187 protein-coding genes and 2 tRNA genes (1 of these 189 cut by a window edge) are annotated in these 195,768 nt (G+C 40.8%); 108 read left to right on the forward strand and 81 right to left on the reverse strand.

The features are described 5' to 3' along the window. Positions 1 to 387, reverse strand: partial view of a S9 family peptidase gene (locus DUT71_RS10630; RefSeq protein ID WP_113662519.1) — the beginning only. 2,118 nt of this gene lie to the left of the window's left edge; 387 of the gene's 2,505 nt are visible here — the first part of the coding sequence; the start codon lies at positions 385 to 387; its stop codon lies off the left edge, out of view. A gap of 197 nt (positions 388 to 584) precedes the next feature. Here DUT71_RS10630 and DUT71_RS10635 point away from each other — a divergent pair, with 197 nt between their 5' ends. From DUT71_RS10635 to DUT71_RS10645, 3 genes are read left to right on the forward strand one after another with little or no spacing between them, the layout of a single operon-like run. Beyond that, complete coding sequence (locus tag DUT71_RS10635; protein WP_113662520.1) at positions 585 to 1,472, forward strand: polysaccharide deacetylase family protein; 888 nt, start codon at positions 585 to 587, stop codon at positions 1,470 to 1,472. Between the two features lie 12 nt (positions 1,473 to 1,484). After that, positions 1,485 to 2,348, forward strand: a complete 864-nt coding sequence (locus DUT71_RS10640) for a polysaccharide deacetylase family protein (RefSeq protein WP_113662521.1) — start codon at positions 1,485 to 1,487, stop codon at positions 2,346 to 2,348. Between the two features lie 10 nt (positions 2,349 to 2,358). After that, the gene (locus DUT71_RS10645) at positions 2,359 to 2,568 is read left to right on the forward strand and encodes a winged helix-turn-helix transcriptional regulator (RefSeq protein ID WP_205313913.1); all 210 of its coding nucleotides are present in this window, start codon (positions 2,359 to 2,361) and stop codon (positions 2,566 to 2,568) included. Positions 2,569 to 2,784: 216 nt separating this feature from the next. On the opposite strand, the gene DUT71_RS10650 is transcribed toward DUT71_RS10645, so the two are convergent. Beyond that, positions 2,785 to 3,234: a 3-oxoacyl-ACP synthase gene (locus tag DUT71_RS10650; protein ID WP_113662523.1), complete on the reverse strand. Its 450-nt coding sequence runs from the start codon at positions 3,232 to 3,234 to the stop codon at positions 2,785 to 2,787. Positions 3,235 to 3,332: 98 nt separating this feature from the next. Further along, the gene (locus DUT71_RS10655) at positions 3,333 to 3,911 is read right to left on the reverse strand and encodes a nitroreductase family protein (protein WP_113662702.1); all 579 of its coding nucleotides are present in this window, start codon (positions 3,909 to 3,911) and stop codon (positions 3,333 to 3,335) included. Between the two features lie 137 nt (positions 3,912 to 4,048). On the opposite strand from DUT71_RS10655, the gene DUT71_RS10660 reads away from it, so the two are divergent. Together DUT71_RS10660 and DUT71_RS10665 are read left to right on the forward strand one after the other, a co-directional pair. Then, complete coding sequence (locus DUT71_RS10660) at positions 4,049 to 4,585, forward strand: DUF2975 domain-containing protein (RefSeq protein ID WP_113662524.1); 537 nt, start codon at positions 4,049 to 4,051, stop codon at positions 4,583 to 4,585. 3 nt (positions 4,586 to 4,588) lie between these two features. Then, positions 4,589 to 4,795 carry a helix-turn-helix domain-containing protein gene (locus tag DUT71_RS10665; protein WP_113662525.1) on the forward strand — a complete coding sequence of 69 codons (207 nt, stop codon included), beginning with the start codon at positions 4,589 to 4,591 and terminating at the stop codon, positions 4,793 to 4,795. On the opposite strand, the gene DUT71_RS10670 is transcribed toward DUT71_RS10665, so the two are convergent. Beyond that, positions 4,796 to 5,350, reverse strand: a complete 555-nt coding sequence (locus tag DUT71_RS10670; protein WP_113662526.1) for a hypothetical protein — start codon at positions 5,348 to 5,350, stop codon at positions 4,796 to 4,798. Positions 5,351 to 5,464: 114 nt separating this feature from the next. Here DUT71_RS10670 and DUT71_RS10675 point away from each other — a divergent pair, with 114 nt between their 5' ends. Beyond that, a complete protein-coding gene (locus tag DUT71_RS10675; protein WP_113662527.1) occupies positions 5,465 to 6,307 on the forward strand; it encodes a methylated-DNA--[protein]-cysteine S-methyltransferase in 843 nt (280 codons plus the stop codon). 10 nt (positions 6,308 to 6,317) lie between these two features. Here the strand turns inward: DUT71_RS10675 and DUT71_RS10680 are convergent, their stop codons facing one another. Next, entirely contained in the window at positions 6,318 to 6,674 is a 357-nt protein-coding gene (locus tag DUT71_RS10680; RefSeq protein WP_113662528.1) for a four helix bundle protein, read from the reverse strand. Positions 6,675 to 6,808: 134 nt separating this feature from the next. On the opposite strand from DUT71_RS10680, the gene DUT71_RS10685 reads away from it, so the two are divergent. Further along, entirely contained in the window at positions 6,809 to 7,423 is a 615-nt protein-coding gene (locus tag DUT71_RS10685) for an alpha-ketoglutarate-dependent dioxygenase AlkB family protein (RefSeq protein WP_113662529.1), read from the forward strand. Here DUT71_RS10685 and DUT71_RS10690 read toward each other — a convergent pair. Continuing rightward, positions 7,420 to 8,727 carry a DEAD/DEAH box helicase gene (locus DUT71_RS10690; protein ID WP_113662530.1) on the reverse strand — a complete coding sequence of 436 codons (1,308 nt, stop codon included), beginning with the start codon at positions 8,725 to 8,727 and terminating at the stop codon, positions 7,420 to 7,422. The two genes, DUT71_RS10685 and DUT71_RS10690, sit on opposite strands and share 4 nt — an antisense overlap. A gap of 243 nt (positions 8,728 to 8,970) precedes the next feature. On the opposite strand from DUT71_RS10690, the gene DUT71_RS10695 reads away from it, so the two are divergent. The 7 genes from DUT71_RS10695 (at position 8,971) to DUT71_RS10725 (ending at position 17,237) form a co-directional block, all read left to right on the forward strand. Further along, a complete protein-coding gene (locus DUT71_RS10695; protein ID WP_113662531.1) occupies positions 8,971 to 9,519 on the forward strand; it encodes an RNA polymerase sigma factor in 549 nt (182 codons plus the stop codon). Between the two features lie 5 nt (positions 9,520 to 9,524). Beyond that, positions 9,525 to 10,877, forward strand: a complete 1,353-nt coding sequence (locus DUT71_RS10700; RefSeq protein WP_113662532.1) for a hypothetical protein — start codon at positions 9,525 to 9,527, stop codon at positions 10,875 to 10,877. A 374-nt stretch (positions 10,878 to 11,251) separates the two neighbouring features. Further along, positions 11,252 to 13,675, forward strand: a complete 2,424-nt coding sequence (locus tag DUT71_RS10705) for an alpha/beta hydrolase family protein (protein ID WP_113662533.1) — start codon at positions 11,252 to 11,254, stop codon at positions 13,673 to 13,675. A gap of 61 nt (positions 13,676 to 13,736) precedes the next feature. Further along, the gene (locus tag DUT71_RS10710) at positions 13,737 to 14,591 is read left to right on the forward strand and encodes a ThuA domain-containing protein (RefSeq protein WP_113662534.1); all 855 of its coding nucleotides are present in this window, start codon (positions 13,737 to 13,739) and stop codon (positions 14,589 to 14,591) included. 44 nt (positions 14,592 to 14,635) lie between these two features. Next, positions 14,636 to 15,097: a DinB family protein gene (locus DUT71_RS10715; protein ID WP_113662535.1), complete on the forward strand. Its 462-nt coding sequence runs from the start codon at positions 14,636 to 14,638 to the stop codon at positions 15,095 to 15,097. Positions 15,098 to 15,186: 89 nt separating this feature from the next. Continuing rightward, positions 15,187 to 15,381 carry a hypothetical protein gene (locus tag DUT71_RS10720; protein WP_113662536.1) on the forward strand — a complete coding sequence of 65 codons (195 nt, stop codon included), beginning with the start codon at positions 15,187 to 15,189 and terminating at the stop codon, positions 15,379 to 15,381. A 53-nt stretch (positions 15,382 to 15,434) separates the two neighbouring features. After that, positions 15,435 to 17,237, forward strand: a complete 1,803-nt coding sequence (locus DUT71_RS10725) for a mechanosensitive ion channel family protein (protein WP_113662537.1) — start codon at positions 15,435 to 15,437, stop codon at positions 17,235 to 17,237. A 28-nt stretch (positions 17,238 to 17,265) separates the two neighbouring features. Here the strand turns inward: DUT71_RS10725 and DUT71_RS10730 are convergent. After that, positions 17,266 to 17,337: transfer RNA gene (locus tag DUT71_RS10730), tRNA-Arg, on the reverse strand. Between the two features lie 141 nt (positions 17,338 to 17,478). Here DUT71_RS10730 and DUT71_RS10735 point away from each other — a divergent pair. Continuing rightward, positions 17,479 to 20,991 carry a gliding motility-associated C-terminal domain-containing protein gene (locus DUT71_RS10735; RefSeq protein ID WP_113662538.1) on the forward strand — a complete coding sequence of 1,171 codons (3,513 nt, stop codon included), beginning with the start codon at positions 17,479 to 17,481 and terminating at the stop codon, positions 20,989 to 20,991. Here the strand turns inward: DUT71_RS10735 and DUT71_RS10740 are convergent. Next, positions 20,988 to 21,998 carry a PorP/SprF family type IX secretion system membrane protein gene (locus DUT71_RS10740; protein ID WP_113662539.1) on the reverse strand — a complete coding sequence of 337 codons (1,011 nt, stop codon included), beginning with the start codon at positions 21,996 to 21,998 and terminating at the stop codon, positions 20,988 to 20,990. The two genes, DUT71_RS10735 and DUT71_RS10740, sit on opposite strands and share 4 nt — an antisense overlap. Positions 21,999 to 22,237: 239 nt before the next feature. On the opposite strand from DUT71_RS10740, the gene mgtE reads away from it, so the two are divergent. From mgtE to DUT71_RS10765, 5 genes are all read left to right on the forward strand, one after another. Beyond that, complete coding sequence (gene mgtE / locus DUT71_RS10745; RefSeq protein ID WP_113662540.1) at positions 22,238 to 23,608, forward strand: magnesium transporter; 1,371 nt, start codon at positions 22,238 to 22,240, stop codon at positions 23,606 to 23,608. A gap of 363 nt (positions 23,609 to 23,971) precedes the next feature. After that, positions 23,972 to 24,295 (forward strand): ArsR/SmtB family transcription factor, encoded by a 324-nt coding sequence (locus tag DUT71_RS10750; RefSeq protein ID WP_113662541.1) that lies wholly within the window; start codon positions 23,972 to 23,974, stop codon positions 24,293 to 24,295. Between the two features lie 3 nt (positions 24,296 to 24,298). Next, on the forward strand, positions 24,299 to 24,766 hold the full coding sequence (locus DUT71_RS10755) for an SRPBCC family protein (protein ID WP_113662542.1): 468 nt from the start codon (positions 24,299 to 24,301) through the stop codon (positions 24,764 to 24,766). A gap of 7 nt (positions 24,767 to 24,773) precedes the next feature. After that, positions 24,774 to 25,169, forward strand: a complete 396-nt coding sequence (locus tag DUT71_RS10760; RefSeq protein WP_113662543.1) for a DoxX family protein — start codon at positions 24,774 to 24,776, stop codon at positions 25,167 to 25,169. 11 nt (positions 25,170 to 25,180) lie between these two features. Beyond that, positions 25,181 to 25,744 carry a DUF4256 domain-containing protein gene (locus DUT71_RS10765; RefSeq protein WP_113662544.1) on the forward strand — a complete coding sequence of 188 codons (564 nt, stop codon included), beginning with the start codon at positions 25,181 to 25,183 and terminating at the stop codon, positions 25,742 to 25,744. Positions 25,745 to 25,846: 102 nt separating this feature from the next. On the opposite strand, the gene ychF is transcribed toward DUT71_RS10765, so the two are convergent. Next, the gene (gene ychF / locus DUT71_RS10770; protein ID WP_113662545.1) at positions 25,847 to 26,941 is read right to left on the reverse strand and encodes a redox-regulated ATPase YchF; all 1,095 of its coding nucleotides are present in this window, start codon (positions 26,939 to 26,941) and stop codon (positions 25,847 to 25,849) included. 228 nt (positions 26,942 to 27,169) lie between these two features. Here ychF and DUT71_RS10775 point away from each other — a divergent pair, with 228 nt between their 5' ends. Beyond that, positions 27,170 to 27,646 (forward strand): DUF5362 family protein, encoded by a 477-nt coding sequence (locus DUT71_RS10775; RefSeq protein ID WP_113662546.1) that lies wholly within the window; start codon positions 27,170 to 27,172, stop codon positions 27,644 to 27,646. Here the strand turns inward: DUT71_RS10775 and DUT71_RS10780 are convergent. The 3 genes from DUT71_RS10780 to DUT71_RS10790 all read right to left on the reverse strand — a co-directional run bounded on the left by DUT71_RS10780 (position 27,643) and on the right by DUT71_RS10790 (position 30,841). Beyond that, positions 27,643 to 28,563 carry a serine hydrolase gene (locus DUT71_RS10780; RefSeq protein ID WP_113662703.1) on the reverse strand — a complete coding sequence of 307 codons (921 nt, stop codon included), beginning with the start codon at positions 28,561 to 28,563 and terminating at the stop codon, positions 27,643 to 27,645. The two genes, DUT71_RS10775 and DUT71_RS10780, sit on opposite strands and share 4 nt — an antisense overlap. A gap of 71 nt (positions 28,564 to 28,634) precedes the next feature. Next, on the reverse strand, positions 28,635 to 28,958 hold the full coding sequence (locus DUT71_RS10785; RefSeq protein WP_113662547.1) for a DUF3276 family protein: 324 nt from the start codon (positions 28,956 to 28,958) through the stop codon (positions 28,635 to 28,637). Between the two features lie 101 nt (positions 28,959 to 29,059). After that, on the reverse strand, positions 29,060 to 30,841 hold the full coding sequence (locus tag DUT71_RS10790) for an ABC transporter ATP-binding protein (RefSeq protein ID WP_113662548.1): 1,782 nt from the start codon (positions 30,839 to 30,841) through the stop codon (positions 29,060 to 29,062). A 193-nt stretch (positions 30,842 to 31,034) separates the two neighbouring features. Here DUT71_RS10790 and DUT71_RS10795 point away from each other — a divergent pair, with 193 nt between their 5' ends. From DUT71_RS10795 to DUT71_RS10840, 11 genes are all read left to right on the forward strand, one after another. Continuing rightward, entirely contained in the window at positions 31,035 to 32,123 is a 1,089-nt protein-coding gene (locus tag DUT71_RS10795) for a Glu/Leu/Phe/Val family dehydrogenase (RefSeq protein WP_113662549.1), read from the forward strand. 51 nt (positions 32,124 to 32,174) lie between these two features. Further along, positions 32,175 to 33,128: a transcription antitermination factor NusB gene (nusB, locus tag DUT71_RS10800; RefSeq protein WP_113662550.1), complete on the forward strand. Its 954-nt coding sequence runs from the start codon at positions 32,175 to 32,177 to the stop codon at positions 33,126 to 33,128. Between the two features lie 164 nt (positions 33,129 to 33,292). Further along, complete coding sequence (locus tag DUT71_RS10805; RefSeq protein WP_113662551.1) at positions 33,293 to 33,739, forward strand: DUF1573 domain-containing protein; 447 nt, start codon at positions 33,293 to 33,295, stop codon at positions 33,737 to 33,739. A 111-nt stretch (positions 33,740 to 33,850) separates the two neighbouring features. After that, positions 33,851 to 34,165, forward strand: a complete 315-nt coding sequence (yajC, locus tag DUT71_RS10810; RefSeq protein ID WP_113662552.1) for a preprotein translocase subunit YajC — start codon at positions 33,851 to 33,853, stop codon at positions 34,163 to 34,165. Between the two features lie 126 nt (positions 34,166 to 34,291). Continuing rightward, a complete protein-coding gene (locus tag DUT71_RS10815) occupies positions 34,292 to 35,239 on the forward strand; it encodes a YbbR-like domain-containing protein (protein ID WP_113662553.1) in 948 nt (315 codons plus the stop codon). After that, a complete protein-coding gene (coaE, locus tag DUT71_RS10820; RefSeq protein WP_113662554.1) occupies positions 35,239 to 35,835 on the forward strand; it encodes a dephospho-CoA kinase in 597 nt (198 codons plus the stop codon). The genes DUT71_RS10815 and coaE overlap by 1 nt, the downstream gene beginning before the upstream one ends. A 191-nt stretch (positions 35,836 to 36,026) precedes the next feature. Continuing rightward, positions 36,027 to 36,977 (forward strand): MBL fold metallo-hydrolase, encoded by a 951-nt coding sequence (locus DUT71_RS10825; protein WP_113662555.1) that lies wholly within the window; start codon positions 36,027 to 36,029, stop codon positions 36,975 to 36,977. Beyond that, positions 36,978 to 37,124, forward strand: coding sequence for a DUF5522 domain-containing protein (locus DUT71_RS20205; RefSeq protein ID WP_162796027.1), 147 nt, complete (start codon positions 36,978 to 36,980; stop codon positions 37,122 to 37,124). A gap of 50 nt (positions 37,125 to 37,174) precedes the next feature. Then, positions 37,175 to 37,663: a TspO/MBR family protein gene (locus tag DUT71_RS10830; protein WP_113662556.1), complete on the forward strand. Its 489-nt coding sequence runs from the start codon at positions 37,175 to 37,177 to the stop codon at positions 37,661 to 37,663. Between the two features lie 59 nt (positions 37,664 to 37,722). Further along, complete coding sequence (locus DUT71_RS10835) at positions 37,723 to 40,011, forward strand: patatin-like phospholipase family protein (RefSeq protein WP_240186903.1); 2,289 nt, start codon at positions 37,723 to 37,725, stop codon at positions 40,009 to 40,011. Positions 40,012 to 40,014: 3 nt separating this feature from the next. Further along, positions 40,015 to 40,542: a hypothetical protein gene (locus DUT71_RS10840; RefSeq protein ID WP_113662558.1), complete on the forward strand. Its 528-nt coding sequence runs from the start codon at positions 40,015 to 40,017 to the stop codon at positions 40,540 to 40,542. A 182-nt stretch (positions 40,543 to 40,724) separates the two neighbouring features. Here DUT71_RS10840 and tamL read toward each other — a convergent pair whose 3' ends face one another. Beyond that, positions 40,725 to 43,112, reverse strand: coding sequence for a translocation and assembly module lipoprotein TamL (gene tamL, locus DUT71_RS10845; RefSeq protein WP_113662559.1), 2,388 nt, complete (start codon positions 43,110 to 43,112; stop codon positions 40,725 to 40,727). Between tamL and DUT71_RS10850 the strand changes: the two genes are divergently transcribed. The 3 genes from DUT71_RS10850 to DUT71_RS10860 all read left to right on the forward strand — a co-directional run bounded on the left by DUT71_RS10850 (position 43,103) and on the right by DUT71_RS10860 (position 44,208). Next, positions 43,103 to 43,843, forward strand: a complete 741-nt coding sequence (locus DUT71_RS10850; RefSeq protein ID WP_113662560.1) for a TrmH family RNA methyltransferase — start codon at positions 43,103 to 43,105, stop codon at positions 43,841 to 43,843. The two genes, tamL and DUT71_RS10850, sit on opposite strands and share 10 nt — an antisense overlap. A gap of 85 nt (positions 43,844 to 43,928) precedes the next feature. Then, positions 43,929 to 44,002, forward strand: a tRNA-Cys gene (locus DUT71_RS10855). Positions 44,003 to 44,037: 35 nt separating this feature from the next. Further along, complete coding sequence (locus DUT71_RS10860; protein WP_113639047.1) at positions 44,038 to 44,208, forward strand: spore protein; 171 nt, start codon at positions 44,038 to 44,040, stop codon at positions 44,206 to 44,208. Between the two features lie 64 nt (positions 44,209 to 44,272). Here DUT71_RS10860 and DUT71_RS10865 read toward each other — a convergent pair whose 3' ends face one another. Next, positions 44,273 to 44,614, reverse strand: a complete 342-nt coding sequence (locus tag DUT71_RS10865; protein ID WP_113662561.1) for a hypothetical protein — start codon at positions 44,612 to 44,614, stop codon at positions 44,273 to 44,275. Positions 44,615 to 44,762: 148 nt separating this feature from the next. On the opposite strand from DUT71_RS10865, the gene DUT71_RS10870 reads away from it, so the two are divergent. Next, positions 44,763 to 45,197 (forward strand): SRPBCC family protein, encoded by a 435-nt coding sequence (locus DUT71_RS10870; RefSeq protein ID WP_113662562.1) that lies wholly within the window; start codon positions 44,763 to 44,765, stop codon positions 45,195 to 45,197. Here the strand turns inward: DUT71_RS10870 and DUT71_RS10875 are convergent. The 3 genes from DUT71_RS10875 to DUT71_RS10885 all read right to left on the reverse strand — a co-directional run bounded on the left by DUT71_RS10875 (position 45,194) and on the right by DUT71_RS10885 (position 47,668). After that, the gene (locus DUT71_RS10875; protein WP_113662563.1) at positions 45,194 to 46,222 is read right to left on the reverse strand and encodes a quinone-dependent dihydroorotate dehydrogenase; all 1,029 of its coding nucleotides are present in this window, start codon (positions 46,220 to 46,222) and stop codon (positions 45,194 to 45,196) included. The genes DUT71_RS10870 and DUT71_RS10875 overlap by 4 nt on opposite strands. A gap of 317 nt (positions 46,223 to 46,539) precedes the next feature. Beyond that, on the reverse strand, positions 46,540 to 47,187 hold the full coding sequence (locus DUT71_RS10880; protein ID WP_113662564.1) for an NAD(P)-dependent oxidoreductase: 648 nt from the start codon (positions 47,185 to 47,187) through the stop codon (positions 46,540 to 46,542). A gap of 70 nt (positions 47,188 to 47,257) precedes the next feature. Next, on the reverse strand, positions 47,258 to 47,668 hold the full coding sequence (locus tag DUT71_RS10885; RefSeq protein WP_113662565.1) for an Rrf2 family transcriptional regulator: 411 nt from the start codon (positions 47,666 to 47,668) through the stop codon (positions 47,258 to 47,260). Between the two features lie 153 nt (positions 47,669 to 47,821). Between DUT71_RS10885 and DUT71_RS10890 the strand changes: the two genes are divergently transcribed. Beyond that, entirely contained in the window at positions 47,822 to 50,911 is a 3,090-nt protein-coding gene (locus DUT71_RS10890) for an AsmA family protein (protein ID WP_113662566.1), read from the forward strand. A 68-nt stretch (positions 50,912 to 50,979) separates the two neighbouring features. On the opposite strand, the gene DUT71_RS10895 is transcribed toward DUT71_RS10890, so the two are convergent. Continuing rightward, on the reverse strand, positions 50,980 to 53,337 hold the full coding sequence (locus DUT71_RS10895; protein WP_113662567.1) for an outer membrane beta-barrel family protein: 2,358 nt from the start codon (positions 53,335 to 53,337) through the stop codon (positions 50,980 to 50,982). A 213-nt stretch (positions 53,338 to 53,550) separates the two neighbouring features. Here DUT71_RS10895 and DUT71_RS10900 point away from each other — a divergent pair, with 213 nt between their 5' ends. From DUT71_RS10900 to DUT71_RS10925, 6 genes are all read left to right on the forward strand, one after another. Then, positions 53,551 to 54,882, forward strand: coding sequence for a sensor histidine kinase (locus tag DUT71_RS10900; RefSeq protein WP_113662568.1), 1,332 nt, complete (start codon positions 53,551 to 53,553; stop codon positions 54,880 to 54,882). Further along, positions 54,872 to 55,552 carry a response regulator transcription factor gene (locus DUT71_RS10905; RefSeq protein ID WP_113662569.1) on the forward strand — a complete coding sequence of 227 codons (681 nt, stop codon included), beginning with the start codon at positions 54,872 to 54,874 and terminating at the stop codon, positions 55,550 to 55,552. Before DUT71_RS10900 ends, DUT71_RS10905 begins: the two co-directional genes overlap by 11 nt. 152 nt (positions 55,553 to 55,704) lie before the next feature. After that, positions 55,705 to 57,612, forward strand: coding sequence for an ABC-F family ATP-binding cassette domain-containing protein (locus tag DUT71_RS10910; RefSeq protein WP_113662570.1), 1,908 nt, complete (start codon positions 55,705 to 55,707; stop codon positions 57,610 to 57,612). A 110-nt stretch (positions 57,613 to 57,722) separates the two neighbouring features. Then, complete coding sequence (locus tag DUT71_RS10915) at positions 57,723 to 58,703, forward strand: Gfo/Idh/MocA family protein (protein ID WP_113662571.1); 981 nt, start codon at positions 57,723 to 57,725, stop codon at positions 58,701 to 58,703. A gap of 53 nt (positions 58,704 to 58,756) precedes the next feature. Further along, positions 58,757 to 60,013, forward strand: coding sequence for a type IX secretion system plug protein (locus DUT71_RS10920; RefSeq protein ID WP_113662572.1), 1,257 nt, complete (start codon positions 58,757 to 58,759; stop codon positions 60,011 to 60,013). 5 nt (positions 60,014 to 60,018) lie between these two features. Further along, the gene (locus DUT71_RS10925; protein ID WP_113662573.1) at positions 60,019 to 60,549 is read left to right on the forward strand and encodes a YfiT family bacillithiol transferase; all 531 of its coding nucleotides are present in this window, start codon (positions 60,019 to 60,021) and stop codon (positions 60,547 to 60,549) included. Here the strand turns inward: DUT71_RS10925 and DUT71_RS10930 are convergent, their stop codons facing one another. From DUT71_RS10930 to DUT71_RS10940, 3 genes are read right to left on the reverse strand one after another with little or no spacing between them, the layout of a single operon-like run. Further along, the gene (locus DUT71_RS10930; protein WP_113662574.1) at positions 60,550 to 61,428 is read right to left on the reverse strand and encodes a hypothetical protein; all 879 of its coding nucleotides are present in this window, start codon (positions 61,426 to 61,428) and stop codon (positions 60,550 to 60,552) included. Positions 61,429 to 61,448: 20 nt separating this feature from the next. Continuing rightward, a complete protein-coding gene (locus tag DUT71_RS10935) occupies positions 61,449 to 62,228 on the reverse strand; it encodes a hypothetical protein (protein ID WP_113662575.1) in 780 nt (259 codons plus the stop codon). A 6-nt stretch (positions 62,229 to 62,234) separates the two neighbouring features. Continuing rightward, positions 62,235 to 63,770, reverse strand: a complete 1,536-nt coding sequence (locus DUT71_RS10940; RefSeq protein ID WP_113662576.1) for a phosphodiester glycosidase family protein — start codon at positions 63,768 to 63,770, stop codon at positions 62,235 to 62,237. Between the two features lie 210 nt (positions 63,771 to 63,980). On the opposite strand from DUT71_RS10940, the gene DUT71_RS10945 reads away from it, so the two are divergent. From DUT71_RS10945 to DUT71_RS10955, 3 genes are all read left to right on the forward strand, one after another. Further along, positions 63,981 to 64,502, forward strand: a complete 522-nt coding sequence (locus tag DUT71_RS10945; RefSeq protein WP_113662577.1) for an acyl-CoA thioesterase — start codon at positions 63,981 to 63,983, stop codon at positions 64,500 to 64,502. A 34-nt stretch (positions 64,503 to 64,536) separates the two neighbouring features. Beyond that, positions 64,537 to 65,736, forward strand: a complete 1,200-nt coding sequence (locus tag DUT71_RS10950) for a cation:proton antiporter (protein ID WP_113662578.1) — start codon at positions 64,537 to 64,539, stop codon at positions 65,734 to 65,736. Between the two features lie 112 nt (positions 65,737 to 65,848). Further along, positions 65,849 to 69,274 (forward strand): gliding motility-associated C-terminal domain-containing protein, encoded by a 3,426-nt coding sequence (locus tag DUT71_RS10955; RefSeq protein ID WP_113662579.1) that lies wholly within the window; start codon positions 65,849 to 65,851, stop codon positions 69,272 to 69,274. Positions 69,275 to 69,522: 248 nt separating this feature from the next. Here DUT71_RS10955 and DUT71_RS10960 read toward each other — a convergent pair whose 3' ends face one another. Continuing rightward, positions 69,523 to 69,936 (reverse strand): EVE domain-containing protein, encoded by a 414-nt coding sequence (locus DUT71_RS10960; protein WP_113662580.1) that lies wholly within the window; start codon positions 69,934 to 69,936, stop codon positions 69,523 to 69,525. 227 nt (positions 69,937 to 70,163) lie between these two features. Here DUT71_RS10960 and DUT71_RS10965 point away from each other — a divergent pair, with 227 nt between their 5' ends. Then, positions 70,164 to 71,027 carry an EamA family transporter gene (locus DUT71_RS10965; RefSeq protein ID WP_205313914.1) on the forward strand — a complete coding sequence of 288 codons (864 nt, stop codon included), beginning with the start codon at positions 70,164 to 70,166 and terminating at the stop codon, positions 71,025 to 71,027. Positions 71,028 to 71,150: 123 nt separating this feature from the next. Next, positions 71,151 to 71,672 (forward strand): hypothetical protein, encoded by a 522-nt coding sequence (locus DUT71_RS10970; RefSeq protein WP_113662581.1) that lies wholly within the window; start codon positions 71,151 to 71,153, stop codon positions 71,670 to 71,672. 148 nt (positions 71,673 to 71,820) lie between these two features. Here DUT71_RS10970 and DUT71_RS10975 read toward each other — a convergent pair whose 3' ends face one another. Next, positions 71,821 to 72,171 carry a 4Fe-4S dicluster domain-containing protein gene (locus tag DUT71_RS10975; RefSeq protein WP_113662582.1) on the reverse strand — a complete coding sequence of 117 codons (351 nt, stop codon included), beginning with the start codon at positions 72,169 to 72,171 and terminating at the stop codon, positions 71,821 to 71,823. Between the two features lie 79 nt (positions 72,172 to 72,250). Here DUT71_RS10975 and DUT71_RS10980 point away from each other — a divergent pair, with 79 nt between their 5' ends. The 8 genes from DUT71_RS10980 (at position 72,251) to DUT71_RS11015 (ending at position 82,661) form a co-directional block, all read left to right on the forward strand. Then, complete coding sequence (locus DUT71_RS10980) at positions 72,251 to 73,273, forward strand: acyl-CoA reductase (protein WP_113662583.1); 1,023 nt, start codon at positions 72,251 to 72,253, stop codon at positions 73,271 to 73,273. Positions 73,274 to 73,373: 100 nt separating this feature from the next. Beyond that, positions 73,374 to 73,577 carry a fructose-6-phosphate aldolase gene (locus DUT71_RS10985; protein ID WP_113662584.1) on the forward strand — a complete coding sequence of 68 codons (204 nt, stop codon included), beginning with the start codon at positions 73,374 to 73,376 and terminating at the stop codon, positions 73,575 to 73,577. Position 73,578: 1 nt separating this feature from the next. Continuing rightward, on the forward strand, positions 73,579 to 74,259 hold the full coding sequence (locus tag DUT71_RS10990; RefSeq protein ID WP_113662585.1) for a cell division ATP-binding protein FtsE: 681 nt from the start codon (positions 73,579 to 73,581) through the stop codon (positions 74,257 to 74,259). A 126-nt stretch (positions 74,260 to 74,385) separates the two neighbouring features. Continuing rightward, positions 74,386 to 74,964, forward strand: a complete 579-nt coding sequence (locus DUT71_RS10995) for a nucleotide exchange factor GrpE (RefSeq protein WP_113662586.1) — start codon at positions 74,386 to 74,388, stop codon at positions 74,962 to 74,964. 59 nt (positions 74,965 to 75,023) lie between these two features. Further along, entirely contained in the window at positions 75,024 to 76,187 is a 1,164-nt protein-coding gene (gene dnaJ, locus DUT71_RS11000) for a molecular chaperone DnaJ (RefSeq protein ID WP_113662587.1), read from the forward strand. A gap of 775 nt (positions 76,188 to 76,962) precedes the next feature. After that, complete coding sequence (locus tag DUT71_RS11005) at positions 76,963 to 78,042, forward strand: efflux RND transporter periplasmic adaptor subunit (RefSeq protein WP_113662588.1); 1,080 nt, start codon at positions 76,963 to 76,965, stop codon at positions 78,040 to 78,042. A 19-nt stretch (positions 78,043 to 78,061) separates the two neighbouring features. After that, positions 78,062 to 81,235, forward strand: a complete 3,174-nt coding sequence (locus DUT71_RS11010) for an efflux RND transporter permease subunit (protein WP_113662589.1) — start codon at positions 78,062 to 78,064, stop codon at positions 81,233 to 81,235. Beyond that, positions 81,228 to 82,661 (forward strand): TolC family protein, encoded by a 1,434-nt coding sequence (locus DUT71_RS11015; RefSeq protein WP_113662590.1) that lies wholly within the window; start codon positions 81,228 to 81,230, stop codon positions 82,659 to 82,661. The genes DUT71_RS11010 and DUT71_RS11015 overlap by 8 nt, the downstream gene beginning before the upstream one ends. 267 nt (positions 82,662 to 82,928) lie before the next feature. Here DUT71_RS11015 and DUT71_RS11020 read toward each other — a convergent pair whose 3' ends face one another. After that, positions 82,929 to 83,441 carry a hypothetical protein gene (locus DUT71_RS11020; protein ID WP_113662591.1) on the reverse strand — a complete coding sequence of 171 codons (513 nt, stop codon included), beginning with the start codon at positions 83,439 to 83,441 and terminating at the stop codon, positions 82,929 to 82,931. Between the two features lie 114 nt (positions 83,442 to 83,555). On the opposite strand from DUT71_RS11020, the gene DUT71_RS11025 reads away from it, so the two are divergent. From DUT71_RS11025 to DUT71_RS11050, 6 genes are all read left to right on the forward strand, one after another. Next, positions 83,556 to 84,278 carry a DUF72 domain-containing protein gene (locus DUT71_RS11025; protein WP_113662592.1) on the forward strand — a complete coding sequence of 241 codons (723 nt, stop codon included), beginning with the start codon at positions 83,556 to 83,558 and terminating at the stop codon, positions 84,276 to 84,278. Positions 84,279 to 84,290: 12 nt separating this feature from the next. Then, positions 84,291 to 85,472 carry an AI-2E family transporter gene (locus DUT71_RS11030; protein ID WP_240186904.1) on the forward strand — a complete coding sequence of 394 codons (1,182 nt, stop codon included), beginning with the start codon at positions 84,291 to 84,293 and terminating at the stop codon, positions 85,470 to 85,472. A 381-nt stretch (positions 85,473 to 85,853) separates the two neighbouring features. Next, positions 85,854 to 86,762: an ABC transporter ATP-binding protein gene (locus DUT71_RS11035; protein WP_113662594.1), complete on the forward strand. Its 909-nt coding sequence runs from the start codon at positions 85,854 to 85,856 to the stop codon at positions 86,760 to 86,762. Beyond that, positions 86,755 to 88,089: an ABC transporter permease gene (locus DUT71_RS11040; protein WP_113662595.1), complete on the forward strand. Its 1,335-nt coding sequence runs from the start codon at positions 86,755 to 86,757 to the stop codon at positions 88,087 to 88,089. The genes DUT71_RS11035 and DUT71_RS11040 overlap by 8 nt, the downstream gene beginning before the upstream one ends. 382 nt (positions 88,090 to 88,471) lie before the next feature. Next, a complete protein-coding gene (locus DUT71_RS11045; RefSeq protein WP_113662596.1) occupies positions 88,472 to 89,224 on the forward strand; it encodes a hypothetical protein in 753 nt (250 codons plus the stop codon). Positions 89,225 to 89,251: 27 nt separating this feature from the next. Next, complete coding sequence (locus tag DUT71_RS11050; RefSeq protein WP_113662597.1) at positions 89,252 to 90,154, forward strand: Ppx/GppA phosphatase family protein; 903 nt, start codon at positions 89,252 to 89,254, stop codon at positions 90,152 to 90,154. A 215-nt stretch (positions 90,155 to 90,369) separates the two neighbouring features. Here DUT71_RS11050 and DUT71_RS11055 read toward each other — a convergent pair whose 3' ends face one another. Further along, entirely contained in the window at positions 90,370 to 91,590 is a 1,221-nt protein-coding gene (locus tag DUT71_RS11055; protein WP_113662598.1) for an ABC transporter permease, read from the reverse strand. Positions 91,591 to 91,667: 77 nt separating this feature from the next. On the opposite strand from DUT71_RS11055, the gene DUT71_RS11060 reads away from it, so the two are divergent. Continuing rightward, complete coding sequence (locus DUT71_RS11060; RefSeq protein ID WP_113662599.1) at positions 91,668 to 92,918, forward strand: exo-beta-N-acetylmuramidase NamZ family protein; 1,251 nt, start codon at positions 91,668 to 91,670, stop codon at positions 92,916 to 92,918. Between the two features lie 98 nt (positions 92,919 to 93,016). Here the strand turns inward: DUT71_RS11060 and DUT71_RS11065 are convergent, their stop codons facing one another. After that, positions 93,017 to 93,673, reverse strand: coding sequence for a protein-L-isoaspartate(D-aspartate) O-methyltransferase (locus DUT71_RS11065; protein ID WP_113662600.1), 657 nt, complete (start codon positions 93,671 to 93,673; stop codon positions 93,017 to 93,019). Between the two features lie 178 nt (positions 93,674 to 93,851). Here DUT71_RS11065 and DUT71_RS11070 point away from each other — a divergent pair, with 178 nt between their 5' ends. Continuing rightward, positions 93,852 to 94,535 (forward strand): hypothetical protein, encoded by a 684-nt coding sequence (locus DUT71_RS11070; RefSeq protein WP_113662601.1) that lies wholly within the window; start codon positions 93,852 to 93,854, stop codon positions 94,533 to 94,535. On the opposite strand, the gene priA is transcribed toward DUT71_RS11070, so the two are convergent. Continuing rightward, positions 94,532 to 97,006, reverse strand: a complete 2,475-nt coding sequence (gene priA / locus DUT71_RS11075) for a replication restart helicase PriA (protein WP_113662602.1) — start codon at positions 97,004 to 97,006, stop codon at positions 94,532 to 94,534. The genes DUT71_RS11070 and priA overlap by 4 nt on opposite strands. Next, entirely contained in the window at positions 97,006 to 97,392 is a 387-nt protein-coding gene (locus DUT71_RS11080; protein ID WP_113662603.1) for a DUF423 domain-containing protein, read from the reverse strand. Before DUT71_RS11080 ends, priA begins: the two co-directional genes overlap by 1 nt. An 88-nt stretch (positions 97,393 to 97,480) precedes the next feature. On the opposite strand from DUT71_RS11080, the gene DUT71_RS11085 reads away from it, so the two are divergent. Beyond that, on the forward strand, positions 97,481 to 99,043 hold the full coding sequence (locus DUT71_RS11085; RefSeq protein WP_162796028.1) for a hypothetical protein: 1,563 nt from the start codon (positions 97,481 to 97,483) through the stop codon (positions 99,041 to 99,043). A gap of 172 nt (positions 99,044 to 99,215) precedes the next feature. Continuing rightward, positions 99,216 to 100,634, forward strand: a complete 1,419-nt coding sequence (locus tag DUT71_RS11090) for a DUF5723 family protein (protein ID WP_113662605.1) — start codon at positions 99,216 to 99,218, stop codon at positions 100,632 to 100,634. Here the strand turns inward: DUT71_RS11090 and tsaB are convergent. The 8 genes from tsaB to DUT71_RS11130 form a co-directional block, all read right to left on the reverse strand. Then, a complete protein-coding gene (gene tsaB / locus DUT71_RS11095; RefSeq protein WP_113662606.1) occupies positions 100,631 to 101,317 on the reverse strand; it encodes a tRNA (adenosine(37)-N6)-threonylcarbamoyltransferase complex dimerization subunit type 1 TsaB in 687 nt (228 codons plus the stop codon). The genes DUT71_RS11090 and tsaB overlap by 4 nt on opposite strands. 69 nt (positions 101,318 to 101,386) lie before the next feature. Further along, the gene (gene yidD / locus DUT71_RS11100; protein WP_113662607.1) at positions 101,387 to 101,617 is read right to left on the reverse strand and encodes a membrane protein insertion efficiency factor YidD; all 231 of its coding nucleotides are present in this window, start codon (positions 101,615 to 101,617) and stop codon (positions 101,387 to 101,389) included. Continuing rightward, the gene (locus DUT71_RS11105; RefSeq protein ID WP_113662608.1) at positions 101,604 to 101,996 is read right to left on the reverse strand and encodes a ribonuclease P protein component; all 393 of its coding nucleotides are present in this window, start codon (positions 101,994 to 101,996) and stop codon (positions 101,604 to 101,606) included. The genes yidD and DUT71_RS11105 overlap by 14 nt, the downstream gene beginning before the upstream one ends. 65 nt (positions 101,997 to 102,061) lie before the next feature. Then, positions 102,062 to 102,220: a 50S ribosomal protein L34 gene (rpmH, locus tag DUT71_RS11110; RefSeq protein ID WP_013632808.1), complete on the reverse strand. Its 159-nt coding sequence runs from the start codon at positions 102,218 to 102,220 to the stop codon at positions 102,062 to 102,064. A gap of 222 nt (positions 102,221 to 102,442) precedes the next feature. Next, a complete protein-coding gene (locus tag DUT71_RS11115) occupies positions 102,443 to 102,595 on the reverse strand; it encodes a lmo0937 family membrane protein (RefSeq protein ID WP_113635858.1) in 153 nt (50 codons plus the stop codon). Positions 102,596 to 103,017: 422 nt separating this feature from the next. Continuing rightward, a complete protein-coding gene (locus DUT71_RS11120; protein WP_113662609.1) occupies positions 103,018 to 103,752 on the reverse strand; it encodes a LytR/AlgR family response regulator transcription factor in 735 nt (244 codons plus the stop codon). Continuing rightward, positions 103,730 to 104,791: a sensor histidine kinase gene (locus DUT71_RS11125; RefSeq protein ID WP_240186905.1), complete on the reverse strand. Its 1,062-nt coding sequence runs from the start codon at positions 104,789 to 104,791 to the stop codon at positions 103,730 to 103,732. The genes DUT71_RS11120 and DUT71_RS11125 overlap by 23 nt, the downstream gene beginning before the upstream one ends. 29 nt (positions 104,792 to 104,820) lie before the next feature. Then, positions 104,821 to 105,612 (reverse strand): LiaF transmembrane domain-containing protein, encoded by a 792-nt coding sequence (locus DUT71_RS11130; RefSeq protein ID WP_113662610.1) that lies wholly within the window; start codon positions 105,610 to 105,612, stop codon positions 104,821 to 104,823. A 155-nt stretch (positions 105,613 to 105,767) separates the two neighbouring features. Between DUT71_RS11130 and DUT71_RS11135 the strand changes: the two genes are divergently transcribed. Continuing rightward, positions 105,768 to 106,640 carry a ChaN family lipoprotein gene (locus DUT71_RS11135; RefSeq protein ID WP_113662611.1) on the forward strand — a complete coding sequence of 291 codons (873 nt, stop codon included), beginning with the start codon at positions 105,768 to 105,770 and terminating at the stop codon, positions 106,638 to 106,640. A gap of 8 nt (positions 106,641 to 106,648) precedes the next feature. On the opposite strand, the gene DUT71_RS11140 is transcribed toward DUT71_RS11135, so the two are convergent. Continuing rightward, the gene (locus DUT71_RS11140; protein WP_113662612.1) at positions 106,649 to 108,691 is read right to left on the reverse strand and encodes a TonB-dependent receptor; all 2,043 of its coding nucleotides are present in this window, start codon (positions 108,689 to 108,691) and stop codon (positions 106,649 to 106,651) included. Positions 108,692 to 108,732: 41 nt separating this feature from the next. Then, on the reverse strand, positions 108,733 to 109,113 hold the full coding sequence (locus DUT71_RS11145; protein ID WP_205313915.1) for a YchJ family protein: 381 nt from the start codon (positions 109,111 to 109,113) through the stop codon (positions 108,733 to 108,735). A 238-nt stretch (positions 109,114 to 109,351) separates the two neighbouring features. On the opposite strand from DUT71_RS11145, the gene DUT71_RS11150 reads away from it, so the two are divergent. After that, the gene (locus DUT71_RS11150; protein WP_240186906.1) at positions 109,352 to 110,422 is read left to right on the forward strand and encodes a sensor histidine kinase; all 1,071 of its coding nucleotides are present in this window, start codon (positions 109,352 to 109,354) and stop codon (positions 110,420 to 110,422) included. 204 nt (positions 110,423 to 110,626) lie between these two features. Beyond that, positions 110,627 to 111,379, forward strand: coding sequence for an SDR family NAD(P)-dependent oxidoreductase (locus DUT71_RS11155; protein ID WP_113662614.1), 753 nt, complete (start codon positions 110,627 to 110,629; stop codon positions 111,377 to 111,379). Positions 111,380 to 111,444: 65 nt separating this feature from the next. Here DUT71_RS11155 and DUT71_RS20535 read toward each other — a convergent pair whose 3' ends face one another. After that, positions 111,445 to 111,570 (reverse strand): hypothetical protein, encoded by a 126-nt coding sequence (locus DUT71_RS20535; protein WP_262510635.1) that lies wholly within the window; start codon positions 111,568 to 111,570, stop codon positions 111,445 to 111,447. Between the two features lie 291 nt (positions 111,571 to 111,861). Between DUT71_RS20535 and DUT71_RS11160 the strand changes: the two genes are divergently transcribed. After that, positions 111,862 to 112,236 (forward strand): hypothetical protein, encoded by a 375-nt coding sequence (locus tag DUT71_RS11160; protein WP_113662615.1) that lies wholly within the window; start codon positions 111,862 to 111,864, stop codon positions 112,234 to 112,236. 49 nt (positions 112,237 to 112,285) lie between these two features. On the opposite strand, the gene DUT71_RS11165 is transcribed toward DUT71_RS11160, so the two are convergent. From DUT71_RS11165 to DUT71_RS11180, 4 genes are all read right to left on the reverse strand, one after another. Then, the gene (locus tag DUT71_RS11165) at positions 112,286 to 112,636 is read right to left on the reverse strand and encodes a hypothetical protein (RefSeq protein ID WP_113662616.1); all 351 of its coding nucleotides are present in this window, start codon (positions 112,634 to 112,636) and stop codon (positions 112,286 to 112,288) included. 108 nt (positions 112,637 to 112,744) lie between these two features. Beyond that, on the reverse strand, positions 112,745 to 113,428 hold the full coding sequence (locus DUT71_RS11170) for a DUF4377 domain-containing protein (protein WP_240186907.1): 684 nt from the start codon (positions 113,426 to 113,428) through the stop codon (positions 112,745 to 112,747). A gap of 167 nt (positions 113,429 to 113,595) precedes the next feature. Beyond that, positions 113,596 to 114,039 (reverse strand): DUF1801 domain-containing protein, encoded by a 444-nt coding sequence (locus tag DUT71_RS11175; protein WP_113662618.1) that lies wholly within the window; start codon positions 114,037 to 114,039, stop codon positions 113,596 to 113,598. Between the two features lie 5 nt (positions 114,040 to 114,044). Next, entirely contained in the window at positions 114,045 to 114,503 is a 459-nt protein-coding gene (locus tag DUT71_RS11180; RefSeq protein WP_205313916.1) for a hypothetical protein, read from the reverse strand. A gap of 271 nt (positions 114,504 to 114,774) precedes the next feature. Between DUT71_RS11180 and DUT71_RS11185 the strand changes: the two genes are divergently transcribed. The 6 genes from DUT71_RS11185 to DUT71_RS11210 all read left to right on the forward strand — a co-directional run bounded on the left by DUT71_RS11185 (position 114,775) and on the right by DUT71_RS11210 (position 118,890). Beyond that, positions 114,775 to 115,599 carry a LytTR family DNA-binding domain-containing protein gene (locus DUT71_RS11185; protein ID WP_113662619.1) on the forward strand — a complete coding sequence of 275 codons (825 nt, stop codon included), beginning with the start codon at positions 114,775 to 114,777 and terminating at the stop codon, positions 115,597 to 115,599. An 82-nt stretch (positions 115,600 to 115,681) separates the two neighbouring features. Then, on the forward strand, positions 115,682 to 116,302 hold the full coding sequence (locus tag DUT71_RS11190; protein ID WP_113662620.1) for a dioxygenase family protein: 621 nt from the start codon (positions 115,682 to 115,684) through the stop codon (positions 116,300 to 116,302). Further along, positions 116,295 to 116,936 (forward strand): YceI family protein, encoded by a 642-nt coding sequence (locus DUT71_RS11195; protein ID WP_113662621.1) that lies wholly within the window; start codon positions 116,295 to 116,297, stop codon positions 116,934 to 116,936. The genes DUT71_RS11190 and DUT71_RS11195 overlap by 8 nt, the downstream gene beginning before the upstream one ends. 73 nt (positions 116,937 to 117,009) lie before the next feature. After that, positions 117,010 to 117,867 carry a helix-turn-helix domain-containing protein gene (locus DUT71_RS11200; protein ID WP_113662622.1) on the forward strand — a complete coding sequence of 286 codons (858 nt, stop codon included), beginning with the start codon at positions 117,010 to 117,012 and terminating at the stop codon, positions 117,865 to 117,867. 73 nt (positions 117,868 to 117,940) lie between these two features. Continuing rightward, on the forward strand, positions 117,941 to 118,657 hold the full coding sequence (locus DUT71_RS11205; protein ID WP_113662623.1) for an FAD-binding oxidoreductase: 717 nt from the start codon (positions 117,941 to 117,943) through the stop codon (positions 118,655 to 118,657). Between the two features lie 17 nt (positions 118,658 to 118,674). Next, positions 118,675 to 118,890, forward strand: coding sequence for a hypothetical protein (locus DUT71_RS11210; protein ID WP_113662624.1), 216 nt, complete (start codon positions 118,675 to 118,677; stop codon positions 118,888 to 118,890). Here the strand turns inward: DUT71_RS11210 and DUT71_RS11215 are convergent. Continuing rightward, positions 118,887 to 119,582 carry an NUDIX hydrolase gene (locus DUT71_RS11215; protein ID WP_113662625.1) on the reverse strand — a complete coding sequence of 232 codons (696 nt, stop codon included), beginning with the start codon at positions 119,580 to 119,582 and terminating at the stop codon, positions 118,887 to 118,889. The two genes, DUT71_RS11210 and DUT71_RS11215, sit on opposite strands and share 4 nt — an antisense overlap. Positions 119,583 to 119,722: 140 nt before the next feature. Between DUT71_RS11215 and DUT71_RS11220 the strand changes: the two genes are divergently transcribed. Both DUT71_RS11220 and DUT71_RS11225 read left to right on the forward strand, forming a co-directional pair. After that, positions 119,723 to 120,799, forward strand: a complete 1,077-nt coding sequence (locus DUT71_RS11220) for a UDP-glucose--hexose-1-phosphate uridylyltransferase (RefSeq protein WP_113662626.1) — start codon at positions 119,723 to 119,725, stop codon at positions 120,797 to 120,799. Then, positions 120,780 to 121,931 (forward strand): galactokinase, encoded by a 1,152-nt coding sequence (locus DUT71_RS11225; RefSeq protein ID WP_113662627.1) that lies wholly within the window; start codon positions 120,780 to 120,782, stop codon positions 121,929 to 121,931. Before DUT71_RS11220 ends, DUT71_RS11225 begins: the two co-directional genes overlap by 20 nt. Before the next feature lie 332 nt (positions 121,932 to 122,263). On the opposite strand, the gene arr is transcribed toward DUT71_RS11225, so the two are convergent. The 11 genes from arr to DUT71_RS11285 all read right to left on the reverse strand — a co-directional run bounded on the left by arr (position 122,264) and on the right by DUT71_RS11285 (position 136,024). After that, positions 122,264 to 122,701, reverse strand: coding sequence for an NAD(+)--rifampin ADP-ribosyltransferase (arr, locus tag DUT71_RS11235; RefSeq protein WP_113662629.1), 438 nt, complete (start codon positions 122,699 to 122,701; stop codon positions 122,264 to 122,266). Between the two features lie 112 nt (positions 122,702 to 122,813). Then, positions 122,814 to 123,317, reverse strand: coding sequence for an endonuclease V (locus tag DUT71_RS11240; RefSeq protein ID WP_113662630.1), 504 nt, complete (start codon positions 123,315 to 123,317; stop codon positions 122,814 to 122,816). 21 nt (positions 123,318 to 123,338) lie between these two features. Continuing rightward, the gene (locus tag DUT71_RS11245; protein ID WP_113662631.1) at positions 123,339 to 124,358 is read right to left on the reverse strand and encodes a hypothetical protein; all 1,020 of its coding nucleotides are present in this window, start codon (positions 124,356 to 124,358) and stop codon (positions 123,339 to 123,341) included. A gap of 101 nt (positions 124,359 to 124,459) precedes the next feature. Beyond that, positions 124,460 to 125,938 carry a RagB/SusD family nutrient uptake outer membrane protein gene (locus DUT71_RS11250; protein WP_113662632.1) on the reverse strand — a complete coding sequence of 493 codons (1,479 nt, stop codon included), beginning with the start codon at positions 125,936 to 125,938 and terminating at the stop codon, positions 124,460 to 124,462. A gap of 18 nt (positions 125,939 to 125,956) precedes the next feature. After that, a complete protein-coding gene (locus DUT71_RS11255; protein WP_113662633.1) occupies positions 125,957 to 129,118 on the reverse strand; it encodes a SusC/RagA family TonB-linked outer membrane protein in 3,162 nt (1,053 codons plus the stop codon). 48 nt (positions 129,119 to 129,166) lie between these two features. Continuing rightward, positions 129,167 to 130,063, reverse strand: coding sequence for a helix-turn-helix transcriptional regulator (locus DUT71_RS11260; RefSeq protein WP_113662634.1), 897 nt, complete (start codon positions 130,061 to 130,063; stop codon positions 129,167 to 129,169). 17 nt (positions 130,064 to 130,080) lie between these two features. After that, complete coding sequence (locus tag DUT71_RS11265; RefSeq protein WP_113662635.1) at positions 130,081 to 130,593, reverse strand: hypothetical protein; 513 nt, start codon at positions 130,591 to 130,593, stop codon at positions 130,081 to 130,083. 109 nt (positions 130,594 to 130,702) lie between these two features. After that, on the reverse strand, positions 130,703 to 131,761 hold the full coding sequence (locus tag DUT71_RS11270; RefSeq protein ID WP_113662636.1) for a T9SS type A sorting domain-containing protein: 1,059 nt from the start codon (positions 131,759 to 131,761) through the stop codon (positions 130,703 to 130,705). 4 nt (positions 131,762 to 131,765) lie between these two features. Beyond that, positions 131,766 to 132,728: a hypothetical protein gene (locus DUT71_RS11275; RefSeq protein ID WP_113662637.1), complete on the reverse strand. Its 963-nt coding sequence runs from the start codon at positions 132,726 to 132,728 to the stop codon at positions 131,766 to 131,768. 66 nt (positions 132,729 to 132,794) lie between these two features. Next, positions 132,795 to 133,586: a hypothetical protein gene (locus tag DUT71_RS11280; protein ID WP_113662638.1), complete on the reverse strand. Its 792-nt coding sequence runs from the start codon at positions 133,584 to 133,586 to the stop codon at positions 132,795 to 132,797. A gap of 1,397 nt (positions 133,587 to 134,983) precedes the next feature. Further along, complete coding sequence (locus DUT71_RS11285) at positions 134,984 to 136,024, reverse strand: sensor histidine kinase (RefSeq protein ID WP_113662639.1); 1,041 nt, start codon at positions 136,022 to 136,024, stop codon at positions 134,984 to 134,986. Between the two features lie 320 nt (positions 136,025 to 136,344). On the opposite strand from DUT71_RS11285, the gene DUT71_RS11290 reads away from it, so the two are divergent. Then, entirely contained in the window at positions 136,345 to 137,073 is a 729-nt protein-coding gene (locus DUT71_RS11290; RefSeq protein WP_113662640.1) for a LytR/AlgR family response regulator transcription factor, read from the forward strand. On the opposite strand, the gene DUT71_RS11295 is transcribed toward DUT71_RS11290, so the two are convergent. The 6 genes from DUT71_RS11295 to ligD form a co-directional block, all read right to left on the reverse strand. Beyond that, entirely contained in the window at positions 137,070 to 137,558 is a 489-nt protein-coding gene (locus DUT71_RS11295) for a hypothetical protein (RefSeq protein ID WP_162796029.1), read from the reverse strand. The genes DUT71_RS11290 and DUT71_RS11295 overlap by 4 nt on opposite strands. A 143-nt stretch (positions 137,559 to 137,701) precedes the next feature. Then, positions 137,702 to 138,088, reverse strand: coding sequence for a hypothetical protein (locus tag DUT71_RS11300; protein ID WP_113662642.1), 387 nt, complete (start codon positions 138,086 to 138,088; stop codon positions 137,702 to 137,704). A 538-nt stretch (positions 138,089 to 138,626) separates the two neighbouring features. After that, on the reverse strand, positions 138,627 to 139,418 hold the full coding sequence (locus tag DUT71_RS11305) for a hypothetical protein (protein WP_113662643.1): 792 nt from the start codon (positions 139,416 to 139,418) through the stop codon (positions 138,627 to 138,629). 306 nt (positions 139,419 to 139,724) lie between these two features. Further along, positions 139,725 to 140,183: a response regulator gene (locus DUT71_RS11310; protein WP_113662644.1), complete on the reverse strand. Its 459-nt coding sequence runs from the start codon at positions 140,181 to 140,183 to the stop codon at positions 139,725 to 139,727. Positions 140,184 to 140,557: 374 nt separating this feature from the next. After that, complete coding sequence (locus DUT71_RS11320; RefSeq protein WP_113662646.1) at positions 140,558 to 140,827, reverse strand: DUF3606 domain-containing protein; 270 nt, start codon at positions 140,825 to 140,827, stop codon at positions 140,558 to 140,560. A gap of 2 nt (positions 140,828 to 140,829) precedes the next feature. Continuing rightward, on the reverse strand, positions 140,830 to 143,583 hold the full coding sequence (ligD, locus tag DUT71_RS11325) for a DNA ligase D (RefSeq protein WP_113662647.1): 2,754 nt from the start codon (positions 143,581 to 143,583) through the stop codon (positions 140,830 to 140,832). A 270-nt stretch (positions 143,584 to 143,853) separates the two neighbouring features. Here ligD and DUT71_RS11330 point away from each other — a divergent pair, with 270 nt between their 5' ends. Beyond that, positions 143,854 to 144,321: an ankyrin repeat domain-containing protein gene (locus DUT71_RS11330; protein ID WP_113662648.1), complete on the forward strand. Its 468-nt coding sequence runs from the start codon at positions 143,854 to 143,856 to the stop codon at positions 144,319 to 144,321. Between the two features lie 171 nt (positions 144,322 to 144,492). On the opposite strand, the gene mnmE is transcribed toward DUT71_RS11330, so the two are convergent. After that, positions 144,493 to 145,851 (reverse strand): tRNA uridine-5-carboxymethylaminomethyl(34) synthesis GTPase MnmE, encoded by a 1,359-nt coding sequence (mnmE, locus tag DUT71_RS11335; RefSeq protein WP_113662708.1) that lies wholly within the window; start codon positions 145,849 to 145,851, stop codon positions 144,493 to 144,495. Positions 145,852 to 146,024: 173 nt separating this feature from the next. Between mnmE and DUT71_RS11340 the strand changes: the two genes are divergently transcribed. After that, positions 146,025 to 147,149 carry an AI-2E family transporter gene (locus DUT71_RS11340; protein ID WP_113662649.1) on the forward strand — a complete coding sequence of 375 codons (1,125 nt, stop codon included), beginning with the start codon at positions 146,025 to 146,027 and terminating at the stop codon, positions 147,147 to 147,149. A 31-nt stretch (positions 147,150 to 147,180) separates the two neighbouring features. Here DUT71_RS11340 and DUT71_RS11345 read toward each other — a convergent pair whose 3' ends face one another. Together DUT71_RS11345 and argS are read right to left on the reverse strand one after the other, a co-directional pair. After that, positions 147,181 to 147,984 (reverse strand): sulfite exporter TauE/SafE family protein, encoded by an 804-nt coding sequence (locus DUT71_RS11345; protein ID WP_240186908.1) that lies wholly within the window; start codon positions 147,982 to 147,984, stop codon positions 147,181 to 147,183. A gap of 92 nt (positions 147,985 to 148,076) precedes the next feature. Further along, entirely contained in the window at positions 148,077 to 149,849 is a 1,773-nt protein-coding gene (gene argS / locus DUT71_RS11350) for an arginine--tRNA ligase (protein ID WP_113662650.1), read from the reverse strand. A gap of 519 nt (positions 149,850 to 150,368) precedes the next feature. Here argS and DUT71_RS11355 point away from each other — a divergent pair. The 5 genes from DUT71_RS11355 to DUT71_RS11380 all read left to right on the forward strand — a co-directional run bounded on the left by DUT71_RS11355 (position 150,369) and on the right by DUT71_RS11380 (position 155,543). Continuing rightward, positions 150,369 to 151,811 (forward strand): arginine deiminase family protein, encoded by a 1,443-nt coding sequence (locus tag DUT71_RS11355; RefSeq protein WP_240186909.1) that lies wholly within the window; start codon positions 150,369 to 150,371, stop codon positions 151,809 to 151,811. Between the two features lie 213 nt (positions 151,812 to 152,024). After that, complete coding sequence (gene ctlX / locus DUT71_RS11365) at positions 152,025 to 152,939, forward strand: citrulline utilization hydrolase CtlX (RefSeq protein WP_113662653.1); 915 nt, start codon at positions 152,025 to 152,027, stop codon at positions 152,937 to 152,939. Between the two features lie 141 nt (positions 152,940 to 153,080). Continuing rightward, positions 153,081 to 154,790: a lysine--tRNA ligase gene (gene lysS / locus DUT71_RS11370; protein WP_113662654.1), complete on the forward strand. Its 1,710-nt coding sequence runs from the start codon at positions 153,081 to 153,083 to the stop codon at positions 154,788 to 154,790. A gap of 139 nt (positions 154,791 to 154,929) precedes the next feature. Beyond that, complete coding sequence (locus DUT71_RS11375) at positions 154,930 to 155,118, forward strand: RNA-binding protein (protein WP_113662655.1); 189 nt, start codon at positions 154,930 to 154,932, stop codon at positions 155,116 to 155,118. A gap of 212 nt (positions 155,119 to 155,330) precedes the next feature. Further along, on the forward strand, positions 155,331 to 155,543 hold the full coding sequence (locus tag DUT71_RS11380) for a hypothetical protein (protein ID WP_113662656.1): 213 nt from the start codon (positions 155,331 to 155,333) through the stop codon (positions 155,541 to 155,543). Positions 155,544 to 155,596: 53 nt separating this feature from the next. Here the strand turns inward: DUT71_RS11380 and DUT71_RS11385 are convergent, their stop codons facing one another. Then, entirely contained in the window at positions 155,597 to 156,142 is a 546-nt protein-coding gene (locus tag DUT71_RS11385) for a DUF2892 domain-containing protein (protein WP_113662657.1), read from the reverse strand. 84 nt (positions 156,143 to 156,226) lie between these two features. On the opposite strand from DUT71_RS11385, the gene DUT71_RS11390 reads away from it, so the two are divergent. From DUT71_RS11390 to DUT71_RS11400, 3 genes are all read left to right on the forward strand, one after another. Then, positions 156,227 to 156,745 carry a thioredoxin family protein gene (locus DUT71_RS11390; RefSeq protein WP_113662658.1) on the forward strand — a complete coding sequence of 173 codons (519 nt, stop codon included), beginning with the start codon at positions 156,227 to 156,229 and terminating at the stop codon, positions 156,743 to 156,745. 2 nt (positions 156,746 to 156,747) lie between these two features. Beyond that, positions 156,748 to 157,425: a uracil-DNA glycosylase gene (gene ung / locus DUT71_RS11395; protein ID WP_113662659.1), complete on the forward strand. Its 678-nt coding sequence runs from the start codon at positions 156,748 to 156,750 to the stop codon at positions 157,423 to 157,425. A gap of 183 nt (positions 157,426 to 157,608) precedes the next feature. Next, positions 157,609 to 157,692, forward strand: a complete 84-nt coding sequence (locus DUT71_RS11400) for a GxxExxY protein (RefSeq protein ID WP_240186913.1) — start codon at positions 157,609 to 157,611, stop codon at positions 157,690 to 157,692. A gap of 113 nt (positions 157,693 to 157,805) precedes the next feature. Here DUT71_RS11400 and DUT71_RS11405 read toward each other — a convergent pair whose 3' ends face one another. Beyond that, positions 157,806 to 158,276, reverse strand: coding sequence for an Lrp/AsnC family transcriptional regulator (locus DUT71_RS11405; protein ID WP_097127375.1), 471 nt, complete (start codon positions 158,274 to 158,276; stop codon positions 157,806 to 157,808). Between the two features lie 137 nt (positions 158,277 to 158,413). On the opposite strand from DUT71_RS11405, the gene DUT71_RS11410 reads away from it, so the two are divergent. Continuing rightward, positions 158,414 to 159,067, forward strand: a complete 654-nt coding sequence (locus tag DUT71_RS11410) for a metal-dependent transcriptional regulator (RefSeq protein ID WP_113662661.1) — start codon at positions 158,414 to 158,416, stop codon at positions 159,065 to 159,067. After that, positions 159,067 to 160,929, forward strand: a complete 1,863-nt coding sequence (locus tag DUT71_RS11415) for an Nramp family divalent metal transporter (protein WP_113662662.1) — start codon at positions 159,067 to 159,069, stop codon at positions 160,927 to 160,929. Before DUT71_RS11410 ends, DUT71_RS11415 begins: the two co-directional genes overlap by 1 nt. Before the next feature lie 429 nt (positions 160,930 to 161,358). Here DUT71_RS11415 and DUT71_RS11420 read toward each other — a convergent pair whose 3' ends face one another. Then, positions 161,359 to 163,629 carry a TonB-dependent receptor gene (locus DUT71_RS11420; protein ID WP_113662663.1) on the reverse strand — a complete coding sequence of 757 codons (2,271 nt, stop codon included), beginning with the start codon at positions 163,627 to 163,629 and terminating at the stop codon, positions 161,359 to 161,361. 218 nt (positions 163,630 to 163,847) lie between these two features. Between DUT71_RS11420 and smpB the strand changes: the two genes are divergently transcribed. Further along, the gene (smpB, locus tag DUT71_RS11425) at positions 163,848 to 164,297 is read left to right on the forward strand and encodes an SsrA-binding protein SmpB (RefSeq protein ID WP_113662664.1); all 450 of its coding nucleotides are present in this window, start codon (positions 163,848 to 163,850) and stop codon (positions 164,295 to 164,297) included. A gap of 91 nt (positions 164,298 to 164,388) precedes the next feature. After that, positions 164,389 to 165,297 carry a methionyl-tRNA formyltransferase gene (gene fmt, locus DUT71_RS11430; protein ID WP_113662665.1) on the forward strand — a complete coding sequence of 303 codons (909 nt, stop codon included), beginning with the start codon at positions 164,389 to 164,391 and terminating at the stop codon, positions 165,295 to 165,297. Between the two features lie 53 nt (positions 165,298 to 165,350). Here the strand turns inward: fmt and DUT71_RS11435 are convergent, their stop codons facing one another. The 3 genes from DUT71_RS11435 to DUT71_RS11445 form a co-directional block, all read right to left on the reverse strand. After that, entirely contained in the window at positions 165,351 to 166,103 is a 753-nt protein-coding gene (locus DUT71_RS11435) for a hypothetical protein (RefSeq protein ID WP_113662666.1), read from the reverse strand. 141 nt (positions 166,104 to 166,244) lie between these two features. Continuing rightward, entirely contained in the window at positions 166,245 to 167,081 is an 837-nt protein-coding gene (locus DUT71_RS11440; RefSeq protein WP_113662667.1) for an aminotransferase class IV, read from the reverse strand. Then, entirely contained in the window at positions 167,082 to 168,116 is a 1,035-nt protein-coding gene (locus DUT71_RS11445) for an RluA family pseudouridine synthase (protein WP_113662668.1), read from the reverse strand. A gap of 186 nt (positions 168,117 to 168,302) precedes the next feature. Here DUT71_RS11445 and DUT71_RS11450 point away from each other — a divergent pair, with 186 nt between their 5' ends. The 4 genes from DUT71_RS11450 to DUT71_RS11465 all read left to right on the forward strand — a co-directional run bounded on the left by DUT71_RS11450 (position 168,303) and on the right by DUT71_RS11465 (position 172,235). Next, entirely contained in the window at positions 168,303 to 169,316 is a 1,014-nt protein-coding gene (locus DUT71_RS11450; protein WP_113662669.1) for a DUF6588 family protein, read from the forward strand. 51 nt (positions 169,317 to 169,367) lie between these two features. Next, positions 169,368 to 170,231 carry a 1-aminocyclopropane-1-carboxylate deaminase/D-cysteine desulfhydrase gene (locus DUT71_RS11455; RefSeq protein WP_113662670.1) on the forward strand — a complete coding sequence of 288 codons (864 nt, stop codon included), beginning with the start codon at positions 169,368 to 169,370 and terminating at the stop codon, positions 170,229 to 170,231. Between the two features lie 168 nt (positions 170,232 to 170,399). Next, entirely contained in the window at positions 170,400 to 171,731 is a 1,332-nt protein-coding gene (gene lat, locus DUT71_RS11460) for an L-lysine 6-transaminase (protein ID WP_113662671.1), read from the forward strand. A 99-nt stretch (positions 171,732 to 171,830) separates the two neighbouring features. Beyond that, a complete protein-coding gene (locus DUT71_RS11465; RefSeq protein ID WP_113662672.1) occupies positions 171,831 to 172,235 on the forward strand; it encodes a hypothetical protein in 405 nt (134 codons plus the stop codon). Between the two features lie 296 nt (positions 172,236 to 172,531). Here DUT71_RS11465 and DUT71_RS11475 read toward each other — a convergent pair whose 3' ends face one another. From DUT71_RS11475 to DUT71_RS11490, 4 genes are all read right to left on the reverse strand, one after another. Continuing rightward, entirely contained in the window at positions 172,532 to 173,893 is a 1,362-nt protein-coding gene (locus DUT71_RS11475; protein ID WP_113662674.1) for an acyl-CoA dehydrogenase family protein, read from the reverse strand. 104 nt (positions 173,894 to 173,997) lie between these two features. Then, positions 173,998 to 174,714 carry a bacillithiol biosynthesis deacetylase BshB1 gene (gene bshB1, locus DUT71_RS11480; protein ID WP_113662675.1) on the reverse strand — a complete coding sequence of 239 codons (717 nt, stop codon included), beginning with the start codon at positions 174,712 to 174,714 and terminating at the stop codon, positions 173,998 to 174,000. 79 nt (positions 174,715 to 174,793) lie between these two features. Further along, the gene (locus DUT71_RS11485; protein WP_113662676.1) at positions 174,794 to 175,297 is read right to left on the reverse strand and encodes a glutathione peroxidase; all 504 of its coding nucleotides are present in this window, start codon (positions 175,295 to 175,297) and stop codon (positions 174,794 to 174,796) included. Between the two features lie 10 nt (positions 175,298 to 175,307). After that, a complete protein-coding gene (locus DUT71_RS11490; RefSeq protein ID WP_113662677.1) occupies positions 175,308 to 175,925 on the reverse strand; it encodes a DUF4294 domain-containing protein in 618 nt (205 codons plus the stop codon). Between the two features lie 110 nt (positions 175,926 to 176,035). On the opposite strand from DUT71_RS11490, the gene DUT71_RS11495 reads away from it, so the two are divergent. The 3 genes from DUT71_RS11495 to DUT71_RS11505 all read left to right on the forward strand — a co-directional run bounded on the left by DUT71_RS11495 (position 176,036) and on the right by DUT71_RS11505 (position 180,247). Then, complete coding sequence (locus DUT71_RS11495; RefSeq protein ID WP_113662678.1) at positions 176,036 to 178,246, forward strand: RelA/SpoT family protein; 2,211 nt, start codon at positions 176,036 to 176,038, stop codon at positions 178,244 to 178,246. 206 nt (positions 178,247 to 178,452) lie between these two features. Further along, positions 178,453 to 178,932 (forward strand): Fur family transcriptional regulator, encoded by a 480-nt coding sequence (locus DUT71_RS11500; RefSeq protein WP_113662679.1) that lies wholly within the window; start codon positions 178,453 to 178,455, stop codon positions 178,930 to 178,932. Between the two features lie 37 nt (positions 178,933 to 178,969). Then, a complete protein-coding gene (locus DUT71_RS11505; RefSeq protein WP_113662680.1) occupies positions 178,970 to 180,247 on the forward strand; it encodes an adenylosuccinate synthase in 1,278 nt (425 codons plus the stop codon). 51 nt (positions 180,248 to 180,298) lie between these two features. On the opposite strand, the gene DUT71_RS11510 is transcribed toward DUT71_RS11505, so the two are convergent. Beyond that, the gene (locus DUT71_RS11510) at positions 180,299 to 180,892 is read right to left on the reverse strand and encodes a tetratricopeptide repeat protein (protein ID WP_162796031.1); all 594 of its coding nucleotides are present in this window, start codon (positions 180,890 to 180,892) and stop codon (positions 180,299 to 180,301) included. Positions 180,893 to 180,982: 90 nt separating this feature from the next. Here DUT71_RS11510 and DUT71_RS11515 point away from each other — a divergent pair, with 90 nt between their 5' ends. Beyond that, positions 180,983 to 182,239 (forward strand): anthranilate synthase component I family protein, encoded by a 1,257-nt coding sequence (locus tag DUT71_RS11515; protein ID WP_113662682.1) that lies wholly within the window; start codon positions 180,983 to 180,985, stop codon positions 182,237 to 182,239. A 91-nt stretch (positions 182,240 to 182,330) separates the two neighbouring features. Here the strand turns inward: DUT71_RS11515 and DUT71_RS11520 are convergent, their stop codons facing one another. The 4 genes from DUT71_RS11520 to DUT71_RS11535 all read right to left on the reverse strand — a co-directional run bounded on the left by DUT71_RS11520 (position 182,331) and on the right by DUT71_RS11535 (position 185,216). Further along, positions 182,331 to 183,137: a M48 family metallopeptidase gene (locus tag DUT71_RS11520; RefSeq protein ID WP_113662683.1), complete on the reverse strand. Its 807-nt coding sequence runs from the start codon at positions 183,135 to 183,137 to the stop codon at positions 182,331 to 182,333. A gap of 110 nt (positions 183,138 to 183,247) precedes the next feature. Beyond that, positions 183,248 to 183,895 carry a glycerol-3-phosphate 1-O-acyltransferase PlsY gene (plsY, locus tag DUT71_RS11525; RefSeq protein WP_113662684.1) on the reverse strand — a complete coding sequence of 216 codons (648 nt, stop codon included), beginning with the start codon at positions 183,893 to 183,895 and terminating at the stop codon, positions 183,248 to 183,250. Between the two features lie 57 nt (positions 183,896 to 183,952). Beyond that, entirely contained in the window at positions 183,953 to 184,795 is an 843-nt protein-coding gene (gene nadC, locus DUT71_RS11530; protein WP_113662685.1) for a carboxylating nicotinate-nucleotide diphosphorylase, read from the reverse strand. A 49-nt stretch (positions 184,796 to 184,844) separates the two neighbouring features. After that, a complete protein-coding gene (locus DUT71_RS11535; RefSeq protein ID WP_240186911.1) occupies positions 184,845 to 185,216 on the reverse strand; it encodes a DUF4783 domain-containing protein in 372 nt (123 codons plus the stop codon). A gap of 165 nt (positions 185,217 to 185,381) precedes the next feature. Between DUT71_RS11535 and gpmI the strand changes: the two genes are divergently transcribed. Continuing rightward, positions 185,382 to 186,902 carry a 2,3-bisphosphoglycerate-independent phosphoglycerate mutase gene (gpmI, locus tag DUT71_RS11540; protein ID WP_113662686.1) on the forward strand — a complete coding sequence of 507 codons (1,521 nt, stop codon included), beginning with the start codon at positions 185,382 to 185,384 and terminating at the stop codon, positions 186,900 to 186,902. A 34-nt stretch (positions 186,903 to 186,936) separates the two neighbouring features. Then, complete coding sequence (locus DUT71_RS11545; RefSeq protein ID WP_113662687.1) at positions 186,937 to 187,464, forward strand: hypothetical protein; 528 nt, start codon at positions 186,937 to 186,939, stop codon at positions 187,462 to 187,464. A gap of 4 nt (positions 187,465 to 187,468) precedes the next feature. Here DUT71_RS11545 and DUT71_RS11550 read toward each other — a convergent pair whose 3' ends face one another. Further along, entirely contained in the window at positions 187,469 to 188,095 is a 627-nt protein-coding gene (locus DUT71_RS11550; RefSeq protein WP_113662711.1) for a tetratricopeptide repeat protein, read from the reverse strand. Between the two features lie 290 nt (positions 188,096 to 188,385). Between DUT71_RS11550 and lon the strand changes: the two genes are divergently transcribed. Beyond that, a complete protein-coding gene (gene lon / locus DUT71_RS11555; protein WP_113662688.1) occupies positions 188,386 to 190,851 on the forward strand; it encodes an endopeptidase La in 2,466 nt (821 codons plus the stop codon). 3 nt (positions 190,852 to 190,854) lie between these two features. After that, the gene (locus DUT71_RS11560; RefSeq protein WP_113662689.1) at positions 190,855 to 191,808 is read left to right on the forward strand and encodes a lipid A deacylase LpxR family protein; all 954 of its coding nucleotides are present in this window, start codon (positions 190,855 to 190,857) and stop codon (positions 191,806 to 191,808) included. A gap of 185 nt (positions 191,809 to 191,993) precedes the next feature. Here DUT71_RS11560 and arfB read toward each other — a convergent pair whose 3' ends face one another. Further along, a complete protein-coding gene (gene arfB / locus DUT71_RS11565; RefSeq protein ID WP_240186912.1) occupies positions 191,994 to 192,461 on the reverse strand; it encodes an alternative ribosome rescue aminoacyl-tRNA hydrolase ArfB in 468 nt (155 codons plus the stop codon). Between the two features lie 2 nt (positions 192,462 to 192,463). Here arfB and cmk point away from each other — a divergent pair, with 2 nt between their 5' ends. From cmk to DUT71_RS11580, 3 genes are all read left to right on the forward strand, one after another. Beyond that, entirely contained in the window at positions 192,464 to 193,144 is a 681-nt protein-coding gene (gene cmk / locus DUT71_RS11570) for a (d)CMP kinase (protein ID WP_113662691.1), read from the forward strand. 12 nt (positions 193,145 to 193,156) lie between these two features. Further along, entirely contained in the window at positions 193,157 to 194,650 is a 1,494-nt protein-coding gene (locus DUT71_RS11575) for a TPM domain-containing protein (RefSeq protein WP_113662692.1), read from the forward strand. Positions 194,651 to 194,722: 72 nt separating this feature from the next. Then, on the forward strand, positions 194,723 to 195,553 hold the full coding sequence (locus DUT71_RS11580; protein WP_113662693.1) for a 3-keto-disaccharide hydrolase: 831 nt from the start codon (positions 194,723 to 194,725) through the stop codon (positions 195,551 to 195,553). Positions 195,554 to 195,768: the final 215 nt, after the last annotated feature.

Raw genomic sequence — 195,768 nt, forward strand, 5'->3', positions numbered from 1 at the left:
CTCATCATTGCTGAACTTCAGGTTCTCTATTGGCAAGTGTTGGGCATCAAATGGGTCACGGGTAATTAAGGTAATTTCCGCTGCCAGCTTAGCTGGATCAAAAAGTTGTCTTTTATTTCTCGAAGCAGGCTCAACAATGTACCAGTTTTTCCCGTTAGGTGTTTCATATTCGTACCAAAAACGGTTGCTTTGTTTTAACCAATGCGGATCAACACTGGTAGAATAAATCATTTTCCGCAATTTACTGGGCGAAAAACGGGCCGCCATTTGGTAATTGGCTTTTTGTGGTACCTGAAGCGTTTCTGTAGTGGTAATTGTTTTGGTTTGTGCATGAACTGCCACCCCTGAAAACAAACCTAACAGTGAGAACAAGTAGAGTTTTTTCATGTATTTAGTTAGTTAAGTAATGGAGATTTGAATGAGCTAATTTAAATCAAAAAGATGTGAGCGTAACAGTTTTTATGTAATAATTGAGTGAGTTTCCACCTTTACTTTCATTCATATTTGGAATGAGGCAAATATTTATCAACACCGCTACCTATTTTGATGTTATTGCTTAGTTTTGTTCGTATTTATAGCACTTTATGAAAAGATTTTTCTTGCCTCTTATGGCATTGGCATTGATTTACGGAGCTGGATGCCAATCGAAATCACAAACGGCTCAAACCAGCGAAACAAAGGACAGCGTAGCTAACGTGGCCGGCACCGAACCCTCTGAAAATCAAAGTGCCCCTATTGATACTAAAAATATTAAGGTTGCAGATGCCAAAACGATTTTGGATAGGCCACAAGTACCTATCCTTTGTTACCACCAAGTGCGTAACTGGAGAGCTACAGACGGCGCTATGGGCAAAGATTATACCGTAGAGATACAAAACTTTAAAGACCAGATGAAAATGTTGTCGGACAGTGGTTATCATACCATTTTGCCTGATCAGCTTTATGCTTATTTAAACGAGGGCAAGGCGCTTCCAAAGAAACCTATTATGCTTACTTTTGATGATACGGTTTTAGATCAATATACGGTGGTTAACCCAACCCTAAAGAAATATGGGTACAAAGCTGCTTATTTCATCATGACGGTTTCTATTGGCAAAAAAGGCAAGTTTGTAAATTACATGAGCGCAGAGCAGATTAAAGAACTTGCTGACGAAGGCAATACCATTGGTAGCCATACGTACGACCATAAAAACTTTAAAAAATACGCCGGTAAAGATTGGGAAGAACAATTAGATAAACCAACCAAAAAACTGGAAGAAATTACTGGAAAAAAAATCGAGTACTTCGCTTATCCATTTGGTTTATGGAACAAAGAAGGCTTTCCAGAGTTAAAGAAAAGAGGCTTTAAAATGGCTTTCGCCCTGGCTGACAAACGTGATGAGAATGATCCTTTGATGTGCGTTAGAAGAATTATTGCCAGCGGCCATTGGAGTCCTAAAACTTTGCACAATAATATTGTAAAAAGTTTTTAAGCATTACCTTACATGAAAAAATTGATAATTGGGGCATTCATTTGCCCCATTCTTTTTACCGCCTGTCAATCTTCATCAGGCGAAACCAGTTTAAGTGCCGCTACCAAAACTACCAGCAGCTTGTCTGTTGCCACAGCGCCCGAAACCGACACGTTAAAACCTGCTGATGCTGCAACTATTTTAGCCAAAAAAGAAGTTCCTGTGTTGTGTTACCACCAAATAAGGGAATGGTTACCAAGCGATGGCAAACGAGCGAAAGATGACATCATCTCTCCTGCTAAATTTAAAGAGCACGTTAAAATGTTGGCCGATAGCGGGTACCAATCCATACTTCCCGACCAACTTTACGACTATTTGCTTTACGGCAAAGCACTCCCGGAAAAGCCAATAATGTTCACTTTTGATGATACTGATTTGGATCAATTTACCGTGGCCTATCCTACCTTAAAGCAATACGGTTTTAAAGGTGTTTATTTCATCATGACGGTCTCCATTGGCAAAAAAGGAAGAATTGCCTACATGAACGCAGCGCAAATTAAGGAACTTTCTGACCAGGGCAATGTAATTGCCAGTCATACCTACGACCATAAGAACTTTGCCAAGTTTAACGACGAGGATTGGAAAACACAGATTGACGAACCTACCCAAAAACTGGAAAAAATCACGGGTAAAAAGGTGGAGTATTTCGCTTACCCTTACGGAGTTTATAAAAGTAGCTTGTTGCCAAAATTAAAGGAACATGGTTTTAAAGCAGCTTTCATCCTATCGACCAAAAGAGATGAAAATTATCCTTTGTACACCATTAGGAGAATTATAGATCCGGGGAATTACACGGCCCGAAACCTATTGCACAGTATTAAAAAGAGCTTTAAGTAAGGGCTGTTATTTGAAGCAATTAGAGCAAGACCAGCTCATTATTAGAAATGCAAGACCTGAAGTGCCCCCTTATGTAACTTACCATTTAAGTAACGCTGGAAATGGCTTGGTACCTATTATTACTTCCATGGCCAAGTGGGCTTTTAGGGATATCAATGGAGCGTTTAAACAGGGAGAGTTGAGATATGCATTTGTAATTTCTTGTTATCTAAAATCTTAGCTCCCATCTTCGTTATATTACGCTGAATTCAATTAATATTTCACTGAATATCAATTCTGAACAAATACCCCCAAATATTTCGCTTTAAGATTGCTTCATTCTTCGCAATGACGCTCTCTTTTTCGTCTTTGCGAGGAGGAACGACGAAGCAATCTCATTCTACACAATATAAAGGCAGTTTAATTGATAAAACTCAGGGTAATAAAAGTTTATCTGCTAAGCGATTTCCTGAATAAGATACGTTTTTCCGTTAAAGAGTACTTGCTCTCCCACGGGTTTTCCAATAAACAATTTGCCAATAGGCGATGCAGCCGAAATAGCAAAATAAGTTTTACCTTCCAGCTGTAATTGGCCTGCACTGATACTGATGTAAAAATTCCCCTGGTTGGTAATCAACAAACTACCATTTCGAGCAGTGTTTGCACCACCTATGTCTTTCAACGATTGCAAGATAGCTTTTTGCTGTTGCGCATCAGCCAATAACTGTTTGTTGCGGTTAATGTCCTGTTGAGCCATCTCACGACCTGTTTCAAATTTATCTCCTGCACTACTTTTGGTATCGTCCTGGCTAGCTTCTTGGGCCTGCAACAAAGCTTCGTTAGCGGTAGCAATACGCTGTTCTATAAAATTTAAGCAGAGCTGATAAAGTTCGTTTTTTAATTGCATCAATTGGATGGTTGGTTTTTTGGTTGGTTAGTTGTTTAGGAGCTACAGCAAGGGAGAATATCGAATATTCTCCCCAACTGAATGTTACAAAAAGATTGTTATGCTTCTATCCATTTCACCTTATCGGCCATTGGTGTACGGTTGGCTTCACGTGCTTCGGCATTATGGTAGCCCATATAAAACAAACCATAGCATTTTTCATTTTCCGCCAAACCTAAAAAATCTCCTAAGTGGTCAATCAATGGAGGCGAACTCCAGTAGCCCCCCACATTTAAAGCTTCCGCAGTTAGGGCCATATTTTGTACCGCACAAGCTACGGCCGCAATTTCTTCCCAATTTGGCAGTTTGTCTTCATGAAATTGGATATTGATGGCAACAATCACTTCCGCTTGCGATGTTTTTTGTCCAAAACTGTCGTATTTTTTCTGAAGGAACTTTTCGGCGGGAACGGTCTCTTTATAAATCCTACCCAACTCAGCCCCCAATTTTGCTTTACCTTCTTTTCTGATGACGGTGAAGCGCCAAGGTTGCGTTAATTTATGGGTTGGGGCATAATTGGCACTCTCTAAAATCTCCTCAATTATGGATTTAGGAATTTCTTGTTGTATGTAGCTTTCAGGAAAAATACTTCTCCTGTTCTTTATAATTGTCGATAAAATTTCTGCTTTTGAACTCATTTTCAAAAATAACATTTTACGTATAGCATTAATGTTTAGCATTTGTAAAATTGAAAAATCTTATTATTTGAATAATATTTATTGAAAAACAATAAATATTTATTTATATTTGAAATAATCATTTTAAACTCATAACCATGTCGAAAACAAATAACTTGGTATTTTGGGGCTTATACATTGTTGCTTGGCTCATTTTTGTTGGCTTGGCCATTGAAGCGGGAGGTTTAGTCGTAAATTTCCTTTTTAGCCTGTATAAACCTGAATTTGTCCAAAACCTTTATCAGAAGTTGGACTTGTCTGAAATATATAATGACAGTAAATTAGTCTTTTTTAATATTTATAGCTTCATTCTGATCATTTCAATCCTAAAAGCTTATCTATTTTACGTAGTTATCAGGCTAATGCATAAAATGGATTTATCAAAGCCGTTTAACACTTTTGTTGCGAAACAAATTTCACAAATCAGTTACTTTACCATTTCAATTGGACTATTAAGCTATATTGCCAGACATTTAGTTAAAAATTTAATGCACCACGGTTTTATCGTCGACAACTTAAACCAATTTTGGACGGACAGTCAAGCCTTTATTTTAATGGGAGCTGTAATTTATATTATTGCTACCATTTTCAAAAAAGGAGTAGAAATCCAAAATGAAAATGATTTAACGGTATAAAGTATGGCAATCATTGTAAATTTAGATGTAATGATGGCAAAGCGAAAAATGTCGCTTAATGAACTGTCAGAAAAAGTTGAACTAACACTTTCCAATCTTTCTATTTTAAAAACAGGAAAAGCAAAAGCAATACGTTTCAGTACCTTAGAAGCCATTTGCAAAGCCCTAAATTGCCAGCCAGGAGATATTTTAGAATATGTAGAAGAATAGCTAATTTAATTTGAGCTGTTTTCTGATCTGCTTCACCTTGGCAAAAAAGGCAATACTCTCTCTATCTACCAGATAAGCCATTGTTTGTGAAAGTTCGTCCTTGATCCATGGGTGGGCCGTATTGAAATTGGCCAGAATATTTAAGCAGTGCGACTTGATTGCTACGGGCACCTCCTCGTCAATTAGCCAACTAAAAGTGGTTTCTACCAGTTTTTCGGTATCATAGCTTTCTAAAATTTGCTTTATTTCTGGCAATGCATTTTTTTTAGTTATCAGCGCCAATATTTTGGAAAAGTGACGTCGTGCCGATAGGTTATTTTGCTTTGGAAAAACACTGAAGAAATAGGCAATAAACGGCACAAAATTTCTTGGGCTGTTTTCATAGATGTTCTCTAAAATCCAGGCTGCCCTGAAAGCAATTTTCTCCTCTGGATGAAAAGTGAGATCAATAATATCCTTTATTGCGATTCCATTTTGTATAGAAATTGCAGCCAATTTGTTTACCTTGCTTTTTTGAAGCGTGGTTTTAATTTCATTGATCAATTGCTCCTTCATCGCAGTAACGAAATTAACAATTGTAAGCTTGCCACAAAAAAAGACTTGCAAAAAAGCAAGTTTCGGATTTTATCAACACGTTACCGTTGGGATATTTGTATAATTTTAAAGCACATGAAAACGCAACAACAACTTAACTACGAAAGAATAGCGAGAGCCATTGATTATATCAGTACCCACTTCAAAAACCAGCCTGATTTAGAGGAAGTGGCAGAAAATGTTAATCTAAGCCCCTTTCATTTCCAACGTTTGTTTACAGAATGGGCCGGCACCAGTCCGAAAAAATTTTTGCAATATGTAAGTGTGGGCTACGCCAAACGGTTATTGCAAGCAGAGCAGGCCAATTTGTTTGATGTGGCTTTTGAAACGGGGCTTTCGGGAACCAGTAGACTACACGATTTATTTGTTAACATAGAAGGCATGACGCCAGCCGAATATAAAAACGGTGGTGCCGATCTGGTTATCAATTACAGTTTCGCCAGTACTCATTTTGGTGATCTGTTGGTGGCTTCAACCATCAAGGGGGTTTGCTATATGGCTTTTTATGAAGATGAAAATCAGGCACTGGAGTTATTGAAAACTAAATTCCCTCATGCCAATTACAAGCAGCACTTAGATACGTTACAACAAAACGCCCTATTCATTTTCCAAAATGACTGGTCGAAGCTGCAAGATATTAAACTACATTTAAAAGGCACCGATTTCCAGTTAAAGGTTTGGGAAGCACTGCTCAAAATCCCCATGGGAAAACTTTCTACCTACGGTAAAATTGCCCATCAACTCGGAAATCCAAATGCCTCCAGAGCAGTGGGAACGGCCATTGGAAGTAATCCCATTGCCTTTCTCATTCCATGCCATCGCGTAATCCAAAGTAATGGCTCATTTAGTGGCTATATGTGGGGCACAACCCGTAAAACGGCCATTATTGGTTGGGAGCAAGCTTTTGTTAGTGGTTAGTGGTTAGGAGCTAGGAACTAGGGGTTAGGGAATTGATGAGTCCGTTAAGTATTTTTGCGATTTTTTCCGATTTTAAAAGAAGTGCTTTAAATCTGATTTCGTCTATATAGTTTAACCTTAAGGCGAGATAAAGCATTGATTTCACTTCACTATTGGATGCTAAAGCGATGTAGGAGAACCTTCTAAATTCTGGGTTTGTTCCCCTATCAAATCCTTCAGCAAGATTATTTGAAATTGAAATACAAGCTCTACAAATTTGATTTTTGAAATCCCAATCGTTATTATTTTTAAAATCTTTGTAAATAACCACAGCAAAATCTTGCGCTTTTTGCCAAGCTATCATATCTTCAAAACATTTAATAGCCATAGGTAGTAGTTTATCATAAGTAAAATTAAAAATAACAAATTATGATGTATTTCCCTAATCCCTAGAAATCAATACCTAACTACTAATTCCTAACTCCTAGCTCCTATTCACTAACCACTAGCCACTAACCACTAATGACAGACCTATTCAATAACGAACGTAACGCAATAACCAATCTTCTTCCAAAAGAGGGAACAGTGAACTACTACGGCAAGGTTTTTAGCAAAGCAGAAGCTGATTTTTATTATCATCACCTGATGGACCATATTGCTTGGGAAAACGATCAAGCAGTAATTTTTGGAAAATTGATCGTTACCAAACGTAAGGTGGCTTGGTATGGGGCAAAACCTTTTGAATACACTTATTCCAAGGTAACCAAAACGGCTCTTCCCTGGACACCTGAACTTCTTAAACTGAAACAGCAGATTGAAATTGTTTCTGGCGAAACTTTTAATTCCTGTTTGTTAAACCTGTATCATGATGGCAATGAAGGCATGGCTTGGCACAGTGATGGGGAGAAAGACCTGAAGAAACATGGAGCCATTGCTTCGGTGAGTTTTGGTGCCCAAAGAAAGTTTTCCTTTAAGCACAAAGTTGACAAGAACAATATCTCCCTAAGTTTAGCTCACGGCAGCTTATTGATCATGAAAGGCACTACTCAAATACATTGGCTGCACCGCCTACCTCCTACTAAAAAAGTGGTGGGTCCAAGAATAAACCTAACCTTTAGAACCATTGTAGAAGCTTAGTGGTTGCGCAATTTATTCATCCTTGCTTTCTCACCACTGCTGTAATTGGTTGTTTTAGCATTGCTTTCCTTCTTTTTCTGAAACGCAGCCTCCCTAAAAGCTTCTTCCTCCGCCTGCTGGCGTTCTAGCTCTTTTGCTCGCTTGGTTTTCTGCTTAGTAGCCTTACCCATGTCCTCAATTTTGAGGTCTTCAGGTAATTCCGCTTCGTCTAATTTATGGCCAAGCGCTTGTTCAATTTTACGAAGTTGAGGCAACTCCAAGTCGGTAATAAAGTTCAAGGCTACCAAATCCACCTCATCCTTTTTAATCACCCTGTTGATATAAAGCATTTTGTCTTCTGGTAACTCAAAATGAATGATAAAAGGAATGTTGGTCAAACTTGTTTCTTCATAGTTTTCATTAGCCACAATGAGCACACGAGCCTTTTCATTTACTTTAAAAGCTTCCAAACTTTCAAACCCCGCTTCGTCAAAAAACAGCGGTTTGTAAACGAAAATGTCATTTGCCTTGCCATCAAATAAATCTTTTGACAGGGTTTGGGCTGTTAACCGGGTATTTACAAAAACCACTACTTTATCAAACACCTCAGTATCTTTCAGTAATAGATTTAGCAAATTGAGCTTAGTACGGAAATTAGGTACCTGATATACCAATTGAGAGTAGGTTTCTACCGCTGTTTCCGCAAGTTCCTCCACTTCAACTACTGCTGGCATAAACATAAAATCAACGATCATTTTATCCAACCTGTCGTGCATCACTTCGGTAAACACCAAGTGTTGGCATTTCTGAATGCTGTTGGCCAGCTCATTGATCGGCAGTTGCAAGCCTTGTTTCACCATATCTGCCGCATCATCAACCACCATCATCTGGATTTTATTGGTATTTAAGCCCAACTTCAGATAAATAGCCCTGGCTCTGGAAGGGATGGCCACAACAATATCTACGCCATCGGTCAGCTCCTCTACCTGCTCATCAATAGGCGTATCCGCATGAATGCCCACTATCCTGAAAGTGCTATTTCGGTTCAATTGGTTAAAAGCTTCTATTACTTCCAACACCTTTTCTTTGGTAGGCACCAAAATAAGTGCCCTGGGAGCATCTCCTCCGCCCGTTTTTAAGCGCATTAAAGTTGCCAGTACATAAGTGGTTGTTTTACCGCTGCCCTCTGGGCCAATGGCTATAAGGTCCTGTCCGCCCAAAATACGGGACATGGTTTTTAATTGCATTTCCTTTGCCGACAAATGCCCCTGGGCACTCATGGCCGAAACCAATGGCTTACTTAACTTTAACTGCTCTAACGACACGCTTAAAAATTTAATTGAAGGGCAAATTTAAGGATATTAATTGTTTAACAGCAAATAAGCATTTAATGAACTTTTATTTCCAAAGCTGTAGCGTTTTTAAAAATGGCTACGTATAGGCAGATGATTAACTGATTTATGGATGTTGTTAAAATGGTATTTAAATCATTTTACACAAGAAAGAGGTATATAGCTTATTTTTATAGCCCTTGGAAGAATTATTTAGCCCAAACAACAGATTAGTGCATGCGTGAAAAGCAAGGCCTTAATGAGCTGATATCTTACTGCAAACAGGGAAACCTGCGTTATCAGGAATTACTGTACAAACAGTTCTATGGCTATGCTTTGGGTATTTGCATCCGTTACTTGAATAACCGGGATGATGCCTTAGAAGCTGCAAATGACAGTTTTATCAAAGTGTTCAAATCCATTGGAAGTTTTAATGAGGAGCATGATTTCAAACCTTGGTTCAGAAAAATTTTGATCAATACTTCGCTGGATCATAAAAGAAGATCGATGCGTTTTAGCGAGGCATTGGAACTTACGGACACTATTCCGCAAAGCATTCATACTTCGGTGATCGACAAACTTAGCGCTCAGGATATTTTAGGCCTCATGAAACATTTGAACGAATTACAGCGAACAGTTTTTAACCTTTATGAAATTGACGGCTATTCGCACAAGGAAATAAGCGGCATGCTCAACATCCCCGAAAGCTCTTCGAGAACTTATTTGACCAGGGCGAAGCAGGCTTTACAACAATTATTAGCAAACCACTCCATTTACACAAGATAAAAGCGATGAAAGCGAGTGACGAAGAACTGATAGCACAAATAAAAGTCGTTTTTAACGATTACGACGATGGCCTTAGCGAACAGGGCTGGGCCAATCTGCGCAAAAAATTTCCTGAAAAGGAAAACAAAAAGCTACCTATTTGGTGGCTAAGTGGTATTGCTGCAAGTTTACTTTTGGTAGCAGGATTATACTTTGGAGAGGTATTCAATACCCAAAAAACAGTTTTACAGCTGAGCAAGCATAAAAAGCACGAGCCTGTTGGCAAACCCTCTACTGACCATATTAAACCACAAAATGACTCGGTTTTTGAAAACAATACGATAGCTGTTGAAAATACTCCTATTACGCCTAAAGTTCGTCAACAAGCTAGCCCAGCTATTGAACCAATAACCATCCATACAGAAGCGCCCCTTATGGCAAGCAATGCTCCCGTTACTGTTAAACAGCCAGACAAGAACATGGATACAGCTCCTATTGGGGAAACCACCGCCCCTCCTGTAGTGGTTGATCATGGCAATATGACAGCAACCGCCAAAGTTGAAAACAAGCAAGCTACCGGGGCTACCTTAATAGAAACGCCTAAAAATACAGCGGAAAAAGAAAACCCCGCCACCAAGTTATCTACACAAGAGTTTTTAAATAAGGAAAGCGAAAGGTTAGCTAAACAGCAAAACAAAAACGGAGAAAAAAACAATACTGCAAATACAACCATTGACGTATTTACGGGGACTTTTTTCAACTATCACGATAATAATGACGCCAAGCTTAGCGCTGGAGTGGGTTTAAATGCCAATGTAAAAGTAACGAAAAACCTCGTTTTTAGTTTTGGTGCCGGTATTAGCCAAAACAAAGTAAGTTATGAAAACAAAGTTCCAACGGAGGTTTCTAGTTCAATGTTTTCGGCTAAGAATAGTGGCTTGAGTTTAGCACCTTCTTCAACGGTGTATTCGGCAACGGCCACCAATGATGTTAGCTTTAACGGACAGTTATTAACCATTGATTTGCCTATGGCGGTGAAATTTTACCCAACCAAAAAACAAGATTTCTATATTTCAACGGGAATAAACTCTACCTCATACCTCTCTCAAAAATATACCTACAACTATAATTGGAGCAATTTCATGGTTAAAAATGGAGAAGTTCAATCGCGGCAAGAAACCGAAAAACGTGCTTTCAGCGGCTTTGATTTTGCCAACAGCGCTATTATTGCCATCGGGATTAACCAAAACATAGGCAAAAACACCCTCATTTTTGAGCCTTATTATAAACCGGCACTGGGTACCATGGGCGATAAAAATTTAAGGATTAGCTCGGCCGGAATTAACCTTAAATTTAATTTTAACGGGGCAAAAAAATAAAAACAGTTGTTATCAAATACAACTACTTATTTTTGGTTGGCTTGATATTATCATTTATCGTGTGTAAAAAGGAAAATCGTTATACGGGTGCAACCATTGAAGCAACTGCGGAGGTTTATTTGTTAAAATTGAAGAAAAGCTGTTGAATTTCGAGTCTGGCCAAAAAACAAGAATAGCTTTTAAAATGTCCAGCAATGCCACTCCCAAGGAATTACCTGTGCACTATCTTCTTATGAGCAGGCTATCGAAATGACTGATGTAAAAAAGCATGAACATTTTTTGAGGAAATGGGTATCCAAAATTTTTGATACAAAAAGCTAAAATCATTTAAACTCTGTAAGTTTATCTTATCAATTAAACTTACATATTGTAAAATGAAAAAAATCATACTTAACCTATTCCTTTTAGGTTTTGGAGGAACAGTTTTAGCGCAAGATGCTATTACCTACCAAACACCATCAAAAGTGATGGCAGATTTGCTGCTAGCCAAGCCAACTCCAGGCGTTAGTATTGATAGCAAAGCAGAATGGATTTTGTTTAGCGAGCGTAATCCTTATCCTTCTATAGAAGAACTGGCAATGCCCGAGTATAAAATAGCCGGTATGCGTATTAATCCAAACAATTATTCGCCCAGCCGTCAAACTTTTGTAAATAGTTTTAGCTTAAAAAACATTAAAACAGGAAAAACAAGTGCCATCACCGGCCTTCCTGCAACCTTGTATGCTGGCAATGTGCGTTGGAACCCAAGTCAAACAAAAATTGCTTTCACACAAACGGCACCAGACAGAATTGATCTTTATGTGATTGATGTTGCCACTGCAAAAGCTACAAAAATAAACAAACAGGCTTTAAATGCTATTTTGGGAGCTGGCGTGGTATGGGTAGATGACCATACGCTGATTTACCAAACCGCTACCAAACCTGCAAGCGCTGCACCTAAACGTCCGTTGGCGCCGAAAGGTCCAACCGTGCAAGAGAACCTGGGTAAGGTAGCACCAAGTGCAACCATTCAAGATTTAATCAAATCACCTTATGACGAGCAATTGTTTGAGTTTTTTGCCACTTCTCAATTGGTACAAAACAAAGCCGGTGTAGAAACGCCAATAGGTGCACCTGCAATTTATAGTTCAGTGAGCTTATCGCCCGATAAAAACTACCTGATGGTACGTACCATTAAAAAACCGTTCTCATATTTGGTAGCTGCTTATGGCTTCCCATCAACCGTTAAGATTATTGACCGGGCGGGGAAAACGGTTAAGCTATTGGCCGAATTGCCTTCTAGCGAAGTTCGCCCCTCAGGCTACGATAACGTTCAAAATGTACCTCGTGGATTTGATTGGAGAGATGATGAAGCTGCTTCTGTTGTTTGGGCCCAACCTTTAGACAGTGGCTTAATCAAGAAAAACGTTGAGTACCACGATGCGGTTTATGAATTAAAAGCACCTTTTACAGGAGCAAGCAAAGAACTTTTCAAAACCAAAACACGCTTTGCGGGGGTAAGCTGGGGGAATGCCAACTTAGCCCTGGTTAGAGAAATTTCGAGAATTAAACAAAGCAGCAAAGTAAGTCGCTACAATCCTACTACCGGTACTTTAGAAACACTTTACGAACTAAACACTACCGATGCTTACAATAACCCCGGCACACCGGTAACTGAGAAAAACAAATTTGGCCGTCAGGTAATTTTAACTACCGACAATGGCACCAAGCTTTTATTAAACAACCCAACGGGGGCTTCTCCAAAAGGCGATTTGCCTTTCTTGGCAAAATTTGACCTGAGCACTAAGAAATCAGAAATATTGTGGCGTTGCCAAGAAGGTACTTTTGAAGTAGTTACCGATGTATTGGACCCACAAAAACTGGTGCTGTTAACACGCAGGGAAAGTAAAACTGAAGTGCCCAACTATTTCGTTAAAAACCTGGTGCTTCGTGTGGCAGATAGGCAAATCACCAATTTTACCAATCCATATGCGGCATTAGATGGCGTTAGTAAACAAAAAATCTCCTACAAACGCGCTGATGGTATAGATTTAACCGGTGATTTGTATTTGCCAAAAGGTTATAACAAAGAGAAAGACGGACCACTTCCTGTATTGATATGGGCCTATCCGCGTGAATTTAACTCGGCAAGTGATGCCGCTCAAATTAGGGGCTCTGAAAATAAATTCATCACCATTAGCTCAGGCGGCCCCATTTTTTATGTAACCCAAGGTTATGCCGTATTGGACAATGCCGAGATGCCCATTGTGGCCAAGGAAGGCAAAAAGCCTAATGATTCCTTTGTAGAACAGCTTAAACTGAATGCCGAAGCAGCCATTAACAAACTAAGTGAAATGGGTGTTGGCGATAGAAACCGGATGGCCGTGGGCGGTCATAGCTACGGTGCTTTCATGACCGCAAACTTATTGGCGCACACCAATTTGTTTAAAGCAGGTATTGCCCGCAGTGGAGCTTACAACAGAACCTTAACACCTTTCGGTTTCCAAAATGAAGATCGTACCTATTGGCAGGCGCCACAATTGTACTACGAGATGAGTCCATTCAGTTATGCAGATAAGATCAAAACTCCTATCCTATTGATCCACGGTGAAATGGACGACAACCAAGGTACCTTCCCCATTAATAGCGAGCGTTTGTTCAACGCAATTAAAGGCCATGGCGGAACTACTCGTTTTGTTTACCTGCCATACGAAGCACACGGCTACAGAGCCAAGGAAAATATTCTTCACATGATTTGGGAAACCAACAAATGGTTGGATACTTATGTGAAAAATGCTAAACCAACAACAGCAAAGTAATTAATCATTTGTATATTTAAAGGGCGGTGGAAACACTGCCTTTTTTTATCCTTTAATATTTATGCGCCATTCTCACTTTCCAAAACTTCTACTTTTCATTACCCTTTCCTGCATAGCATTTACCACCAATGCCCAAAAACGAAGCAAATTCAAAGTCATCGCATTTTTTACCGGAAAAAACGATATGGCGCATGTAAGTTTTGTAAAAGAAGCCCATCAATGGTTTCCAGAAATGGCAAAAAAATATCACTTTGAGTATGATACTACCAGCAACTGGAGCAATATGAACGCCAGTTTTTTGGCCAAATACCAAGTTGTGCTTTTTTTGGATACCAGGCCCGAAGATATTGCCCAACGCAAAGCCTTTGAATATTACATGAAAAATGGCGGTGCTTGGATGGGATTTCACTTCACCGCTTTTGCTCTGCATCAGTCGGCCTTTCCGCAAAATTGGGATTGGTATCATCTGGATTTTCTAGGCTCTGGGCAATACAGTGGTAATACTTGGCGGCCCACTGCTGCCAACCTACGTGTTGATCGTAAAAACGAGGCCACCAAAAACCTGCCCAAAATCTTTAAATCGCAACCAAACGAATGGTACAAATGGGAAAAGAACCTGCGTACCAATCCAAATATCACCGTGCTTTTGAGCATTGATACCAGCAGTTTTCCGCTTGGCACCGGGCCAAAACCACACGAAATATGGCACCAAGGGGATTATCCGGTAGCCTGGACCAATAAGAACTACAAAATGATTTATGTAAACATGGGACATAACGACATGGATTACGAGCACAAACATGGCAAAGATGTAAAAACCTTATCCAATACTTTCGACAATGAATATCAAAACAAATTCATTATAGATGGATTGCTGTGGCTTGGAACCCAAAAGAGCGCTAAACAAAAAAAGTAATTTACCCACATTATTTAACGATAGTCGTTTATATTTGCCATGCTATGGACAAAATATTAGAAATTATCAGAGCTAGCCGCAAAGCCCTGCTTGCTTTAGTTGAAGATTTGACCACCGAACAACTAAACAAAATTCCTGATGGCTTTAACAACAACCTTGCCTGGCAAATGGGCCACTTAATTGTAAGCCAACAACTGCTGTGCTACAAATTAAGCAACATCCCCTTAACCATAGATCCCAATCTAGTAGATAAATACAGGAACGGTTCCAAGCCAGAGCATTTTATTTCTGCCGATGAAATAGAGCAGCTCAAACATGATCTACTAGGTGTTGTAGATCAATTGGAAACTGATTTGGCTACCAATAAGTTTAAAGAATACTTTCCTTACACCATCAGTACTTACAGAGGTTTAAAACTCGAAAGCATTGAGGATGCAGTAAAGTTTATCGCTTCTCACGACGGCCTGCATTATGGCTGTAGCTTAATGATGAAAAAATTGGTGTAGCTAACCATTGAGCCTGCTATTGCCTGGCCTTCAACAGAACATTCTATCCTTTTCATTTGTTAAATAAGCAAATCAAAACCTAAGAACAGATGAATATTACAGGAAATACAAAGGGCGGCAATACAGATCCGGAAAAAACAGATAAAAATATCAAGCCGCTTAAAAGCATCAAAAACGAAATTTACGAGGTGAAAACCAAACAGGTAAAAACCAAAAACCCTGCCAAGCAACGGGAGCAGAGCGAACAACCTGTACATTCCATCAAAAAAGCGCCAAAGGAATAGGATTTATTACGGCACAAATCGTTATATTGGGCTTAACCACAAACCCCTCATCAATGATTGCCAGAAAGTCTCATCCTACTCTTATCCTGCTTTTTTTATTCTTTTTTGGATTAATCGGTTCTACTCATGTAGCTCGTAGCCAAAAACCTAGCGACACATCCAATAGCAATTCAGACCTTGATGTGGCTGTGTTGATCCGAGACCAACAGCAAGCAAATGTTGACTCGCTGGTTAAAGAACGTTTAGAAAGAGAGCTTAAGGCCGCTAGCGGAAATGCCCAAAAAACCTTAGAGCTAGAAAAAAAATTAAGGGAAATAGAAAGAACCGACTCGTTACGCAAAGTATCACAATTACAGGAAATTGCTACGCTGAAAAAAACCACTAAGGGCTATCCCGTAGTCTTAAACCTTGATACGCTCTTTTACATCTATACCCGCACTGGCTCCTTTGACGCTAAGGAAAGAGCGCAAGCCATTTCAGAAAAAATAAGTAAAATATATGAAGATGCATTTTACAATCCCGATTCCTTGCGGATCAACTCGCTAAACGACAGCCATGATATCATTTACAAAAAAAAGCTGATCATTTTAACCATTGGGAACCTAGATGGATTATGGTTGGGAAAAAGCAATGCTGAACTGGCCAAAGAGTATCTAAACATCATCAAGAACAGTGTAGAAAGCGAGAAAAAATCACATAGCTTAATCAATTGGGCTAAACGTATCGGCCTATCGCTATTGGTAATTTTAATGCTTATTGCCATCATCAAAATTACCAACTATTTCTTCCAAAAAACCGCTAACTACCTTGTCAATCAGAAAATTCTATTGGGAAACGGGCTTGTGATTAAAAAAACACGAATCCTATCGCCCAAATATCTTGAAGGAATTCTGCTGAAAATCAATAGCGTCGCAAAAATCATCGTCATCCTTTTGATCATTTACCTTTCCTTACCGCTTCTTTTTAGCATCTTCCCTGAAACAGAAAGTTTAACCAACACCCTGCTTAAATGGATATTAAGCCCACTTAGAGCTGCTGGCAAGGCAATTATCGATTATCTGCCAAATCTGTTCACCATCATTGTGGTCTACTTCATTTTCAGATACATTTTAAAAGCCATCAAATTTTTCTTTCGCGAAATTAGGGTGGGCAATGTCAAAATAAGGGGCTTTCATCAGGATTGGGCAATGCCCACTTTCAATATCCTAAAGGTTATTTTATATGCTTTCATGTTGGTGGTTATTTTTCCGTATTTGCCTGGCTCAAGCTCACCTGCATTTCAAGGAGTATCGGTTTTCTTGGGGATACTGCTTTCCTTGGGTTCTTCAAGTGCCACCAGCAATTTAGTGGCAGGCTTAGTCATAACCTACATGAGGCCCTTTAAGGTTGGCGACAGGGTTAAAATTGGCGAGGTTACCGGCGATGTTGTTGAAAAGACCATGCTGGTTACCCGTATCAGAACCATCAAAAACGAAGACGTTACCGTACCTAATTCCATGGTATTGTCGTCAAGCACGGTAAATTATTCTGCCAGGACAAAAAATAACGAACCCGGTTTAATTCTTCACTATACGGTAACCATAGGTTATGATGTTCCTTGGAAAAAAGTATATACACTATTGAGCAATGCTGCCTTAGCTACCATACACATCGAAAAGGAGCCCGCACCTTTTGTTTTACAAACCAACCTTGATGATTTTAGTATCTGTTATCAGATTAACGCCTATACATTGCAAGCAAATTTACAAGCTGGCATTTATAGTAATTTACTAGAGAACATTCAGGATGAATTTAATAAAGCCGGTATCGAAATCCTATCTCCGCATTACAATGTGATCCGCAAAGAAGAAAAATAAAAAAGGTTGGTTTAAAACCAACCTTTTGTGTTCCCGGCGGGAGTCGAACCCACATCATCAGAACCGGAATCTGACATTCTATCCATTGAACTACGGAAACAAGGTTGCAAATATAATTATAAGCGTCATGAATAGAAATTTTATTTGTTCAACTTTAATGATTTGTTTCCTGCTAATTAATAGGAGATATGTAGACATTTAGCAAATATTTGGATATCTTAGCCGAAATACTTACGCCATCATGCGCCTCCTTTATTCGTTAATATTCATCTTACTTGCCATTAATGGCGTATCCTTTGCCCAAACCTATACCGTAACCAGTAATGCAGATAGCGGGCCAGGAACACTGAGAGATGCCCTCATAGAAGCCAACAAGCCCAACAGGACTAGCACATTTATCATCAATTTCCAGATGCCTGGCAACGGTAATGACTACTCCAACCGTACCATTAGGTTAAGAACTGTTCTTCCTTATGTACCTTCAAATACAATTATCGACGGCAGTTCCAGTTCCTGGTCGCCTCTTGGCGTTTCAGGAGCTAAAATCATTTTGGAACCCGAATATACCACAACCAGATTTAGCGCACTATTAATTGGACAAACTTTGGCCAATAATACCCAAACCACCGGCGTAGAAATTTACGGATTGTGCATCAGGAATTTCGCTTCCATTACCAATCTACAAAACGTTGAAATGGCGCAAGGTTCGGGGATTGTAATTGATTACCGAGCCAACAACATCAAAATTGGTGCTCCAAACAAAGGCAATGTAATTATTGGCAATATCAATGGCATATCCATACAAAACGCCTACAATTTTACAGTAGTGCCACTTTCCAATATCAGGATACAATCAAACCTCATTGGGGTTTTATACGACGGAATTACCCCCCAAACCAATGTAATTGGCATTAGTGCCAGCCTTTACGATTGTTCCTTAGAGGTAGGTGGCGACAACGCCGGAGAAGGCAATGTAATTGCTGCCAACAGAATTAACCTAGACATTAAACGCTACAATTCATCGGTAAGCAGGTTCGACATCAACATCATTAACAATAAAATAGGAGTTGATTATACAGGGGCAAAAGATTTCCATGACCTGCCACTTTTTCTTTCGTCTTCCTCACTAGAGCTATCGGGCTTAAAGATAGATGCGGTCAACAGCGCTGTTTATGTCAGAAACAACATTATTGGAGGTAACCGAACGGTAGGCGTATCTATTGCCAACGCTGATTTTATCCTTACCGGCAACCATATTGGCACCAATACCGCCGGCACAATAAACCTAGGGAACGGCATGGGGGTAAAAATAGAAGCTGGCGCCTCTGGAACGATTGGCGGGGCTACCAATTCAGAAAAAAATCAAATCGCCTATAACAATTTCGGCGTAGAAACGGTTTCTGGAAAACCCGTTAAGGTAACCAGAAATAGCATGTTCTGTAATAAAAACTTTGGCATAGGCAAAACCATCAGTATTACACAGCCTTTTGTGCAAGTGCTAAAATACAACGCCAACCATGTATCCGGAAAAGCTACCCCAAACTCCGAGGTAGAACTTTTCTACACCCAAAACTGTAATGACCTTTGCGAGGGAAAAACCTATTTTGCAACAGTACAGGCCGGCACCGACGGCAGGTGGGAATACAATGGTCCCCTATCACAGCGGGTAACTGCTACGGCAAGTTTACTCAATGCCGCAACTTCCCCGTTTTCCAATGCACAATTACTACAAAATGAAGCAACGGTGTTACCCGTTACCTGTAATGCCAATGGTTCAATTATCATTCCCGAAGTAAGGGAAGGGTTTACTTTTAGTTGGGTTAAAATTGAAAGCGATGGTACGAAAGTGCCCCTGGGCAATACGCAAAGCATAAGTAACCTCGAAGCCGGCACTTACGAAGTAACTATTGATGATGGCTGTAAAGCTTTCACAAATGCTTTTTTAATACGAGACCAAAAGCTTACCAAGCCTACCATTACCGTACCAGCCCCATCCTGCGGACAAACCGTATTCTCATTCACGGCCGAGGTATTAAGGGGAAATGGAACAATCTTATATGAATGGCGCAATGCTGCCGGCAATTTAGTCAGTATCTCTAATCCGGCTGTGCTCCCAGAGGGTACCTATACCGTTACGGCCAGCGATGCCTCAGGCTGCTCCATTACATCCGATCCAATAACCATAAATAGGCGACCAGCACCCATCATTAACACTTCAAGCTTGATCATCACCCCCGCATCATGTGGTATTCCCAATGGCGCCATTAGAAATATCACGATTGGCGATGCAACAGGAACCGTTACCTACAGCTGGTACAAACATGATCCGGCTACGGGCATCCTAATCAATACCATTATTGCCAGCACAGCCGATCTTATTGATGTAGAAGGCGGAACCTATACTTTACGCATTACCGACCAAGGCACCTGTTCGCCCGTAACCCAAAAGTTCACTATTGGAGTTAATAATATCATTGTAATCAGCGCTGGTACGATTACACCTGGTCGTTGCGGGCTAAACAACGGAGCGATAGATAATGTAACAATTACCAATGCCGACCAGTACACCTGGATCAAGGTATCCAACAACGACATCCTGATGTCTGGCGCCTATGCTCCCGGCATTTCTATTAAAATTACAGATCTCGAGCCCGGTTCTTATATGCTAAAGGCCAGCAACAGCACTTCTGTTTGTACCTATACCAGAACCTTTGTGGTATCGCGAGAAGCCCCAGCCACCTATACTTTTACACCAACCGTAGTAAATACCACTTGTGAGCTAGATAACGGCAATATTTCTTTAAACTTCACTTCTAGCCTTATCCCCGTTAGATTTCAATGGAAAGATGAGTTAAACAATAATTATGCTGGTACGTTAAGAGAACTCAAAAACCTCCCTGTTGGAGTGTATAGGCTATATGCTTATGATATCAATAACTGTGAAACTATTATTGGCCCTTTTACCATTAATGCCACACCTAAATTAGTAATTGAGCCTGGTAGCGGCACCGCCACTACCGATGCCTGCGGTTTAAAACGCGGATCAATTACCGGAATTAACATTACCGGGGGCTTGGGCGCTTACACCTATAAATGGATGAACGAGCTTGGAGAAGTAGTGCAAACGACCAAAGACCTCACCAACGTTGGCAGTGGTACCTACTATTTGGAAGTAAAAGATATGTCTGCATGTGGGCTTGCCATTAGCCAAAACTACACCATTGGCGATATCTATTTTACGCCCGAAACTCCCATAGTAAAAGATATTAGAGTATGCTATGTTTCTGATATTACCATCCCCATTATTGGTGCACAAGAGGGCACTTATCAGCTTTTTGCCAATATAGAGGATGAATTCCCTTTATATGAGTCAAATAAAGGCATCTTCAATTTCAAGGTAGGCAAAACAGCCATTTACTACATAAGGCGCAAGTTGGGAGTATGTATGAGTGACTTTGCCGCAGTTAAAGTTGAAGTAACCCATGACAACCTGGAAATTGGAAACGTAATGACACCTAACGGCGATGGCCGTAACGATACCTGGATGCTAAAAGGCCTTCCAGATTACAAAGGGAACAATATCAAAATCTACTCCAAAAGCGGCCAGCTGGTTTTCGAAGCCATAGGCGACTACGCCAAACCATTTGATGGAACTTTCAGAGGCAAAGAGCTGCCGGCAGGGGTTTATTATTATGTGATAGATTTAAGGGCAGAGTGCAAGCCCATTGGGGGAAGCATTACTTTAATTCGCTAAAATTGCCGTGTAGAGCATTTTACCTCATAGGTATTGTTCAGTAAAAAACCTATCCCTAGCTCATGCGTACCATTATTTACCCGACGAATAGCCGTGGTACTCATATCATACGAGTAGGTAACATTTACCAGTGAGCTAAGGTTAAAACCTGCTAAAAAAGAAAACGCATCATTGTACCTCAAGCTCCCCGCTATCCATAACTTATCCTGATAGGCCAACTTCATATTCAGGTCTATGGCCATAGGTGCATTTTTCCAATAGCTCACCAACAGGGAAGGAATCATGGCTATTTCCTCATCCAAAAACATTTTAACGCCAGCAGTGCCGTACATAGATGGGGATTGATAAGCCAAGGTCGAAAAACCTTGATCTTTAAAAACAGATCTTTTGCCAAGCACCTGTTTAGCCGAGGCGCCAAAATAGAACCTTGGTCCGTACAGCCAAATGCCAAAGCCCAAATCAGGCCTCAATAAGTTATTATAGTCGGCATTAAACAAGGGATCATCACCATGCTCAGCCTTAATATCTTCTACCTTTACCGTTAACGAGTGAAACCCAGCCGATACTCCCACCGACAAATTCATTTCCGTGGTTAAACCCAAATGGTAAGCATAGGTAGCATTCACATTATTTTGCCTGGCCAGGCCAGCTCTATCAGTAACGGCAATCAGCCCAAAACCATGATGTGGCTCCGCTGCCGTATAAGAATTCACATAACTTCTGCTCAATGGATTATAGCCTCTACCCGGAAAAGAGTTGATAGAACTACGAATGTAATCATCCCCTATGGCCGTATTCACAGAAATATATTGCGTACTTGGTGCCCCCTCCAAACCCGACCACTGTTTGCGATAACCGATCTTTAAATCTATATAGCTATCTATACCCGACAAAGCCGGATTTAAAAGATAATTGTTAAAGATATATTGAGAACTTCGGGGATATTCCTGCCCATACGAAACCAGGGAAGCCATTAGTAACCATACAAAAAAAAGCGTCAATCTCATAGAATAGAGCCAGTTGAAAAACTGAATTTAAATTCGTTAAAAATAAGTAATTACTGCAATAAATTAAAACTATAATAACATCCCGCAAACAAAATCCCCGAAAATACCATTTAACTAACAGTCGCCTCACAAAAAACATCACAAAATGGCATAAAAAGTTGTACGTGCTAACCCAATTTTCCAAATAAAAAACGCACCTTTACACGCCCATAAAGTACAAGCCACAAAATCCAACGCTTATGGAAGAACTGCAAGTAGAAGAAGTATTAAATTTGTTGGAAAACGAGAACGATAGGCAACTAAAAGCCTACCTCAATGAGCTCAACATCTCTGATGTAGAAGAACTCATTGATGAACTTCCTCAGCACGCAGTTAAATTTATCGAGACCCTTTCCATTAAACGTGCGGTAAATGTTTTCCGTATTCTCGATTTCCCCACCCAAGAGCGTATCATCAAAAAACTACAGGCCAACAAGCTTACCGAAATCATTAGGCAATTGCCTCCCGATGACAGAACGGCCCTTTTTGGAGAATTGCAGGGCGAAGCCGTAAAAAAACTTTTGGTACTTTTGCCCGATAACGACCGCAAAGAAGCACTCAACCTTTTAGGCTACCAGGAAGACAGTGTGGGCCGCTTGATGACACCTGACTTTATTGCCGTAAAAACCGACTGGACCGTAGGCCGGGTGTTATCACATATCCGCCGTTATGGCAAAAACTCCGAAACCATCGATGTGGTGTACGTTATCGACAAAGACGGCGTGCTTTTGGACGATATCCGTATCCGCGAGATACTCCTCTCCGACCCTGAAGCAAAAATTGGCGAACTAACAGACAACCGCCTCATTTCCTTAAACGTAAACGATCCTCAAGAAGAAGCGATCAATGTGTTTAAAATGAACAACAGGGTAGCTTTGCCCGTTGTAGACGACCAAAATATCCTTTTAGGAATAGTAACCGTGGATGATATTTTGTGGATTGCACACGAAGAATACACCGAAGACATGCACAAAATGGGCGGTACGCAAGCACTTGACGAGCCCTACCTTGACGTATCGGTTTTTGAACTCTACAAAAAACGCGTAGTATGGCTAATTGTCTTGTTTTTTGGCGAACTACTCACCATAACGGCCATGTCCAACTTCGAAAGCCAAATTGCCAAAGTAGTTATTCTGGCCACTTTCATCCCCTTAATTATTTCAAGTGGTGGCAACAGCGGCTCACAGGCCGCAACCCTCATTATACAGGCCATGGCCCTGGGCGAAGTCACCATTAAAGACTGGTGGAACGTCATGCGCCGCGAAATCATTTCAGGCATTTTTTTGGGCACAACCCTCTGCTTGTTAAGCTTCTGCGTTATCGGCGCCTGGCATATTATCATGCCATTTAGCGAGCATTATATCCGCATTGGCCTGGTGGTAGGCTGCTCCCTTGTTGGCGTAGTATTGTGGGGCACCCTCATGGGTTCCATGTTGCCACTGCTGCTCAAACGCCTCGGCGCCGACCCTGCCGCATCCTCTACCCCATTTGTAGCCACACTGGTCGACGTAACAGGCCTCATCATTTATTTCTCTTTCGCGTTATTGTTCCTAAGCGGCGTGCTGCTTTAATTTTTTCGAAAAGCAATTCCAGTAATACTATTTACCAGTAGCCCTGCTTTGCGCTGCAATCTTTTTGCGAACGTCATCCCCTAAACCTTATAGGTTTAACAAGCAAGTGCAACAAAAAGTATTTCCGCTACAATCAGGTTTAACTGGCAACTGCCGTACTCATTTCTATAGCACCAACCCAGCTAAATCAAACCTCGCAGGTTTTGAAAACCTACGAGGTTTCCTATTCATTTACAGACTTACGAAGTTTTATAAACTTCGTAAGTCTCCCCAGTAACGAACCAATCATCCAACCAAGCAAAAAACAAAAATATTTGCGTAGTTAAATAACTACATATATATTTGTAGCCAAATGACTTCATAATGAATTTACGTAGAGATGTATTCCAGGCCATTGCCGATCCCACCAGACGGGCAATCCTTATTTTGGTAGCCTCCCAATCCATGACCGCGGGAACCATTGCCGCAAACTTTGGTACCGCCAGGCCAACCGTATCCAAGCACCTACAAATCCTCACCGAATGCGAACTGCTCAGCAAAGCGCAAAACGGCAGGGAAATCTACTACCAGCTAAATCCACAAAAAATGAAAGAAATAGCTGATTTCATCGAACCATTTAGGCAAATGTGGGACGACAGGTTTAATAAACTTGAAGCAATCATGAAAGCATATCAATCAGAATCATAAACCATGGAACTAAAAACCAAAATACATGCCCAAGATGGCAAACAGGAAATTACCATTACCCGCGAGTTTGACCTTCCCCTAGCCTTACTTTTTAAAGCCTATATTGAACCTAAATTAGTAGAGCAATGGATGGGAAACACGGTCATCAAATTAGAAAATAAGCCACATGGAAGCTACCAGTTCGAAAAAAGGGACCCACAGGGCAACCTGCTGTTTAGTGCCAATGGTACAATTCATGAATTTATCCCCAACCAGCAAATTACCAGAACATTTGAAATGGAAAACACCCCATTTCCCGTACAACTGGAATTTTTAAGTTTCGAAGCCCTGGGCGAAAACACCAGTAAACTAACCATGCATGTTATTTACAAATCAGTTGCCTATCGTGACCAAATGCTACAGTTGCCGTTTGCCCAGGGCATTAACATGGCACATAACCTCCTCCAAAAAGTACTTAACCAATTTAAATAATACTTTTATGTTAAAGCGCAACAAAATTATCTATTGGACCGCAACCCTTTGGCTATCTTTAGGCATGCTATCTACCGGCATTGTACAAATTTTAAAAAGAAACGAAGAAATCACCATGATGAAGCATTTGGGTTATCCCGAATATCTCCTGATAATATTGGGAATATGGAAAATTCTAGGTGTCATTGCAGTGCTTTCGCCAAAACTTCCTCTGTTGAAAGAATGGGCTTATGCAGGTTTCTTTTTCGCGATGTCCGGAGCAATCGTTTCCCACATCATCTTAAAAGATTCCTTTGCCGACATCGCACCTTCGTTACTACTGTTAACTTTAACCGTTATATCTTGGTGCTTTAGGCCAGCTAGCCGAAAATTCACTCATCCAACCACACCAATCACCACTTAAAAACCTGAGTTATGAGCAATAGATTCAAATTACCTCAAGAACGAGCCGAAGAGCTACTTGGCATTTTAAAAAATCGCTTTGCGAAAAACATGGACCGCCACAAAAACCTATCATGGGACATGATACAACAGAAATTGGAAGCCCAACCTGAAAAACTATGGACTTTAGACGAAATGGAGGTTACCGGCGGCGAGCCCGATGTAGTGGGATACAACCAAACCAAAGACGAATACACTTTCTTCGATTGCTCGGCAGAAACGCCAAAAGGACGCCGCAGCATTTGCTATGATCCAGAAGCGCTGGAATCAAGAAAGGAGCACAAACCTAAACATAGCGCCATTGGCATGGCAGCCGAAATGGGCATCGAAATACTCACCGAAGAGGAGTACCAACAATTGCAAAAATTAGGGAATTTCGATGTCAAAACTTCCAGCTGGCTGGCTACCCCTCCGGAAGTAAGGAAACTAGGAGGTTCAATTTTTGGCGATTGGCGCTTTGGACGGGTATTCATTTACCACAATGGTGCCGAGTCCTATTACGCCGCCCGCGGGTTTAGAGGCTCTTTGAAAGTTTAAGCAAAATCACCATTCATAAAAAAATCCCGCAAATACGGGATTCGATACAAGCCTTATAGGTTTTAAAAACCTATAAGGTTTAATGTGATATTTTCGTTTTTTTTAAACGTTAAATCTAAAGTGCATAATATCGCCATCTTCAACAACATACGCTTTACCCTCTACCCCTAGCTTACCGGCTTCTTTACAGGCATTTTCAGATCCCAGGGTCACAAAATCATTGTATTTAATTACTTCTGCACGGATAAAACCTTTTTCAAAGTCTGTATGGATTACTCCTGCAGCTTGTGGAGCGGTAAAACCTTTGGTAATGGTCCAAGCCCTAACTTCCTGCACCCCAGCGGTAAAGTAAGTATATAAATCCAGCAGGCTATATGCAGCTCTAATCAATTTATGTACACCAGATTCATTTAAACCTAAATCCTGCAAAAACATTTGGCGTTCTTCGTAGCTTTCTAATTCAGCAATCTCCGATTCGATTTTGGCCGAAATGACCAGCACTTCCGCATTTTCCTCTGCCACCGCCTGTTTCACTAAATCTACATATTTATTGCCGCTCACTACCGAAGCTTCATCCACGTTGCACACATACATTACCGGCTTTTGTGTTAATAGGCCCAAACCTGCAATCTCTTCAAAATCCTCAGTGCTTAAGGGAGCCGTACGTGCAGATTTACCAGTTTCTAAATGGTTTTTCACCACCGATAACAAGTCAAATTCCTTTTTAGCGTCTTTATCGTTCTTCGCCTGTTTCTCTATCTTTTGGATACGTTTGGTAACGGTGTCCAAATCCTTCAACTGTAGTTCGGTATCGATAATTTCCTTATCACGGATAGGATCCACGGAACCATCAACGTGAATGATGTTACCATCGTCAAAGCAACGCAATACGTGAATAATGGCATTGGTTGCTCTAATATTCCCTAAAAATTGGTTACCTAAGCCCTCTCCTTTTGAAGCACCCTTCACCAAACCAGCAATGTCCACAATCTCGATGGTGTTGGGAACTACGCGTTGTGGCTTTACCAATTCCGTTAATTTATTTAAACGCTCATCAGGCACTGTAATTACGCCAACATTTGGCTCTATAGTACAGAAAGGAAAGTTAGCAGATTGCGCCTTAGCGTTAGATAAACAGTTAAATAAAGTAGATTTTCCAACATTAGGCAAACCTACTATACCACATTGTAATGCCATTTTATATTTAAGATTTTTAAATTTTACGATTTCAGTAGACAGACAAAACGCTTATCTATCAAAGTTTTTAAAGGCGCAAAGATAGTAAATAGATTGACGATTTTAGAGCCAACACCTCGGTACCTGCTAATTTTAGCCTGATTTCTTTCACCACAATTATTAAATACAGGTTTAAAACCTTGGCAACTCTAGTAATTATTTATTAGCTTAGAGCAATCAAACAAAATTATGGAAAATAACTTCGAACAAACCGCAGCACAAGAACAGCCAAATCTACCTCAATTAATAGTAACCGAAAATATGCGCAGCTATTTATACGACATGGCTGGTTGGACCAAATTTTTAGGTATTGTAGGCTTTATTTTCTCTGGGTTAATGATTTTAGTGGCATTTTCAATGGGGGCTATATTTAGCACCATTTCACAAATGCCGGGCATGGACATGTACAGCAGCTTAGGGAGTGGCGTACTCACTTTTATCATGTTGTTTTATGCCCTACTGTTTTTGTACCCTAGCTTAATGCTTTTTAGCTATGCTGTAAAAGCCAAACAGGGCGTTTTATATGCTGATCAACTTAGTCTAGAAACGAGTATTGGCAAGCTGAAATCATTTTTCAAATTTTATGGGATCATGATGATCATCGCCATTGCTTTTTACGTGCTTATATTCTTTCTTGCTCTAGTAGGTGGCATGGCAGCTGCTTAATGGTATTTATCCATCCCATTAGCGGGCTCCCATTTACTTTTGGGCTCAAAATAATTCCATAGCATTTTACTTGTTTTCCGTATCAGCACCTCGGCCTCGTTATCGTACTTCCAAGAAGTATCTTGTTGGTTTTTGGTGATGATACAGAAAACGTAATCGCCATGCGGTGCATTTACCAAAACTACTTCTGAACGTGAAGCATTAACGGCCCCCGATTTAGAAGCTACCTGCACATAGGGCGGAATTTGGGACAGGGCCACGTTGTCAAAGTAAATTCGAATGAGATTTCTGTATATCCGTTCGGATGCGGCCTTACTAATCATCTTCCCTTCCCTAATTAAGCTTAGCAAACTGGCCATTTCCCGAGGGGTGGTTTGTCCCCAGCCATACTTCCTTTGGTTGGCCTGCCTGTCAGGTGTTCGGGAATTTACGCGAGTGTGTTCCAACCCATATTTTCCCATAAGCTCATTAATAGCTAAACCTGTGCCTGCCAAGCTCTGGCACCATAAGCTCGCGGTATTATCGCTGGTGGTAATCATCAGCATCAAAACCTTGGCCAACCATATCTTCTCTCCATTTTTAAACGAACCCAAAATATCTTCTCCGGCATACAAGAGGCTATCCTTGTAGGTTAACTGAGTATTGTAGTTCAGTTCCCCTTTTTCAATTTTATCAAAAATACCGCAGGTAATGGGCACCTTGATCATACTTGCCGTAGGAAAAATAGTATCGGCATTATAAGCCGCTATTTTACCCGTTTTTAATGATTTTACATAGATACCAACCTGGCCGTTAAAGTCTTTCATTAATGCGCTAACCATTTTGTTCAGCTTAACATCAACTTTTTCGGGCTTTTGGGCAAATGATTTAAATGCCAACAATAGTATTAGCATTAAAAGTAACGGGGCTTTGTTCATTTCAAAATATCTGGAAACAAAAAATCCCTCCCAATTTTCGGGAAGGATCATATTTCTTTTTTACTGAGTTCCTAGAAAGTGAAGTCATCGTCTGATTTCGCCGCATATTCCTGGTTATCAGAATACTCATAGCGTTTTTCTACCACTTCTTGGCGAGATTTAATATAGTCAACTGTTTCGGTCAAACCTTCAGTGAACTTTTCGAAATCTTCTTTGTATAAGAAAATTTTATGTTTTACGAAAACACCGTCTTCTAATCTTTTCTTACTCTCAGTTAAGGTTAAATAGTAATCACCTGAACGAGTTGCTTTTACATCAAAAAAATAAGTGCGTTTACCTGCTCTCACTTTCTTCGAAAAAACCTCTTCTCTCTCTTTGTTGTCGAAATCTCCCATTTTTTTATTGTGTGTAGTGTGGTTTTGGTTGGGGTAAATATAATGTAATAATTATCAACTTTCAAAATAGAAATCGTAGTATTTAACGTTTTTTTAATATTTTATACATTTTCTTCTTCCAAAAGTTGGTTCTGGTACATTTCGGCATAGGCTTTACCCTTGCTTAAGAGCTGTTCGTGAGTACCTTCCTCAATAATTTCTCCATTATCCAACACTAAAATCTTATCGGCATTTTTAATGGTCGAAATACGATGGGCAATGAGTATGCTTGTCCGGTTTTTCATCAGTTTGCCCAAATTACTCAGAATTTCCTCTTCCGTTTTAGTGTCTACCGCCGAAAGGCAATCATCAAAAATTAGCATTTGAGGCGCCTTAATTAAGGCCCTAGCAATAGAAACTCGTTGTTTCTGGCCTCCAGACAATGTAATTCCTCGTTCACCAAGCATGGTTTCAAATTGCCGCTCAAAACCTATGATGTTTTGGTAAACTGCCGCATCCTTCGCTGCCTGAGCAACCTGCTCGTCGTTAACCGCATCCAGTCCAAAAGCAATGTTGTTTTTAATGGAATCCGAAAACAGGAACACCTCTTGGGGCACGAAACCAATTTGAGAACGGTAAGTGTGAAGATTGATGGCATTTAACTGCTGCCCTTCTATTAAAATTTCGCCCGATGTTGGGTCGTACATCCTCATGAGTAAGTTGGCCAAGGTAGATTTGCCCGAACCAGTTTTACCAATGATGGCTACAAACTGCCCCTTTTTGATTTCAAAACTCACATTTTTGATGGCTTCGATCCCTGTGTCTGCATAAGTAAAGCTTACATTCTCAAACCTGACATTACCTTTTAGGTCAATTTCCTGATTTGCGCTTTTGATATCAGGCTGCAGTTGCAAAAATTCGTTAATGCGCTTTTGGGACGCTGCTGCACGTTGGATAAGCGTAGTTACCCAGCCCAACATGGTTACAGGAAAGGTAAGCTGGTTCACATAAACAATAAACTCTGCAATATTACCTGGCGTAATGGCACCATCAATAACCTGCTCGCCACCAATATAGATGGTTAAAATGGTGCTGATACCCACCAAAAGCAGCATTGTTGGGTAAAAAAACGCCTGCACTTTTACCAGGTCCATCGAATTATTTTTATAAGCGTTGCTCTCTTCGGCAAAGATCTGCTGCGCATGAGCTTCCCTTACGTACGATTTCATTACTCGGATACCCGAAAAACGCTCCTGCACAAAGCTCGACAAACGTGATAGCTGCGCTTGTATTTTTTCACTTTTTTGGTTGATGATGGTATTCACGTAATAAATGGCAAGTACCAAGATGGGCAAAGGCAATAGCGCATAAATAGCCAAAGTAGCATTTACCGAAAACATGAAATAGATTACCAAAAGAAAAAGTACGGTGGTATTAAAGGCGTACATAATGGCCGGCCCTACGTACATACGAACCCTGTTCACATCCTCAGTTGCCCTATTCATCAAATCGCCAGTGTTATTTCGCCTGTAAAAACCCAAGCTCAATTTCTGGTAGTGCGCATAAATTTCATTCTTCATGTCAAACTCAATATGCCTCGACATCAGGATAATGGTTTGCCGCATGAAGAACAGGAACAAGCCACGCAACAAATAAAGAAACAAGATGATTACACCAAAAAAGAACAAGCTATAACTAAAAATCTCGTAAACAATGGCCTGCCGATCAAAACCTTCGTACAACCTATAAATAGCCGCATTTTCTACAATAAGATCATAAGCGTTTCTGATGACCTGTGCAGGCACTACGCCAAAGATATTGGAGATGATTACAAATAAAATACCCGGTAAAATCCTCCATTTGTATTTTAAAAAGTACTTATTGAGATATCTTAAATGTTTCATTGCACCACAAAGTTAATAGAAATTACTTGAGTTGGTGTTTCACGTCTCCTTCATTCTTCTCTGAAGTGGTATCTTTCCCAACCATGGTCCAACCAACATTGATCTATGGCAGAATTCCATTTATTTAAAATACGCTTAGATTTAATGGTTTTTTTGTCTTAGTTTTGCAGGGTACGTTTCAACATTGTTTTGTATGCCAGAAATAAGTTCTTACAACCATTCTATTTTAGAGCAATTAAGCCAATCTGGCCACAAAAAAGTAGTATTCTGCAATGATCCGTCTACTGGGTTAAAAGCCATTATAGCCATTCACGATACCACACTTGGCCCTGCTTTAGGCGGCGTAAGAATGTGGAATTACAGTTCTGAAGCCGAAGCTCTGGAAGATGTACTGCGCCTATCCAAAGGGATGACCTATAAAGCGGCCGTTGCCGGGCTAAATGTTGGGGGTGGTACGGCAGTCATCATCGGCGATTCCAGACGCCAAAAATCTGAAGCTTTAATGCGCAGCTTTGGGCGTTTTGTAAAAAACCTTAACGGCGAGTTTATTGCCGGTGAAGATGTAGGTACTACCGTACGTGATATGGAGTATATCCGCATGGAAACGCAACACGTTACCGGGGTTCCAGAATCATTGGGAGGTGCAGGCAATCCGGCCCCGTTTACGGCAAAGGGCGTTTATTTGGGAATCAAAGCCTGTGTTAAGGAAGTTTTTGGCACCGATGAACTGGCCGGCCGATCTGTAGTAGTACAAGGCACGGGCAATGTTGGCGAGCATTTGGTAGAATTGCTAAGAAACGACAATGTGGAGGTTTACGTAACCGACATTAACGAAGACCGCATGCGCGTAATTGCACGCAAATACAAAGCAAAAGCCATTGAGGCTGATAAAATTTTTACTACCGGGGCCGACATTTACGCTCCTTGTGCATTAGGCGCAACGGTAAACGATAGGACAATCAAAACCATGAAATTTGCCATTATTGCCGGTTCAGCCAATAACCAACTGGCCGATGAGCAAGCCCATGGAAAACTATTGCAGGAAAAGGGCATTTTATATGCCCCCGACTACCTGATCAATGCTGGGGGTATCATCAGCTGCTACTCGGAACTTACCGGTTTTGGCCGAAAACGAACCATACAGCTTACCGAAAACATCTACGAAGCCACCAAGGAGGTGATCAAACTGTCCAAATCAGAAAATATCCCTACCAACTTGGCCGCCGCACGCCTGGCCGAAAAACGCATCGAAGACATTAAAAAAATCAAATCATCATATTAATTAAATAAATAACACACAACAGGTAATTTTACCGCAATCGTTCTTACATTCATGTTAAACAGAAGGCACTTAAGAATTAAAGCCCTGCAAAATATCTTCGCTTGGCAAAACACCGAAAAGAAAGATACAGCAAGTAGTCAAAAACTATTGATGAAAAGTATCGACGAAGTATATCAGATGTACGTATCTATGCTCGCACTTATCGTAGACGTTACTGAATACACCGCCAATGATGCTCAGGAGAGAGCAAATAAGCATTTGCCAACCGCAGAAGATCTAAACCCAAATCAGAAGTTATTACACAACAAATTCGTTAATGTACTTAAGCATAATCCGGAGTACGTAGCGGCCGTAAACAAATATCAGATCAACTGGTTTTCTGATCCGGAAATGGTGAAATCCATTTTCAATAAACTAAAGGAAACCAAGGAATATGAAGCGTATCTGGCCGAAGATTTTGAGGAAACCCTGGAGAGTTCAAAAGAGATTATCAAGTTCATTTTCCGCAAGATGTTGTTGAAAAACGTAAACGTGGTACAAGCTTTTGAGGACAAATTCATTAACTGGCCAGTAGATCGCGAAGTAATGCAAGGCATGATTGCCAAAACCATTAAAAACTTCGAGTCTGAAAACCCATTGGACAACAAGCTTACACCAATAAGCGCAGACTGGGCGGAGGATAGCACCTTTGTAAAAGATCTTTTTGCCTACACACTTAAAAATGACGAAAAGTACCAGGAGCTGATTGCCGAAAGAACCAAAAACTGGGAATCGGAACGTATTGCGCTAATGGACACCATTTTAATGAAAATGGCCATCTGCGAATTAATGAACTTTCCATCTATCCCTGTTAAGGTAACCATTAACGAATATCTAGAGTTATCAAAAGATTACAGTACTCCGAAAAGTAATACTTTTATAAATGGTATCTTAGACAAAATTTTAAACGATTTAAAGAGAAATAACAGCATTAAAAAAGTAGGTAGAGGTTTGATTGAAGAATAACCGAAGCAGAAAACGCTTGAGTAAGGAAGTAACAATAATCCAAGCCTCAACTTTCTAATTTTTTGAACGAAAACCACAACAGTACACATGGAACTGTCTATATTTTAAACCACGCAGTGGGAAAATAGCGTAGTTTCATCAACAAAGGAAATAGAATTAAACTGATGAAAAAACTTTTCTTGATTGCACTATGTACGGCTGCTTTTAGTGCCTGTCAAAACAAAAGCGTAGAGAGCAGCGCAACCACTACTGATAGCACTTCGGCCGAAACTCCTCTGATTGCTGAAGCTGATGCACCGAAAATAAAGGTAGAACAAGCGGTTTATGAATTTGGGGAAATTACCCAGGGCGAAAAAGTAAGCTATACATTTAAATTTAAAAATGTAGGAAAAACTCCTCTGATTATCACCAATGCCTCTGCAACCTGTGGTTGTACAGTGCCTGAATATCCAAAGGAACCAGTTAAACCCGGTGACAGTGGAGAAATTAAAGTAACCTTTGATAGCACCGGTAAATTAGGTTTGCAGGATAAGATAGTAACCGTAATCTCAAATGCCAACCCCAAGTTTGAAGAACTTCATTTGGTAGGTAACGTAAAAGAGAGAAAGTAGCCTGGAGCCAGGAGTTAGAGACCAGGTAAAAGTTAAACAAACCTCTCTAATTCCAACTTAGTCTACTCAATACAATTAATTTAATTTTAAAAATCAACAATAAAAAGTATAATGATATCAACAGTAATTTTACAGGCCGCTGGAGGCAACAACCTAATGGGAACCGTGATTCCTATGGTTTTAATCATGGTAGTGTTTTATTTCTTCATGATCAGACCACAAGTGAAAAAAGCTAAAGAGCACAAAAAATTAGTTGGAGAACTAGGCATTGGTGATAAAATCGTAACCACTGCTGGTATTCACGGCAAAATTGTAGGATCTAATGAAACTACTTTTCTGATTGAAGTAGAAGGTGGCACTAAAATCCGCTTCGACAAATCTGCCATTTCTTTAGAGGCAACCAAAGCTGCTGCTCCTAAGGCATAAGCTCCAGGCCACAAATACGCAGATTTGATCTTTTTCAATCATCATGAAGCTGTGCCATTTGTGATTGCTATAAATTAGAGCCATTTCGTTTTATTCGGAGTGGCTTTTTTATTGTAATTTTACCACATGCCTTTTATTAAACTTACCCGAATTGAACAAAAACGCTTTGGAGCAATTTTAATCTGCGCCGTTTGCGCAATTGGGGCATGGCTATTCCTGGCGTTAAATAAAAAATACCCTTATACCGTACAAACGGAACTGCTGTACAAAGATGAACCTCAGGGAAAGGCTTTCAAAGCGCTTCAGCCTGATACGGTAGACCTAAAAGTGGAAGGTACGGGCTGGCAATTGCTTTTTGCACGGCTAAGGATAAAGCCTCCTTCAATTACCGTAAGCCTACAAAAGCTCAACTCCCGAAGCTACGTGGTTTTTTCGGAGCAGCTGGAACAAGTTAACAGGCAACTGGAAACTTCACAAAAAGTAATTTCTGTTAAACCTGATACGCTTTTCTTTGATTTCTCCAGACGTACCAATAAAAGGGTGCCGCTGAAATTAATTTCGAAGCTTACCTTTGCGCCCCAATATGGAATTGCCAAAGCAGTGAAGCTCAGCCCATCGTATGTAAATATTTCAGGGCCACACGAGGAATTGGAAAAGATACATGTTTGGCATACAGATAGCTTAAAGCTCAACGAAATTAAAAGCAGTGTAGATACCAGGGTTAATGTACTAAAAAATGCGATTAGTAATATTAGTATCTACCCCAATAATGTTGGCGTTAAAATTCCCGTAGACGAGTTTACAGAAAAAATCATAGAAGTTCCGTTAAGTATCCTCAACAACAAGGAATACTACGACGTGAAGCTTTATCCTAAAAAGGTGAAAATCACCTTGCTGGTAGCCTTGTCAAATTACAACAAAGCAGATGAAGACTTGCTGAAAGCTGCCGTTGATTTAAATGAATGGAAAGTACGCGGTCACCACAAACTTTCGGTAACCACCACCAAGCTACCCGAATTTTCAAAACTAGTGAGCATTGTACCCAGCAATGTTGACTTCATCATCGAAAAATAATGTTAAAGATTGGAATAACCGGCGGAATTGGCAGCGGCAAAACCACGGTGTGCAAGGTATTTGAAACTTTGGGGATCCCTGTTTTTTATGCAGATACGGTTGCCAAGCAAATCATGACCACCGACCCCATCCTAATTCAAGGCATTAGGGAAACATTTGGAAGCCAAAGCTATTTCCAAGATGGCAGCCTCAACAATAAACATATCGCCAACATTGTTTTTGCAAACGAACATGAACTGGCCAAATTAAATGCCCTGGTGCATCCTGCAGTATTTAGGGCTTTTGACCAATGGGATGCAGCACTCCCGAAAAACACTCCTTATTCGATTAAGGAGGCCGCTCTTTTATTTGAAAGCGGATCCTACAAAATGTGCGACAAGAACATTCTGGTAACTGCTCCACACCAGCTTAAAATTACATGGGTTACCCGCAGGGACGGTGTTAACGAAGCGCAGGTGTTGGCAAGGATGGATAAGCAGTTTAGTGATGAACAGAAATTGCAAATGGCCGATTATGTGATCAGTAACGCCCCAAACAGTTCTATAATTTTACAAGTTTTAAACTTACATCAACAGTTTTTGGAACTGGCCAAATGATTAATAAAACCCTAATAAATTTATTAAAAGCTCAGATTTGTAAAATAACAATGATGTATATACCTGCCGTGGAATAAATTCAGGGCAGCGCTAAAACGATGGTTCGCCATGCTGACCGCGAAGTAGCTGCGAAGCAAATTTATTCCAGCATCAGCTGTACCACATTAGCACCTAGTTTCAACAAAACAATAATGACCAACCCCATACTTCCAGATTTTATTACACTCACCAAAACAGGTTTATATTGCGCTTATGGCAATTTTTATTTAGACCCTCAAGAAGCCGTAGCACATGCCGTAATTTCTCATGCACATGGTGATCATGCCGTAAGTGGCAACCACTACGTATATTGTACCAAAGCAACCCAACTTTTTATGCAGCACAGGTATAAGAAGTTTGCAGCTGCTCAATTTGAAACCAAGTTATACCAGCAACAATTTGAACTAAATGGCGTAAAAATAAGCTTTTACCCAGCGGGGCATATCTTAGGATCAGCCATGGTGCTTATGGAATATAAAGGTATCAGATACCTCTATACTGGCGATTACAAATTGGAAAGGGACACCACTTGTGAGCCCATCGAATTTGTACAAGCTGATGTACTGATTACCGAAACTACTTTTGCAGATCCCTCGGTTTCCCATCCACCGGCAGAAGAGGAGATTAAAAAACTCAATCAAATACACAACAATATCATGCTGGGTGCCTATGCCTTGGGGAAAAGCCAAAGATTAATTTCTTTAATGAGCGAACATTGCCCATCCAAGAAAATCTTGGTACACCACAGCATTATGCCCTTCGTTCATCTTTACGAAAATTCAGGCGTTTCATTGGGCAAATACCAGCCCTACGATAGAAAAATCATGAAACAGGAGCTGCAGGGCAACGTTTATTTGGTGCCTCCTATGGTGTTCAACAGCTATATTAGGGCAATTAATGTGGTACGGGTTTTTGCCACGGGATGGAAGCACCTACAGCAGGGAAATGGCCATTCGTTATACATTTCCGATCATGTAGATTGGAACGGCATCATCCAAACCATTGAGCAGGTTAAACCCCAGGAAGTATGGACCTTACACGGCGAGGGCAAATACCTTAAAGCACACTTTTCAAATCAATTGGAAGTTAAAATCCTAAATTAGATGAAAGCGGGAGAAGACTTTTATTTCAACGAAGATGGCCTGATGGTTTTTACCAGGGCCTACCACCTGAAACGCGGTTATTGCTGTAAAAACAAATGCAAACACTGCCCCTGGAATTTCGGCAAAAAGAAAACAAAAAAAGGATAACTTCTAAACACTTTATCAAAATTGTTGTTAAACCATTGTAATCGTTAAGCATGACAAAGCAAAGCCCATTGGCCAATATCATCACGTTTTTAATCTGCCTTGCAATACCGCTCTTAATAGGCTTTATTGGCAGTCAATTCACCATGGAATCGGTAAAAACATGGTACACAACCATCAACAAACCATCGTTTAATCCGCCAAACTGGGTATTTGCGCCCGTATGGACTACCCTATATATTTTAATGGGCGTTGCTTCCTTTAGGGTATGGCAAAAACGTAAAAGTGCCGAGTGGTTTCACTGGGCAGTGATCATCTACTTGGTACAGCTTGCGTTTAACCTCATGTGGTCATTCATCTTTTTTGAACTGCACCAAATTGGATTTGCCCTAATCGAAATTATCCTTTTATTGATGCTCATCGTGATCAACGCCTTTATCTTCTACCGTTTCGATAGGTTGGCCGCCTGGTTGTTCCTACCCTACTTTGTATGGGTAAGTTTTGCTACCTATTTAACATATTCCATCTTTACCCTTAACTAAAAAACCAAAAGAAATAGGTACTTTTATGAGCCATGCTTCGTAAAAGTATATTTTTCATATTGCTAACAACCATTTGTTTTCAACTTAGTGCGCAAAAAGTTGGACTGGTATTTAGTGGTGGCGGTGCAAAGGGCTTGGCCCATATCGGTACCTTAAAAGCCTTGGAAGAAAACAATATCCCTATCGATTACATCACCGGAACTTCCATGGGAGCAATTGTAGGTGCGATGTATGCTGCTGGATACTCACCCGTCCAGATGGAGAAAATTGCAACCAGCAAAGATTTTCAGGACTGGGTAAATGGACGATACCAGAGCGATTATAATTTCTATTTCCAGAAATCAACGCCAAATCCATCAGTTTTGACTGCTAAAATGGCCATAGACACCAGTTTAAGACTTAGTTTCAGGCCAAATTTGGTAAACGATATTCCATTGAATTTTGCGCTGCTGGAATTTTTCTCGCAGGCATCGGCTATTGCAAAAGATAATTTCGACAATTTATTGGTACCCTTTCGCTGCATGGTATCCGATGTGCTATCGCAAAAAAGTATTACGGTAAGCAAAGGAAGTTTGGCAGAAGCAGTTAGGGCCAGCATGACTGTTCCTTTGATCTATAGGCCCATCAAACTGGAAGATAAGTTTGTATTTGATGGCGGAATTTACAACAATTTCCCCGCTGATGTAATGCAAAAAGAGTTCAAACCCGATTTTATTATCGGAGCCAATGTATCTTCCAAAACCTTTAATGAATACCCAAAAGATGATGACCGGCTGATGAACAGGCTTTTGGTATATATGTTCCTCTCCAAATCCGACTCTACACTGGTGGGCAAAAACGGCATCTACATCGAGCCTGATCTAGCGGATTACAGTTCAACAAATTTCTTTGCCGTAGATGAGCTGATCAAAAAAGGCTATGAAGCTACCATGGCCGAAATGGACAAGATTAAGGAAGCCATAAGCCGAAGGGTATCGCCACAAGAGCTGTTGAAAAAACGGACTGATTTTAACAGCCAAAAATCAGAGCTGATTTTTAGTAACATCATTGTAAAAGGCGTTAATTCACAACAGAAAAAATATGTAGAGCGGCTTTTTAAAAGCGACCAAAAAACCTTCAATTTAAGCGATATTAAGCGAGGTTACTATAAACTGGTGGCCGATGAGGTTTTCGAAACTGTTTACCCTAAAATCAGTTACGATGCGGGCTCTGACAGTTACGATTTTGAAATCCTTGCACAGCAGCGCAAAAGCCTGAAAATAGATTTTGGGGGCAACATTTCAACCCGTCCTATCAGCAATGTATTTTTGGGTGTCCAGTTTAATTATCTCAACAGAAAAGCATACACTTTCGCATCAAATTTCTATTCGGGCCGGTTTTACGAGTCGGCGCAATTGAGTGGACGTATCGATTATCCCACAAAACTACCTTTGTTTTTAGCTGCCGAGCTTACTTATAATCATTGGAACTTTTACAACACCAGTAAGATTTTTGTAGAAAATCCCTCGCCTACCTACATTGACCAATCAGACCGGAAGATAGACCTTAAGCTGGGCATGCCGCTCAACAGAAATGCAAGAATCATCCTCAATGCCGCATTCATCAATAACAGTGATAACTACAGCCCAACCAACGCTTTTGTAGTTGGCGATTTACTGGACAGAACAGTTTTCAATGGCTTTAGAGCAGCACTTACTCTGGAAAAAAACTCGCTTAACCGAAAGCAATACCCAACGGCTGGTCAAAACATTCTGTTAAGTCTAAATTATACCACAGGAAAAGAAAATTATCGTCCGGGAAACATCTTGGCTAATTCTTTGGGTGCCAGTGCAACTCCCGAGCTTTCCAGAAATTTTAGATCGTGGGTGCACGCAAAATTTACCTACGAGTTCTATTTCCTACATACCGCTAAATACAGCCTGGGTTATTTGGTTGAGGGAGTAGTGTCCAACCAGCCCCTGTTCACCAATTTTTACAGTACTTTATTGGCCTCGCCAGCATTTTATCCACTACAAGATAGCAGATCTATTTTTCTGGAAAATTTTAGGGCCTTTAACTACGCCGCTGGTGGTATCAAAAACATCATTAACCTGAAAAGAAAATTTGACTTGCGTATAGAAGGTTATGTATTTTTACCTTATCAGGAATTTAAAAAAATTGGCTTGCAGCAGGTAGGATTTGAAGAAACTTTGGGAAAATGGCGCTATGCAGGTACTGCCGGATTGGTATATCAATCGCCGCTAGGACCTATTAGCTTAAGTTACAACTTATACGACCAGAGCAAGCGAAGGCATGGCGTGCTTTTACATATTGGATATTTAATTTACAACAAACGCTCATTAGAATAACAGATGAAACCATTTGTATTTTTTTATTTATTGCTTATTTCAAGTACCTGCTTTGCGCAACATGCAAGCATTGATCATTTTATGGTAAAAGAAAGTTTATTGAAAAACAATAAGATTGCCATAATCGCTACAGACAGCCTAGAAAACCCGATAGAAAGCATTAACGGCACCTATACTTTTAGCGTAAGTGGCTTTACCCAACAGCTCAACTTTCACGATGGTGTTTCCATTTTACCGCTTCCGATAGACAAATCAACCTTTGTTTACATTAAGCACGAAAATGATGGCGGAACGCATAGCAAATTGCTTTATATTTATAAAAAGGCCAATGACCTTAGCCCAATCACCATCAGCCGTGCGTTCTTCATTGTTATTCCATTAGTCATTATCATTTTGGCCTTTGCCTTCAAAAAGTTTATTTATCTGGGAATTATCCTGTTTCTGGTGTTCTTTTTCTTTAGCTACAGTAAAGGATTAAATATTTCCACCTACTTTGAGACGATATTTGACTACCTGAAAAACCTCGTTTAATTTGCCGAATTTAGCTTAACGCCATATACAACAGCTAGGACCCTTTGCCGTAAACTTAAAATTAAAGGTTGATATTTACCTGAAAACCGGATGTGGATTGACAATAACACTCATGCCGCAAAAGATCAGGGCTTTGATCTTTAAGTATTGGAGAAATACAAACCGAAACCCTGAAATTGAGACTAAAAAGGCATCCCGATACCGAAATTATATTGCACAAAACGATATCTATCAGGATTGTGGGTGGCTAAATAATTAGCTTTAAAAGTTTTTCCACCGCTAAAGAATTTACTGATTACCCATTGTTCGTCACCCACAAACTGTGGATCTTTTAATTTCAAACCAACATCAAACCTGAATACGAAAAACTGCACATCATACCTAAAACCAAAACCCGTGCCCAGCGCAATTTGATTACCCAGCTGATCAAATTTAAAATAGGTTTGTGGTTGAGGATTGCCCGGTGCAATGTTCCAAATATTACCCGCATCTAAAAAAGTTGCACCGTTTAGTTTACCGCCAAAGAACTTGCGTACCAAGGGAAAGCGATGCTCGAGATTTGCTTCGATCCGCATTTGTCCCAACTGGTCGAAACCGAAGGCCGCAGCCCTTGCTTCAGGGGTAAGAATTACTTCCCGGTTGTAATTGCCCGGGCCTAAGGTTCGGGCTTGCCATGCCCTTACCCCGCTTGATCCGCCTGCATAAAATAACTTTTCATAAGGTATAGCGGTGGAGTTACCATAGGCATATCCAACACCTATGTTAACTCGAGTTACCAGTTGCGATTCAGCCCCCAGGCTCTTATACCATCTAAGATCTATTTCTGGCCTTACATATTGGGTAAATGGCAGGCCCAGGACACGTCCGCTCTCCGGGCCTCCCTTTTTGCCCATTAGCCTAGATATGCCCTGCAATAAATTTCCGGCAATATCAATATTCCCCCTGAAATAGATGAAACTTCTATTTTGTAGCAATTTATCGGCATTTAAGGAATAGGCATATTTCATCCCAAGTGTAAAATTCTTTCTGTCAAGCAATAGCAGATTATAGAAGTTATTTACAACCGTTTCTACATTTTGCTCAGTAAGGGTATCTATCAACACACTACCGAAACGATACTCGAAGTTAAGTGGGGTAAACGAATGGATTTTCGACTTGGTCTCTACCCAATCATAGGTAATGGAGTTAATAAAAACCCTACGAACGGTGATATCTTTTTGCAAGGCGTACAGGTAGCTGCTCGAAAACGTAGTGTACGGAATACCATTTTTGCCCATTATCGGGATCCTAAAGGGAACAATTAGGCGGGGCACCGTTAAACTAGCGCTAACCGAAAAGTCTCGCTGGTAGATATCCGAAAAGATATTGCCTACCCCATTGTACCTTGACTGTAGACCACCTTTAACCTGAAACTGGAATTTTTCTCCACCTTTTAAAAAATTATTATTGGTGTAGGTATTGCTTAAGGTAAAACCAACAGTGGCGTTATTGAATGGTATTTCTCCCTCTATACGGTTGCTCATCCTTTTTTGAGGGATAAGCATGATCACTGGATCTATAACGTCTGCGGTATCTTTATTTTTCAAATAGTCTATCTTCACATTTTTGAAGATATTTAGTTCATAAAGCCTATCGTAGGTTAACGTTTCGTTATCAATATTATAAGTAGTTCCAGGCTTGATAAAATCATAACGGGTAATGGGATTTCTTCTAAATTTTCCTGAAAGATCTGTAAAACGGATCCCGTTGAGGGTACGCCTATTGAAGGTGATGGAGTCGGTAAATCCTTCTGTATTTGGAGCTATCAGGATATCGGTTCTCCCGATGCGGTATTTGGTATGCCTTTTAGTGCTGTCAATAGGGTTTTCAACAACCAGCTTCACACTTACCTTGTTGTTGTTTTTGTTCGAATCAGGCCAAAATCTTACGTAGGGCCTTACAAAATCGTAATAACCATTACGTCTCATCAAGGTATAAATTTCCTCCCTTTCATAAGCAAGCGAATCCTCATCGTACTGCATCCCTTCACTAAGCCTTGAGAATTTTGGTTTAGCCCCCAGGTATAACGATCTTAGCGCTTCGTCCGGAATTTCTATCGTAACCTTATCTACCATGAAAGGTTTGCCCGTATTGGCAGTAAACTTAAGCTTTGCTTTCTTGTTCTTTACAGCAATTTCGGAAGTTACCTTGGCATTAAAGAACCCCTTGCTTTTCAGAAATTTTTCAATTTGACTCCTCGAAATCTCTACCAGGGTGCTGTCTAAAATGGGAGGAGGAGAACCTAAAGGTTTAATGTTATTTTTTTTGTACTTGCCATTTTTGGTATTGAAAATATTGTAAATACCAACGTTGATCCCCAAACCTTCAATTGGTTTGATATCCTTTTGTACGTAAGCATAGGCCGCTTCCTCGTAAGCCTTGTCTATACTATCTATTTCTACCTTTTTAACAATGGCCTGATAGTCTTCTATATATTTTGTTGAAGCGCATCCTGCTATAAAAACAAGAATAAATAGTAATATTGCAAGAAGTTGAATGTCCTGTTTATTGTTGTTAGTATATGCTTTCAAAATCCCAAATCAGTTTTATTAAATCACTTCATCAAAAAAAGTACCGTAAAGAAAACGGAATTTTCATTATCGAAGGTATAAAATCTATCATTGAATTTTTGAATTCTGATTATCAGACACATAGCATTTACTATACCTCGAAAATAGCCACCGCTTTACCTAAAGTTAATGCAAATATAAATTTATTTGAAGTAACGGAGGCTGAGCTGCAAAAGATTAGCACCCTGCAAACTCCCCAACATATACTGGCATTGGTACACATACCGTCCAAAAAAGAAGTAAACTCAAACACTTTGCGGAATACCTTTTCGCTGGTACTGGCTGATGTGCAAGATCCTGGAAATTTTGGCACCATCATCAGAACTGCCGATTGGTTTGGGATTAAAACCATCATTTGTTCAGAAAACACGGTGGAAGCCTACAATCCTAAAACGGTACAATCAACCATGGGTTCTTTGTGCAGGGTAAACATCATCTACACGCCACTGCTTCCTTTTTTAAAAAATATCAAGTTGCCAATTTATGGCGCCTTACTCAATGGCCAAAACATTTATAAAACCAACTGGGGTAAAGAAGGCTTGATTTTGTTGGGCAATGAAGGGCATGGCATTGGTAAAGAGCTCATTGGGCAAATTAGCGTTCCGGTAACCATTCCCCGTTTTGGGCAGGCCGAGTCTTTAAATGTAGCTGTATCAGCGGCAATCTTCTGTAGTGAAATCAGCAGAAAATAATTTTTTATTAAAATAATTGAACAATTTGGGCCATATAGTTTGCAAGCTTACTTTTAATTGTTATTTTTGCAACCTTGAAAATAAGGGTCGAGTGGCCGAGTGGCTAGGCAGAGGTCTGCAAAACCTTGTACAGCGGTTCGAATCCGCTCTCGACCTCCAGTTTAAAATATTAAAAAGAAATAAAGCTCATTATCATGGCAGTTACCAGATTAAAAAGAAAAGACAGATACAACAAAACTGTTTCTCGTTTAGAAGTAAAAAACTTGAAATTGGCAACTAACCTAGAACTAGGTAGCCGCTCTAAACAATCTACAAAAGATCAATTAGCAAAAAACAATGCTGTATTAGCCTCTTTAGCTAAGTAATTTTTTAGATTAAAAGCACAAGAAAAGTCCCGCCATGGCGGGACTTTTGCTTTACAACCAATTTTTAACTATGCACCAGTTCGTAAACTTTGTGCATGTACATCGCCTCATCAATAGCATGTACAAAATCATTCAGCTCAGCCCTGGTAAACTTTAAGCAGATATCCGGAAAAGGCGTAGACAGTATCACAATCCTATTCCCATCAGGGCCATACTCAAAGTATTTATCGAAGTTGAGCTTTTTGGCCACTTTCGTAAACTCATAGAACTGATTAAAAGAAAAACTGAGCAAAAGCCCCGGTTTCCAAACGTTAATCATCTTACAGTTACTACATTGGGTTATCTGTATCTCTCCTGAGTTGGCGATCATGGTTTTCTTGCACATATCTTTTTTAAAGCTGATCATACAAATATCAAATTATTTAGAATAATTCCAAATAAGAAAACGACATTTTTTATTCACTGTTGATTATCAGCGATTTAAAAATAATACAATCAAAAAGCAATGGTTTTTGTTAATCTTGAAACCAACATCAGTAACTAAACCATACGCAATGAAAAAGGACCATATTTTAGTTGAACGTACTTTCAAAGCCCCAATTAACCAAGTATGGACTGCCCTAACAGACCCCAAGGAAATGAAAAAATGGTATTTCAATATCGACTCCTTTGAACCTAAAGTGGGTTTCAGATTTGATTTTATGGGCGGACCCGACGATGGCCCACAATACCTGCACCTTTGTGAAATTACCGCGGTGCAAGAAAACGAAAAATTGGCGCACACTTGGCGTTACGACAATTATCCGGGCAACTCCGAAGTAACATGGCAACTGATGGACAAAGGTGAGCAAACCCTTGTTAGGCTTACGCACGCCAACGTACACACTTTAGAGGAAGGTGGCCCTGATTTTGCAAAAGAGAATTTTGTGGAGGGCTGGAATTATATTTTACACACCAGCTTAAAAAAATATCTGGAAGGAAACGATTAGGCCAAAGATTTGCAGATTTCTTTAATCAATCCTGGTCCTTCATAGATAAAGCCGGTATATAATTGTACCAAACATGCGCCAGCATCCAATTTTTCTCTGGCATCCTCGGCAGAATGGATCCCTCCCACCCCGATAATTGGAAATGCCTGATTTGATTTTTCCGAAAGGTAGCGGATCACTTCCGTTGATCGCTTGGTTAGCGGCTTTCCGCTCAAGCCACCCATTTCGCCCTTAAGCTTTTCTGGCGAGTACAGGCCATCACGGCCTATAGTGGTATTGGTAGCAATTACGCCTGCAATGCCCGTTTGCTTTACAATTTCGATGATATCATCCAACTGCTCGTGGGTTAAATCAGGTGCTATTTTTAAGAGGATTGGCCTAGAAATATTGTTTTTACAGTTGCGTTTCTGCAAGGTATTTAAAAGTTCCATCAAAGGTTCTTTTTCCTGCAATGCCCTTAAACCAGGGGTATTGGGCGAGCTCACGTTCACCACAAAATAGTCAACTACATCAAACAAACGATCAAAACATTTGATATAGTCGTAAACAGCATCTTCGTTTGGTGTATTTTTGTTTTTCCCGATATTGCCACCCACAATAATATCCGGATGGCGGTCTTTCAATAGCCGCAAACGCTCGGCCATGGTATCAACACCTTTATTGTTAAAGCCCATTCGGTTAATCAAAGCGGCATCTTCAGGCAAGCGAAACATCCTTGGCTTATCGTTCCCGGGTTGCGGCAGCGGCGTAACCGTGCCTACCTCAACAAAGCCGAAGCCCAAATTGCTCAAGGCTTCTACATATTCGCCGTTTTTATCAAAACCTGCAGCCAAACCCACCGGGTTTTTGAATTTCAATCCAAAAACCTCTCGCTCTAAACCTTTAAAGCTAACGTCATAGCTGCCCCTTAATACAGATTTACCAAACGGGAAGAAATCATTGAACCACTTTAAGCGTTTTACCACAAAATGGTGTACATTTTCCGGATCAAATTTGAAGAATATAGGCTTTACCAAACGATACATGATGCGAAGATAACAAAAAAGCAAATCTTAACATTTTCTTAATTTAATTTTAGGAAAGCACCCTCGGCGAATATGGCAAAACCAGTCCTTTGCTTTGCTCAAATGGCTGCGTTACACTTGCCATAACCGCTTCGCCAAGGTTTATAACACCAAGTTCACTTCCTTTTCATCTCATTTTGCTATTCTGAGTGCAGCGAAAAATCTCCAACAAACATCATCAAATCTCACTCCCATTAATCATATCAGCAACAAAACAGATGAAAAAAAGGCCATGTTGATCCCAACACAGCCTCTTTCCCCTCAAATCATAAAACCAATTAATACGCAGCGGTAAAACGCTGGCGTGGGTGCTTATTGCTTTCCACTTCATCGGCTATTACAATAGCCAAATCTTCTACAGAAAGTACACATTTGCCCGCATCATCAAAAACCGGATTTTCCAAACCTAAACGATACTTTCCCGTACGACCAATGGTAACACCTGCGTGCATTTCGATTGCCGGGCTGAAAAATGTCCAGTTCAACTCCTTTTCTTCTTTAAGAGTATTCAAATAATCTCTTGCCGCCGTTGCCCCTGGCTTAATTTCCGCTGGAAAATTTTCTCCATCCACCAATTGCTTGCCGTCAATAAACAAACTACCGGCACCGCCAATCACAATCAAACGGTTTACATTTGAAGCCTTCACTCCCGCCTGAATGGCTTCAGCTCCCTTAATAAAATCGTGATAGATATTTGGGTTAGTCCAGCCGGCATTAAAGGCGCTTACTACCACGTCGTAACCATTTATGGCTGCTGCCAAAGCTTGTGGGTTAGTCGCATCTACATTCTTTGCTACCACATTTTCTTTTTGAACAACTTTTTCAGTGTTTCTTGCTATTGCCAACACTTCGTGGCCCCTATCGGCCAACTCTTTTACCAGGTTTTGCCCCACAAAACCTGTTGCTCCAATTACTGCTACTTTCATATTTTAATTTAAAATGTTAATGTCAATCTTAATTGTAACTAAATTTATTACAGTTTTAACAAAAAAAATATCAGCCAAACTTCCCACTAAAATCAGCCAGGGTTTGCCGATTAAGTTGTTCAATTAAACGCAGCTCTGTTTCGTTATACAGATCAATCAAGTGCTTATTGATGTCTTTTCCCACTGCGCAAAGCGGATTTGGGTCATTCTTATGGCTTCCCAATAAATAGCTCCCTTTTACACTTTGATATAAAGCGCCCAACGTAATTTCGCTTGCTGGTATGGCCAAAGCACTGCCTCCATTTTTTCCTTCTTTGCTTACTATAAAGCCATGTTCACGTAGGTTAACCAATTCTTTTCTTACCAAAACTGGATTGATATTGATGCTCCCCGCCATATAGTCAGATGATAGCAACTCCCCTTTTGCCTGATCAAGCAAAACCAAAATATGTAGGGAAATTGCAAACCTGCCGTTGTTCATTCTGTAATTTTATTTATTACAGTACAAAATAAAGCAATAGTTTTAACAGGTACAAATAAATTTGGTTATTTTTTTGTTAAAATATGTTACAATGGGTTCAGCAATGGTGCCAGACCTTATCTTTGCAGGAAAACGCCATAACAAATTACCATCTTGAAAAAATTTTTTAAAATATTAGGCATCAGCATTGCTTCAATAATAGCGCTATTATTCATTGTTCCTTTCCTGATCCCTAAAACCATTAATCAGCAGATTACCAAAGCGATTAATCAAAACATCAAGGGCCAAGTTAGCTTCAAAGGAACCGGATTGTCTTTCTTTACACATTTTCCTTCGTTAACCTTAAATTTGGATGATTTCTTACTGAAAGGCTCGGAACCGTTTAAAAATGACACCTTGATTTATGCCAAACAAATGGCATTGGGTATTAATTTGTTTTCGCTATTTGGTGAACAGATCAAAGTTGACGAGTTTTATTTGGACCGTGCCAAAATCAACATCCTTTCAGATGAACAGGGCCATGCCAATTACAACGTTTACGAGAGCAAGAACGATGGCAAAAAAAGCACCGACACAAGTAGCACGGCTATCAAAATCGAGGGAATTTATATCAAAAACAGTGATTTGGTTTACAATGACAAGTCAATCCCGATGGTGATTGATGCCAAAGGCGTTGATTATAGCGGAACTGGCGATTTAAGCAAAGCGATTTTCGATTTGAAAAGTAAATTATCTGTCAAAGATGCCGACGTATATTATGCCGGCACGCCTTATTTACTGCACAAAAAACTGAACGCCAAACTCATCACCAAAATCAACACCAACTCTTTGGATTTGTTGTTTGACGAGAACAACATCAAAATCAACTCACTACCCATCCGTTTTGTGGGCCGTTTCTCTTTCCTGAAAGATGGTTATGATATGGATTTCAAGACCCAGGCGAAGGAAACAGATTTACATAATATTTTCACGGCTCTACCTCCTGAAATTGCCGACAAATTGGAACGCACCAAGATTAAGGGCTATGCTGAAATTGATGCTTCCCTGATTGGAAAGTATATTGCCGAAAGCAATTCGATGCCAAGCTTGACCTTTAACATGAAAATTAGAGATGGCGAAATCACCAATCCTAACGCTCCTGAATCCATCAAAAACCTGTTCTTAAACTTACAAACCAAGGTACCAGGCTTAAATCCGGATAGCTTAGATCTTAACATGGATAGCCTGTATTTTAATATCGGGAAGGATTATTTTTCTTCTACCACAAAAATAAAAGGCCTGAAAGAACCTCAGATATTCACTAAAACCCGTTCAGATATTGATTTGGAGAAATGGGCCAAGGTAATTAATTTGGACAGCACCGTGGTTAAGGGCCGCTTGGTCATGTCGCTTGATGCCCATGGAAAATACAGCAAAAAAGCTGTTAAAAGCGGTATCAGAAGAGTGGACACCGTTATTGCCACCGTTCCGCAATTTGCTGCAAAAATCAAATTAAGCAACGGCTATTTCAAATATGCGTCATTGCCTTCGCCTATTGATAAAATTAATTTTGATTTTGTGGGCAACAACAACAATGGCAACTACAAAAATACTGTTTTGGCCATCAACAATATCGATGTAAATGCCCTTTCCAATTATATCAAAGGACATCTGAAACTACAAACCATCAATAACATCACCCTTGATCTGGGCCTAAAAACCGAGATCAATTTTGCGGAAATCAAGAACTTTTACCCTATCAAAGACCTGATCTTGGACGGTAAACTTTCTATCGATGTAAGTAGCAAGGGGTCGTACGATAAATCAAAAAAGATGTTCCCCGTTACCAATGCTTTAATCAGGCTTAACCAAGGCTATATCAAAACGGCCAACTTTAACGAGGCTATAGAAAAAATTGATGTTGATGCCGTAGTGACCAACAACAATGGCAACTTGAAAGGTACTCTACTAAACGTTAAACCTATCTCGTTTGAAATGGCAGGGCAACCTTTTCTACTGAAAGCCAATGTGAGCAATCTCGAAAATGTATCCTACAATATCAGCTCAAGAGGAACTTTGGATATTGGAAAACTCTACAAGGTATTTGCTATTCCCGGATACCAGGTGCACGGCCTGATCTACACCAACGTAAATTTCAAGGGACTGCAAAGCGATGCCCTGGCAGGCCGCTACAACCGTTTAAGCAATAAAGGCATGATGAGCATTAAGGACCTGAATATCTTAATGGATATGTTCCCAAATCCTTTCATCATTAAAAACGGAAAATTCTCCTTCAGTTCTTCGGCCTTAAAATTTGAGGAGTTTAACGCTTCCTATGGTGGTTCCGATTTTAAACTGAACGGCAATTTGAACAACTACGTGAACTTCATTTTTGATGAAAGGGAAAAATTGGCCGGAAACTTTGCCCTGCACAGCAACAAAATCATTGCGGATGAATTTATGGTGTATGCGGACAACAACCACACGGCCACTGCTCCCGCTGCTAAAGGAGTGATCCTGATTCCTGCCAATTTAAATGTTACTTTTAATGCCAATGCCAATAATGTTGCCTACAATGGCCTTAACCTAAAAAATGCTAAAGGAACCATGACCCTTAACAACGGCAAGCTAAGCTTATCGCAAACTGGCTTTGATATTATTGGGGCTAAAGTGGTAATGGATGCCAGCTACCAAAGTACCAGTACAAAATCGGCCAATTTCGATTTTAAACTGAGTGCTAAGGAATTTGATATCGCAAGGGCCTACAAAGAAATCAAACTGTTCAGGGAAATGGCCACGTCAGCTTCAAAGGTGAAAGGCGTTGTGGGATTAGATTATCAGCTGACCGGCCGCTTAAATGACGAGATGTACCCTGTATTCCCATCTATCAAAGGTGGCGGCTCCCTTACCCTGAAAGATGTAAAACTAGCTGGTTTTAAAATGATGAATGCCGTAAGCAGGGAAACCAAACGCGATAGTTTAACCAACCCGAATTTGAAAGATGTAGTGGTTAAAACCACCATCAAAAACAACATTATTACCATTGAACGTACCAAAATGCGAATTGCTGGTTTCAGGCCTCGTTTTGAAGGCCAAGTAAGTTTTGATGGCAGATTGAATTTAAGCGGCAGATTGGGCTTACCCCCTTTCGGAATCATCGGGATTCCCTTAAGTGTAACTGGCACGCAGGAGAAACCGATAGTGAAATTGAAACGCAATAAAGACGGTAAATTGGAAGAAACAGAAGATACGGACAGCAAGTAAGTGTTCTTTATCGAATGAAGCCACCGATGCACAGGTCAAACCGATTTGCGTATCAGTGGCTTTTTCGGTTACATACGTCTTTGTTCTTCTGTTTTACCAGCAGCCTTGGCATCCTTTACCTTTTGGTTACCAAAGTGGAACTTTAAGTTAACCATGAAATATTGCGTATCACGATAATCCTTAAAATATTGATTTTGATTAGCGTAACGAGTAGAAATGGTATTTTTATCGGTCTTAAAAAGATCGTTCAATACCAAACCAGTTTCAAAACGCTTGTTGAACATTTTCTTGTTCAGTACAATATTGGTTCGCTGCGAAGGGCTGATGGTGAACGAACCTTGTACCGATTTTGAATTATACGCATAGCTAGCATTCAAATCCCATGTTTTCGCTTTATCCAAGGTAATTTGGGTAGAAATATTGGCATGGTAAAAAAACACCCTGTTTTTATGCAATTGGTTATCAACCCCCATAAAAAAATCTTCGTTATACTCGCCCATAGTAAATAAATTCAACTTCCAAAGGTTAGTGATACTGAAACTTTTAGATAGGTTTACCCCCACAATTTCGCCTTTGCTGATATTGGTATAATGATACTTGGTTTCAAATGTTTCGGGGTTTTGGATAGAGATTTCCATGGACGGATCCTTTATGTAGCTGTAGTAAGCTTCAAAGTTCCAATCTTTAAGCGTATAAGTTAAGCTGAGGTTATGGAACATGGTCGACTTCAAATTGGCATCACCCTGAAAATATGCATACAGATTGTAATAAGATTTGGATGGATTAAGGAAACTGTAATTTGGCCTATTGATCCGTTTGCCGTAGGAAAACCCCAACTGTTGGTCTTCCTTCAATTGGCGCATTACATATAAAGTAGGGAAAATACTTGTTCGGGTATTGGCATTTTTAGCCACTGGATTATCCGAATCGGTATTGATTTGCGTAGTTTCTGAGCGCAAGCCTAATTTTACCTCCCATTCTTTCCATTTGTATTCCGATGAAAGATAGGCGGCATAAATATTCTCTACATAATTGAACAAATTACTTTTTGTGGGATCAATAATGAGTGAGCCACCACCATTTTCACTTAAAAAGCGCAGATTGTTCCGGTTATTTACGTAACTGTATTTTAAGCCCCCTTCTAGCGTAAAGCTATTTTTAGCTAAACGATAATCCAACTGCGTGGCATAAAGTTTAATATGCTGTTTGCTGTTATTGGCAAAACGCCGGTAGTCTTCGGGCTGGTTCATGAACCGCAAGATGGTAGATACGTCCTGATCTTCGCGGTGCGTATTGTTGCTGTAATTATTACTCAATGTAAGGTTATGGTTCCCAAACTTTTTATCGAGCACCAAGTAGGCATTAAAATTGCCGTAACGCTGGTTTCTTTGGTTTAAGGTTACATAATTAGACTCCAGTTGATTGCTTAGCGTGTTATAAATGTTGGTGGGCACATTGTAGTTTCCCACCAAATTAGGGTTAAAGTTCCCATCAAAACCCAACTGGAAAGTGGTCAAACTATCCATACTATACTGAGATGAGAAGTTATAGAGGTGCTGCTGGTGCGATTCGCTTTTCCTCACCATATCACTTTCCCAACGGGTATTGTTGTGATCAAAAATCACCACGTCAAAGTTTTTGCGCACATAATTCCCCGAAACAAAATCGTAGTTACCGCTCACCTGTAATTTATCGGTATTGAATGATTGTGCCAAACCCAAACGGCCTTTAGCATAAATAGACTGGTGATACCTTGATGATAAGGTGCCCTTATATCCCAACAATTTATTTTGCTTCATTTTGATATTAAGCACCGCACCGCCTTGGGCTTCATATTTTGCTGGCGGGTTGGTAATTACCTCTACCGAACTGATGTTTTTCCCGTCCGTATTTTCCAGGAACATCTTTAACTGTTCTTGGGTCATCAGCGTTTTTTTATCGTTTATGGTCACCAAAATTTGGGCACTGCCACGTATGGTCAGCTCTTCATTTTTTACAACTACATTTGGTGTATTTTTTAAAATATCCCACCCGCTGAGGTTTTGCAGCGGCGTATGGTCAACATTAAATTCCAACCGATCGGCTTTGCGTTTTAACAAAGGCTTTTTATAGTTCACGTTTACGGCATTTAATTCAATAATACTGTCCTTTTTCATGATAATTTTTAAAGGCAACACCGGGTTTTCGGCAACTACATTTTGATAGGGCTTGTAGCCGGCTTTATTCACATAAATAGTAAATGGCAAAGCATTTAGTGCTAACACAAAGGCACCGTTACCATCAGAATAATAAATTTTGTCGCTCCCTTTCAACTGTATCATCGCATCGGCAATGGCTTGCTGCTTTTCGTCCTCTATCCTACCTTTTACCAGTTGCGCCTTCCCAAACATCGGCAACAGCAACACTGCTACTATTAGATATTTCATAAAATTTTATAGATTATTATGTATTGTTATTTTCATTTACCGAACCATTCAAAGGTTTTTCCAATCATTTGTTTCACCAAAAGAGCATGATTTTAAATTTCATTTGGTGTTAGATTGATCTGTGATGATTAATATTTGTTTCGATGCAAAACTCCACTGAAAAACCCAAAAACTAGGTTAATGAAAGGTTAACGATGCGTTAATACCTTAAAAATGAAGAGGAGCTTTGTATTTTTGGATATGAATAAAAAACTAAGTGCCACCTTGTTGTTTACAGCAAGCTTTTTGGTACTCATTGGCCTGCAAGGCTACTACTTATACAACTCTTACCGCTTTGAAGAAAAGGAGCTGAACAAATACGCTAAGAGCATTGCGGATAGTGTTTTAAGTGATCTTAGGCAATTTGAGGACGAAGCTAGCGAAGAAGCTTTAATTAAGAAATTGAAAAGGCTAGACAGTAACGACAATTTGCGAAACCAACAAATCAACCAACTGAAGCAGTGGTATACTTTTAAAAAGCACTTTCAGCAAAACATTGATAAATTTATAGAAAAACGGACCAAAAATACCGTTTACGACATTGCCCTGAGAAGCGAGATTTACTCCATTTACGACGAAAATGAGCGAAGGGAACTGGTACCTGTCAAATCGCCGTTAATTTTGTTCAAAACCAAAAAGAACATCAAAAAAGGCATTGTTTTTAATGTGGGCAAATGGAATTCTAACCTCACGGAAAAAGATACGGAACTAAAGCTTAATCAAAATTACCATTACACCATTAAATCGAGAACCATTGTAGAACTGCTTAACTTACGCCTATTGGTTTTAAAGCACATTTTGCCCCTGCTGCTGGTCAGCATTTCCATTGTTGCATTACTGATCTATCTATTCTGGAAAACGCTTAAAAACCTGCGGTTGCAACAAGAGAAGGTGGCCCAGCTTTATACTTCTATTGACTCTATTGCGCACGAACTAAACACTCCCCTAACCACACTAAAGTTTACTTTGGCCAATACGCCCCATAGCGAAACGAAATCCCTGCTAGAACGACAGGTACAGCGTTTGGAAAAGGTAATTTCATCCATCAACAGTAATACCAGCGAAAGTGCGGTTGCCTCGCAAAGCGATATAGCCAATTACCTCAATGTCCTAAAAGCACAATTTGACCTATTGCAGTTAAACACTCAATTTAATTTTACGTATAACCACGCACTTTCCCTAAGGGATCTGGAACAGATAATTGGCAATTTGATCGAAAATTCGGCCAAATATAGGGCAATCAATGTAAATTTGAGCCTTGATTTTGCGGAACAAATCTACCTGGAAGTAAGCGATGATGGCATAGGGATTCCACAAGAAGCACAAGCCCATATTTTCGAAAAATATTACCGGGTAAGCCGAAAAGAGAACCTACAGATTAACGGACTAGGGCTTGGTTTATACATTGTGAAACAAACCATTGAAAAACATAAAGGGAATATTAAAGTATTTTCAAACGCTAAAAATGGTGTAACATTTAAAATCACGCTAGCTAATGGACACTAAAATTTTATTGGTTGAGGACGATGCTGATTTGGGAATGGCACTTAAACAGTACCTGGAGTCATCGGGTTTTGAGGTAACTTGGCACACCAATCCTAAAGTGCTTTTGGAAAACCATGATACCCTTCAAAATAACCAATTGGCTATTTTAGATGTGATGCTACCAGAAATGGATGGTTTTACTTTAGCCAAAACCATTCGCAAGCAGCATGAAATCCCCTTCTTGTTTTTAACCGCTAAAGGGCAAAGTATTGACAGGATTTTAGGTTTGAAATTGGGTGCCGACGATTATATCACCAAACCTTGCGAACCTGAAGAGTTACTGTTGCGGATACATAACATCCTTAAAAGGCAAACAAGCCCCATACCAAACAAAAGTATTCGCCTTGGGGAATACTCCTTTAATCCGGCATTATATCAGTTGGTTTTTAACGATCTGGTTATCCAGCTTACCGAAAAGGAAGCAGAGCTGCTAACACTTTTTTTAAACCATAACCATCAGATTGTTAACCGCAGGGATATATTGGAAAAGCTTTGGGGCAAGGATGATTATTTCTTGGGCCGAAGCCTTGATGTGTTTATGACCCGCCTGCGCAAGTATTTTCAGCATGACCCCAGAATAAGCTTTGATTCTATCCGCGGAGTAGGTTTTAAAATTGAATTTCCAGCGTAGGCACCAGTGGCACAAACCTTCTTCGTCGTAGCCACTTCCGGTTTTCTTAGCGGTTAATTTAACCCCCATGCTTTCTTCGGCAAAAGAAGATGCTTGTGGTTTAATAAGCCAACACCGTAAAATCGTAAATCTATTGCTATCTTTGCCTCATAATGATTTCGATTAATAACTTAAGTTTTTTGATTGGCTCCAGGGCCCTGTATGACGAAGCGGACTGGCATATTAAGCCAGGCGACAAGGTTGGCCTGATCGGTGCAAATGGCACTGGAAAATCGACCCTGTTGCGATTGATTGTGGGCGAGTACACCCCCACCTCAGGCAGCATTTCAATGGCCAAAGATTTACGCATTGGCTATTTGAACCAAGATTTGCTATCGTACGATAGCCACCATACCATTTTACATGTAGCCATGGAGGCTTTTGACCGCCAAAATAAGCTGCACGACGAAATTGAAGCGCTTTTAAAGGTTATTGAAACGGATTACAGCGAGGAAACTTTAAATAAACTGGCCCAAAAGCAACAGGAATTTGATGCTTTGGACGGCTATAATATTGAATATAGAGCCAATGAGGTTTTAGCAGGTTTGGGTTTTAGTGCCGAAGATCAGCTGCGCCCACTGAACACTTTTTCGGGCGGATGGCGCATGCGTGTAATGCTGGCCAAAATCCTATTGCAGGACCCTGATATCTTACTGCTGGATGAGCCCACTAACCACATGGACCTACCTTCCATTAAGTGGCTTGAAACCTATCTGAGCAGTTTCGAAGGAGCTATCGTAATTGTATCGCACGATAAATATTTCCTGGATAAAACTACCAATAAAATTGTGGAAAGCCGCAAAGGCAAATTAACCATGTACAGCGGCAATTACACCTTTTATTTAGAGGAAAAGGAACTGAGGGCCGAGATACAACGTGGCGAATACAAAAACCAACAGGCTAAAATTAAGCAAGAAGAGCGTTTAATTGAACGTTTTAAAGCTAAAGCCAGCAAAGCCAAGATGGCACAAAGCCGCATGAAAGCTTTGGACAGAATGGAGCGTGTAGACGACGTGGATGACGATAACCCAACGGTAAACTTTAGCTTTAAGTTCTCTAAACCTTCAGGCAGGCACGTAGTGCGTGTGGAACATGTTACCAAAGCTTATCCGAATGTTAAAATCTTAAAAGATGCGGAGGCTATTATTGAAAAGGGCGATAAAATTGCCCTGATTGGCGCCAATGGCAAAGGTAAATCAACCTTGCTACGTATTATCGCAGGAACTGAAAAATACGAAGGCTTCTGTGAAACAGGCCATAACGTAACGGCTACTTTTTTCGCTCAGCACCAATTGGAATCGCTACACCTGGAAAACACCATTCTGGAAGAGCTGCAGGCCTTTGCCCCAAAACATACCGACACAGAGCTTAGGGGTATTTTAGGTTGTTTCTTGTTCACGGGCGATGATGTGTTCAAAAAGATCAAGGTGCTGTCGGGAGGCGAAAAATCGAGAGTGGCCCTTGCCAAATCGTTAACTGCAGATAGCAATTTCTTGATTTTGGATGAGCCAACCAACCACCTGGACATCCAGTCGGTAAACATCCTGATCCAAGCTTTACAGCAATATGAAGGTACATTTATTACGGTATCCCACGATAGGTATTTCTTAGACAATGTAGCCAACAAAATCTGGTTTATTGAAGATGAAAAGATCAAGCAATACCCAGGCAACTACGCAGAGTTTGAGGAGTGGGATGCTAAACGCGTAAAACCTGTTCCAAAACCTATCCCTGTAAAACAGGAAGAGAAAAAACCAAAAGTTAGTGAGCCTGTTTCGGCCAATACACAGCAACAGTTAAAAAAGCTGAACGAAAAATTAAAACGTATTGAGGAGGAAATTATGGTATTTGAGGCCAGCATAAAAGCTTGTGAAGCGGAGCTAGCTCAAGAAGAGGTTTTTAGCGATGCTAAGAAATTACAGGCGGCCAACCAGAAATACCAATCGGAAAAAGCCCTGCTTGACGCTGCGCAGCAAACCTGGGAAGCTCTCGCATCTGAAATTATGGAATTGGAAGGGTAATACATTTTCTCGTCATTGCGAGGGACGAAGCAATCTTACAATTAAGCGTATATATCTTTCGCCTTAGGATTGCTTCGTACCTCGCAATGACGTTTTAAAAAGAATCCATCATGAACGAAATTAAATGGGGAATTATTGGCTGTGGCGATGTAACCGAAGTAAAAAGCGGTCCTGCTTTTAACAAAGTGCCCCACTCCAAATTAGTTGCGGTAATGCGAAGGGATGCTGCAAAAGCCCAAGATTATGCCAAACGTCATGCCGTGCCAAAGTGGTACAGCAATGCTGCCGATTTAATCAACGATGCCGAAGTAAACGCCATTTACATTGCCACCCCACCATTACAGCATGAAACATATACGCTTGCCGCACTTGCCGCAGGCAAGCCCGTATATGTAGAAAAACCAATGGCCTTAAACGGCATTGCCGCCCAAAATATGGCCAATGCCGCTCAGCAACATGGCATAAAATTGGTGGTTGCCCATTACAGGAGAGCACAGCCCCTATTCTTAAAGATAAAATCGTTATTGGAAGCCAATACTATTGGCCAAGTACGATTGGTAGATTTGAAAATGCTACAACCCAAAGCCAACCAGGTGATTGCCAACACGGCAGAAAATTGGAGAATAAACCCCGCAATCTCTGGTGGAGGTTTATTCCACGATCTTGCCCCGCATCAGTTGGACTTAATGCTTTATTATTTTGGAAATGTAAAACAATTTAATGGCTTGGCACATAAAAAAGACGCCGCAGAACCTGTAGAGGATTTAGTAACGGGCCACATCTTATTCGAAAATGGCGTGGTATTTAACGGCATGTGGTGTTTCAGTTCCCCTAAAAACGAACAAACGGACCGTTGCGAAATATACGGTTCAAAAGGCAAAATCAGTTTTTCGGTGTTTGGGCAATCCATTAAAATAAGTGTTGACAGCGACGAACAACTGATCAATTTTGAACCCTTACAGCACGTTCAGCAGCCAATGATTGAGCAGGTAGTGGCTTACTTTAGGAACCTAGGCCCAAACCCATGCTCTGCAGAAGAAGCTTTGGTAACCATGAAATTGATGGATGGCTTTACCGGCAAAAATAACTAGCGGGAAACTATTTTTATGTCCAATTTCGTTACCTTTGGTATAAACGATTATAAATGAAATACAAACTGCTCTGCTGCCTTTTCTCCGTTTTTTACCTATATCGCGCAAAAGCTCAAACTGAGTACCAGAACAAGATCTTTAAAAGTTATATTAAAACAGTTGAATGTTACAACAGCAGCAAAGAGCAATCGCTCCCTGTCATTAACCTGAAAAGTTCAGAAACGATCACTTTTGCATTTGACGATTTACGTGGTGGACAAAAAAATTACAGCTATACCATTGAGCATTGCACTTGGGACTGGAAACCCTCGAGAATGAACCTCCTAGATTATCTGGAAGGCGTGCAACAGGATATTCTTTTCAATTATCGTTACTCCTTTAATACCCTGGTAAAGTTTACACATTACCAGCTTACTTTTCCCAACGAACAAATGAAGCCCAAGGTTGGCGGCAACTATATCCTGAAAATATACGATGACAACGATCCCAGCAAGGTAGCAATTACCCAACGTTTTTATGTACTTAACAGCACCTTTAATATTGGTGCAGAAGTGGTTCCGGCAACTGATGTGGCCGACAGAAACAGTAAACAGAAGATCAATTTTAGTATCTTCCACCAAACAGCCATTAACAACCCCTACCTGGAGGTTAAAGCGGTAGTCATGCAAAATGCTATTCCACAAACAGCTATTGTAAATACCAAACCCTCCTTTGTAAAACCGGGCACTTTGGTATATAACGACATTAACACCAATCAGTTCTGGGCCGGAAACGAGTTCAGGAAGTTTGATACCCGCAGCTTCAGATACAAAGCCGAACATGTTGCCGATATTTACCGAGATAGCACACAAAATGTTATCCTATCTATTGATTTGCCCAACAACAGCACCCGATACAGCAACCAGTTTGACGAAAATGGCAATTTCTTTATCAGGAATACCGACGGCAGGGATAATGTAACAGATAGTGATTATGCCTATATGCTGTTCACCTTAGCAGCCCCGCCGCCTACGCCCAAAGGCAATGTGTATGTGTTTGGCAGGTTTAACAATTATGCGCTTACCGCAGATAACATGCTCACCTTTGAATCATCGAGGCGAAGGTTTTACGGCAACATCAAACTAAAGCAGGGACTTTATGATTTCAAATATGTTTGGGTAGATGAAAACGGCAAATTTAACGATACCGTTTTTGAGGGTTCGTTTTTTGAAACCGAAAACGCTTACCAAATATTTGCCTACTACAGAAGACCCGGTGCCCGGTACGATGACTTGGTTGGTTTCGCGAATGTTAACAGCGTTAAACGTTAAGCCAAATGGAGCAAAACCTCGAAAATTTGAAGTTCCCCATCGGGAAATTCCATGTACCGGAAAATATCAGCAAAGAGCATCTTAAAAACTGGACAGAAGTGATCAAGCATTTTCCGGAACGCCTAAGAAATGCCACTCTAGGACTTAACGATGAGCAATTGCAAAAACAATATCGGCCAAATGGCTGGACCATTAAGCAGGTGGTACATCATTGTGCCGACAGCCACATGAACAGCTTGATCAGGTTTAAGCTAACCTTAACCGAAGACACCCCAACCATTAAACCATATCTGGAAAATCTTTGGGCCGAGCTGCCCGATGCCAAGGACTACCCCATAGAAAGCTCGCTTCAAATCATCGAAGGGCTTCATGAAAAATGGACAACCCTGCTCACACAGCTATCTGAACAGCAGCTGGAAAGAGAATTTATTCATCCAGAGGGCAATGAACGTATTTCCTTAAAAAAGAATATCGGCATTTACGCCTGGCATTGCCAGCATCATTTAGCGCATATATTAATTGCAAGGAATAGTTAGCTATAAACCTCCGCCATGAATATCGATTTTTTCAGCCCCTTTTGATCGCTCTTCCTGCGTAGCGGAAACCGAAAAATAGCTGGCACTTGGACACCTCATGTCCGTATATCTCCCGTCATGAAAAGGTGTTTCCTGCAACTGCCCATTCACGATCCGGTATAGGTAACTGGCTTTCCATACTCCACCTGTTACCTTAGTTTTGGTGGCTTGCACAGGCTTTCCCTCATTGGACACCTGATCTATAGCGTTTACCCGCTTAAACTCTCCCTTGCCCGTGAAAGTGTAGCCGCCGCAATCAAAATCACGCTCAAATTTCTTTCCGGCACCCTCCACGGTAAATCTCAACACGCCGTTTGCTACAATTTTCACCGACATGGTCACCTCCTCTCCCGGATACCAGTAATACCGAGCCTCAGCAGGTGCATTTTCGTAAAGCGCCGCCTGTGCACTTCCGCTATGGGCGGTTCTTCTTAAAAATGGTCTGTAGGCTCTTCTGTCGGCAGTTACAATTCCGTTTCCATCACGGATTACTTCCCAAGTGAGCCCAATATCCGTTTCCTGCCCACCCATATTGCCTCCCATATAAACAGACGGGTTATCCAAAAATTGGGCAGGCTTAGCAGGGTTAATCCGCAAGGGGTCAAAAACAGCGGTGGGCAAAACCAGTTGCCCACCAATGCCTCCCCATTCATCAACACTCGACACCAGTTTTCGGTAATACGCCCCCGCAAAGCAGTTTTTTGATGTTACGGGTCTTACTTCGCCTGCATAAAATGAATGGCCGGGTACAGGCTGGGGCGGCACCGAATGATTTTCTTTCTTTTTTGAACAAGAAAGCGAAATAACACACAGTCCGAAAACCAAATAGCGAAATGTCATCACAGAGAATTAATCAAAACCTAATAGTAAAATTTAAAAGCGCTTTTTTCAGTGGCCGAACTTAGGACAGCAATCAGCAATTGTGCCGGAACATTCAGCGGATATTCAAACACGTTATTTCCTTTTTGTATCGAAAGATTTTTTGTCTTCAACAAAACACGTCCATTTACATCAGCAACAGAAAAAGTTGCCGATGTAGCTACCGGCGAATAAACACTTACCTTAATGGTTTGGTGAGCTGAATTTGCAGCAACAATCATATCCGTTTTGTTAAGATCGAACTTTACAGCAACTACAATAGAAGTGGAAAATGTACCATCCCTATCCACGCTCTTTAGCTGGTAATAGTTGGTTCCATTTTCGGGCTTGCGATCTCTGTAGGCGTAATTTTGTAGGGAGCTCGAATTCCCATTGGCCCCAACGGTAGCAATGCCCTTAAACGTCTTTCCATCGGTTGAGCGCAGTACTTCAAAGTGTAGCGCATTTTTTTCCATGGATGTAGACCAAGTTATATGGATGGCATCCGCCTCTTTTTTGGCATTGAATTTAAATAAGGTAATAGGCAGCACCTCATTTCGTAACGATTGGATAAAAGCCCTATTGGCCAGCCCGTAGCCATCGCCCCAGCTCACCTTGTCATAGGTACTGATGGTTACCGGAACAGCATCATCGCTTTGCGTAGTTGCCCCTACATTCCCGCCATTAACGTCCATCAACAGCTTTAAGGAATCTACTTTTTGTGCCTTTACGGCATTAATGGCCAAAACCATTAGGATAACTAGGTATATTTTGGATTTCATGATTGTTTAGTTTTTTGATTTAATTAAGATTACGCCTGGCATGGCACGCTCAACATTGCCATCCGAAGGACGAACGGTCAATTGATTATTGATTCTTAAAGTGGTTGAACCTCCCCCATCTAAATTGAGTGCTGCAACACAGCCCATATCTTTCATCAAATTGGCCAGCTCATTTAACGATAAGCCTGTTACACTTGGCGAAACCGTAGTGTTACCTCCTTCTACGGCCACCAAAATGACTTTTCCATCGGCAGTGTAGCCAATAGCAGACCTGGCACGCTGCGCCGTGTTGTCTAAATCGGCAAGTTCTTCGCCCGCAGTTACATTCACGATGCCATCTTTCACCAAAACCGGCGAACCTCCCACGGCGCTAATGGCATTCCAAATGGTTCCGTTAGCAGCTAATGGCAAAGGCTGTGGTGCGGCATTTACATCGTTGGGAGATGGCGTGGTGTACGAATAAACCACGTTGCTAAGTCTGTAGGTCCAAGTAATATCAGGCTTCATCATTGACGACAGGCCGAAGGTGCCTCTGGTTGGATAGTAGGTGTTGGTTTGGTTGTTGTAGATGTTCCTGTTCAGCAAGGCCACGTTATTGGCATAGGTAGTGCCGTTATATTGAATGGTGCTTAGCGCCGTGGTATAAAAAAAACCGGCATTTAGGCAGGCCAAAACCGTACCGCTTTCTGCATTTACGTACGCTTCTGGAGTTTTAAAACTAACCGAATAAGTTGGCTTAAACTCTACTAATTTAGGATCGAAAACTACACAATAAGCATTCATTTGCCTGGCCATATAAGGGGTAGTTGTTCTGTACACCTGTATCCCCGCCGGAAAATTGGCCATCAATGCAGTTTCTTTGTTCCAATAAGCGGGCAAAGAAACCAAATCTGCATTGGTATCAAACGGCGTGGTGTAGTTTTGATAATTTGGATTGGTCAAATACGCAATGCCTATGGTGCCGTTACCCAATAAACCTGTACCATTAAACAATGATTTAGTCCCCGGAATGGTGTGCCAAACCGATTTATTGAAGAAATCGCCATAGGCCAAAGTGTGCACTGCTTTATTGCCGCCATTTGCCGCAGCGGCAACGTCCGTATCGGCCCTTACAGAAACCGCTTCATGAAAAGTTAGGTTCCATATTTTGGCAGCATCCATATTGGTAAAATAATTTACGTCGTTTATGGCAACGCTTATTTTAAAGTCAGTAGCATCTGTATCCGGCGTATAGGTTAACAGTTCGGCATCGCTCAGCTTACGTAAAACGATGGTAGTTCCCGAACGGAGGTTTTTCCATAAATTGATGTCGTTAAAACGATACTTGCCGCCCCCGTCATCTAAGGTTGTCCCGCCGTTGCCATAATCTTTGATAATGTAGTTTCTGATATCGAGGTGATCCGTATAAACTACCAGTTCCACCACATCGTTTATACCATTGGCCGCACCGCTATTATAATAACGGTTAACCAAAATACCCTGGGCCTTACTGTTTGCATAAAAGCCCGCAGCAAAGCACATCAAAAGTAAAATTCTCTTCATAAAGTTTAGGTTAAGTTTATTTTATTAAAATCAAATCTAAACTTATTTAAAAATATTAATAATATAAAAATATTTTTTTATTTGTTTTAAAATGTTAGTCATAAAAACAGATAATTATTATCAAGTTATTTCCTTTCTTTTTAAGAATTGACTGGGCTTTAGCCGAAATTAAATGAAAAGAACAGCGTTAATTTCTGTATTTTTGCCAACATGAGTTTGAACGTAAAAAGCCCAAAAAATTCGTTTACGGTAATGAATGAACTGGTTTTACCTAACGATACCAACACGCTAAACAACTTAATGGGCGGCAGGCTGCTCCATTGGATGGATATTGCCGCGGCCATATCGGCCCAGAAACACTGCAACCGAATTGTGGTAACTGCCTCTGTGGACAACGTTTCGTTTAAACAGCCTATCAAACTGGGCGACGTGATTACCATTGAGGCTAAAGTGACCCGATCATTTAATACTTCCGTAGAAGTTCGTTTAGATGTATGGGCCGAAAATATCCCCTCGGGAACAAGAGTAAAATCCAATGAAGCTTATTATACTTTTGTTGCGGTAGACCAGAGTGGCCGCACGATCCCTGTACCCGAGATCAAACCTGAAACGCCTGAAGAAATTGAGCTTTACGAAGGGGCCTTGCGCCGCCGACAATTACGCTTAGTACTTGCAGGTAAAATGCAGCCCGATGATGCCATTGAACTCAAGGCCCTGTTTGCCAAAAATTAACACCTTATATAGGAGTCGATAAAACAAAAAACGTATGACGACCTATACCATATTAATAATTTTAAGCTCACTGGTCATTTTCTCTTATTTATTTGACTTAGTGGCCAGTAAAACCAAGTTACCTTCGGTTTTACTCTTACTAACGTTAGGCATAGGCTTAAGGATACTTGTGGATAAGCTACAGATCCATACCTATAGCTTTTTGCAGATATTACCTACCTTGGGTACAGTTGGCCTTATCCTTATTGTTTTTGAAGGCTCTCTGGAACTTAAATATGCCAAAGAAAAAAACAGGATCATTAAAGGCGCATTCCTCTCGGCACTATTCATTTTAATTGCTACCGTTGCGGCAATCACCTTTATCATTTACCAAATTACCGGCCAGTCACTTTACCTATGCTTTGTAAATGCTGTGCCTTTCAGTGTAATCAGCTCTGCAATTGCCATTCCCTCGGTTTCCAACATCAACAAAAAAAGCAAGGAGTTTATCATCTATGAAAGTTCCTTTTCAGATATCCTAGGTATTATACTTTTTAATTTTGCTGTTGCCAATCAACACATTACCGCCGCTTCATTTGGGCAATTAGCCATCAATACTATTCTCATTCTATTGCTGTCGGTAGTGGCGTGCATCACCCTGCTATACCTGATGGGAAGGTTGAGGCACCATATTAAATTTTTCCTGATCATTTCCATTTTGATTATGGTGTACGCCATTGGGCAATCGTTCCACTTGTCGGCCCTGGTGCTCATATTATCCTTTGGCCTGTTCCTCAACAATGCTGATACCATTAAACATGCTTGGTTCAGATCTGTATTTATCTACAAAAACCTTTCAAACGACCTTACCCAGCTCCACCAGCTTTCGGCCGAAAGTGCATTTATCCTCAGAACTTTCTTCTTTGTGATCTTCGGTTTTACGATGAACATTTACCAATTGAACAATTTCAATATCATTGCTAACGGTCTTATTATATTGGGGAGCATCTATGTCATTAGATTTGGATATCTATATTTCTTCAAAAAAGACCATATTTTACCCGAAGGCTTTGTTACCCCCAGGGGGCTAATCAGTATCCTGCTTTATTACAACTTGCCTCAACAATTGAAATTGGCAGAAATAGGCACCCCCTTTCTTTTTATGGTAGTGCTGGGCTCTAGTTTAGTGATGAGCATTGGACTGATGTCAACCAAGAAAAAAAACGCACCGGCAACCGAAGAAACGGGAAGCTAGTTTAACTAAACGTGGTAAAACAGTTAAACGATTTTTGTTTCCTTATATTTGAAAAACATCAACTTTATTTAAACGCTTGAAACTACCATATCTAATTTACTTCTTGGTTCTTTTGACACCATTTTATGGGAAGGCCGAAACCATTACGGTTACCACAAATAATGATAACGGCCCAGGAAGTTTAAGGGAAGCTATTCAAAAAGCTAATGCTAACAATCAGCAAGACCTTATCGTTTTTAATATTAGCGGAATTACAGAACAAGACAGAACCATCAACCTTGAAACCCAACTGCCTTTTATTAGCAGCAGCATGGTGATAGATGCCACCACTCAGCCTGGTACATTTTTTGGAAGAAGCTCTGCCAAAATCATTATCCAACCTAAAAATACAACTGTTTATAGTGCTTTTGTCATTAAAGATGCAGATGGTGTTGAGTTATATGGTTTTTATGCCAGGGATTTTACCAACCGAATGCCAAATGGCAATTTTGCAGGTGGCTTTTTGTACACCGAAAACGCAAAAAACATTAAGATTGGAGCAGCCAATAAAGGAAACGTAATTGCCAACTGCGCAAATTTCGTACTAAATTCTGACTATTCTTTATTAGACAGCCAAACTCCATTGACTATAGGCATTGAAAACTTGAGCATAAAAGGCAACTTTATAGGCTTTGAACCCGATGGTAAATCATACCGAGCAACCCCAACTGGGCTTCTTGGCGGGCTCTACGTTTGCCTCGCGAAAGGGAATTACGACATTGGCGGAGACGATGATAAAGAACGTAATTACTTTGGAAATATCATTGTTTTCATAAACCTACATTACAGCCAGTTTAGAAATAAGCGTTACGCTGTACATCTAAATTTAAGAAACAATTATTTTTCTTTTGATGTAGATGGGCAACCTACGCCTCTTGCTTCAACAAACAATTCAAATAATTTCGTTGTACTTTACCAAACCTTTGGTGGCGATGTTTTCCCAACACAGCCTGGCTCTGCTACTATTATCAATAATAAGTCTATTTGCAATTTCGGCATCAATATGACTAATTTAAATGGCCCTATCCTTTTCCAAGGAAATCAATTTTTGAAACATCCAAATCCTGTTCACGAATATAATTGGAGCAAATCTATTTTCCTTACTTCTTCAGAGGCGGTCAAAATTGGCGGTGAAAATCCTGGAGAAGCCAACACTCTTTACAACATCCCTGTTTATATAAATTCGCCGAAATCAGCTATTGCACAAAGAAACAGCATGTATTGCACCGTTGAAAAACTAAATGCTGATGTCTTTTTAGCGGATGGCGGAACGATCCCAACCATTAAAATCTTAACGGCTACAAATAGTTTAGTTACTGGCATAACAGAGCCTAACGCCAAAGTAGAGTTATTTTCCGATGACGACTGCAGCACCTGTCAGCCACATGCCTATTTAACCACCATCACGGCCGATGCCAATGGCAACTGGAGCTATGCTGGCAATTTCTCCAAAGCAATTATAGCTTCTGCTACAATAAATGGCTATACTTCCAATTTCACCCGAATAATTCAAAAAACTTACGCCAATATCACTCAAGCTACTTGCAACGAAGCCAACGGTGCTATTGTAGGCTTAACCGTTGAAAATGCGGTAGAATATATCTGGACCGACCAAAACAACAATTCAATTGGAAATAATCCAGACATTTACAATTTAAAACCTGGAAAATACAAGTTAACAACCAAAAACCTAAGTTGCACCAGAGTTTTTGGAGAGTTCGAAATTGTCGACATGACACCTGAAGTTAGAGACCAAAATAAAATTATTACACATCCTACCTGCAATTCACTTGGCTCTATCACTTATCTTTATTTAACAAAATATTCATCAGACTATACTTACAGCTGGACCAACCAACGAGGAGAAGAAGTTGCTACTAGAATAGATGCCTATAACCTTCCTGAGGGAAGCTATACTTTAAGTATTAAATATAAAAACAATTGCGAAGTAAAATATGGCCCCGTCGTACTGAAAAATCAAGCAGCCCCTACACTTGATGAGTCAATGGTCAAAATAAAAACTGCAGATTGTTCACAAAACAACGGTTCAATTACCTCCCTTACTACGACTAGCAATACAAGCATATCTTACAAGTGGATAAATGAAAGAAATGTTGTTGTTGGCACTAATTTAGATCTACTAAATGTTCCAGCAGGAAAATATTATTTAGAAATGAAAGACGCAGGCGGTTGCGCTACTGTCTACTCCTCTTTATTTGAAATCACAGAACTAAATAGCATAACGATTAATAGCCTTGGCCTGGACATAAAAAATGCGACTTGCCAATCCAGCAACGGCAGCATAAAAGGAATCATTGTAAATGGAGCCACTAGCTACAAATGGACAAACAGTAATGGGGTAGTTATTTCAAATAATCTGGAATTGGAAAACGCCCCTAGCGGAGCATACACCCTTGAAGTTTCTAATAGCTATTGTAAAAAAACATCATCTTACAATATCCAAGAAACGCCAAATTCAATAAACATAAGTAGTTTTTCAATGACACATCAAGACGCCTCCTGCAATTTAAACAATGGTTTTCTTGAATACAATGCTGACCAATACACCAAACTACCAAAATCATATTATTGGAAAAACGAATTGAATCAGACAATTTCACAAACCAAAAAAGCAAATAACCTATCGGCAGGAAAGTACACTCTTTTTGGGATTGACGACAATAATTGCCACCTGTTATTGACCACCTATGAAATTAAAAATATACCTCCACTTGCCTTAAATGAAAACAAGGCAATAGTCAGACATGCTACCTGTCAACAAAAAAATGGCTTCATTTCGGGTTTAGATGTAACGGGGGGATTACCTCCTTATCAATTTGAATGGACCAATAGTGACGGAGTCCCAATTCAAGGAACGAATGATATAAACCATGTTGAGAGTGGTTCTTATCGATTAAAAATAACCGATGCAAGCAATTGCACAGCATACTCTAGAATATTTGTGATACAAGGCAATGCAACTTCGATACCACAGCCAATCACCAAACCCATTTTTCTTTGCTCACCGAAAGAGATCAATGTATCAGTAAGTAGTTCTGTACCCAATGGAACATATACACTATATGAAAACGAATATTCCAATAAAGCCATAGCTACATCAAATGATGGCAATTTCAGCATTAATATTACTCAGAATAAATCTTACTTCGTTTCCATAAAAGTGGGAAATTGCGAAAGTGAAAGAAGCGAGTTAAAGGTATATACTGGATTTTCAAACCTATCCATCCCAAATACTATTAGCCCCAATAATGACAATATTAATGATGAATGGTTAATTAACGGTATAGAAAATTATCCAGATGTTAAAATACAGATTTTTTCAAGAACGGGAACAAGGGTTTTTAATTCAATAGGTTACAAAACACCTTTTAACGGAAACTACCATAATACTCCTTTACCTGTAGGCGTATATTACTATATCATTAATTTTGGCCCGGAATGTAAAACAATTACAGGAAACCTAAATATCATACGATAATATCAAACAATTTGGTGGCTCAATTTTAGCAGAAAAAATTCGAATCATATCAAGGGAAGAAGTTACTTTAATTTGGTAGTCTCCCAACAGCAAAGGTAAACCGGGACAGCATAACGCTGCAAAAAAGTAGTATGGATATCTTTATTGTATAACGTTTGGTCTGCAAAAAAATATCAATAGCAATACCAATACTGCACAGGAACAATGTATCCCTGGTATTTTAAGAAGAATTAAACCTATGCTGATGATTAGCTTCCCATTTCAAGAATCTTATCAAATTCAGTGGCCTTTAAAGGCATGACCGATAAGCGGCCTTGGCGTACCAACGAAATATCCTTTAGGCTTTCTTCTGCTTTAATTTGCTCAAGGCTTACTGGATTCTTCAGAGATTCTACCGGCGCCAAATCCACTACCACCCAATTAGGATCTGGAGTAGTTGGGTCCTGATAAAATTCCTTGACCACCTTGGCCACGCCCACCACGTTTTTCCCTTCATTGCTATGGTAAAACAAGACCAAATCTCCTGTTTTCATTTCTTTCAGGTTGTTACGTGCCTGATAATTGCGCACACCATCCCAAAAAGTACGTCCATCTTGGTTAAATTTTTCCCAGCTATATTTGAAAGGTTCGCTTTTGACTAGCCAATATTGTGTTTTGCTCATGCTTAAAAGGTGTATCTATAGTTTCCTGCAAAATCAACGGCTGCACCATTGATTATCTGCAAAAATAATAAAACCTGCAAACCGTTCCTATATTTTTCATTCTTCGCGGCAAGCTATTTCGTTATTCCGGGGATTGAGGCAACCTTAAGGCGATATTGGGGACAAGCGTAAATTTTCAATACGTTAATACGCCGCTAAAAAACTATTTTTGTGGAAAATTCTCATCCGTGAAATTAAAAAACATCCCTCCAATTCCAGCTGTAATACTTTCCATCATTAGCGTACAAGGCGGTGCGGCCATAGCCAAAGGCATTTTCCCCATAATGGGCTCAGCAGGAACAGTAAGTTTACGAATTGTACTTTCTGCCATGCTGTTATTAGCAGTTTACAGGCCATCATTTAAAACCATTACCTCTATCCAATGGAAATGGGCACTTATTTATGGCTTGGCCTTAGGCATCATGAACACTTCATTTTACCTGTCTCTTTCTAGGATCCCCTTGGGATTGGCTGTTACTTTGGAATTTTTAGGGCCCCTGGTGCTAGCTATTTCCACCTCCCGTAAAACCATTGATTTTTTGTGGGCAATCATGGCTGCCGCAGGTATTGCCCTAATTGCGCCTTGGCATGGCAACAGCGATATTGATTTGCTAGGCGCTGGTCTTGCCTTATTGGCTGGTGCCTTTTGGGCCGCCTACATTATTCTTGGGGCCAAGGTAACCAAGTTAATGGATAGCGGACAAGCGGTAAGTATTGGTTTACTAGCGGCTTCATGTGTGGCTTTGCCGGCAGCACTTATTGAGGGAAACTTAGGTAATATCAGTCCAAAAGTATTTCTACTGGGCATGGCCATTGCCTTATTATCAAGCGCAATTCCGTACACCTTAGAAATGAATGCGCTAAAACATATACCAGCCAAAACATTTAGTATATTGATGAGCCTGGAGCCCGCTGCCGCTGCGCTTTGCGGATTGCTTTTTTTACACGAGCACTTGAGCATTTTAGAATGGACTACCATTGCACTCGTTGTTACGGCCAGTACAGGCTCTACTCTAACAAAGAGTAAGCCTACCAGCAACATAGACATATAACTACTAAATAATCAAGCAATTAAATTTGCAATAATTGATCGCTTTTTTTTATCTTTAACAAAAAAATAACCAATTATTACAAATTAAACTAGAATAAAAAAGAAATTATTAGCGCTGTTTATTTTGGGATCTGCTATTATAGGGACTTCATGTAAAAAGTTAGAAAAAGCTACCGATCAAAACATTACACTGACAAGTGCCGATGTTACCTTTACAATTACTCCTAAGGCTACCTCAGTACAGGCAGTGGAATTAAGTTCGCAAACCACCACTGCAGATTTAGATGCGTTAATCAAAAAACAATCGCCATCTTTTGGCTTAAAAAATGTAAAGTCCCTTAAAATAAAAACATTGACAGCAGAAATTACTGCCGGATCTGAAGCCAATAATAGCTTTGGCAACCTGAGTGAAATTTCTGCAATAATAGAAGCCACTGGAAAAACTCCTTTTACGGCTACTTATACTGGTACGGGCACTGGCAAAATCGACAAAATCAATTTCACCGTTAACAATACGGTAGATCTAAAAGACTTAATCTCTAGTGGCAATTTAAAATACACTTTAAAGTCTAAAGTTAATACCGCTTTAACTAAAGACTTACCTGTAAAAGTTGTAGCAACTTACGATGTTGTAGTTGGATTTTAATAAACTAAACTATATTGGATAGGTCGGCAAAGATGCTGGCCTATTTTTTTGCCCTGTCGCAAACGCACATCAAAAAGGGGAGATACTTTTCAGTATCTCCCCTTTCATTTATCAATGACCTTTTCAAGCCTTCAGTTTCTTACATTAACTAACCTTCTTGGTGCAACCAGGCTTTCTTAGCTAAAAGCTCTTCTTCTGTTTCACGAACATCTTCATCGTCTACACAGCAATCTACTGGGCAAACCGCCGCACATTGAGGCTCATCATGAAAACCCTTACATTCTGTACACTTATCTGATACAATATAATATACTTCGTCAGAAACCGCATCTTGAGCAGCTCCGGCGTCTACTTCTTTGCCTCCGAAATCAATAATACCATCTAAAGCGGTACCATCAGAAAATCTCCAAGCAGTACCAGCATCGTAAATTGCATTATTAGGGCATTCTGGCTCACATGCCCCACAGTTTATACATTCGTCTGTTATTTTAATTGCCATCTTTCGTCTATTTCTAAAATGCTAAGCTTAACTTTGCAGCGCAAATATAATACATAATCCATTTATAATAGTTCTAAATATGTCATCACTTCGCAAAGAACAGTTAATTTCAGCTTTTAAACAGCTTGGTTTATACCTCCAACATCCCAACGAAGCCCTAATTGCTGTTATTGATTCTGCTAGCAATTCAAATGCTTGGTTTACAAGTACCGAGGTAAATAAAGCGGTTAAAGCATTAGCAGAAATGCTTGATGGACAAGATTTAGCAGAATGGTTTGAAACAGTAGAAATTACCAGCAATCCCAAAACCGTTGGTCTTATCCTTGCGGGAAACATCCCCTTAGTGGGTTTTCATGATGTGATGTGCGTTTTGGCAACAGGAAACATTGCACAAATTAAATTGTCATCTTCCGACAATAAACTCCTGCCTTTTTTGCTCAATCAGCTTGTCAAGATTTTACCTGAACTGCAAAACCACCTGGTGTATGTTGAGCAGTTAAAAAATTTCGATGCTGTAATTGCCACGGGTAGCAACAATACCTCTAGATATTTTGAATATTATTTCGGGAAAGTACCCAATATCATTAGAAGAAACAGAAATAGCGTAGCCATACTTACCGGCAGCGAAAGTGAAGCGGAAATTGAAGCATTAGGCCATGACATTTTGGACTATTTCGGGATGGGTTGCCGTTCCATCTCCAAAATCTTTATTCCTAAAAATTACGAAATCAGGAAGTTTTTTGAACCCTTGGAGCAGTTTCATGACATCATTAACCACTTTAAATACAACAACAACTACGATTACAACAAATCAATCTATTTGGTTAATCAACAGGCCCATTACGACAACGGTTTCCTGCTGTTAAAGGAAGATGAAGGCCTATCTTCGCCTTTGGCCGTACTGTACTATGAAACTTATGGAGAGGTGAAGGAAGTAGCCAAAAAATTGAACCAGCAAGAAGAGCAAATCCAATGCATCGTAGCTAATACAGCTGTACAACATTTAGAAGTTTTGCCATTTGGGCAAAGCCAGCGCCCTAAACTTTGGGATTACGCCGACAATGTAAATACCATTGCTTTTTTGAACAATTTGGCCAATTAGTTGTTCGTTTTTGGGTAATTTGTTATGGATTGATAATTAAGCGCAGCAATTCATCGCTAATTACTTTTTACTTTTAACTTTTACTTATTACTTTTGAAGGATGTATATCATCAAAGTTAAGGGCATTGCCAAAATACCAGATTACGTACAACTTAGAGATGAAAAGTTTACGCTATTGGCTTATTTTAGGGTAGACAGGCCCGATAAATCATTGGAAAAACTGGGCTTTGGAGATAAGCAAGCGCAAATAATGAACATTATAAACGAGTTACCTTTTGGACAGGTAACCAAACTAGATATTTAACATGGCGGAAAACGTAATTACCCTAAACAATGTTGATGTTTTTCAGCAGAAACACCTTGTACTATCCAACGTTGACCTGAGCATAGAGAAAGGCGAATTTGTCTTTTTAATTGGCGCTACGGGCTCTGGAAAAAGTAGTTTGCTCAAAATCATTTATGGTGATTTGCACATCGGCAATGGCGAAGGCAACGTGGCCAATTTCAACCTCAAGTCACTGTCAGACAAAGAAGTCCCTTTTTTAAGAAGAAAACTGGGAATTGTTTTCCAGGATTTTCAGCTGCTTAGCGATAGGACTGTTGAGCAAAACTTGGAATTTGTACTAAAAGCGACTGGCTGGAAAGACAAAAACCTGATTACCGAACGTGTTAAAGATGTGCTTGAAAAAGTGGGGCTGCGTTCCAAAATTAAAAAAATGCCACACGAATTATCCGGAGGTGAACAGCAACGTATTGTAATTGCAAGGGCGCTACTGAACAACCCAGAAATTATCTTGGCCGATGAACCTACTGGAAACCTAGATCCAGAAACTTCGGAAGAAATTGTCATGCTGTTAAAGCAAATTAGCCAAAATGGTACCGCCGTATTAATGGCTACCCACGATTATCATATTATTCGCACCTTCCCTTCTCGCATCATTAAATGTGAAAATGGTTTGGTACACGAAGATGCCCAAATTGCCTAAGCATTTTCTGACAAAATTTTAACTTTCAGCCATTCTGTTAGTGTACAATCCTACAAAACTGACAGCATGGCTGTTTTATTTGTATTGGCAAAACTTTTGAGATGAACCCCGAAAAAGAGTTTACAGATGTTTAATAAGAAGAAAAAGGAAGAAGAACCTGTAGTGGACAATCAAGCTGCAGACGAAACCAAAGAGAACACCTCCACTGAAAATACAGCAAATGAAGCCACTGTAAATGAAGCTGTTGAAGAATTATCAGCAGAAGAAAAATTAAAACAAGAAGTTGCTGAACTTAACGATAAATACCTACGTTTATTTGCCGAGTTCGACAACTTTAAACGCCGTACCCAAAAAGAACGTGTAGAGCTTTTACAAACTGCAGGTAAAGATGTAGTGGTTTCGCTTTTACCGGTTCTGGATGATTTTGAACGTGCCATAAAAGCCACAGAAAACACCACTGAAGTAGCTCCTGTTCGCGAAGGTATCGTATTGGTACAAACTAAATTAAAAAGCATTTTGAACCAAAAAGGCTTAAAAGAAATTGAAAGCATCAATACGGAGTTCAATACGGATTTACACGAGGCGATTACCCAGATTCCTGCGCCTACAGATGAGCAAAAAGGAAAAGTAATTGACGAATTGGAAAAGGGATACACGCTTAACGACAAAGTAGTTCGTTTTGCCAAAGTGGTGGTTGGAGCATAAGAATTTGATGATGTGATTATTAGCTAATTGGCTAATTCACAAATTCTCACATTAATAAAATGAGCAAAAGAGATTATTACGACGTACTTGGAGTGGCTAAAAGCGCTTCGGCTGAGGAAATTAAGAAAGCCTACCGCAAACTAGCCATTAAATATCACCCTGATAAAAACCCTGACGACAAGTCTGCAGAAGATAAGTTTAAGGAAGCCGCAGAGGCCTATGAGGTTTTGAGCAGCCCGGAAAAGAAACAGCGTTATGACCAATTTGGCCATGCAGGCGTTGGCGGAGCTGCCGGTGGTGGCTACGGCGGAGGCGGTATGAATATGGAAGATATCTTCAGTCAGTTTGGAGATATTTTTGGGGGCGGTGGCAGTCCGTTCGACAGCTTTTTTGGCGGCGGCCAATCCAGGGGTGGCGGTGGTCGTAGGGTAGCCAAGGGCAGCAACCTACGAATCAAAGTAAAGCTTACCCTAGATGAAATTGCTAAGGGAGCCGAGAAGAAAATCAAGGTTAATAAGCAAATCAGCTGTAAAGCCTGCGATGGCACTGGTGCAAAAGACAAATCATCAGTAAGTACTTGTAAAACCTGTGGTGGTAGCGGTTCGGTAAGAAGAGTAACCAATACCATTTTAGGGCAAATGCAAACTACAGCTACCTGCCCTACCTGTCATGGTAGTGGCCAGCAAATTACCGCTAAATGTAATGTATGCCATGGTGACGGCACCGTACGTGGTGAAGAAACCATTTCTATCAATATCCCTGCTGGTGTAAGCGAAGGCATGCAGTTAAGCATGGCAGGAAAGGGAAATGCAGCTCCTAACGGTGGTATTCCGGGTGATTTAATTATCCTTATTGAAGAACTGCCGCACGAAACCCTAAAAAGGGAAGGCAATAACATCGTTTACGATTTACATATCAGCATTCCTGATGCTGCGCTTGGTGCTAGTGTAGAAGTCCCCACCATCGACGGAAAAGCAAAAATCAAGATCGAACCCGGAACACAAAGCGGAAAACTGCTTCGCCTAAAAGGCAAAGGTATTCCTGAAGTGAATTCTTATCACCGTGGCGATCAGATTATCCATGTCAATATTTGGACCCCTAAGGCGCTAAACAGCGAAGAAAGAGCTTTATTGGAAAAATTGAAAGAGTCTGCCAACTTTAAACCGCAGCCCGGCAAAAACGATAAAAGCTTCTTCGACAGAATGAAAGAATATTTCGAATAAGCGTATTCAAAGTATGAAAAATCAACGCCATGTTTTCAAAAGCATGGCGTTTTTTTATTGATATAGAAAGAGATTGCTTCGTCGATCCTCCTCGCAAAGACGAAAAAAAGAGCGTCATTGCTAAGAATAGCCTGCACCGACTTTTCGGGAAAGCAATCTTAAAACAAAATATTTTGATTATAATGATTAGAAAGTATTTTTCTAATCCGAACTAATATGATTTAACTCTTTTAATTTTATCGCTGGCCCTGAAATAAATTACCTTCGGTGAACTCGCCAAGGCTCGGTTTACTGCGTAGCTTTCCGCTCTGCTACAGGTCAGGGTGACGCTAAATCAACGTTCCGTCATACTGAATTTATTTCAGTATCAGTTTTTACAGGCTAATCACAAACGAATTTAGAATAAGCATTTTGCGATTTTAAGAGTTATCCGAACAATGTCCTATGTATCTATCCAGTTATATTTTCTCTTTAACGACTTACAGTCCTAAAAACATATTTTTACCACATAGGCACATCGTGAATATAAATCGTATTTAAAATTCTCCCCATAAGCAAACTCCCTACAAGCTAAAATTTAATCTCTGAAAATTAAACAATCCAATAGTGTACTTTAAACACAATGATGAAGAAATTTTTCACTTCATGACCCTTTATTGACCTTCCTAAGCCACTTTCTTCACCAAAACTTCATGATCATGAAAGTACTTTTGGCCACGATGAAAACCAGAATCATCGATTTTAAAAGAGTTAAATCGCTAACAAGTAACAAGAAATGAAGAGAAATCTAATGCTCACCGGTTTATGCACTATACTGCTTTATTATAGCTGCACTCAAAAAAAAGAAGAAAAAGAAGAAGAAACCCATTACACGGCAACCAGCCCATTAACACTCGACACCTCTTTCACCAAGGAATATGTTTCCCAAATCCGTTCTGTTCGAAATATCGAAATAAGAGCACAAGAGAAAGGCTTTTTGCAAAACATTTACGTAGACGAAGGCCAAAAGGTAAAAGCAGGACAATTGCTTTTCAAAATCATGCCTAAAATGTACGAAGCCGAGGTAATGAAAGCCGAAGCAGAAGTGAAAGCTTCGGAAATTGAGCTACAAAATACGCAATTACTGGCCGATAAAAATGTGGTAGCCAAAAATGAGCTGGCCATGGCAAAAGCCAAATTAGAGCAAGCCAAAGCCAGCAAGGCACTGGCCAAGTTACATTTATCATTTACAGAAATAAGAGCACCTTTTGATGGCACCATTGACCGTTTGCCCAAGAAATTGGGAAGCTTAATTGACGAAGGCGAATTGCTAACTACCCTTTCTGACAACAGCCAGATGTTTGCTTATTTCAACGTTTCAGAACCTGAATATTTGAACTTCCAACAAGCAAAGTCAAGCCACAACAAATCCGTAAGTCTTGTTTTAGCCAATGGCGAAACACTAACGGGAAAAGGCTCCGTAGAAACCATTGAGGGCGAATTTGATTCGGAAACAGGCAATATCGCTTTTAGGGCAAAATTCCCAAATCCCAATCAGTTGTTGAGGAATGGCGAAACGGGAAAAGTACAGATGGTGATTCCCTTGAAAAATGCTTTGATTATTCCACAAAAAGCAACATACGAGCTCCAAGATAAAATCTTTGTTTTTGTCATCGATAAAAATGGCGTGGCCAAATCCAAGGAAATTAAAATTGGTGGTGAACTGCCAGACATCTACGTAGTAGCAAGTGGTTTGCAGCAAGGCGATAAAATTGTGCTCGACGGTGTGCAAAAAGTGAAAGAAGATGATAAAATCAAATTCAACTTTATGGCACCTAAAGAAGTACTGAACCAATTACAGTTAAAAGCAGAGTAGGCTCCTTTTCCAAAAAATTATGTTTAGTAAATTCATAAAAAGACCAGTTTTATCGATAGTGATATCGCTGGTAATTGTATTTATGGGCGTGCTGGCACTTGTTGGCCTGCCTGTAACACAGCTTCCAAATATTTCGCCGCCCATGGTAAACGTAGTGGCCGAGTACCCAGGAGCAAACAATGAGCTGTTGATTAAAGCGGTGGTTATTCCTTTGGAAAGAGCCCTAAATGGTATTCCGGGAATGAAATACATGACCTCTGATGCCGGTAACGATGGTGAATGCTCCATCCAAATTGTATTTAATTTGGGTACTGATCCAGATCAGGCAACGCTTAACGTTCAAAACCGTGTGGCTGCGGTAACCAACAAATTACCTCCGCTGGTAATTCGTGAGGGGATCAAAATCAGCCGCGAGCAACCCAACATGTTGATGTACGTGAACGTTTTCAGTAAAGACCCGCATATGAACGAGAATTTCTTGTACAATTATGCCGACATCAACTTACTGCCTGAGCTAAAACGTGTAGACGGAGTTGGCTTTGCCGATATTTTGGGTAACCGTGAATATGCCATGCGTATTTGGCTGAAACCCGATAAAATGCTGGCCTATAAAATTTCATCCGAAGAAGTTTTAGAAGCACTGAACAACCAGAGCTTAGAGGCATCTCCAGGTAAAACCGGCGAAAGTTCGGGTAAACGGTCGGAATCTTTTGAATATGTATTGAAATACCCTGGTCGTTTCACCAATGAGGATGGCTACCGAAACATCGTTCTACGAGCAAGCGCCAATGGCGAATTATTGCGGTTAAAGGATGTTGCCGATGTTGAATTTGGCAGCTCGATGTACGATTTATATTCGCACATTAATGGCAAACCTTCGGCCGCTATTGTGTTAAAACAATCATACGGCAGTAATGCGCAGGATGTAATTGATCACGTAAAGAAACGCATGGAAGAAATTAAGGCCACTTCGTTTCCTAAGGGCATGGATTATGAGATCAGTTACGACGTTTCTAAATTCCTGGACGCATCCATCGAAAAAGTAGTCCACACCTTAATTGAAGCATTTATCCTTGTAGGTTTGGTGGTGTTCATTTTCTTGGGCGACTGGCGTTCAACCTTAATCCCAGCCATTGCAGTACCTGTTTCCTTGATTGGTTCTTTTGTGTTTATGCAGTTTTTCGGTATAACGCTCAACCTCATTACCCTTTTTGCCTTGGTGTTGGCCATTGGTATTGTGGTAGATGATGCCATTGTAGTTATTGAAGCGGTACACGCCAAAATGGAAGCAGACAAGCGTTTATCGGTACTTAAAGCAACACAATTAGCCATCAGCGAAATTGGGGGCGCCATTGTGGCCATCACTTTCTTAATGGCTTCGGTATTTATTCCCGTGGCCTTTATGTCGGGCCCAGTGGGCGTGTTTTACCGTCAGTTCTCCATCACCATGGCCACATCCATCATTTTATCGGGTATTGTGGCCTTAACCCTTACTCCTGCTTTGTGTGCCATTATGTTGAAGAAACATAATGCTAATCATCACAAAAAGCAATCAATTATTGATAAAGGTTTAGGTGCTTTTAACCATTGGTTCTTTAGGTTAACTGGTCGTTACCAAACCGTAATGAACAAGGTGGTAACGCGTAAAATAGCCATTTTCGGTGTATTGGGGATTTTCTGCGTGGCCACATACTTCTTAAGCAACTCGGTACCCTCAGGCTTTATTCCTAACGAAGATCAAGGGATGATTTATGCCATCATTCAAACGCCTCCAGGCTCAACTTTGGAAAGAACCAACCAAATTTCCGAGAAACTGGAAAAAATCTGCGAGGAAATTGAAGGCGTAAAATCAGTATCGGCCCTGGCGGGATATGAGGTATTGACCGAAGGTACAGGCTCCAACTCAGGTACTTGTTTAATTAATTTGAAAGACTGGAAGGATCGCAAAAATAGTGCTCAGGATATCATTAAAGAACTTGAAGAGAAATCTAAGGACATGCCCGGTGCCATGATTGAGTTTTTCCAACCTCCAGCCATTCCTGGTTATGGTGCTGCTGGTGGTTTCGAATTACGCTTGTTGGATAAAGCGGGAAGGAACAATTATGTAGAGATGGAGAAAGTGAGCAAGGATTTTGTCAAAGAGCTTAACAAGCGTCCTGAACTGCAATCGGTGTTTACGTTTTACAGTGCCAGTTTCCCTCAATACATGCTAAATATCGATAACGATAAAGCACAACAAAAAGGGGTAACACCAGAGAAAGCCTTAGAGACTTTGTCGGATTTAATTGGTAGTAACTACGAAACCAACTTCATCAAATTTGGCAGGCAGTACAAGGTAATTGTTCAATCCTTACCACAATACAGAGCCTTACCAGCCGACGTGATGAAACTGTACGTGAAAAACGACAGAGATGAAATGGTTCCTTTCTCCGCATTCATGACCATGCAAAAAGTGTATGGCCTTTCTGAAATCACTCGTCACAACATGTACAACTCGGCAGAGGTTAACGGTTCTGCGGCTGCTGGATATAGTTCTGGTGAGGCCCTAAAAGCGGTAGAAGAAGTAGCGAAGAAAACGTTACCAAGAGGATATGGCATTGATTGGGCAGGTATTTCTAAAGATGAGAGCAACAGAGGCAACGAAGCTATTTACATCTTCTTAATCTGTTTAGGATTCGTTTATCTAGTACTTGCCGCACAATATGAAAGTTTCATTTTACCATTAGCGGTAATTGTTTCTTTACCAGCGGGGATATTTGGAGCATTCCTCTTTTTAAAGTTATTTGGATTGGAAAACAACATTTATGCACAGGTTTCTATGGTAATGCTCATTGGCTTACTGGGCAAAAATGCAGTACTGATTGTAGAATTTGCCGCACAGAAACATGCAGAAGGCAAGTCTATTTTAGCCGCTGCCATGGAAGGTGCGGTAGTAAGGTTCCGTCCTATTTTAATGACTTCATTTGCCTTTATTGCAGGTTTAATTCCATTGGTGTTTGCTACTGGTCCCGGGGCTATTGGAAACCGCACTATTGGTTCGGCCGCTGCCGGCGGTATGTTATTGGGAACCGTGTTTGGCGTTATCATCATCCCAGGCTTATACTATGTTTTTGGCACCATTGCCGATAAACGTAAGCTGATTAAAATTGAAGATGAACATCCGTTAACCGAAGAACTTGAAAACAATGTTTAATAAAAATCACCATAAAATACTAGGGTTGGCGTTTGTAGGGATTATTTACGCCAGCTGTAAAGTGCCTGCCATTGTTGAAAAAACTGCCAACAAAAACACTCCAGCAACTTATCAGGGCAATAGCGACACCTCCAATATTGCCCAAATGAAATGGAAGGAGTTTTTTAAGGACCAATATCTTGCTGATTTAATTGATACCGCCTTAAAAAACAATCAGGAACTGAATATCACTTTACAGGAAATTGAGATTGCCAGAAATGAGGTAAGGGCTAAAAAGGGCGAACTATTGCCCAGTGTTGGAGTTAAAGTAGGCGCAGGCTTGGAAAAGGTGGGCAGATACACCAGTCAAGGCGCTGGTGATGCCTCTACAGAAATAGATCAAGGCAAGGAAATGCCTGAGCCCCTACCCGATTACTTGGCTGGTTTGTATGCCAATTGGGAGGTTGACGTATGGCACAAATTGCGCAACGCTAAAAAATCGGCCTATGCCAAATATCTTTCTTCCGTAGAAGGAAAAAACTTTGTGACTACTGCCTTGGTGGCCGAAATTGCTAATTCGTATTATGAATTGTTGGCACTTGACAAACAGTTGGACATGGTGCGCCAAAATATTGAACTACAAAACAATGCCTTTAATGTAGTTAAGATACAGAAAGAAGCTGCCAGGACAACTGAATTGGCGGTACGTAAGTTTGAAGCAGAGGTATTGAATTCCAAAAGTCTTGAGTACGATATTTTGCAGAAGATCACCGAAACGGAGAACAAAATTAATTTCCTATTGGGCAGATATCCGCAACATATTGAAAGGGATAAAAATGGCTTTGAGCAAGATGTGCCTACCAATTTTAAAACGGGTATTCCTTCGCAGTTATTGGCCAACAGGCCTGACATCAAACAGGCCGAGCTGGGTTTGCTGGCCGCCAAGTTGGATGTAAAGGTTGCTAAGGCGCAGTTCTACCCGTCGTTTGGCATCTCTGCTGCATTTGGCTTCCAAGCTTTTAACCCTAGTTATTTGGTAAAATTTCCTGAATCGATGTTATATAGCATTGCAGGCGATGTAGCCGCACCTTTAATTAACAGAAATGCCATTAAGGCCACCTATTTTAGTGCAAATGCTAAACAAATCCAAGCGGTTTACCAATATGAACGCAGCATTCTCAACGCCTATATCGAAGTAGCTAACCAACTTTCGGGCATTAGTAATCTACAGAAAAGCTATGGACTTAAGTTAAAGCAAGTACAAGCTTTGAATCAATCGATAAGTATTTCTAATGACCTTTTTAAATCGACCAGAGCTGATTATTTGGAAGTGTTAATGACACAACGAGATGCACTGGAAGCAAAACTAGCCTTGATAGAAACCAAAAAGCAACAACTTAATGCCATGGTAAAAATTTACCAAGCTTTAGGTGGTGGATGGAATTAATGAGTTGAGATAGATTTTAGCGGATATTTACTGGTTTAGAAAAGCCTCGCAGTGCGAGGCTTTTTTTCGTTGATTAAACCCTCATAATTCGGTTTAGTTGGTGAGCATATTAAACCGAACCACAAAGTGGTGATATTATCCCAACAGGCTAACAACAATGAATAGAAAAATCTTAAAAGGGTGACATAAAGTCAAAGCATTTCTTTACGCATCAAAAAGCCCTATCAAGTTTTAACACTTAACAGGGCTTTAATAAACGTACAACAATTATAAACTAAAGTAGAAGATATTAGGCACTATCTTTTTTACAGGGCCTGTTTCTGCGGTTGCTTCAACATTATCAACCAACAGCTTCTCGACCTTATATTTTTGACCACTTACCATAGTGGCTTTTAACTGACGAGGGGTTCCATTGCCCAATTTCAGATATATATTAGGTGGGTTTTCAGCGGATAATAAATCTAACAACCTCGAAGAACGTAATTGATAAAATTCAATTTTTTCGGTAGCAGAATTGCCAACAGAAAAAGGTTGGTTAATATCAAATTGAATAGGATTTTCGGTGGTGCCGTTTTGATAATACAACTTAATATTGGCTGTAGCGAAGGAGCCATTAGTAGCGGGATTTAACATATCCACTCCGTTAGTGCCTTTAACTACTAACAGCAAAGGAGGTGTTTGCACTGGTGAACAGGCGCAAAGGCCTCCTCCAGTGTCCATTTTTTTACATCCTAAGTTAGCGGCAAAAACGATAAAAAGTACAAATAAGATTTTCTTCATGAGAATTTAGTTTAGTGAATAAAGGTAATGGTCTAAAATCCATACGACACAACACAATGTTTCGCTACAAATTAAATTACTAAAACCTTATTCATCAGCCTGCGTTGTATCATCATGAAATGGAATATTGGTTGCTCGGGCTTTTATTACAAGGAATGGAAGGACTTTTTTTATCCAAAAGGTTTGGCACAAAAAGACTGGTTCAAATTTTACTGTAAACATTTCAATACCATTGAAATCAATGCTAGTTTTTACAAAGCACCCACAGCAAAATCATTGGAAAAATGGTTTAACGACAGTCCTACAGATTTTGTATTTACCATGAAAGCACCACGCCTAATTACCCATTACAAACAATTTAACTACTGTAAAACCGAAGCTACTGATTTTTATCAGTTGGTTAATGATGGCCTTAAAGAAAAATTGGCCTGTGTACTGTTTCAGTTTCCTCCTTCATTTAGTTATACGGAGGAAAAACTGGAAAGGCTATTACAAACGTTAAACCCAGGCTTTAAAAATGTGGTGGAGTTTAGGCACGCTTCATGGTGGAACGAGAAGGTGTTTGCCCTTGTTAAAGCTCACCACATTATTTTTGCGGGCCAAAGTTATCCCAAAAGCTTACCAGATGACGTGATCACTACCCATCCAGCTATTTATTATCGTTTTCATGGCAAACCTGTGCTTTACAAATCAGCTTATGATTTTTCTGAAATTGAACATTTTTTCACCCAAATCCCAGCCGATGCTGACCAAGCCTTTATTTATTTCAACAACACTTGGGGCTTTGGCGCCATTAACAATGCCAATCAGCTGAAATTGTTAGTGGAAAATGGCTAAATCTTACTTCCTGTGCGGTTTGGCATACAGGCCATAGATCATCCAGTTAGCGGCATAAAAGATATATTCGGCCCAGATCGTAAACATTTTTCCCTGCGGGATGTTATCCCAGCGATGGAAAAACTACAACAAACGGTCTACTTATTACTATTTTTCACTTTGGGTTTTGCGGGGTTATATTTTTCCGCACCCTTTATGGTACCCGTGGTATTAGCAGCAGTGCTATCCATGCTGTTCATCAGACTATGCAATTATTTTGAAAGTAAGAACATAAATAGGGCCTTTGCTGCGCTGCTGTGCATGTTCATTTTCATTGCCTGCATTATGCTCATCTTAGTCCTATTGTCTATTCAACTTTCTAGTTTGGCAGAAAATATAGATGAAATGAAGGCTCGTTTATTCAACCTTTTCAGCCACATTAAACACTGGATTAATGACACTTTAGGTGTAGACGCTAAACAGCAAAAGAAAATTATCGACCAACAAACTAATAATACCAATGGTATGTTGCTGAGCTTTGCTTCGGGTTTAATGAGCATTGCCGTAAATGCAGTGCTGGTGCTGGTTTATATGTATTTGTTTTTGTTATATCGTAGACATATCAAACAATTTATTCTAAAATTAGTCGCTAAAAAAGAGAAAGCCGACACCGATATAGTCGTTCATAAAGCAGGTAAAGTTTCCCAAAAATATCTCAGCGGGTTAGCGGCTATGATTGGATTGCTTTGGGTGATGTATGGCATTGGTTTTAGCTTAATTGGTGTAGAAAACGCCATTTTTTTCGCTGTATTATGTGGCTTATTAGAAATCGTTCCTTTTGTTGGCAACCTAACAGGCACTGCTATTACTGTATTGGCCGTTTTGGCACAAGGTGGAAATGAAAAAGTTTGGTGGGTGCTGCTTACTTATTTTATTGTGCAATTTATACAAACCTATATTTTAGAACCTTTGGTAGTTGGCGAGCAAGTAAACATTAACCCTTTGTTTACCATTATGGCTATTGTTTTGGGGGAAATGGTTTGGGGCATTGCTGGAATGATTTTGGCTATCCCGTTGCTGGGCATGGTTAAGATCATTTGCGACCACCACCCTGACTTACAACCTTATGGCTTTTTAATTGGCCCTGAAAATCCGCGAAAGCGGCGCACAACCGTAGTGGATTACATGGGCAAGTTATTCAAAAAAGAAAACTAATCAATTTATTCCTGAGCTTGTCATCGCCTCCCCTTGCAAAAAATTGTTCGTTAGATGAACGCTAGAAAAAAGCGCTACGCGAAGAACACAAAGAAGCCTATCATCATTTGCACACAAGCCTTTGCGTTACTTTGCGCAAGCCTTGAAGCCCTTTGCGGTAAAAACCTTAACCGCTAATACAAATTTACAGCACCCCATTTTGTATGATAAACCTGATTGAAATGAAAAGCCCACAGCCAAGCGAGAGCGAGGCGAGGACTTGTAATGGAAAGCAGGACCCCATTGGCCAAATGCTACTGGCTGGGGTTTTCTCAAAAAATCCACAAAATTAGTAACAAAGGGCCTTTTTTGCTATCTTATTCCCGAAACTAAACAATACATATGTTAAGCGTAAAGAATATTGTAAAACAGTATGCAACGCACCGTGCCCTGAATGATGTGAGCCTTGAAGTGGAAAAAGGCAAGATATTTGGACTATTAGGCCCAAACGGTGCTGGCAAAACTTCCCTGATTAGGATTATTACCCAAATTACGGCGCCCGATAGCGGCGAAGTGTTTTTTAACGGTGAACGATTAAATGCCAACCACATCCCGCAGATTGGCTATTTGCCCGAAGAACGTGGCCTTTACAAAAAAATGGAGATTGGAGAACAGGTGCTTTATCTTTCCAAATTGAAAGGGTTAAACAGCGCTGAGGCCACCAAACGCATTAAACACTGGTTTGAAAAACTGGAAATGAAAGACTGGTGGAACAAAAAAGTGGAAGATTTGAGCAAGGGAATGCAGCAAAAGGTGCAATTTGTGGCCACGGTTTTGCACCAGCCTGAATTGATTATCCTGGATGAACCTTTCTCTGGCTTTGACCCCGTAAATGCCGATATCATCAAAAACGAAATCCTGGAACTGAACAAAAACGGTGCTACCTTTATTTTCTCGACTCACCGTATGGAAAGCGTGGAGGAGCTTTGCGACAACATTGCACTGATCAACAAATCAAAAAAGATATTGGACGGCGCCGTTGACGAAATTAAAAACACCTACCGCAGCAATGCTTACTGGATAGAATACGAAGGCAATTATGAAACTTCTAGCAATGATATTTATGAAGTACTGCAAACCGAAAAGGTAAAAAACCACACTTTGGTTAAGCTACAGTTAAAACCAAACCGTGTTGCCAATGAGGCCCTATCACAATTAATGCCCCATGTAAATATTCACCGTTTAGATGAAGTAATCCCTACCATGAACGATATTTTTATTGAAAAAGTGAAAGGACAAAACCATGAATAAAATCTTACTCATTATCCAGAGAGAATATTTTTCGAGAGTTAAAAAGAAATCGTTCATTGTAATGACTTTTTTAACACCATTATTAATTGCCGGTGTTTATGCCCTAATTGGCTATTTTACCTACAAAGGTATTAAAGATACACATGATAAAGTGGCCATTGTTAGTACCAACAAAACCCTAACGGAAAAACTTAGTTCCAACCAAAATATTTCATATACTTACATCGATCAAGGCTTGGACCAAGCCAAAAAGGAACTGGGCAAAGCTGCTTACGACTATATTCTTTATTTGCCTGAATTTAGCCTAAACGAGCCAAAAGGAATTGAGCTCTTTGGCGCTAAACAACCTGGCATGTCACTAAACCGACGTATTTCGGGCGACATTGAGGAGCTGATCAGAACACAGAAGCTTAAGGAGTCGGGCATTTCGCAAGGGGATTTGGATAAACTTAAAACCACCGTCGAAATCTCAACCAAAAAAATTGCGGAAACTGGCACCGAAGAAGAATCGAGTGCAGGAGCAAGTACCTTTATTGCCTTTGTAGCTGGCGTACTGATGTTCATGTTCATCATGATGTATGGCATACAGGTAATGCGTGGCGTAATTGAAGAAAAAACCAACCGCATTATCGAAGTTATTGTCTCATCGGTAAAGCCATTTCAATTAATGATGGGAAAAATCATCGGAATTGCCATGGTTGGCCTTACCCAATTTATGCTTTGGATTGTACTTACCCTTGCCATTAGCACTGCGGCAGTAAGTTTGTTTGTAGGCAAGGACGAGGCTAAGCAAATTACTGCCTCCAGCCAGGCACAAACTCAAATAAGTGGTGGCCAGCAAGTAACGGCAACCGCTCCGCAAGGCCCAATTGCTGATATCCAAAAAAGTTTAGCCGGCTTAAACGTCGGTAAAATAGTAGTCGTGTTTTTGTTTTTCTTTTTGGGTGGCTACCTGTTTTACAGCGCACTATATGCAGCCATTGGCTCGGCAGTTGACAGCGAAACCGAAACCCAACAGTTCATGTTCCCAGTAATGATGCCCCTCTTATTGGGCTACGCCCTGTCGCTCAGCGTAGTTACCAACGACCCCTACGGCAATACCGCATTTTGGCTGTCAATGATCCCTTTTACCTCTCCCATTGCCATGGTAGTGCGTATGCCCTATGGTGTACCAGGCTGGGAACTAGCCTTGTCCATGGCCATTCTTGCGGTTGGTTTTGTAGCCACCGTTTGGATTGCCGGCCGCATTTATCGTGTAGGTATTTTAATGTACGGTAAAAAAACCACGTTTAAAGAAATGTTCAAATGGTTCACCTATAAGAATTAGGGATTAATCCTACAAAATCTTTAAACCACATCACCACAAAGAAGATTTGAAAAGCAGGGCCTGTACAACTATTTTGGGCAAGCCCTGCCAATCGCTCATACTGCACAGGCCTTAGCCACAAGGCCGGTATCCGCTAATGTCAGGTTTAGTTGGCAAAGGCATCAGCCCTGAATAAAAATGCTGCCTTCCCATCCGTTGGCAAAACATAACAAGGCTGTATATCTTACCAAACAATTTTGCGGCGGTTTGCCTTTAACCATTTAAGCTTAAAAGCCTTGCAGATACGCTATTTTAGGGTAAGTGTTAAAAAATGTGAAAAGCGACAAACGCCGTTCGTCGTGGTCTGATTTTTAATAGTTTCGGTTCCATAAACACACCCAACATGAAATCAAACTATTACAAGTTTTTAGGTCTGGCCATTTTCTTTTTAAGTTCTTGCGCAAGCATGCAAATTGATGTACCCAACACCGAGCTGGTACAACACCCGGTTAAAGGCACCCAGGGTTTAAGCATTAACCAAACCGTTAGCTTTGCCAACTACCAAACCCAATACGTTAAACGTTCTTGGAACAAGGGCAGCAAACGAGCATTTGGTTTTAGCAATGGACAGGAAAGCGTAATGCTTGGCAGCGAAAAAAAGAAAAATGAAATGACTTTTGCCCTCGCTTCCGCAAATGGCGATATTTCGGAAGTTTTCATGACCAACGGACTAAAAAGCCGCAACCTGTTTGTAAACCTTGGCGAAAAGGTAGAGGCCAACGCCAAACGCTACCGCGATAAAGATTCGTTGCTCAATAGCTGTTACGCACAAATTTACCTTACCAACGCCGATATTCCTTGGCAAATGCAAATCAACAATGCCGCTGTAGAGATGTACAAAGATGGCGTGGTGGGCAAAATAGCACTCGACAAAGAAAATTACTACACGGTTAAAACCGTTATTAAGACCAAACCAAAATCCATCAGCAAAATCCCTGTTGGTTTTCAGTTCGAGAATAAAAACGGAGAAATTGTTGGTGCCGTATCTTTAATTGACCAGGGTACTATTTTCTTGAAAAAGAGTGATGAAAAAGAAAAAATGCTGTTAAGTAGTGCCGCTCTGGTTTTGTTGCTGCGAGATGATTTCGTAGATTAACCGCTCCTAAAAAGCCAATCAAAACACATGAAAATTGCTGCCATAGATTTAGGTACCAATACCTTTCATCTCATTATCGCCGAAAAAAACGATAATGGGATGACCATTCTCTACAAAACCAACAAACCTGTAAAGCTGGGCCAAGATATTACCCTTGAAAACCGTATTATTCCCGCTGCTTTTGAGCGTGGCATCAATTGCTTAAAAGCGTTCAGCACAACACTTCAGCAATATGGAATTTCTAACGTACGGGCAGTAGCTACCTCAGCGGTACGCAGTGCCAGCAATGGCCAGGCATTTATTGATGCCGTTAAACAACATACGGGGATTACCATTGATGTGATTGATGGCAATGACGAAGCCCATTTAATTTACAAGGGCGTAAAAGCCAGTGGCGCAATCCAGGGCAAATCCCTAATCATGGATATTGGTGGTGGCAGCACCGAGTTTATTTTCTGTGATGAACAGGGGTTTTATTGGAAAAAAAGCTTTGATATTGGTGCCGCTAGGTTAATGCAGAAATTTTTCAAATCAGACCCCCTTAGCATTACAGACCAGCAGCATATTCAAAACCATTTGCGAGATACTTTACCGGAGTTAATTGCCTTTGGCAAGAGTTTCAGTGCCCAAACCTTGATTGGCTCGGCCGGTGCATTTGAAACGTATTCGTCTATGCTCAATCCCTCCCTAAATATCCATCAAATTTCTACGGCCCCCATTAACGTTAATGCGTATCATCAGCTGAGCGAAAAACTAATCGCGTCAACCCACCAGGAACGCAGCCAAATGCCTAACCTTATCCCATTAAGAGTGGACATGATTGTGATGGCCTCCTTAATTACCAATTATGTGTTGGCCCAACTTGGCCTTCAGCAAATCACCCTCTCTACTTACGACTTGAAAATGGGCGTTTTGCAAGGGATGGAATAATTTTTACCACCCAAGACATTTTACTTCATCCAATACATAGTCCCCTAAAATGTTCTAAGAGTGTTTGTGGAGATGGTTCAAAAATAAAGCTTAATGTCCCTTAACGCCTTAATGGTGCATAAATCTAAAATGCTTCAAGGTGCCTAAAGAGGTTTAATAAATCCAGCACAAAAGATTCCCCGAAACTCGGAATGACAAAAATGCCGCTAACAACCCTACTTAAACCTTATCGCTTTCAGCGGACTAATCCTGCTTACCAACATCGACGGCACAATGAGCACCAAAGTACAGGTTACTACGGTAGCCAAATTCAACCAAAGCACATCTTTTAAATGTAGTTCTATAGGCACATGATCTAGATAATAATTTGTTTGGTCCAGCTTAAATACATGAGTATTTTGTTGCAAAAAGCACAGCCCCAGGCCCAAAATATTGCCCAGCAATAAGCCAATTCCCACAAGGTAAATGGCATTGTATAAAAATATCTTCATCATACTGCCGTTACTCATTCCCATAGCCTTTAACATTCCAATCATGTTGGTCCGCTCCAAAATCATAATCAACAAAGCGGTAATCATGTTAATCACCCCTACAATAAGCATCAAAATCAATAACACCCTTGTGTTAACATCCAATAGTGACAGCCAAGTAAAAATTTCGGGGGTGCTTTCCTCCACCGATCTCGACCGTAGTTTCATTTCCAAATTGTCATAAATTTCATCGGCAACGGGTTTAAGCTGTTTAAAATCCTTAATACGAACTTCTATGCCTCCGGTTTGTTGCGGTAGCCAGTTGTTCAACCTCCTGATCAAGCCAATGTCACCAATCACAAACCCTTTGTCAATACTTTCTATACCAATGCGATAAATCCCTACAATAGTGAGCTTTCTTTTTCTGGGCGGGTTTTGCACAAAGTGCATAATGAAACTATCGCCAGTTTTAAGCATTAAGCGGTTAGCTGTATATTCAGAAATAAGCACCTGTTGAGCCGACTTGGTGGTATCCGCAAAATCAATAACGGTACCGCTTACCAAATGCTTTTTGATATAATGCCAATCGTAGGTACCATCTATACCTTTAAAGTTAATCCCTTCTACTTCGCCATTGGCAACAATAATGGCTGGCTTGGTGGCAAAAGGGTAAAAAGAAGCTACCTGTTTATTGTGCTTGAGGCTTTTTATTGTGGTGTCATTCGGAATAAATGGTGATTTCTCAAAAGAACCGTTCAAATCGAACCTGTAAATTTGAACATCGCCAATAAACCCCCTTACCTTATCCTGTATTTCTGTTTTAAAACCTTTGATAATGGCAATGGAAAGGATCATGACCGCCAGGCTCAGCATTACGCCAGCAATGGCAATGCGTACAATAAGCTTTGAAAAGGTTCTTTCAGCTTTTAAGGAAATACGGCTCGATATAAAATATTCTACGTTCAACTTTTTGCAATAAATTGTAATTTAGCAAAAATGCTAATTCAATTTCGATTTAGCCTAAACATGCTTAAAACCTGAAAATGAACAAGCCAATCCTACTGTTTAAAATTCTGTTAACTGTTTTTACGTTTACAGCTTGCGGCCAAAACAGCAAAAAAACGCAAAAAACAAAACCAACCGTTAAACAAAACCAAATTGCCGGCAGTACATTTAAAACCGGTGCCGAGCAAACCGAACTTTATTTGCCCCTATTAAAAGGCAAACGTGTAGGTATGGTGGTTAATCCAACTTCTGTAATAGGCAAAACAACTACCGTTGACAGCTTGTTGAAGCGTGGTGTAAAAATAGTAAAGATTTTTGGTCCTGAGCATGGTTTTAGAGGGAATGCTAGTGCAGGGGTTCATGTAAGTAACGAAATAGACACTAAAACAGGCATCAAAGTGGTTTCTCTTTACGGAAAACAAAGTACGCCTAGCAAAGAAAATTTAGCAGACATTGATGTGATGATCTTCGACATCCAAGATGTGGGCGTTCGTTTTTATACCTATATCAATACTTTGCAGCGTGTGATGGAGGCCTGTGCCGCCAATGGCAAGGAGGTGATGATCTTTGACCGGCCAAACCCTAACGGTTTTGTAATTGACGGCCCAATTTTAGATCCCAAGTACCAATCAGGCGTTGGCATACAACCCATTCCTGCGGCACATGGCCTAACGGTAGGTGAATACGCACATATGCTAAACGGCGAAGGTTGGCTGAAAGGCAAATTGAAATGCAAGATAACTGTGATCAAAAATGCCAACTACAACCACGATATGCCTTATGAGCTTCCAGTTAGCCCATCGCCAAACTTAAATACCCCACAATCTATTTTATTGTACCCTAGTATATGTTTGTTTGAAGGCGTGTATATAAATCATGGTAGGGGCACTAAATCTCCTTTCACCATTTTGGGCGCACCTTACTACAAGGGCATTTATGATTTCTCCTTTACCCCAACGGGCATTAAAGGCATGGCCGAAACACCTATTTTTAAGGATGAGATTTGCTATGGCATCGATTTAAGGAATTATGACACTTCTATTTTCAGAAAAACCCGTCAAATCAACATCCAATGGATGATAGCGCTTTATCAAAAATCTCCTAAAAAAGAAACCTTCTTTGATTCGAAATTGAGCAACCAGATGCTCCCTATCGAAAAGCTGATTGGTGTTGGCAATTTTAGGCAACAGATTATGGCCGGCAAAAGTGAAGCTGAAATTAGAGCGAGCTGGGAGCCAGGCTTGAGCAAGTACAAAGAAATGAGGAAAAAATATTTGTTATACCCTTAGTTGGAACAAGGATAAAGGAGCAAAGAGTAAAGAGTAAAGAGTAAAGAGCAAAAGGCAAACTTCATCTTTATTCGCTGCTCTTTGTTCTTTTATCCAAATTACCAAGCCTGGTCGCCTACCAGCGGTACAAACCTAAAGGTATCTAGTTCTATTCTATCATATTCGTTTTCGCTCACACGGATCACGGTAATCATCTTCTGCGATTTCTCATCACCTACCGGAATTACCAAAATCCCGCCGATTTTTAACTGCTTTAACAATATTTCAGGCACAAAAGGAGCTCCGGCAGTTACAATAATCTTTGCATAAGGAGCATGTTCCTCAATTCCCTTGGAGCCGTCGCCCAAGAAAAAATTGGCGTGATAGCCCATTCCCGGCAATACTTTGATGGTACGTGCATACAAATTCTCCTGCCTCTCGATAGTGTACACGTTTGCGCCAAGTTCCATCAAAATACAGGTTTGATAACCAGAACCTGTGCCAATTTCCAGCACTTTATCTCCCTTTTGGATATGTAGCAGCTCTGTTTGATAAGCAACGGTATAAGGCTGTGATATGGTTTGCCCATCCCCAATTGGAAAGGCGATATCCCTATAGGCTTGGTTCCAAAAGGTTTCATCGAAAAAGAAATGACGAGGCACCTTCCCTATTGCCCTGAGCACTTTTGCATCAGAGATCCCCCGCTCTTTTAAGATTTCTACAAGTTTCTTTCTTGCACCTTTTTCCCGATAATTATCTACAAACTTATAAGCCATTTGTGCCAAAAATAGCTTTAAAGTCCGTATTTAACCAAATTAGCCGACATATTTTTTACCAACATCATTTCCCCAAAGCAGCGTAGGCAAGGCAATTCTCAGCCTATTAACTTATTAGCATTTTTTAGCGCAATCGGTCGCAAATATTTTATACTTTTGTTAACCCAACAAAATTTGCATGAATAGAGTTATACTTGTTATTGTTTCATTGTTCATTAGCGTTTCAACATTTGCCCAAATTGACGGAAACTACAATTATAGTATTGGTATCAAAGGTTACAGCCTTGTTCAAATACCAAAAATTCTGCAACAAAACAATACCGACGATTACACCACCATGTGGCTAAACGGCGGCATGATCAAGCTTAACGATAACCAGATAGCTTTTAGGATTGGCGGCCATTATTATTATAAAAGGAACTTGACTTTTGACAACCAATGCGAAACCTGCGAAACAGCCAAAGGGAATTTCAGCGACTTCTCCATTAAACTGGGTTTCGAAAAGAACTTTAACTATTCTGTAATACAACCTTATTTTGGTTTCGATATAGGTTTTAGGGCAAGTAATTTTAAAGGAGATATTCATTCCAAAAGCACTTCGAGCCCAACAAATGGCTATGCTGCCAATTCGAGCAAAAATGGCGCTACTTTTTCTCCAGTACTGGGCATTAAAGTTAATGCCCTAAAAAACCTAAGTATTTTTGCCGAATCAACACTGGATTTTTTCTACGCTTATGAGCGCCAGGAAACGGTACTGAACGACGCCGCGAAAACCAGAACATTTGCCAAATACAACAAGCTGGAAACTCTACTTAATCCTGTATCCGTAGGAATACAATTCCATTTAGTAGGCAAAAACTAATAAGGATCTACGTCTATTTGCGTAATTACGCTCCTGAATTCTTTTTGGGCATTAAAATCCCTAATGGTATCCAGCAAAACCGTTTTTACCTTTTGCATGGCTGCTGTTCGCTCAATTTTTAGGATGATCTGTTTGATGTAGTAATTTCTAATGCGTGAAACCAAAGGCTGTTCAGGTCCCAACACCCTTTTGCCTAGCTGTGCTTTGAGGTTATTGGCCAAAGTTTGCGCGGCGAGGTTGAGCACATCAGCATCCTTATGTTTAACGTTAATGAAAATCAATCTTGAAAAAGGTGGATAATGGAATTGCTTTCTTTCCTCCAGTTCATCTGCATACATTTGCTCGTAATTATTTTCCATTACCTGCTTAATAATTCGATGATCATCGGCGTAGGCCTGAATACATACCTTTCCCTGTTTGTCCCTGCGTCCTGCCCTTCCCGCTACTTGGGCCAGCAATTGATAGCTTCGTTCAAATGCCCTAAAATCCGGAAAATTAAGCAGGGTATCTGCATTAATTACTCCAATAAGGCTCACATTCTCAAAATCAAGCCCCTTGGCCACCATTTGGGTACCAATAAGGATATCGTTTTTCTTTTCCTGGAAATCGCTAATGATCTGCTGCATCCCATTTTTGGTACGCGTACTATCCAAATCCAAACGGGCTATCTTGGCTTCTGGAAAAATCAAGCTCAATTCTTCTTCGATACGCTCGGTTCCAAAACCCTTTTGCTCTACGTGCACTGAGCCACAGGCTGGGCATACATTGATACTGTTTTGATGATACCCGCAATAATGACAATGTAATTTACCACTAGATTTATGGTAGGTTAAACTCACATCGCAATTCACACATTTTGGTGCATAACCACAGGTTGCGCAAATCAGGATGGTAGCATACCCCCTACGGTTTTGAAACAGGATCACCTGTTCATTCTTTTCCAAGGCTTCTGCAATATCATCTACCAGTACGCTTGTAAAATAAGAGGTCATTTTTTTGCGCTTGGTTTCTTCAGCAATGCTTACCACTTGCTGCAAAGGAAGCTGAACGCCACCAAAACGTTCCTGAAGTTGCACTAAACCATATTTATCTGTTTTGGCATTATAGTAGCTTTCCAAAGATGGCGTAGCAGAGCCCAAAATCACCTTTGCCTGGTGCAGGTGCGCCAAAAAAACCGCGGCGTCCCTAGCTTGGTATCGGGGTGCCGGATCATACTGTTTGTAAGAGTTTTCATGTTCTTCGTCAACCACTACCAATTTCAAATCATGAAAAGGCAACAGTACCGCCGACCTTGCGCCCAGCACAACTTGATAGGCACCGCTCAATACTTTGTTCCAGATCTCTACTCTTTCGTTATCATTAAATTTGGAATGGTAAACGCCAATTTTATTCCCGAAGTAAAGCTTTACACGCTCCACAATCTGTGTAGTTAACGCAATTTCTGGCAGTAAAAAAAGTACTTGTCCGCCTTTGGCAATAGCTTCTTCTATTAATTTGATATAGAGTTGGGTTTTGCCAGATGCGGTAACCCCGTGCAACAACACTACATCCTTATGTTGAAACTGCTGGTTTACCTGATCTAAAGCGGCTTGTTGATGTTCGCTGAGTTTAAAATTAACGTCAAATATTTCTCCATCGCTGCTTAACCTGCTTACCGGTCTTTTCTCAACATAAAATATCTCTTTATCCACCAAAGCCTTTAATGCAGCTTGCCCGCAAGCACTTTCTTCAATTAACTGGCTCTTAGACACATACCCCTTATCCTTGCTTAATTTCAGGTATCCCAACAAAGCATCCAATTGTTTTGGTGCTTTTTCCAGCTGGGCAAACAACTGACGAAGGTTTTCCTCTTCCAGATAAAAGCTATTGAGCTTTACGAAAGATTTGAGCAATGGTTTGTATTTATCTACCACTTCCTCAGCGGCAATAATAACCTCTTTAGCAATTAACGAATTAACGATGGGATAAACCGTTTTTTGGCCCAATAAACCTGCCACTTCATCTACACTGATGCGATGTTGTTTGTGCAATACCTCTACAATGAGCTGTTCTTTATCGCTCAGTTCCACCTCCTGGGGCTGCTCGTCTTTCAAAAGCAGTACTGTTTCGCTGGCCAACTTCAAACCTGTAGGCAATGAGGCCGCCATTACATCGCCTTCATTACATAAATAATAAGCGGTAATCCATTCCCAAAATTGAAATTGCTTGTTGGTTACCACCGGATGGTCGTCTACCACATCAATCACATATTTTGCCTGATAATGTTCAGGCGGATTGGTGCCAATACTTTTCACCAAAGCCGTATAAATTTTATGCTTGCCAAACTGCACTACCACCCTTTTACCTACGGCAATGGTTTCATTAAGCTCAAACGGAACCCTGTAGGTGTAGTTGATGGCTAATGATAGCGGTAACACAACTTCAACAAATAGCGTTTCCCGCTCTGAAAAATCTGATGTTGCAAACTGCATTATTTATCTTTTAATGCGGCTAAAAACAAACACACCCAACCCAAAATAAAGCCTAATCCGCCAATTGGTGTTATAGGGCCCAAAATATTGGCAAAAGAGAAGTGATAGGCATCTTTAACAGCCAATAGGTACAACGAGCCCGAGAATAGCACAATTCCCAAAGTGAAAAAGAAAAACGACAATGCAATAAGTTTATTTTTGTACCTGGCAAAAGTAGACAGGTACAATATAGCGAAAGTATGATAAAACTGATATTCTACACCTTTTTGCCATATTTCCAATTGATTTGGAGCGATGATGTTTTTTAGCCCATGTGCTCCGAAAGCACCAAGTACTACAGCAAGCGCACCAAAAAAGGCAGCGGTTAGGATGATTCTTTTGTTCATGAGCAACGGCATTAAATAGCGCTAAATTAACAAAATGCCTCTATAATCTCGCTAATCATAAAATTAAATTAAATTTGCCTACATGGTTATGAAAAAAATCTACATCATATTAATTGTATTGGTGCTTGGCGTAACAGGCATGGCATATCTTTATTTCTCAAATTTAGATAAAGAAAGTAGCCCTTCCGACATTTCCCTAAACCTTGTATCTGCCAATGCACCAATTATTTTCACTTTTGAAAACGACAAAGGCTTTTACGATATTCTTGGCCAACAAACCGTAACCAATGATATTTTGGGAGCGGAAAAAAGCAATTTGCTCAAAACTTTGAGAACGCTTATTTCAAACAATACCAGTTTAAACCATTTAATAGATGGAGAAAAGATCACTATTGGATTTTTGCCTACCTCAGCCAATCGAGTGGATTTTATTATCGCCACGCAAACCAAGGCGAAAAAATTTGACCATACCGTTCTTAACCAGCTAAATGCTACAGTTAAACAAGAAGGCAGCGCATATCACATTAAGTTTGGCGATACTAGCGAGTGTTTCATCTCCATCATCAATAAATCCATTTTTCTTTCCAACAATAAAAAAGCATTAACCATGCTTGGCACAACCAAACTCCCCAATAATGAGTTTGCTGAGTATATCAAGCAAAACAATAGGTTTAGCAAAAATACACTGGCCAATGTTTACATCAACTACAAACAGTTGCCCTCACTACTGAAAAACATCCTTAATACCAATTTAACCGGTGAGCTCAACATATTTAACAAACAAGCAGCCTACGCTTCCTTAAACTACAACTTTAGCAGCGATAAATTACTGCTCAATGGATATACCCAAATTAACGACGCCCAAAACTATTTCAGGCTTTTTGTTGACCAAAAAGAGCAAAAAGTAAATATCGACCAACTTTTTCCTGAACAAACCGCCAACTATACGCTATTCAGCATCAATGATTACGCCATTTGGCACAAAGCACTAAAAGTTTGGCAAAAGAGCAAAAAAGAGGATGAAAAGATTGCGGAACAACTTCATAATATCAACGAAAAATATCGAATAGACATCGATCAGACCTTCCCAAAATATTTCAATAAACAATTTGCCACCCTGGAGCTTAAAAGTGGGGAGAAGCTGGGTATCGTGGAAATTAAAAACGGCGACAAACTTGGCCAGTTACTACTGGATTTAGGTAGTGATTACGCTCCGGATATCAGAATTTTCAAAGAAACTGATTTACTTTACAATTATTTTGGCGAACCCTTCAAGAAATTTGAGCGCCCTTTTTACACCATTATCGATAACCATTTAGTGGTGGCCAATTATGCCAGCACTATCCAAGTATTTTTAAATGCGTACAAAAACGACCACTTACTGGTAAATACGGATAGCTATAATGCTTTTAAGGACCAAATTTCAAGCGCCACAACCATTGCCTTTTACGTTAACCACAAAAACAGCCATGACATTTTCGGCAAAAACTTAAAAGCTCCTTATTATAAGCAATATAAATCTGAAAAGGGCGTTAAAAACTACAATGCTTTTGGCTACCAGCTATCTGCCGATAACGGAAAATTTACGAGCAATATTTTACTGCTCAAAAACCAAACAAAAACGGATACGATTAAGTTTAGTGGAAATTAACGTTTAACTTATTTGATAAATCATGAGAAACTGCTTAAAATAGCATAAATTATAAAGGTTGGTTTAATGGAAATATCAAACCAACCTTTAGGCCAAAGAACAACATTTTCGTGGTGCATGTACGTTCAAAATTGAAATAGTTTCTTTAATTTATGCCCAAACAGATCGTTTTATGAAGAAAGGCTTAGTAGTACTCTTTTTAATTGTCGCTACCTTAAGCGCCACTGCCCAACAATACGCATTATTCAATACCAAAACGCTATTCGACTCTTTTGAGAATCCTGCACAAAAATCTTTTGTACTAGACTCTTCCCGGCAATTCGCTTCCAATTTCCTGCTCCCCTACCTCGATTTAAGCAGTTTAAACCGAGGACAATCCAACGAAGCTATACGTGACCTGATAAACCAAGGGTATACGCAAAGCAGAACAGGAGCCTTTGCCAACCCTAAAACTATGCGGGAAAATGTAAACATGTACCTTTTGGCCATCAGGCTATTTAAATATCACAAGTACCACAGCGAAATGGGCTTTTCATGGCAAATCAAATCCGAAACAGAAGTGGAGTATGATAGAGATCTTAGCAAGGGCCTATTTTTCGACACTTTCCAAAATTTCACAACCATACCGCGCATCAATATTTTTAACAATAACGGCAAACTGCAAGCCTATCACCAGCTTAGCTTTACCTACCGCGAAAACTACACCAAACGTTGGGCACTGGGCGCAAAAGTGAGCTTGTTGAGCGGCATTGGCTATACGGAATTTTACGCTGATAAATCATCTGTGGTAATTAACCCTACAGCCAATACCATGGATATTGACATGGCCGCTAAATACAGAATCAATTATCCTGAAAACGGCGAATTTAAGTTCAAAAACACTTTGCCTTTCAAAAATCTTGGGGCAGCAATTTCCATTGGAACAACCTACACCACTAAATCGGGCGTGTTCATGATGGCCAACGTTAAAGATCTGGGATTTATCAGATGGGGCAAGAAATCATATGCAGGTTCATTTGACGTAACCGAGCAAAGAACGGTACAAAGCGGGCCAAGGGCGGCGAACAACCTACAAAGTGCATTAAACAGTGTTGGTACCGAAAACACCGAACAAAAAGCTTTCATAACCACTGTCGACAGCAAAGCCGACTTTATGATCTCCAAAACTTTTGGGGCTTATACGCCCAGTCTGATCGTCAGCAAAAACATTTTCAATAAATATGGCGAAGCTGCTATGGTGAACACCCTAAAATCGGGCAATTTTTCATTTAGCGCAGTGCCTAGCTATAATTTGGACAAAAATTTCAGGTTAGGCATACAGGGAATGATCCAAACGCCAAACTTTGAAATGTTTTTAGGCACCAATGACCTGATAGAAACCTATTATTCCGGCAAAGATATTATCAAAGGGAACGAAGCTGTAGAAACAGGCTATCGCCGAGGATCGGTTTACTTGGGAATGGCGTTTAAAATTGGCTACATTGTAGAGCATCCCATGAACATGAGCTGGATGCCAGGTGTTGGCGATGGCCAAGAGCGGCAAAGCTTCTTTGGCCGTATTTTTAGCATATTCAAGAAAAAACAGCGTTAAACTTTTTTCTTTGGTGTAGTAAATACAAAATCCTTTAGGTAAAAAGGCTCAAAATAAGCCACATCTTCAAACTCACCAGATTGATAAGCGGCAAATGCTAAATTGCTCATGTAACTGGCACTGTTAAAATTATCCGTATAAAAATGGGCATTAGGGTCATCTATCACTGTCCTGCATTTCTCCGCACCATCTCCAATAAAGGCCATATAGTGATTTTGCAGCTCAAGCACAAAGCTTTTATCGTCAACTATTTTGGCATGGGTACGCTCCATTTCAGCTAATTTGTGGTCAAATACCGCAGTAAACACCTCCATTCTCCTGGCATCAATCATAGGGCATACCAAGCCACCAAAATTTGGATGCTTATACAAATAGCCATTTGCCATCATTTTTAGGGTGTTGATAGCAATAAACGGTTTTTCCAAGGCAAAGCATAATCCTTTGGCCGTAGAAACGCCAATACGCAAACCCGTGTATGACCCAGGGCCTTTGCTTACCGCAACAGCATCCAAATCAGCATAGGTTAAACCAGCCAGTTTCATGGCCTCACCAATAAAAAGCGTGAGGCTTGACGCGTGGATATTGGGAGCTTTCTCTTCTTTAAGTGCTACCGTTTCCCCATTCACGGAAATGGCCACCGAACAAACAGGAGTAGCTGTTTCTATCTGAAGTATTGTTGACATTGAATTGTTGAAAGTATAAAGTGCAAAGTTAAAAGTTTAATCCGCTTTCAACCTTTAACTTTCAACTTTTTAAGGAACCGGATCATGCCCGTGCCCGCCCCACGGATGGCAGCGCCCGATACGCTTTAACGTTAGCCAGCCTCCTTTAAACGGCCCATGTTTTTTAATGGCTTCTACCCCGTATTGCGAACAGGTGGGCGTATACCTACAACTTGCACCCAACAGCGGCGACAACAACCATTGGTACAATTTGATGATCCCCAAAAACAACCAAGAAAATAAAAGTTTAATGATTTTCATCATTGATTTGCGTAGTTAGTTTAACCAAAACTTGCCTGATTTTCTTTTCCAGGAATGGATAGGGATGGATTTCCTTACCTACGTACTGCAACGACAAAAGCAACAGCTCATCTTTATCGGCCAAGTGCTCGTATAAAAATATCTGCTTCTGTAGCCGATAGGCTTCCCGGGTACGTCGTTTAATCAAATTCCGATCAACGGCATTCTTGTAACGCTTTTTAGCTACGTTAATTACCACTTGAGCCGGATAACGATGGGGCTGGGCATCAAAGAGAAAAGTTGCCCTATAGGGGTACAATAAAAAAGAAGAGCCTTTTTTGAATAGCAAGTCTAACGACTTTTTGCTACATAAACGCTCTTCTTTATAAAATTTATTCATTTTTTGATTGCTAAAATGCAGAAGTTAAATTGATCTGCCCTCACCACAAGGGTGGCAATCAAAAATTATGCTTTATGACGACGTTCGTCAGAAACTGTCAATCTTTTTCTTCCTTTTGCGCGGCGAGAAGCTAAAACCCTTCTACCGTTTGCTGTAGCCATTCTTTCGCGGAAGCCATGTTTGTTTCTTCTCTTTCTTTGCGAAGGTTGGAATGTTCTTTTCATAACTATATAATATCTTAACTAGAGTTTTTAATAAGAGGTGCAAATATAAAGCGATATTTTCAAAATTGCAACAGCAAATTAATTTATTTTTAAACTTACAGATTTATCGGTTCATTAGTTAATTGGCTAATGGGCTGTTGTTCATTATTAAATAAAAAGCCCGATAGGCAACCTAGACCCATCGAGCTCCATTTATTAACTAACTACAAATTTTTCTTTATTCTATGCTGCGCCCCTTATTACTCTTAATAAAATGGCCACAATTGCTATTACCAATAAAGCATGGATAATACCTCCGGTGTAATAGCCTCCTAAAAAGCTGATTGCCCAAATAATAACTAAGATTACTGCAATGACATATAATAGATTTCCCATAATAATGATGTTTAAGTCTTTAAGTATAAATTGTTAATTGATCTGATTTATTACTTAAACAAGCCATGTTTAAAATTGTTCTGATTTTTTTTCTATAGACACCAAAGAGCCACTGATACCCGGATTTTCACACAAAAAACCGCTTATTTTTTTTTAAAGCATAGGAGGTTTACATGAGATATTTGTGTTGATTTAAAATTCTCAGCTGCGCAGGCGGAACGTATCCATGTGTGTAGGTACGCTGATTGCTATAGAAATTCTGTAACGGCCAATTGCTATACGTTTGTCCCGAAGTTTAGGGCCTACGGCTCACAAAGCCGAGTAACGGGACGGCTTGGCACTACGCCATGACCTCTTAACTGCTGGGATCATTAAGATTACCAATCAAACTGCAATGAGGAACAACCAAATTGGGTATAACATCAAATCCCTAATGCTGCTTTAAGCTTTACATAACCAGTTTTGCTTACCGGCAACCAAATACCTGATTTGAGTAGCACCACATAACTTTCCTTTTCTTTAAGTTCTATTTTGGTAACCTGAGCCAGGTTAATGATATAGGAACGGTGGATACGGATAAATTGCGCAGCATCAAGCGTTTGCTCGAAAAAGCCCATCGTTTTATTTTTCTGGAAGTTACCTTCGGTGGTGCTTAATTTTACATAGTCATCATCTGCTTCCAGGTAATGGATAGACTCTACCGGAATAATTTTAATGACTCCCGCATTTTTAACCACTACCCTATTATTTTGCGCTGGCGATAATGATGCGGTTTCCAAAAGTTCCTGGCTGTCGTCACTTTTGGCCAGTTTAGAAGGCAGTTTTTGCATAGCCTGCTCAAAACGGCCCTGTTCAATAGGCTTCAACAGGTAATCAACCGCATTTACTTCAAAAGCTTTAATTGCGTATTCATCAAATGCGGTAGTAAATATTACTGCGGGTCGCTTTTCAACCAGTTCAAGCATTTCAAAACCACTGATTTTTGGCATCTGTATATCTAAAAAGACAAGATCAGGCTGGTGTTGAGCTATGGCTTTCAGTCCTTCAAAACCATCGCTGCATTCTGCTACCACCTCAATTTCTGGAAAAGCCTTTAAATAGTGCTTTACAATATCTCTGGCAAGGGCTTCGTCATCAATAAGTATGGTTCTGATCATCTTTCTGCGGTATTTTTAGCGTGGTAATATACAAATTATTGTTTTTTGATTCCGCTTGGAGCAGGTTGCTATCGGCAAAAAGCAGGTACAATCTTCGCCTAATGGCCGAAAGCCCAAAACCGGTTCCTTTTGATGCTTTCATTTCCGGATCATAGGGATTGGTTACGCAAATTACCAAAATGCCTTCCTCTATTTTTACATCCAAGGTGATGGTAATGGCCGTTGAGGTGTTGTACAATCCAAATTTAATGGCATTTTCCACAATGGGTTGCAACAAGGTTCCGGGCAAACGAAGTTCTTTGGTTTCTTCGGCAATGTTTACCTCTACACTTAAGCGATGACTAAAGCGGACTTTCTCAATATCGAGGTAAAGCTGTATATACTCCATTTCATCTGCTACGCTAACCCAAACTTCATCGTCGCGCTTTAAAGTGCCACGTAAAAAAGCCGCCAGTTTAGTAATCATAGTACCTGCTTCGGTAGGGTTTACAATGGTTAAAGCATAAACCGAATTTAAGCTATTGAACAAAAAATGTGGCTGCAATTGGTGGCGCAGCTTGTTCAACTCCGCTTCTTTAGCCAAATTTTGAGTGGCCAACATACGGGCCTGCATTTCAGATTGCTCTTCTAAGCGGTACCATAGGATATTTGCCAATGCGCACCAAGCAATGCACATGAAGGAAACCGCTGCCTTAAAGATATCAGAAAGGTCTAAAAAGGCCAGATAGCTGCTTTGGTTGGCGAACAGAAAAGTTAAAGTATATTTTGAAGCAATTACTACCGCGGCCGAAATTGCCAACGTTACCAGCAACACGTATAGCAATTTTTCGTTTTTAGGCTGATAAAAGCCTAGCATATTGCTAATAACGATACAGCCAAAGGCCAGATATAAATTGCTTACGATACTGTCCGTTACCGAAATTTGCCAAGAGAAATTAAAAAAGAAATACAAAACCGCAGCACAGGCCACTTGCCAGCATATCAGGATAATGCCTGCAATGTTCTTGATCTGCGGTTTTGATAATGGTGTAGTGGTCAAAGTGTTTAGTTTTAGGTTTATCGAAAAGATTAATAACTTTTAAACTCTACCCCCCCAAAAAGCACCACTCCCCGTATAATAATCAATTTGTTTACCTGTTCAGTTGAAGGATAAATAGCCCTTTTGTCATCTACCCCGCCAAATACGGCGGTTACCTCTGATTTGATTAGCCAAGTAGCAGGCACTATTATTTTAACTCCGCCAAATATTGCGGTAACATCCAAAATAATCTGGCCTTCAAAATCAGATTGGGTTAAGTTAAGATCGCCGCCGCCAAATACCGCCACAACCTCACCTCCTTTTAAATTTTTGGAGTAAATGACCTGATTGCTTCCCCCAAATACATTTATAGAGTTGATATAATCATTGCTGTACTTCTCCCTATCATCGGTAATTGCCTCGGCAGGTTCCTGTTCTTGTCCAATGGGATTTGTATATTCGAATGTGTCAAAACGCTCTTTTCTACGTCGTCTTTTATTTCGGCAAACCGCATCTTTTGGTTTAAGAATCATATAAAGTCCCAAGGCCACAATGGCTATGGGCAATGCCACATGGGGCATATTGTAATCATCTAAAATATCATCCAGTGTGAAATAACTACCTATCAGTACCATCACAAACCATCCGCTGCTTCTGAAGTTGTGACGGGCGCCAACAAACAGGCCGATAACCACCAGCCAAACACTCCAGTTAAAAAACCAATGCGGTAAGCCTAAGCCAAAATTCCTTAGCAATAAAAGCGCACCGATACCTACGATGATGAAGCCTGCCCAAACTTTTCCTGAGCGATTAACCATATCTTTATTTTCTATATTTTCCATTTGTCTTGTGTTATTTGATATGCCCAAAAGTATCTCAACGCTTTAGGCCACACAACACCAGACGGTTATTTGCTATCCAATTATCGGTAAAATGCATTAATTTATCGGTAAAAATTTTCGTTAATTTGAAAACCATCGGTTAAACACAAAAAGAAATGAAAATATTAAGCCTGGCTTTCTTCTTAGCCCTACCTTTTTTCGCCACCGCACAGGACATCAACCAGCACTTTAAAATCTACGACGTAAAAAAACAAACCACCATTAATCTGGATGATATTGTTGCTGATATGGCAAAGGCCGATGTGCTTTTTTTTGGGGAAGAACACAATGATTCGATTGGTCATTACCTGGAGGTTACCTTGTTAAAGAAACTGGCTACAGCCTACCAAAACAAGATAGGTTTAACGCTCGAGATGTTCCATACTGATGTACAGCCCGTAATTAACGAATATTTGGCGGGAATCATCACTGAAAAAAACTTCATCAAAGAAGCCAGGGCCTGGAACAATTACAAGGATTACAGGCCCATGGTTGAATTTGCCAAAAGCGTAGGAGTTGCGGTAATTGGTGGCAATGCAGCAGCTAGATATAGCAACTCGGTCACCAAAAACGGATTGGAAATTTTAAGCAAATTACCTGCTGGCTCCAAGCAATTTTTGCCTCCAAAGGCTGTAGATACCTTAACCGGCAGATACTACGAGAAATTTATTGACCTGTTAGGTGGGCACGGGATGGGCGCCATGAAGGTTTACCAAACCCAAAATTTTTGGGATGCTACCATGGCTTGGTCTATCGCAAAATTTGCCAAGGAAAACAGGGGGAAAAAGGTTTTTCAGGTGAACGGCCGCTTTCATAGCGACGAAAAATTGGGCACCTATGCGCAACTACAAAAAATTGCTCCAAAACTTAGGGCTTTAAATATCGCTTCGTTTGCGGCGGAGGATTTTGCAAACCCCAACTGGGAAAAGTATCAAAACCTGGGCGATTATGTCATTGTAACTGACCCAAAGGTGAAAAAGAGTTTTTAGCAAAAGAGCTATTTCATCCAACCTAGTTTTAAACCAAAGTAAAAACTACGGCCAGGCGCTACGTTATAGTACCTACCGCCAAAGCCATTGATATCATTACCTAAGCTATAAGTTTGGTTCAAAAGATTATCTACCCCCGCAAATAATTGTACGGGTAAACGTTTTACCTGCTTTTGATAGCCCAACTTTGCCGACACCAACTGAAAAGCATTGGCATATTGCGTATTGGCATCATTAAGTGCAATTTTAGCCGTATGGTTAAATGTGAGGAAAGCCAATAAGCCGCTCTTGTGTTTGATATCGGCCATTAAAGTGTAGGTATGTGGCGCTACCCCGGGCAAACGATTACCCGAAAAATTTTGATTTACCTGTACAAAATCATCGTATTTAAACTGATGCCAAGCATAGGCTCCTTGTAGTAAAACAGCTAACGGACGATTTTCCCCAAGCAATTGGTACGACAAGCTTGCCTCAATCCCTTGTTGTTTGGTTTGGCCTGCATTGATATAGTAATTGGCTCCCGCAGCATCTCTGCGGGTGACCACTGCGTTGCTCAACAGCATGTGGAAATAGCTGGCATCCATAAACAAACGCTGGCTAAATAACTTCCACCTCAATCCTGGCTCAATATTCCAACCTTTCTCTGCTTCCAAAGCTAAATTATAGCTATTGTTGTCCGCAAAAATCTCGCTACTTGCTGGGGGTGAAAATCCCTTAGCTACATTCACGTAAGTAGAAAAGTTTTCATTGGCATTAAAAAGTACGGCAAAACGTGGCTGTATCTCCCCGCTAAACTTTTTATCAGCGTTAATATAAGGTATTTCACTATTACGAAGAAAGTCAAGTTTTAGGTTATTGGCACTGGCACCAACGGTAAACAACCATTTTTGCACCTGCCAATTCGCTTGGGCAAATGCCAACCATTGCAATAAATCAAGTTTATCATTGGTGATCTGGTTTCCTTTGTTCCCTTGTAAGTTTCTATAGGTTCTAGAACTGAAATCGCCTTTTTGGAACTCTCCGCCAAAGCGCAACGAGATATTTCGCATTGCCTCGTAAACAAAAGCGGTTCTTGCACCCCAGTGCGGCTCTTTTTTTAACTCGTAATTTTGGATGGCTGGGTTTTCCGTTTCGTTGTAAAAGCCATATAGGCTCGTGGTGTTTCTCCACTTTTCATCAAAAGCATAGCGATGTACCAAGCCCAGTAACAAAGCTTGCTGCTTAATGCCTGCATTGGCCAAAACAGCACCTTGATTAGCACCAACGGTTGGTCGGGCTTGCTTGGGATTAGCCTGATATTCTGCCAAAGTCAATGCACCGGGAGTTTGGTAATTAAGATCGCTATAAATGGCGTGTATGGTTAAGTTTGCACTGGAGAAAGTAGCTAATTGGGTTTGATAACTTGCCACACGTCGTTTCATTTCCGTATGCTCACGGTAACCATTGGCACTTTGCTCCTCGTAAGCCAACAGGTGTTTGGGCAATTGCAGCTTAATATGATAATTTAGCATTCCAAAACTACCTCCGCTAACACCAGTTTCTATCGTAGCAGTATTATTAACCGCAGGAGCATTAAAAAGCACAACCCCGCCTGTACCAATACCATACACACTACTGCCTGGTCCCTTAATCAGCTCTGCTCCGCCCACATTGTAAAAACCCAGCATATTCAACATAGAGTTTCCACCTGGTGCAGTGAAAGGAATATCATCATAATAGATTTTCACATTGCGCACACCATAAGGACTACGCACCGAGCTCCCCCTAATATTCAAACGGTAACTGCCCGGTGATCGTTCTTCCATACGTGCTCCAGGCGTGGCGTTGATGGCCTGTAACACGTTAGTGTTGCCATAACGTTGCAGTTGCGCTAAACCTATTTTGTTTATAGCCGTTGGCGTGGTCATCAGCGTTTTGCTGCCATAAGCGTTAATCACTACACTGTCTAAGGTGAGCTTATGGTTCTTAGTAGTGTCTGGCTTTTGCGCCCAAAGGGGAAAACAAAGCAACTGAAATACGGCAGGTAAGATGAAATAGGTTGATTTGCGCATGGGTTCAGAACAAATAATTAAAAGCTTTGTTTAGGTTCGATTTAGTGAAAGTAGTCGCCTGAAAAATAATACCACTGTTCTTTTTCTTTTTTAAACTGCGAGCGCTCATGATGAACATATTGCTGCAGCCCTTTTTGATAAAAAGCTTTAAACTCAACCACATTCTTTTCAGCAGAAATAATCTCCAATTTTAGCCAATGGTTGGCCTTAGCCCATTGCGCCATATCTATTTTGTTATACAAGTGCCTTTTAGCCGGATGGGTAGTATCCCATAGGTAGTCTATCAAATGCAAAGCATAGGCACTGTATCTCGACCGCATGAGTAATTCGGCGCTTGGCGGAAGTATTTTTTTTGAATGATATACTTCACAGCATTGGGCATAAGGCTTACCTGATGTACAGGCACAAGTTATTGTCGGCATTCGTCAAAAATACATTAAAAAGAAATTTAGCATAGCCCAAAAGTTGCATTTTTGAGTGCTAATGATATTTTTGTAATGAAACATCGTATAAAACTAGATATATCCATTGCAAACCACCCGTACAATTCCTGCGAATGAACCTGAAAGGTTAGCTAGCTTATTTGAGCTAGATCTTGACTATACTGCCTTAAACGATACTTTTAAAGACCTGAGCTTTCTTGCCGCCAAAATTACTGGGATGGAAATTTCACTTATTTCGTTTATAGATTCTTATACGCAATGGATTGTTTCGCGGTTTGGCCTAGAAATATACCAAACTCCCATAGATGATACGGTTTGCCAATTTACCTTGGGTGAAGAAGACCATTTAGAAATTGAAGATTTATCCAAAGATGAACGTTTCTTTGCAAAAGACTTTATTGGCGATCCCATGAACCTAAAATATTACTTAGGAATTCCACTCAAATCATCCAAAGGTTTAAACATTGGCTCCCTGTGCGTCATCGACAATAAAGCTCATGGCAAATTATCTCAAGAGAAAATTGAGCAACTTAAAATCATTGCTCGCCAAATTATCGCAAGAATTAACGATGCCAACAGCATTAAGTCACTACAAAATCGATTGCGTTTACAAACAGACACCTATAAGAAAGTAGCTCACGATATTAGAGGCCCCATTGCTGGCATTATTGGCTTGGCCGATATGATTGCCAATGATATGGATGAATATCCAAAAGCAGAACTGCAAAAGATTGTAGGGATGATGGGGAAAAGCAGCCAATCGGTGCTAGATTTAGCGGATGAAATTTTAAGGAGCTCCCTTGATCAACTGCACTGTGCGCCAGAAGTTTTTAATTTGAGGATTTTCAAAGAGAAGCTGGATAAACTTTACCAGCCACAGGCTTTCAATAAGCAAATTAATTTGGATATAGAAGTTAATCTTGCCTTTGAATCCGTATCCATAAAAAAGGATAAACTCATGCAGATCAGCGGCAACTTGATCTCCAATGCGATTAAATTTACACCCAGCGGGGGAAATATCAAAGTAATGTTAGATCTGTTTTTAGAAACAGATAACAAAACCCTCATTTTAGAGGTTCATGACAGCGGCACGGGCATTAGCCAAGATGCCGTTGACGAAATTTTAAATGGTATTGCCGAAAGCAGTGATGGTACCATTGGCGAAAAAGGCTATGGATTTGGATTGCCGATGGTACGAAAATTACTGAACGAACTTAATGGCGAGATGCGTATCGAATCCAAAATTGGTGAGGGCAGTTCTTTCCATATCCGAATTCCATATATCTAGCTTCGTCTATCTTCATTTTTAAAGCCTTAAAAGGTTGGATGCGTGCAGTCCCAAAGGGCAAAAAACATCTCCTTATTCCTTTTTTACAAGCTTTTGTCATCATGATGTTCCATTTTTAAGAAGCAAAAACTTCCATTATTACTACTTGTTTTAACGATGAAGCTTTCAATTTCTGAAAGTTCGCACACTTAAAACTTATCATTTATGTCATTATTATTAAACAAAGTAGCCTTGGTCACTGGAGCTGGTTCAGGCATCGGTAAAGCCATTGCAAAAGCTTACGCACTTGAAGGTGCTAAAGTTGTCGTATCGGATATTAATGAAGAACACGGAAACGCCACCGTGGCCGAAATCCAAAAAAACGGCGGAGAAGCACATTTTATCAAGGCAGATTCTGGCAGTGCCGAAGATCATAAGAACTTGGTAGCGGGAACTGTGGCCAAATATGGAAGACTGGACATTGCTTGCAATAACGCAGGCGTTGGGGGCCCAGCGGCACCTACTGGCGAATATGACATTGCGGGCTGGGACAAAGTAATTGCCATTAATTTAAGCGGTGTATTTTACGGATGCAGATATCAGATCGAACAAATGGAAAAAAATGGAGGTGGTAGCATTGTGAACATGGCTTCTATCCATGGTACTGTGGCCGCTCCAAATAGCGTAGCTTATACCGCAGCCAAACACGGCGTGGTTGGCTTAACCAAAAACATTGGAGCAGAATATGGACAGAAAAACATTCGCTGTAATGCTGTAGGCCCAGGTTATATTCATACACCTTTATTAGATGATAACTTGGATGAGGCCAACTTGAAAGCAGTGGCGGCAAAAGCTCCTATGAACAGATTGGGAACCCCTGAAGAAGTAGCAGAGTTGGTCGTATTCCTCAGCTCTGATAAAGCATCCTTTACTACTGGTGCTTACTACATTACGGATGGTGGTTATACTACTGTGTAAGTGATAAAATTTAGACTTACGAAGTTTAAGCAGTTAGACTTACGAAGTTTTAAAAACTTCGTAAGTCATTTAGGTTTCGCAAAGCGATTTCCATATACCAAACCGCCCGTGTACAACATTTTGTCTCTAATTGGATTATAGCCTGTGGATATAGCGGCGGCCACAATGCGCTCACCTGTAATAACACCCATTATTCTGTGGCAATATGGCCACGAAATTGAAAATTATACCTATTGGGCACCGCAATTACCACGTTACAAAAAAGAAACCTCCATGAACAAGCCGTTAACAGAGTGACAACAAGTCTGTTCATTTCAATCACAATGTTTTGTTTTTCAAATCATTGCAAACTTTCAAAAAGTCCATTAACATTCTATTGCCTTAATGATAAGTTAAGGTTAACTACCTAAAATGGAAAAACCGAAAACCTTTAGTGTTTGACGGCTGTTAGTAATGCCAAAAAACATTAAGAATAGAACATTATGAAAACTCAATTTAAATTTTTAGCCGTCTTACTGATGATGCCTCTCTTTTTTTTAGCTTGCAGTAAAGATGATGACCCTGCGGATAATGATCTATTTGTGGGCACCTATAACGGTACCATCAGTTACACCAGTGGCTCAACTTCAACACGTACCGAAACAGGGAAAGTAACGGTAGTGAAAACGGGCAATAATTATGATTTCAAATTTTCGGATGGAATTCCGGATTTGAACGGGGTAGAATTCCAGAAAAATGAAAATGAGGCTGTATCTATTGGAAACGATGAGAGCAAGTACATTAGGATAACGGCCGGAACACTTAAAATAGCTTTTACTAAGAATGGTGCCATTTGGACCGCCGACTGTACGAGATAGTTTGAAGGAGACTTACGAAGTTTTAGAAACTTCGTAAGTCTTGATTTTATTAATTCCCCTTAATCTGCTTAGGATCATTTACCACCAATTGCAGTTTATCTTTATATAAGGTAACTTTTCCTGTTACGCAAATACGCTTGTTTTCGAACATTTCTACAGGCTCTTTTTCAAACTTACTTCTATCGGCCTTAAATACCACCACGGTAATTACTTCCTTTGGAAATTTACCACCCAGGTTAAGCAAACTTAAATTCTCTAAACTACGGGCACTATATACCGAATCGCAAAGCGTAACTTCTTTGCCTACGTGGTTAACAACTTCTTTTATAGATACCGCGGTTTGGCTTTTGGCAACCATAAAGAACAGGCCAAGTGCTAAAGTAACAATCAGTTTTTTCATAAAGTGAAGATACTAATTACAACTTTAAGCTATAACATATTTTGCGATTGAAAAATAAAAAAGCCGTCCATTACAGACGGCCTTCTAAAACAACAATAAAAAAATCTATTAGGCAACTAAACCAAATATGGCTACCAATTTTTGATGGTGATAGAGGTTAAAAGTTTGATCGGCGATATCGTAGGTTAAGTTTTTAAGCGAAACAAGCTTCAGGAACTCTCCTTCTATATCGTTATCCAAACAGGCCATTTGTGTACTTACTACGTTAGAAAAAGCGATTTTGTTTTTCCCAGTAAATTGTACCAAACCACCGTAGCCGTTGCAGCCTGTATTGCCACTTATACTATTTTTTTTCACATCAAAGTTCATGGTGGCAGTGCGGTTATTTAGGGTTTGGTTATTGATAGAAAGTAGTTTCCAACGGTGCTTACCTAAAAACGCAATGGCTTTGGCATCTGTCTCTTTGGCTTTTATTTTTTTCCTGCTCAATACCTTTACCACTTCATATTTGTACGAAGAAGCATCGGCAGGCACGTTTTTAAGTTTGGTGCGTTTTACCTGCACTTTGTAACGGTATCCATCCTGGTACTTAAAATTTCGGAAACCGCTGTAGAAATACTCCCAATCTTTGCTGCTTTTATATTTCACCAAATGGCATTTCATAGGGCCTACTCCTGTACAATCGGCTTTGTTCTCTTTAATTTCCATGGTGATGATTTCGCTCTTAGCCGCAGCTTGAGCGAATTGGGAAATGGTAAGAAGCGCTATGAGTAAGGATGTTATTTTTTTCATGTATTTATTTTTGCCTATATGATGTGGGAGATATAGGATTTCCATAAAAATCAGAAAAAACAACCGTAAATAACTGATATTATGCAGGTTAAATTCACGAACAAGCTAAATTACCGTTATAAAAAAATCCAAACAGAAAGTTAAATACCCTCAGTCCCCTATCTGAACTAAGGTTTGGCTTTAATTTTAGAAATAGTTTGCCCAATAACTTTGGCAGGTTTATCCATATCCTTAACGGCAAAATCAATCGCTTCCCGTATCAAATCCTGCACGCGGGGATTACGGTAGTCTTCGGGCTTTTTAACATCAATATGCCTGATCAGTTTTCCGCTGCCCGTGAGCAATTGATGCGGGTCTTTTAGCAAGGCTCCTTGATTAAAACCGAGGTTTAAATGGTTGGTGTAAATGGGAAGCATGCAAAAAGCATCCGATAGTTTATCAGAAATAGAAAAAACTGCCGTTAACGCATGGGTATGGTAAAGCAGTTCATTACTTTGGGGATAAAGTTGTAGAATAAATGCTCGCAAATCCGTAAAAAGGGAAACCAGTTCACGCTCCTTAAAACTGAGCAAGCGTTCAAAATCGGGATATAAAGGCCTTGGAGCATACATATAGATCAGGGTTTTGTGGGCAACTGTTTAAGCTTATGGATCAGCTTTAACAGCGCTGTCCTGTTTTTTGCTTCATGGTAAAATTTGGGCAGTTTTTCCAGCAAGGTAAAATGCGACCTGTCTTTATGTTCCCTCAACTTTGCGCCAATATAGCTTTCCAAATAGGCCAAATGCTCTTGGTTATAGGCCCAAAACACTTCATTTTTAAATGGCTGCTGTAGCTTTAACATTGCACTGAAATATTGATGTGCTGCCATGCGCCAATGACCGCTAATTCCCAGAACTGTTGTTTCGGTAGTCGCTTCCTTATTGTAACCGCATTTGGGGCAAAGCAGTCGGGCTTTCTGCTTATCATAATCTACGGTAGCTTGAGCCCCGTCGCCACACGATGGACAAACTACCAAAACATTAGCCTGAAATTCTGTAAGTCGCTTATTCTGATCATTAAATCTGTCTTGCATCATCTATCTTTTTTGGGCCCTAGCTTAAAATTAAGATTTTTATCCTCTATTTTTAGAAATTTTTATCCTTTCGTACCGTAGGGGCCGCCTCATCTTGATCAATAAAGTTGGGCCGCTAAGGAAGTTTGTCCTAATACGAGATCTCGGACCAGCTGCGCTATCCTCCAATATTGCTATAAAGTTACCCTGTAAATCTCTTTTCAATCTCTACCATTTCTCCATTTACAATGTTTTAACTAACTTTCCTTAAAAACCAAACTATTCCGTATCACTTATGATTTTAGCACAAAGAGAAAAACAAACCGTTGTACCAACCGGCAAATTGCTGGGCCTTCTCTCTATCGTGTTTACCACCGTCATTTTGCTCACTATTGCGCAGGATTTTCTCGAATCCATCAGAAATAGTTCGTCATTCTATATGGAGGAATCTCTGCTATTTAAAGCAATTTGGCTACTTTTTGTCCCTATTTTAGCTTTATTACATCGAGCACTACAAAAAGTAAAATCAAAACGCTTAGTTCCACTAATTTCTTTTACATTGTCTGCAAGCGTATTCCATCTTTTTGCCGTTTCTGTAACTGTATGGGGCCTTTCCATGTTGTTTTTTGGAGGCAGATACGATCTATACAAGGTTTTTTCCTACACACTTGCACAAGATTTATATAAAATCGTAATGGTTTATGCCTGTTTCAACTTGGTGCATTTCCATTTCTTAGCCAAACCTATTTATACTGAACAAGTTGAAAAGCAATGCTTAGCGCAATTAACGATATCATACGGCCGTAATAAAGTGATGGTACTGGTTAACGAAATCATCAAAATTACATCTGCTACGCCGTATATTGCCATTCATGTCGGAGACCGAGCGTACCTACATGCCGATACGCTAAAATCTTTCCATCAAAAAATAGATTCCGAGGTGTTTGTTCAAATCCATAAAACTACCATTGTAAACCTCCAAATGATTGCTGCCGTTAAATCCCGACTTAATGGTGATTATGATTTGCAATTGAAAAATGGCGAGCTTGTTAGATTAAGTAGAACTTATGCGGAAGAATTTAAAAAAAAGCTTAATCTCGGTCCTCAGGATAACCTATAAACTCATCAGGTTAAGCTATTTTAATTTCAATGCAAATCCATAGTTCATAGTTTCGTTTTCATCATCAGAAAACATCAAAGCAATGAACTTTAAAATGAACGTAATTCTTATTTTACTACTTGTGGCTACCACAGCCTGCAGTGCACAACGAAATAAAAAAATTGGCGGCCCCTGTGAAGGATGCGAAGCGGTTTACGAGTATGGGGATAAAAAACTAAGCCCGTCAGATACTTTGCCAAAGTTTGAACAAAACACCCCCCAGTTAAAAATATCAGGTAAGGTATTTAAAGCTGATGGCAAAACGCCCGCAAAGGATGTGATCATTTACATTTACCACACCAACCGAAAAGGCATTTATGAGCAAAAAGGTGATGAAACGAAATGGGCCAAAAAACACGGTTTCATCAGAGGATGGGTGAAAACCGGAACAGATGGCCGTTATACTTTCTTCACTTTCCGTCCGGCCTCCTATCCTGATGGCAGCGAACCAGCACATATCCATATCACCATTAAAGAACCTCATGTAAACGAGTACTACCTTGACGAATATCTCTTTGAGGACGATCCGTTGTTAACACCAGATATCCGAAAGAAACAACAAAACCGAGGAGGTTCTGGCATTGTAAAACCCGTATTCCAAAACGGAATGCTTACTGTAGAGCGAGATATCATTTTAGGCAAAAATATCCCAAACTATGAATAGATTGTCCTTATTGATTTTAGCAACGCTATGGCTACCTACCTGTTTGGGCAGATATCATACCGAAGCCCCTGCAGTAACCATTAATCCAACAAGCAACAAACCTTTGGCAAACCATACCGATACGCTCAACATCAACCTACTAAAATCCACCATCAACTGGACTGCAACAGAAATGAAGGGGCTCAAGAAACGAACTGGGAAAATATCGTTGAGCAAAGCCTACTTACTGGTTACCAAACATCGCATTGTTGGTGGAAATTTCGTGGTAAACATGAACACCATGGACGTGACAGATATCCCCGCACATGAGGTAGCTGCCCGCAAAAATCTGATTGCTCATTTAAGGAGTGCCGATTTTTTCCATACAGATCAATATCCAACAGCTACCTTAATGTTAACCAATGTTGAAAAAACCGCCCCTGACCGTTTAAAAATCAGTGGTAATTTTACCATTAGAGACGTGACTAAGAACATTACGTTTACGGCTAGCCAAAACAAACATACGTTAAAGGCCAATTTCACTTTTAACCGATTGGATTGGAAAGTAGCTTATACCGGAAGCTGGGCCAACAAAACGCTAGTGGACAATGATATTGAGCTGGCAATTGAGTTGGTGTTTAAGGCAAAGCCCTAATACCCGTCAAATCATGCAATTTAATTTCAATTGGATTGGATAGCTGCTATATTTGCTTTGATAATCGAAACCGATGCGCAAAAGCAAATTATCCATCCCTTTAAAAACCATGGCCGATGAATTCGAAAGGGGAATTTACATTGCAAAAGTTTCGATGGAAGAACTGGCGGCGTATGAACCCGCCATGCACGCCCACCGCGACGATTACCATTCCTTTTGTTTTCAGGAAGAGGGTACAACCGTAATTGAAATTGACTTCCAGAAATACAGCATCACAGGTCCCGCCATAGCCTATATACACCCCAATCAGGTACATCGCATGTTGGCGGTGCAAGAAATCAATTTAAGCATATTGATCATTAACAGCGAAAACCTTCATCCCGAATGGCTTAAAATACTACAGGAGATAGCACCCGCTCCGCCACTAAAATTAAAACCGCAAGCCATCACTCTTTTCAGGGAAACCATTTCTTTGTGCCTCAAATTTTGGGAAAGTAAACCAGAGCAGCTTTACCAATCTATTTTAAGAGACAGCTGCAATGCCTTGGCGGGATTGGCTGCCAAACAATACCTGGAACAAGCTAAACCTAAGGCCAAGCTGAGTAGCGCCGAGGTTATCAGCAGTAATTTCAGGGCTCTCCTGGAACATCATTTCGTCCAATGCAAAAGTCCGGCGGTTTATGCCGAGAAACTAAATATTTCTGCCGTTTATTTGAACGAATGTTTAAAAAAAACTACAGGCCAGCCTGTTTCCTATCATATCCAACAACGTGTTATTTTGGAAGCCAAGCGGCTATTATATCACTCCAGCCAATCCGTGAAAGAAATTGCGGCCGAACTAGGATATGATGATTATCCCTATTTTTCCCGTCTTTTTACCAAGGTGGTTGGCATATCAGCGCTGAGCTTCCGGAACAGAAACCTCGATTAGTCCAATAATCACCTCAAATCCTCCTTTCCTGCTAAACGTATTTGGGCTTGCTTTGTAAAAAAATTTACAGCTTATGCCCAGTGCACCAAAATGGTTATTTGACGTTGTTGAACGTTTACTACTCCCTAAAATTCCGCTGATGGAGGTTTCTATTGTTGAGCAACTATCTCCATCCGTTAAAAGAATACAATTTAAAGGCGCTTTTGAAACCCTACAATTTCAAGTAGGTTCTTATCTAGATTTCCGAGTTTCGGGCACCGAAGCCCGAAGGTACACCATTTCCTACATCGACCCGCAAAAGGAAATATTGGAATTTATTGTCCATTTGCATGGCGAAGGCCCAGGCAGATGGTTTATGGATCGTTTAAAAATAGGCAACAAAACAGTGGTGAGCGCTCCCAGGGCCCATAAATGCTATGAAAAATCGTTCAAAAAATATCTTGTTTTTGGTGATGAAACTTCTTTAGCACTAGCCTGCTCTTTATTGCCGGCACTCGTTAGCAATAACCATGAATTTAGTTTCTACTTTGAATTGGCGCAGGCAAATCAGGATGTTCCCGAACTGCTAGGCATCCCAAATTGTACCGTATTTGCTAAAAACGGCTCCTTCCATAACGAAAAATGGATCAGCAATTTGCCGTTCATGGAAAGCTCAGCCAGTAACGACACCGCCTTTGTACTTACCGGAAATGCAAAATCGGTACAGGTTTTCAAAAAGGTGATAAAGGCTAACACCAAGGCCAAAATCTTTTCACAAGGCTATTGGCTTGAAGGTAAGAAAGGTTTATAATCATCAATCCGTGAAGCATGATATACGTATTTAAAACCTCTGTACAAACCGAAAGCGACGTGCTACTGTTAAAACCACATCTGGATAGCGCGTTAGACAAGATAGAATGGAATTTTGACCTCGAAGATTGTGACCACATCCTCCGGGCCGACACGCCCAGGGAAAACCCGGAAAAAATAGTAGAAATACTGAAGCAAAGCGGCTTTGAATGCCAAGAACTGGATGAATACTAGCTGGGGCTACGAAAAACATTCAGTACCAAATGGAAATCTGACTGGTATTTCTTAGGATTAAGCTTAAAATAAAAAGCACCCTTTTTAGAGCCCGATTTGTCCTTTTCCTCTAGCTTGATAAGCAAACCGGTAGATTTTATTTTCCGATTGAAGTTGCCCGTGTCAATTTTCATGTCGTTCACTTCCTCAAAAAGTACCTGCAATTGAGGAAGTGTAAATTTTTTGGGCAGCAATTCAAACAAAATGGGATGTAAAGCCGCTTTATAACGAAGCTTTTTCCAAGCATCGGCCACCATGGCCTCATGGTCGAAAATCAGATCCGGGCACTCGTTAATCGGAAACCACTCCGCCTGATAATCTGCATTAATTTGAGCGCTATATTTATGAATATCAATCAGGGCGAAATAGGCCACCGAAAAAACACGTTCAATAGGATCCCGATCTGGCTTTCCGTAAACCTGAAATTGTTCCAAATAAATCCCATCTAGCCCGGTGTTTTTTTTCAGTATCCTTACAGCGGCCTCGTCTGTACTCTCTTGGGCACTCACAAAGCCACCAATTAAGCTCCACTTGTTGATTTCGGGCTCTAATCCCCGCTTTACCAGCAACAGTTTTAAACGTTCACCATCAAAACCAAACACAATACAATCCACGGCAACCAGGTAATGCGTTTGATTTGAATATTCGATCATTGATATATTATTTTAATTGTTGCTGTTCAACTTTATCGCCCAAAATTAAAAAACCTTTGCAATTTATTAATTGTCATATTAACTATTAATAAATTATCTGTAGCTTAGCCCCAACCAATTACCATTTAAATATTGTTAACATGCACGGATTGCACCATCTCGAATCAAATCCACATCGGAGATTAAACTTACTTACTGGCGAATGGGTGCTCGTTTCGCCCCACCGTACCAAACGGCCTTGGCAAGGGAAGGTAGAAGATTTACCACGGGACAACAGACCTGCCTACGATCCCAAATGTTACCTATGCCCTACCAACAGCCGGGCCGATGGAGACCTCAATCCTGATTATCAGGGAAGCTTTGTTTTTAAAAATGATTTTTCGGCACTGCTAGAAGATACGCCTGCGGCGCAATACAACGAAAATGAATTATTGGTAGCCAAAACAGAACGTGGTCTCTGCAAGGTCATCAGCTTTAGCCCCAAACATCACCTTACCTTACCAGAACTGGGCATAGCCGAAATTGGCAAAGTGGTTGATCTTTGGCAGAGCGAATTCAAAAACCTTTCTGATCAGTCTTGGATTAAATATATCCAGATTTTCGAAAACAAAGGCGAAATTATGGGCTGTAGCAATCCTCATCCTCACGGACAAATATGGGCGCAAAGCGATTTGCCTGTAGAAATCATCAAAGAAAGCGAGCGGCAGAAAGCCTATTACGAGGTACATCAAACCAGTTTATTGAAAGCCTATTTAAACCTGGAGCTGGAAAAAGGTGAACGGATTATTTTTGAAAACGATGCTTTTGTGGTATTGGTTCCTTTTTGGGCAGTATGGCCTTATGAAACCATGATCATCAGTAAAAGGCCCGTGCAAAACCTCATGGCTTTTGATACGCAGGAAAAGCATTTACTTGCTGAAGCTATTAAGGTGATCACAACCAAATACGATAATCTTTTCGAAACCTCTTTCCCCTATTCGGCCGGAATGCACCAGGCGCCTGTAAACAGTGGCAACCATCCGGAGTGGCATTGGCACATGCACTTTTATCCACCGCTGCTCCGGTCAGCTACGGTAAAGAAATTTATGGTAGGCTATGAGATGTTGGCCAATCCGCAACGCGACATTACACCTGAGTATGCAGCTGCCCGATTAAAAGAACTTTCCATCGAACACTATAAAAGTAAAACGCATCCACATGAATCCCCTATCACTTAAAAATACTTTCAAAGAAATATTCGGTAGCGAACCGATGCTCGTTAAATCACCAGGACGCATTAACATTATTGGCGAACACACGGATTATAACGGTGGATTGGTGATGCCCGCCGCCATTAACAAAGCCGTGTATGTGGCTATCTCTAAACGAGATGACGAGCAGATCCAGCTCTATGCCGAAAGTTATCAGGAAAAATATATTGGCAGCCTCAATAATGTAGAAAAATGCGAAAAGCCCTGGGCCAACTATATCCTTGGGGTAGTACATGGCTTATTGCAACGTGGTTTTACCTTATCGGGCTTTAACCTCTACATTTATGGCGATGTGCCTCTTGGAGCGGGCTTGTCTTCGTCGGCCGCCATTGAATGTGCCACTGCCTACGCACTTTCCCAACTTAATCAGCTCCCCATTACTAAAATAGACTTGGCCCTGGTTGCGCAAAAAGCCGAACACGAATTTGCAGGGGTAAAGTGCGGTATTATGGACCAGTTTGCCTCGGTATTTGGCCAAAAGGATTATGCCATGATGCTCGACTGCGAATCGTTGGAACACGAATATATCCCTTTAAAACTTGATGGCTACAAATTGGTACTGTTTAATACCAATGTAAAGCATTCCTTAAGTGAATCGGCGTATAATGAAAGGAGAGCACAATGTGAACAGGGCGTGGCATGGGTTAAAGTTCAACATCCCGAAGTGCAATATTTAAGGGATGTAAGTCCGCAAATGTTATTGGAATATGTAATGCCCAAAGATGCCGAAGTATATACCAAATGTAGCTACGTGGTGGCAGAAATAGATCGTGTAAGAAGGGCTGCCGCAGCTTTAAAGGATGGCAGGTTGGAAGCATTGGGCAAGTTAATGTTTGAAACACACCAGGGTTTAAGCAAAGACTACGAGGTAAGTTGCAAAGAATTAGATTTTTTGGTTGAACAGGTGAAGGGCTTAAATGGAGTATTAGGTGCTAGGATGATGGGCGGAGGATTTGGAGGCTGTACCATTAACATTGTAAAGGATGAGGCAATTGCTGACTTGACCAATAAATTGACTAAGCTTTACCATGACCGGTTTGGGCTAACGCTGAGCACTTATGTGGTAGAAACCGCAAATGGAGCCCAACTATTGCCTTAACAATCACAGGCCCTACCTTAAGCATCTCAATATAAGGGTTGAGGTAGGGCTTATCAATTATAGCGCCGATACCGGTTCTTTCCTTTGCGAGAGTTTTTCAGCAATCAATTTCTCCAAGGTTTCAGGGCTTAAACATCCGCATCAAAAAAGTTTCGATAGGTGGAGTTTTTTTGGGGGTAAAAAATATTTTAATATTTTTTGATGTTGATACAATAAAACCGCTTTAGTGATGTTTATATTACTGAGAGCGTTAATTTAGATGGCGGGGACAAGGCGGTATGCTAAGTCCCCGTTTCTTTTTAAGCATTCCCTAGAAATATGCGCTGCTTTTTTTAATCTATAATAACATTAGTGCCTTGTGCTGTCAGCTTTTGAAGCGCTTCTCTCATGGTTTGCACCTGCTCTGGCGTATGTGGCAACCAAGTGGTTACTTCGCCAATTACCCTAAAGGGATGTACTGAACGGTAGGACATGGTTGGGTTTCCTGGAAATTTTTGATCCGTTACGTTTGGATCATTTTCTATTTCGCCTGTGGCTTCTACTAAATAAATTCTTTGGCGTTGGTTGCCCAAAGCTAATTCTGCGCCCCAAATTGCAGCGGTTATCGTAGCAGCTACATATACATGCCTCAATTTTCTATCAGCGTAGTTACATTGGAAGCCTGGTGAAATAAAATCTCCTATTTTAAGATCGGCCTTGGTGCCGTGGAAAAAAGTTTGCGCAAAGGGGCTATGGGTTATTTGGTTTGGTTCTCCTACTATTTTATCCATACATTGTTGTTATTGCGTAGCTACTGATAAAGCAGCAATTAATTAAACACCGAAATTACGCTTTAAGGAAGATAAATATAAGCATTGAACCTGCAATTATTTCCATGCTTCGTTAGGGGGACTTTGTTAGCACATCTAGCTTTTTAAGCAATGCGGGCATTCTAAAATCGCCGTTCATTATTTTGATCTTTTCGGTGGCAAGGTCAAGGTCGACTCCGATAGCGGTAATAAATAGAGGTTTTGAACTGTTTCCTCTTAGCAGTGCTTTTTTATTTGTTTTCAACGAAATGAAGTCGGTTTTGGCTACCCCAATAACAGGGATGGTTTTACCCAATGCTTTGTAAAGATGGCCACCTAGTCCCATTTTGCCGTCATCATCCAGATAAACAAAGCCGTCAACTATTATCGCTTCGAAAGCGCCAAGTTTGTAAGTTGCCATCAAGCTAAGTATACACGGCAGCTCCCTTTTATAAAACTCACCGGATACGTACTCGGCAACATGTTCAAGGGTTTCCGCATAACGATGCCTTTCTGCGGTAGCTTCCCAATCATCAAAGGCTAAGCCAACTGTTTTGGCCTTGTTTTCGAAGTAATAGGTATCAACCGCTAGCAACATACGTTATCCAAAAAATATTTTTTATTCTTCTTTTTTATCAGGCCAGATGGCTTGCGTTACGCACCATTTCAGGTATTCGACAATTGTTGGAAATTTTATGGCATCTGCTTCATAACTTGTCCATTGATCTTCTAATATCTGTACTATTCTTTTTCTGTACAAATTGTTCGGCAAATAAGTAGAAATCTTGTAGTTCTTATCCAGCAAACCGCAAGCTTGCGACAACTTCACCTGCATGAGGAGGCAAAGGCTCTCTTCTATTTCATAATAGCTATGCCCGTTGGCATTTAAATATTGCATAATTTCTGCAAAACCTTCCTGATTGGACCAGTCTTCACCAGTGTATTGACCAATCATTAAATGAGTAAGTTCATGCCCCATAAACCAGGGTAAGTTAGGCTTTTTAAACAGTTGCGTATGAATACTTGGCTGATCTACCAATCCGCTACCAGCCGTATGAAGTGCAATTGCCCCTATAAACAACGAATTGAAACTTGGCTTGAGCCTAAGAAGGCCAAAAAGTTTTTCGGTAACTTTTAGGTTCTTTTCCTGCTCTTTCCAAACAGAAATGGTATGTAATTCTGCTTGCCGGATACTGTCTTTCCAAAATTTTTCGAATAGCGGAAAATATTCCTCGCCTTGTTTAATGATGGTTTGCAGGGTATCAAAATTGGGCAAAGGCTCGCCAAAGGATAGGTGTTTTAACGGTTGTGTTGTTATTCCACTGGTTTCGCCCCGGTAATGGGCTACCAGCGGATACAATGCCTGATACTGTTTCAGTTGCATTACATTTGCACGCTCGGTAAGTGTTACTGGTGCTCCCCGATAGTTTAAGACGGCCTTTAGCGGAACTTTTTTAGGAAGTGTTGGAAAACCACCTACATTTCTATAAAACAGGTAAAAAAGAAAATCGGCATATACGTTATGGCCAAATGTTAACTTAAGTTTCTTATTGTTTTCCGATGGATAAACCTTGGGGCTTTGCGCATATATAGGGCAAACGGAAATCCATAATAAAAAGGCTAGCAAATATCTTCGCATGTTTGTTTTTGTATTAAACGCAAAAAACCGCTACGAAACAAATGGGACATACCGCTTTTAGGCACTTTCATGTTGTTCCGTAGCAGTTTCTATTTAAAAGATTACCAATCTGCGGCCGGATTATAGTAAGTTTCTACATCTGGTAGTGGCAAGGTGTACCTTGGGTCTGCTACTTGGATTAATGATCCTGCTCCTATGGAAAGCATTGGTTCTGCTTTTCTGGCCAAGTTATTGTATCTCATGCCCTCGGCCAAAAATTCTATCCGCCTTTCGGTCATGATAGCCTTTTCCAGCGCTGCGCCGGTAGCCAACGCTCCAAAATCGTAATTGGGATCAGAACGGTGCCTTACGGCATCTAACAGCGCCCTTGACCTTACCAGGTTACCGCCGGCAATCAATGCTTCAGCTTCGGCAACGTTCAACAACACTTCTGCATACCTGATCTGCGGAACAAAATCTACGAAAGGTGCCGTACCTGAAAATTTTTTGGTGAACCAACCAATGGAGGCCGAATATTGCTGTATAAAAGCGGTTCTTCTGGCATCTGCGGCCGGCCATGCGGGGTCAGAGTATATTCCAAAACCAGTGGTGTTGATGAGGTACTCCAAATTACCATTGCCTGCATTAAAGTAAAAGCCCAATTGGTTTTGCGTGCCTGGTGGATTGGTTGCATCCATGGGCAGGGAAAAAATAGATTCGGAAGTAGTAAATGGTGCTACAAATACACTGGCAATATTGGCCTGAAGTGCGTGTGGTGCCCTTTGCGCATTTTCGAAAGGTGCCGCTTGCGGCACAATTTTATTTCCCTCTTCCAATACCTTTGCATAATTACCCATAGCTAAATACACACGGGTTTTAACCGCAATTGCAGTATTTTTATGCGCACGCGTAGTTCTTAGCAAAGCGCTTCCATAGGTGTTTGGAAGACTTTTCTCGGCTTCATTCAAATCATCCAATATCTGCGCATAAACCTGTGCTACCGTTGAGCTTTTAAGTGTGTTGTTCTCGGCGGTAAGCTCGGCCTTCAAACGAATTGGCAAACCTCGGGATGCGCCATTGTTCAACACATAAGGTTTTGCAAAAATCTGCACCAGGCCAAAATAGGCATAGGCCCTCAAAAATCTAGCTTCTGCCTTATAGTTATCATATAGTGCCTCGCTTAAAACCTTTTTGTTTTTTTCCAGTCCTTCTAAAAAATAGTTTACCCTATTGATGACCAGATAACCTGCTGTCCAGATATTGCCAAGGTTGGTATCTGACGATTGGACAGTGGCATTGTGAACGGTAGCGCCTGTATTTGAATTGAATTCCCTAACACGGAATTCTTCCGCTCTGATATCGTTATAGATCAAGTAACGTCCTCCGAATAAGGCTCCGGACTTAGCCGTGGCATATAAGCCATTTACTTGTGCCAATATTCTTTCTGGCGAGGTAAACGCCTCTTCGTCAATCAAGGACAGTTCTGGCTTTGCTACCAAAAAATCTTTTTTACAGGAACTAACGGTTAGCGTTAGGGAAAGTGCCAGTACGGCAAATTTTGCCAAAGGCTGATGATATGTTTTTTTAAAGAAAGTATTCATGATCAAATGAGTTAAGTGTTATAATCCTAAACTAAGGCCAAAAGTGAAGGACCTGCCTTGTGGGATACTGTTACGTTCAATACCAGCTGCCAAGTTGGAATTTCCGTTAGTTGAAATCTCGGGATCAACACCGGTATAACCCGTAATGATGAAAGCATTGGTTACCTGTCCATAAACTCTTAGGCTTTTAATTCCGGTTCTTCCAAAAACAGCAGTAGGCAACTTGTAACCTAGCGTAGCGGTCTGTAATCTGAGGAAATCGCCTTTTTCTACATTGTCGGTAATTGGGAAACTTGATCCGTTAGAAATGTTATCGCCATAAATCACTTTTGGGATTTTGGTAACCTGGCCCGGTGTGGTCCAAGCATCAAGTACTTCCGTAGAATTGTTCCAGAAACGCTGATCTAGCAAACCAGCCCTTGATCCGTTATAGATATAGTTGCCACCGGTGAAGGTAAAATTGAAGGCCAAATCAAAATTTCCGTAGTTTAAGGTATTGTTAAAACCGCCGTACCAAGTAGGCATGGTATTGCCTGCATAAACAGCATCTTTGGCCGCTGTAATTGCAGGTGCAATGGCACCATTGTCTACGTAGGTCCATGCGGTAGTTCCGGCATGGTGCAAATACTGTACCTCTCTGCCATTGGCATCTAAAAATATCCTACGGCCGTTTGCTGGGTTAACGCCATTGGTTCTTACGGCGTAAATACCCGATACGCTTTTTCCAGCTTCGGTAATACTTGCGCTTTCCAGGCCGCCGGTAGAACCAATGATATTAGGGATACCGCTAGCCAATCTTTGTACCTTATTTTTGATACTGGTAAAATTCAGGTTGGTATTCCAGCTAAAACGGTTGGTTTTTATGGGGCTGCCAGATAGGGCAAACTCAAAACCACGGTTGTACATGCTTCCCACATTAAGCAGTATGCTATTCCCCGGAATACCTTTAGAAGCCGCCTGTGGCACCCCTAAAATCAAATTATCTACGTGTTTATTGAAATAATCAACCTCTAGGGTTAAACGGCTGCTAAACAAACTTGCCGACAGGCCAATATCTGTTTGCTTGGTTACTTCCCAGCTTAGCACATTGTTTCCAGCTTGGTTAAAAGCCCATGCAAGTGCCGAAGCACCGTACAGCCCAGAGCCGAACGTGGTAAATTCATTGTACGGGCCTACGTTTCCATTACCAACGGTACCGTAGCTGGCCCTTAAACGTAAGCTGCTTACCTTGCTTCCCAGTGTCGAGTTTTTGAAGAAATCTTCCTGGGCAATTTCCCAAGCCACGGATGCACCCCCGAAATTGCCCCATCTGTTTTTAAAGGCAAGGCCTGAGTTGCCATCTCTTCTAAAATTTCCGCTTAAATAATACCTCCCCTTGTAATTGTACGAGGCGTTGGCAATATATGATTCAAATGCAATTTGCGAAATTCCGTTACCCGCTGCCACAATATTGGCAAAAGTACCTTGATAGTTATCAAAGAAATTTGGGTCCAATAATCCTGTGCGTAATGCTCCCCAGCTTAAGGTTCTGGTGTTCTGGAAATCAGAGCCTACTTGTGCGTTAAAATGATGGTCGCCAAAAGTTTTGTTATACTGTAAGGTAGTAATCCAGTTCCAGCTATTTCTTCTGATCAAGCTATTAAAGGCGTTTCCTCCGGCTGAGTAGCCATCTCCCTGGAAAGGGTTCCAGTACCTGATATTTTCGGTGTATGATTTGTCCCAAGAGTAGGTAGACTTAAGGCTCAATCCATCTATAATTTTAACCTCTGCACCTAAATTGGTTAAAAACCTGGTGGTTTCTGAAATATTCCTGTCATGCTCTATCAGTACGGATGGATGTGACCATGATGTGCCAATAAGGTTGTTTCCGCTACCTACGCTATTTAGGGTATAGTTATAGGTGCCATTAGCATTTCTTACGGCAAGGTTTGGCGACAGGGCAAAGGCAATACGCCCAAGACCAGAAGAGTTAAAAGCCCCTCCTGGTACCGATCCGCTGTTAGGCGAATTATTATCTGAATTGGTGAAGGCCATATTTAAGTTGAGGTTTAACCAATCCGTTGCTTTATGGGTTAAATTTGCCCTTCCGGTATATCTTTTAAAGCTGTTGGCCTTTAAAAAACCTTTTTGGTTGCTAAGTCCGCCCGAAAGGAAATAAGAAGTTTTTTCGGAACCTCCAGAGAGATTCAGGTTATGGTTTTGGGAATAAGCCGTTCTGTACACTTCATCGTACCAGCGGGTATCAACCATGGATCCGTCTGGATTATAATTGGGGAAGAAGCTTTTTCCTCCAACGTGCTGCAACGGCCCAATGGAAGCAGGGTTAACCTGAAGCGCATTGGTTACGGCAGTGTTTTTTACATCCATATATTGTTGGGCATTGAGCAGTTCAGGCAATCTGGTTGCTTTTACTGAACCTATCCAGTTATCGTAGGTGATTTTTGAGGAACCTGCTTTTCCTTTTTTAGTGGTAATTACCAATACCCCTGCAGCGGCCCTGGATCCATAGATAGCCGTTGAGGCCGCATCTTTCAAGATATCGATCGATTCGATGTCGGCCGGGTTAATATCTCCCAATGGGTTATTGGCGCTTGAGTTGGTAGAAACATCGCCGGTAGGGAAAGGAATACCATCTACAATAACCAATGGGAAAGAGTTTAGTGAAATGGAACTTACCCCACGTACACGGATTACCGGTGGGTTGTTGAGCAAACCGTTGGGTTGTACAATGTTAACCCCAGCGGCCTGTCCGGTAAGTCCCTGCCCAAAACTTTGTACGGGCTTGTCCTTGATAGCATCGCCCGTTACCCTGGAAGCAGAGCCTGTAAAATCTTTCTTGGCAATGGTTCCGTAACCGGTTACCACCACTTCGGTTAAGGCCTTGGAGCTCGATTCCAGCAAAACATTAACGGTTTGCTGTTCGCCTATAGCCACCGTTTGGGTGCTATAGCCTATGGAGCTAAATTCTAAGGAAATGGTACCCGTTGGTACGGTTAACGAGAACCTGCCGTTGGGTCCCGTTGACACGCCTACGTTTGAGCCTTTTACCTTAACGCTCACGCCTGGCAAGGGCAAGCCGTCTTCCTTGGACGCCACTATGCCCGTTACGGTTCTGTTTTGGGCAAATAGCGCAAAGCAGAACAAAAAATTGGCTACTAATAACAGTAATCTTTTTTTCATAATTTAATGGTTAGTTAATTGATTATATGTGATTTAAAACATACATGGTTAAATTAAACCTGTATCAACAAGGTTATTTCCGATAGCGTATTTCCGATAGGCCAATGGGGTTTTTCCCTCTCGGCCATTGAACAGCCTGATAAAAGCGCTGGTATCTTTAAGCCCTACCTTTCCTGCTACCAGTTTAACGGAATAGTTTGTGCTCAACAGCATTGATTTTGCCCGTTGTAGCCGCAATTGTATCAGATATTGAAAGGGAGTGATCCCGTAGGCGGCCTTAAACGTCCGGAGCAAATGGTTCACCGAAAGACAACAATAGGCCGAAATATCCTCGAGGTAAATTTTACGGTTAAAGTTGCCGTTGATAAATTCTCTGGCCAACAGTAGGCGCCTCAACAGTTCTTTCCGGGTTGCGGGGTTTAAGGAGTTCAGTTTGTTTAGCCTGTTTGATACTTCATTTTGATAAATACGGTAGTACTCGAACAAGCAATCGTGCAGGTATTGGTTTACCTTCAACTCATTGGGTTCACCTATTTCTAAACTGGCCTTGAGGTGATGGAGATGATACTGCATCATATCGCTCAAAGGATAAAGGGTTTCCATAAAGAAAGGTGCCGTGTGGTTGCTTGTTTCTACATGCTCTTGGTTACTTTGGTTAAAGATCCGATGGAAATTTTCGATGAATGGCACCCGCATGGCTAAAGAAAGCACAGTTACGGGGCTGGTGCTTTTTACCGAAGCTTTGTAGGTTGTGCCTGCATTAAAAAAAGCAAAACTATCTGGGAAGATATTCAGTTTCCTACGCCCCATGGTACAACTTTCCGATCCGCTAAATACAAAACGCATGGTGTAAAAATGCTCGGCATCTTTTGGGCTGTAGAAAGACTCGCAAGTATTCTCGCTGGTTACCCTATTCCCATTGGCTAGTTCAACAACGTGCTTCATAAATTTGGGTGCAAGGGTTATAGTTTAAAGGTTATTCCAAGGCTAAGTATGCCCACGCCATAACCGAGTTCGGCAAAAGCACCAACTTTTTCGGTAAACCAGTATCTGCTGCCAAGATGCCCACCAATCACGATGTCGCCCGCAGAGGATGAAGCAGGCGCTTCTGAATCTCCCTGCCATTTTACCGAAGAGATATTATAGCCTAGTACCGCACCGATATATGGATCAAATTTTTCGGTGTTTACCTTAAAGTGGTAAGATGCTCTTGCCGCAACCAACAGGTAGCTATATTTCCATTGGCCTGCATCGTCGTAGCTTTCGCTCTTTCGGGCGTAACCCAAATAAATTCCGCCACTTATCTTTTCGGTAAAACCATGTTCGTAAGATATCCCAATGGGCATCCCCAGATTTCCGCCAACGCCCAGGCCAATGTTAAGGTGCCGGTCATCTTTTTGATGCTGGGCAAATAAGGAAGTAGCTCCCCATATGAATAAGGAGCTTAATAGGGTTCGTTTTTTAAAATTCGTCATGAGATATTTTGCAATTGTGTTTGGCAAGCATATGTAGAGAGCGTATTTGAGAGCGTATTTAGAGAGCGTTTTTAAGAGCGTATTAAACCCCACTGTTTTGGAGAACTGTTTATCGAATGAGCAGTTTCTCTACGATGGTGTCGTTATTTTCCTTTACCACCTTTAAAAGGTAGGTTCCTGCGGGCAGCCTGTTAAATCTGACGGTGTGCGTATCTGCGCTGGCATCAAGGGTGGCACGGTATAAGGTTTGCCCGGTAACGGTGCTTATGGCTACCATTTTTGCCTTGGGAATAGCAATGTTTACAAAGTTGGTAGCGGGATTTGGGCTGATAACAAATTGTGCCAACTTTTGGGGTGCTACGGTAGTCAATTTGCTATAGCTGAAGGTGCCGTCCTTATCTACCATTTTTAGCCTATAATAAATAGTGGCGGCGTTAAGCAAACTTGCCGGCAAGGTTTCCCTTAAGGAATAGCTTTGTTGGGCGGTACCGTTTTTGGCCTCAATCCTACCGGCGGTAGTAAAGTTCATGCCATCAATGCTCCGTTCAACCATAAAATGTGAAACGTTCATTTCATTGGCTGTGGTCCAAAAGTGCCTTACCGACCGATTATCCAGTGCTGTACTATAACTTAGCAGCTTTAAGGGCAAAATATCTTCGATCTCGAAATACTTGACCGTGGTTGTGCTGAATTTTCCTTCGGTATCTCTGGTTCTTACATAGAAATAATGCCCACCCTTAGCCAACATACTGATATCTATGCTGGCAGTTAGGTCTTCTACGTTTGGATTGGTGGCCACTGGGATACTTGTTGCGTTTCCGATGCCGGGGTCGTTATCTATAAAGTACTCTACATAGCCAATACTGGGCAAAGTTGCCGTTGAAAACAGCTCTCTGTAAACCATTCGTTTGTTGACTATACTCCATTGTCCGGTGGCTGCCTGGCTGCGTACCATAAAATAGTGCAGGCCTTTTGGCAGTGCCGAAACATCTACATTAAAGCTGAGGTTGTTGATCTCATTGGCACTTACCAATGGAACTGGTGTGGCTAAACCAAAACCTGGATCTACTCCAAAGAAATATTCAACCCTTAGGATGGTGGTTTGTGCAAAAGCATTGGCCTGTGCCACTACAAAGCACCATAAAAACATGATTATTTTTTTGTACATATGTTTACCTGTTTGTTTTGGTACTGATGGTTACCTGTATAGTGTTACCACTAACAATGCCGGGCAGGTCTAGCTTATAAATAGAGGGAATTGGTGGCTGTAATGCGTTAAATAAATAGGGATCGGCACCTCCGGTCATTCCGCAATCGGCTCCGCCCAAACCTGCTCCTTTGGCGGGACTGGTAGGTTTTAGTTGGTAATACCTGTCATCTGGTGCGGCTGCCACAAATATATCAGCCAGTGGAACGCTAAAAACATTGTTAAAGCTATCAGAAGTTACCTGTACCCCACTCTTGTAATAGAAATCAGCAGAAAGTACATTATTGGCAAAAATGCTACTGTTAAGATTTGCGGCGCCATTAAAAATAATATTGTTGCTGATATCCGAATGGGAAGCAAACAGGTTAGCGTTAATGGTATTATGATGTAAGGCAATGTCGTTTACGGCAGAACTGATTTCTATAATACCACCAATAAAGTTATTGGTTAAGGCAATGTTATTGCTTTTATCGATGCTAAGCCTGGTGATGTAGTTATGGTAAACTAAAGCATCTACAGTGCTGGTTAAGTTTATTCTTCCATGATTCCGGTACAAGCGTATTCCTCCTACACCTTCTGTAATAATATCGGCTTTTACACCTGCCACAACGGTATGACTTGCTCCGAAACGGATATAAATTTGTGCTATGGTTGCTCCTGGTGTGCCGGGCAGCTGATGCCCTTCATAGCTGTCTAAAAATGCGCCCAGCCCCATCACTACCAACTTTTTGTCGATATTAAAGGCGGGATAGGTAATAGAACTGCTTTCAAAATAAAGGGTATCACCTGGTTGGGCGGCATCATGCGCCTGTTGGCCGTTGATATAGGTTGAATTGGTTACGTAATTGTTGTTTACACGAAAAATTTTGGCGTTTAATTGCGCTGTTGCCAGCAAACAGCACATGGTCACAAGTAAAAGTTTCTTCATATCATTAAAAATTAAGGTGAACTGCAAACCGCTGTGAAAAAGGCCGCAGAAACTAATGGATTGGTATTATGGTTTAATTGCCTCCATAAGCTCCCGGAGATCTGTTTCGGCAAGTCCATTGCCATCGGTAAGTTTCCAAAACATGGTTTGGATTACCGAATAGGGCTCCAGCCATGCAGGCTGTACGTAATCTGGCCGGTAAGCATCCATGGGATTGTAATGTTGTTTAAGCTTTAAATGAGGTTTGTTATTTAATAGGGAAAGAAATTTCAGTGCTTGTTCATTTTTGGTCACTACTGTGGGAATATACATGCCCTTTCCTATGGGATAGTTACGTGTATCAGGGGTATTGTTTTCTTCCCAAGGTAGGCCCTTGCCCGAGTTCATACAGGCCACGCCCAGGTAAAAGGTAGTGGTATCATTTCCACCAGTATTTCCATAAGGCGGCATGGGAATAGGTTCTCTGCCCATCAGCATTCCATTTTGGATTCTACTAGGCGCAACGTTCATGACTACTAGCCCTTCTGGAAAGATGATTTCTCCTCCTTTCCAGGTACTATCGGCAACAATGTTGATGTCTACATAAAAGGTATTCATGTTTCCATGAAGCTTCTTGATATCGGGATCAAAGGGATGATTAGGACGTTGTACAAAACGTAGGCCCTTGGGCAATTTAAAGGGGGTTCCAACTGGCTCTTCGTCGCTATCTCCAAAACCTGGCTCGTTTGCTATGTTAGCTAATTGGGTAAAGGGTAGTTTTTCTTCTTCAATGGGCTTTTCTCCGCTTTTACTGCACCAGGCCAGGGTAGTAAGGCACAAGATTGCGAACAAATTGACACTTAAATCTCTCTTATTCATGCGAACAAAACTAAAAGTGCGGCATGTTTGCCTATGTTTTTTTCTACGAAGTGCAATTATCAAGGTTAAAATGCAAAAAAGACGGGTCTAAGTCACTGCTTCGATTCTGCTTTAAGAAAGTTTAAGGAAGGATGGTGCAAAGGTTTATTTCTGTGCCATGAACCTATTATGAGGACGGCGGGGACGCCGCCCTTTGCAAGTGCGTGCCCACCGGCATAAGGGTGGTGTCCCAGCCAACCTTTGCAAGTACAGAAGGGTCTAATCACCCCTGCATAAGGTGGCCTCCCCACTACCCTTTGCAAGTGCGTGCACAGAAACCGGCATAAGGGTGGTGTCCCAGCCGACCTTTGCAAGTATAGAAGGGCCTAATCATCCCTGCATAAGGTGGCCTCCCCGCCACCCTTTGGTAAATACAGAAGGACCTAATCACTGTTTCGATTTAACTGAGAAAGTTTAAGGAAGGATGGCGCAAAGGTTATTTCTGTGCCATAAACCTGTTATGAGGGCGGCGGGGACGCCGCCCTTTGCAAGTGCGTGCCCAAAACCCTGCATAAGGGTAGCGTCCCAGCTGACCTTTGCAAGTGCAGAAGGGCCTAATCATCCCTGCATAAGGGTGCTGTCCCAGCCGACCTTTGCAAGTACAGAAGGACCTAATCATCCCTGCATAAGGTGGCGTCCCCGCCACCCTTTGCAAGTGCATGCCCAGAACCCAGCATACTGGTAGTGTCCCAGCCGACCTTTGCAAGTATAGAAGGGCCTAATCACTGTTTCGATTTAACTGAGAAAGTTTAAGGAAGGATGGCGCAAAGGGTTATTTCTGTGCCATGAACCTATTATGAGGGCGGCGGGGACGCCGCCCCTTGCAAGTGCGTGGCCAGAAACCGACATAAGGGTGGTGTCCCAGTTGCCTCTTGCAAGTGCAGAAAAGCCTAATCGCCCCTGCATAAGGTGGCGTCCCCGCCACCCTTTGGCAAATACAGAAGGACCTAATCACTGTTTCGATTTAACTGAGAAAGTTTAAGGAAGGATGGCGCAAAGGTTATTTCTGTGCCCAAAACCTGTTATGAGGACGGCGGGGACGCCGTCCTTTGCAAGTGCGTGCACAGAAACCGACATAAGGGTGGTGTCCCAGTCGACCTTTGCAAGTGCAGAACGGTCTAATCACCCCTGCATAAGGTGGCGTCCCCACCACCCTTTGGCAAATACAGAAGGACCAAATCACTGTTTCGATTTAACTGAGAAAGTTTAAGGAAGGATGGCGCAAAGGTTATTTCTGTGCCCAAAACCTGTTATGAGGACGGCGGGGACGCCGTCCTTTGCAAGTGCGTGCACAGAACCCTGCCAAAGGGTGGCGTCCCCGCCGCCCCTTGCAAATACAGAAGGACCTAATCACTGTTTTAACTATTCACATAGAAATCAATTTTAAGACAGCCCTGTTCGTTTTTTGAAATGTGGAGCTCTTCATTAAACTGATGCGCTAAACGTTTCGCCGTATTTTTTAGTCCTACACCATCGCCATTAAATATTTCATCGAGGTTGCCCCGATAAGCCTTTCCTGTATTTTCAATAACGATATGGGTTTTGCCATATTCATGCACACATCTAATTTGCACAAAACCACCTTCTATAGAGGGCTCAATACCATGTTTGATAGCATTTTCTACCAATGGCTGTAATAACATGGGCGGTATCTCTACCAGTCCGGCGTTGGGAAAGCTCTGGATGTTCACTTGAAGCCTTTTGCCAAACCTTACCTGCTCCAGGGCAAGGTAAGTGGCCATAAACTCCAGCTCTTGGCTCAGCGGAACGGTTTCCTGCTGGGTAGATTGCAGCGCATATCTAAAAGTATCGGCCAGGCGTGCAATCAAGATCCGAGTGTGTTCCTGCTCGTTAGGTAGCGACGCACTGATACTGTTTAAGGTGTTGAACAGAAAATGTGGCTGTATCTGCGCTTTTAATGCACTAATTTCGCCCTTATGGGCCAGTTCCTTTAACGCCTGTTCCCGCAGCAGCTGCTGTTCCCTTTCCCTAAAAAAAAGATCGATATGTAATGAACTGAACACCTGCACATAAAATAACAAGTTAGGGCCGATATTTTGGAAAACCTGCTGGCGGGTCATGACTGGCAAACCCACCGCACGGTTATAAAAGTAATATAGCAACACCCAGATGGCATAATACATCATAGCGGTAGCCAAATGGAGGGCAAATCTTCTTTTGATGGGAATTTTCGTCAATTTACGAAAATGCAACCACCAAATGGGCAAACAGGCCAAAGCCATGATCAAACAATCAACCCCAAGCTCTATCAAAAAAGCCCAACTAAAACCCTGCGAAAACAAACGTGGGGTTCCGTAAAGCACGCTCATGACAATGAGCACAAAAATGAAAAGGAGTATTTCCCTCCTGGTGGCGTCACGCCTGATGAAATTTAACATGGATCTTTATTTCAATACAATTTTAATCATTAATAATCAAATGAGCGTCTTCTTTGCTTTTAGCCACAGCGTAAAGGTTTTGTGGGGTTTAATATCCCATTTTCTTTGGTATGGGGAAAATCAATTTCTCTAGGCTTTTATCTGTATTTCAGCGGTGTACCTTGGCTAATGCCCAGGAGCATAACAGCTCGTGGGCATTTTACTTTAAATAACTTTATGTCGAGCGGTAATGTCATTTATCGAACTATAGAACCGATAGACGAAAAACTTATTTTTATTTTGCATATTCTGTATCTTGGGACTTCACTATAAAGATCGTTATGTCAAGAAAATCTGTTTTAGTCATTGATGATGAAGACCACGGCAGGCATCTGGTTAAACAATATCTGGAGTCATACCCAGACTATTTTGTTGCTGGCGAATGCAGTAATGGCATTGAAGCCATCAAATACATCAACATGATGGAACCCGATCTGGTGTTTTTAGATATACAGATGCCTGGGGCAAACGGTTTTGAGGTACTGCACCAAATTAACCATGTACCCAACGTGATTTTTACCACCGCTTTTGACAAGTACGCCATTAAGGCTTTTGAACTAAATGCCGTTGACTACCTGCTGAAACCTTATACCAAAGAACGTTTTGACAATACCATGGGCCGCTTGCAGGTCAACGCAGACTCGTTGGCCAAGCTTGCCCTAAATACGCTCCCTGCACAACAACACTATTTGGATAGGATTATTGTAGAACACCAAAAACGCTTCAAGAGCGTTTCTGTTGAGGACATTATGTACCTCAAGGCCGACGGTGATTATACCCAAATATTTACTTCGGAGGCTTCATATCTGAGCTCTTTGGGCATCAGTGCTGTTTTACAACGTTTTGATCCTAAAAAGTTTGTACGCATACATCGTTCGGTAGTGGTTAACCTAACCTTTATCAGGGAACTTTACCGTGATATTGGCAAAACTTTTCTAGTACTGGCCAATGGTACAGAATTCAATATTGGAAGGAGTTATCTCCAAGAAATCAAAAACCTGATGATTTAGCGTATATAAACTGCTGTAATTTCATGAGATTTCCCCTTGGTAGTTTTCCATTTATACACCAACACCAGTTTACCTGCCGAAGCTTCTGCTACGGTATATGCCTGTGACCTGCCGTTTTCCGTTAGGGTAAGTCGTTTGGCTGCGGCATCATAGGCCCAGGTACCTGCCTCCTGCTTTCCGGCGTCCTGATCTTCGCACAGTTTATTCCCGGTATCTCTGATTACCGTACCACCTTTGCGCAAAATGAGGAGATCGTCCTTTTCACAGTCTTCTATCTTGGAAAAGATATCTGTTTCTACCTTGCCGTCCATATCCCAATCAATGGCTGGCGCTGCTGTAAACGTTTTTAGCCTCCAGGGCTTATCCGCAAAATTTACCTGTTGCTGTAGTGTGGCTGTCTTATTAAGGGGCTGCCAATGCGTATCCACAGCAGCCCCACTAATTGTCCATCCAGACATCACTACTACTAAAAAAAAGATTTTCACTAACCTAAATTTAAAAATCTATGTAGTAACTATTAACTATTCTACTAGCAAAGGTAGTGGCCATAAAAAGCGCCTGTAAATTATTCTGCCAACTGCCTGTGATATCGTTAAACTAATGTTTTGCGCCGTTTAACAGCAAGCCGTCATGCACGATCTATCCATATCTGTTTGAGCTGATGGGCATGGTTTCCCAAAGCTAACAGATAGCATAGCAGAACCATGACACCAATGTGGAGGTTAGCCACATCATCAAACACATGGTATATCACGATGCAGATAACCACTGGAGTTAGTGCCAAAAGGGCCGCAAAGCGAAACCTTTTAGTAAGCAGACATATACCAGCAGCAAGCTCTACTACTTTTTGTACCACAAAAATGTAATCGGTTTGCGAAAGAACCATTGCAAACCTAGATTGTGGGTTTACCGGGATAATAGCCTCAAGGCCAAAAGGGATCAATAAGCCATTGATTCCTCCAAAAACAAAGGTTGCTCCCAAAACAAGCTCCGCCAACATTGAAATTTTCTTCATCTGTAAGTTTTTTTGAAACTATGAACGTATTTTCTTGATGTGTAAAAGTATTTGGCCCGCATTACCCATGGGGAAATTTTCAGATGAACGGTAAATATTGTCGCCCAACAACCATTCAAGCAGTTTAAAAAATAAAGCCATACCACAAGGACCAGAAAGCAAACAGTAAGCCACCTCTCGTTATTCTGAGCGCAGCGAAGAATTTTAAACCTTGTAAAGGAGATCCTTCGCTACGCTCAGGATAACAGCGTATAGAGGATAGCAAAGGAGCATATCTTGATAAGGGAATATAGCATGGCAAAACCCTAATAAACCAATAAACTAATGAACCAGTGAACCAATGAACCAGTAAACCAGTAAATGAATAGCCAATAACCAAAAAAAGCAGCCCAAAAGGCTGCTTGCAATTACGTCATCAGAAAAATCAACATGTTGCGTAATATAAAACCACAAATACGATTGTTACCAAAGCCACAAAATATAGGGCCCAATACCTGTTCCAGTGCTTGTTTAACATAACTACCCTGATGGTGTGGCGCTAATTTATGATGGGCTTACCGTTGCAGGTGCCACTGCTAAAAGTCAACAAAAATGAACCTTGACCTGCTCCTGTAAACTCCACGTTTAGCTTGCCCGTGGTAGGATAATAACGATCAGTGCAGGAAAAAGCCAATCTCGATCCATCTACTCCCCTTGCTTTGATCAGGAAAGTGCTGTTGTTGTCTCTCAGGGTTACATCGTAAGATAGGTCGGTGCGCTGATATACATCATCGGCAATATCATTTGGCGTATTGCTACCTTGCACAAATTCGCTTTTCCTGTTTAGCGAAAAATTGGCCCAGTACTGTCCGTTACGGGTAATCTTGCTGTCCAGTGCGATAAGGTTTAAGCGCAGTCCATTTGAACCGGCAACATAGCCTAAGTTATAGTTCCCATTTAGCTCAATATCCTCCAACTTGTACACCGCTGGTCTGATCATGGTATCAAAGTTTGTTTCGTTAAACAGGATGGTCAACTTCCCTGAACGGAATTTCCCATCGGTACATACCCCGCCAGTTCCAAAATCAATGGTAATTTCCTGGCCGCTCGCCGTACCTCTCCTGGCAATTTTTCCCCTCCCCAAAAAATTGCCATCATCCGGATATTGTGCAATGTTACTTGGCACATATCGGCCAATAAACTCCATTTCATTAGCTGCCCTTTCCAACTGTACAATTACGTCGGCGTACCTGTTAAGGTTGGGCTTTTCTTTTACTTGGTTTGATTTCTTGCAGGCGGTTACCATAATTAGCCCTACGATCAAGATTTTCAGATAGTTTTTTGTTTTCATCGTTATATTTTTCCTAAGTATACGGGCATGCTTAGCTACACGCTACAGCGCTCATTGAAAAGGTGATATCGGCATATTAGGTCAAAATATCTCCCAACAGACCTGCTAATCAGGGATAAATCTCCTTCGCTTTTAAAGCGCATTTTCTGTCATAATCATATTTACCGCCCCAGAGGGATGTATATGTGCCTGCCTGTAGCGCCCGAAGTTTTCACCAGGTTTGTAATGTGGTAACCATGCTGGCCGCTGATTTGGCCAGCCAGCACGCCAATACAAATATCTTGGTATTGCTTGGCTAGCGAGGTTTTAGCCGGCATGTACCTGATGGCGGGTTAACTGCTGTATTTTTTGAAGTAGGTCATCTAAATCAAAGGGTTTGGCCATAAATAGATCTTGCCCATAATTTTTGCCCGTATGGAAAACGTTGGGCGCCGCTGAATAGATCATTACGGGAATGGTGCTGGTTGCCTTTTCTCGTTTAAGTTGTAGGCAAAGTTTCCCGCCGTTAATTAAGGGTAGCCTAAAATCTAAGAGGACCAAGTGCGGACGGTATTGCTTTGCCAGGGCAATGATATTGAACGTTTCGCTTAATAACTGATAGTCGTAGCCTTCCTCATCAAATATCATACTTAGGATGTTACGAAGCTCGGGATCGTTTTCAACTACCAGGATTCGTTTCTTTGGATTTGCCACATGGATACTCGGCAGGGTTTGCGCACTTCTCATCTCGGGAGGGATTAAGCTATAAAGTTCGGCAAAAAACATCTGCCCACGCTTAGGGTTAATACCCGTTTTTTAAGGATAATACCAAGTAGTTAGCCTGTTGACAATGCTTTACGATTGCTAAAATTACGATAACAAACCAATAACCCAGGGCTAATGGCGAGCCAAAGCCCGCTCTTATTTTTGGGAAAATAATGCTAAAGTATAGGCTACAAATATAAGTTGTAGAAAAAAAATTCATCAATAAAACATTGAAATCAAACAACTTAATTAATAAATTAGCTTTACAAACTATCTATAAAAATGAAAAACTACTTACTAAAGAGGGTCGTTTTATACCCTAGTGATAGTTTACTTTCTTTCTATCTCTACTTCTGCCTTGATTTGCCATCGTTCTATAGTTAATTTTTTATTGTTTACACACTAAGGTATTTTCTAATTTCTTGTACGCAGGTACCGTTAAGTATAATGGCCGCTTTAAGCTCGGCAACGCTAATTTTAAATTGATCGGCCCAATAGATAAGATCCTTTGGATCATCTGCATTAATTTCCCCTAAATCCTTTTCGTCTTGTAAGGGCGCTAAAGTATCTGAATCATCTTCTATAGGATGCAGATAATTGAACTCGTCAGGATCAGGAGCCATGTCTTCGGGCTTTATGCGATTTTGTTCTGGATCGGTAATCATCTTCAAATCAATTCGGGATAAATTTCTTTTGCTTTTAAAATGGCACTTTCCAAGTCAATGCCTTTGCCCAATACGCCCTTAAAAATGTCGCCCTTCTCCCTCACCCTTTCAAAGGCATTTAAAATGGTAAAGTCTTTCATTTTTAAGCCTGGCTTAAGTTCGTCCCACGCTAAGGGCATGGATACGGTAGCGCCTGGCTTTGGTCTGAGGGAATACGGGCCTGCAATGGTAGCACCAGGTCGGTTCTGTAAAAAATCGAGGTACATTTTGCCCTTTCGTTCTGAAATCATTCGTTCTAAAGTGGTAAATCGCGGAATTTGCTTGTTCACTATGCTTACAATGATTTTGGCGAAAAGCTGACTTTGGTCGTAATCGTATTTACCGCCTAAGGGAATGTAAATATGAATACCTGTAGAACCTGATGTTTTCACGTAAGCGGGTACCTCAATGGCATCTAATACTTCTTTGGTAACGTTGGCTGCTTCTATCACTTTATCAAAATGGTGCTTGTCGGGATCCAGGTCAATCACACAATAATCTGGATGGTCTGGCGATTGTATCCTGGAGAACCAAGGGTTCATTTCAATACAACCTAAGGAAGCTGTCCACAAAAGCGTAGCGGTGTCGTCACCAACCAAATATTCCTTTGCTTCGCCATCACTGGTGGTATATGGAAAAGTTTTAGCCCAATCTGGCGCTTTGCCTTTTACATCTTTTTGATAAAAATTTTTGCCATGAATGCCTCCCGGAAAACGGTTAAGAGACAGGGGCCTGTCTTTAAGGTATGGCAAAATATAATCGGCCATGGCGTAATAATAATTGAATAGGTCCCGTTTACTTACGCCATCTTCAGGCCAATAAAGTTTAGAGAGGTTGTTAAATTTAAGTTCCTTGCCATTTACTTTTCTTACTTGAGTTTGTTCTTTAGGGTTAAGCAAGGTTTTCGGAATGGTTTTTTTGGGTGGCCGTACCAGTTCGTGGTCTATTGCTTTGGCCGCCACTTTTTTGTTATGCGCATCTGCCGCCTTGGTTTCTACAAGCTGTCCCGTACTTACCGCATTTTCCCGAATCACCTCCTTGGCTTCCTTATCCGTACGCATGCCCTTAAATGAGGGATGACGGAAAACCCCATCTTCTGTAATTTCTGTAAAGGCCACTTCGGCTACCAATTCTGGTTTCATCCAAGTGGCTTTGGCATGGAGTTGTCGGTGTTGGAAACGTGAAAGCTTGTTCATATCAGGGGCAACGGTAAATGGGCTTTTACCCGTAATGTAAGGCTTAAACTGCGCCATCATTTTCTTTTGGTCGGTATCTGAAAATCCAGTGCCCACTTTACCTACGTAGCTAAGTTGTCCCTTTTCCCAAACAGCTAAAATCAGTGAACTGAAAAGCTTCGAAGTATCTTCATTACGAGTAAATCCGGCAATGATCACTTCCTGGCGTTTGGATATCTTAATTTTCAACCATTCTTTAGTGCGTCTATTAACAGTATAGGTGCTCGATTTGCGCTTGGCCATGATCCCTTCCAATCCAATGCGTTGGGCAGCCGTGAAAAAATCGGTACCGCTGGCATCAAACACTTTCGAAATTCGAACCCTATCGTCATCTGTAGGCAGCACTTCGTTTAAAATGGCCTGCCGTTCTACCAAGCTTAATCCTGTAAGGTTCTTGCCCTCATACCAAATCACATCGAAAACGTAGAACACCAATTCGCCATCGGCTTCACTACGCCAATTTTGCAAGGTGCCAAAGTTAGAGATGCCTTTTTCGTTAAGAACTAGGATTTCACCATCAATTACAGCATTCAGTTTCCAGTTTTGAAGGATTTGATAAATGGGATAAAAGCGGTCGTTAAAGGATTTATTATTTCGGGATTGAAGTTCAACCTTGCCTTTATTGATAAAAGCCAAAGCCCTATAACCATCCCATTTCACTTCATATTGCCAATCTTCGTTGTCAAAGGGTTCATCAACCAAGGTAGCCAGCATGGGCTTAATATTTTTGGGGATGGTTGATTTTGGGGCCGATTTAAGCAGCCTGGCACTGTCTAATCTGCTTGATTCGGTACCCACTTCTGTTTCTGCAACAACTGTTTCTTCCTTTTTACTTCTGCGCTTGGAGGCTTTGGGCTGTTTGGCCGCTATTTTCTGTTCGCCTTTATTGGTCCATACCTTTGAGGCGGTTTTCTCCATTTCTTTAATGGTTTTGCCAGAAATTACAGAGGCGTCTAATTTGGTGACGTCTTTTCTTGCCGCATGATCATCGTCATGTTTAATGAGCAACCACGAATTTTCGCCCATCCCGTTGGTACGCACCAAAGCAAATTCACCGTTTAGCTTTTCACCATGGAGCCTAATTTTGAGCGAACCGGCTTTTAATTGGGAAAGCAATTGTTTTTCTTGCGCCTTTTTGCCTTTTGTAGGCGCTTCGGGCTCGTACCAACCTTGATCCCACACAATTACGGTACCGCCTCCATATTCACCTTGTGGAATAATGCCTTCAAAATTCCTGTAGTCAAAGGGATGGTCTTCAACCATCATGGCCAATCGCTTGGTTTTAGGGTCTAAGCTCGGGCCTTTAGGTACGGCCCAACTTTTCAATACGCCATCCATTTCCAACCGAAAGTCGTAATGTAAACGTGAGGCATCATGCTTCTGTACTACAAAAATCAACCTGCTTTTATCCCTACTCTTTCCCGATTTGGGTTCGGCAGTTTTAGTAAAATCACGTTTCTGTACATATTTATCTAGTGCCATGGCTTTTGATTAGGCTTAATTTGCATTTGATTTAACATCAGGCAACTAAAAAAGTTTAAGATCAGCAGCCGCAAATAAGTTAAAACCTTAGGAACCCGTATTTTTCACCCTGGTTTAGGTATATCATTTATAGGTTTAAGGAAAAATACGAGCGCTGTGTACGGGGCACACAATAGTTTGCCAAAAGCTCATTGAAAACCAAGTGTACAATTTGTTGTTTAAAGGTAGTAGGCTTAATGGTAAGGTTGCGAACTGGATCATAGAAAAATAATGGAGCTTGAAATAGAAATGTTGATGCATGCGGCTAGAACAGGCCATCTGCAAGTATTGGATGAATTGGGCGAGCTTGATTTTAACCAAAAGGATGCCCATGGTGACACGGCCCTAATTTTAGCCGCTAAATATAAAGAATATGAGGTAGCGAAATTACTATTGGCTAAAGGTGTGGATTTGGACACTGCGGACAACGAAGGGAATACACCACTGATGTGGGCGGTTTTAGGGGGTAATGCGGATATTGCGGAACTACTGATAGCCAACGGTGCCACGATAAACCTACAACGTACTGATGGTGCTACGGCATTAATGTTAGCGGTAATAGCCAATGATCAGAACTTGGTTAAATTATTATTGCTAAATGGTGCCGACACCCAAGTTTGCAATGCTGTAGGATTACGGGCGCTCGACCTGGCCAACCAGCTGGGAAATACACACATTCTTCATTTGTTAGGTGCATAGCCTAACCCATGTATAATTTCATGCGAGTTTATGGATTGATTTTGCTTATGGCCTATGGACTCCATGCGCTCCTGTAATCCGTCGACAAAACCATTGCCTCCCGAAAGCCATGGGGCAGATTGGGCGAGGAAACCAAGAATAAGCAGATAAATACAAACAAATGATAATCAACTATTTTCCGATGCAGAACTTCGTAAAGATATTCTCCAGCAAATCATCCGTAGTCACTGTCCCTGTAATTTCTCCTAGGTAATGAAGTGCCTGTTTAATATCCATGGCTAAAAAATCAGAAGTTACAGGATTATCAATATTCTCCAACACCCGGTCAAGGGAGTTTTGTGTTTGCTTTAATGCCTCTACATGGCGTATGTTGGTCACCAAAGTTTCGCTGGTGTTGATATGGCTCAGGTTCACCTTTTCCAACAAAGCATTTTCCAATACCTCCATGCCCTGTTTGGTTTTGGCAGAGATGAGCAAAGCGCCATGCTCCAAGTAAAACGCCTTTTGTTCGGTCGTCAACAACTCCGATTTGTTCACAATAAACAAATAAGGCGTTTGTTGCTGCGACAAATCCTGCAATTGCTTTAATACTTGGCCCTGCTCCTCCTGCGCATCAACCATGTAGATGATCAGTTTGGCCTGCTTCATTTTCTCCAAGCTGCGCTCCACCCCTTTGGCTTCAATTACATCAGCCGTTTCACGGATCCCAGCGGTATCAATAAACCTGAACACTACTCCATTGATATTGATTTCATCTTCAATGGTATCGCGGGTAGTGCCTGCAATGTCGCTCACAATGGCACGTTCCTCGTTCAATAAAGCGTTTAACAAGGTTGATTTACCTACGTTGGGTTTACCCGCAATTACCACCGGAACACCATTTTTAATCACGTTGCCTACCTCAAATGAATGAATAAGCCTTTGCAGCACTTTATTGATACGTTGGACGAGATTGCGCAACTGATCACGATTGGCAAACTCCACATCTTCTTCTGCAAAATCAAGCTCCAGTTCTATCATACTCGCAAAATGGATCAACTGTTCACGTAAATCTTTCAACTCGTTAGAAAAACCCCCACGCATTTGCTGCATAGCCACTTCGTGAGAAGCCTTGCTATCCGAAGCAATCAGATCGGCCACGGCCTCTGCCTGGCTCAAATCAAAAGCACCATTTAGGAAAGCACGTAAAGTAAACTCCCCAGGTTTGGCAGCCCTGGCTCCTTTGCGGATCAGCAAGCCGATGATCTGCTGTATAATATAGTTAGAACCGTGACAGGAAATTTCGACCACATGCTCTTTGGTATACGATTTGGGACCAACAAATAGCGATACTACCACTTCATCTACCACTACCTCGCCATCCTTAATTAAGCCAAAGTGCAGCGTGTGGGTAGCCTGCTTAGCCAAATCCTTGCCACTAAACACACTGTTGGTTAGGCTAATGGCCTCGGGGCCCGAAAGACGGATTACGCCAATGGCGCCACTGCCAGGAGGCGTTGATAAGGCAATAATGGTATCGTTGGTAAACATCATGCTGCAAAAGTACGGATTTTTGGATTGGGAATGAGTTTTGAGTTTACGGGTTACAGGTTATGAGCGGAGCGAAGGTTCCATTAACGGATATGCACCATATACTAACTACTAATAAAAACAATTTATCTACTTTAGTGTTACGCATTAAAAATTTACACCATCTTATAATTATGAAGGAACTACCCTTAACCGTAAAGCGCTCCATCGAACTCCTTGGCCTATGTTTGTGTATCGGCATTTTTGCCATTGCCAGTGATATCATCATGCCGGTAATCATGGCATTTTTTATCAGCATATTGTTATTGCCCATTTACCGTTTTTTAAGGAAATATAAAGTGCCCGAAGCCATAGCCATTGTGCTGCCCATCCTGCTCGTATTTATTTTCCTGGCGGGGATTATTTGGTTTTTTTCGGCACAGATTGGCATTTTGGTGAACGATTTTCCGCAGATCAAAGCTAATGTAGCCAAGCATTTGCAGTCGCTACAGGAATGGATCAGCAGTTTTACTGATTTCTCCATTGGCAAGCAAAAGAAATTTATCACCGAAAAGAGCGATGACTTACTGAACATGGCCGGCAAGGCGGCCAGTGGTGCTGCCGTTACCCTGAGCAGTATTTTCGTATTTCTGGGCCTTATCCCTATCTATATTTACCTGATCCTTTTTTATAAAGATATATTGTTGCGCTTTTTGTTCATGTGGTTTAAGGCCGAGCACCATCCAAAGGTAAAAGAAGCATCTTATGAAGCAGAAGCCATCATTAAAAATTACCTGGTTGGTTTACTCATCCAAATTACCTACATGACGGTGTTGCTAGGCGGAACACTTACCTTATTTGGCATTAAACATGCCTTGTTAATTGGGGTTATTTTCGCCATTCTTAACCTTATTCCCTATGTAGGGGCCTTAATTGGCAATATTTTGGGCGTGCTCATTACCCTCACTTCTTCTACGGAATTAGGGCCGGTAATTACCGTATTGTTGGTTATCGCCGTAGTGCAGTTTTTTGACAATAATATCCTGATGCCTCGCATTGTAGGCTCCAAGGTCAAAATCAATGCGCTCGTCTCCATTTTGGGCGTCGTCATTGGCGGAGTGGTGGCAGGTATCTCGGGCATGTTCCTATCCATGCCCATCATTGCCGTGCTTAAGGTAATTTTCGATAGAAGCGAAGGCTTTAAACATTGGGGCGTACTCTTCGGCGACGAACGTCCTGCCAAAAGCCCCATGAGCTTTGCTATTTACAGAAGAAAAGGCTCCGTAAAAACCAAATCGGGAACGATAGAAAAGAAGTAAATTTAGGAACTAGGAGTTTTGGCTAGTGTCACTAACCACTATTTTTCAAAAACACATCATACGCAAAGCGCAGAATAGTACCAAACACCACAACCAAGAAAAAGATGCGGATAAACTTATTGCCTTTAAGCAGGGCCAGTTTGGCCCCTAAAAAAGAACCCAATACATTAAAGATGGCCATGGGAATGGCGTATTGGAATAGCACATGGCCCGTAGAACTGAAATAGATCAGGGCGGCCAAGTTGGTGCCTACGTTCACAATTTTGGCATGCGCACTGGCACCCACAAAATCGAAACCTAAAATACCTACAAAAGCCAAAATCAAAAAAGAACCCGTACCAGGTCCAATTAATCCGTCGTAAAAGCCAATCATTAAACCAAACAAACAGGCCAGCAACACCTGCTTGCCCAAAGTATGGGTTTTATGCTGTTGCTCCCCAAACTTTTTATTGAAATAAGTATAAAGCGCCACGGCTACCAATACCACTAAAATAACTGGTTTAATATGCTGGTTGTTAATGGTACTTACCAGGTAGGCCCCACCCAACGAAGCCACAAAAGCAGCCAAGGTGCAGGCCACCAAAACCACTACCTTAAACTTTACCTGTTTAGCGTACTTTACCGCCGCTACCGCAGTTCCCGCAAGCGATGGGATTTTTACCGTACCCAACAAAGTTGCCACAGGATATTGAGGCAAAATAAGCAAGGTAGCAGGCGTTTGCAACAAACCACCACCACCCACAATGGCATCAATAAAGCCCGCCGCAAAAGCAGCCAAACAAAGCAATGCCAAGTCGGTGCTGTTAGTACTAATAAAATGAATGATTTGATCCAATGGAGGTTATGAGTTACAAGTTTTGAGTTAAGAGTTGCAGGCTACAAGTGATAAGCTATCCCATCACCCATAACTCGCAACTCACCACAAACCTACATTCTTTCAGGCACTTTAATCCCTAATATCGACATGCCTGCCTTAATTACGTCAGCAGCAATTTTGCAGATATTCAATCGGTGTTGTTTCACTGCCGCATCCTCCTCTTTAATAATTGGCGGAACCTCATGATAAAACTTGTTGAATAACTTGGCCACTTCATACAAATAGTTGGCAATAAACGCCGGACTATAAGCCTTAGCCGCGTTTGAAATCTCCGTAGGATATTTAGCCAGCAGCATGATCATATCCAACTCCGTTGAAGTTAATTTAATGGAGGCATAATCAGCCTGTGCAAATTGGTAGGAGGCCCTGCTCAATAGGGATTTGATACGAGCATGGGTGTATTGAATAAACGGGCCAGTATTCCCTTGAAAATCTATCGACTCCGCAGGGTCAAACAACAAACGTTTTTTAGGTTCAACCTTTAACAAAAAGTATTTTAAAGCACCTAAACCAATGGTATTATACAGTTCCGCTTTTTCGGTTTCCGCAAAGTCGTTGGTTTTGCCCAACTCTTCTGTTTTTTGCTTGGCCGTATCTACCATTTCCGCAATCAGGTCATCGGCATCCACCACCGTACCTTCCCTACTTTTCATTTTTCCACTAGGCAAGTCAACCATCCCGTATGATAGGTGGTACAAACCTTTTGCCCAGCTTTTGCCCAATTTCTCTAAAATCAAGAAAAGTACTTTAAAGTGGTAGTCCTGCTCGTTGCCCACCACGTAAATAGATTTGTCCATTTTAAAATCGTCGTACTTCATTTGCGCCGTACCCAAATCCTGGGTAATGTACACCGAAGTACCGTCGGCACGCAGTACCAATTTTTGGTCCAGGCCATCAGCCGTCAGATCAATCCAAACGGAGCCGTCTTCTTTTTTAAAGAAAACACCTTTGGCCAAGCCCTCCTCAATGGTGTCCTTTCCAAGCAAATAAGTGTTGCTCTCGTAATAATATTTATCAAAATCAACGCCCAGCTTTTTGTAGGTTACGTCAAAACCAGCATAAACCCAGCCGTTCATTTTTTCCCATAAACCTACCACTTCCGCATCGCCCTGCTCCCATTGCAAAAGCATTTGTTGCGCTTCTTTAATTAACGGAGCATTCTTTTTGGCTTCGTCCTCGGCCTGGCCTGTAGCCACCAAGGCATCAATTTCCTTTTTGTATTCTTTGTCGAAAACAACGTAATACTTGCCCACCAAATGGTCGCCTTTTAGTCCAGTGCTTTCAGGCGTTTCGCCATTGCCCCATTTTTGCCAGGCCAGCATCGATTTACAAATATGGATTCCCCTATCGTTTACCAAATTGGTTTTAATCACCTCATAACCGTCGGCCTTTAACAGCTCCGATACCGAATATCCCAACAGGTTATTACGTACGTGGCCCAAATGCAAAGGCTTGTTGGTATTTGGCGACGAATATTCAACCATCACCTTTTGTCCGTTTGGCCTGGCTACCAAAAAATCGGCGGCCAACAAGGTACCGTTAAACAGGTTTACCCAATAGCTTTCGGCAATGCTCAGGTTCAAAAAGCCCTTTACCACATTAAAGCCCACTACTTCGGCTACGTGTTGTTGCAAAAACGCACCAATGTCATTACCCGTTTCCTCAGGAGACTTTTTAGAGAACCGCACTACAGGAAATACCACAATGGTTACCTGTCCTTCAAATTCCTTACGTGTTTCCTGTAGGTTAATTACATCTTCGGCAATATCTTGCCCATATAACTCTTTAACGGCCTTAACTGCGCCAGCAACAATAAAATTCATGAGGCCAAAAATAGCGAATATAGCTGAAAGCTTAAAGACTAAAGCCAAAGGTTTTTAGGCTTTATCATTAGAAAAGCAATTGCAGTACTACGATCATCCGCCAGCCCTGCTATCCATTACAAGTCCGCACTCGCTACTTGCTGGCGCAAGTGCTCATTTGCGGGCTTTCCATTCCTATCAGGTTTAACAGGCAAATACAGTAGCACATTATATGATGAGTACTTTGCACAATCCCAACCCCTCTAAACCCGATTGTAGTGGAAAGCCCCCAATTTATTGGGGCTTGTAACATAAAGCGGGACTGCCCTATCAAAAGCCACGCTGTAATTGCTTTTCAAAAAACCCTAAACCAACAACTAAAAAAGAACCAATCCATCGGCGGAAAAATCAGCGCAATGGTTATATCCAAGATCTTTGAACAACCATGGAACTAACGCCAATCAACCAAACAACTAACCAACCAACTTGCCACTTTCAAAAAAAAGAATAGCTTTGTGGCAACACCAAAATGATATGAACATGCAGCGAAACGGATTTAAAGTAGGCGTAACTACGGAGATCGGACGATTAAGAAAGCTACTGGTACACAGCCCCGATAGCGGCCTAGGAAAAGTGGTACCTTCTAAAGCGCAAGACTGGCTATTTGAAGATATTGTACACCTCGACACCATCAGAAAAGACGAGTACGATTACTACACCAAACTATTGATGTACTTTTTGGACCCTGATAAAATCAAGGGAAAACTTGCCGAAATAGACTCGGAAGCAGCTAACCGTGGTTTTTACAAACCTAACCATCCACAGTTCCACAACTCCGAAAATGTGATAGAACTACAGAACCTGTTATCAGACATTTTGGCCGACGAGTACATCCGCAAAAAGCTAACGGCTGCTGTTTGTGCCATCGAAGGCTGTACCTATCAACTACAATTAAAACTTACCGCTACCGATCCCAAAGAATTGGCGGAGATTTTTATATCAGGCACCATGGCCGACGACACCATGATTTTTGCCCCTGTGCCCAATCTTATTTTTACCCGCGACGTAGGCACCACCATTAACAACCATATTTTACTGAACAAACCAGCCAAAAAAGCTCGTGTTCGCGAAACCATGTTGATGCGTTATATTTTCTTTAACCATCCGTTTTTCGAAGCTTACCAAAACAACATCATCGAAATTCCCGATCCTACCCAACATTTTTTAAGGCCCGGCGATGAACCTGCTTTCCGTACCACTTTGGAGGGCGGCGATGTGATGATGGTAAGCCCAAAACATCTGCTCATTGGCGTAAGCGAACGTACTTCCGAAGAGGGCGCCAACGAAGCCATTAAACTATTGTTTGAGAAAAATGTGGTAGACAAAGTTACGGTGGTAAAAATTCCCGCCAAACGCGACTACATGCACCTCGACACGGTGTTTACACAGGTAAAACGTGACACCTGGGTAATTTTGCACAGCATAGCCCACAGTCCTGTTTATGATGCCAACGAACCGATCCATTTCTTAAAAGAACCTGAAAAACTGGAAGCAACTACGGCCATCCAATTCCACAAGGATAAACCAGGTCAGCCTAAATATTACGAACATGTTGAGGCCTTATTGGACGACATTAGCAGGAACGATTTGGGAAGCACCAGCCCTACCAAAGTAATTTACAGCGGCGGCAATGCCTTCCCCTACGACAGTCGTGAGCAATGGACCGACTCCTGCAACCTTTTGGCCATTAAAGAAGGTGTGGTTTTAGGCTACGACCGCAACGACAAAACCGTGGAAGCCTTTAAAGCCAGTGGATTTGATGTGGTTAAAGTACAGGATTTGATTCGGGATTTGGAAAGCGGGAAAGTAGATACCGAAACCCTAACCGATACTTTGGTGTTGATGCCATCGGCCGAACTTTCAAGAGCCCGAGGCGGTTTCCACTGCATGAGCTTGCCTATTTTGAGAGATGAATTGGGATAAAGGAGTAAGGAGCAAGGAGTAAGGAGTAAGGAGTAAGGAGTAAAGAACAAGGAGTAAGGAGTAAGGAGCAAAGAACAAGGAATAAAGAGCAAAGAACAAAGAGCAAAGAGCAAAGAACAACACCGTCCCAATCTGCGGGGAAAAGAATAAAGAATAAAAATTTGGCTACCGGTACTAAACAACCAAAAAACCAAACACCCAAAAAACCAAAAAATGCAAACAACTTCACATATTCTCATGATACGCCCTGTTGACTTTAAGTTCAACGAACAAACCGCGGGCGACAACAAGTTCCAAGTGGCTGGCGAACAGGAAAATGTACAGCACCAAGCTTTAGCAGAATTTGATGGCTTTGTAAACATCCTTCGTGAAAATGGTGTGGATGTTACTGTTATTAGCGACACCTTAGAGCCGGCAACTCCCGACTCGATATTCCCAAACAACTGGGTCTCTTTCCATGAAGACGGTGCCGTTTTTTTATACCCCATGCATTCGCCCAACAGAAGAGCAGAGCGCAGAAAAGACATTATCGATGACCTAGGAAAAACCTTTGAAATAAGCCACCTAACCGATTTGAGCTTTTTTGAACAACAGCACCTCTTTTTAGAAGGCACGGGCAGCATGGTGTTAGATAGGACCAACAAAATTGCCTACGCTTGTTTAAGTATCCGCACCGACAAAGAAGTATTGGATAACTTTGCCATGTTGAGCGGTTATGAAGTGGTCGCTTTTCAGGCGGTAGATGAGCATGGGTTCCCTATTTACCATACCAATGTGATGATGTGCATAGGCGAAAAATTTGCGGTAGTTTGTTTGGATAGCATCAAATACACCGAAGATAAAATTGCAGTTTTAGAAAGCTTTAAAGCCACCCAAAAAACAGTAATCGATATTTCCTTTGAGCAAATGAACCACTTTGCGGGCAATATGCTCGAAGTAAAAAACAAAGAAGGCAATAGCCTATTAGTAATGTCAGAACAAGCACTAAAGGCTTTACACGGCACGCAGATTACAGCCTTATCGGCATTCTCCAAAATTGTAACGGCACCACTTTATACCATTGAACAAAACGGCGGCGGCAGTGCCAGATGCATGCTTGCAGAAGTACACTTGCCACTTAAGCCCTAACCATCAACCTCGAAGGCCTTGAAAACCTTCGAGGTTCATTTATTTCCAACCAAACTCCCCTTAAACAAAATCACTATTATTCATCGCCTTTACACCTCGTAAAAGCCAAGTTTTTTGCTATTTTTGCAAAAAATTCAATTAATGAGTATAGGATTATCAGAACAGGAAATATTACGTCGCGATTCGTTAAAACAGCTTCGCGAACTGGGAATTAACCCATATCCTGCAGAGGCTTACGAAATTAATGCTAATGCAGCAGACATTTTAGCTAACTACGAAAAAGATAAAACGGCATACAAGACAATCAAGATTGCAGGCAGAATTATGGGCCGCAATATTATGGGGGCAGCCTCTTTCGCTGAACTTCAGGACGCGACTGGTCGTATCCAAATTTATTTGAAGCGCGATGAGCTTTGCCCTGGTGATGATAAGACCTTGTACAATATTGTATTTAAGAAACTCCTAGATATCGGCGATTTTATTGGCGTTGAGGGTTATGTTTTCACCACTCAAACGGGTGAAATTTCGGTTCACGTAAACAAATTGACGGTACTGTCTAAATCTCTACGTCCGTTGCCCATTGTAAAACGTGATGACGAAGGAAATGTATTCGATGGTTTTACCAATCCTGAACTGCGTTACCGTATGCGTTATGTAGATCTAACGGTAAACCCTGAGTACAAACAAATTTTCATTAACCGCAGCAAGGTGATCAACACCATGCGCAACTATTTCGATAGCCAAGGTTGGATGGAAGTAGAAACCCCTATCCTGCAAGCAGTGCATGGTGGTGCAGCGGCTCGTCCGTTTAACACCCACCACAATACTTTGGATATGCCTTTGTTTTTGCGTATTGCCAATGAGCTTTACCTAAAAAGATTGATCGTTGCGGGTTTTGATGGTGTTTACGAGTTTGGTAAAATGTTCCGTAACGAAGGGATGGACAGAACCCATAACCCTGAGTTTACCTCAATGGAAATTTATGTAGCCTACAAAGACTACGTATGGATGATGGGTATGGTAGAAGAATGTCTAGAGAAAATTGCAGTAGCTATCCACGGTTCTCCTGTGGTTAAAGTGGGCGGACATGAAATTGATTTTGCGGGTCCATACGAGAAATTGACCATGTACGAATCAATCCAAAAATACACAGGCATTGATGTATCTGAAATGACTGAATCTGAATTGGCACAAACCTGTAGAGATTTAGGCATTGAGATTGATGACAGCATGGGTCGTGGCAAATTGGTGGATGAACTTTTCAGTGAGAAAGTAGAGGCTAACCTAATCCAGCCTACCTACATCACCGACTACCCTATCGAAATGACTCCTCTGGCCAAAAAACACCGTAGCAAAGAAGGCTTGGTAGAGCGTTTCGAGTTATTTGTAATGGGTAAAGAAATTGGCAATGCTTACTCTGAGCTAAACGACCCTATTGACCAAAAAGAGCGTTTCGAAGAACAATTGAAACTGGCTGCCAGAGGCGATGATGAAGCCATGGCCATGGATGATGATTTTGTTCGTGCTTTAGAATACGGCATGCCTCCTACTTCAGGCTTAGGAATTGGTATCGATAGATTGGTAATGTTAATGACCGACCAATCTACCATTCAAGAAGTATTGTTCTTCCCGCAAATGCGTCCGGAGAAAAAGAAAATTGAACTTACTGCCGAAGAAAGCGAATTGTTTGGCTTGGTAAAAGAAGGCGAACATCAACTCTTAAGCGAGGTAAGAGCACAATTAGCAGACTGGAGCAACAAAAAATGGGATACTACCCTAAAAGGACTTACTGGAAAAAACATCCTGAAAGTAACCAAAACTGATGACGGCTTATTCCTAGAACATAAATAAGACATCTTTTTATTACAACATATAAATCCTCAACCCTTACAGTTGGGGATTTTTTTTTGTTCGCTCATCATCCAGAGTTATCATATTTTCTAAAGCTTTTATGTATTTTTAATAATTAAAGAGAAAGATTCTCCCTCTAATGAAAGAAGAAAAAACAATAAAGGATGGTGACTTTTGTCAAGTTATAAAGGGTACCCACAAAGGAAAAACAGGTACAGCTACAGACTTCAACATGAGTAAAACTGGACATTTAACCATCACCGTAGTACAAGAAAATGGCAATCGCTTTAAAACCCTCGGCAGAAATGTAGTGGCTATTTCAAAATAAAACATGAAGAAATGAAGATCATTAAGGCGATATCCAAACTTAATGTCACTTAACTCCCTAATGGTTCAAAAACTAAAATGCGCTAAGGTGTCTAAGGTGGCTAAAAAAGAAACATCCTCTTCCTTAACACAAACATAACAAAAAGTTAAAAGCTTGTTACCCTACGCTTAAAAACCCTTTTTTATTTTAGACCTGTACTAAAATTTAATAAGATGAATAGTTCAACTATCGAAATCACAGAAAACGAATATTGCATCAAGCTAAGCAGAGATACGTTTGATTTATCGCTTATTCGCCAGTTAATTAAGCGGATACAAGCTGAGGAATTATTTTTCAGCAAGAAAAGAATGGAAGAAGAAGATGACCTCATCAGCAGGACAGATTCAGCATTCGAAGAAAACTTTGATCGCCTTTGCGACAAATAAAAAAGGTCTAGCCGCTGTAAAGCAACCAGACCTTTTTTTATGCCTTTTAAAATCTATCTGTGGCTGTAGCGCACTTGTTGTTGCTTATCCAACATGCCAAGCTGATCTTTCATTTGTTTAATCTGATCGGCCAATAATTTATTTTTATCTGCCTTCTTCGCTTCTGCCAAATACATTTGCGCTTCACGCTTGTTACGCTTGGCCATGGCAATACCCGCTAAACTTAACTTCGCCATTGCTACGTTATGATCCATGTGCAAACCTAAACTCAAAGCAGTTTTAAAGTACTTCTCAGATTTCAACGGTGCCTTTCTCGATTCGATCAACCCCAATAAAAGGTTAAAATATCCGTGCTGCATTTTATTCAATTGCTTCTCGTAGTTGGTAATTCTTCCCAAAAACACTTCAGCCTTAGGCATATTATCCTTACGCAAGTACCATTGCGCAATCAGCATATTCTCGTTATAAAAATAAGTGATGAAAATAAATATGCTAAACAAAACGGCTGGAATACCCCAACCCCAATAACCGAAAATAAAAAGTGCAACTGCCGCACCAAGTAAAGCAAAGCCTATAATTAGGCGTACCAAATTTGACATAGTTTTTCAATATTTCTGCAAATATCGGTTTTATATAGCAGAAATAACGATTTAATTTATAATTTCAGCAAAAATTAGATAACAATGAAGTACTTATTCACGATAGCTCTAGGACTGCTTTTTTTGTCGGCCAATGCCCAAGAAATAAACAAAAAATTAGAAGATCAAATTAAACATAAAGAAATCATGTTAAACGAGTGCTCAAGAGAAGGTTTGGTGAGCTTTCCCGAATTTAAAGCAAGTTACGATGCCAACTACGAAAACTACAAAGTAGACTCGGCCTCGGTGGCCCAATTAACCAAATTGCTAAAGGATAAAAAAATAAAAGTAGTACTGGGAACCTGGTGTGGAGATAGCAAATTTCAGGTGCCTAACTTCCTAAAAGTGGCCGATGCTGCTAAAGTAAAAGAAGACCATGTAGCTTTTATTGCCGTAGATGGCGCCAAGAAAGCAGAAAATGGCTTGATAGATAATCTGAACATCACCCGTGTCCCTACTTTTATTATCGCCGACAAAAAAGGCAATGAGATTGGACGCATTACCGAATTCCCTAAAAAAACACTGGAATTAGACCTTCTTGAAATTTTAGCGGCAAAAAAATAGTTATGGCAGTTGATTTAGAACCCGGTTGGCTTAAAGTACTGAAAGACGAGTTTGAAAAACCCTACATGAAGAGCCTCCGAAGCTTTCTTCAACAGGAAAAGCAAGCTGGCTTTACTATTTTCCCAAAGGGTTCCGATATCTTCAACGCCTTTAAACACACCCCTTTCGAAAAAGTGAAAGTGGTAATCTTGGGACAAGACCCCTATCACGGTGTAGGACAAGCGCATGGCCTTTCTTTCTCTGTGCAAAAAGGAATAGTTCCTCCCCCATCACTTAAAAATATCTACAAAGAACTGGCGGATGAATTTCCAGATTTTAAAATACCCCCGCATGGTAATTTAACCAGTTGGGCCGATCAAGGTGTAATGCTACTCAATGCTACCTTAACGGTTAGGGCACATACGGCAGGTTCGCACCAAAACAAGGGCTGGGAACAATTCACAGATAAAGTAATCGCTGAACTATCCGCCAAAAGAAGCGGATTGGTATTTATCCTGTGGGGCAACTACGCCAAACAAAAGGAAGCTTTGATAGACCAAAGCAAGCACTTTATCATTAAATCTGCACACCCATCCCCTTTCTCTGCCTACAACGGTTTTTTTGGCTCCAAGCCGTTCTCAAAAACCAATGAAATCCTTAAAAAAGAAGGAAAAGAACCCATTAATTGGCAAATAGCTTAACGCACTATTTTATACCATACGTGCAGGAACGAATTACGATTAACGGCATAACCAATTTTAACTAATCACCTAAGACACCTTAGTACATTTTAGCTTTTTATATTTTTCTATTAGTATATTTAGCGTACATCTTCAAAGTATATCTAATGGAAAAACAACATAAATAAAAAGCTTATCAGCGCTTTGGAATACGAAGTAACAGGCGCATGTATTGAAATCCATAAAAATCTTGGCCCCGAATGGTTAGAAAGTGTCTACCACCGCTGAATTTCAATTGTACAAATATTATTCACAACGGAAAGAAAACCTTTGTTAATGAATTATATAGAGATTTGCGCTAAAATGACCTAAGGTGTCTAAGGTGGTGAAAAAACTAACCACTAATACTCCAATGGCACAATCGGTTCCTTCTTCGTCGTCGACATGATCATCATCGTTTGGAAGGTTTTTACTACGGAGATCTTGCTGATCTTATCCATAATCAAACGCTCATACGACTTGATATCGCTCACATAAACTTTAAGTAGAAAATCAGCCTGCCCAGTAACATGGTGGCATTCCGTTACTTCTTTAATTTGGTTCACCTCGTCCAAAAAGATCTGGATCGTATTGTTTTTATGGAAGTCTAATTGAATTTGGATGAAAGTCTTGATACCAAGACCTAATTTTTCTTCATCAACCAAAGCATGATAGCTCTTGATATAACCAGACATTTCCAGTTTTCTCACGCGCTCCAAAGTAGGTGCTGGCGAAAGACCAATTTCCTGCGATAAAAGCAAGTTGGTGATCCTTCCATTTTCCTGCAATAACTTTAAAATCTTGAAATCTATTTTATCCAGTTCTAGTGCCATATTTTGTTTGATTTGTTCAAAGGTATAACAGAAACGGCAATCGGCAAAATTTTATTCTAAAACTAATGTAAAAATTTAGCGAATATTTTATATAATTATTTTTAGATTTGTCTAAAATAAGAATTAGAAAACCAAAAATGCAGTCGTACACCGAAGAGAACTACCTCAAAATCATCTATCACCTCTCTGAAATAAGTCATCCGGTGCAAACCAATGCCATTGCCGAGCGCATCCAAACCAAGGCCGCCTCCGTTACCGACATGATCAAGAAACTATCGGAAAAAGAACTGGTAAACTACGTAAAATACCAAGGCGTAACCCTCACCGAAAAAGGAAAGCTAACCGCCATCAATATTGTGAGGAAACATCGACTTTGGGAAGTATTTTTGGTTGATAAACTTAATTTCAAGTGGGACCAAGTACACGAAGTAGCCGAAGAACTGGAACACATCCAATCCAACTTGCTTATCGAACGATTAGACGAATTTCTGGATTTCCCTAAAGTTGACCCCCATGGTGATCCTATCCCTGATAAACATGGCAACTTTGCCGAAATGACATTTGTAAAACTAAGCAAGCTCAAAGATGGCGACCAAGGCACCATCACCGGAGTAAGCGAACACTCTTCTGCTTTCTTAAAGCATTTGGAAAAACTGGGCCTTACCCTTGGCAAGCGTGTAGAAATCATTGACGTTGTAGAATTTGACGGATCAGTGGAGTTATTACTGGAACACGAGAAACTGAATATCAGTAGAGAAGTAGCCAAACATATCCTAATTACCAAAAACTAATGGCCGAAAAACAATCCCTAAGCGAAGTACACCAAAGCGTAGCCACCCATCAAAGAAAAGGCTGGAGAAGAATATTGGCATTTTTAGGCCCCGCCTACTTGGTAAGTGTAGGCTATATGGATCCCGGTAACTGGGCTACAGACATTGCCGGCGGCAGTAAATTCGGCTACCAGCTCATCTGGGTGCTCCTAATGTCTAATTTAATTGCACTGCTACTTCAATCACTAAGTGCCCGTTTAGGAATTGTAAGAGGATTGGATTTAGCACAGGCATCACGAAACACCTATCCCAAATGGGTTAACTTTCCGCTGTTCGTTTTGGCACAAACAGCCATCATTGCCTGCGATTTGGCCGAAATTATTGGAATGGCCATTGGTTTAAACCTACTTTTTGGGCTGCCCTTAATTTGGGGAATATCCATCACCATCTTCGATACGGTATTACTACTGTTTCTACTCAACAAGGGCATGCGCAAAATGGAAGCCTTTATCGTTTCCATGGTTTTTATTGTTGGCATTTCCTTTTTGGCAGAAATGTTTATTGTACAGCCATCCCTTGGTGAAATTGCCAAAGGCTTTGAGCCTTCCATGCTTGGCGGAGAAGCGCTTTACATTGCCATCGGGATTATTGGCGCCACCGTGATGCCCCATAACCTCTACCTACATTCGTCTCTAGTACAAACCCGTAAGTTCGAGCGGGACAGCAAAGGGATTAAGGAAGCCATCAAATTCAATTTTATAGACACCGCAGTGGCACTTAACCTGGCGTTTTTTGTAAATGCCGCCATCTTAATTCTTGCCGCAGCAGCCTTTTACAAAAATGGTTTCCACGAGGTGGCCGAAATACAGGATGCCCACGAGTTATTGAGCAATATTTTCGGCAGTGTAGCCCCTGCCCTTTTTGCTATTGCTTTAATTGCCGCCGGACAAAGCTCTACCGTAACCGGTACCTTGGCCGGCCAAATTGTGATGGAAGGCCACTTAAACCTAAGGATACAACCTTGGCTACGCCGTTTAATCACCCGCCTATTAGCTATCGTTCCAGCATTTTTCACCATCCTCTACTTCGGTGATGATGCGTTGGGCGGCTTACTGATTTTAAGTCAGGTAGTGTTGAGTTTACAATTGGGCTTTGCCATCATTCCGCTCATCCACCTTAACTCCGACAGAAAGGAAATGAAAGAATTCACCATCAAACTTTGGGTGAAAATACTGGCCTGGTTAAGCGCAGCGGTAATCGTTGCCCTAAACATCAAATTAGTGATCGAAGAAATTAATGGATGGATCAACGAATCCCATAACGCTTGGTACATCTACGTAATTGTGTTGCCAATGGCCATACTCATCGCCTTGCTGCTAGTTTACATTTTTGTTTATCCATTTGTAGGAAAAAAACAACGTATAAGCAATGTACCGCATGGCGATGCACTTTCCATAGGCCATGTAGACAAAATCAACTATGAAAAAATTGGTATTACCGTTGATTTCTCCGAGAATGACCGAAAAACCATTCGCCATGCCCTGATCCAAGGTGGCAAAGATGCCCATTATCACCTCATCCACGTCGTGGAAACCGCTGTGGCACGTTACCATGGAAAAACGGCCATGGACCACGAAACGCAATCGGATATCGACAATCTTAAAAAATATCAGGAAAACTTAGCTGAATTGGGCTATCAGGCTACGCCACATATTGGATTTGGTGGCGCAGCAAAGGCCATCGCCGAAATTAGCAATGCAAACAAACTGGAGCTTTTGGTAATGGGCGCCCACGGACACAAAGGCCTTAAAGATTTGATTTTTGGCACTACAGTAGACTCCGTTAGGCACAAAGTGGATATTCCCGTTTTGATTGTGAGATAATTAGAAAAGCAGTTTATCCACTACAATTAATGGCAGTCCCGCTTTTCATTCCAATCTTTTTGTGCCCACCACACCCCTAGGCCTGCCCTACAGCCAACACCTACGGGGTTTAGCCTAAAGCAAAAAGTATTTCCATTTCAATCGGGTTTAGCAAACAAAAGCCAGCATTTCAAAACTTTATATTAACCCTAAAGAAAAATAAGAGCTAAGCAAGCATCGCAAACCAGGTATTTTATACCAGCTAGGCCAAACTAAAAATACTGAACAAAAATTGCTGACATTAATAAAGCTTACCCTTTAAAAAAAGTAAAGCCATCAACCTTATCTATCTTGTCAGTGCGCCCAATTAAGATTGAAAAAGTTGATGACCTTACTCTCTTCAGCCCGCCGTTTTATAGTCTAGAAGACCTACGTCATCTATATTGGAACCTATCTCAAAGTATATCTCAAACCAAAGAAACCTCTTATCCCCTGATTAGGCGCATACACATAGCTCGGATCAAAAGTTAGCCCGTAAGGATTATTTGCAGTAGCTATGGCATTTCCGTTCGGATCAAACTGTACTTGCCTATCAAAAGGATCATTGCTACGGGCAATAATAAAAGGATTATTTTTAGTTGGTTTAAAATTGAGCAGGTTTTTTACCCCACCATAAATTTCCAGATTTTTAAAGCCGCGATACACCAATTGGATATTCTGCAAGCTCCACACAGGCGAATAAGGTTGACGTGGATCTAAACTGCCCAACAAAGGCAAACGCATAGGACCGTAGATATTTCCGGTGTAATCAATCCCCAAATTCAATGAATTAATCAAATACGAAACCGACCAGGTGCCCATCCATTTTTCGGTAAGCATTTGCTGGGTCTTATTTCCGTCCTCTACCAAACCAACATCTTGCAGTGTAATACCTGCATTCAATTTAAGTCCAAAGTTCAACGTGACATCAAAATTCCCAGTTAGGCCCTTGCTTACGGCATAACCCGTAAGGTTATTATACCTAATCTGATTGGTATTCGTTTCATAATCGGCCACAATACGATTGCTGAAATGGGTGTAAAAAGCGGAGACGTCAAGAGTGAAAGTGTTTCCGCTTAAATCGTGCATCTTTTTAAGATAATTAAGGTTCACGTTGTAGCTCTTCTCAGGTTTCAAATTTTCTTCTATCACTACTTCCCTAGCGCCAGTTAAAGCGGCATGATCTTCCGTAAAAATATTCACTACCCTAAATCCCGTTCCCGCATTTAACCTCAGGATACTGCTTTCATCAAAATTGATTTTATAGGCAAACCGTGGCGTAAATATATTCCCATGTGTGGAGTGATAATCATAGCGCATGCCCAGTAAAACGGAATGCTTTTGGCTCAACTTAATTTCGTCCTGCGCAAAAACTCCGGGCAAGTACACCTTTTCAGGATTGTTCTGATTTGCCATAAGCGTTGCCGGTGTATTGTCATCGTAATAGGTATAACGGAAAGCTGTACCAAAAAGCAAATCGTGGTTGCCTATTTTTTTATCCCAAGTAAGCTGCGAAAATGCAATATGCTGCTTGGCAATGTAAGATGTCTCCCCATATCTACTATCCTGATTGTGGCTCGTTAACGAGAAGGCTAAAAACATTTTTTCCTTTAATGGCAGTTGGTAATTCCCCAGCAGTTCAAAACGTTTGGTATAAATACTCTCGCCATATACTTCACCGCCACCCCTGTACTGCTTTGTCCAATTCATCTCTCCACCCCATCTATCTTCATATAAATACCTTCCCGCTAAAGAAAATAACCTGTTTTCCCGTCTATTGAAATTCCATTTCTGAAAAACCGAAATCCTATCTTGTAGGGTCACATCCGTAAAACCATCATGGTTATCATCAACCTTATTTCCATATTTAAAATAATTCACGCCAGTTAAAAAGCTCACTTTAGGAGACAAACGGGCTTTAAAACCCAAATCAATATTATGCTCCAGGTAGCTGGTAGTCATTAAATCGGCAGTAAACTTTGCGGCCTTCCCAACATCTTTTGTAATGATATTGATCAATCCACCCACCGCTTCACTGCCATAAAGGGATGACGCAGGGCCCTTTACAATCTCTATCCTTTCTACCAGTGAGTTGGGAATCCCCGATAGGCCATACACCGTAGATAAGCTGCTCACAATGGGCATGCCATCAATCATGACCATGGTGTACGGCCCCTCCAGGCCATTAATGTGGATATCGCCAGTGTTACAGATATTGCAGTTAAGCTGGGGGCGAACGCCATTGATATTCTGCAAGGCATCAAAAATACTGGGGGTAGGATTTTTCTGAAAAAACTTGGTAGTATAAATCTCTACGGGCACAGGGCTTTCCAAACGATTGACCTCCTTTTGTGTTCCTGTAACCACTACTTCCCGCAAGTTTTCCTTTCGCTCTACCAAATCGAAATGCAAAACAGTGTCAGCCAATAACTGGATCGTATTTACCTGCGTTTGATAGCCTAAAGCAGATATCCTGATCTGATATTTGCCAGGATTGAGGGCTACAAAACCAAAATTCCCTTCGGCATCCGTTTGTGAAGAGCGCTGTAATTCCAGAATACGTAAACTGGCCTTTACCACAGGCGAACCATTGCTTTCCACTTTTCCTTTCAATACAATATCCTGCGCATCAGCATTTAAAAACAACAATAAAAGAGTAAGAAAAAGTAAAATATTCTTCATTTTGAAAACTTATTAGCTACACAAAAATATAATTTTAGACAAATCTAAAAATTAGTTTAGAAAAACAACATAATAAAATTAAAAAAATCTAAAAACACTTATTAAACGCAACATAATTGCAAATATAAAAGAGTATTTTAAAACGCAACAATATTGCATTAAAACAAATATTAAAAGATGCTGTTACTTATAGCCTACAATTGTTGATATTTGCAGCTATGCCTAACGATATACAGATAAAAAATAAGCGAGCATTTTTTGATTACCACATTTTAGATAAATACGTGGCGGGCATTGCTTTGCTCGGCACCGAAATCAAATCAATCAGACAGGGAAAGGCTAATCTGACCGATGCCTTTTGCATGTTTATCAGCAATAACCTTTATATACGCAATCTTCATATTTCTGAATATAGCCACAGCTCTTTCTATCACCATGATATTAAGCGGGACCGCGTACTGCTGCTACAAAAAAAGGAGCTGAGAAAATTGAGGTTAAAAGGCGAAGAGAAGGGCTTTACCATTGTTCCGTTACGAATTTTCATTAATGAACGTGGCTTTGCCAAGATAGAAATAGCGCTTGCCCAAGGTAAAAAGGAGTTTGACAAACGCGACTCGATTAAGGAGAGAGAGAGCAAACGGGAATTAGACCGAGCAATGAAATTTTAATTTGATAATGAGCTAATTGGAGCATGCAATAATTTGGCCCTCCTCTTATTCAATCATTCAAAATTCTATCATCCAATAATTAAACACAAGCATGAAAATAGTTTTTATGGGCACGCCCGATTTTGCAGTGGCCTCTTTAGACGCCCTGAAAAATGCAGGCTTTGATATTGTAGGCGTGGTTACGGCAGCGGATAAACCTGCCGGGCGTGGTCAAAAGTTAAGCGAGAGTGCCGTTAAAAAATATGCCGTTCAACACGGATTAAAAGTACTTCAGCCACTAAAACTGAAAGATCCGGCATTTATTGAAGAATTAAAAGCATTAAACGCCGACCTCCAGGTGGTAGTGGCGTTTAGAATGCTCCCAGAAATAGTTTGGAACATGCCCGCCAAGGGCACCATCAACTTACACGGATCCTTATTGCCTCAATACCGCGGTGCCGCTCCTATCAACCATGCCATTATCAACGGCGAGAAAGAAAGCGGCGTAACCACGTTCTTCTTGAAACAAGAGATAGATACGGGCGATGTCATATTTTCTGAAAGTACTCCTATTACAGAAGATGACACCGCAGGAACCTTACATGATAAGCTAATGAACATTGGAGCCAGATTGATCGTGAAAACCGTTAAGGCCATTGAAAGTGGCAACTACCAGGAGATACCTCAGCCTATGGACAAAGTGCTAAAAATGGCGCCAAAAATTTTCAAGGATTTTTGCGAGGTGAACTGGCATCAAGACAACCAAATGGTGTTTAACCACATCAGGGGACTGAGTCCCTACCCCACTGCATTTACTTTCTTAAATGATAAAACACTGAAAATATTCCAAGCGGCAAAGGAAGAAACTTTCCCCAAAATAGCGGCCGGAGATTTTGAGACAGACGGAAAAACTTTTCTGAAGTTTGCAAGCAACAATGGCTACATCAAATTACTTGAGGTACAACTAGAGGGCAAAAAAAGAATGTCAATAGATGAATTTTTAAGAGGAGTTAGGCTTTAATGATGCAAAAAATAAAAGGAGCCAAGTATTTTTGGCTCCTTTTGGTTAATGGCCTAGTTTCTATTGTAAGTATCTATTGCCATTTCTATTTGCCTGTTGGCAGCGGCTTGCTTTAGATAACCTCCCACAGCCAAGCCACCACTTATCCCCATTAACAAAAAACTTGCTGTATAGCTTTTGCCCGAAGTATTTATACCACCTGAAGGAAAAGGACTATGATCTACTCCTTTATTGCCTTCACTAAAAAAGTTAACCAAACTTGCTAAGATTGCTACTCCCGCTGTTACGTACAAAACCGTTCCAAATTGCCTGCCTTTCCGATAACTTTCCAAAAAATCAAGACTTCTGGGGTTGTCGGCCATATCCATTTTTAACTGGGCGTAGCTTACTTTTTTAATGTCTGAAAAGCCTTTATTGTAATACATCTGTGTTGAAACTGCCCGAGGGGTCCTGTCTCTAAATCGGTAATAGTCTTCAAAGGGCACGGGATCATAAGCTACTTCCTGAAAAAGGTTAATTTTTCCTTTAATAATCCTCTCCGAAAAAGAGTTAGACCCGAAAATTGTGGTCCTTCGGGTATTGGCAAAGAAACCATCTTCATTGTTAAAGAACTTTACCTGCTCAAGCGGGACTCGTCTGGAATCGGCCCGCAGCACCCACGAGCCTACAAAATCAGGTCGTAGCCTAATTCGCTCTGCGTGAATTACAGAATCGGAATAGAGGTAAACAAAGTTTCTGGATTCGTCCGTTTGCGAACGGGCGTTCAGGGCATAGCATGCCATGGCGATCATGAGTAATTTTTTCATATCGATTTACATTTGTGTGTGTAACCTAAATTACAAAAATTTTATTCGAAAACCTTTCCGTATAAGAAAATGTTCAAACTGTTTGGTTTGAGGTACGGTTTCTATTAAATGATATGGTAAATTGTTATTGACACAGCAAATCTATAGTGCGTTTAATTTAGCACTTAGGGCTTTGGCTACTTCATTGAAATAACGTTTTCTTCCGTACCCCATTACCCATCGGATACCGCCAATAGCATTGGTTACAAAAACCTCTTCGGCTTCGTTCAATATTTGGGGATTGATCTGGGCTTCTGTTAATGGCAATTGATTTTGTTTGGCCAATTGCATCACCACATTTCTCATTACACCACCAACACACCCCTCGGATAGTGCGGGCGTGTAAATTTGGTGCTGGTACACTATAAAAACATTAGAACTGGTGCTTTCACATAAAAAACCATTTTGGTTGAGCAGCAAGGCCTCGTCCAAGCGATGTTGTTTTTGATATAGCCCAGCCATGACATAAAGCAGGGCATTGGTGGTTTTATAATTGGATAATTTATTGATGGGTTTAGGGATTTCATCATAAACATCAACAATCAATCCTTTACTATTTAGCTCATATTCAGCACTGCTGAGCTCCGAAACTTCCAATAGGTAGCCCACTTTGTTACTTTGTGGCGTATAAAGCCCCTCGCCGTTACGATATATGGTTAACCGGAAACGGGCATTACCTTTTATTTTATTTTTTTTTGCCAGTTCGGCCGCTTTTTGCTTTAGGAAATATTCATCCAGCAAGTTGTAACCATCCATTTTTAGCGCCTTCATTCCAGCGTGAAGCCTATCCACGTGAAGTTCTGGAAATCTCAGTTTTCCGTTGCACATGCGCATGGATTCGAACAAACCATCTCCAAATTTAAAACCTCTGTTTTGCCCCGCTAAAATTGGGGCATCACGCTGAAAAAATTGGTCGTTAAATAAAATATATTGCGACATCTAGGATTGGGGTAGGATAATATAATTACGCCATTTGTTTAAAACCGCATCAAAATCTGCCGGCAAAGGAGCTTCAAACTCCATATATTTTTGGGTGGTTGGGTGAATAAAGCCTAAGGTTTTTGCATGAAGTGCCTGTCTGGGCATCAGTTCAAAACAGTTGTTTACAAATTGCTTGTACTTAGAAAACGTTGTACCCTTTAATATCTTATCCCCGCCATAGGTGGCATCGTTAAAAAGTGGATGGCCTATATGTTTCATGTGTGCCCTGATCTGATGCGTACGGCCCGTTTCCAATTGGCAGCTCACTAAAGTTACGTAGTTTAAACGCTCCAATACCTCGTAGTTGGTTACCGACCATTTGCCTTTATCTTCATCATCATAAACATCCTGAATGATCCGATTTTTCAAGCTACGGCCAATATACCCTTCTATTCTGCCATCATTTTCAATATCTCCCCAAGCCAAAGCAATGTATTTACGCGTAATGCTGTGGTCAAAAAACTGTTTCGCCAATTTAGTCATGGTGATTTCGTTTTTACTGATCAACAACAGACCTGAGGTGTCTTTATCGATACGATGTACCAAGCCAGGTCTACCATCATTACCAGGTAAAGTGGGCAATTGTTCAAAGTGATAAGCCAAGGCATTAACCAAGGTACCTGTATAATTATTATAACCCGGATGCACTACCATGCCAGCAGGCTTGTTCACAATCAACAAGTCATCATCTTCATAAACAATATCCAAAGGGATATTTTCTGGATAAACCTCGGTATCACGTGGTGGATGTGCATAAACAATGGAAATCTCATCCAAAGGCTTCACTTTATAGCTGGCCTTAATAATTTGTTTATTCACCAAAACATTTCCAGCATCAATGGCATTTTGGATCCTATTTCTCGAAGCGTTTTCAATACGGTGCATCAAAAACTTGTCAATTCGCAATAGCGACTGTCCTTTATCAACTACAATATTAAAATGTTCAAATAAATCCTGTTCCTCTTCCTCTTGTCCTATTGCGAAATTTTCCATGCTGCAAAAATAAATTATCGAAATGACATTATTTAAAAACAAATTGGCTTATTTATTGTAGTGTAGGTGGAGAATTTAAGTGGTGCGTATGAAAAGCTTTACTCAAAACCTTAAGATTGTAATGAATTTTTTTCCATATTTAATTAGAAAAATATATTTTCGTGTCTGAATATCAAACAAATAAACATGGAAAAAACATTTCGAGCGCTAAGAAACACTATTGTTCTTAGCGCTTTTTTATTGCCATTTAATTTGATGGCGCAAGACGAAGTTGGGGGTGTATTTAAAGGAACCCCTGCTGATGCCGGAAAATTAGCCGGCGCCTACCTTTTACCTGCAACAACCGGATTTGGTTTAGGATTAAACTCCATGTGGTACAGTTCGGCCAAAGCAAAAAACTTCTTACGCTTTGACTTAAGAATTACCGCTTCTGGAGCTTTTGTTCCTTCAAAGGACAAAACATTTGACGTAACTAAATTGGGCCTTACTAGCATGGCTCCTGTAGGGGGATCAAATGTAAACACTCCAACAATTGCTGGTCCAGAGCAAGATGGAACAAGAATGCAGGTTGGCAATGATCCTTCCAAGCAATTTAATTTGCCTGAGGGTATTGGCGTTGGCCTAGTACCGGCCCCTCAGGTACAACTTACGGTAGGTCTTCCGAAAAATATCGATGTATCCCTACGTTATAGCCCAACCATCGACTTGAGCGATTTTGGTAAAGTTGATCTTTTTGGTGTTGGCGCTAAAGTAGAGGTACTACCTTTAGTTTTGGGAAAAACCGGAAAAATACTTCCTTTTGACTTAGCGGTAGCTTTTGGTTACACTCAATTAAAGTGGAATATCCCGTTAGAAGTAGGGCAAAATCCTAATCCAAACCAAAATATCGACGTAAAATTAAAAGGTGTTAGTATTGATGCGATCATTTCAAAAAAAATAACCGTTTTTACTCCTTTTTTAAGTGTTGGCTATAACAAGTCAAACACCCATATCAGGGCTTTGGGAACTTACAGTTTTGATGATACGGACCCTAGCCAAACCTATACCAACCCTTTTGAAATTAAAAGAACTGACGTTAGCGGCATGAAAGCTTCTTTAGGTTTTCAGCTTCAATTGGCCTTCTTTAGGTTATATGGTTCATATACCCAAGCAAAATATAGCTACGCAAATGCTGGTATTGGTTTTGGAATAGGCAACTAAATTTTTAAAAAAGCATAAAAAAGCTTCTCTTTGGGGAAGCTTTTTTTATTTATGCTATTGCCCAGTCCTATACATCAAGTTTCCTTTAGAGGGAAATCTCTTTTCGTTAAACGAGATGATTTGATCGATCCTTTTGTTTCTGGCAATAAATGGCGCAAGTTGAAGTATATCCTACAAGATGCTGCTCAAAAACACAAAAACCATCTCATTACTTTTGGGGGAACCTACTCCAATCATCTGCTCGCTACGGCCGCTGCTGCTGCAAAAAATCACTTACGAACAACCGCTTTTGTTAGGGGCGAAGAAGTAAACAACCCCGTGCTCTCCTTGTGCAAACTTTTTGGTATGCAGCTTCACTTCGTCGACAGGAAAAGTTACAAAAACAAAAAGGCGCTATTTGAACAGCATTATTCGGGTAATAACGATACCTATTTTATTGATGAGGGAGGGGCGAGCAAAGAAGCCACAAGAGGTTGCGCCGAAATTATTGATGAGCTGAAAGAGAATTTTGATTATATATTTTGTGCCGCCGGTACTGGCACCACTGCCGCAGGATTGCTAGAAGGTATCAACAAGCAGCAATTGCCAACGGAACTTCATGTAATCCCGGTATTGAAGGGTGGCGATTTTATGAAGGCAGAAATTGCAAATTATGTAAACGACCTCTCCAAACTACGCCTACATTTCGATTATCATTTCGGCGGCTACGCCAAAACAACACCTGAACTAATTACTTTCATTAAAGATTTCACCGGTAGCACGGGCATTTTGTTAGACCCAATTTATACCGGAAAAATGTGCTACGCCATATTTGATCTCATTGCAAAAGGAATCATCAAAAAAGAGGCAAAGATTTTAATGCTACATACGGGCGGGCTCTTCGGAATTTTAGGGAAAATTGATGAATTTGGCTAAATCTCCTCAAAATATTTTTTCCACATTTTTTGATTATTGTGGAAGTTTCAGACAAAAACCAACTTTAAACGTTTTAAACCTAGTTTTTGAACTCTGAGTTCAAAAACCGCCTAAATTTGATAGTTTAGCACATTTATTTAAATTTGAGCTATACCAAAACTTAAATTTATGTATAAACTAAGTGTCGCCCCTAGTGAGGTTCAACAAACTCTTAAAAAGCATATTCTAGCCGATGGTTACGATCTTACCTATGATATGGAAAAAAGTAACGGCGCCTATATCTACGATTCGAAATACGACCGCAAGTTGTTAGATTTCTTTACCTGTTTTGCTTCTGTTCCTTTGGGCTACAATCACCCAAAAATGGTAAATGATGAGGTATTTAAGCATAATTTATTATTGGCTGCGCTAGCCAACCCCTCCAATTCGGATGTTTATACCCAGCAATACGCCGAATTTGTAAAAACTTTCTCTCGAGTAGGTATCCCAGATTATCTGCCCCATGCTTTTTTTATCGCCGGTGGAGCATTAGCCATAGAGAATGCGCTTAAAGTAGCCATGGATTGGAAAGTGCAGAAAAACTTCAAAAAGGGTTATCAGCAAGAAAAAGGCTTTAAAGTACTCCACTTTGAAAAAGCTTTTCACGGCCGCAGTGGTTATACCTTAAGCTTAACCAATACCTTACCAGATAAAACCAAATGGTTTGCCAAATTTGATTGGCCTAGAGTAAGCACTCCACAAGTTAAATTCCCACTAAGTGGCGATAACTTAAGCGTTGCCCAAGAAACCGAAGCGGCCTCTATTGCTCAAATCAAACAAGCTTTCGCTGAAAATAAGGATGACATTTGTGCCATTATTATTGAACCAATCCAATCGGAAGGTGGAGATAACCATATCAGAGAAGAATTTTTAATCCAACTTCGCCAACTGGCTGATGAAAATGAAGCTTTTTTAATTTACGACGAAGTGCAAACCGGCGTGGGTTTAACTGGAAAATTCTGGTGTCACCAACATTTTAGCGAAAAAGCCAGACCAGATATTGTTGCCTTTGGAAAGAAAATGCAAATCTGTGGTATTTTGGTGGGCAGCAAAGTTGACGAAGTGGAAGGAAATGTTTTCAATGTACCTTCCCGCATCAATTCTACCTGGGGCGGAAACCTAGTAGACATGGTACGTGCTACGCAAATCCTGAGTATTGTTGAGGAAGATCAGCTATGCGAAAATGCAGCAAAAGTGGGCCAATATTTACAGGAACAACTTCAGGCACTTGCCAACGAGCACGAAAAAATAAGCAATGTGCGTGGCCGAGGTTTATTGTGCTCTTTCGATTTCCCGGAAAAAGAAATGCGCAACAAGTTCATCGAAAAAGGCATGGCCAACAATGTCATGTTTTTAGGTTGTGGCAACCAAACCATTCGTTTTAGGCCAGCCCTATGCATCGAAAAACAACATATCGATGAGGGAATGGAAGTAATGCGGAAAATATTGCCAACGATTTAACCATAAAAAACAAAAGGCTATTTAGGAGATTAGATAGCCTTTTGCTTTTCCTGACTTCCCAATAACAAAACAAGTTTCTATTTGAGCTAATTTCGGGACATGAAAAAAGTTGGCACTAAGTTTTTTATTGCAGTTTTAGTTATTTTCCTTGTTGGCTGGATGCTTAAAGATACTTTCACACAATCAGGCATTAAAGACCTGAAAGGTGGATTTAAAGAAATAGCCAGTTATCGAAATGAAAACAATACAGGCCCCGTACAACGTATTTATGCGGTTACCGTAAAAGATACCGCAACTGCCCAATTACAACAATATGGCGATTTAATGCCACACACTAAATACGGCAACACCAAAGTTTACTATTTTTTAGAAGGTACAGCGGTGCCTGCCAAACTCTATCCAGGTGGTGTTAATTTTGATGCCAATTTCAATCAAAATTGCTTTGCACTGTACGAAAAAAGTGCCATGGGAAATGTTGGGCTGGTCAAATGGCCGTTTAAATAATTGAGTTTTTTGAACTATCTTAAAGATTGCTTCGCAAGCTCGCAATGACGAAAATAGTTGCGTCTTTGCGAGGAGTACGACGAAGCAAGCACTAATAAATCCCTCCTCCTACCCCTCATAACTTTATAAAATGCCAAATGAGATGGCTTCCCCGAAGTATCGAAGCACGCTGCAAGCTAACAACGACATGACTATTTTCACCACCAGACTTACGAAGTTTCGAAACGGCGAAGCCCCCAACTTCGTCATTGAAAACAACAAATTGATTAAAGTTAACTTCGTAAGTCTAAAGAGGTTTAAACAAAGGCAGAAAAACCTGTAATCGCTCTACCCACAATCAAGGTATTGATTTCCTTGGTACCCTCGTAAGAATAAATAGCCTCGGCATCAGCTACAAAACGAGCTACGTTATATTCCAACAAAATTCCATTGCCGCCCATTACTTCCCTTGCTTTGCTAACCACGTCCCTGGTACGAAGGGAGCAAAACACTTTGGCCAAAGAGGCATGTTCATCTTTAAGCAAACCTTGGTCCTGCAACTGTGATAAGCGAAAACAAAGTGTTTGCATCGCCGTTAAGTTCGACAGCATTTCGACCAAATGGTTTTGGATCAATTGAAAAGAAGCGATTGGCTTACCAAACTGTTTGCGGTTTCGGGTATAATCGAGCGCATTTTCATAAGCACCACGGGCGCACCCCACTGCCTGCCATGCTACTCCTGCCCTGGTCATTTGTAGAACCTTGGCCGTATCTTTAAATGAATTTGCATTTTGTAGACGATCGTTCTCCGGAATTTTACAATTGGTTAGGGTAATCAAACCATTCTGAACAATTCTAAGGGCCATTTTATTTTCCATTTTTTCAACGGCAAACCCAGGGTTGTCCTTTTTAACAATAAATCCCTTAACGTCACCGCTATCTTCATCACGTGCCCATATAATCAAAATATCGGCGAATGTTGCGTTCCCTATCCATTTTTTCTGACCGTTCAACACCCATTCCTCACCAACTTTTTTACAGGTAGTGGTTAATCCGCCCGCTGCCGCTGAGCCTATTTCCGGCTCTGTTAAACCAAAGGCCCCAATTACTTCGAATTTTTGCATTAAAGGTAGCCATTGCCGCTTTTGCTCTTCAGATCCGCAGATATAGATCGACCCCATAGCCAAGCCACTTTGGACTCCAAAAAAGGTAGATAGCGAGGTATCTATACGGGCCATTTCCATCGCTAAAATACCTTCCATCAAATTAGATTTTCCTGGACAGCCATAGCCTTTATAAGTTAAACCACAAATATTAAGTTCGGCAAGTTTAGGAATGATTTCGAAAGGAAACTCTGCCCTATTCCAGTAATGATTAACAATAGGCTTTACTTCTTTTTCCAGAAAAGTACGCACTTTCAATTGCAGCGCCCTGTCTTCTTCGTTAAGGGCTTCTTCGCCCAATTGATAAAAATCCCCTTCAATTGGAGGCAATTCCTTTTTACGAGAATTGCTGCCCATCATTTTCATCATCCCTTGAAGTTGCTTATCGTCGAGATTAGAAATGGTTTCCACCATTTTGGGCAGGTCAACTTTTTTGGAAAGTGCATCTAGTTTTTGAAAATCTACGCTTTTGAAAAGTTGATAGGCATTTTTTAAAGCGGAAAATAGGTTGGCCATGTTTTAAAGTTTAAAGTAGAAAAGTTAAAAGCCATAAATAGATGGCATAATTTACTAAACTTAAAACAAGAAATGGCCAAAATTGTTGGCTTTAGAGCATATTCCTATCGTAAATGGAACAGATTATCTACCCCTAAAAGTTTTCTAGAAGTGAACCCTTCACCATACTCAGCGCCAATATTTTTACCCATTTCCCTAGCTCTAGCTATTACTGATTGCAAAAATGCCGGGGTAGAGATATAGGTTTGTGGCTCGCTTTCATCAGGGCTATCAAACTGGGTTTTAAAGGCTTTAATTGCCTCAATCTTTTGCTCCATTTGTGCGGAGATATCCACAATTATATCGGGTTTAATATAGGTGTCCTGAATATATTGCAAAACCAAGCGAGGTCTCCAAGGTTGTTGTGCATTACCTTCCAAATTAGTTTGCACTTTTCTAAGGCCTGAAAGGAAAATGGCGTCTTTAGCCAGCTCCGAAGCCCTTCCATGATCGGGATGACGATCATATAGTGCATTGGTGAGGATAATTTCAGGCTGGTATTTACGTATCATTTTTACCACCTCCAGCTGATGTGGTTCGTCATTTTTAAAGAAGCCGTCCCTAATTTTGATGTTTTCGCGAGCATGCAAGCCCATAATCTTAGAAGATGCTTCTGCTTCGGCAGCCCTGGTTTCAATTGTTCCCCGCGTTCCTAATTCGCCCTGCGTAAAATCAACAATACCAACTTTTTTTCCTTGCGCAATATGTTTAATAATGGTTCCTGAACAACCTAACTCTGCATCATCGGGGTGAACGGCTAAGACCAATAAATCTAATTTCATATGATTAATTTTGAATGAGTAAGTTTCGAATGAGTGAATGAAATCTATAATTCTATCACTCAATGATGCTATCATTTTCTCATTGCTCGTTTAAAAGACGCTGAATTTTTTTCTTCACTTTAGAGGAAGTAGGCTTGGTAAAAGGATAAAAATATTCTACCACTTCGCCTCTTTTGTTGACCAGATATTTATGAAAGTTCCAACGCGGTGTAGAAGTCAGGTTTCCGTTCAATTTTTTATCGGCCAGAAATTTAAACAAAGGATGCGCCTCTTTTCCTCTCACCATAATTTTATCAAACATGGGGAACTGCACGCCGTAATTCACTTGGCAAAAATCGTTGATCGCCGTTCCATCTAAAGGTTCCTGTTTTCCAAAATCATTAGAAGGGAAACCTAATATTTCAAAATCCTGATCGGAAAATTCTTCTCTGATTTGCTGTAGATCTTTTAATTGGGGCGTGAAACCACAGCCAGATGCCGTGTTCACAATCAACAATACTTTACCGCTGTAATCGGCCAAGTTTTTTTCTGTTCCATTAATAAGACGGGCCTTAAATGGATACACTGTTGGTTTTAAATTCATTTTCTCAAACTTACTGATAGTAGCCGGAGCCTCTGATAATGGATTCGATATCTCTATCTTCTTGCACACTGTAGGTGCTTTTTAAGTTGTGCCCTACCACCCTTGCCACCAGTTGGTACGAAAAAGCCGCAAATTTACCCTTTGTCTGCTTCACAATATCATACGTGGTTCGTCCTACCTCTCTATCAATTAATTTAGTTAATATTTGTCCCTGGGTAATGGTTAATTCCTTTATTTCGGTATTAAACATTTTTTTTATTTCATTGTCGCATTCTTTAACCAAACGTTTCTGTTCCTTTTGATCGGCAACAACGGCCAGATCTCTTTCCAGTTTTTCGTACCTTCGTTTGGCAAAAATTGCATAAGGCATTACTTTCAGCACATTATACCGTAATCTGTTATAAGCGGCCTGATCCTGAGGCGATTTCCAAATCCGCTGTCCAACAATCACCACTTCTTTCAACCCAATCCAAGGGATCATATATCCTCCGTCATTGGTAGCGGCCACCCTAATGGTATCGTTTTTGCCTAACTTAGGCCAAATAGCATTTGCCGTGCTGTCTTGAGCTTTAGCGCCAAAACCAGCAATGATGACAATTGAAAGAGCAAAAAAACGATAAAATTTCATAAATTTATGCCTGTTCAAAGTTAAGGCTATTTTCAGTTATTCGCTTTAACTACAACCCAATATAGCATTTTATAGTTTAAATTCATTATAATTTTACCTAGAAAGTACAAATGAAGAACGCATTAGTGATAGATCTAGAAGCTGAGAAAAAGGAAATACTGAAAAGGTACAGGGCGTTGCTACGTGCCTGTAAATCAACACTTCAAAGGGGCGATAAAAAAGAAATACGCAAGGCTTTTGACATGGCCCTGGAGAGCCATAAAGACATGCGCCGCAAGTCTGGCGAGCCTTACATATACCATCCGATTGCTGTGGCCCAAATTGCTGCCGAAGAGATTGGACTGGGCACCACATCTATTGTTTGTGCGCTTTTGCATGACGTGGTGGAGGATACCGACATCACTTTAGAAGATATTGAACGTGAGTTTGGCAAAAAAACAGCCAAAATTATTGATGGACTAACCAAAATATCGGGTGTTTTTGACACCAACAGCTCCCTACAGGCGGAAAATTTCAGGAAAATGTTGCTCACGCTTGCAGACGATGTAAGGGTGATTTTGATCAAATTAGCAGACAGGTTGCACAACATGCGCACCATGGATTTCATGCCCCGCCACAAGCAATTGAAAATTGCCTCGGAAACCATTTACCTGTACGCACCACTTGCGCATCGCTTAGGTCTTTACGCCATCAAATCTGAACTGGAAGATTTGTCCATGAAATATTTGGAGCCAGATACGTATAAATACATTGCAACCCAACTTAACGAGAAAAAAGCCGAACGAAACGCATTCATTAAGGCCTTTGTTGAACCTATCAATGATATCTTGGCAGAACAAGGGCTTATTGCTAATGTATATGGCCGTCCAAAATCTATTCATTCGATATGGAATAAGATGAAGAAAAAGAATATTCCTTTTGAAGAAGTTTATGATCTTTTTGCCATCAGGATTATTTTGGATAGTCCACCGGAAAGTGAAAAAGCCGATTGTTGGAAAGCTTATTCCATCGTAACCGATTTATATCGTCCCAATCCTGACCGGTTGCGGGACTGGGTTTCCTCACCAAAAGGTAATGGCTACGAATCTTTGCATACCACTGTAATGGGGCCAAAGGGCCAATGGGTTGAGGTACAAATACGTACCCAACGGATGAATGAGATTGCCGAGAAAGGTTTTGCTGCACACTGGAAATACAAAGAGAGCACCAACGATAACGGCCTTGACCAATGGATACAGAAAGTTAGGGAAATGCTGAGCAATCCCGAATCCAACGCCTTGGATTTCTTGGATGATTTTAAAATGAACCTTTTCTCGGATGAGATCTTCATTTTCACGCCAAAAGGGGCTTTGCTACAACTTCCACTTGGCGCTACCGCTTTAGACTTTGCGTTTGAAATCCACACCGATATTGGCGCTAAATGTATTGGCGCTAAAGTTAACCACAAATTGGTGCCACTTTCCTATAAACTGCAAAATGGCGATCAAGTAGAAATCATCACTTCGAGCAAACAAACACCTAAAGAAGATTGGCTGAACATTGTAGTTACGGCAAAAGCCAAGTCGAAAATAAAGTCATCGCTCAAAGAGGAAAAACGCAAAATTGCCGAAGAAGGAAAGGAATTGTTGGAACGCAAGCTGAAATCTCTTAAAATCACCTACAATACCGACAACCTCAACAAGATCAGCTATTTTTTCAAGCTGCAGTCTACTCAAGATTTGTTTATCGCGGTGGCAATGGGCAAAATAGAGCTGAAAGATTTGAGGGAATACGTAGCCAGCGAAAAAGAAATTGAGAACAGAGGCACTGAGAAAGTTAGCGATAATGAACGTATAGATGCTCTACTTAAAAAGGTAAAAGGCCCAGAATCTGATATACTCCTCATTGGTGAAGACCTCCAAAAAATTGACTACACCTTGGCTGCCTGCTGCAATCCTATTCCGGGTGATGACGTTTTTGGGTTTGTTACCGTTAACGAAGGCATTAAAATACACCGAACCAATTGTCCGAATGCAGCGCAGTTAATGGCCAATTATGGCTATCGGGTGGTGAAGGCCAAATGGAATCGTCAGCATGAATTAACTTTCCTAACGGGATTACACATTGTAGGCATTGATGACGTAGGCCTGATCAATAATATCACAAAAGTAATTTCTAACGATTTTAAGGTAAATATGCGCTCGATCACGGTAGATACTAATGATGGTATTTTTGACGGTTCGATCAAGGTATTTGTGAATGATAAAGAGCATTTGGACAACCTCATTAAAAACTTGTTGGAAGTAAAAGGCGTTACTGGAGTAACCAGGTTTGATGCCTAAATAATGGTTAATGATAAATGATTGATTGTTAATGACAGATAAGTTTACCCGATGCTTTTCAAGCATTAATCATGCACCATTAATAATTAATCATTTCAAGTCTTTCGTCAAAACAATTTAACAATAACGTAATTTATCAACATAAATCCCTCAAATCGTTTAATCTGTGAAATCAAATAGTTACCTTTGATTGGAGTTTAAAAACTATGTCTGAACAGAACACAAGCGAGTTGGTAAGAAAGATTTTCGAAGCCTATCTCGAAAATAAAAACTTAAGAAAAACCCCTGAGCGTTTCGCAATCTTAGAAGAAATCTATTCCAGAGACGACCATTTTGATGTGGAAACCCTTTATATCCACATGAAGAACCAAAAATACCGAGTAAGTAGAGCAACAGTTTACAACACTTTGGAGTTATTGGTTTCATGTGATTTGGTAACCAAACATCAATTTGGTAAAAATATGGCCCAGTTTGAAAAATCATACGGCTACCACCAACATGACCACGTCATCTGTATTGATTGTGGTAAAGTGGTTGAATTTTGCGATCCTCGTATTGGCCAGATCCAAAGTATGGTTGGCGACTTGCTGAAATTCGACATCAAACACCACTCTTTAAATCTTTATGGAGTATGTTTCGATTGCAGTGCTGCTGCTACCATCAAAAACAAAGCACATACTAATTAATCACATATAACCAATCTTATTCTCTTAATTTAAAATAATGACGCAAGTAGACGTACTACTAGGCCTGCAGTGGGGCGATGAAGGTAAAGGAAAAATTGTTGACGTTCTTAGCCCTCAATATGATTTAATTGCCCGTTTTCAGGGCGGACCAAACGCAGGGCATACGCTAGAATTTGACGGCAAAAAATTTGTTCTGAACACGATCCCTTCTGGGATATTCAATGAAAAAACCATGAACCTTATCGGTAATGGCGTAGTAATTGACCCAATCATTTTAAAAAGAGAATTAGATAACCTAAAAGCCGCTGGGCACGATCCAGTAGGTGCTGGAAAGTTAGTACTTGCACGCAAGGCCCATTTAATTTTACCTACCCACCAATTATTGGATGCCGCTAATGAGCAAAAAATGGGCGCTGGTAAAATTGGATCTACCTTAAAGGGCATTGGCCCTACCTATATGGACAAAACTGGCCGTAATGGTATCCGTGTGGGCGACACTACACTTCCTGATTTCAAAGAAAGATACGAGAAGCTAGTACAAAAACACAAAGAAATTCTTTCTCATTACGAGTTTGAGTACAATTTGACAGAAAAAGAAGCAGCCTTTTTTGAGGCTATTGAATTCATCAAGTCTATTCCGCATGTAGATAGTGAACATTTCGTAAATGGCTACTTAAAGGAGGGCAAGAAAGTATTGGCTGAAGGTGCTCAAGGCACTTTGTTAGATGTTGATTTTGGCTCATATCCTTTTGTAACCTCGTCAAACACTACTACTGCCGGCGCTTGCACTGGTTTGGGTATTGCCCCTAATAAAGTTGGGGATGTTTACGGGATTTTTAAAGCTTACTGTACCAGAGTTGGAGGTGGCCCCTTCCCTACCGAGTTATTTGACGAAACAGGCGAAACTTTACGTGCAGTGGGTCATGAGTTTGGTGCAACTACTGGGAGAGCCCGTCGTTGCGGCTGGATTGATATCCCTGCATTGAAATATGCCATTATGCTAAACGGGGTAACCGAATTGATCATGATGAAGGCTGACGTACTAGACGGATTTGATACTATTTATGCTTGTACACATTACGAGCACGATGGCAAAACCATCGATTATATGCCGTATGACATCATTACCGTACAACCAAAACCTGTGCTGAAAGCAATAGAAGGCTGGAAAACTGATTTAACCAAGATTACTTCACTGGATCAAATTCCTGCGCAGCTAAAGTCGTACATTGAGTTCCTGGAAAAAGAATTGGAAGTGCCAATCAAATATTTATCTGTTGGTCCTGATAGAACACAAACACTTACTTTAAAATAAAAAAGTAATTTTATCAAAAATCCCGCTGCTAACTGCAACGGGATTTTTTGTTTATTCATCATCCAAAAGGGTTACGCAACTCCCTTCCATCGTTTTCAACCGACTAGGTAAGCTAGCAATCGACTGTTGATCTTTGATACTTTTGTACAGGTTGGTAATGATAGTTAATGTCTCTTCATCTGGTTCACAAGCTTGGTACTTTTCCAAATGCGGCAGTGCCTTTAAAACCATTTCTTTGTATTTTGAAAAGGCATTAGCATTTGCTGTAGCGTTCTTCGCAGCGCTAGCTTCATTCATTTGTTTCACGAAAGGCTTGGTTTTACCTAAATAGATAAACCCTAAAGCTCTCCGCAAAACGGTGTAGTTTGCTTCTCCTTTCAACGATTGTTCATAATACACCAGTGCACTTTCAGCATCGCCTATCTCCTCGTGCATTCTTCCCAAATGATACTGCAAATTAGTTACCTGTTTAGGGCTAAGTTGCTCTTGTTGCTGCAGCAGCTTTTTCATTTTTGCAATGTGCTCAGCATCGCCCTTGGTAGTCCTGTACACGGTAAAATCTTGGTAGCCTTCTTTAGCATTTTGGGCATTCACCGCAAACGCAGTACCTAGCAAAACACAGAGCGTTAACATTTTCTTCATCATAAATTCGATTTAATAATTGATTTGCCAAGATATTAATTTAAAATAATAATAATGCTTCATTTACATTTTTAACTTTGCAGCATATAAAAGATGAATGTTACCCAAATTCAGGTTTTTAAACAGAAAGCACTTCAATACGCAGCCAGTTTTGAAGTTTGCAGCTATTTAGATTCACATCATTATCCTGATAAGTACGGCAAGCACGATTGTTTAATCGCTTTTGGCTTAGAGAACGAATTGTCTGCGAAAGTAGGCCAAGCTTTTTCTGCCTTAAAAACTTTTGTGGGGGAGCACCAAGATTGGATGTTTGGCATGCTGGGCTACGATCTAAAAAATGAAATAGAAGCACTAGAAGCTACAAAAACAGACTTGCTGAACTTCCCCGACCTGTACTTTTTCATCCCGCAATATCTTATCGCAATTCATGGAAATCAGCTCAATGTAGTTAAGGGAGATAAAACGATTGTAGATAAAATCCTTCAGCTGGAAATAAAAGAGCAACCCCAACCAATCAACCTAAACATCAACAGCAAACTGAGCAAACAAGCTTATTTGGATAAATTAGAGAGCATTAAGCAACACATCAAACGCGGCGATATTTATGAAATGAATTTTTGCCAAGAATTTTTTGATGACCACGCTGAAATAGACCCTTTACTGGTATACAATAAACTTAAGGCTATTTCTCCAACGCCATTTTCTGGTTTTCTTAAAATTCGAGACAAGTTTGTTTTATCGGCTACGCCAGAAAGATTTTTAGCGAAAAATGGGCGTAAACTTACCTCGCAACCGATTAAAGGCACTGCTAAACGAAGCGAAAACCTTATAGAAGACAGCCTGATCAAGACCGCACTTAGAAACAGCGAAAAGGAACGGGCCGAAAATGTGATGATTGTTGACCTAGTTAGAAATGACCTCACCAAAAGCGCCGTAAAAGGAACGGTAAAAGTTGAGGAACTTTTTGGTATTTATAGTTTCCCGCAGGTACACCAAATGATTTCGAGCATTAGTTGCGAGCTTTCGCCCGATGTTCATTTTGTAGATGCCATTAAAAATACTTTCCCTATGGGCTCCATGACAGGCGCACCAAAACTACGTGCCATGCAGCTCATTGACCAATATGAAGTAAGCAAGCGTGGCGTTTATTCGGGCTCTATCGGATACATTAGTCCTAACGGAGATTTCGATTTCAATGTAATCATCAGAAGCATCCTTTATAACGCGACCAGTAAATACCTTTCCTTTCAGGTGGGCGGCGCAATTACCCATCAATCAGATAGTGAAAAAGAATATGAGGAATGCTTGTTGAAAGCTTCGGCAATGATGAGCGTACTTGTTAGTGGTTAGTGCTGGATGATCTAAACGAAAGAAGGTTTAAAGCCTGATCTATAAATTATCCAGACTTTAAACCTTAAACTTAGTACCTTATACTTGCGTTCTATTTCCCTTTATAGTATTTCATCGCCTCTGGCAAATCTTTCTGTATTTGTGCTATACGAGCTTGATCAGTGGGGTGAGTGCTTAAAAAGGCTGGTGGTTTTTGTGACCCTGAGCTGGCTTGCGCCATTCTTTGCCAAAAACCAACTGCATTAGTAGGGTTATAACCAGCCATTGCCATAAAGGACAAACCCATTTTATCAGCTTCCAATTCCTGGCTTCTTCCGTAGCTTAAAATAGTTAGCTGTCCGCCTATACCGTAGGCCGCATTAATGTATTGCGAATATTTGGAATTAGCAGTAGCCACACCCACTGCAGCACCTAAGCCCTGCGCAACGGTCATCTGCGATGCTCTCTCTGCCGAGTGCTGTGCAATGGCATGGGCCACTTCGTGTCCCATCACGGTTGCCAAACCAGCTTCATCTTTTGTTACAGGTAAAATACCTGTATAAACAGCAATTTTACCTCCCGGCATACACCACGCATTGATTTCTTTGCTATCAATTAAATTATATTCCCATTTATAGTTTTTAATTTGATCTCCATAGCCGTTTTGGTTCATATATTGGGTAACCGCAGCAGCAATTTTTTGGCCAACACGTTTTACCATTGCCGCATTAGCGTTATTTGAGGCAACAACTTTGGTTTGGGGGTCGCTCAACAATTGGGCGTAACCAATGGCCGCTTGTTGCTGCAATTGGCTATCGTCTACCAAACTTAACCTACTACGTCCAGTTAAAGGAACCGTTGAACATGATGAGATGGCAAGTAATGCCGTTGCCACTCCAAAAAGCATTGTTTTTTTCATCTGTTTATTTTTTTCCTAGGGGATAATACCATTGTAACCCCAACAGTTTTGTTTTGTTTTTTACCCAAAGCATAACTGTTTAAGGCTTGTTTTTGTTTTGTTAATTTGGGCTAAGCCTGTTTTTTCTTAAAAAGATAAACTTTTGATTCTTTCCCTTTAAGCAAGCGCTCTATATTTTTTTGATGTGTAACCAATATCAGTACACAAACACATATACTATAAAGCACTTCGGCTTTTACGGTAGATTGGAATACAAAAACTGTGCCCAACGGAAAGGTAAATCCCGCACAAATTGAACTTAAGGAAACATACTTTGAAATTAGCAGTACGGTAATAAATACACTCACGCACAGCAAGGCTGCCCAAGGATTTACAGCCAGCACCATTCCAAAAAGGGTGGCCACCCCCTTACCGCCCCTAAAACCAGCAAAAATTGGGAAAAGATGCCCCATTACGGCAATTACGCCCAGGGCCAGCTCGTAGTTAACAAATTGTGCCGAATATTTAGGCCCAGTAACAGACAAGCCTATCAGATATGCTAATTTAGTAGCGGTAAATCCCTTTAAAATATCGATGGTCATTACCACAATGCCTGGCTTTTTACCTAAAACCCTAAAAGTGTTGGTAGCACCGGCATTGCCACTTCCGTACTCCCTCACGTCTATACCGTAAAAAGCCTGCCCAAGCCAAACAGCCGTAGGAATTGACCCTAAAAGATAGGCTGCAATAAGCGCAGAAATGGAATAGATTGAAATCATTTGCCTACAATGATACTAAAAAAAATACTTTTGGAATGTTTACAAGATCTCTACCCATTAAAAAGCCTTTAAACTCAAGTCCAAACTTTTTACCGAATGTGTTAATGCTCCCATCGAGATAAAATCAACGCCACAAGCGGCGTATTCAGCGACATTATCTTCCACAATTCCACCTGAAGCTTCCGTTAAAAACCGCCCGTCAATCATCGCTATGGCCTGTTTCAATAAAGCCGGCTCAAAGTTATCTAACATAATTCGATCTACCGCACCGATAGCCAGCACCTGCTGTAGCTCCTCCAGGTTTCTTACTTCTATCTCAATCTGCAGTTTTTTACCCGTGCGCTTCAAATAATCGTTGGCTTGTGTAATGGCATTTTTAATCCCGCCGGCATAATCTACGTGGTTGTCCTTAATCAAAATCATGTCATATAATCCAATCCGATGATTTACGCCGCCGCCAATCCTTACTGCCCATTTTTCCAAATACCGCAATCCGGGAGTAGTTTTTCTGGTGTCCAAAACCTTGGTTTTGTATCCCTCTAAACGTTTTACGATGCGATTTGTTTGGGTGGCAATACCGCTCATACGCTGCATGCAGTTAAGCACCAATCGTTCGGCAAGCAAGATCGAATGCGTGCTGCCACTTACGGTAAAAGCAATATCACCTGGTTTTATTTCTTCGCCATCGTGCAATTTAACCTCTACTTTTAAAGTATTGTCTATTTGATTGAAAATTTCCAAGGCTAGTTCAACACCTGCTAAAATACCTTCTTCCTTTACAATTAACTTGGCTTTGCCCTGTGTTCCCTGCGCAATGGTAGATAATGAGGTATGATCACCGTCACCAACATCTTCGGCAATGGCATTTTTTATAAATAGATCAGTTAGTTTCTTATCCAACGTTTTAAGATTTGCCACAAAAATAGCAAAAAAGCGTATCAATCAGGAACTATCTCTCTGGCTCTATTCTCAACTCGGTGATTTGAAAACTGTTAGATGATTTTTTCATCGTAACCGTAACCCTAAATTTTTCGGTTTTAGTGGTTAACGACAAAATAGTAAGCCTATAATTTGGATTGTTGCTAAGCTTATGAATAATGCTGGCTTTATTGGGAGGGTTTTTCAGAAAAAAATCTTTCAGGATCTGCTCGGCCTGTGCTCTATTATAGACATCTTCCTGATCAATGATGATGAGTTCTATGGACGTGGCAAACCTTTTGGCAATTTCTTTCGAGTTGCCCTGCTTAAAGTTCATCGCCAATTCATCAGCAATATCGCCCTGCATAGCCTCTTGAGGCTGCAAATGCAAAAACATTACCATGAGCGCAAGTATAGATTTAAACATCATCCTTAAAAACTAAAACATTTGTACCGCCAAAACTATGCCATTTATCCGTTTTTTAAATATAAAATATTGGGTTTAGGGCTTAATTTCAAGTATATTTGCAAAACAACGTAAAACAAAGCATAAAACAAAACGATAATAATGGAAGCTAAAAAACTGGTACTGTTAATTCTTGATGGGTGGGGCTACGGACATAAGGACAAATCTGATGCTGCTTATGCCGCCAATACTCCTTTTTTTGATTCGCTACTGCTTAACTATCCCAACTCAAAGCTTGAGGCCTCTGGCGAAGCGGTAGGGTTACCGGTTGGGCAAATGGGAAATTCAGAAGTGGGCCATATGAATTTAGGTGCCGGTCGTGTGGTTTACCAAGAACTTGGGCGCATCAACAAGGCTATTACAGATAAAACTTTAAACCATAACCAAACCCTTTTAAATGCTTTTGCTTATGCCAAAGCCAACCATAAGCCTGTTCATTTTATGGGGTTGGTATCTGACGGCGGTGTACACGCTCACATTAATCATTTAATGGCCCTGTGCGATATTGCCCAAGAAAATGGCCTAACCGAGGTTTTTGTGCACGCTTTTTTGGATGGCAGGGATACAGACCCAAATGGCGGCTTAAACTATATCACCGCATTAGACAGACATTTAGAAAAATCGGTGGGTAAAATTGCCAGTATTGTAGGCAGGTACTATGCCATGGATAGGGATAACCGCTGGGAAAGGGTAAAACTAGCCTACGACGTAATGGTAAACGGCATTGGCGAGAAGTTTACCAGTCCTGAATTAGCGGTTCAACATTCGTATGCAGAAGGCATCACCGATGAATTTACCAAACCTATGGTTATTGTAGATGAACAAGGCAATCCAACGGCGACCATTAAAGAAGGCGATGTGGTTATTTGTTTTAATTACCGTACCGACAGAGGCAGGGAAATTACACAGGCACTTTGCCAAAAAGATTTCCCTGAACAGAACATGTGCAAGCTACCCTTGTACTACGTAACCATGACTACTTACGACGAAAGCTTTGAAAACGTAAACGTAGTTTTCACTAAAGATGATTTAAACAACACTTTGGGTGAAGTTTTGGCCGCAAATGGCAAAAAACAAATCAGAATTGCAGAAACGGAAAAATATCCTCATGTAACCTTCTTCTTCTCCGGTGGCAGAGAAAAAGAATTTGAGAACGAAAAAAGAATCTTGGTTCCTTCTCCAAAAGTGGCCACCTATGATTTACAACCAGAAATGAGTGCTGCCGGAATTACCGAAGCAATCGTTAGGGAATTGGAAAGTAAGTGGCCTGATTTTGTATGTTTAAATTTTGCTAACCCCGATATGGTAGGGCACACGGGTGTTTTTGATGCCGTAGTTAAAGCGGTAGAAACGGTTGATGCCTGTACCCAGGCCGTAGTACAAACTGGAATTGCAAACGGCTATTCGTTCATTATCCTTGCCGATCATGGAAATGCTGAGTTTATGCTCAATGACGATGGCTCTGTAAATACTGCACATACCACCAATTTAGTCCCTTGTATTTTGATTGATAAAGATTTCAAATCAATAGCCGACGGTAAATTAGGCGATATTGGCCCAACTGTATTGAAAATCATGGGCATTCCAGTTCCTGAAATTATGACAGGCAATTGTTTGGTTTAACTACCGCCACAAAGTGGATACAGATCATAACCAGATGAAAAAATACATTTTAGGCTTACTTGTACTTGGCTTGTTCTCTTGTGTTAAACGAGAGAACCAAAGTACAGGTACGCTTTTATATTTTGACCTTAAAGGCTATTTCGAGAAAGAAGCAAATCGATTACAGCAAGCAAAACCCACCGTAAATAAACAGGTACTTTCCAAGGGGGAAACTGAGCAGAAAGCTATTCAAATAGCTAACTGGAAAAGTGAATTGGCGGTATTTGAAGCTGCCGATATCAACAAAGCTTCGTGGCGCGGGGAGTTCACGATCAAACCTTTAGGTGATGGGATATCCTACACAACTACAAACGAAAAAATTCCCGTAAAAAAGCTCGAGATTTTTAAAACTGGCAATAAAATCACCAGCATTAAAATCTACAAATCTTCTGAAAACCGGCTTTATTTGGCCAAGGACACACTCATTTACTATCCAGACAGCCTGTACATGGTACAAAGTGCGCAAAAAATAAAGCTCCTAGCCCCTAAAACGTACCGCATAGTGGGCAATTTCAGCAAATAAGATATTACTTCAAGCTAGAAATTTGCGCTTTCACGTAGTCGATGAGCGAAATGACATCCTTTTTTAACGGCTGCATGGTCAAAATCTTCTGAAAATCGGCGATCGAGTTATTGAAAAGAGAAACACAAGCTGCCTTCTCCGCTGATTTTTTGATTTTGTAAGATTTAAAAATACCATAGTCCTTGTAGGCTACTCCCCTGTTCTGTAAAATCTGAACATCTTCCTCGCCACTAATTTCCATTGCTTTTGAAAAATCTTTAATGGCAGCGGTGTAAAAACTTTCACGCATTTGGTTCAACGCTTCTTTAGGGGCGTTGGCAATATTCAACCTAGCTTTTCCTCTGTAATAATAGGCCGAATAATCTGTAGGTTTTATGGCTATCAACCGCGTGTATGCCGCTATCGCATTTTCAAAATCGCCATTTTGGAAATAAGAATAGCCCAACATTTTGAGTACGTTGATATTGCCTGGGTCCTTAGCTTCGGCTTTTTCTAATAAAACAACTGCGTTTTTAAAGTCGCCTTTCATCCACGCTTGCGTACCCTGTTTCTCGAAATTGCTTTGAGCATTAGCTTGCAGCCCAAATGAAATAGCGATTAATAATAGATAAGTTCTTGTAAGGAATTTCATTAAAAGTGTTTTAGGTAAATCTACGTACTCCATCGTTAAATTAAAAATGTTATACTAATTTACTTTTATTGTGCAATAATATCAATAAACGTACAATTTTGCTAAATATGATTTTTATTAAACAGATTTATTGCGCATGACTTTTTTGCCGTTTTTTTGATGACAATTGTTTTATGGCCAACAATTATGATTTTTGGCACAGGAGTTGAAACTACTCACACCACAACATATTTGATAAATTTAAGTGCTGACGCTGTCATAATGTCGGCCAATTTTAATATACAAACTGAATGAGCAAACAAGACCCGTTTGATTTTAACACTTTACCTATCATAAACGAAGATACTGAGTTTTTTCCGTTAATGTCGCAGCAAGATGAAGACGAGATGAACAGTGAGGAAACTCCTGAAATACTTTCTATCCTGCCTTTGAGAAATACCGTTTTGTTTCCCGGCGTGGTTATTCCTATTACCGTAGGTAGAGACAAATCAATAAAATTGATTAAAGAGGCCTATAAAGGTGATAGAGTGATTGGCGTAGTGGCCCAAAAAGATGTTTCCATCGAAGATCCTTCATTTGAGCAGCTTCACGGTGTAGGTACGGTAGCTAATATCATCAAAATGCTTCAAATGCCCGACGGGAATACCACGGTAATTATACAGGGCAAACAACGTTTCCAGCTGGTGCAGGAAGTGCAAACTGAGCCTTTTATCAAGGCTGTAGTGGCCAAGTTTACCGAAACCAAGCATAAAAACGACAAGGAATTTAAGAACTTGGTGGCTGCCATCAAGGAAATGTCGAGCCAAATCATCCAGCTTTCGCCAAATATCCCCAGCGAGGCCGGAATTGCCCTGAAAAATATTGAAAGTACTTCTTTCTTGATCAATTTCATTTCCTCCAACATGAATGCCGAAATGGCCGACAAGCAGCGAATGCTTGAAATGGGCAATTTGCGTAAACGTGCCGAAATGGTGATGGATTTGCTCACGCAAGAATTACAAATGTTGGAGCTTAAAAACCAAATCCAGTCGAAAGTACGTACTGATCTGGACAAGCAACAACGTGATTACTTCCTTAACCAACAACTAAAAACCATCCAAGAGGAATTGGGCAACTCCGCCGATTTGGAATTTGAAGCCTTGCAGGCCAGAGGTAAAAAGAAAAAATGGAATGCCAGCATTGCCGACCATTTTAACAAGGAATTGGAAAAGCTAGGTCGTATGAACCCGGCGGCTCCCGATTATTCTATCCAAATGAATTATTTGGAATTGCTTTTAGACCTTCCCTGGAACGAGTTCACCAAAGATAATTTTGATTTAAAAAGAGCGCAACGCATTTTAGACAAAGACCATTTCGGCTTAGAAAAAGTAAAACAGCGCATCATCGAATACTTAGCGGTGCTAAAGTTAAAACGTGATATGAAAGCCCCAATTTTATGTTTGGTTGGCCCTCCGGGAGTAGGTAAAACTTCCCTAGGTAAATCTATCGCAAAAGCGCTTAATCGCAAATATGTACGTATGGCTTTGGGTGGCGTTAGAGATGAAGCAGAAATTAGGGGACATCGCAAAACCTACATTGGCGCAATGCCGGGGCGCATTATCCAATCCATCAAAAAGGCAGGTGCCGATAATCCTGTGTTTGTACTGGACGAAATAGATAAAGTAGGCTCCGATTTTCGCGGCGACCCTTCATCAGCGCTGCTTGAGGTGCTTGATCCCGAACAAAACAACGCCTTTAACGACCATTATGTAGAAGCAGAATACGATCTTTCAAATGTGCTTTTTATTGCTACCGCAAACTCGCTAAGCACCATCCAACCTGCTTTATTAGATCGTATGGAAATTATTGAGGTTAACGGCTATACCATTGAAGAGAAAATAGAGATCGCTAAAAAGTATCTGTTGCCTAAGCAAAAAGAGGTGCATGGTTTAGAAACTAAGCAAATCACCCTTAAAAATTCGCTTATCGAAAAGGTGATCGAAGATTATACCCGAGAAAGTGGCGTGCGTGGTTTAGAGAAAAAAATTGGCTCGCTGGTACGTGGCATTGCTACCAAAATTGCCATGGATGAACCATACGAACCTATTTTAGACCTGAAAGATGTTGAGCGCATATTGGGCGCCCCTATTTTTGACAAAGATGCCTACGAAGGCAACGAAGTAGCTGGTGTAGTAACCGGCTTAGCCTGGACACAGGTAGGCGGCGACATTTTGTTCATTGAGGCTAGCTTAAGCCCTGGCAAGGGGAAACTCACCTTAACCGGAAACTTGGGCGATGTAATGAAAGAATCGGCCGTGATAGCCTTGGCCTATATCAGAGCACATGCACAGCAATTTGACATTAGCCGCGAGGTTTTTGACAATTTCGATATCCATATCCACGTTCCAGCAGGAGCTACGCCAAAAGATGGGCCCTCCGCAGGTATTACCATGTTAACGGCCTTGGTTTCTGTATTTACACAACGTAAAGTTAAATCTAATTTAGCCATGACCGGCGAAATTACCCTGCGAGGAAAAGTGCTTCCTGTAGGCGGAATTAAAGAAAAGATATTAGCCGCTAAACGTGCTAATATCAAAGAAATCATTTTATGCAAGTCTAACCGCAAGGATATCCTGGAAATCAAGGAAGATTACATCAAGGATTTAAAGTTCCATTATGTAACCGAAATGCAAGAAGTTATTAACTTAGCGCTAACCAAAGACAGGGTTAAAAACGCTATTGATTTAAGCATAAAAACTAAAACTAGTACCAATTAAAAAATGTACCAAAAACTTGTTCTGGCTGCCCTTGCCATTTTAGCTACTGTTTATAGTTCTTTTGCGCAAGAGCACAAGAACGAGTTTGGCTTTAAAAGTGATAACGATGCCTACTTGTGGTACGGCCAGGACCGTTATTACACCAATGGTCTTTTCATTTATTTCAGGAGAGCGCTTGATCAGCAGCAGCTTAAGGGAAATTTGGAAAAAGTGACCTATGAAATTTCTGCCGGCCAAAAAATGTACAATCCTTACTCAGGCTACCGCCCGGATCCAAAAACGCACGACAGGCCTTTTGCCGGATATTTGTACGGGGGTGCACAGGCAGGTTTCTTCTATAAAAAAGAAAGCCTTTTGAAAGTTGGATTGAACTTAGGCGTGGTAGGGCCCGATGCCCTGGGTAAAGAAGCACAAGATCTGCTACATAGTATTGTTGGTTTTTACGAAGTACAAGGCTGGGAATACCAAATTGCTAACGAATTTTCGGCAAACGCCAGTATTCAATTTGCCAAACTGCTTCATCGCAATAGCAGCAGCTCCGTAGATTTCATTTTAGACACCTATGCCAATGTGGGAACTACCTACAACAATGCAGGTTTAGGTGTTTTGTTTAGAGCGGGCAACATTAACCAGCTTTTCAACACTGCCCATTACCAGGCGGCCATTTCCAATAAAAGCAAAACCGAGAAGCTGAAGAAGCGTGAATTTTACTTTTATGCCAAACCTCAATTAAACCTTATTGCTTACGATGCCACCATTCAGGGCAGTTTATTTAACGACAAAAGTCCTGTTACTTTTGACACCAAGCCTTTGGTATTTTCGCAACAATTAGGCTTTAATTACAGCAGCCCTCGTTTTACGATAGACTATAGTTTGATTTTCCAATCAAAGGAAATTAAGAGCAGTGCCAAGGCCCACCAATACGGCAGCATTTCGATGTTTTATCGGTTTAATTAAGAATTAAGGTTATTTTCTTTAGGCACAGCCACACAGGATTTCAATTTGTATCTGTGGCTGTTTTTATGCGATACTTTGAGATAGGCCTGATGGCGAGGCACGAAACAATCTTAAAGTGATCAAGTATAAAGTAAAATATAAATTGCTTTGTACCTTGCAGTGGCACAAAATACCAGAAAAGCCCATCAATCGAAATTAAGTTTCCTTCTGCCCTCTTTCTTTTGCGAAAGCTGCGCTTTATTGGCCAAGCGTTTTTCTTTAACAGCCTTGGGAATTTTAGTAGCTTTCCTAGCTTTACGAACCTGCAACCCGGCCTTTAAAATGGCTATTAATTTAAGTACAGCCCGTTGTTTGTTCATGAACTGGCTTCTATCTTCCTGAGAAACTACATGTAGCAAGCCCTCGCTGTCTATTCTGGCAGCAAGCTTTTCTTTCAGTTGCCGCTTTTCTTCTTCAGAGAAAAAATCAGCATCGTCAATATCAAAAATCAGCTCTACCTTGCTGGAAACTTTATTGACATGCTGGCCACCTTTTCCCCCGCTTCTTGAGGTTTTAAAACTAACAACTTTTAATATTTCTGATTGCTCTGGTAACATCTCAACAAATGTAGCTTTAATTTCATTAAGTAGTTCCAACAGTATTATCTTTGCCAAGTATGAGAAAAAATCTGGTAATAGCAATAGACGGCTATTCATCTTGCGGAAAGAGCACATTGGCAAAGGCCCTAGCAAAAAAACTAGGATTTATTTATATAGATAGCGGCGCCATGTATAGAGCCATTACCCTTTATTTTTTACGCAACAAAGTAGATTTGGAAAACCATGATGCGGTTATAGATGCACTACAACACATCGAACTAAATTTTAATTCCAAGGATTACGAATCTCATATCACGCTCAATGGCGAAGAAGTTTCGGAGGAAATTAGGCTAATGCCCGTTTCCGAAGCGGTTAGCCCAGTTTCAGCCATTAAAGAGGTAAGGAAAGAAATGGTGAAGCAGCAACAGAGAATGGGCAAATCCAAAAATATTGTGATGGACGGGCGGGATATTGGCACTGCGGTATTTCCCGACGCACAGGTAAAGTTTTTCATGACCGCCGATCCAAAAATCAGGGCGGAACGCAGGTATAAGGAAATGGTGGCCAAAGGCGACCAGAACATTACGCTGGAAGAAGTGTTTGAGAATTTGGCGCACCGCGATTATGCAGACACTACCAGAGAGGAAAGTCCGCTAACGCGTGCCGAAGATGCCATTATTCTGGACAACACCGATATCACGGAAGAAGAACAGCTGAATTTTGCCCTTGAAAAAGTGCAACCTTTTTTGTCACATTAATACCTGACAAGAATGCTTAAAACGAAAATCTATACGACAGTAATTTTAAGTTTTCTTACACTTATTTCCTGGGCTAGGCAATACACTTTTGAAACTGTTCCAGACCCTAAAAAACAAGGACAGGATCAATATGTAAGTAATCCAGATGGGATTTTAACTTACAGTGAAATTGATGAGCTGAACCAAATTGCCAAGCGGATCGAAGCAACAGGCAAAGTAGAATATGCCATTGTGGTGATTAATGATTTTACCGCACAGGATGATGACTTCAATTTTGCTTATACCTTATTTAGTACTTGGGGCATTGGTAAAAAAGGGGCCAACAATGGCTTACTACTTTTAGTGGCCAAAGACCGAAGGCGATACCGTTTCATTACCGGTTCTGGTATCGAAGGTCTGCTTCCCGATGTCCGTTTAAAACAGATTGGTGAAAGGGCCCTAGTTCCAGATTTTAAGGAAGGGAATTACGGACAGGGGATTATAGCGGCTTCAAAAGTGATTGAACAAGTACTGAGCAGCCCTGATGGTGTAGCTGAACTAAACGCTCTCCTACCTAAACCGCCCACTTTTGTGGATAGAAATAGTACCAGTTTAATCGCCATTGCTTTAGTCATTCTAGCCTATTTTGGCCTACTTAAATTCGCCAATCGTTTAGTACCTAAAGCCACGAGGCCTATTAAAAAGGACGATTTTGAAGCTAAAAGCATTGTAGCCGGTTGCTTCATTATCTTTTTGGCTGTTTTTGGCGGCATTTTCCTCTTTGTAGTTCTGAACTTGAATATATTCGCTTTGTTTAAGCTCAAATATATCCCTTGGCTATTAGCCTTAATTGCTTCATTGACACTCACCATGCGATTTAACACTGGCCGAAAAGTCATCAAAAGCGAGCACGTAGATGTAGCCAGTTATTTGGAAGCCATGCAAGCCTATCTCAAAAAAATGCGCTTTTTAATCCCTTTTGCTCCATTTTCATTGATAGGTTTCTCCAGGCAATACGCCAAAAACAAAGCCTTAAAACTACAGCTTATTGCTCCCGAGGGCTTTGAAAACTATCAACGGGTAGACCGCAATAAAAATAGGAATGGCAAACCTTATTTGAGTGACGGGCAATACAAAGAAGAACTTCTTAAGGTGAAAAGCTATCAGATTTGGCTTGGTAACCAACCTAATGAAATAAAAATTATAGAATGGCCCGGGGAAAAGGCGGTTAACTATAGCCGTTGCGAAGCATGTAATTTCATTACATTAGCAAAACCAGAATTAAAAACCATTAAAGCGGCTACTTACAGCAGTGCTGGCGAAGCGGAACGCGTACAGGTATGCCAGTTTTGCAATCATAAAATAGTCCTTGAAACAGTGGTTCTAAGCAAACTGGTACGCAGCACCAGTTCCTCTTCTTCTTCTTCCTCTTCCTCCTCTTCCTCCTCTTCCTCCTCATCATCGTCCTCTTCAGGTAGCTGGGGTGGCGGGCGCAGCAGTGGTGGTGGCGCCGGTGGTGGCTGGTAAACTTAATGTTGTAAGTTTAATCTTGTTGTCCTATCTTAGGATTTTCTGATCTTAAACGTAATCCCAACCAAGATGCTTAAATACTTTCGGTTCCTGCTCCTAACGATATTACTATCCAGCTCATTTCATGGCTTCGCCCAAAAAGGGTGGATCAATCTTTTCAACGGAAAAGACCTTAAAGATTGGAACATCAAAATTGCCAAGCACGAATACAATGAGAATTTTGGCAATACTTTTTATGTAGAGAATGGGTTGATGAAAGTAAAATATGATGGTTACGAAAACTTTGATAAGCAATACGGGCATATTTTTTACAAAAAGCCTTTTTCTAATTACCTTTTGAAGGTGGAATACAGGTTTGTGGGCCAGCAGGCAAAAGGCGGCGAAGAATGGGCCTTAAGAAACAGTGGTGCTATGCTACATTGCCAAGATCCTGCAACGATGCTCAAAGACCAGAACTTTCCCATTTCTATAGAAGGACAATTTTTAGGTGGAAATGGCAAAGATGAACGCCCAACTGGCAATGTTTGTACGCCGGGAACCACTATCGAAATTAGAGACAGTTTGTTTACACCACATTGTTTAAACAGCAGTTCAAAAACCTATCATGGCGAACAATGGGTTACTGCAGAGTTTTTGGTACTGGGCGATTCTATCATCAAACACATTATCAATGGAGATACCGTTTTAACCTATACCCATCCAAAAATTGGCGGTAGTGGCGTGGGTAATTTCGACCCAAAAATAAAGCAAGACGGCAAACCCTTAACTGGTGGCTATATTGCCCTGCAAAGCGAAAGCCATCCCATTGAATTTAGGGTAGTGAAATTATTTGATTTGCAGCCTTATGTGAACGATAAAAACAATCTGGAAAAGGTATTGGAGAAACTAAAAAAACGATAAGCACGAGGTTATGCGCATATTTTTGCGGTTACAAAAAATAGAATTTAACCGTAAAGAAAAGTAAGATATGCGCCACGAACGCAAAGTTGGTGTTTTGCACCGGCTTGGGTTATTTAAACCCGATAGCAGCGAAAATACTTTTATGCGGTGGGAAAAACCTCGTAGGTTTGATGGGAATGGAGCAAAGGAAAACCTACGAGGTTTACGGCAGGGGG

The sequence above is a fragment of the Pedobacter nanyangensis genome (assembly GCF_003313505.1).
Taxonomy (GTDB): domain Bacteria; phylum Bacteroidota; class Bacteroidia; order Sphingobacteriales; family Sphingobacteriaceae; genus Pedobacter; species Pedobacter nanyangensis.

What these genes read in the sequence shown, in the direction of transcription:
- DUT71_RS10635 (WP_113662520.1), top strand. Translation starts at nt 585, where the DNA reads ATGAAAAGATTTTTCTTGCCTCTTATGGCATTGGCATTGATTTACGGA.
- DUT71_RS10640 (WP_113662521.1), top strand. Translation starts at nt 1,485, where the DNA reads ATGAAAAAATTGATAATTGGGGCATTCATTTGCCCCATTCTTTTTACC.
- DUT71_RS10650 (WP_113662523.1), bottom strand. Translation starts at nt 3,234, where the DNA reads ATGCAATTAAAAAACGAACTTTATCAGCTCTGCTTAAATTTTATAGAA.
- DUT71_RS10655 (WP_113662702.1), bottom strand. Translation starts at nt 3,911, where the DNA reads ATGAGTTCAAAAGCAGAAATTTTATCGACAATTATAAAGAACAGGAGA.
- DUT71_RS10660 (WP_113662524.1), top strand. Translation starts at nt 4,049, where the DNA reads ATGTCGAAAACAAATAACTTGGTATTTTGGGGCTTATACATTGTTGCT.
- DUT71_RS10665 (WP_113662525.1), top strand. Translation starts at nt 4,589, where the DNA reads ATGGCAATCATTGTAAATTTAGATGTAATGATGGCAAAGCGAAAAATG.
- DUT71_RS10670 (WP_113662526.1), bottom strand. Translation starts at nt 5,350, where the DNA reads ATGAAGGAGCAATTGATCAATGAAATTAAAACCACGCTTCAAAAAAGC.
- DUT71_RS10675 (WP_113662527.1), top strand. Translation starts at nt 5,465, where the DNA reads ATGAAAACGCAACAACAACTTAACTACGAAAGAATAGCGAGAGCCATT.
- DUT71_RS10680 (WP_113662528.1), bottom strand. Translation starts at nt 6,674, where the DNA reads ATGGCTATTAAATGTTTTGAAGATATGATAGCTTGGCAAAAAGCGCAA.
- DUT71_RS10685 (WP_113662529.1), top strand. Translation starts at nt 6,809, where the DNA reads ATGACAGACCTATTCAATAACGAACGTAACGCAATAACCAATCTTCTT.
- DUT71_RS10695 (WP_113662531.1), top strand. Translation starts at nt 8,971, where the DNA reads ATGCGTGAAAAGCAAGGCCTTAATGAGCTGATATCTTACTGCAAACAG.
- DUT71_RS10700 (WP_113662532.1), top strand. Translation starts at nt 9,525, where the DNA reads ATGAAAGCGAGTGACGAAGAACTGATAGCACAAATAAAAGTCGTTTTT.
- DUT71_RS10705 (WP_113662533.1), top strand. Translation starts at nt 11,252, where the DNA reads ATGAAAAAAATCATACTTAACCTATTCCTTTTAGGTTTTGGAGGAACA.
- DUT71_RS10710 (WP_113662534.1), top strand. Translation starts at nt 13,737, where the DNA reads ATGCGCCATTCTCACTTTCCAAAACTTCTACTTTTCATTACCCTTTCC.
- DUT71_RS10715 (WP_113662535.1), top strand. Translation starts at nt 14,636, where the DNA reads ATGGACAAAATATTAGAAATTATCAGAGCTAGCCGCAAAGCCCTGCTT.
- DUT71_RS10720 (WP_113662536.1), top strand. Translation starts at nt 15,187, where the DNA reads ATGAATATTACAGGAAATACAAAGGGCGGCAATACAGATCCGGAAAAA.
- DUT71_RS10725 (WP_113662537.1), top strand. Translation starts at nt 15,435, where the DNA reads ATGATTGCCAGAAAGTCTCATCCTACTCTTATCCTGCTTTTTTTATTC.
- DUT71_RS10735 (WP_113662538.1), top strand. Translation starts at nt 17,479, where the DNA reads ATGCGCCTCCTTTATTCGTTAATATTCATCTTACTTGCCATTAATGGC.
- DUT71_RS10740 (WP_113662539.1), bottom strand. Translation starts at nt 21,998, where the DNA reads ATGAGATTGACGCTTTTTTTTGTATGGTTACTAATGGCTTCCCTGGTT.
- mgtE (WP_113662540.1), top strand. Translation starts at nt 22,238, where the DNA reads ATGGAAGAACTGCAAGTAGAAGAAGTATTAAATTTGTTGGAAAACGAG.
- DUT71_RS10750 (WP_113662541.1), top strand. Translation starts at nt 23,972, where the DNA reads ATGAATTTACGTAGAGATGTATTCCAGGCCATTGCCGATCCCACCAGA.
- DUT71_RS10755 (WP_113662542.1), top strand. Translation starts at nt 24,299, where the DNA reads ATGGAACTAAAAACCAAAATACATGCCCAAGATGGCAAACAGGAAATT.
- DUT71_RS10760 (WP_113662543.1), top strand. Translation starts at nt 24,774, where the DNA reads ATGTTAAAGCGCAACAAAATTATCTATTGGACCGCAACCCTTTGGCTA.
- DUT71_RS10765 (WP_113662544.1), top strand. Translation starts at nt 25,181, where the DNA reads ATGAGCAATAGATTCAAATTACCTCAAGAACGAGCCGAAGAGCTACTT.
- ychF (WP_113662545.1), bottom strand. Translation starts at nt 26,941, where the DNA reads ATGGCATTACAATGTGGTATAGTAGGTTTGCCTAATGTTGGAAAATCT.
- DUT71_RS10775 (WP_113662546.1), top strand. Translation starts at nt 27,170, where the DNA reads ATGGAAAATAACTTCGAACAAACCGCAGCACAAGAACAGCCAAATCTA.
- DUT71_RS10780 (WP_113662703.1), bottom strand. Translation starts at nt 28,563, where the DNA reads ATGAACAAAGCCCCGTTACTTTTAATGCTAATACTATTGTTGGCATTT.
- DUT71_RS10785 (WP_113662547.1), bottom strand. Translation starts at nt 28,958, where the DNA reads ATGGGAGATTTCGACAACAAAGAGAGAGAAGAGGTTTTTTCGAAGAAA.
- DUT71_RS10790 (WP_113662548.1), bottom strand. Translation starts at nt 30,841, where the DNA reads ATGAAACATTTAAGATATCTCAATAAGTACTTTTTAAAATACAAATGG.
- DUT71_RS10795 (WP_113662549.1), top strand. Translation starts at nt 31,035, where the DNA reads ATGCCAGAAATAAGTTCTTACAACCATTCTATTTTAGAGCAATTAAGC.
- nusB (WP_113662550.1), top strand. Translation starts at nt 32,175, where the DNA reads ATGTTAAACAGAAGGCACTTAAGAATTAAAGCCCTGCAAAATATCTTC.
- DUT71_RS10805 (WP_113662551.1), top strand. Translation starts at nt 33,293, where the DNA reads ATGAAAAAACTTTTCTTGATTGCACTATGTACGGCTGCTTTTAGTGCC.
- yajC (WP_113662552.1), top strand. Translation starts at nt 33,851, where the DNA reads ATGATATCAACAGTAATTTTACAGGCCGCTGGAGGCAACAACCTAATG.
- DUT71_RS10815 (WP_113662553.1), top strand. Translation starts at nt 34,292, where the DNA reads ATGCCTTTTATTAAACTTACCCGAATTGAACAAAAACGCTTTGGAGCA.
- coaE (WP_113662554.1), top strand. Translation starts at nt 35,239, where the DNA reads ATGTTAAAGATTGGAATAACCGGCGGAATTGGCAGCGGCAAAACCACG.
- DUT71_RS10825 (WP_113662555.1), top strand. Translation starts at nt 36,027, where the DNA reads ATGACCAACCCCATACTTCCAGATTTTATTACACTCACCAAAACAGGT.
- DUT71_RS20205 (WP_162796027.1), top strand. Translation starts at nt 36,978, where the DNA reads ATGAAAGCGGGAGAAGACTTTTATTTCAACGAAGATGGCCTGATGGTT.
- DUT71_RS10830 (WP_113662556.1), top strand. Translation starts at nt 37,175, where the DNA reads ATGACAAAGCAAAGCCCATTGGCCAATATCATCACGTTTTTAATCTGC.
- DUT71_RS10840 (WP_113662558.1), top strand. Translation starts at nt 40,015, where the DNA reads ATGAAACCATTTGTATTTTTTTATTTATTGCTTATTTCAAGTACCTGC.
- DUT71_RS10850 (WP_113662560.1), top strand. Translation starts at nt 43,103, where the DNA reads ATGCTTTCAAAATCCCAAATCAGTTTTATTAAATCACTTCATCAAAAA.
- DUT71_RS10860 (WP_113639047.1), top strand. Translation starts at nt 44,038, where the DNA reads ATGGCAGTTACCAGATTAAAAAGAAAAGACAGATACAACAAAACTGTT.
- DUT71_RS10865 (WP_113662561.1), bottom strand. Translation starts at nt 44,614, where the DNA reads ATGATCAGCTTTAAAAAAGATATGTGCAAGAAAACCATGATCGCCAAC.
- DUT71_RS10870 (WP_113662562.1), top strand. Translation starts at nt 44,763, where the DNA reads ATGAAAAAGGACCATATTTTAGTTGAACGTACTTTCAAAGCCCCAATT.
- DUT71_RS10875 (WP_113662563.1), bottom strand. Translation starts at nt 46,222, where the DNA reads ATGTATCGTTTGGTAAAGCCTATATTCTTCAAATTTGATCCGGAAAAT.
- DUT71_RS10880 (WP_113662564.1), bottom strand. Translation starts at nt 47,187, where the DNA reads ATGAAAGTAGCAGTAATTGGAGCAACAGGTTTTGTGGGGCAAAACCTG.
- DUT71_RS10885 (WP_113662565.1), bottom strand. Translation starts at nt 47,668, where the DNA reads ATGAACAACGGCAGGTTTGCAATTTCCCTACATATTTTGGTTTTGCTT.
- DUT71_RS10895 (WP_113662567.1), bottom strand. Translation starts at nt 53,337, where the DNA reads ATGAAATATCTAATAGTAGCAGTGTTGCTGTTGCCGATGTTTGGGAAG.
- DUT71_RS10900 (WP_113662568.1), top strand. Translation starts at nt 53,551, where the DNA reads ATGAAGAGGAGCTTTGTATTTTTGGATATGAATAAAAAACTAAGTGCC.
- DUT71_RS10905 (WP_113662569.1), top strand. Translation starts at nt 54,872, where the DNA reads ATGGACACTAAAATTTTATTGGTTGAGGACGATGCTGATTTGGGAATG.
- DUT71_RS10910 (WP_113662570.1), top strand. Translation starts at nt 55,705, where the DNA reads ATGATTTCGATTAATAACTTAAGTTTTTTGATTGGCTCCAGGGCCCTG.
- DUT71_RS10915 (WP_113662571.1), top strand. Translation starts at nt 57,723, where the DNA reads ATGAACGAAATTAAATGGGGAATTATTGGCTGTGGCGATGTAACCGAA.
- DUT71_RS10920 (WP_113662572.1), top strand. Translation starts at nt 58,757, where the DNA reads ATGAAATACAAACTGCTCTGCTGCCTTTTCTCCGTTTTTTACCTATAT.
- DUT71_RS10925 (WP_113662573.1), top strand. Translation starts at nt 60,019, where the DNA reads ATGGAGCAAAACCTCGAAAATTTGAAGTTCCCCATCGGGAAATTCCAT.
- DUT71_RS10930 (WP_113662574.1), bottom strand. Translation starts at nt 61,428, where the DNA reads ATGACATTTCGCTATTTGGTTTTCGGACTGTGTGTTATTTCGCTTTCT.
- DUT71_RS10935 (WP_113662575.1), bottom strand. Translation starts at nt 62,228, where the DNA reads ATGAAATCCAAAATATACCTAGTTATCCTAATGGTTTTGGCCATTAAT.
- DUT71_RS10940 (WP_113662576.1), bottom strand. Translation starts at nt 63,770, where the DNA reads ATGAAGAGAATTTTACTTTTGATGTGCTTTGCTGCGGGCTTTTATGCA.
- DUT71_RS10945 (WP_113662577.1), top strand. Translation starts at nt 63,981, where the DNA reads ATGAGTTTGAACGTAAAAAGCCCAAAAAATTCGTTTACGGTAATGAAT.
- DUT71_RS10950 (WP_113662578.1), top strand. Translation starts at nt 64,537, where the DNA reads ATGACGACCTATACCATATTAATAATTTTAAGCTCACTGGTCATTTTC.
- DUT71_RS10960 (WP_113662580.1), bottom strand. Translation starts at nt 69,936, where the DNA reads ATGAGCAAAACACAATATTGGCTAGTCAAAAGCGAACCTTTCAAATAT.
- DUT71_RS10975 (WP_113662582.1), bottom strand. Translation starts at nt 72,171, where the DNA reads ATGGCAATTAAAATAACAGACGAATGTATAAACTGTGGGGCATGTGAG.
- DUT71_RS10980 (WP_113662583.1), top strand. Translation starts at nt 72,251, where the DNA reads ATGTCATCACTTCGCAAAGAACAGTTAATTTCAGCTTTTAAACAGCTT.
- DUT71_RS10985 (WP_113662584.1), top strand. Translation starts at nt 73,374, where the DNA reads ATGTATATCATCAAAGTTAAGGGCATTGCCAAAATACCAGATTACGTA.
- DUT71_RS10990 (WP_113662585.1), top strand. Translation starts at nt 73,579, where the DNA reads ATGGCGGAAAACGTAATTACCCTAAACAATGTTGATGTTTTTCAGCAG.
- DUT71_RS10995 (WP_113662586.1), top strand. Translation starts at nt 74,386, where the DNA reads ATGTTTAATAAGAAGAAAAAGGAAGAAGAACCTGTAGTGGACAATCAA.
- dnaJ (WP_113662587.1), top strand. Translation starts at nt 75,024, where the DNA reads ATGAGCAAAAGAGATTATTACGACGTACTTGGAGTGGCTAAAAGCGCT.
- DUT71_RS11005 (WP_113662588.1), top strand. Translation starts at nt 76,963, where the DNA reads ATGAAGAGAAATCTAATGCTCACCGGTTTATGCACTATACTGCTTTAT.
- DUT71_RS11010 (WP_113662589.1), top strand. Translation starts at nt 78,062, where the DNA reads ATGTTTAGTAAATTCATAAAAAGACCAGTTTTATCGATAGTGATATCG.
- DUT71_RS11015 (WP_113662590.1), top strand. Translation starts at nt 81,228, where the DNA reads ATGTTTAATAAAAATCACCATAAAATACTAGGGTTGGCGTTTGTAGGG.
- DUT71_RS11020 (WP_113662591.1), bottom strand. Translation starts at nt 83,441, where the DNA reads ATGAAGAAAATCTTATTTGTACTTTTTATCGTTTTTGCCGCTAACTTA.
- DUT71_RS11025 (WP_113662592.1), top strand. Translation starts at nt 83,556, where the DNA reads ATGAAATGGAATATTGGTTGCTCGGGCTTTTATTACAAGGAATGGAAG.
- DUT71_RS11035 (WP_113662594.1), top strand. Translation starts at nt 85,854, where the DNA reads ATGTTAAGCGTAAAGAATATTGTAAAACAGTATGCAACGCACCGTGCC.
- DUT71_RS11040 (WP_113662595.1), top strand. Translation starts at nt 86,755, where the DNA reads ATGAATAAAATCTTACTCATTATCCAGAGAGAATATTTTTCGAGAGTT.
- DUT71_RS11045 (WP_113662596.1), top strand. Translation starts at nt 88,472, where the DNA reads ATGAAATCAAACTATTACAAGTTTTTAGGTCTGGCCATTTTCTTTTTA.
- DUT71_RS11050 (WP_113662597.1), top strand. Translation starts at nt 89,252, where the DNA reads ATGAAAATTGCTGCCATAGATTTAGGTACCAATACCTTTCATCTCATT.
- DUT71_RS11060 (WP_113662599.1), top strand. Translation starts at nt 91,668, where the DNA reads ATGAACAAGCCAATCCTACTGTTTAAAATTCTGTTAACTGTTTTTACG.
- DUT71_RS11065 (WP_113662600.1), bottom strand. Translation starts at nt 93,673, where the DNA reads ATGGCTTATAAGTTTGTAGATAATTATCGGGAAAAAGGTGCAAGAAAG.
- DUT71_RS11070 (WP_113662601.1), top strand. Translation starts at nt 93,852, where the DNA reads ATGAATAGAGTTATACTTGTTATTGTTTCATTGTTCATTAGCGTTTCA.
- priA (WP_113662602.1), bottom strand. Translation starts at nt 97,006, where the DNA reads ATGCAGTTTGCAACATCAGATTTTTCAGAGCGGGAAACGCTATTTGTT.
- DUT71_RS11080 (WP_113662603.1), bottom strand. Translation starts at nt 97,392, where the DNA reads ATGAACAAAAGAATCATCCTAACCGCTGCCTTTTTTGGTGCGCTTGCT.
- DUT71_RS11085 (WP_162796028.1), top strand. Translation starts at nt 97,481, where the DNA reads ATGAAAAAAATCTACATCATATTAATTGTATTGGTGCTTGGCGTAACA.
- DUT71_RS11090 (WP_113662605.1), top strand. Translation starts at nt 99,216, where the DNA reads ATGAAGAAAGGCTTAGTAGTACTCTTTTTAATTGTCGCTACCTTAAGC.
- tsaB (WP_113662606.1), bottom strand. Translation starts at nt 101,317, where the DNA reads ATGTCAACAATACTTCAGATAGAAACAGCTACTCCTGTTTGTTCGGTG.
- yidD (WP_113662607.1), bottom strand. Translation starts at nt 101,617, where the DNA reads ATGAAAATCATTAAACTTTTATTTTCTTGGTTGTTTTTGGGGATCATC.
- DUT71_RS11105 (WP_113662608.1), bottom strand. Translation starts at nt 101,996, where the DNA reads ATGAATAAATTTTATAAAGAAGAGCGTTTATGTAGCAAAAAGTCGTTA.
- rpmH (WP_013632808.1), bottom strand. Translation starts at nt 102,220, where the DNA reads ATGAAAAGAACATTCCAACCTTCGCAAAGAAAGAGAAGAAACAAACAT.
- DUT71_RS11115 (WP_113635858.1), bottom strand. Translation starts at nt 102,595, where the DNA reads ATGGGAAATCTATTATATGTCATTGCAGTAATCTTAGTTATTATTTGG.
- DUT71_RS11120 (WP_113662609.1), bottom strand. Translation starts at nt 103,752, where the DNA reads ATGATCAGAACCATACTTATTGATGACGAAGCCCTTGCCAGAGATATT.
- DUT71_RS11130 (WP_113662610.1), bottom strand. Translation starts at nt 105,612, where the DNA reads ATGGAAAATATAGAAAATAAAGATATGGTTAATCGCTCAGGAAAAGTT.
- DUT71_RS11135 (WP_113662611.1), top strand. Translation starts at nt 105,768, where the DNA reads ATGAAAATATTAAGCCTGGCTTTCTTCTTAGCCCTACCTTTTTTCGCC.
- DUT71_RS11140 (WP_113662612.1), bottom strand. Translation starts at nt 108,691, where the DNA reads ATGCGCAAATCAACCTATTTCATCTTACCTGCCGTATTTCAGTTGCTT.
- DUT71_RS11145 (WP_205313915.1), bottom strand. Translation starts at nt 109,113, where the DNA reads ATGCCGACAATAACTTGTGCCTGTACATCAGGTAAGCCTTATGCCCAA.
- DUT71_RS11150 (WP_240186906.1), top strand. Translation starts at nt 109,352, where the DNA reads ATGGAAATTTCACTTATTTCGTTTATAGATTCTTATACGCAATGGATT.
- DUT71_RS11155 (WP_113662614.1), top strand. Translation starts at nt 110,627, where the DNA reads ATGTCATTATTATTAAACAAAGTAGCCTTGGTCACTGGAGCTGGTTCA.
- DUT71_RS20535 (WP_262510635.1), bottom strand. Translation starts at nt 111,570, where the DNA reads ATGGGTGTTATTACAGGTGAGCGCATTGTGGCCGCCGCTATATCCACA.
- DUT71_RS11160 (WP_113662615.1), top strand. Translation starts at nt 111,862, where the DNA reads ATGAAAACTCAATTTAAATTTTTAGCCGTCTTACTGATGATGCCTCTC.
- DUT71_RS11165 (WP_113662616.1), bottom strand. Translation starts at nt 112,636, where the DNA reads ATGAAAAAACTGATTGTTACTTTAGCACTTGGCCTGTTCTTTATGGTT.
- DUT71_RS11170 (WP_240186907.1), bottom strand. Translation starts at nt 113,428, where the DNA reads ATGAAAAAAATAACATCCTTACTCATAGCGCTTCTTACCATTTCCCAA.
- DUT71_RS11175 (WP_113662618.1), bottom strand. Translation starts at nt 114,039, where the DNA reads ATGTATGCTCCAAGGCCTTTATATCCCGATTTTGAACGCTTGCTCAGT.
- DUT71_RS11180 (WP_205313916.1), bottom strand. Translation starts at nt 114,503, where the DNA reads ATGATGCAAGACAGATTTAATGATCAGAATAAGCGACTTACAGAATTT.
- DUT71_RS11185 (WP_113662619.1), top strand. Translation starts at nt 114,775, where the DNA reads ATGATTTTAGCACAAAGAGAAAAACAAACCGTTGTACCAACCGGCAAA.
- DUT71_RS11190 (WP_113662620.1), top strand. Translation starts at nt 115,682, where the DNA reads ATGAACTTTAAAATGAACGTAATTCTTATTTTACTACTTGTGGCTACC.
- DUT71_RS11195 (WP_113662621.1), top strand. Translation starts at nt 116,295, where the DNA reads ATGAATAGATTGTCCTTATTGATTTTAGCAACGCTATGGCTACCTACC.
- DUT71_RS11200 (WP_113662622.1), top strand. Translation starts at nt 117,010, where the DNA reads ATGCGCAAAAGCAAATTATCCATCCCTTTAAAAACCATGGCCGATGAA.
- DUT71_RS11205 (WP_113662623.1), top strand. Translation starts at nt 117,941, where the DNA reads ATGCCCAGTGCACCAAAATGGTTATTTGACGTTGTTGAACGTTTACTA.
- DUT71_RS11210 (WP_113662624.1), top strand. Translation starts at nt 118,675, where the DNA reads ATGATATACGTATTTAAAACCTCTGTACAAACCGAAAGCGACGTGCTA.
- DUT71_RS11215 (WP_113662625.1), bottom strand. Translation starts at nt 119,582, where the DNA reads ATGATCGAATATTCAAATCAAACGCATTACCTGGTTGCCGTGGATTGT.
- DUT71_RS11220 (WP_113662626.1), top strand. Translation starts at nt 119,723, where the DNA reads ATGCACGGATTGCACCATCTCGAATCAAATCCACATCGGAGATTAAAC.
- DUT71_RS11225 (WP_113662627.1), top strand. Translation starts at nt 120,780, where the DNA reads ATGAATCCCCTATCACTTAAAAATACTTTCAAAGAAATATTCGGTAGC.
- arr (WP_113662629.1), bottom strand. Translation starts at nt 122,701, where the DNA reads ATGGATAAAATAGTAGGAGAACCAAACCAAATAACCCATAGCCCCTTT.
- DUT71_RS11240 (WP_113662630.1), bottom strand. Translation starts at nt 123,317, where the DNA reads ATGTTGCTAGCGGTTGATACCTATTACTTCGAAAACAAGGCCAAAACA.
- DUT71_RS11245 (WP_113662631.1), bottom strand. Translation starts at nt 124,358, where the DNA reads ATGCGAAGATATTTGCTAGCCTTTTTATTATGGATTTCCGTTTGCCCT.
- DUT71_RS11250 (WP_113662632.1), bottom strand. Translation starts at nt 125,938, where the DNA reads ATGAATACTTTCTTTAAAAAAACATATCATCAGCCTTTGGCAAAATTT.
- DUT71_RS11255 (WP_113662633.1), bottom strand. Translation starts at nt 129,118, where the DNA reads ATGAAAAAAAGATTACTGTTATTAGTAGCCAATTTTTTGTTCTGCTTT.
- DUT71_RS11260 (WP_113662634.1), bottom strand. Translation starts at nt 130,063, where the DNA reads ATGAAGCACGTTGTTGAACTAGCCAATGGGAATAGGGTAACCAGCGAG.
- DUT71_RS11265 (WP_113662635.1), bottom strand. Translation starts at nt 130,593, where the DNA reads ATGACGAATTTTAAAAAACGAACCCTATTAAGCTCCTTATTCATATGG.
- DUT71_RS11270 (WP_113662636.1), bottom strand. Translation starts at nt 131,761, where the DNA reads ATGTACAAAAAAATAATCATGTTTTTATGGTGCTTTGTAGTGGCACAG.
- DUT71_RS11275 (WP_113662637.1), bottom strand. Translation starts at nt 132,728, where the DNA reads ATGAAGAAACTTTTACTTGTGACCATGTGCTGTTTGCTGGCAACAGCG.
- DUT71_RS11280 (WP_113662638.1), bottom strand. Translation starts at nt 133,586, where the DNA reads ATGAATAAGAGAGATTTAAGTGTCAATTTGTTCGCAATCTTGTGCCTT.
- DUT71_RS11285 (WP_113662639.1), bottom strand. Translation starts at nt 136,024, where the DNA reads ATGTTAAATTTCATCAGGCGTGACGCCACCAGGAGGGAAATACTCCTT.
- DUT71_RS11290 (WP_113662640.1), top strand. Translation starts at nt 136,345, where the DNA reads ATGTCAAGAAAATCTGTTTTAGTCATTGATGATGAAGACCACGGCAGG.
- DUT71_RS11300 (WP_113662642.1), bottom strand. Translation starts at nt 138,088, where the DNA reads ATGAAGAAAATTTCAATGTTGGCGGAGCTTGTTTTGGGAGCAACCTTT.
- DUT71_RS11305 (WP_113662643.1), bottom strand. Translation starts at nt 139,418, where the DNA reads ATGAAAACAAAAAACTATCTGAAAATCTTGATCGTAGGGCTAATTATG.
- DUT71_RS11310 (WP_113662644.1), bottom strand. Translation starts at nt 140,183, where the DNA reads ATGTTTTTTGCCGAACTTTATAGCTTAATCCCTCCCGAGATGAGAAGT.
- DUT71_RS11320 (WP_113662646.1), bottom strand. Translation starts at nt 140,827, where the DNA reads ATGATTACCGATCCAGAACAAAATCGCATAAAGCCCGAAGACATGGCT.
- ligD (WP_113662647.1), bottom strand. Translation starts at nt 143,583, where the DNA reads ATGGCACTAGATAAATATGTACAGAAACGTGATTTTACTAAAACTGCC.
- DUT71_RS11330 (WP_113662648.1), top strand. Translation starts at nt 143,854, where the DNA reads ATGGAGCTTGAAATAGAAATGTTGATGCATGCGGCTAGAACAGGCCAT.
- mnmE (WP_113662708.1), bottom strand. Translation starts at nt 145,851, where the DNA reads ATGTTTACCAACGATACCATTATTGCCTTATCAACGCCTCCTGGCAGT.
- DUT71_RS11340 (WP_113662649.1), top strand. Translation starts at nt 146,025, where the DNA reads ATGAAGGAACTACCCTTAACCGTAAAGCGCTCCATCGAACTCCTTGGC.
- argS (WP_113662650.1), bottom strand. Translation starts at nt 149,849, where the DNA reads ATGAATTTTATTGTTGCTGGCGCAGTTAAGGCCGTTAAAGAGTTATAT.
- DUT71_RS11355 (WP_240186909.1), top strand. Translation starts at nt 150,369, where the DNA reads ATGCAGCGAAACGGATTTAAAGTAGGCGTAACTACGGAGATCGGACGA.
- ctlX (WP_113662653.1), top strand. Translation starts at nt 152,025, where the DNA reads ATGCAAACAACTTCACATATTCTCATGATACGCCCTGTTGACTTTAAG.
- lysS (WP_113662654.1), top strand. Translation starts at nt 153,081, where the DNA reads ATGAGTATAGGATTATCAGAACAGGAAATATTACGTCGCGATTCGTTA.
- DUT71_RS11375 (WP_113662655.1), top strand. Translation starts at nt 154,930, where the DNA reads ATGAAAGAAGAAAAAACAATAAAGGATGGTGACTTTTGTCAAGTTATA.
- DUT71_RS11380 (WP_113662656.1), top strand. Translation starts at nt 155,331, where the DNA reads ATGAATAGTTCAACTATCGAAATCACAGAAAACGAATATTGCATCAAG.
- DUT71_RS11385 (WP_113662657.1), bottom strand. Translation starts at nt 156,142, where the DNA reads ATGTCAAATTTGGTACGCCTAATTATAGGCTTTGCTTTACTTGGTGCG.
- DUT71_RS11390 (WP_113662658.1), top strand. Translation starts at nt 156,227, where the DNA reads ATGAAGTACTTATTCACGATAGCTCTAGGACTGCTTTTTTTGTCGGCC.
- ung (WP_113662659.1), top strand. Translation starts at nt 156,748, where the DNA reads ATGGCAGTTGATTTAGAACCCGGTTGGCTTAAAGTACTGAAAGACGAG.
- DUT71_RS11405 (WP_097127375.1), bottom strand. Translation starts at nt 158,276, where the DNA reads ATGGCACTAGAACTGGATAAAATAGATTTCAAGATTTTAAAGTTATTG.
- DUT71_RS11410 (WP_113662661.1), top strand. Translation starts at nt 158,414, where the DNA reads ATGCAGTCGTACACCGAAGAGAACTACCTCAAAATCATCTATCACCTC.
- DUT71_RS11415 (WP_113662662.1), top strand. Translation starts at nt 159,067, where the DNA reads ATGGCCGAAAAACAATCCCTAAGCGAAGTACACCAAAGCGTAGCCACC.
- DUT71_RS11420 (WP_113662663.1), bottom strand. Translation starts at nt 163,629, where the DNA reads ATGAAGAATATTTTACTTTTTCTTACTCTTTTATTGTTGTTTTTAAAT.
- smpB (WP_113662664.1), top strand. Translation starts at nt 163,848, where the DNA reads ATGCCTAACGATATACAGATAAAAAATAAGCGAGCATTTTTTGATTAC.
- fmt (WP_113662665.1), top strand. Translation starts at nt 164,389, where the DNA reads ATGAAAATAGTTTTTATGGGCACGCCCGATTTTGCAGTGGCCTCTTTA.
- DUT71_RS11435 (WP_113662666.1), bottom strand. Translation starts at nt 166,103, where the DNA reads ATGAAAAAATTACTCATGATCGCCATGGCATGCTATGCCCTGAACGCC.
- DUT71_RS11440 (WP_113662667.1), bottom strand. Translation starts at nt 167,081, where the DNA reads ATGTCGCAATATATTTTATTTAACGACCAATTTTTTCAGCGTGATGCC.
- DUT71_RS11445 (WP_113662668.1), bottom strand. Translation starts at nt 168,116, where the DNA reads ATGGAAAATTTCGCAATAGGACAAGAGGAAGAGGAACAGGATTTATTT.
- DUT71_RS11450 (WP_113662669.1), top strand. Translation starts at nt 168,303, where the DNA reads ATGGAAAAAACATTTCGAGCGCTAAGAAACACTATTGTTCTTAGCGCT.
- DUT71_RS11455 (WP_113662670.1), top strand. Translation starts at nt 169,368, where the DNA reads ATGCTATTGCCCAGTCCTATACATCAAGTTTCCTTTAGAGGGAAATCT.
- lat (WP_113662671.1), top strand. Translation starts at nt 170,400, where the DNA reads ATGTATAAACTAAGTGTCGCCCCTAGTGAGGTTCAACAAACTCTTAAA.
- DUT71_RS11465 (WP_113662672.1), top strand. Translation starts at nt 171,831, where the DNA reads ATGAAAAAAGTTGGCACTAAGTTTTTTATTGCAGTTTTAGTTATTTTC.
- DUT71_RS11475 (WP_113662674.1), bottom strand. Translation starts at nt 173,893, where the DNA reads ATGGCCAACCTATTTTCCGCTTTAAAAAATGCCTATCAACTTTTCAAA.
- bshB1 (WP_113662675.1), bottom strand. Translation starts at nt 174,714, where the DNA reads ATGAAATTAGATTTATTGGTCTTAGCCGTTCACCCCGATGATGCAGAG.
- DUT71_RS11485 (WP_113662676.1), bottom strand. Translation starts at nt 175,297, where the DNA reads ATGAATTTAAAACCAACAGTGTATCCATTTAAGGCCCGTCTTATTAAT.
- DUT71_RS11490 (WP_113662677.1), bottom strand. Translation starts at nt 175,925, where the DNA reads ATGAAATTTTATCGTTTTTTTGCTCTTTCAATTGTCATCATTGCTGGT.
- DUT71_RS11495 (WP_113662678.1), top strand. Translation starts at nt 176,036, where the DNA reads ATGAAGAACGCATTAGTGATAGATCTAGAAGCTGAGAAAAAGGAAATA.
- DUT71_RS11500 (WP_113662679.1), top strand. Translation starts at nt 178,453, where the DNA reads ATGTCTGAACAGAACACAAGCGAGTTGGTAAGAAAGATTTTCGAAGCC.
- DUT71_RS11505 (WP_113662680.1), top strand. Translation starts at nt 178,970, where the DNA reads ATGACGCAAGTAGACGTACTACTAGGCCTGCAGTGGGGCGATGAAGGT.
- DUT71_RS11510 (WP_162796031.1), bottom strand. Translation starts at nt 180,892, where the DNA reads ATGATGAAGAAAATGTTAACGCTCTGTGTTTTGCTAGGTACTGCGTTT.
- DUT71_RS11515 (WP_113662682.1), top strand. Translation starts at nt 180,983, where the DNA reads ATGAATGTTACCCAAATTCAGGTTTTTAAACAGAAAGCACTTCAATAC.
- DUT71_RS11520 (WP_113662683.1), bottom strand. Translation starts at nt 183,137, where the DNA reads ATGAAAAAAACAATGCTTTTTGGAGTGGCAACGGCATTACTTGCCATC.
- plsY (WP_113662684.1), bottom strand. Translation starts at nt 183,895, where the DNA reads ATGATTTCAATCTATTCCATTTCTGCGCTTATTGCAGCCTATCTTTTA.
- DUT71_RS11535 (WP_240186911.1), bottom strand. Translation starts at nt 185,216, where the DNA reads ATGGTAATGTTTTTGCATTTGCAGCCTCAAGAGGCTATGCAGGGCGAT.
- gpmI (WP_113662686.1), top strand. Translation starts at nt 185,382, where the DNA reads ATGGAAGCTAAAAAACTGGTACTGTTAATTCTTGATGGGTGGGGCTAC.
- DUT71_RS11545 (WP_113662687.1), top strand. Translation starts at nt 186,937, where the DNA reads ATGAAAAAATACATTTTAGGCTTACTTGTACTTGGCTTGTTCTCTTGT.
- DUT71_RS11550 (WP_113662711.1), bottom strand. Translation starts at nt 188,095, where the DNA reads ATGAAATTCCTTACAAGAACTTATCTATTATTAATCGCTATTTCATTT.
- lon (WP_113662688.1), top strand. Translation starts at nt 188,386, where the DNA reads ATGAGCAAACAAGACCCGTTTGATTTTAACACTTTACCTATCATAAAC.
- DUT71_RS11560 (WP_113662689.1), top strand. Translation starts at nt 190,855, where the DNA reads ATGTACCAAAAACTTGTTCTGGCTGCCCTTGCCATTTTAGCTACTGTT.
- cmk (WP_113662691.1), top strand. Translation starts at nt 192,464, where the DNA reads ATGAGAAAAAATCTGGTAATAGCAATAGACGGCTATTCATCTTGCGGA.
- DUT71_RS11575 (WP_113662692.1), top strand. Translation starts at nt 193,157, where the DNA reads ATGCTTAAAACGAAAATCTATACGACAGTAATTTTAAGTTTTCTTACA.
- DUT71_RS11580 (WP_113662693.1), top strand. Translation starts at nt 194,723, where the DNA reads ATGCTTAAATACTTTCGGTTCCTGCTCCTAACGATATTACTATCCAGC.